The organism is Amycolatopsis vastitatis, from assembly GCF_002234595.1.
Classification (GTDB): Bacteria; Actinomycetota; Actinomycetes; order Mycobacteriales; family Pseudonocardiaceae; genus Amycolatopsis; species Amycolatopsis vastitatis.
On record NZ_NMUL01000016.1, the window covers coordinates 1 to 225,655 of the forward strand.

General features: G+C 71.0%; 227 protein-coding genes and 1 pseudogene (1 of these 228 cut by a window edge). 110 read left to right on the forward strand and 118 right to left on the reverse strand.

The features are described from left to right. A partial coding sequence (locus CF165_RS51225; protein WP_158226797.1) for a hypothetical protein occupies positions 1–325 on the forward strand: 325 nt, incomplete at its 5' end. A gap of 91 nt (positions 326–416) precedes the next feature. Here CF165_RS51225 and CF165_RS18060 read toward each other — a convergent pair. From CF165_RS18060 to CF165_RS18070, 3 genes are all read right to left on the reverse strand, one after another. Further along, a complete protein-coding gene (locus CF165_RS18060; protein WP_093948710.1) occupies positions 417–3,518 on the reverse strand; it encodes an AfsR/SARP family transcriptional regulator in 3,102 nt (1,033 codons plus the stop codon). Between the two features lie 216 nt (positions 3,519–3,734). Further along, positions 3,735–4,319: an LOG family protein gene (locus CF165_RS18065; RefSeq protein ID WP_093948711.1), complete on the reverse strand. Its 585-nt coding sequence runs from the start codon at positions 4,317–4,319 to the stop codon at positions 3,735–3,737. Beyond that, the gene (locus CF165_RS18070) at positions 4,319–5,104 is read right to left on the reverse strand and encodes an LOG family protein (RefSeq protein ID WP_093948712.1); all 786 of its coding nucleotides are present in this window, start codon (positions 5,102–5,104) and stop codon (positions 4,319–4,321) included. Before CF165_RS18070 ends, CF165_RS18065 begins: the two co-directional genes overlap by 1 nt. A 425-nt stretch (positions 5,105–5,529) precedes the next feature. On the opposite strand from CF165_RS18070, the gene CF165_RS51230 reads away from it, so the two are divergent. From CF165_RS51230 to CF165_RS18090, 4 genes are all read left to right on the forward strand, one after another. After that, positions 5,530–5,700, forward strand: a complete 171-nt coding sequence (locus CF165_RS51230) for a hypothetical protein (RefSeq protein ID WP_158226798.1) — start codon at positions 5,530–5,532, stop codon at positions 5,698–5,700. 85 nt (positions 5,701–5,785) lie between these two features. Beyond that, entirely contained in the window at positions 5,786–8,065 is a 2,280-nt protein-coding gene (locus CF165_RS18080; RefSeq protein ID WP_205660898.1) for a M4 family metallopeptidase, read from the forward strand. Positions 8,066–8,093: 28 nt separating this feature from the next. Continuing rightward, the gene (locus CF165_RS18085; RefSeq protein ID WP_093948714.1) at positions 8,094–9,686 is read left to right on the forward strand and encodes a M28 family metallopeptidase; all 1,593 of its coding nucleotides are present in this window, start codon (positions 8,094–8,096) and stop codon (positions 9,684–9,686) included. A gap of 124 nt (positions 9,687–9,810) precedes the next feature. Then, positions 9,811–10,854, forward strand: coding sequence for a chitinase (locus tag CF165_RS18090; protein ID WP_167441495.1), 1,044 nt, complete (start codon positions 9,811–9,813; stop codon positions 10,852–10,854). Here the strand turns inward: CF165_RS18090 and CF165_RS18095 are convergent. Together CF165_RS18095 and dapE are read right to left on the reverse strand one after the other, a co-directional pair. Next, positions 10,851–11,654: a DUF3152 domain-containing protein gene (locus CF165_RS18095; RefSeq protein ID WP_093948716.1), complete on the reverse strand. Its 804-nt coding sequence runs from the start codon at positions 11,652–11,654 to the stop codon at positions 10,851–10,853. The two genes, CF165_RS18090 and CF165_RS18095, sit on opposite strands and share 4 nt — an antisense overlap. A 127-nt stretch (positions 11,655–11,781) precedes the next feature. After that, entirely contained in the window at positions 11,782–12,840 is a 1,059-nt protein-coding gene (gene dapE, locus CF165_RS18100) for a succinyl-diaminopimelate desuccinylase (RefSeq protein ID WP_093948717.1), read from the reverse strand. 44 nt (positions 12,841–12,884) lie between these two features. Here dapE and CF165_RS18105 point away from each other — a divergent pair, with 44 nt between their 5' ends. The 3 genes from CF165_RS18105 to CF165_RS18115 are packed head-to-tail and all read left to right on the forward strand — an operon-like array spanning position 12,885 to position 15,271. Further along, the gene (locus CF165_RS18105; protein ID WP_093948718.1) at positions 12,885–13,292 is read left to right on the forward strand and encodes a hypothetical protein; all 408 of its coding nucleotides are present in this window, start codon (positions 12,885–12,887) and stop codon (positions 13,290–13,292) included. Between the two features lie 28 nt (positions 13,293–13,320). After that, on the forward strand, positions 13,321–14,307 hold the full coding sequence (dapD, locus tag CF165_RS18110) for a 2,3,4,5-tetrahydropyridine-2,6-dicarboxylate N-succinyltransferase (RefSeq protein WP_093948987.1): 987 nt from the start codon (positions 13,321–13,323) through the stop codon (positions 14,305–14,307). A 25-nt stretch (positions 14,308–14,332) separates the two neighbouring features. Beyond that, positions 14,333–15,271, forward strand: a complete 939-nt coding sequence (locus tag CF165_RS18115) for a CHAD domain-containing protein (protein WP_093948719.1) — start codon at positions 14,333–14,335, stop codon at positions 15,269–15,271. Positions 15,272–15,345: 74 nt separating this feature from the next. Here CF165_RS18115 and CF165_RS18120 read toward each other — a convergent pair whose 3' ends face one another. After that, positions 15,346–16,752, reverse strand: a complete 1,407-nt coding sequence (locus CF165_RS18120) for an FAD-dependent monooxygenase (protein WP_093948720.1) — start codon at positions 16,750–16,752, stop codon at positions 15,346–15,348. Positions 16,753–16,796: 44 nt separating this feature from the next. On the opposite strand from CF165_RS18120, the gene CF165_RS18125 reads away from it, so the two are divergent. Then, a complete protein-coding gene (locus tag CF165_RS18125) occupies positions 16,797–17,441 on the forward strand; it encodes a TetR/AcrR family transcriptional regulator (protein ID WP_093948721.1) in 645 nt (214 codons plus the stop codon). On the opposite strand, the gene dapC is transcribed toward CF165_RS18125, so the two are convergent. The 3 genes from dapC to CF165_RS18140 all read right to left on the reverse strand — a co-directional run bounded on the left by dapC (position 17,435) and on the right by CF165_RS18140 (position 19,141). Further along, the gene (gene dapC, locus CF165_RS18130) at positions 17,435–18,526 is read right to left on the reverse strand and encodes a succinyldiaminopimelate transaminase (protein ID WP_093948722.1); all 1,092 of its coding nucleotides are present in this window, start codon (positions 18,524–18,526) and stop codon (positions 17,435–17,437) included. The two genes, CF165_RS18125 and dapC, sit on opposite strands and share 7 nt — an antisense overlap. Next, positions 18,523–18,843: a ferredoxin gene (gene fdxA, locus CF165_RS18135; RefSeq protein ID WP_003083029.1), complete on the reverse strand. Its 321-nt coding sequence runs from the start codon at positions 18,841–18,843 to the stop codon at positions 18,523–18,525. The genes dapC and fdxA overlap by 4 nt, the downstream gene beginning before the upstream one ends. 124 nt (positions 18,844–18,967) lie before the next feature. Continuing rightward, positions 18,968–19,141 carry a hypothetical protein gene (locus tag CF165_RS18140; RefSeq protein ID WP_093948723.1) on the reverse strand — a complete coding sequence of 58 codons (174 nt, stop codon included), beginning with the start codon at positions 19,139–19,141 and terminating at the stop codon, positions 18,968–18,970. 59 nt (positions 19,142–19,200) lie between these two features. Between CF165_RS18140 and CF165_RS18145 the strand changes: the two genes are divergently transcribed. Genes CF165_RS18145 through CF165_RS18170 form a run of 6 tightly spaced genes read left to right on the forward strand, consistent with a single transcriptional unit; the run spans position 19,201 to position 23,614 of the window. Continuing rightward, on the forward strand, positions 19,201–19,953 hold the full coding sequence (locus CF165_RS18145; protein WP_093948724.1) for a GNAT family N-acetyltransferase: 753 nt from the start codon (positions 19,201–19,203) through the stop codon (positions 19,951–19,953). After that, positions 19,950–20,939 carry a 2-phospho-L-lactate transferase gene (gene cofD, locus CF165_RS18150; protein WP_093948988.1) on the forward strand — a complete coding sequence of 330 codons (990 nt, stop codon included), beginning with the start codon at positions 19,950–19,952 and terminating at the stop codon, positions 20,937–20,939. The genes CF165_RS18145 and cofD overlap by 4 nt, the downstream gene beginning before the upstream one ends. Then, on the forward strand, positions 20,875–22,269 hold the full coding sequence (locus tag CF165_RS18155; protein ID WP_093948725.1) for a coenzyme F420-0:L-glutamate ligase: 1,395 nt from the start codon (positions 20,875–20,877) through the stop codon (positions 22,267–22,269). Before cofD ends, CF165_RS18155 begins: the two co-directional genes overlap by 65 nt. Further along, positions 22,266–22,811 carry an NUDIX hydrolase gene (locus CF165_RS18160; RefSeq protein ID WP_093948726.1) on the forward strand — a complete coding sequence of 182 codons (546 nt, stop codon included), beginning with the start codon at positions 22,266–22,268 and terminating at the stop codon, positions 22,809–22,811. Before CF165_RS18155 ends, CF165_RS18160 begins: the two co-directional genes overlap by 4 nt. Positions 22,812–22,838: 27 nt before the next feature. After that, complete coding sequence (locus CF165_RS18165) at positions 22,839–23,252, forward strand: hypothetical protein (protein ID WP_093948727.1); 414 nt, start codon at positions 22,839–22,841, stop codon at positions 23,250–23,252. Then, positions 23,249–23,614, forward strand: a complete 366-nt coding sequence (locus CF165_RS18170) for a GntR family transcriptional regulator (protein ID WP_093948728.1) — start codon at positions 23,249–23,251, stop codon at positions 23,612–23,614. The genes CF165_RS18165 and CF165_RS18170 overlap by 4 nt, the downstream gene beginning before the upstream one ends. A 117-nt stretch (positions 23,615–23,731) precedes the next feature. On the opposite strand, the gene CF165_RS18175 is transcribed toward CF165_RS18170, so the two are convergent. Both CF165_RS18175 and manB read right to left on the reverse strand, forming a co-directional pair. Continuing rightward, the gene (locus tag CF165_RS18175; protein WP_093948729.1) at positions 23,732–24,628 is read right to left on the reverse strand and encodes a DNA-3-methyladenine glycosylase family protein; all 897 of its coding nucleotides are present in this window, start codon (positions 24,626–24,628) and stop codon (positions 23,732–23,734) included. Positions 24,629–24,631: 3 nt separating this feature from the next. After that, positions 24,632–25,720 (reverse strand): mannose-1-phosphate guanylyltransferase, encoded by a 1,089-nt coding sequence (gene manB / locus CF165_RS18180; protein WP_093948730.1) that lies wholly within the window; start codon positions 25,718–25,720, stop codon positions 24,632–24,634. Positions 25,721–25,861: 141 nt separating this feature from the next. Between manB and CF165_RS18185 the strand changes: the two genes are divergently transcribed. Beyond that, positions 25,862–26,314, forward strand: a complete 453-nt coding sequence (locus CF165_RS18185; RefSeq protein WP_093948731.1) for a hypothetical protein — start codon at positions 25,862–25,864, stop codon at positions 26,312–26,314. Here the strand turns inward: CF165_RS18185 and CF165_RS18190 are convergent. From CF165_RS18190 to CF165_RS18200, 3 genes are all read right to left on the reverse strand, one after another. Then, the gene (locus CF165_RS18190; protein ID WP_205660899.1) at positions 26,311–27,171 is read right to left on the reverse strand and encodes a glycosyltransferase family 2 protein; all 861 of its coding nucleotides are present in this window, start codon (positions 27,169–27,171) and stop codon (positions 26,311–26,313) included. The two genes, CF165_RS18185 and CF165_RS18190, sit on opposite strands and share 4 nt — an antisense overlap. Positions 27,172–27,369: 198 nt before the next feature. After that, positions 27,370–28,500, reverse strand: coding sequence for a glycosyltransferase family 4 protein (locus CF165_RS18195; protein WP_093948732.1), 1,131 nt, complete (start codon positions 28,498–28,500; stop codon positions 27,370–27,372). 85 nt (positions 28,501–28,585) lie between these two features. Next, positions 28,586–29,662, reverse strand: a complete 1,077-nt coding sequence (locus CF165_RS18200) for a glycosyltransferase family 4 protein (RefSeq protein ID WP_093948733.1) — start codon at positions 29,660–29,662, stop codon at positions 28,586–28,588. A gap of 9 nt (positions 29,663–29,671) precedes the next feature. On the opposite strand from CF165_RS18200, the gene CF165_RS18205 reads away from it, so the two are divergent. The 3 genes from CF165_RS18205 to CF165_RS18215 are packed head-to-tail and all read left to right on the forward strand — an operon-like array spanning position 29,672 to position 34,219. Further along, positions 29,672–30,607 (forward strand): glycosyltransferase family 2 protein, encoded by a 936-nt coding sequence (locus CF165_RS18205; RefSeq protein ID WP_205660900.1) that lies wholly within the window; start codon positions 29,672–29,674, stop codon positions 30,605–30,607. Between the two features lie 32 nt (positions 30,608–30,639). After that, positions 30,640–33,141: a glycosyltransferase gene (locus tag CF165_RS18210; protein WP_093948734.1), complete on the forward strand. Its 2,502-nt coding sequence runs from the start codon at positions 30,640–30,642 to the stop codon at positions 33,139–33,141. Further along, the gene (locus CF165_RS18215; protein ID WP_093948735.1) at positions 33,134–34,219 is read left to right on the forward strand and encodes a glycosyltransferase family 4 protein; all 1,086 of its coding nucleotides are present in this window, start codon (positions 33,134–33,136) and stop codon (positions 34,217–34,219) included. The genes CF165_RS18210 and CF165_RS18215 overlap by 8 nt, the downstream gene beginning before the upstream one ends. Positions 34,220–34,330: 111 nt before the next feature. Here CF165_RS18215 and rfbD read toward each other — a convergent pair whose 3' ends face one another. Together rfbD and rfbB are read right to left on the reverse strand one after the other, a co-directional pair. Next, positions 34,331–35,224 (reverse strand): dTDP-4-dehydrorhamnose reductase, encoded by an 894-nt coding sequence (gene rfbD / locus CF165_RS18220; RefSeq protein ID WP_093948736.1) that lies wholly within the window; start codon positions 35,222–35,224, stop codon positions 34,331–34,333. Positions 35,225–35,229: 5 nt separating this feature from the next. Next, positions 35,230–36,219, reverse strand: a complete 990-nt coding sequence (gene rfbB / locus CF165_RS18225) for a dTDP-glucose 4,6-dehydratase (protein WP_093948737.1) — start codon at positions 36,217–36,219, stop codon at positions 35,230–35,232. Between the two features lie 138 nt (positions 36,220–36,357). On the opposite strand from rfbB, the gene CF165_RS18230 reads away from it, so the two are divergent. Further along, a complete protein-coding gene (locus CF165_RS18230; RefSeq protein ID WP_093948738.1) occupies positions 36,358–37,899 on the forward strand; it encodes an LCP family protein in 1,542 nt (513 codons plus the stop codon). Between the two features lie 37 nt (positions 37,900–37,936). After that, a complete protein-coding gene (locus tag CF165_RS18235) occupies positions 37,937–39,202 on the forward strand; it encodes an LCP family protein (RefSeq protein WP_205660901.1) in 1,266 nt (421 codons plus the stop codon). Here CF165_RS18235 and CF165_RS18240 read toward each other — a convergent pair. Further along, complete coding sequence (locus CF165_RS18240; protein WP_093948739.1) at positions 39,195–40,031, reverse strand: NmrA family NAD(P)-binding protein; 837 nt, start codon at positions 40,029–40,031, stop codon at positions 39,195–39,197. The two genes, CF165_RS18235 and CF165_RS18240, sit on opposite strands and share 8 nt — an antisense overlap. Before the next feature lie 108 nt (positions 40,032–40,139). Here CF165_RS18240 and CF165_RS18245 point away from each other — a divergent pair, with 108 nt between their 5' ends. Continuing rightward, positions 40,140–40,850: a TIGR03089 family protein gene (locus tag CF165_RS18245; protein ID WP_093948740.1), complete on the forward strand. Its 711-nt coding sequence runs from the start codon at positions 40,140–40,142 to the stop codon at positions 40,848–40,850. 64 nt (positions 40,851–40,914) lie between these two features. On the opposite strand, the gene CF165_RS18250 is transcribed toward CF165_RS18245, so the two are convergent. Next, positions 40,915–41,355: a DoxX family protein gene (locus tag CF165_RS18250; RefSeq protein ID WP_093948741.1), complete on the reverse strand. Its 441-nt coding sequence runs from the start codon at positions 41,353–41,355 to the stop codon at positions 40,915–40,917. 248 nt (positions 41,356–41,603) lie between these two features. Between CF165_RS18250 and CF165_RS18255 the strand changes: the two genes are divergently transcribed. Then, positions 41,604–43,457, forward strand: a complete 1,854-nt coding sequence (locus tag CF165_RS18255) for an elongation factor G (RefSeq protein ID WP_093948742.1) — start codon at positions 41,604–41,606, stop codon at positions 43,455–43,457. Here CF165_RS18255 and CF165_RS18260 read toward each other — a convergent pair. Then, positions 43,454–44,275, reverse strand: coding sequence for a DUF1206 domain-containing protein (locus tag CF165_RS18260; RefSeq protein WP_093948743.1), 822 nt, complete (start codon positions 44,273–44,275; stop codon positions 43,454–43,456). The two genes, CF165_RS18255 and CF165_RS18260, sit on opposite strands and share 4 nt — an antisense overlap. Positions 44,276–44,386: 111 nt before the next feature. Continuing rightward, positions 44,387–44,812, reverse strand: coding sequence for a hypothetical protein (locus CF165_RS18265; protein ID WP_093948744.1), 426 nt, complete (start codon positions 44,810–44,812; stop codon positions 44,387–44,389). Between the two features lie 158 nt (positions 44,813–44,970). Here CF165_RS18265 and CF165_RS18270 point away from each other — a divergent pair, with 158 nt between their 5' ends. Beyond that, entirely contained in the window at positions 44,971–45,141 is a 171-nt protein-coding gene (locus CF165_RS18270) for a hypothetical protein (protein WP_143268613.1), read from the forward strand. A gap of 232 nt (positions 45,142–45,373) precedes the next feature. Here CF165_RS18270 and CF165_RS18275 read toward each other — a convergent pair whose 3' ends face one another. Beyond that, positions 45,374–46,525, reverse strand: a complete 1,152-nt coding sequence (locus CF165_RS18275) for an acyl-CoA dehydrogenase family protein (protein WP_205660912.1) — start codon at positions 46,523–46,525, stop codon at positions 45,374–45,376. Positions 46,526–46,636: 111 nt separating this feature from the next. Between CF165_RS18275 and CF165_RS18280 the strand changes: the two genes are divergently transcribed. Continuing rightward, positions 46,637–48,313 carry a class I adenylate-forming enzyme family protein gene (locus CF165_RS18280; protein WP_205660902.1) on the forward strand — a complete coding sequence of 559 codons (1,677 nt, stop codon included), beginning with the start codon at positions 46,637–46,639 and terminating at the stop codon, positions 48,311–48,313. Here CF165_RS18280 and CF165_RS18285 read toward each other — a convergent pair. Then, on the reverse strand, positions 48,302–49,315 hold the full coding sequence (locus tag CF165_RS18285) for an Lrp/AsnC family transcriptional regulator (RefSeq protein ID WP_240521655.1): 1,014 nt from the start codon (positions 49,313–49,315) through the stop codon (positions 48,302–48,304). The two genes, CF165_RS18280 and CF165_RS18285, sit on opposite strands and share 12 nt — an antisense overlap. A 105-nt stretch (positions 49,316–49,420) precedes the next feature. Here CF165_RS18285 and CF165_RS18290 point away from each other — a divergent pair, with 105 nt between their 5' ends. Beyond that, positions 49,421–50,110, forward strand: a complete 690-nt coding sequence (locus CF165_RS18290) for an SDR family NAD(P)-dependent oxidoreductase (protein ID WP_093948749.1) — start codon at positions 49,421–49,423, stop codon at positions 50,108–50,110. 4 nt (positions 50,111–50,114) lie between these two features. On the opposite strand, the gene purE is transcribed toward CF165_RS18290, so the two are convergent. The 5 genes from purE to CF165_RS18315 all read right to left on the reverse strand — a co-directional run bounded on the left by purE (position 50,115) and on the right by CF165_RS18315 (position 55,302). Then, positions 50,115–50,612, reverse strand: a complete 498-nt coding sequence (purE, locus tag CF165_RS18295) for a 5-(carboxyamino)imidazole ribonucleotide mutase (RefSeq protein WP_093948750.1) — start codon at positions 50,610–50,612, stop codon at positions 50,115–50,117. A gap of 13 nt (positions 50,613–50,625) precedes the next feature. Then, complete coding sequence (locus tag CF165_RS18300) at positions 50,626–51,810, reverse strand: 5-(carboxyamino)imidazole ribonucleotide synthase (RefSeq protein WP_093948751.1); 1,185 nt, start codon at positions 51,808–51,810, stop codon at positions 50,626–50,628. A gap of 13 nt (positions 51,811–51,823) precedes the next feature. Beyond that, a complete protein-coding gene (locus CF165_RS18305; protein WP_093948752.1) occupies positions 51,824–53,059 on the reverse strand; it encodes a glycosyltransferase 87 family protein in 1,236 nt (411 codons plus the stop codon). After that, positions 53,034–54,383, reverse strand: coding sequence for a glycosyltransferase 87 family protein (locus CF165_RS18310; RefSeq protein ID WP_093948753.1), 1,350 nt, complete (start codon positions 54,381–54,383; stop codon positions 53,034–53,036). The genes CF165_RS18305 and CF165_RS18310 overlap by 26 nt, the downstream gene beginning before the upstream one ends. Positions 54,384–54,453: 70 nt before the next feature. Beyond that, positions 54,454–55,302, reverse strand: a complete 849-nt coding sequence (locus CF165_RS18315; protein WP_093948754.1) for a GGDEF domain-containing protein — start codon at positions 55,300–55,302, stop codon at positions 54,454–54,456. 268 nt (positions 55,303–55,570) lie between these two features. Here CF165_RS18315 and CF165_RS18320 point away from each other — a divergent pair, with 268 nt between their 5' ends. The 7 genes from CF165_RS18320 to CF165_RS18350 all read left to right on the forward strand — a co-directional run bounded on the left by CF165_RS18320 (position 55,571) and on the right by CF165_RS18350 (position 62,663). After that, positions 55,571–57,766: a sigma-70 family RNA polymerase sigma factor gene (locus tag CF165_RS18320; protein WP_093948755.1), complete on the forward strand. Its 2,196-nt coding sequence runs from the start codon at positions 55,571–55,573 to the stop codon at positions 57,764–57,766. Between the two features lie 10 nt (positions 57,767–57,776). Next, positions 57,777–58,286, forward strand: a complete 510-nt coding sequence (locus CF165_RS18325) for a GtrA family protein (RefSeq protein ID WP_093948756.1) — start codon at positions 57,777–57,779, stop codon at positions 58,284–58,286. 38 nt (positions 58,287–58,324) lie between these two features. Next, the gene (locus CF165_RS18330) at positions 58,325–58,852 is read left to right on the forward strand and encodes a GtrA family protein (RefSeq protein WP_167441497.1); all 528 of its coding nucleotides are present in this window, start codon (positions 58,325–58,327) and stop codon (positions 58,850–58,852) included. Positions 58,853–59,091: 239 nt separating this feature from the next. Further along, positions 59,092–60,378: an MFS transporter gene (locus tag CF165_RS18335; RefSeq protein WP_167441498.1), complete on the forward strand. Its 1,287-nt coding sequence runs from the start codon at positions 59,092–59,094 to the stop codon at positions 60,376–60,378. 10 nt (positions 60,379–60,388) lie between these two features. After that, positions 60,389–61,243: an NAD(P)H-binding protein gene (locus tag CF165_RS18340; RefSeq protein WP_093948759.1), complete on the forward strand. Its 855-nt coding sequence runs from the start codon at positions 60,389–60,391 to the stop codon at positions 61,241–61,243. Between the two features lie 18 nt (positions 61,244–61,261). Then, entirely contained in the window at positions 61,262–61,912 is a 651-nt protein-coding gene (locus CF165_RS18345) for a response regulator (protein WP_093948760.1), read from the forward strand. A 118-nt stretch (positions 61,913–62,030) separates the two neighbouring features. Beyond that, a complete protein-coding gene (locus tag CF165_RS18350; RefSeq protein ID WP_093948761.1) occupies positions 62,031–62,663 on the forward strand; it encodes a response regulator transcription factor in 633 nt (210 codons plus the stop codon). Between the two features lie 3 nt (positions 62,664–62,666). Here CF165_RS18350 and CF165_RS18355 read toward each other — a convergent pair whose 3' ends face one another. Beyond that, positions 62,667–63,950, reverse strand: coding sequence for an ATP-binding protein (locus tag CF165_RS18355; protein WP_093948762.1), 1,284 nt, complete (start codon positions 63,948–63,950; stop codon positions 62,667–62,669). A gap of 3 nt (positions 63,951–63,953) precedes the next feature. Beyond that, positions 63,954–64,649 (reverse strand): response regulator transcription factor, encoded by a 696-nt coding sequence (locus CF165_RS18360; protein ID WP_013222890.1) that lies wholly within the window; start codon positions 64,647–64,649, stop codon positions 63,954–63,956. Positions 64,650–64,691: 42 nt separating this feature from the next. Between CF165_RS18360 and hisN the strand changes: the two genes are divergently transcribed. Further along, positions 64,692–65,477 carry a histidinol-phosphatase gene (gene hisN, locus CF165_RS18365; RefSeq protein ID WP_093948763.1) on the forward strand — a complete coding sequence of 262 codons (786 nt, stop codon included), beginning with the start codon at positions 64,692–64,694 and terminating at the stop codon, positions 65,475–65,477. 134 nt (positions 65,478–65,611) lie between these two features. After that, positions 65,612–68,872: a GH92 family glycosyl hydrolase gene (locus tag CF165_RS18370; protein WP_093948764.1), complete on the forward strand. Its 3,261-nt coding sequence runs from the start codon at positions 65,612–65,614 to the stop codon at positions 68,870–68,872. 24 nt (positions 68,873–68,896) lie between these two features. Here CF165_RS18370 and CF165_RS18375 read toward each other — a convergent pair whose 3' ends face one another. The 5 genes from CF165_RS18375 to CF165_RS18400 all read right to left on the reverse strand — a co-directional run bounded on the left by CF165_RS18375 (position 68,897) and on the right by CF165_RS18400 (position 72,755). Then, entirely contained in the window at positions 68,897–69,157 is a 261-nt protein-coding gene (locus CF165_RS18375) for a hypothetical protein (RefSeq protein ID WP_093948765.1), read from the reverse strand. Beyond that, positions 69,157–70,128, reverse strand: a complete 972-nt coding sequence (locus CF165_RS18380; RefSeq protein WP_093948992.1) for a TNT domain-containing protein — start codon at positions 70,126–70,128, stop codon at positions 69,157–69,159. Before CF165_RS18380 ends, CF165_RS18375 begins: the two co-directional genes overlap by 1 nt. Before the next feature lie 233 nt (positions 70,129–70,361). Then, positions 70,362–71,288 carry a hydroxymethylglutaryl-CoA lyase gene (locus CF165_RS18390; protein ID WP_093948766.1) on the reverse strand — a complete coding sequence of 309 codons (927 nt, stop codon included), beginning with the start codon at positions 71,286–71,288 and terminating at the stop codon, positions 70,362–70,364. Then, a complete protein-coding gene (locus CF165_RS18395) occupies positions 71,288–71,875 on the reverse strand; it encodes a PH domain-containing protein (RefSeq protein WP_093948767.1) in 588 nt (195 codons plus the stop codon). Before CF165_RS18395 ends, CF165_RS18390 begins: the two co-directional genes overlap by 1 nt. A gap of 85 nt (positions 71,876–71,960) precedes the next feature. Next, positions 71,961–72,755 carry a biotin--[acetyl-CoA-carboxylase] ligase gene (locus CF165_RS18400; RefSeq protein ID WP_093948768.1) on the reverse strand — a complete coding sequence of 265 codons (795 nt, stop codon included), beginning with the start codon at positions 72,753–72,755 and terminating at the stop codon, positions 71,961–71,963. An 81-nt stretch (positions 72,756–72,836) separates the two neighbouring features. Between CF165_RS18400 and CF165_RS18405 the strand changes: the two genes are divergently transcribed. Further along, complete coding sequence (locus tag CF165_RS18405) at positions 72,837–73,862, forward strand: C40 family peptidase (RefSeq protein ID WP_093948993.1); 1,026 nt, start codon at positions 72,837–72,839, stop codon at positions 73,860–73,862. A gap of 7 nt (positions 73,863–73,869) precedes the next feature. Here CF165_RS18405 and CF165_RS18410 read toward each other — a convergent pair whose 3' ends face one another. Then, positions 73,870–74,526 (reverse strand): response regulator, encoded by a 657-nt coding sequence (locus tag CF165_RS18410; protein WP_093948769.1) that lies wholly within the window; start codon positions 74,524–74,526, stop codon positions 73,870–73,872. Then, the gene (locus CF165_RS18415; protein ID WP_093948770.1) at positions 74,523–75,626 is read right to left on the reverse strand and encodes a sensor histidine kinase; all 1,104 of its coding nucleotides are present in this window, start codon (positions 75,624–75,626) and stop codon (positions 74,523–74,525) included. Before CF165_RS18415 ends, CF165_RS18410 begins: the two co-directional genes overlap by 4 nt. 192 nt (positions 75,627–75,818) lie before the next feature. Here CF165_RS18415 and CF165_RS18420 point away from each other — a divergent pair, with 192 nt between their 5' ends. Both CF165_RS18420 and CF165_RS18425 read left to right on the forward strand, forming a co-directional pair. Continuing rightward, positions 75,819–76,142: a DUF6223 family protein gene (locus CF165_RS18420; protein WP_093948771.1), complete on the forward strand. Its 324-nt coding sequence runs from the start codon at positions 75,819–75,821 to the stop codon at positions 76,140–76,142. Between the two features lie 10 nt (positions 76,143–76,152). After that, a complete protein-coding gene (locus CF165_RS18425; protein WP_093948772.1) occupies positions 76,153–76,491 on the forward strand; it encodes a VOC family protein in 339 nt (112 codons plus the stop codon). A 14-nt stretch (positions 76,492–76,505) separates the two neighbouring features. Here CF165_RS18425 and CF165_RS18430 read toward each other — a convergent pair whose 3' ends face one another. Beyond that, on the reverse strand, positions 76,506–77,552 hold the full coding sequence (locus CF165_RS18430; RefSeq protein ID WP_093948994.1) for an alkene reductase: 1,047 nt from the start codon (positions 77,550–77,552) through the stop codon (positions 76,506–76,508). Positions 77,553–77,615: 63 nt separating this feature from the next. On the opposite strand from CF165_RS18430, the gene CF165_RS18435 reads away from it, so the two are divergent. Then, complete coding sequence (locus tag CF165_RS18435) at positions 77,616–78,470, forward strand: sigma-70 family RNA polymerase sigma factor (protein ID WP_093948773.1); 855 nt, start codon at positions 77,616–77,618, stop codon at positions 78,468–78,470. Here CF165_RS18435 and CF165_RS18440 read toward each other — a convergent pair. Next, the gene (locus tag CF165_RS18440; RefSeq protein WP_093948774.1) at positions 78,460–79,047 is read right to left on the reverse strand and encodes a dihydrofolate reductase family protein; all 588 of its coding nucleotides are present in this window, start codon (positions 79,045–79,047) and stop codon (positions 78,460–78,462) included. The two genes, CF165_RS18435 and CF165_RS18440, sit on opposite strands and share 11 nt — an antisense overlap. A 189-nt stretch (positions 79,048–79,236) precedes the next feature. On the opposite strand from CF165_RS18440, the gene CF165_RS18445 reads away from it, so the two are divergent. Further along, positions 79,237–80,055, forward strand: a complete 819-nt coding sequence (locus tag CF165_RS18445; RefSeq protein ID WP_093948775.1) for a class I SAM-dependent methyltransferase — start codon at positions 79,237–79,239, stop codon at positions 80,053–80,055. Positions 80,056–80,071: 16 nt separating this feature from the next. Continuing rightward, positions 80,072–80,722 carry a TetR/AcrR family transcriptional regulator gene (locus tag CF165_RS18450; RefSeq protein WP_093948776.1) on the forward strand — a complete coding sequence of 217 codons (651 nt, stop codon included), beginning with the start codon at positions 80,072–80,074 and terminating at the stop codon, positions 80,720–80,722. On the opposite strand, the gene CF165_RS18455 is transcribed toward CF165_RS18450, so the two are convergent. Continuing rightward, complete coding sequence (locus tag CF165_RS18455) at positions 80,719–81,102, reverse strand: nuclear transport factor 2 family protein (RefSeq protein WP_093948777.1); 384 nt, start codon at positions 81,100–81,102, stop codon at positions 80,719–80,721. The genes CF165_RS18450 and CF165_RS18455 overlap by 4 nt on opposite strands. A gap of 96 nt (positions 81,103–81,198) precedes the next feature. Between CF165_RS18455 and CF165_RS18460 the strand changes: the two genes are divergently transcribed. Continuing rightward, the gene (locus CF165_RS18460; RefSeq protein ID WP_093948778.1) at positions 81,199–82,098 is read left to right on the forward strand and encodes a LysR family transcriptional regulator; all 900 of its coding nucleotides are present in this window, start codon (positions 81,199–81,201) and stop codon (positions 82,096–82,098) included. Here the strand turns inward: CF165_RS18460 and CF165_RS18465 are convergent. Beyond that, complete coding sequence (locus CF165_RS18465) at positions 82,055–82,939, reverse strand: transglutaminase-like domain-containing protein (protein WP_093948779.1); 885 nt, start codon at positions 82,937–82,939, stop codon at positions 82,055–82,057. The two genes, CF165_RS18460 and CF165_RS18465, sit on opposite strands and share 44 nt — an antisense overlap. A gap of 21 nt (positions 82,940–82,960) precedes the next feature. Further along, on the reverse strand, positions 82,961–83,959 hold the full coding sequence (locus tag CF165_RS18470) for a GlxA family transcriptional regulator (protein ID WP_093948780.1): 999 nt from the start codon (positions 83,957–83,959) through the stop codon (positions 82,961–82,963). Positions 83,960–84,030: 71 nt separating this feature from the next. Between CF165_RS18470 and CF165_RS18475 the strand changes: the two genes are divergently transcribed. Further along, on the forward strand, positions 84,031–84,807 hold the full coding sequence (locus CF165_RS18475; protein ID WP_167441500.1) for an NAD(P)H-dependent oxidoreductase: 777 nt from the start codon (positions 84,031–84,033) through the stop codon (positions 84,805–84,807). Here CF165_RS18475 and CF165_RS18480 read toward each other — a convergent pair. Together CF165_RS18480 and CF165_RS18485 are read right to left on the reverse strand one after the other, a co-directional pair. Then, positions 84,791–85,540 (reverse strand): SDR family oxidoreductase, encoded by a 750-nt coding sequence (locus CF165_RS18480; protein ID WP_093948781.1) that lies wholly within the window; start codon positions 85,538–85,540, stop codon positions 84,791–84,793. The two genes, CF165_RS18475 and CF165_RS18480, sit on opposite strands and share 17 nt — an antisense overlap. Then, a complete protein-coding gene (locus CF165_RS18485; RefSeq protein WP_240521657.1) occupies positions 85,537–86,388 on the reverse strand; it encodes an NAD(P)-dependent oxidoreductase in 852 nt (283 codons plus the stop codon). The genes CF165_RS18480 and CF165_RS18485 overlap by 4 nt, the downstream gene beginning before the upstream one ends. Before the next feature lie 82 nt (positions 86,389–86,470). Between CF165_RS18485 and CF165_RS18490 the strand changes: the two genes are divergently transcribed. Continuing rightward, complete coding sequence (locus tag CF165_RS18490) at positions 86,471–86,836, forward strand: winged helix-turn-helix transcriptional regulator (RefSeq protein ID WP_205660903.1); 366 nt, start codon at positions 86,471–86,473, stop codon at positions 86,834–86,836. A gap of 110 nt (positions 86,837–86,946) precedes the next feature. Beyond that, positions 86,947–87,816, forward strand: a complete 870-nt coding sequence (locus tag CF165_RS18495) for a hypothetical protein (RefSeq protein WP_143268610.1) — start codon at positions 86,947–86,949, stop codon at positions 87,814–87,816. Here the strand turns inward: CF165_RS18495 and CF165_RS18500 are convergent. After that, positions 87,806–88,369, reverse strand: a complete 564-nt coding sequence (locus tag CF165_RS18500; RefSeq protein ID WP_093948783.1) for a flavodoxin family protein — start codon at positions 88,367–88,369, stop codon at positions 87,806–87,808. The two genes, CF165_RS18495 and CF165_RS18500, sit on opposite strands and share 11 nt — an antisense overlap. Before the next feature lie 80 nt (positions 88,370–88,449). Between CF165_RS18500 and CF165_RS18505 the strand changes: the two genes are divergently transcribed. The 4 genes from CF165_RS18505 to CF165_RS18520 are packed head-to-tail and all read left to right on the forward strand — an operon-like array spanning position 88,450 to position 91,480. Then, the gene (locus CF165_RS18505; protein WP_093948784.1) at positions 88,450–88,866 is read left to right on the forward strand and encodes a MarR family winged helix-turn-helix transcriptional regulator; all 417 of its coding nucleotides are present in this window, start codon (positions 88,450–88,452) and stop codon (positions 88,864–88,866) included. Positions 88,867–88,897: 31 nt separating this feature from the next. Beyond that, on the forward strand, positions 88,898–89,689 hold the full coding sequence (locus tag CF165_RS18510) for an SRPBCC family protein (RefSeq protein ID WP_093948785.1): 792 nt from the start codon (positions 88,898–88,900) through the stop codon (positions 89,687–89,689). A gap of 34 nt (positions 89,690–89,723) precedes the next feature. Then, complete coding sequence (locus CF165_RS18515; RefSeq protein WP_093948786.1) at positions 89,724–90,836, forward strand: sensor histidine kinase; 1,113 nt, start codon at positions 89,724–89,726, stop codon at positions 90,834–90,836. Beyond that, positions 90,833–91,480, forward strand: a complete 648-nt coding sequence (locus CF165_RS18520) for a response regulator (RefSeq protein WP_093948787.1) — start codon at positions 90,833–90,835, stop codon at positions 91,478–91,480. Before CF165_RS18515 ends, CF165_RS18520 begins: the two co-directional genes overlap by 4 nt. Before the next feature lie 21 nt (positions 91,481–91,501). Here the strand turns inward: CF165_RS18520 and CF165_RS18525 are convergent, their stop codons facing one another. Further along, positions 91,502–92,290, reverse strand: a complete 789-nt coding sequence (locus CF165_RS18525; RefSeq protein WP_093948788.1) for a GNAT family N-acetyltransferase — start codon at positions 92,288–92,290, stop codon at positions 91,502–91,504. A 54-nt stretch (positions 92,291–92,344) separates the two neighbouring features. On the opposite strand from CF165_RS18525, the gene CF165_RS18530 reads away from it, so the two are divergent. Next, positions 92,345–93,982, forward strand: coding sequence for an acyl-CoA carboxylase subunit beta (locus tag CF165_RS18530; protein ID WP_093948789.1), 1,638 nt, complete (start codon positions 92,345–92,347; stop codon positions 93,980–93,982). Continuing rightward, on the forward strand, positions 93,979–94,200 hold the full coding sequence (locus tag CF165_RS18535; RefSeq protein WP_093948790.1) for an acyl-CoA carboxylase subunit epsilon: 222 nt from the start codon (positions 93,979–93,981) through the stop codon (positions 94,198–94,200). The genes CF165_RS18530 and CF165_RS18535 overlap by 4 nt, the downstream gene beginning before the upstream one ends. On the opposite strand, the gene CF165_RS18540 is transcribed toward CF165_RS18535, so the two are convergent. Continuing rightward, the gene (locus tag CF165_RS18540; RefSeq protein ID WP_093948791.1) at positions 94,191–94,649 is read right to left on the reverse strand and encodes a MarR family winged helix-turn-helix transcriptional regulator; all 459 of its coding nucleotides are present in this window, start codon (positions 94,647–94,649) and stop codon (positions 94,191–94,193) included. The two genes, CF165_RS18535 and CF165_RS18540, sit on opposite strands and share 10 nt — an antisense overlap. 9 nt (positions 94,650–94,658) lie before the next feature. Further along, complete coding sequence (locus tag CF165_RS18545) at positions 94,659–95,552, reverse strand: LLM class flavin-dependent oxidoreductase (RefSeq protein WP_093948792.1); 894 nt, start codon at positions 95,550–95,552, stop codon at positions 94,659–94,661. Positions 95,553–96,049: 497 nt separating this feature from the next. Between CF165_RS18545 and CF165_RS18550 the strand changes: the two genes are divergently transcribed. The 3 genes from CF165_RS18550 (at position 96,050) to CF165_RS18560 (ending at position 99,996) form a co-directional block, all read left to right on the forward strand. Then, positions 96,050–97,633 (forward strand): TROVE domain-containing protein, encoded by a 1,584-nt coding sequence (locus CF165_RS18550; RefSeq protein WP_093948793.1) that lies wholly within the window; start codon positions 96,050–96,052, stop codon positions 97,631–97,633. Positions 97,634–97,772: 139 nt separating this feature from the next. After that, on the forward strand, positions 97,773–98,402 hold the full coding sequence (locus CF165_RS18555; RefSeq protein WP_093948794.1) for a PadR family transcriptional regulator: 630 nt from the start codon (positions 97,773–97,775) through the stop codon (positions 98,400–98,402). Next, positions 98,383–99,996 (forward strand): DHA2 family efflux MFS transporter permease subunit, encoded by a 1,614-nt coding sequence (locus tag CF165_RS18560; RefSeq protein WP_093948795.1) that lies wholly within the window; start codon positions 98,383–98,385, stop codon positions 99,994–99,996. Before CF165_RS18555 ends, CF165_RS18560 begins: the two co-directional genes overlap by 20 nt. Before the next feature lie 132 nt (positions 99,997–100,128). Here CF165_RS18560 and CF165_RS18565 read toward each other — a convergent pair whose 3' ends face one another. Further along, positions 100,129–101,976 carry a glycoside hydrolase family 3 protein gene (locus CF165_RS18565; RefSeq protein WP_093948796.1) on the reverse strand — a complete coding sequence of 616 codons (1,848 nt, stop codon included), beginning with the start codon at positions 101,974–101,976 and terminating at the stop codon, positions 100,129–100,131. A gap of 119 nt (positions 101,977–102,095) precedes the next feature. On the opposite strand from CF165_RS18565, the gene CF165_RS18570 reads away from it, so the two are divergent. Both CF165_RS18570 and CF165_RS18575 read left to right on the forward strand, forming a co-directional pair. Continuing rightward, positions 102,096–102,725, forward strand: coding sequence for a Maf family protein (locus CF165_RS18570; protein WP_093948797.1), 630 nt, complete (start codon positions 102,096–102,098; stop codon positions 102,723–102,725). A 103-nt stretch (positions 102,726–102,828) separates the two neighbouring features. Continuing rightward, on the forward strand, positions 102,829–104,181 hold the full coding sequence (locus CF165_RS18575; protein WP_167441501.1) for a dicarboxylate/amino acid:cation symporter: 1,353 nt from the start codon (positions 102,829–102,831) through the stop codon (positions 104,179–104,181). 93 nt (positions 104,182–104,274) lie between these two features. On the opposite strand, the gene CF165_RS18580 is transcribed toward CF165_RS18575, so the two are convergent. Further along, positions 104,275–104,997 carry a hypothetical protein gene (locus tag CF165_RS18580; RefSeq protein ID WP_093948799.1) on the reverse strand — a complete coding sequence of 241 codons (723 nt, stop codon included), beginning with the start codon at positions 104,995–104,997 and terminating at the stop codon, positions 104,275–104,277. A 114-nt stretch (positions 104,998–105,111) separates the two neighbouring features. On the opposite strand from CF165_RS18580, the gene CF165_RS18585 reads away from it, so the two are divergent. The 5 genes from CF165_RS18585 (at position 105,112) to CF165_RS18605 (ending at position 108,853) form a co-directional block, all read left to right on the forward strand. After that, positions 105,112–105,396, forward strand: coding sequence for an SAV_915 family protein (locus CF165_RS18585; RefSeq protein WP_167441502.1), 285 nt, complete (start codon positions 105,112–105,114; stop codon positions 105,394–105,396). A gap of 106 nt (positions 105,397–105,502) precedes the next feature. Further along, positions 105,503–107,293, forward strand: a complete 1,791-nt coding sequence (locus CF165_RS18590) for an acetyl/propionyl/methylcrotonyl-CoA carboxylase subunit alpha (RefSeq protein WP_093948801.1) — start codon at positions 105,503–105,505, stop codon at positions 107,291–107,293. Between the two features lie 58 nt (positions 107,294–107,351). Beyond that, positions 107,352–107,891, forward strand: a complete 540-nt coding sequence (locus CF165_RS18595; RefSeq protein ID WP_093948802.1) for a DUF1707 SHOCT-like domain-containing protein — start codon at positions 107,352–107,354, stop codon at positions 107,889–107,891. Between the two features lie 6 nt (positions 107,892–107,897). Beyond that, complete coding sequence (locus tag CF165_RS18600) at positions 107,898–108,290, forward strand: DUF1707 SHOCT-like domain-containing protein (RefSeq protein WP_093948803.1); 393 nt, start codon at positions 107,898–107,900, stop codon at positions 108,288–108,290. Positions 108,291–108,322: 32 nt separating this feature from the next. Continuing rightward, a complete protein-coding gene (locus tag CF165_RS18605; RefSeq protein ID WP_093948804.1) occupies positions 108,323–108,853 on the forward strand; it encodes a GNAT family N-acetyltransferase in 531 nt (176 codons plus the stop codon). Positions 108,854–109,110: 257 nt separating this feature from the next. On the opposite strand, the gene CF165_RS18610 is transcribed toward CF165_RS18605, so the two are convergent. Beyond that, on the reverse strand, positions 109,111–110,850 hold the full coding sequence (locus CF165_RS18610; protein ID WP_093948805.1) for a glycerol-3-phosphate dehydrogenase/oxidase: 1,740 nt from the start codon (positions 110,848–110,850) through the stop codon (positions 109,111–109,113). A 235-nt stretch (positions 110,851–111,085) separates the two neighbouring features. Between CF165_RS18610 and CF165_RS18615 the strand changes: the two genes are divergently transcribed. Together CF165_RS18615 and glpK are read left to right on the forward strand one after the other, a co-directional pair. Next, complete coding sequence (locus CF165_RS18615; protein WP_205660904.1) at positions 111,086–111,838, forward strand: MIP/aquaporin family protein; 753 nt, start codon at positions 111,086–111,088, stop codon at positions 111,836–111,838. Positions 111,839–111,872: 34 nt separating this feature from the next. Further along, complete coding sequence (gene glpK / locus CF165_RS18620) at positions 111,873–113,387, forward strand: glycerol kinase GlpK (protein WP_093948806.1); 1,515 nt, start codon at positions 111,873–111,875, stop codon at positions 113,385–113,387. 50 nt (positions 113,388–113,437) lie between these two features. On the opposite strand, the gene CF165_RS18625 is transcribed toward glpK, so the two are convergent. The 5 genes from CF165_RS18625 to CF165_RS18645 all read right to left on the reverse strand — a co-directional run bounded on the left by CF165_RS18625 (position 113,438) and on the right by CF165_RS18645 (position 117,811). Continuing rightward, on the reverse strand, positions 113,438–114,241 hold the full coding sequence (locus CF165_RS18625) for a VOC family protein (protein WP_093948807.1): 804 nt from the start codon (positions 114,239–114,241) through the stop codon (positions 113,438–113,440). A 133-nt stretch (positions 114,242–114,374) separates the two neighbouring features. Continuing rightward, a complete protein-coding gene (locus tag CF165_RS18630) occupies positions 114,375–115,022 on the reverse strand; it encodes a class F sortase (protein WP_093948808.1) in 648 nt (215 codons plus the stop codon). Between the two features lie 89 nt (positions 115,023–115,111). Continuing rightward, positions 115,112–115,669, reverse strand: a complete 558-nt coding sequence (locus CF165_RS18635) for a hypothetical protein (protein ID WP_093948809.1) — start codon at positions 115,667–115,669, stop codon at positions 115,112–115,114. 194 nt (positions 115,670–115,863) lie between these two features. After that, entirely contained in the window at positions 115,864–116,337 is a 474-nt protein-coding gene (locus tag CF165_RS18640; RefSeq protein ID WP_093948810.1) for a hypothetical protein, read from the reverse strand. Between the two features lie 73 nt (positions 116,338–116,410). Then, entirely contained in the window at positions 116,411–117,811 is a 1,401-nt protein-coding gene (locus CF165_RS18645) for an NAD(P)H-quinone dehydrogenase (protein ID WP_020643435.1), read from the reverse strand. Between the two features lie 128 nt (positions 117,812–117,939). On the opposite strand from CF165_RS18645, the gene CF165_RS18650 reads away from it, so the two are divergent. Continuing rightward, a complete protein-coding gene (locus CF165_RS18650) occupies positions 117,940–118,392 on the forward strand; it encodes a gamma-glutamylcyclotransferase family protein (RefSeq protein WP_205660905.1) in 453 nt (150 codons plus the stop codon). 59 nt (positions 118,393–118,451) lie between these two features. On the opposite strand, the gene CF165_RS18655 is transcribed toward CF165_RS18650, so the two are convergent. The 6 genes from CF165_RS18655 to CF165_RS18680 all read right to left on the reverse strand — a co-directional run bounded on the left by CF165_RS18655 (position 118,452) and on the right by CF165_RS18680 (position 126,364). After that, entirely contained in the window at positions 118,452–119,225 is a 774-nt protein-coding gene (locus CF165_RS18655; RefSeq protein WP_093948812.1) for a DUF559 domain-containing protein, read from the reverse strand. 287 nt (positions 119,226–119,512) lie between these two features. Then, the gene (locus CF165_RS18660) at positions 119,513–120,814 is read right to left on the reverse strand and encodes an amidohydrolase (RefSeq protein WP_093948813.1); all 1,302 of its coding nucleotides are present in this window, start codon (positions 120,812–120,814) and stop codon (positions 119,513–119,515) included. 195 nt (positions 120,815–121,009) lie between these two features. Continuing rightward, positions 121,010–121,318 carry a hypothetical protein gene (locus CF165_RS18665; protein ID WP_093948814.1) on the reverse strand — a complete coding sequence of 103 codons (309 nt, stop codon included), beginning with the start codon at positions 121,316–121,318 and terminating at the stop codon, positions 121,010–121,012. A 49-nt stretch (positions 121,319–121,367) separates the two neighbouring features. After that, positions 121,368–122,351, reverse strand: a complete 984-nt coding sequence (gene meaB, locus CF165_RS18670; RefSeq protein WP_093948815.1) for a methylmalonyl Co-A mutase-associated GTPase MeaB — start codon at positions 122,349–122,351, stop codon at positions 121,368–121,370. A gap of 3 nt (positions 122,352–122,354) precedes the next feature. Next, positions 122,355–124,532: a methylmalonyl-CoA mutase gene (gene scpA / locus CF165_RS18675; RefSeq protein WP_093948816.1), complete on the reverse strand. Its 2,178-nt coding sequence runs from the start codon at positions 124,530–124,532 to the stop codon at positions 122,355–122,357. Continuing rightward, positions 124,529–126,364 carry a methylmalonyl-CoA mutase family protein gene (locus CF165_RS18680; RefSeq protein ID WP_205660906.1) on the reverse strand — a complete coding sequence of 612 codons (1,836 nt, stop codon included), beginning with the start codon at positions 126,362–126,364 and terminating at the stop codon, positions 124,529–124,531. The genes scpA and CF165_RS18680 overlap by 4 nt, the downstream gene beginning before the upstream one ends. A 113-nt stretch (positions 126,365–126,477) precedes the next feature. Between CF165_RS18680 and CF165_RS18685 the strand changes: the two genes are divergently transcribed. From CF165_RS18685 to CF165_RS18695, 3 genes are all read left to right on the forward strand, one after another. After that, entirely contained in the window at positions 126,478–128,235 is a 1,758-nt protein-coding gene (locus tag CF165_RS18685; RefSeq protein ID WP_276209730.1) for a serine/threonine-protein kinase, read from the forward strand. A gap of 115 nt (positions 128,236–128,350) precedes the next feature. Then, the gene (locus CF165_RS18690) at positions 128,351–128,770 is read left to right on the forward strand and encodes an ABA4-like family protein (protein ID WP_093948818.1); all 420 of its coding nucleotides are present in this window, start codon (positions 128,351–128,353) and stop codon (positions 128,768–128,770) included. After that, positions 128,767–129,546: a purine-nucleoside phosphorylase gene (locus CF165_RS18695; protein WP_093948819.1), complete on the forward strand. Its 780-nt coding sequence runs from the start codon at positions 128,767–128,769 to the stop codon at positions 129,544–129,546. Before CF165_RS18690 ends, CF165_RS18695 begins: the two co-directional genes overlap by 4 nt. 137 nt (positions 129,547–129,683) lie before the next feature. Here CF165_RS18695 and CF165_RS18700 read toward each other — a convergent pair whose 3' ends face one another. Further along, a complete protein-coding gene (locus CF165_RS18700; protein WP_093948820.1) occupies positions 129,684–130,835 on the reverse strand; it encodes a glycosyltransferase in 1,152 nt (383 codons plus the stop codon). A gap of 30 nt (positions 130,836–130,865) precedes the next feature. Here CF165_RS18700 and CF165_RS18705 point away from each other — a divergent pair, with 30 nt between their 5' ends. The 9 genes from CF165_RS18705 to CF165_RS18745 all read left to right on the forward strand — a co-directional run bounded on the left by CF165_RS18705 (position 130,866) and on the right by CF165_RS18745 (position 139,596). Continuing rightward, positions 130,866–132,497, forward strand: a complete 1,632-nt coding sequence (locus CF165_RS18705; RefSeq protein WP_093948821.1) for a phospho-sugar mutase — start codon at positions 130,866–130,868, stop codon at positions 132,495–132,497. Beyond that, positions 132,497–132,949 (forward strand): flavodoxin family protein, encoded by a 453-nt coding sequence (locus CF165_RS18710; RefSeq protein ID WP_093948822.1) that lies wholly within the window; start codon positions 132,497–132,499, stop codon positions 132,947–132,949. Before CF165_RS18705 ends, CF165_RS18710 begins: the two co-directional genes overlap by 1 nt. Positions 132,950–133,261: 312 nt before the next feature. Then, positions 133,262–133,666 carry a helix-turn-helix domain-containing protein gene (locus tag CF165_RS18715; protein WP_093948823.1) on the forward strand — a complete coding sequence of 135 codons (405 nt, stop codon included), beginning with the start codon at positions 133,262–133,264 and terminating at the stop codon, positions 133,664–133,666. Next, entirely contained in the window at positions 133,663–134,184 is a 522-nt protein-coding gene (locus tag CF165_RS18720) for a hypothetical protein (protein ID WP_093948824.1), read from the forward strand. The genes CF165_RS18715 and CF165_RS18720 overlap by 4 nt, the downstream gene beginning before the upstream one ends. Further along, a complete protein-coding gene (locus CF165_RS18725; RefSeq protein ID WP_093948825.1) occupies positions 134,181–135,287 on the forward strand; it encodes an MAB_1171c family putative transporter in 1,107 nt (368 codons plus the stop codon). Before CF165_RS18720 ends, CF165_RS18725 begins: the two co-directional genes overlap by 4 nt. Position 135,288: 1 nt before the next feature. After that, a complete protein-coding gene (locus CF165_RS18730) occupies positions 135,289–136,455 on the forward strand; it encodes an amidohydrolase family protein (RefSeq protein WP_093948826.1) in 1,167 nt (388 codons plus the stop codon). An 84-nt stretch (positions 136,456–136,539) separates the two neighbouring features. Further along, complete coding sequence (locus CF165_RS18735) at positions 136,540–136,935, forward strand: hypothetical protein (protein ID WP_093948827.1); 396 nt, start codon at positions 136,540–136,542, stop codon at positions 136,933–136,935. A 23-nt stretch (positions 136,936–136,958) separates the two neighbouring features. Then, the gene (hisS, locus tag CF165_RS18740; protein WP_093948828.1) at positions 136,959–138,248 is read left to right on the forward strand and encodes a histidine--tRNA ligase; all 1,290 of its coding nucleotides are present in this window, start codon (positions 136,959–136,961) and stop codon (positions 138,246–138,248) included. Positions 138,249–138,279: 31 nt separating this feature from the next. Beyond that, positions 138,280–139,596, forward strand: coding sequence for a HEAT repeat domain-containing protein (locus CF165_RS18745; RefSeq protein WP_205660907.1), 1,317 nt, complete (start codon positions 138,280–138,282; stop codon positions 139,594–139,596). 116 nt (positions 139,597–139,712) lie between these two features. On the opposite strand, the gene CF165_RS18750 is transcribed toward CF165_RS18745, so the two are convergent. From CF165_RS18750 to CF165_RS18785, 8 genes are all read right to left on the reverse strand, one after another. Next, positions 139,713–140,906 carry a sensor histidine kinase gene (locus CF165_RS18750; RefSeq protein WP_093948829.1) on the reverse strand — a complete coding sequence of 398 codons (1,194 nt, stop codon included), beginning with the start codon at positions 140,904–140,906 and terminating at the stop codon, positions 139,713–139,715. Beyond that, entirely contained in the window at positions 140,903–141,550 is a 648-nt protein-coding gene (locus CF165_RS18755) for a response regulator transcription factor (protein WP_093948830.1), read from the reverse strand. Before CF165_RS18755 ends, CF165_RS18750 begins: the two co-directional genes overlap by 4 nt. A 64-nt stretch (positions 141,551–141,614) precedes the next feature. Beyond that, a complete protein-coding gene (locus tag CF165_RS18760; RefSeq protein WP_093948831.1) occupies positions 141,615–142,895 on the reverse strand; it encodes a cation:proton antiporter in 1,281 nt (426 codons plus the stop codon). Then, complete coding sequence (locus CF165_RS18765) at positions 142,892–144,121, reverse strand: cytochrome P450 family protein (RefSeq protein WP_093948832.1); 1,230 nt, start codon at positions 144,119–144,121, stop codon at positions 142,892–142,894. The genes CF165_RS18760 and CF165_RS18765 overlap by 4 nt, the downstream gene beginning before the upstream one ends. Further along, entirely contained in the window at positions 144,118–145,188 is a 1,071-nt protein-coding gene (locus CF165_RS18770; RefSeq protein ID WP_093948833.1) for an alpha-hydroxy acid oxidase, read from the reverse strand. The genes CF165_RS18765 and CF165_RS18770 overlap by 4 nt, the downstream gene beginning before the upstream one ends. Continuing rightward, positions 145,188–146,723 (reverse strand): NAD(P)-binding domain-containing protein, encoded by a 1,536-nt coding sequence (locus tag CF165_RS18775; RefSeq protein ID WP_093948834.1) that lies wholly within the window; start codon positions 146,721–146,723, stop codon positions 145,188–145,190. Before CF165_RS18775 ends, CF165_RS18770 begins: the two co-directional genes overlap by 1 nt. A gap of 161 nt (positions 146,724–146,884) precedes the next feature. Beyond that, positions 146,885–147,808, reverse strand: a complete 924-nt coding sequence (locus CF165_RS18780; protein WP_240521669.1) for an aldo/keto reductase — start codon at positions 147,806–147,808, stop codon at positions 146,885–146,887. Between the two features lie 50 nt (positions 147,809–147,858). Then, positions 147,859–148,260, reverse strand: coding sequence for a MerR family transcriptional regulator (locus CF165_RS18785; RefSeq protein WP_093948836.1), 402 nt, complete (start codon positions 148,258–148,260; stop codon positions 147,859–147,861). 80 nt (positions 148,261–148,340) lie between these two features. Between CF165_RS18785 and CF165_RS18790 the strand changes: the two genes are divergently transcribed. Continuing rightward, positions 148,341–148,958: a TetR/AcrR family transcriptional regulator gene (locus CF165_RS18790; protein ID WP_093948837.1), complete on the forward strand. Its 618-nt coding sequence runs from the start codon at positions 148,341–148,343 to the stop codon at positions 148,956–148,958. Here the strand turns inward: CF165_RS18790 and CF165_RS18795 are convergent. The 5 genes from CF165_RS18795 to CF165_RS18815 are packed head-to-tail and all read right to left on the reverse strand — an operon-like array spanning position 148,931 to position 152,571. Then, positions 148,931–150,199 carry a hypothetical protein gene (locus tag CF165_RS18795; protein WP_093948838.1) on the reverse strand — a complete coding sequence of 423 codons (1,269 nt, stop codon included), beginning with the start codon at positions 150,197–150,199 and terminating at the stop codon, positions 148,931–148,933. The genes CF165_RS18790 and CF165_RS18795 overlap by 28 nt on opposite strands. Next, positions 150,196–150,765 carry an RNA polymerase sigma factor gene (locus tag CF165_RS18800; protein ID WP_093948839.1) on the reverse strand — a complete coding sequence of 190 codons (570 nt, stop codon included), beginning with the start codon at positions 150,763–150,765 and terminating at the stop codon, positions 150,196–150,198. Before CF165_RS18800 ends, CF165_RS18795 begins: the two co-directional genes overlap by 4 nt. 36 nt (positions 150,766–150,801) lie before the next feature. After that, positions 150,802–151,695, reverse strand: coding sequence for a pentapeptide repeat-containing protein (locus CF165_RS18805; RefSeq protein ID WP_093949001.1), 894 nt, complete (start codon positions 151,693–151,695; stop codon positions 150,802–150,804). A gap of 32 nt (positions 151,696–151,727) precedes the next feature. Beyond that, a complete protein-coding gene (gene upp / locus CF165_RS18810; RefSeq protein ID WP_093948840.1) occupies positions 151,728–152,351 on the reverse strand; it encodes a uracil phosphoribosyltransferase in 624 nt (207 codons plus the stop codon). A gap of 10 nt (positions 152,352–152,361) precedes the next feature. Beyond that, positions 152,362–152,571, reverse strand: a complete 210-nt coding sequence (locus tag CF165_RS18815) for a hypothetical protein (protein WP_167441504.1) — start codon at positions 152,569–152,571, stop codon at positions 152,362–152,364. A 93-nt stretch (positions 152,572–152,664) separates the two neighbouring features. On the opposite strand from CF165_RS18815, the gene CF165_RS18820 reads away from it, so the two are divergent. Both CF165_RS18820 and CF165_RS18825 read left to right on the forward strand, forming a co-directional pair. Next, positions 152,665–153,531 carry a helix-turn-helix domain-containing protein gene (locus tag CF165_RS18820; protein WP_093948842.1) on the forward strand — a complete coding sequence of 289 codons (867 nt, stop codon included), beginning with the start codon at positions 152,665–152,667 and terminating at the stop codon, positions 153,529–153,531. Further along, positions 153,528–153,719, forward strand: coding sequence for a DUF397 domain-containing protein (locus CF165_RS18825; protein WP_093948843.1), 192 nt, complete (start codon positions 153,528–153,530; stop codon positions 153,717–153,719). Before CF165_RS18820 ends, CF165_RS18825 begins: the two co-directional genes overlap by 4 nt. Here CF165_RS18825 and CF165_RS18830 read toward each other — a convergent pair. Next, positions 153,694–154,125: a protein-tyrosine phosphatase family protein gene (locus CF165_RS18830; RefSeq protein ID WP_093948844.1), complete on the reverse strand. Its 432-nt coding sequence runs from the start codon at positions 154,123–154,125 to the stop codon at positions 153,694–153,696. The two genes, CF165_RS18825 and CF165_RS18830, sit on opposite strands and share 26 nt — an antisense overlap. An 85-nt stretch (positions 154,126–154,210) precedes the next feature. On the opposite strand from CF165_RS18830, the gene CF165_RS18835 reads away from it, so the two are divergent. Beyond that, positions 154,211–154,825 carry a DUF1707 SHOCT-like domain-containing protein gene (locus CF165_RS18835; RefSeq protein WP_205660913.1) on the forward strand — a complete coding sequence of 205 codons (615 nt, stop codon included), beginning with the start codon at positions 154,211–154,213 and terminating at the stop codon, positions 154,823–154,825. Here the strand turns inward: CF165_RS18835 and CF165_RS18840 are convergent. Continuing rightward, entirely contained in the window at positions 154,822–155,394 is a 573-nt protein-coding gene (locus tag CF165_RS18840) for a Uma2 family endonuclease (protein ID WP_093949002.1), read from the reverse strand. The two genes, CF165_RS18835 and CF165_RS18840, sit on opposite strands and share 4 nt — an antisense overlap. Positions 155,395–155,539: 145 nt before the next feature. Here CF165_RS18840 and deoC point away from each other — a divergent pair, with 145 nt between their 5' ends. The 3 genes from deoC to CF165_RS18855 are packed head-to-tail and all read left to right on the forward strand — an operon-like array spanning position 155,540 to position 158,806. Beyond that, on the forward strand, positions 155,540–156,514 hold the full coding sequence (gene deoC, locus CF165_RS18845) for a deoxyribose-phosphate aldolase (protein ID WP_093948846.1): 975 nt from the start codon (positions 155,540–155,542) through the stop codon (positions 156,512–156,514). Next, positions 156,514–157,947 carry an aldehyde dehydrogenase family protein gene (locus tag CF165_RS18850; RefSeq protein WP_093948847.1) on the forward strand — a complete coding sequence of 478 codons (1,434 nt, stop codon included), beginning with the start codon at positions 156,514–156,516 and terminating at the stop codon, positions 157,945–157,947. The genes deoC and CF165_RS18850 overlap by 1 nt, the downstream gene beginning before the upstream one ends. Then, a complete protein-coding gene (locus CF165_RS18855) occupies positions 157,940–158,806 on the forward strand; it encodes an aldehyde dehydrogenase family protein (protein ID WP_093948848.1) in 867 nt (288 codons plus the stop codon). The genes CF165_RS18850 and CF165_RS18855 overlap by 8 nt, the downstream gene beginning before the upstream one ends. A 48-nt stretch (positions 158,807–158,854) precedes the next feature. Here CF165_RS18855 and CF165_RS18860 read toward each other — a convergent pair whose 3' ends face one another. Both CF165_RS18860 and CF165_RS18865 read right to left on the reverse strand, forming a co-directional pair. Continuing rightward, the gene (locus CF165_RS18860) at positions 158,855–159,508 is read right to left on the reverse strand and encodes a GH12 family glycosyl hydrolase domain-containing protein (RefSeq protein ID WP_240521658.1); all 654 of its coding nucleotides are present in this window, start codon (positions 159,506–159,508) and stop codon (positions 158,855–158,857) included. 286 nt (positions 159,509–159,794) lie between these two features. Then, on the reverse strand, positions 159,795–160,433 hold the full coding sequence (locus tag CF165_RS18865) for a TetR/AcrR family transcriptional regulator (RefSeq protein WP_093948850.1): 639 nt from the start codon (positions 160,431–160,433) through the stop codon (positions 159,795–159,797). A 179-nt stretch (positions 160,434–160,612) separates the two neighbouring features. Between CF165_RS18865 and CF165_RS18870 the strand changes: the two genes are divergently transcribed. Genes CF165_RS18870 through CF165_RS18880 form a run of 3 tightly spaced genes read left to right on the forward strand, consistent with a single transcriptional unit; the run spans position 160,613 to position 163,269 of the window. Beyond that, positions 160,613–161,836 carry a cytochrome P450 gene (locus CF165_RS18870; protein WP_093948851.1) on the forward strand — a complete coding sequence of 408 codons (1,224 nt, stop codon included), beginning with the start codon at positions 160,613–160,615 and terminating at the stop codon, positions 161,834–161,836. Positions 161,837–161,846: 10 nt separating this feature from the next. Next, positions 161,847–163,037: a cytochrome P450 gene (locus tag CF165_RS18875; RefSeq protein WP_093948852.1), complete on the forward strand. Its 1,191-nt coding sequence runs from the start codon at positions 161,847–161,849 to the stop codon at positions 163,035–163,037. A gap of 37 nt (positions 163,038–163,074) precedes the next feature. Continuing rightward, entirely contained in the window at positions 163,075–163,269 is a 195-nt protein-coding gene (locus CF165_RS18880) for a ferredoxin (RefSeq protein ID WP_072474612.1), read from the forward strand. 45 nt (positions 163,270–163,314) lie between these two features. Here CF165_RS18880 and CF165_RS18885 read toward each other — a convergent pair whose 3' ends face one another. From CF165_RS18885 to CF165_RS18900, 4 genes are read right to left on the reverse strand one after another with little or no spacing between them, the layout of a single operon-like run. Beyond that, positions 163,315–164,148, reverse strand: a complete 834-nt coding sequence (locus tag CF165_RS18885; protein WP_093948853.1) for a carbohydrate ABC transporter permease — start codon at positions 164,146–164,148, stop codon at positions 163,315–163,317. Continuing rightward, positions 164,145–165,077, reverse strand: coding sequence for a carbohydrate ABC transporter permease (locus tag CF165_RS18890; protein WP_093948854.1), 933 nt, complete (start codon positions 165,075–165,077; stop codon positions 164,145–164,147). The genes CF165_RS18885 and CF165_RS18890 overlap by 4 nt, the downstream gene beginning before the upstream one ends. After that, entirely contained in the window at positions 165,077–166,417 is a 1,341-nt protein-coding gene (locus tag CF165_RS18895; protein WP_093948855.1) for an ABC transporter substrate-binding protein, read from the reverse strand. The genes CF165_RS18890 and CF165_RS18895 overlap by 1 nt, the downstream gene beginning before the upstream one ends. Further along, complete coding sequence (locus CF165_RS18900; RefSeq protein WP_093948856.1) at positions 166,404–167,408, reverse strand: zinc-dependent alcohol dehydrogenase family protein; 1,005 nt, start codon at positions 167,406–167,408, stop codon at positions 166,404–166,406. The genes CF165_RS18895 and CF165_RS18900 overlap by 14 nt, the downstream gene beginning before the upstream one ends. 128 nt (positions 167,409–167,536) lie before the next feature. On the opposite strand from CF165_RS18900, the gene CF165_RS18905 reads away from it, so the two are divergent. Next, positions 167,537–168,523, forward strand: a complete 987-nt coding sequence (locus CF165_RS18905; protein ID WP_093948857.1) for a sugar-binding transcriptional regulator — start codon at positions 167,537–167,539, stop codon at positions 168,521–168,523. A 197-nt stretch (positions 168,524–168,720) separates the two neighbouring features. Next, positions 168,721–168,963 (forward strand): NAD(P)-binding domain-containing protein, encoded by a 243-nt coding sequence (locus CF165_RS18910; protein WP_240521659.1) that lies wholly within the window; start codon positions 168,721–168,723, stop codon positions 168,961–168,963. 3 nt (positions 168,964–168,966) lie between these two features. Here the strand turns inward: CF165_RS18910 and CF165_RS51765 are convergent, their stop codons facing one another. Beyond that, a complete protein-coding gene (locus CF165_RS51765; protein ID WP_167441505.1) occupies positions 168,967–169,113 on the reverse strand; it encodes a hypothetical protein in 147 nt (48 codons plus the stop codon). A gap of 80 nt (positions 169,114–169,193) precedes the next feature. Then, the gene (locus CF165_RS18915) at positions 169,194–171,698 is read right to left on the reverse strand and encodes a DEAD/DEAH box helicase (protein WP_093948858.1); all 2,505 of its coding nucleotides are present in this window, start codon (positions 171,696–171,698) and stop codon (positions 169,194–169,196) included. Positions 171,699–171,849: 151 nt separating this feature from the next. Between CF165_RS18915 and CF165_RS18920 the strand changes: the two genes are divergently transcribed. Further along, on the forward strand, positions 171,850–173,115 hold the full coding sequence (locus CF165_RS18920) for a SatS C-terminal domain-containing protein (protein WP_093948859.1): 1,266 nt from the start codon (positions 171,850–171,852) through the stop codon (positions 173,113–173,115). 206 nt (positions 173,116–173,321) lie between these two features. Here CF165_RS18920 and CF165_RS18925 read toward each other — a convergent pair whose 3' ends face one another. Together CF165_RS18925 and CF165_RS18930 are read right to left on the reverse strand one after the other, a co-directional pair. Further along, complete coding sequence (locus CF165_RS18925) at positions 173,322–174,527, reverse strand: MFS transporter (protein WP_093949003.1); 1,206 nt, start codon at positions 174,525–174,527, stop codon at positions 173,322–173,324. Positions 174,528–174,628: 101 nt separating this feature from the next. Further along, positions 174,629–175,723: an adenosine deaminase gene (locus CF165_RS18930; protein ID WP_093948860.1), complete on the reverse strand. Its 1,095-nt coding sequence runs from the start codon at positions 175,721–175,723 to the stop codon at positions 174,629–174,631. Positions 175,724–175,936: 213 nt separating this feature from the next. On the opposite strand from CF165_RS18930, the gene CF165_RS18935 reads away from it, so the two are divergent. Next, a complete protein-coding gene (locus CF165_RS18935) occupies positions 175,937–177,061 on the forward strand; it encodes a coiled-coil domain-containing protein (RefSeq protein WP_093948861.1) in 1,125 nt (374 codons plus the stop codon). A 106-nt stretch (positions 177,062–177,167) separates the two neighbouring features. Here the strand turns inward: CF165_RS18935 and CF165_RS18940 are convergent, their stop codons facing one another. The 8 genes from CF165_RS18940 to CF165_RS18975 form a co-directional block, all read right to left on the reverse strand. Then, positions 177,168–178,445, reverse strand: coding sequence for a thymidine phosphorylase (locus tag CF165_RS18940; RefSeq protein ID WP_093948862.1), 1,278 nt, complete (start codon positions 178,443–178,445; stop codon positions 177,168–177,170). Continuing rightward, a complete protein-coding gene (locus CF165_RS18945) occupies positions 178,442–178,834 on the reverse strand; it encodes a cytidine deaminase (protein WP_093948863.1) in 393 nt (130 codons plus the stop codon). The genes CF165_RS18940 and CF165_RS18945 overlap by 4 nt, the downstream gene beginning before the upstream one ends. Then, the gene (locus CF165_RS18950) at positions 178,834–180,063 is read right to left on the reverse strand and encodes an ABC transporter permease (protein WP_093949004.1); all 1,230 of its coding nucleotides are present in this window, start codon (positions 180,061–180,063) and stop codon (positions 178,834–178,836) included. Before CF165_RS18950 ends, CF165_RS18945 begins: the two co-directional genes overlap by 1 nt. A gap of 32 nt (positions 180,064–180,095) precedes the next feature. Continuing rightward, positions 180,096–181,187 (reverse strand): ABC transporter permease, encoded by a 1,092-nt coding sequence (locus CF165_RS18955; RefSeq protein ID WP_093948864.1) that lies wholly within the window; start codon positions 181,185–181,187, stop codon positions 180,096–180,098. After that, the gene (locus CF165_RS18960; protein WP_093948865.1) at positions 181,184–182,755 is read right to left on the reverse strand and encodes an ABC transporter ATP-binding protein; all 1,572 of its coding nucleotides are present in this window, start codon (positions 182,753–182,755) and stop codon (positions 181,184–181,186) included. Before CF165_RS18960 ends, CF165_RS18955 begins: the two co-directional genes overlap by 4 nt. 78 nt (positions 182,756–182,833) lie before the next feature. Beyond that, a complete protein-coding gene (locus tag CF165_RS18965) occupies positions 182,834–183,976 on the reverse strand; it encodes a BMP family lipoprotein (protein ID WP_093948866.1) in 1,143 nt (380 codons plus the stop codon). A gap of 289 nt (positions 183,977–184,265) precedes the next feature. Further along, positions 184,266–186,122, reverse strand: a complete 1,857-nt coding sequence (locus tag CF165_RS18970) for a glycoside hydrolase family 97 protein (RefSeq protein WP_093948867.1) — start codon at positions 186,120–186,122, stop codon at positions 184,266–184,268. 73 nt (positions 186,123–186,195) lie between these two features. Next, positions 186,196–188,187, reverse strand: coding sequence for an NPCBM/NEW2 domain-containing protein (locus CF165_RS18975; RefSeq protein ID WP_093948868.1), 1,992 nt, complete (start codon positions 188,185–188,187; stop codon positions 186,196–186,198). 394 nt (positions 188,188–188,581) lie between these two features. Here CF165_RS18975 and sdhC point away from each other — a divergent pair, with 394 nt between their 5' ends. From sdhC to CF165_RS19000, 5 genes are all read left to right on the forward strand, one after another. Further along, entirely contained in the window at positions 188,582–189,025 is a 444-nt protein-coding gene (gene sdhC / locus CF165_RS18980) for a succinate dehydrogenase, cytochrome b556 subunit (RefSeq protein ID WP_093948869.1), read from the forward strand. Position 189,026: 1 nt separating this feature from the next. Continuing rightward, positions 189,027–189,440 (forward strand): succinate dehydrogenase hydrophobic membrane anchor subunit, encoded by a 414-nt coding sequence (locus CF165_RS18985; RefSeq protein WP_093948870.1) that lies wholly within the window; start codon positions 189,027–189,029, stop codon positions 189,438–189,440. Positions 189,441–189,458: 18 nt separating this feature from the next. Next, entirely contained in the window at positions 189,459–191,213 is a 1,755-nt protein-coding gene (sdhA, locus tag CF165_RS18990) for a succinate dehydrogenase flavoprotein subunit (protein WP_093948871.1), read from the forward strand. Continuing rightward, positions 191,213–191,983 (forward strand): succinate dehydrogenase iron-sulfur subunit, encoded by a 771-nt coding sequence (locus tag CF165_RS18995; RefSeq protein WP_093948872.1) that lies wholly within the window; start codon positions 191,213–191,215, stop codon positions 191,981–191,983. The genes sdhA and CF165_RS18995 overlap by 1 nt, the downstream gene beginning before the upstream one ends. 127 nt (positions 191,984–192,110) lie before the next feature. Continuing rightward, the gene (locus CF165_RS19000) at positions 192,111–193,025 is read left to right on the forward strand and encodes a hypothetical protein (RefSeq protein WP_093948873.1); all 915 of its coding nucleotides are present in this window, start codon (positions 192,111–192,113) and stop codon (positions 193,023–193,025) included. 278 nt (positions 193,026–193,303) lie between these two features. On the opposite strand, the gene CF165_RS19005 is transcribed toward CF165_RS19000, so the two are convergent. Together CF165_RS19005 and CF165_RS19010 are read right to left on the reverse strand one after the other, a co-directional pair. Continuing rightward, entirely contained in the window at positions 193,304–194,698 is a 1,395-nt protein-coding gene (locus CF165_RS19005; RefSeq protein WP_167441506.1) for a S8 family peptidase, read from the reverse strand. A gap of 61 nt (positions 194,699–194,759) precedes the next feature. Then, positions 194,760–194,999: an SCO4848 family membrane protein gene (locus tag CF165_RS19010; RefSeq protein ID WP_093948875.1), complete on the reverse strand. Its 240-nt coding sequence runs from the start codon at positions 194,997–194,999 to the stop codon at positions 194,760–194,762. Positions 195,000–195,040: 41 nt separating this feature from the next. Between CF165_RS19010 and CF165_RS19015 the strand changes: the two genes are divergently transcribed. Continuing rightward, the gene (locus tag CF165_RS19015; RefSeq protein WP_093948876.1) at positions 195,041–196,285 is read left to right on the forward strand and encodes a D-alanyl-D-alanine carboxypeptidase family protein; all 1,245 of its coding nucleotides are present in this window, start codon (positions 195,041–195,043) and stop codon (positions 196,283–196,285) included. On the opposite strand, the gene CF165_RS19020 is transcribed toward CF165_RS19015, so the two are convergent. The 6 genes from CF165_RS19020 to CF165_RS19045 all read right to left on the reverse strand — a co-directional run bounded on the left by CF165_RS19020 (position 196,282) and on the right by CF165_RS19045 (position 201,160). Further along, positions 196,282–196,734, reverse strand: a complete 453-nt coding sequence (locus CF165_RS19020; RefSeq protein WP_093948877.1) for a winged helix-turn-helix transcriptional regulator — start codon at positions 196,732–196,734, stop codon at positions 196,282–196,284. The genes CF165_RS19015 and CF165_RS19020 overlap by 4 nt on opposite strands. Continuing rightward, on the reverse strand, positions 196,731–197,855 hold the full coding sequence (locus CF165_RS19025) for an acyl-CoA dehydrogenase family protein (RefSeq protein WP_205660908.1): 1,125 nt from the start codon (positions 197,853–197,855) through the stop codon (positions 196,731–196,733). Before CF165_RS19025 ends, CF165_RS19020 begins: the two co-directional genes overlap by 4 nt. Positions 197,856–197,887: 32 nt before the next feature. After that, complete coding sequence (gene yhjD, locus CF165_RS19030; RefSeq protein WP_093948878.1) at positions 197,888–198,895, reverse strand: inner membrane protein YhjD; 1,008 nt, start codon at positions 198,893–198,895, stop codon at positions 197,888–197,890. Between the two features lie 64 nt (positions 198,896–198,959). After that, a complete protein-coding gene (gene trpS, locus CF165_RS19035; protein WP_093948879.1) occupies positions 198,960–199,994 on the reverse strand; it encodes a tryptophan--tRNA ligase in 1,035 nt (344 codons plus the stop codon). Between the two features lie 46 nt (positions 199,995–200,040). Further along, positions 200,041–200,412, reverse strand: coding sequence for a hypothetical protein (locus tag CF165_RS19040; protein WP_205660914.1), 372 nt, complete (start codon positions 200,410–200,412; stop codon positions 200,041–200,043). Positions 200,413–200,659: 247 nt separating this feature from the next. Next, positions 200,660–201,160 carry a MarR family winged helix-turn-helix transcriptional regulator gene (locus CF165_RS19045; RefSeq protein ID WP_093948881.1) on the reverse strand — a complete coding sequence of 167 codons (501 nt, stop codon included), beginning with the start codon at positions 201,158–201,160 and terminating at the stop codon, positions 200,660–200,662. Between the two features lie 80 nt (positions 201,161–201,240). Here CF165_RS19045 and CF165_RS19050 point away from each other — a divergent pair, with 80 nt between their 5' ends. Further along, a complete protein-coding gene (locus CF165_RS19050; protein WP_093948882.1) occupies positions 201,241–201,726 on the forward strand; it encodes a cupin domain-containing protein in 486 nt (161 codons plus the stop codon). Here CF165_RS19050 and CF165_RS19055 read toward each other — a convergent pair. Next, positions 201,723–202,541, reverse strand: a complete 819-nt coding sequence (locus CF165_RS19055; protein ID WP_093948883.1) for an exodeoxyribonuclease III — start codon at positions 202,539–202,541, stop codon at positions 201,723–201,725. The genes CF165_RS19050 and CF165_RS19055 overlap by 4 nt on opposite strands. 719 nt (positions 202,542–203,260) lie before the next feature. On the opposite strand from CF165_RS19055, the gene CF165_RS19065 reads away from it, so the two are divergent. Both CF165_RS19065 and CF165_RS19070 read left to right on the forward strand, forming a co-directional pair. Then, on the forward strand, positions 203,261–203,842 hold the full coding sequence (locus CF165_RS19065; protein WP_093948884.1) for a TetR/AcrR family transcriptional regulator: 582 nt from the start codon (positions 203,261–203,263) through the stop codon (positions 203,840–203,842). A 79-nt stretch (positions 203,843–203,921) separates the two neighbouring features. Then, positions 203,922–204,470 carry a permease gene (locus CF165_RS19070; RefSeq protein WP_093948885.1) on the forward strand — a complete coding sequence of 183 codons (549 nt, stop codon included), beginning with the start codon at positions 203,922–203,924 and terminating at the stop codon, positions 204,468–204,470. Between the two features lie 29 nt (positions 204,471–204,499). Here the strand turns inward: CF165_RS19070 and CF165_RS19075 are convergent, their stop codons facing one another. Further along, on the reverse strand, positions 204,500–204,799 hold the full coding sequence (locus CF165_RS19075) for an SH3 domain-containing protein (RefSeq protein WP_093949006.1): 300 nt from the start codon (positions 204,797–204,799) through the stop codon (positions 204,500–204,502). A 195-nt stretch (positions 204,800–204,994) separates the two neighbouring features. Then, positions 204,995–206,218 (reverse strand): NADP-dependent isocitrate dehydrogenase, encoded by a 1,224-nt coding sequence (locus CF165_RS19080; RefSeq protein WP_093948886.1) that lies wholly within the window; start codon positions 206,216–206,218, stop codon positions 204,995–204,997. 253 nt (positions 206,219–206,471) lie between these two features. On the opposite strand from CF165_RS19080, the gene CF165_RS19085 reads away from it, so the two are divergent. From CF165_RS19085 to CF165_RS19100, 4 genes are read left to right on the forward strand one after another with little or no spacing between them, the layout of a single operon-like run. Beyond that, positions 206,472–206,981, forward strand: coding sequence for a hypothetical protein (locus CF165_RS19085; RefSeq protein WP_093948887.1), 510 nt, complete (start codon positions 206,472–206,474; stop codon positions 206,979–206,981). A gap of 26 nt (positions 206,982–207,007) precedes the next feature. Continuing rightward, positions 207,008–207,388, forward strand: coding sequence for a DUF2203 domain-containing protein (locus CF165_RS19090; RefSeq protein WP_093948888.1), 381 nt, complete (start codon positions 207,008–207,010; stop codon positions 207,386–207,388). Between the two features lie 10 nt (positions 207,389–207,398). Next, entirely contained in the window at positions 207,399–208,010 is a 612-nt protein-coding gene (locus tag CF165_RS19095) for a class I SAM-dependent methyltransferase (RefSeq protein WP_093948889.1), read from the forward strand. After that, entirely contained in the window at positions 208,007–208,687 is a 681-nt protein-coding gene (locus tag CF165_RS19100; protein WP_093948890.1) for a hypothetical protein, read from the forward strand. The genes CF165_RS19095 and CF165_RS19100 overlap by 4 nt, the downstream gene beginning before the upstream one ends. Here the strand turns inward: CF165_RS19100 and CF165_RS19105 are convergent. Together CF165_RS19105 and CF165_RS19110 are read right to left on the reverse strand one after the other, a co-directional pair. Then, positions 208,677–209,183 carry a hypothetical protein gene (locus CF165_RS19105; RefSeq protein WP_240521660.1) on the reverse strand — a complete coding sequence of 169 codons (507 nt, stop codon included), beginning with the start codon at positions 209,181–209,183 and terminating at the stop codon, positions 208,677–208,679. The two genes, CF165_RS19100 and CF165_RS19105, sit on opposite strands and share 11 nt — an antisense overlap. 86 nt (positions 209,184–209,269) lie before the next feature. Continuing rightward, the gene (locus CF165_RS19110; protein ID WP_093948892.1) at positions 209,270–209,683 is read right to left on the reverse strand and encodes a DUF2000 domain-containing protein; all 414 of its coding nucleotides are present in this window, start codon (positions 209,681–209,683) and stop codon (positions 209,270–209,272) included. Positions 209,684–209,732: 49 nt separating this feature from the next. On the opposite strand from CF165_RS19110, the gene CF165_RS19115 reads away from it, so the two are divergent. Both CF165_RS19115 and CF165_RS19120 read left to right on the forward strand, forming a co-directional pair. Then, positions 209,733–210,509 (forward strand): helix-turn-helix domain-containing protein, encoded by a 777-nt coding sequence (locus CF165_RS19115; protein WP_093948893.1) that lies wholly within the window; start codon positions 209,733–209,735, stop codon positions 210,507–210,509. Between the two features lie 73 nt (positions 210,510–210,582). After that, positions 210,583–211,164, forward strand: a complete 582-nt coding sequence (locus tag CF165_RS19120) for an HhH-GPD-type base excision DNA repair protein (protein ID WP_093948894.1) — start codon at positions 210,583–210,585, stop codon at positions 211,162–211,164. On the opposite strand, the gene CF165_RS19125 is transcribed toward CF165_RS19120, so the two are convergent. Further along, positions 211,161–211,718, reverse strand: a complete 558-nt coding sequence (locus CF165_RS19125) for a hypothetical protein (protein ID WP_093948895.1) — start codon at positions 211,716–211,718, stop codon at positions 211,161–211,163. The two genes, CF165_RS19120 and CF165_RS19125, sit on opposite strands and share 4 nt — an antisense overlap. After that, a complete protein-coding gene (locus CF165_RS52670) occupies positions 211,718–211,867 on the reverse strand; it encodes a hypothetical protein (RefSeq protein WP_240521661.1) in 150 nt (49 codons plus the stop codon). Before CF165_RS52670 ends, CF165_RS19125 begins: the two co-directional genes overlap by 1 nt. A 75-nt stretch (positions 211,868–211,942) precedes the next feature. Here CF165_RS52670 and CF165_RS19130 point away from each other — a divergent pair, with 75 nt between their 5' ends. Continuing rightward, positions 211,943–212,131 (forward strand): DUF1918 domain-containing protein, encoded by a 189-nt coding sequence (locus CF165_RS19130; RefSeq protein WP_093948896.1) that lies wholly within the window; start codon positions 211,943–211,945, stop codon positions 212,129–212,131. On the opposite strand, the gene CF165_RS19135 is transcribed toward CF165_RS19130, so the two are convergent. Further along, positions 212,128–213,303 (reverse strand): MFS transporter, encoded by a 1,176-nt coding sequence (locus CF165_RS19135; protein ID WP_093948897.1) that lies wholly within the window; start codon positions 213,301–213,303, stop codon positions 212,128–212,130. The two genes, CF165_RS19130 and CF165_RS19135, sit on opposite strands and share 4 nt — an antisense overlap. Before the next feature lie 109 nt (positions 213,304–213,412). Here CF165_RS19135 and CF165_RS19140 point away from each other — a divergent pair, with 109 nt between their 5' ends. Both CF165_RS19140 and CF165_RS19145 read left to right on the forward strand, forming a co-directional pair. Next, complete coding sequence (locus CF165_RS19140; protein WP_093948898.1) at positions 213,413–213,736, forward strand: ArsR/SmtB family transcription factor; 324 nt, start codon at positions 213,413–213,415, stop codon at positions 213,734–213,736. A 193-nt stretch (positions 213,737–213,929) separates the two neighbouring features. Further along, positions 213,930–215,114 carry an MFS transporter gene (locus CF165_RS19145; protein ID WP_093948899.1) on the forward strand — a complete coding sequence of 395 codons (1,185 nt, stop codon included), beginning with the start codon at positions 213,930–213,932 and terminating at the stop codon, positions 215,112–215,114. Here CF165_RS19145 and CF165_RS19150 read toward each other — a convergent pair. Together CF165_RS19150 and CF165_RS19155 are read right to left on the reverse strand one after the other, a co-directional pair. After that, entirely contained in the window at positions 215,111–215,434 is a 324-nt protein-coding gene (locus tag CF165_RS19150) for a DUF3017 domain-containing protein (RefSeq protein WP_093948900.1), read from the reverse strand. The genes CF165_RS19145 and CF165_RS19150 overlap by 4 nt on opposite strands. After that, positions 215,434–216,288, reverse strand: a complete 855-nt coding sequence (locus tag CF165_RS19155) for a bifunctional methylenetetrahydrofolate dehydrogenase/methenyltetrahydrofolate cyclohydrolase (protein WP_093949007.1) — start codon at positions 216,286–216,288, stop codon at positions 215,434–215,436. Before CF165_RS19155 ends, CF165_RS19150 begins: the two co-directional genes overlap by 1 nt. Positions 216,289–216,511: 223 nt before the next feature. Here CF165_RS19155 and CF165_RS19160 point away from each other — a divergent pair, with 223 nt between their 5' ends. Continuing rightward, positions 216,512–219,361: a glycohydrolase toxin TNT-related protein gene (locus CF165_RS19160; protein ID WP_093948901.1), complete on the forward strand. Its 2,850-nt coding sequence runs from the start codon at positions 216,512–216,514 to the stop codon at positions 219,359–219,361. A 48-nt stretch (positions 219,362–219,409) separates the two neighbouring features. On the opposite strand, the gene CF165_RS19165 is transcribed toward CF165_RS19160, so the two are convergent. Together CF165_RS19165 and CF165_RS19170 are read right to left on the reverse strand one after the other, a co-directional pair. After that, the gene (locus CF165_RS19165) at positions 219,410–219,997 is read right to left on the reverse strand and encodes a pentapeptide repeat-containing protein (RefSeq protein WP_093948902.1); all 588 of its coding nucleotides are present in this window, start codon (positions 219,995–219,997) and stop codon (positions 219,410–219,412) included. A 12-nt stretch (positions 219,998–220,009) separates the two neighbouring features. Continuing rightward, positions 220,010–220,489, reverse strand: a complete 480-nt coding sequence (locus CF165_RS19170) for a VOC family protein (RefSeq protein ID WP_093948903.1) — start codon at positions 220,487–220,489, stop codon at positions 220,010–220,012. A 156-nt stretch (positions 220,490–220,645) separates the two neighbouring features. Between CF165_RS19170 and CF165_RS52675 the strand changes: the two are divergent. Further along, positions 220,646–220,774, forward strand: a pseudogene (locus tag CF165_RS52675) (SAM-dependent methyltransferase); the annotation flags it as partial. 89 nt (positions 220,775–220,863) lie between these two features. On the opposite strand, the gene CF165_RS19180 reads toward CF165_RS52675, so the two are convergent. The 3 genes in view from CF165_RS19180 to CF165_RS19190 are tightly spaced (at most 2 nt apart) and all read right to left on the reverse strand, a layout consistent with a single transcriptional unit that may run on beyond the window. Further along, positions 220,864–224,169, reverse strand: a complete 3,306-nt coding sequence (locus CF165_RS19180) for an error-prone DNA polymerase (protein ID WP_093948904.1) — start codon at positions 224,167–224,169, stop codon at positions 220,864–220,866. Next, a complete protein-coding gene (locus tag CF165_RS19185) occupies positions 224,170–224,613 on the reverse strand; it encodes a hypothetical protein (RefSeq protein WP_093948905.1) in 444 nt (147 codons plus the stop codon). Positions 224,614–224,615: 2 nt separating this feature from the next. Further along, a protein-coding gene (locus tag CF165_RS19190) for a DNA polymerase Y family protein (protein WP_500676263.1) crosses the window boundary here: on the reverse strand, positions 224,616–225,655 show its 3' portion. It continues 568 nt past the right edge of the window; 1,040 of the gene's 1,608 nt are visible here — the last part of the coding sequence; the start codon falls outside the window, past its right edge; the stop codon is at positions 224,616–224,618.

A 225,655-nucleotide genomic window follows, 5' to 3' on the forward strand; every position in this document is an offset into this window, starting at 1 on the left:
CGCGATGAAGGAAACGCTCGACGGCAGCTGGCTGCCCATGGCCACCGGCGGCGACGCGAAGCAGATCGCGTTGAACGGCAACCGGATCGCCTTCAGCAACAGCGCCGGTGCCATCCTCGCCAAGGACGACGTCTACGGCACCTGGCACGTGCTCAACCCGGACGGCCGCGCCACCGAATGGCAGCTCGAAGGCGGCAACATCAGCGCCGTGCTCGACGGCAACTTCGCTATGAAGGAAGCACTGGACGGCCCCTGGCTCGCCATGGCGACCGGCGGCGACGTCAAGCACGTCCAGAACCGGGACCGCGTGGTCCAGATCGGCTGAGACCAGGGAGTGGGCCCCGGGCCGGGGGGCCGGGGCCCACTCCCGCTCGGTGACAATCGGGGCTCCGCCACCCGGGACCCGAAAAGCCGGTTCAGTTCCGGCTGGTCGAGCGCTTCGCCACGGACGGCGCGACGTAGCGCCGCCGTGGTTCTCGCGCTTCCCGGCTGCCATGACGTTCGAAAATCGCACTGGCCTTCGTCCAGGCGCGATCCGCTTCCTGCGGTCTGTCCAGGCCGTCCAGGACCGTCGAGAGGTCACGCAAGGTGCGAGCCTGCCACAGCGGGACGCCGAGCGCGGTCCACCACTCCAGCGACCGGACGAGGTACGTGTGCGCTTCCGTCAGCTCTCCTTCGGCGAGTTCGAGCTCACCGAGCGTCCGCAGCATCAGCGCCTGCCCGAAGCCGTCCTGCATCTCGTGGCGGGCGGTCAGGCACTCGCGGAGGGATTCGCGCACGGACGCTCCGAGCCCCTGCCGGATCCGGACCTTGGCCAGCGACTGGGCCGCGTAGGCCACCATGGTCGGATTGTCGAAGGTCTTCAGGCGTTCCAACGCCCTCTCGCCGTACTCGGCAGCCTCGGTCAGCTGACCGTTCGCACGGTGGGCGACACCCAGAGACCGCAACGCGAGCGCCTCGGCCCAGTCGTCGCCCAGCCGCCGGTATGCGGCTACGGCGTCTTCGCAGGCTCGCACCGCCGCGGAGAGGTCGCCCAGCTCGGTGAGGATCGAGCCACGGCTGTGCACGGCGCGGGCCAGGTAGAGCTGGTTGCCCGTCCGCGTCAACGCCGGCATCGCGGCGTCGAGCGAGGCGAGCGCGTCGGACAGCAGGCCCTGGTCACGCTGGACCAGGCTCAGTTCGAGCCGGGTCAGCCCTTCTCCTTCGACGTCGCCCGTGTCGATGAAGGCGGCCAGCGCCTGTTCGTGGAACTCGACGGACTCCCCGTAGCGATCCTGTTCGGAACGCAGCCAGCCCAGTCCCGACAGCAGCCGTGCCTCACTGGCCCGGTCGCCGGCTCGGCGAGCCGCTTCGATCGCGACGGAGTGGGTGCGCCACCACTCGCTGAAGCGGTTGTGCGAGGACAACGTCGAAGCGAGTGCGGTGGTCAGCCGGGTCACCACGTCGACGAGATCGAGCTCCGCGCATCGCTCGACCAGGTCGACCAGCGTGGTCAGCTCCGCGTCGATCCAGGCCGCCGGATCACCCACGATCGTCTCGACGGTGTTCACCGGCAGCTGGGCGAACTCCGCGGGCTGGGCCGGCGTGCCGGCGTGCGTGGATCCGCTGGGGATCCTCGCGCCGGCGCGCTCCACCAGCCGCAGCGCGATCTCGGCGACCCGGCCGGCCGCCAGCACGGCCTCGGCGACGTCCTCTTCCTCGTCCGCCCGTTCGCGGGCGAAGGCACGGACCAGATCGTGCAGCCGGTAGCGCACGGCGCCGGAGCCGTCCGCCCCGACCATGTCGAGCAGCTGCGCGTCGACCAGGTTCTCGATGATCCGCTCGGTTCGTTCCGCCGATTCCGCGAGCAGTGCCGTGACGAGCCAGTGGGCGAAGTCCCCGGTGCCCAGCCAGCCGAGCCGGCGGAGCGCGACGCGCTCCTGCATGCCGAGACCGACATAGCTCAGCGTCACGCTTCCCCGGACCTCGAGATCACCGATCGTTAGCTCGTTCAGCAGCCGGTGCTGGACCCGCAGACGCTGGGCGAGGCTGTTCAACGACCATCCCGGCCGGGCGGCCAGCCGGGCGCCCGCGATCCGGACCGCCAGCGGCAGGAACCCGCACAGCCGCACGATCTCCAGCGCCTGGGCCGGTTGCGCGGCCATCCGGTCCGCGCCGGCCAGCTTGCCGAGCAGCTCGATCGCCTCGTGCTCGCCCAGTACCCGCATGTCGACGTGCCGGGCACCTTCCAGCACCGCCAGCCGGTTGCGGCTGGTCACGACCACCGCGCACGTCGATCCGCCCGGGAGCAGCGGCCGGATCTGCCGTTCGTCGGCGGCGTCGTCCAGCACGATCAGGACCTTGCGATCGGCCAGCAGGGTCCGGTACAGCTCGACGCGGGAGTCGAGGTCGGCGGGCATCGCCCGGTCGGCGATCCCCAAGGCACGCAGGAACCGCGTGAGCACCTCGCCGGGCTGGGCAGCGACCGCCTGGACCCCGCGGAGGTTCACGTGGAGCTGCCCGCCGTCGAACCACGGCCGCAGGCGGTGGGCCACGTGCGCGGCCAGGGTCGACTTCCCCGAGCCCGGCTTGCCGGAGATCACGCAGACCCGCAGCCCAGAGGGGACGACGCCACTCACGAACTGGTCCATCAGCTGCTTGACCTCGCCCGTGCGGCCGGTGAAGTCGGCGATGTCCGGAGGCAGCTGCCGGGGGACCGCGACGAAGTCGGTGCGATCCGGCGAGGCCTCGGGCTCGGCAGCCGGGCGGGAGAAGCCTCGAACCTCGGCCGGCAGCGCGATCTCGCCACGCAGGATGCGCTCGTGCACGGCGCGCAGTTCGGGCCCGGGTTCCACCCCGAGCTCGTCGACCAGCACTTCCCTGCCCTTGTGGAAGCAGGCGAGCGCGTCCGCCTGACGTCCGCTCAGGAACAGGGCGGTCATCAGGTGCCCGCGCAGGCGCTCCCGCAGCGGGTGTTCGGCCACCAGCGCCGACAGCTCGCCGACCGATTCCGCGCCGCCGTCGACGACGAGCCGCGCCGCGAAGCAGTCCTCCAGGACGCCGAGCCGCTGGTCAGCGAGCCGGCTGCGCTCCGAGTCGGCCCAGCTTCCCTCGGCACCTTCGAGCGCGACTCCCCGCCACTGCGCGAGCGCTTCGCTGAAAAGGGGCACCGCCTCGGCGAACCGTCCGGCCGAGGCCGCCTCCTGGCCCTCCTGCACCCGCGTTTCGAACACGTGCAGGTCGAGGTGCGCGGCGCCGGGAGCGAGGCGGTAGCCGCCCGGCCCGCGCACGATCACCTCCTGGCCGCCGCTGCCCTGGAGGAGGATGCGGCGCAGCGTCGAAAGGTAGGTGTGCACGGACGCCCGTGCGCGGTCCGCGGCGTCGGGGCCCCAGAGTGCTTCGATGATCCGCTCGACGGAAACGACCCGGCCCGTGGCCAGCGCCAGCCGGGCGAGCAACGTCCGGGGTTTCGGCCCGCCCAGCGGAATCGCCCGGTCGCCCTCGTACACGGCAATCGGCCCGAGTACCCGAATTTCCATTGACGCTCCCCCAGAGACGTGACGGTGTCTCGCTCAGGGGACGCGCGAGCAACTCCGGGGACGAGGCCACGCGAGCGGCTCACCGGGCACGTCGACCAGGGCTCGACACCCTCAAGATACCTGCCTTGATCACCCGGGAGTGGAGATTTTGTGGAGCATGCGGCTAGGCCGTTCGGGCGGTTTTCCGAGTTCAGCCGGGTTCTCCGGCCGTGTCGATCAGATCCCCGGCGGTTCTTTCGCCCACTTCGGCGGGGCCGGCGGCTCGTACGTCTCGAACCGGTCCAGCAGCACCGCCGGGTCGGCGTCGGCCAGCAGCAGCTCGCGGTAGTCCTGCTTGACGAACCCCTCGGTCACCATGTGGTCGGCGAACGCCAGCAGCGGCGCGTAGTAGCCGTCGACGTCCACCAGGCCGATCGGCTTGCCGTGCAGGCCGAGCTGCGCCCACGTCCAGACCTCGAACAGCTCCTCCAGCGTGCCCGCGCCGCCGGGCAGCGCGAGGAAGCCGTCGGACAGCGCCGCCATCTTGGCCTTGCGCTCGTGCATGTCCGCGACGACGTGCAGCTCGGTCAGCCCGGCGTGGGCGATCTCGACGCTGGAGAGCGCCTCCGGGATCACGCCGACCACCTCGCCGCCCGCGGCCAGCGCGGCGTCGGCCACGACGCCCATCGTGCCGACGCTCGCACCGCCGTAGACCAGGCCGATGCCGCGCTGGGCCAGCAGCTTGCCGAGCGCGGCCGCCTGCTCGGCGTAGCGCGGCGAGAAGCCCATCGACGAGCCGCAGAAAACGCAGATCCGGCGCATCAGTGCGTGTCCTCCCACGCCTGGTAGGACTCCTGCACGACGCGGACGGCGTCGTCGATGTCGTCGGTGACGTACAGCAGGTCCAGGTCGTGCGGGCTGATCTTGCCCTCGGCCAGCACGGCGTTCTTGATCCACTCGTAGAGCCCGCCCCAGTAGTCGCTGCCGAACAGCACGACCGGGAACTTCGTGACCTTCTTCGTCTGCACCAGGGTCAGCGCCTCGAACAGCTCGTCGAGCGTGCCGAAGCCGCCGGGCAGGCAGATGAAGGCCTGCGAATACTTGATGAACATCGTCTTGCGGGCGAAGAAGTACCGGAAGTTGACGCCGAGGTCGACCCACGGGTTCAGGCCCTGCTCGAACGGCAGCTCGATGCCGAGGCCGACGGAGAAGCCGCCGGCTTCGGCCGCGCCCCGGTTGACCGCCTCCATCGCGCCGGGGCCGCCGCCGGTCATCACCGCGAACCCGGCGTTGGCCAGGGCGCCGCCGATCTTGCGGCCGAGCTCGTACTCCGGGTTGTCACGCTTGGTGCGGGCCGAGCCGAACACGGTGACCGCGCGCGGCACCTCGGCCAGCGCGCCGAAGCCCTCGACGAACTCAGCCTGGATGCGCAGGACGCGCCACGGGTCGGTGTGCACCCAGTCGCTCGGGCCGCGCGAGTCCAGGAGCCGCTGGTCGGTGGTGCTGCCCTGGTCGCGGCGGTCGCGGCGGAGCACCACCGGGCCCTTGTGGCGCTCTACCGGGCGTTCGGGGTACTGGCCGTCCGGCCATTCAGACTGTTCACTCACCTCGCCATGCTACGGCCTGCCCGTCAGGGAGAAGGCGAGAAGCGCTGGAGAGGCGAGGGCGATGGCGGGCCCGTTACCGGGCCATGAACGCGGATCGCCGGAGAATTCATCCGGACGAGTGCGTCTCTTCGCCGTCCGGTCCACTGTGGAGACCGGCGTCACTCGCCGAACGACGGCCTTGCCGGCGCAGGCCGACTCGCACGCCCGTGTCGTCCTCCCCATCACACGTGATGCCCCTCCAATCACGCGTGATGCCCCTCCGATCACGGGCGATGCCCCTCCGGTGACCGTGCTTCGCGTGATCGGAGCCGGAACTCACGTGATTGAAGGGGCATCTCGCGTGATTGAGGGGGCATCACTCGTGATGGGGAGGACGACACGGTGGGTGGGTTGGTTCGTTTCCTGAGCTGTACTAACGAATCCCGATGATCGAGATCGTCCGGCGTTCGGATGGTGTCGCGGACAATCCCTACGAAAGTCGTTCCGGTGCGGAACGCGGCGAGAATCCCCTGCTGCGGCGTGGTTTGTACGAATTGATCCGTGAATCCGGAACGTACTGTTGGTCCGTTCGGCGCATTGACGCCCCGATCCACTGATCCTTTACTCGGATGCGTCCGGACGCATATCTCCCCTCTTCCCCTTACCGGACCTCGATTCTGCCTTCATGGAAGGAAGACCTCGATGACCTATCGTGGGTTCAGCACGGGCTTGGCGGCCGCCGCCGGGCTCGCCATGACGCTCGCGTTACCGGTGACCCCGGCGAGCGCGGCACCCTCAGCCCAGCCCGCCGCCGGAGAAGCCCCTGCCGCCCCCGAAAACACAGCCGCCCGCGCGGCCGACCAAGCCGCCGCGAGCGGGCTCGACGCCTTGCGCCGCGGCCCGGCCGAAGCGTTCCGGCGCATCGGCCTGACCGCCGGGGGTGGCGGCCTCTTCTACGGCGCCTACCAGCGCACTTACCAGGGCCTGCGGGTCGTGGGCGGGGACGCGGTCGTCGTCGCCGACGGCGCCGGACGCGTCCGCGGCACCAGCTCGGCGGAGACCGCGCCGATCACCGTCGGGACGCAGGCACTCGTCGACGCCGCGAAGGCCGCCGCCACCGCGCGCGCTCAACTGGCCACTGTGGACAATGTGAGCGCGCCGGAGAAGGTGGTGCTGGCCGGGACGAGCCCGAAGCTGGCCTACGAGGTCGTCGTCGCCGGGCGCACCGCCACGGCACCGAGCAACCTGCACGTCTTCGTCGACGCGGCGACCGGCGCGGTGCTCGACAAGCGTGACGACGTCAAGACGTTCGACTCCGGCGCGAAGCGCCAGGACCGGCCCGGCACGGTGAACCTCGCCGGCGCCGGCAACAGCTACTACGCCGGCAACGTCTCCATCGACACCACGCAGTCCGGCAGCACGTACACGATGCGCGACCCGGGCCGCACCGGCATCAGCTGCGGCCGTGAGGGCGGCTCGGTCTACAGCGGGCCGGACGACAACTGGGGCAACGGCTCCGGCACCGACCTCGAAACCGGCTGCGTCGACGTGCTCTACAGCGTCCAGACCGAGTGGAAGATGCTCGCCGACTGGCTGGGCCGCAACGGCATCAACGGCAGCGGCACCGGCTATCCCGCGAGCGTCGGCCTGTCCGACGTCAACGCTTACTGGAACGGCTCCTCGACGCACTTCGGGCACTCGCAGGACAACCAGCGCCAGGCCACGTCGATGGACGTCGTCGGACACGAGTTCGGGCACGGCGTCTTCCAGTTCACCCCGGGCGGTGCCGGTTCCGGCAACGAGAACGGCGGTTTGAACGAGTCGACCGGCGACATCTTCGGCGCGCTCACCGAGGCGTACGCGAACAACGCCAAGGACACCCCGGACTACGAGGTCGGCGAGGGCGTCAACCTGGTCGGCCAGGGCCCGATCCGCTACATGTACCAGCCGTCGAAGGTGGGCGACCCGAACTGCTACTCGTCGTCGATCCCGAGCACCGAGGTGCACGCCGCGGCCGGCCCGCAGAACCACTGGTTCTACCTGCTCGCCGAGGGCTCGAACCCGGGTGGCGGCAAGCCGGCCAGCCCGACCTGCAACAGCTCGAGCGTCACCGGCGTCGGCATCCAGAAGGCCGGCAAGATCTTCTACAACGGCCTGCTGAAGAAGACCTCGTCGTGGAACCACAAGGCCGCCCGCAAGGCGACCCTCGAAGCCGCGATCGCGCTCTTCCGGGGCAGCTGCACCGAATACACCGCCACCAAGGCCGCGTGGGACGCCGTTTCCGTCCCCGCCGTCAGCGGTGAGCCGGCCTCGTGCAGTGGTGGCGGGCCGGACTTCTCGGTCGCGCTGAACCCGGCGGCCGGTTCGGTGCAGCCGGGCGCCTCGACGACCACCACGATCAGCACCGCGATCACCTCCGGCGCGGCCCAGTCGATCACGCTGTCCGCTTCGGGCCTGCCCGCCGGCGCGACCGCGACGTTCAGCCCGGCCACGATCTCCTCGGGTGGTTCCTCGACGCTGACCATCGCGACGACGGCGTCGACCCCGAACGGCACCAGCCAGATCACCATCACCGCCGACGGAACCGGCACCGACCACACCGCGCAGTACGCGCTGACCGTCGGCAGCTCGTCGTGCTCGGCGGTGACCAACTCGACGCGGCTCGACATCCCGGACTACCCGGGTGCCGCGGTGAGCAGCACCAACACCGTGGCCGGCTGCGCGCGCAACGCGTCCGGCACCACCAAGGTCGAGGTGCACATCACCCACACCTACAGCGGTGACCTGGTCCTCGACCTGATCGCCCCGGACGGCACCAGCTACCGCATGAAGAACTCCAGCAGCAGCTCCACGCCGAACATCAACACCACCTACACCGTCAACGCCTCGTCCGAGGCAGCGAACGGCGCGTGGAAGCTCCAGATCAAGGACGTCGGCCCCGCCGACACCGGTTACCTCTCCTCCTGGACGTTGACCGTCTGACCCACCCCCACCGAAGGAATTCACCGCCATGAAGTGGAAGACACGACTCGGCGCCGGGGTCACCGCCCTCGCCGCCGTGCTGGGTGTCGTGAGCGCGCCGACCGCAAGCGCGACCACGCTCGCCGCGCCGGACATCTCGCTGGCCAACGTCAAGACCCACCTCAACCAGCTGCAGACCATCGCGAACAACAACGGCGGGACGCGCTCGGCCCGCGGCGGCGGCTACGCGGCCTCGGTGTCCTATGTGGAAAACCTGCTCAAGAACGCCGGGTACACGACGACGCGGCAGACCTGCACCAGCTGCCTCGGGCAGTCGCAGAACCTGATCGCGGAGTGGCCGCAGGGCGACGCGAGCCAGGTGATCATGCTCGGCGCGCACCTCGACAGCGTGAGCGCCGGCCCCGGCATCAACGACAACGGCTCGGGCAGCGCGTCGATCCTCGAAGTCGCGCTGACGCTGGCCCGCACCAACCCCGCGATGGCCAAGCGCGTCCGCTTCGGCTGGTGGGCCGACGAGGAGTCCGGCCTGGTCGGCTCGAAGTACTACGTCAACAACCTGCCGGGCGCCGAGCGCACGAAGATCAAGACCTACCTCAACTTCGACATGATCGGCTCCAAGAATTGGGGCTACTTCGTCTACGACGACGTCGCTTCGGTCAAGGCGATCTTCGACGAGTACTTCTCCTCGATCGGCATCCCGACCGAAGGGGACAGCGAAGGCGACGGCCGGTCCGACCACGCGTCCTTCAAGAGCGCGGGCATCCCGGTCGGCGGCCTGGCCACCGGCGCCGGCGACGTCAAGAGCTCGGCGCAGGCGCAGAAGTGGGGCGGCACGGCGGGTTCGCCGTTCGACAACTGCTACCACCGCGCCTGCGACACGACGGCGAACATCCCGGACGCGCCGCTGGAGAAGAACAGTGACGCCATCGGCTACGCGCTCTGGAAGCTGGCTGTCGCCGCGCCGCAGGGCAACGACTTCTCGGTCGCGGTGAACCCGACGTCCGGGACTGTCCAACCCGGACAGTCGCTCCAGGTCGCGGTGAGCACCACGACGACGTCCGGCTCGGCGCAGTCCGTCACGCTGTCGGCGAGCGGTCTGCCGGCGGGCGCGACGGCGACGTTCAACCCGGCGACGATCTCCTCGGGCGGCTCCTCGACGCTGACCATCACGACGTCGTCGAGCACGCCGACCGGCACCTTCCCGGTCACGGTGACTGCCGACGGCGCGAACGCCGACCACACGGCGTCGTTCTCGCTCGGGGTCGGCAGCTCGTCGTGCGCCCCGGTGACCACCTCGACGCGGCTGGACATCCCGGACTACCCGGGTGCCGCGGTCAGCAGCACGGCGAACGTCGGCTGCGCGCGCAACGCGTCCGGCACCACGAAGGTCGAGGTGCACATCACCCACACCTACCGCGGTGACCTGGTCATCGACCTCGTCGCCCCGGACGGCACGGCGTACCGGCTGAAGAACTCCAGCAGCGACTCGACGCCGAACCTCGACACCACCTACACCGTCAACGCCTCTTCGGAAGCCGCGAACGGCGCGTGGAAGCTGCAGATCAAGGACGTCGGCCCGGCCGACACGGGTTACCTGTCCTCCTGGACGCTGACCGTCTGACCGGCTGACCGGGGTGCCCCTCACCGGGGCACCCCGGTTGTCTAGACCACCCGATCGTCGGTAGCCAGGGGTTTCCCGCGGCTCCTATCGTGGGCGAACGCCCCTCAACGACGATGGATCCCGTATGCGAACCCGTTGGCTCGGAACCCTTCTGACGGCATTGCTCGCCGTCCCGCTGCTGGTGACGGCGCCCGCGCAGGGGGCGGTGCAGGCCGACACCTGCGCGGTGAAGTCGCGGCCCGCCGGGAAGGTCCTCCAGGGGTACTGGGAGAACTGGGACGGCGCCGCGAACGGCGTCCACCCCGGCCTGGGCTGGGTCCCGATCACCGACAGCCGCATCGCGCAGCACGGCTACAACGTCGTCAACGCCGCCTTCCCGGTGATCCGCTCCGACGGGACCGTGCTGTGGGAGAACGGGATGGACGCCGGTGTCAAGGTGTCCACGCCCGCCGAAATGTGCGCCGCGAAGGCCGCGGGCGCGACGATCCTGCTGTCCATCGGCGGCGCGGCCGCCGGGATCGACCTGTCCTCGTCCGCGGTGGCCGACCGGTTCGTCGCCACGGTCGTGCCGATCCTCAAGCAGTACAACTTCGACGGGATCGACATCGACATCGAGACCGGGCTGACGAACAGCGGGAACATCAAGACCCTCTCGGCGTCGCAGGCGAACCTGATCCGCATCATCGACGGCGTGCTCGCGAAGATGCCGTCGAACTTCGGGCTGACCATGGCACCCGAAACCGCGTACGTGACCGGCGGCAGCATCGCCTACGGCTCGATCTGGGGCGCGTACCTGCCGATCGTCAAGAAGTACGCGGACAACGGCCGGCTGTGGTGGCTGAACATGCAGTACTACAACGGCTCGATGTACGGCTGCCACGGCGACTCGTACCAGGCCGGGACCGTGCAGGGCTTCACCGTGCAGACGCAGTGCCTGAACCAGGGCCTGGTCGTGCAGGGCACGACGATCCGCGTCCCCTACGACAAGCAGGTCCCCGGCCTGCCCGCGCAGCCCGGCGCGGGCGGCGGGTACATGTCACCCAGCCTGGTTTCCCAGGCGTGGCGCTCGGTTCCGGGCCTGAAGGGCCTGATGGACTGGTCGATCAACTGGGACGGCTCGAAGGGCTGGACGTTCGGCAACAACGTGAAGTCGTTGCAAGGCCGCTAGGAGGCACCGGCCGGGATGGGGTCGTTGTACTCGCCCGGCGGGCCGGCGTACTCACGGTCGCCGTCCGGGAACGGCCACGGGTTCGGGACGCAGCCGTGCAGCCCCAGAGTCTGCTGCTCCATCACCGGCGCCGGGCGTCCCGGCCCCGGGCACAGCTCGTGGCCCTGGCCGAGCCGGTGCCCGGTTTCGTGGGTGACCATGTACTGGCGGTAGACGTCGATCGGGGCGCCGTAGTTCGGGACGGCGTTGGCCCAGCGGGCGACGTTGAGCACGACGTTGCTGCCGTTGCGGCAGGACGTGTAGCCGTCCGGGGTGCCGCCGCACAGCTTGTCGCGGCTGGCCGGGGTCGCCAGGTAGATGGTGAAGTCGGCGGCGTCTTCGGGCCCGACCTGCTGCAGCCGCCACTGGCCACCGGCGGTCCAGCCACGCGGGTCGCCGAGGATCCCGCGGATCTGCCGGGCGAAGTCGACGGGCCCGACGCCGTCGATGTCGGTCTCCAGCGCGATCCGGTAGCGCAGGAGCCTGCCCCGGGTGCCGGCGACCTCGTCGCTGCCCGGGGTGAACATCCACTGGCCGGATCCGGTCTGCGGGAACGTGATGGCGACCTCGACGGGCGCGGGCTGCACGACGGGCTCACGTTCGGCGGGCGGCGGCGCGACCGAGGTGGCGTCCCCGATGGCGGTGACGATCGGACCGGCCGCGGGCGCGGCGACGGGTTGCCCTTCGCAGGCGGCCAAGGCCCCGCACACCGCCACGGCGAGCACGGCGACGGCCGCGGCCCGTCTCGCGCTTTTCGGCATGGGTCCTCCTGCGGCTTCACGTATCCCCAGGGAATACGGCCCGCGGCGGAGAAAAGTTGCGGTGACGTCCGATCCCGGAGCGTCACCGCAGCTCAGCACCCCCGAGTGTGACGACCGCCACTCGAGCTCAGGTCAGGAACGTGCGGAGGACGTCGGTGACCTGGCGGATCTCCGCGATCCGGACGTTCTCCTGCTTCGTGTGCGCCAGCGTCGGGTCGCCCGGGCCGAAGTTCACCGCCGGCATGCCGCGCGCCGCGAAGCGCGCGACGTCCGTCCACCCCAGCTTCGCCGCCGCCCGCCCGCCCGCGGCCGCCACCAGTTCCGCCGCCGCCGGCGCGGACAGGCCCGGCAGCGCACCCGGCGAAAGGTCCACGACGGACAGTTCGAAACCGTCGAACACCTCGCGCAGGTGCCGCTCGGCCGCCGCCGGGTCGCGGTCCGGGGCGAACCGGTGGTTGACCGTCAGGACCGCCGCGTCCGGGACGACGTTGCCCGCCACCCCGCCGCCGACCGCCGTCGCCTGCAGGCCCTCGCGGTAGGTCAGCCCGTCGATGTCGACGATCCGCGGCTCGTACTCCGCCAGCCGCCGCAGCGGCTCGGCGAGCGCGTGGATCGCGTTCTCGCCCATCCACGCCCGCGCGGTGTGCGCGCGCTTGCCGGAAAACCGCAGCTCGACGCGCATGGTGCCCTGGCAGCCCGCCTCGATCACGCCGTTCGACGGCTCGCCGACGATCGCCAGGTCACCGGCCAGCCACTCCGGCAGCTCGCGCTCGATCCGGCCGAGGCCGTTCTTGACCGCTTCGACCTCTTCGTTGTCGTAGAAGACGAAGGTGACGTCGTGCTTCGGCTCCGGCAGCGTCGCCGCCAGGTGCAGGAAGACCGCGTCGCCGCCCTTCATGTCGACCGTGCCGAGGCCGTGCAGGAACTCGTCGTCGCGGCGCGAAGGGAAGTTGCCGTTCTCCGGCACGGTGTCGAGGTGCCCGGCGAGCACGACCCGCGACGCGCGGCCGAGGTTCGTCCGCGCGAGAACGGCGTCACCGTTGCGGACGACTTCGAGGTGCGGCGCCTGCTTCTCGAGCGCCTCCTGCACGAGGGTGGCGAGTTCGGCCTCCGACCCGGACACGCTGAAGACGTCCACCAGTGCCGCGGTCAGGTCCACGGGATCGGCGTGCAGGTCGAGACTCATGCCCGGCACGCTACCGTGAGGGTGTGCGTAGGTTCCCGGTCGCCGTGGGCGGCGCGTTGCTGGTCCTGGTCCTGTCCGGCTGCGGCAACGAGGCGGGCCCGACCCCCAAGCAGGGCGGCGAGCCCGGCCCGGACGCGCTCCCGACCAAGCTGGACGCGCTGACCGCGGACCAGTGCTACGCGAGCCCGCGCACCCAGCTGCCGAAGGGCTGCGAGAAGTACGTCACGGAGGTGGCGAACGTGCCGGGCGCGGCCCGCAAGCGCGCGGACGACCGCGACCCGCAGCTGTCCGCCGAGGCCGACGGACTGGAGAAGGCCGTCGGGGAGTTCCGTGGCGCGGGCTGCACCACCGTGCCGTCCCCCGGCGGCACGTGCTCGCAGGCGCTGGTCGACATCGCCGGGGCGCTCTCGGGCCTGAAGAAGCAGGTAGACGCGCGGCCCACGAGTGGTTGATCCACGTCACTCCACTACGGTGAAGGCCGTGAGCGAGCAGAGCCCGAACCCCGAAACGACCGGCGCCAGCGGCGTCGGGCTGGCCACCGTCACCCCCGGGGGGACGGTCCTCGACACCTGGTACCCGCACCCCAAGCTGACCGAAGGCGGCGGCACGCCCGGCACCGAGCGGCTCAGCGACGAAGAGGCCACCGAGCTGCTCGGTGAGGCCGCCGAGGCGCTGCTCGGCCCGGACACCGACCGCGGGGTCGAGGTCGTCGCCGTCCGCACCACGATCGGCAGGCTGGCCGACGCGCCCGCGGACACACACGACATGTACCTGCGGCTGCACCTGCTCTCGCACCGGCTGGTCCGCCCGCACGGCCAGAACCTCGACGGCATGTTCGGCCTGCTGGCCAACGTCGTGTGGACCAACCACGGCCCGTGCCCGGTCGAAGGCTTCGAGACGACGCGGCTGCGGCTGCGCTCCCGCGGCGCGGTGACCGTCTACAGCGTCGACAAGTTCCCGCGGATGGTGGACTACGTCCTGCCGTCCGGCGTCCGGATCGGCGATGCCGACCGCGTGCGGCTCGGCGCGCACCTGGCGTCCGGCACCACCGTGATGCACGAGGGCTTCGTCAACTTCAACGCCGGCACGCTCGGCGCGTCGATGGTCGAGGGCCGCATCTCGGCCGGCGTGGTGGTCGGCGACGGCTCGGACGTCGGCGGCGGCGCGTCGATCATGGGCACGCTGTCCGGCGGCGGCAAGGAGACGATCTCGCTGGGCGAGCGTTGCCTGATCGGCGCGAACGGCGGCGTCGGGATCTCGCTGGGCGACGACTCGGTCGTCGAGGCCGGCTTGTACGTGACGGCGGGGACGAAGGTCGTCGTCGAGGGCAAGGTCGTCAAGGCCCGCGAGCTCAACGGCATCTCGGGCGCGGTCTTCCGCCGCAACTCGGCGACCGGCGCGGTCGAGGTCGTGCCGCGGACCGGCTCCGGCATCGAGCTGAACGCGATGCTGCACGCCAACGACTGAGGTTTGTTCACCTACTATTCATGAGGTGACCGCCGGATCGTTGCCTCGCACTCCCGCTGACCTGGGTCTGCCGGACGCGCCCGTCGAGGCGCGCCCGGCCGATCCGGCGGCCCGTCACGTCCGGGCCAAGCTGGACCGGGAGATCCGCGCCCTGCTCGCCCACGAATCCGGCACGCGCTCGGGCGCCGACCCCGAGGACCTGCACCAGATGCGCGTCGCCCTGCGGCGGATGCGCAGCGTCCTCAAGCTGTCCGGCACGCTGGTCGGGGACGGTGCCGAGCCGGTGCGCGCGGAGCTGGGCTGGCTCGGCCAGTCCCTCGGCGAGGTGCGGGACTACGACGTCCTCATCGGGCACCTGCGTGAGGTCATCGCCGGCTTCGAGGTCCGTGACCAGGCCCCCGGCCGCCGTCTGGTGTCCCGGTTCGTCGCCGAACGCGCGACGGCGAAGCGGCGGCTGACCAGGGCACTGTCCAGCGCCCGTTATTCGACGCTGCTGCAGGAGGTCAGCCTGCTGACCCGGGAGCGGGACGCGGCCGCCGCGGCGGCGGAGCGGCCGCACGACCTGATCGCCGGGCTGGCGAAGCCGCACCGCAAGCTCGCGAAGGCCGTCCGCGCGCTGCCCGCCGACCCGCCGGACGACGACCTGCACGCCCTGCGCATCCACGGCAAGAAGCTCCGCTACGCCGCCGAGCTGGCCCAGACGTCGGCGAAGAAGAAGCAGGCCGCGCGGATCAAGGACCTGCTCAAGGCGACGAAGGACTTCCAGACCGTGCTGGGCGACCACCAGGACGCGGTGATCGCCGCCGAGCGGATGCGGACGGTGCTCGAGTCCGCCGACGGACCGGTCGGGTTCGTCGCCGGCCGGATCGCCGAGCGCGAGCTGGCCCGCCGCGCCGAAGCCCGCGCGGCCTGGCGCGACTCCTGGGCAGCGGTCGACGCCGCCGCCAGGGCCCTGCACGCCTGACCGGACGTCATGAACGACTCTTTCATGACGTCCGGCGACATGAACGACTCTTTCATGACCTCCGGCGAGCTCTCTCAGGACATCGACCAGACATAGTTGTCGGGTCGGATCAGCACCCGGCGGCCGCCCTCGACCTCGTAGGCCGCGTAGGCGTGGCCGCCCTCGTCGACCAGGTCAGTGCCCGTCGCGACGCTGCCCGCGGGCAGGATCCGGTAGCCCTCACCCGGGCCGTCGCCGAAGACCAGCTCGGTGGCGTGCGGGCCGCGGAACAGCTCGAACAGCCGGACGCGCTTGCCGTTCGCGTCCACCAGCGGCGCGTCCGGCGCGCGGTCGCCCGGCCGCAGGGACCCCGTGCCCGCCGGCGACAGCGGGCCGCCGCGGTAGGTGATGTCCAGCTGCTGGGTTTCCTCGCCGCGCCGGTCCGCGTCCTCGTCGCCGTCGACGTACTTCTGCATCAGCCCGGTCGTGATCCCAAGCACCCGGGCGGCGACGGTCCGCCGTTCGATTTCGTAGCTGTCGAGGATCTCCGGCGAGCCGTCGGCCAGTTTCCAGCCCAGGTTGTAGCCGTCCTGGATGCCGGTGTTCAAGCCCTGGCCGCCGGTCGGCGGGTGGACGTGCGCCGCGTCGCCGGCCAGGAAGACGCGGCCTTCACGGAACCGCGCCGCGAGCCGCACGTTCGGCCGCCACACCGTCGACCAGGCCAGGTCGGACAGCGTGATGCCGCCGCCGGTGACCTCGTCGAGCCGGGCCTGCACGGCAGGCAGCGCCGTCTCGGCGTCGAGGTCGCCGTCGCCGAGCGGGGACCCGAACTGGAAGTGCGGGGTGCCCGGCAGCGGGCTGAACATCATGCCCCGCATCGGGTTGTCCGTCGCGCCGAACCGGTGCCCGTAGCCGCGGTCGAGGCCGTCGGCCCGGACGTCGCCGAGCAGCATCCGGATCGACTCGTCGGTGGTGCCTTCGAAGGCGATCCCCAGTGCCTTGCGCACGAAGCTCTTGCCGCCGTCGGCGCCGACCAGGTAGGCCGACCGCACGGTCTGGCCCGTGCTCAGGGTCGCCGTGACGCCGTCGGCGTCCTGCTCGAACCCGGTCAGCGCGGTGTTCAGCTCGACGCGCACGCCGAACTCGGCCAGCCGGTCGCGCAGGATGCCCTCGGTCTGCGACTGGCCGAGGAACCACGCCCCCGGGTACGGAGTCGTCGGCGTCGGCTCGACGACGTCGAACATGAAGCGCTCGTCGACCAGCTTGCCGCCGACGTAGACGCGGGTCGGGACCGGCGCGGCCCCCTGCGCCAGCACCGCGTCGAGCACGCCGAGGTCCTCGAAGACCTCCATCGTGCGTGGCTGGAGGCCGTCGCCGCGTGATCCGGCGAAGTACGTCTCGGCCTTGTCGATGATCCGCACCGGGACGTCCCGCCGCGCCAGCTCGATGGCCAGTGTCAGCCCGGTCGGTCCCGCCCCCGCGATCAGCACCCGTGTGTCCATGTCGCCCTCTCAGTGAATTAGGATTCAGTGAATCTTGATTCAGAATGGCGCTGCTAGCGTCCCGTGTCAAGGAGGTGACGGTGAACCGCAAGGAGAAGGCCGCGGAGACCGAGAGCGCGCTCAAGGCCGCGGCCAAGCGCGTCTTCGCCCGGAAGGGCTACTTGAACACGAAGATCACCGACATCACCGCCGAGGCGGGCCGGGCCGCGGGGTCGTTCTACAACCACTTCGCGGGCAAGGAAGAGCTCCTGGAAGCCCTGCTCCAGGACATCGCCGCGTCAGGCGACGAGAGCGCGGACAGTGAAGACCACCTGGCCGACTTCAGCGACCCGGCGGCCGTGCGCTGGCACATCAGGCAGTACTGGACCTTCTACCGGGAGAACGCCGCGACCATGCTGGCCCTGCGCCAGGCGGCGATGGTCAGCGAATCGTTCGCCCGCACGGTGGCGAAGTTCGGCGCGACGCAGGCCGCCGACCTCGACGACCACTTCGCGCACATCACCCGCGCCGGCCTGAGCCTGCCGGCGGCCCCCGACCACTGCGGCATGCTCATCTACAACCTCGTCGACTCGTTCGCGGCGTCGTGGCTGCACGGCTCGCCACCGGACTGGACGCCGCCGACCGACGAAGAAGCGATCGAGATGCTCACCCGGTTCGTCTACCGGGGCTTGACCGGCCGCGACTACTGAGTCAAGCGCTCCACGGCGGCGTCGACGCGCTCGTCCGTCGCGGTCAGCGCGACCCGGACGTGCTTGCCGCCCTTCGGGCCGTAGAACGTGCCCGGCGCGACGAGGATCCCGCGTTCGGCGAGCCAGGCGAGCGTGGTCTGCGCGTCTTCGTCCCGCGTCGCCCAGAGGTACAGGCCCGCTTCGGAGTGGTCGATGCGGAACCCGTTGTCCCCGAACGCCTTCCGCAGGGCGAGCCGGCGGCGGGCGTAGCGCTCGCGCTGGGCCGCCAGTGCCTCGTCGTCGGTCAGGGCGGCGACCATCGCCTCCTGGACCGGGCGCGGCACGATCATGCCCGCGTGCTTGCGGATCTCCAGCAGCTGCTTGATCAGCCGGGGGTCACCGGTCAGGAACCCGGCGCGGTAGCTGGCCAGGTTCGCCGACTTCGACAGCGAGTGCACGGCGATCAGCCCGTCGGTCCGGCCGTCGCAGACGTCCGGGTGCAGGATCGACAGCGGTTCGGTCTCCCAGCCGAGCGCCAGGTAGCACTCGTCGGAGACCACGACGACGTCGCGTTCGCGCGCCCACTCGACGACCTTGCGCAGGTGCTCGACCGGCAGCACCTTGCCGGTCGGGTTGGACGGCGAGTTCAGCCAGATCATCGCCGGCTTCTGCGGGCCCAGCGCGGTCAGGCCGTCGGCCCGCAGGATCGACGCGCCCGCCAGCAGCACCCCGACCTCGTACGTCGGGTAGGCCAGCTCCGGGATGACGACGACGTCACCGGGACCGAAGCCGAGCAGCCGCGGCAGCCAGGCCACGGCTTCCTTCGACCCGATCGTCGGGAGCACGGCGTCCGGCTCGAGGCCGGTGACGCCGTGCCGGCGGCCGAGCGCGGCGATGGCCGCCGCGCGCAGCGCCGGGGTGCCGTGCGTGGTCGGGTACCCGGGGATCTCCGAGACCGACGCGAGCGCGTCACGGATGCCGGCCGGGACCGGGTCGACCGGGGTGCCGATGGAGAGATCGACGACCCCACCGGGATGCGCCTGCGCGGTGGCCTTGACCTCGGCGAGCGAATCCCAGGGGAAGTCGGGCAGGGCGACGCGGCTCATTCGCCCTGCGGCGGCAGCGCCTTGATGAACGCCGGGTCGTGCGCGGTCTTGCCCACCTTGGACGCGCCGCCGGGCGAGCCCAGCTCGTCGAAGAAGTCGACGTTGGCTTTGGTGTAGTCCGACCAGTTGTCCGGGACGTCGTCCTCGTAGTAGATCGCCTCGACCGGGCAGACCGGCTCGCAGGCGCCGCAGTCGACGCACTCGTCCGGGTGGATGTACAGCATCCGCTCGCCCTCGTAGATGCAGTCCACGGGGCACTCGTCGATACACGCCTTGTCGAGCACGTCGACGCAGGGCTCGGCGATCACGTAGGTCACTGCGCACTCCCGCATATCTCTGCAAAGACAGTCTCTGCAAACAGCCAGTCGGTGCCGACACTACGCGGTTCGGGCACCCGTTCGGTTGGTGAGGCAAGCCTTAGCCATACTCCGGGTATGGCACTCACCTCTGCCGGCGGCGCGGGGGCGGGGTCGCCCGGGCGTCGCCGGTGATGACGAACCGCGGCTTGGGCGCCTCGTCCTCGGTTTTCTTCTCCCCGACGGCCCGGTTGAACCCCTCGGCGATCTCGTCGACGAGCTTCTCGTTGTGCCGCTCGTCCTTGCGCTGGATACCCACGGCCAGCCTCCTGCCGAAATCCGCTCCGCGTCTTTCACCGTCTTAGGCACAATCTAGCCGTGAACGCACCCGAAACGCTCCTGGTCGCCTGCAGCCGAGCCTGGCCACCGCCGGTCGTGGAACACCTGGGCGAGTGGCGCCTGCGCTGGGCGGACGGCTTCACCGGCCGGGCGAACAGCGTTCTCGCCGTCGGCGACGCCGGCCGCCCCGTGCCGGAGGCACTGCGGACGGTGTGTGACTTCGCCCACGATCGGGGGATCACCCCGATGGCGCAGGTGGTCCGGGACAGCCCGACCGAGCGCGCGATCGCGGCCGAGGGCTGGGTGGAGGCGAAGAAGCACCGGCGCGGCCACGAGGTCGTCGTGCTGACGGCTCCGCTGACGACCGCCCCCGCGGTCCCGGGCGTGGTCGTGCTCGACGAGCCGTCGCCGGGCTGGTGGGAGTTCACCCTGGCCCCGGACGAAGACTCTCCCGCCGCGCGGGCCGTCATGACCGGCGGGCAGGTCGGCTACGGCATCGCGACGCTCGACGGCGTCACCGCCGGTGCCGTCCGCGGCGCCGTCGTGGACGGCTGGCTGCACGTCGGCCGCCTGGAGGTCTCCCCCGCCTTCCGCCGCCGGGGGCTCGCGTCCGCGCTGATGGCCGCGGTCCACACGTGGGGCGCGGAACACGGGGCGGACCGCGCGGTGTTGGAAGTCGCGGAGGGCAATGCGGGCGCGCTCGCGCTCTACGCGGGGCTCGGCTACGCCCCGCACCACAGATACCGGTACTGGGTGCCCGCACCCGGCTCGTGCGAGGATTCGACGTCGTGAAGATCGTGGTAGTGGTCGGCGGAGTGGGCGGGGCCCGTTTCCTGCTGGGTGTCAAGGCAGCGCTGGGCATGCCGGCGGAAGGTTCCGGGGACTCGGAGCACGAGGTGACGGCGCTGGTCAACACCGGCGACGACGTCTGGATGCACGGGCTGCGGATCTGTCCCGACCTGGACACCTGCATGTACACCCTGGGCGGCGGGATCGACTCCGAACGCGGCTGGGGGCACTCGGGCGAGACCTGGGTCGTCAAGGAGGAGCTGGCCGCCTACGGCGCCGAGCCGAGCTGGTTCGGCCTCGGCGACAAGGACATCGCCACCCACCTGATCCGGTCGCGGATGCTGCGCGCGGGCTACCCGCTGTCGGCGGTGACCGAGGCCCTGTGCGACCGCTGGCAGCCCGGCGTCCGGCTGCTGCCGATGTCCGACGACCGCGTCGAGACGCACGTCGTCATCGACGACCCGGAGCAGGACGGCCAGCAGAAGGCCATCCACTTCCAGGAGTGGTGGGTGCGCTACCGGGCCGAGCCGAAGGCGCACTCGATCGTCGCGGTCGGCAACGACGAGGCCAAGCCCGCGCCGGGCGTGCTCGAAGCGATCAAGGACGCCGACGCGGTGCTGTTCGCGCCGTCGAACCCGGTCGTCTCGGTGGGCACCGTGCTGGGCGTGCCGGGGGTCCGGGACGCGCTCCGCAAGACGTCCGCTGGTGTCGTCGGGGTGTCGCCGATCATCGGCGGGAAGGCGGTGCGCGGCATGGCCGACGCGTGCCTGACCGCGATCGGCGTCGAGACGTCCGCGGAGGCCGTGGGCCGCCACTACGGCTCGCGCAAGGACGGCGGCGTGCTCGACGGCTGGCTGATCGCCGAGGGCGAGACCGCGGACGTGCCGGGTGTGACCGTCCGGGACGTCCCGCTGCTGATGTCCGATGTGGACGCGACCGCGGCGATGGCCCGCACCGCCCTCGAACTGGCTGGAGCCCCTGTTGACTGACCACGCTTCGCCGAAACTGGAGATCCTGCCCGTCACCGGGCTGCCGGAGTTCCGCCCGGGCGACGACCTGACCGGCGCGATCGTGGCCGCCGCGCCCTGGCTGCGCTCCGGCGACGTCCTGGTCGTGACCAGCAAGATCGTCTCGAAGGCCGAAGGCAGGCTCGTGCGCGTGCCGTCGGACCCCGAGGTCCGCGACGCCGAGCGCCGGAAGCTCGTCGAGCAGGAGGCCGTGCGGGTCGTCGCGCGGATCGCGCGGACGGTGATCACCCAGAACCACCTCGGGATCGTGCAGGCCGCGTCCGGGATCGACGCGTCCAATGTGGCCGGTGACGAGGTCGCGCTGCTGCCCGCCGACCCGGACGCGTCCGCGCTGGCCCTGCGCAACGGCCTGCGGGAGCGGCTCGGCGTCGAGGTGGCGGTCCTGGTCACGGACACCATGGGCCGCGCCTGGCGTGTCGGGCAGACCGACGCCGCGATCGGCGCGTCCGGGCTGCGCGTGCTGCACGCCTACCGCGGGCAGGTAGACGGGCAGGGCAACGAGCTGGCCGTCACCGAGGTCGCCGTCGCCGACGAGCTGGCCGCGGCCGCCGACCTGGTCAAGGGCAAGCTGGGCGGGACGCCGGTCGCGGTCGTCCGCGGGCTCGACATCTTCGACGACGGCTCGACGGCGCGTTCGCTCGTCCGGCCGCTGGAAGAGGACCTCTTCCGGCTCGGCACCGACGAAGCCATCGCCCAGGGCCGCCGGGAAGCCGTCCCGGCCCGGCGTTCCGTGCGGCAGTTCGCGGACGAGCCCGTGGACCCGGCCGCCATGCGGCGCGCGGTGGGGGCGGCGCTGACCGCGCCCGCCCCGCACCACACCCACCCCGTGCGGTTCGTCTGGCTGCGCGACGGCGGGACGCGCAAGCAGCTCCTGGACGCGATGCGCGAGTCGTGGCGGGCCGACCTGTCCGGCGACGACTTCACCGAGGAACAGATCGCGAAACGGCTCAGCCGCGGCGACATCCTGTACCGCGCCCCCGAAGTCGTCATCCCGTTCCTGGTGCCGGACGGCGCGCACACCTACCGCGACGACCGCCGCAACGACTGCGAGAAGACGATGTTCACCGTCGCCGGCGGCGCCGCGGTGCAGGGTCTGCTGGTCGCGCTGGCGGCCGAGGGCCTGGGTTCGTGCTGGATCGGGTCGACGATCTTCGCCGCGGACCTCGTGCGGGACGTCCTGGGCCTCGACGAACGCTGGCAGCCGCTGGGCTCGGTCGCGATCGGGGTGCCGCTGGAATCGCCGCCCCCGCGTGGTGCGGTCTCGCCCGGCGAAGGGCTGCTGGAGCTGTGAGCCTGCACGCGAAGGCCGTCGCGACGCTTTCCGCGTGGCGGCCCGCTATCGCGTCCCAGGAGTCGCTGCGGCAGGCGTTCCTCGGGTTCCTGGCCGCTCGGGAGGACAGTTGTCAGCGGTCCTGCGCGGCCGGGCACCTGACGGCGTCGGCGGTGGTGCTGGACCACACCGGCACGCGGGTACTGCTCACGCTGCACCCGCGGGTCGGGCGGTGGCTGCAGCTCGGCGGCCACTGTGAGCCGTCCGATGCGTCGCTGGCCGAAGCCGCGCTGCGGGAGGCCACCGAAGAGTCCGGCATGGCCGGGCTGCGGATCGCCGCCGAGCCGGTGCACCTGGACGTCCACCCGATCACGTGCTCGCTGGGCGTGCCGACGCGGCACTTCGACGTCCGGTTCGCGGTGCACGCCCCGCCGGGAGCTTCGCCGGTGCGGAGTGCGGAGTCCGACGACCTGCGGTGGTGGCCGGCGGACGCCCTCCCGGCGGGCTCCGAAGATCTGGCCGATCTGATGAAAGCGGCGATTCCTGTCGGTGCCGGGCACTAGCCTGGATCGCGGACAGGGAGGGACCACATGGCTACGCAGTTCCCCGAGCGGGTGCACATCCACACCAGCAGCGGCGGCGGCGACGGGGTGTTCGGCTACATCGTCGTCGGCCTGCTCATCCTGGCGATCATCGTGTTCGTGATCGTGGTGGCGGTGCGGGTGTCGAAGATGCGCCGGGAAGAGGCGATGAAGAACAGCGGGCAGTTCCCGCCGGCGCCGGGCTTCCCGCCCCAGCAGCAGGGTTTCGCGCCGCAGCAGGCCGGATTCGCGCCTGCGCCGCAGCAGGGTTTCCCGCAGCAGCCGGGATATCCGCCTTCGCAGCCGATGCCGCAGCAACCCGGCTATCCGCCCTCGCAACCGATGCCGCAGCAGCAGTACGCGCCGCAGGGGCCCTACCAACAGCCGTCGCCGGGTCCGGGAGCGGGTCCGCAGAGCTGGTGATCATCCCCTTCGACAGCAGCTCGCCGGTGCCGCCGTTCGAGCAGGTCCGGTCCGGGCTCGCGACGCGGATCAACGACCGGAGCCTGGCCGTGGGCACCAAGCTGCCCACGGTCCGGCAGCTCGCGGTCGACCTCGGCATCGCCCCGAACACGGTCGCGCGGGCGTACCGCGAACTCGAGGAAGCGGGACTGATCGAAACCCGCGGGCGCGCGGGCAGCTTCGTCGCGGCCTCCGGCGACCAGAGCCGCCGCCGCGCCCAGCAGGCCGCGGCCGAGTACGCGAAGACCACCCGCAGGCTCGGCCTCGACGACGCCGAGGCGCTGTCGATCGTCCGCGCCGCACTCGACGAGGGGAACGCTTGATGCTCGGGGGGGTCCGCAGTAGCGCGACGACGTGAATGACTCATTCCTGTCGTCCGGCGCCATGAATGAGTCATTCACTACGCCGAGCCGGTCCCGTCCAGGCGGCGACGGAACTTCTCACATGGCGCGGTAGTCGCGCAGTTCGATCCGCGGGCCGAACCGCGGGCGCGTGTGCCCGGCCGCCTCGAGGTAGCGCACCGCTCGCTGCCGTTGCGGCGCGTACGGCGCCAGCAGCTCGGCCATCCCCGCGTCATCCAGTGCGGTGCCCAGCACGGCGTTCCCGACCATCGACGGGATGTTGTAGTCGCCGAAGCTCACCGCGTCCGGGTCGCCCCAGGCGCGCTGGGCGATCTCCGCCGCCGTCCACACCCCGATGCCCGGGACCTGGCGCAACCAGTGGCGTCCCTCGAGCCCGCCCAGCTCGACCGCGCGTTCCAGGTGGGGCGCGACGCGGGCGGCGTTGAGCAGGGCCGTCCGGCGCTTGATGTCGACGCCCGCGCGGTGCCAGTGCCAGTCCGGCAGCGACCGCAGCGCCACCGGTGTCGGCGGCACCCGCAGCCGCTCGGGCGCCGGACCGGGTGCGCGCGAGCCGAACCGGCGGCACAGCTCCGCCCACGAGCGGATCGCCTCCTTGCCCGCGACCTTCTGCTCCAGCACGGCGAGCACCAGCCAGTCCCACACCACCCCGGTCGCGCCGAGCCGCAGGCCGGGGTTCGCCCGCCGGGCCCGCGCGACGACGTCGTGGTGCGCGACGAACCCCGAGTCGTCGTCGTTGGCGCCGAGCAACGCGGGCACCCCGGTGAGCAGCCGGTCCTTCGCCTCGCCCCAGGCCGCGGCCTCGATGCGGCCGTCCGGGTGGCGGCGCAGCGCCAGCGTGCCGGGGCCGTCGGGCGTGTTGGACGCCAGCCAGGTGATGCCGCGCTCGTCGGTGAGGATGTTGAGCGACCCGCGGCCGCGCTTCAGCGGACCCAGGACCCGGCCCAGGTCGACCTCGAACGCGGGACGCCAGAACATCGGCTAGGCGTCGCTCGAAAACCGGACGGAACCGTCGGGCAGCACGACATCCGGCCAGACGCGGGCGCCTTCGAGGAGCTCGCAGCCGGCCCCTACGGACACGCCGTCGCCCAGCACCACGCCCCGCAGCACCGCGCCGGCGCCGACGCGCGCGCCGTGCCCGAGCACCGAGTGCTCGACCACCGCGCCCTCCGACACGGCGGCGCCGTCGAACAGCACCGAGCCGTGGATCTTCGCACGCGAGCCGACCACGGCCGCGACGCCGATCGTCGAACCGCCGGACAGCTGGGCGTCCTCGGCCACGGACGCGCCGTCGAGCACCAGGAACTCGCCGGGACGGCCGGGCAGCGCCGACGTCGGCGCCACGCCCCGCACCAGGTCGGCGGAGCCGCGCACGAACGCTTCCGGCGTGCCGACGTCCAGCCAGTAGGAGGCGTCCACGAACCCCTGGATGTGCGCGCCCTGCTCCAGCAGCTGCGGGAACGTCTCCCGCTCCACCGACACGCGGCGTCCCGTCGGGATTGCCTCGATCACCGGGCGGCGGAAGACGTAGCAGCCGGCGTTGATCTGGTCGGTCGGCGGGTTCGGCGTCTTCTCGAGGAACGCCTGGACGCGGCCGGTCTCGTCGGTCGGCACCGAACCGAACCGGCTCGGGTCCGGGACGCGCTGGAGGTGCAGTGTGACGTCGGCCTCGGACTCGCGGTGCAAGCGCAGCTGCTCGCCGAGGTCGGAGCCGGAGATGATGTCGCCATTGAAGACGATCACGTGGTCGGCGCGCAGCTTGTCGTACACGTTCCGGATGGCGCCCGCGGTGTCGAGCGGCTCCTCCTCGACGACGTACTCGAGGTCCAGGCCGATCGACTTGCCGTCGCCGAAGTACTCCTCGAACACCTCCGCCCGGTAGCTCGTGCCCAGCACGACGTGCCGGATCCCGGCCTCGCGGATGCGGGAGAACAGGTGGCTCAGATAGGGGGTCCCGGCTGTGGGGAGCATCGGCTTCGGCGCCGACAGGGTCAACGGCCGGAGGCGCGTGCCCTTGCCCCCGACCAGCACGACGGCGTCGACAGCGTCGCTTCGGACCTCGGACGTCACGGAAATCTCCTCTTTTATCACGCACCGCTGAGCGACAAGCCGTGGGAAACCCTGACGGAGGTCGCCCCGAGGGCCTACCCTAGACAGGAAACAGGCGGGCCTTTCCCCAGAGGGCCCCGGGTCAGTCGGGAGGCCGAGGGGATGGACCCCCGCGATCGGGCGGACGCCCTGCTCGCACGAGCCCAGGCGCGCGGTGCGTTCGTGGTGACACCCGACAGCGCGACGTCACCGATGGACTCGTCGAACACCCAGCAGATCCCGCGAGCGCAGATCGACGGGCTGGACCGCAGCAGTGATCCCGACACGACGACGCAGCTGCCGGCGTCGCTGATCGAGGAGAACGACCACCCGCTGGCCGGCTCGGCGCCGACGCGGCGGCTGGAGGTGCCGGGCGGCCGCCGCCCGCAGCAGACCACGCCGCTGAGCACGCCGGGGCCGTCACCGCAGGTGACCGCCCCGCTGTCCCGCCGTCCCCAGGCCGAGCCCATCACGAGCCCGTTGAAGGAGCCCGATCCGGAGGACACCGGCCTGGTGCCGACGGTGACGCAGAACAACGGCAAGTCCGACCTTTCGCGCCGGCTCGACGGGATCTAGCGGGTCTCCAGCTTCACCCGCAGCGCGAGGCCGAGCTTCGTCGCGGCCAGCACCGGCTTCCACAGGAGGCCCTGGTGGCGGTCGGCGAGGTAACGGTAAGCGCTGTCGTGGTGCGCCTTGAGCATCTTCTCCGAAGCCTGCGACGTCGAGTGCCCGCCTTCGTGCGTGACCCGCGAGGACGGCGCGTAGACGTTCAGCCAGCCCGCCTTCGCCAGCCGGTCGCCGAGGTCGACGTCCTCGAAGTACATGAAGTAGCGCGTGTCGAAGCCGCCGACGGAGTCGAACGCCTCCCGGCGGAACAGCTGGCAAGAGCCGGACAGCCAGCCCGAGACGCGCTCGACCGGGGTGCCGGTCTCCTGCCGGTACTGCTTCGTCCAGGGGTTGCCGGGCCAGACCTTCCCGAAGACGGCGTGCCCGATCCCGCGCCCGAACGAGGGCAGCAGCCGCGCCGAGGGGTAGACGGTGCCGTCGAGATCGTGGATCAGCGGCCCGAAGGCACCCCCGCGCGGCCACCGCTGGGTGACTTCGAGGAGCGCGTCGAGCGACCCGGGCTCCCATTCGAGGTCCGGGTTGACGACGACGACCCAGCCGTAGGAGTCCTCGAGCTCGGCGACACCCCGGTTGGCGGCGGTCCCGTAGCCGAGGTTCTCCCCGATGCTGAGCAGCTGGACGTTCTTCCGGTCGGCGGTGATCTGCTCAAGGGCCCCCTCGACGGACGCGTTGTCCGCGACGACCACCTTGACCTCGCGCTCGGTGGCCTTCTCGAGGGTGTCGAGGAACTTCTCGATGGTGTCCTCGGAGAAGTAGGTCACGGTCACGACGCCGACATCGTCGCCATAGCGGGAGTGCTCAGTCACCCGGCCATTGTCCACTCGTCACGCAGGGCAACCCCACCACCCCGCGGCCCGTGACAGAAGCGCCGGCACGCGTGATCAGGAAGTCGACACGCGTGATTGAGAGGTCGACACACCGCGCGAGGCCGGTCGCGGCCGTGTCGACCCTCCAATCACGCGAGTCGACCCTTCAATCACGCGTGTCGACCGTCGGGTCACGGTTCAGCGGGTGCGGAGGTGGCGGGACCAGGCCTTGGCGTACGCCTCCCGGTGCCGCTCCGCGGTCGTCGCCCACGAGAACTCCTTCGCGCGCTGCTGGGCCGCCGTGGCCAGCTCGGCCCGGCGCGAAGGGTCCGCCAGGAGCTCGCTGATCGCCGCCGCGACGTCGCCCGCTCCGACTCCGCAGTACGCCACCGCGTCGCCGCCGACCTCCGGCAACGACAGCCTGCGCGTCGTCAGCACGCACGCGCCGCACGCCATCGCCTCCAGGACCGGCAGCCCGAAACCCTCGCCCAGCGATGGGTAGGCGACGAGCGAAGCGCCGCCGAGGAACCCCGCCAGCGTCCCGAACGGCAGGTACCCGGCACGGATCACGCGCAGCCGGTGCGGGACCGCGTCCAGGGCCCGCTCGACCTGCGTGTCCCAGCCCGGCTGGCCGGCCAGCACCAACGCCGGCGCGTCCCGTTGGCCCGCCACCGCCCTGGCGAAACCGCGGATCAACGCCGGCACGTTCTTGCGGGGCTCCAGCGCCCCCAGGAAGGCCACGTACGGTGTCCGCCCCAGGCCGATGGCCGCGCGGGCCGCCGCGACCTCCGAAGGGGACGGCGGGTGGAAGCGCTCGCTGTCGACGCCGTGGTGAATCACTTCCAGCGAAGCGTGCCGTACCGGAGCGACCCGGGCCAGCTCCGCGGCCGTCGCCGCCGAAGGGACCACGCACAGCGTCGCCCGCCGGAGTGCCGTCGAGGTCCACGCCCGGAAGAAGCGGGCCTTGACCGACGAGTGCAGGACGGCGTCGGTGAAGAACGTCGCGTCGTGCAGCGTGACCACCGACGCCGCCGACGTCGCCAGGGGCATCGTGTAGTGCGGCGAGTGGACGACGTCCGCGCCGAGGCGGCGCGCCAGCCGCGGCAGCGTCGCCTGTTCCCAGGTCAGCCGCGCGGTGCGGGTGGTCGTCGTCGGCGACGCGGGCACGACGCGCGAGCGCGGCGCCAGCCGATCGTAAAGCCCCAGGTCCCGCGGCTGGCAGACGACGGTGATCCGGGCCCCGTCCGCGTCGAGGGCGGCGACGAGCGAATCCACGTACCGGCCGACGCCGCCGCGGTCCGCGGGAACCGCGGTCGCGTCGATCAGCACCCGGGGGTCATCGCTCACCCCTGCAGGGTACGGCGGCGACCCTGCGTCATGGTGGGGAACTGGCAAACCGGGCCGGGTGGGCCGCTCAGTCGTGCGCGCGCCGGTGGATCGCCCACACGGCCTCCGCGGCGCGGCGCCAGGTGAAGGCCCGGGCCCGCTCCCGTCCCGCCTTGACCAGCTCCGCCGCCCTCGACGGCGAACCGAGCACCTCGCGCAGCGCGGAAGCCAGCGCCGCGGCGTCCCCCCGCGGCACCATGACGCCGGCCCCGCCCGCCACCTCGGCCAGCGCCGGGACGTCGGTGTGCACGACCGGCACCCCCGCCGCCATCGCCTCCAGCAGGCCCAGCCCGAACCCCTCGGCGAGGCTCGGCACCGCCAGCACGCTCGCCCGGCGCAGCACGGTCGCCAGCTCGGCGTCCGACACCTTCCCCAGCATCCGCAGCCGGTCGGCGGGCAGCCCGCGCTCGGCCGCCAGCGCGACCGGGTCGACGCCGCCCCAGCCCGGCTGCCCGGCCAGCACGAGCACCGTGCCTTCCAGCGCCACGACCGCGTCGACCAGCACGTCGATCCCCTTGCGCGGCTCGATCGTCCCGACCGCCAGCACGTACTCCCCCGGCAGGTCCAGCTCGGCCGATCCCGAAGGAACGCGCACGCCGTGCGGCACCACGCGCACCGGGACGTCGACGTCGATGAGCACCGCCAGCTCGTCGGCGACCGCCCGCGTCGGCACGACCAGCCCGGACGCGCGGCGCGCGGCCCGCGCGATCATCGACCGGTGCCAGCTCACCCCGCGCGCGGTCAGCGTCTCGGGGTGGGTCCACGGCACGGTGTCGTGGACAGTCACGCTCAGCGTCCGCCCGGCCGGGGCACGCGGCGGCGCGAAGGGTGTCGGCGCGTGCACCGCGTCGCCGCCCGGCCACCAGCGCAGGCCCAGCTGCCACGCGGCGACCAGCGCCCGCGGCGGGATCCGCAGCACCCGGGGACCCTCGACGCCGTCCACCCTGGCCGCGCTGACGTCGGCGTGCCGCGCGACGGCGCTGGACACCGTCCAGCCCGGCGGCGCGGACTTCGCGAGGGCGGGGAGCAGCTCGGCCGTGTAGCGCCCAGTGCCGCCGGGCACGGGCGCGAGGAGCTGCTCGGCGAGCACGACCAGTTCGGGCACGCGGCTATTGTGCGGGACGTGACCGCGAATCCCGCCACCACGGTGGTAGTCGTGACCTGGCGGGGTGCCGGCCACGTCACGGCCTGCCTCGACGCGCTCGCCGCGCAGACGCGTCCACATCGGACGCTCGTGGTGGACAACGCCTCCGACGACGGCACCGCCGCCCTGCTCGCGGCCCATCCTTCGCACCCGCAAGTAGTCCGCCTGACCCGCAACACCGGCTACGCGGGCGCGCTCGCGGCCGCGCTCGAAATGGTCCGGACCCCGCTGATGGCTTGGCTGAACGACGACGCCGAGCCGGCGCCGGATTGGCTGGCCACGCTGGAAGACGCCCTCGAAAAGGCCCCGCTGGCCGCCGCCGCGACCGCGCTGCTCGTGCGGCCCGACGGCACCACGCAGTCCGCCGGCGTGCGGCTGACGGCCGACGGCCACGGCGCCGACGTCACCGAGCCCGCCGGCGAGGTGTTCGGCTTCTGCGGCGGCGCGGCCCTGCTGCGCGCCGACGCCCTGCGTGCCGTCGGCGGCGTCCCCGCGCGGTTTTTCTGTTATTACGAAGACACCGATACGGCTTGGCGGCTGCGGCTGGCCGGGTGGGACGTCGTCGCGGCGCCCGGCGCCCGCGTCCGGCACGCCCACGGCGTCAGCAGCGAACTGGGTTCGGCGCTGTTCCACCGTTGGAACGAGCGCAACCGCCTGCTCATGCTGCTGCGCTGCGCACCGCTCGACGTCGCGGTGCGGCAACTGGTCAAGTTCGCCGTCCTGACCGCGGTGCTGCCGCTGCGGCCCGGCCGCGGAACGGCGGTGAACTTCCGGTTCGGCCTGCGCTGCCGCGTGCTGGCCGAAGTGGCCGCGCGGCTACCTGCGACGTTGCTCGCCCGCCGCGTGATCACCCGTCGCGCGGCACTCGGCCGAGGCGCGGTCTGGGAGGCATGGGCGGGCCTTTAAGCTTGGCGCCTACCGACCGCTAGGAGCTGGCTTTGGCGCAGGGGGAACCGCAACCGCTGGTCTCGGTGATCGTGGTCAACTACCGCGGCGCCGACGACACGATCACCTGCTTGCGCGCGCTCGCCGAGCACGACTACCCCGAGCTCGAGCTGATCTGCGTCGACAACTCCGACGAGGCCGCACGCCTCCGCGAAGCCGTCCCCCAGGCCCGCGTGATCGAGGCCGGGCGCAACCTCGGGTTCGCCGGTGGCTGCAACCTCGGCGCGAAGCACGCGAAGGGCACGGTCCTCGGCTTCCTCAACAACGACGCCCGCCCGGCGCCCGGCTGGGTCTCGACCGCCGTCGCCGAGCTGCGCGCGCAGCCCCGCGTCGCCGCCGTGGCGAGCAAGGTCCTCGACTGGGACGGCACCGGCACCGACTTCGTCGACGGCGGCCTGACCTGGTTCGGCATGGGCTACAAGCGCCACGCGGGCCTGCCGCTGGCCGACGTCCCGGCGGCCGAGCACGAGGTCGCGAAGGACGTCCTGTTCGGCACCGGCTCGGCGATGTTCGTCCGGGCTTCGGTCTTCGCCGAGCTGGGCGGCTTCGACGAGCGGTTCTTCATGTTCTACGAGGACGTCGACTTCGGCTGGCGGCTCAACCTCCGCGGCTGGCGCGTCCGGTACGTCCCGGAGTCGGTGGCCTTCCACCGCCACCACGGCACGATGGCCGCGGTCGACGCGCCGGAGACCGGGCGCGAGACGTTCCTCCTGGAGCGCAACGCCCTGGCCGCGCTGTACAAGAACCTCTCCGACGAGACCCTGGCCCGCGCGCTGCCCGCGGCGCTCGCCCTGGCCGTGCGCCGCGCCACCGCCCGCGGCGAGCTGGACGCCACCCAGCTGGACCTCGAACAAGGCGTCGGCCCGATCGAGTCCGGCGACGTCGCCGTCCCGCGGACCACGCTGGCCGGGCTGCTCGCCATCGACCAGTTCGTCGAGCAGCTGCCGTCGCTGGCCGAGTCCCGGGCGGTCGAGCAGGCCGCCCGCGTCCGGACCGACGCCGACCTGCTTCCCTTGCTGCGCAAGGCGTTGGAGCCGGCCTACCCGCTCCCGCGCTACCTCGCCGCGCACGACATCCTCGTCGAGGCGTTCGGCATCGAAAAGGCCTTCGGGCAGCGCCGGAAGATCCTCGTGATCACCGGCGACGCGCTCACCGAGCGGATGGCGGGCCCGGCGATCCGCGCCTGGAACATCGCCCTCGCGCTGTCCGCCGAACACGACGTCCACCTCGTCACCACCAACCCCCTCGCCACGCCGCCGCCGTCGCCGTTCCGGGTCAGCGCGGGCAAGCACCGCGAGCTGGAGGCGCCGATCGCCTGGGCCGACATCGTCGTCCTGCAGGGCCACGTGCTCGAGCTGGCGCCGTCGCTGAAGAAGGAGCACAGCGGCAAGATCGTCGTCGCCGACCTCTACGACCCGATGCACCTCGAGCTGCTGGAGCAGGGCAAGGGCGTCGCCGACGACAAGCGCGCGGCCGACCTCGCCGGCGTCACCCGCGTCCTGGACGCGCAGCTCGAACGCGGCGACTTCTTCCTCTGCGCGTCCGAGCGGCAGCGGCACTTCTGGCTCGGGCACCTGGCCGCGATGGGCCGGCTTTCGCCACGCCTGTACGACGCCGACCCGACGACCCAGTCGCTGCTCGCGGTCGTCCCCTTCGGGCTTTCGCCGGAGCCGCCGGTCCGCACCGGGCCGGGCCTGCGGTCGTCGCTGGGCATCGGCGGCACCGACCACGTCGTGCTGTGGGCGGGCGGCGTGTACAGCTGGTTCGACCCGTTGACGCTGGTCCGCGCCATCGACCGGCTGCGCCGGAACCGCGGCGACGTCCGGCTCGTGTTCCTCGGCATGAAGCACCCGAACCCCGAGGTCGCCGAGATGGACATCGGCGCGCGGACGATCCGCCTGGCGGACTCGCTGGGGCTGACCGGCAAGCACGTCTACTTCAACGAGCAGTGGGTGCCCTACCACGAGCGCCAGAACTGGCTGCTCGACGCGAACTGCGGCGTCACGACGCACTACGAGCACGTCGAGACGACGTTCGCGTTCCGCACCCGCGTCCTCGACTACCTGTGGGCCGGGCTGCCGATCGTCACCACCGACGGCGACGCCTTCGCCGACCTGGTGCGGGTCGAGCGGCTCGGTGTGGTGGTCCCGGCCGAGGACCCGGCCGCCCTGGCCGACGCGCTCGAAAAGGCGTTGTACGACGAGGAGTTCGCCGCGGGCTGCGTCGAGCGGATCGCCGTCGTCGCGCAGCGGTACACGTGGCCGGAAGCGCTGAAGCCGCTGGTCGGGTTCTGCCGCGACCCGCGGCCGGCGGCCGACCGGCTGCCCGGGTCGGCGGACCTGGTGAAGACGCCGGCGGTGCGCGGCCGGGAGCTGCTGCGGCGGGACGTCGACCTGGTCCGCGAGTACCTCGCGGCGGGCGGACCCGGCGAGCTGGCGCGGCGCGTGGGCGGCCGGGCGTTGAAGGTTGCGAAGCAGCGGTTGCGCCGTGGCTAGGTCACTGCGCGTTCTCCTCGACGGCACCCCGCTCCTCGGCGCGCGCACCGGGATCGGCCGGTACACGGCCGCGCTGAGCGAAGAGCTGGTCTCGATCCCCGAAGTGGACACGCGCGCGGTGGCGTTCACACTGCGCGGCTGGCGGCGGCTGCGGCACGTGCTGCCGTACGGCGCGCAGGCCCGCGGGATACCGGTCGCGGCGCGGCTGCTGCGGATGGCGTGGGTGCGCTCGGACTTCCCGCCGGTGGAGCTGTTCGCCGGCCCGACCGACGTCGTGCACGGCACGAACTTCGTGCTGCCGGGCCGGTTCCGCGCCGCCGGCGTCGTGACGATCCACGACCTGGCCTTCTTCGACAATCCCGAGGAACTGGCGCCGAGCGACCGCGACCTGCCGCGGCTGGTGCTCCGCGGCGCGCACCGGGCGAACGTCATCTGCACGCCCACGGCCGCGGTGGCCGACGCGGTGGCGACCCGGCTGGACGTCGACCGCGACAAGATCGTCGTGACGCCGCTGGGCGTGAACCCGGCGTGGTTCACCGCGCGCCCGCCGGACGACGAGCGGCGGGCGCGGCTGGGACTGCCGTCCCGCTACCTGCTGTTCGCCGGGGCGGCGGGGCCGCGGAAGGGCCTGGACTGGCTGGCCCGCGCCCACGAGGCCGCACCGGACCTGCCGGACCTGGTGTTCGCCGGACCGGGCCCGTTCCCCCGGGGGCCCCGGCGGTTCCAGACCGGTTATCTGTCCGATGTGGACCTGCGGACGGTGGTGGCCGGGGCGTCGGCGCTGGTGCTGCCTTCGCGCGACGAGGGTTTCGGGCTGCCGGTGCTGGAAGCGATGGCCTCGGACGTCCCGGTGGTGTGCACGGACATTCCCGCCCTGCGCGAGGTGGCGGGCGAGTGCGCGAGCCTGGTCCCGTACGGCGACGTGGACGGCCTGGCGGAGGCGCTGCGCACGGCGGTGACGGACCCGCACGCGGTCTCGACGTCGGCGACCCGGCGCGCCCACGCGGCGAACTTCACCTGGCGCACGTGCGCCGAACTCACGGTCGGCGCCTACCGGCTCGCCTCCGGCCGCCACTGACCGCCGCTCCCCGAGCGCCCCAATGTGGCGTTGGTTGCGTTGGACGCACCCAATGTGGCGTTCGGTGCGTTGGACGCACCGAACGCCACATTGGGGCGCTTGAGTCTGGGCCTATTCGGCGGCGAAGTAGGCGGCCAAAGCCTCGTCCCACGGGCGGAGCGGGGTCAGCCAGGCTTCGCGCCACGAGTTCGGCGACAGCACCGAGTACGCCGGGCGGGCGGCCGGGCGGGGGAACTCCGCCGTCGTGCACGGCTTGACCCGGGCCGGGTCCGCGCCGAGGTGGGTGAAGACGGCACGGGCGAAGCCGCACCAGCTCACCGCGCCCGCGTTCGTGCAGTGCAGGATCCGCCGCTCCGGGCCGTCCCCGGCGGCGACGCGGGAAGCCAGCTCCAGCAGGCCCGCGGCGAGGTCGGCGGTCCACGTAGGACCACCGACCTGATCGTCCACAACGGACACGGTTTCGCGAGTGGACTCCAGCTTCGCCATGGTCTTCACGAAGTTCGGCCCCGACTTGCCGTACAGCCACGAGGTCCGCACCACCCACGACGACGCGCCGGACCCCAGCACCGCGTCCTCGCCGGCCGCCTTCGTGCGGCCGTACGCCGAACGCGGCCCCAGCTCGTCGGACGGCTCGTACGGCGAAGATGCGTCACCGGGAAACACGTAGTCCGTGGACACGTGGATCAGCGGCACCCGCCGGGACGCGCACGCCGCCGCGAGCACGCGCGGCCCGTCGGCGTTGACCGCGAACGCGCGTTCCTCGTCGGTCTCCGCCGCGTCGACCGCCGTGTACGCCGCCGCGTTGATCACCACCGGCGCCGAACCCGTTTCCCGCGCCCGGTCGGCCAGTGCGCCGACCGACGCCAGCACCTGCCCCGTCATGGTGACGTCCAGTTCGGCCGAACCCGGAGCCACGACGTCCACCGACGGGGACGCCAGCGCGGCGATGTCCCGGCCGAGCTGCCCGGAACCCCCGGGCACGAGCACCGTCAGCCGCACAGGCACTTCCTCTACTTCTTGAGCGCGGCCCGCCCGGCCAGGGGTTCCCACCACGCGCGATTGTCCGTGTACCAGGCCACTGTCGCGGCCAGACCGTCCTCGAAGGACACGCGCGGAGCGTACCCCAGCTCCTCGCTGATCTTGGTGATATCCACCGAGTACCGGCGGTCGTGGCCCTTGCGGTCCTCGACCGGCTCGACGCTGTCCCAGCCCGCGCCGACCGCCTCGAGCAGCTTCTCCGTCAACGAACGGTTGGTCAGCTCGGTGCCGCCGCCGATGTTGTAGATCTCGCCGGGGCGGCCCGACTCGGCGACCAGCTGGATGCCGTGGCAGTGGTCGTCCACGTGCAGCCAGTCACGGACGTTGAGCCCGTCGCCGTAGAGCGGCACCTTCCGCCCGTCGAGCAGGTTGGTGACGAACAGCGGGATGACCTTTTCCGGGAACTGGTACGGACCGTAGTTGTTGGAGCACCGCGTGATGCACACCGGCAGCCCGTGGGTGCGGAAGAACGAGCGCGCCACCAGGTCGGACGACGCCTTCGACGCCGAGTACGGCGAGTTCGGCTCCAGCACGTGGTCTTCCGTCCACGATCCGTGCTCGATCGAGCCGTACACCTCGTCGGTGGACACGTGCACGAACTTGCCGACCCCCGCCTCGTGCGCCGCCTGCAGCAGGTTCTGCGTGCCGAGGACGTTCGTCAGCACGAAGTCGGCGGCGCCGAGGATCGAACGGTCCACATGCGACTCGGCGGCGAAGTGCACGACCAGGTCCACGCCGCGCATCACGTCGGCGACCAGCGCGGTGTCGCAGATGTCGCCGCGGACGAACTTCAGCCGCGGGTCGGCGGCGACCGGCGCCAGGTTGGCTTCGTTGCCCGCGTAGGTGAGTTTGTCCAGCACGACCACCTCGGCGTCGTCCAGCGCCGGGTACGCGCCGGTCAGCACCTGCCGGACGTAGTGCGACCCGATGAAGCCCGCACCACCGGTGACCAGCACCCGCATAATCCCGCCTTTCCTCACGCCCCGGGCGGGGCCGTTCGCCCCCCAGCCTACGGAGGTCCCACACCAGTCTCAGTAGAGTCATGGTGGACGCACGTGGGTGTGCTGGGGGAAGCACCGGGTTCACAGGGGAGGAAGCGCGTGACCGAAGAGGCTGCGCCGACCGTCCCGGCGCGCCGCAGGCAGGACACCGGCCACGGCGGCGCGACCTTCGCGCGCCGCAGCGGCAAGATCCTGGTTTCCGCGCTGTCGGTCGCCATCCTGGCCGTGACCTGGTACGGCTGGAACTTCATCGGCGACCCGAACACCGGGCTCACCACGACGAACGTCTTCGCCGACACCGAGGCGCACGCGAAACCGCTCGACGGCGCGATCGACATCCTCCTGGTGGGCCAGGACAGCCGCACCGACGCGCAGGGCAACCCGCTGCCCCGCGAAGTGCTGGACATGCTGCACGCCGGCGTCTCCGACGGCGAGCTGAACACCGACACGATGATCCTCGTGCACATCCCCCAGAACGGGAAGCACGCGATCGCGATCTCGTTCCCCCGCGACTCCTGGGTGGAGCTGACCGGCGGCTTCGGCAAGCACAAGCTCAACAGCGCGTTCGTCTACGCGTACACGGACACTTACCGGGCGTTGCAACGCCAGGGCATGACCGACCTGAAGGAGGCCGACGCGCAGGCGAAGGTCGCCGGGCGGAAGAACCTGATCGCCACGCTCGAGAAGTTCATCGGCAAGCCGGGCATGATCGACCGCTACGCCGAGGTCAACCTGGCGAGCTTCTACGAGATCACCAAGTCGATCGGCGGCGTCGAGGTCTGTCTCAAGGGGCCGGTCAAGGAGACGAAGTCCGGTGTCGACCTGCCGGGCGGGCGCCAGACGATCGAAGGCGTGCAGGCGCTCGCGTTCGTCCGCCAGCGCTACGGCCTGCCCAACTACGACCTCGACCGGATCGCCCGGCAGCAGGCGTTCCTCTCCGGCCTGGCCCGCAAGGTGCTCTCGACCGACGTGCTCACCAGCCCGGTGAAGATCGCCGACCTCGTGTCGGCCGTGAAGAAGTCCGTCGTGCTGTCCCAGGGCTGGGACCTGACGGAGTTCGCCGAGCAGATGCGCGGGCTGACCGGCGGCAACATCGAGTTCCACACCATCCCCACCCTCGGCAACGCGAACATCGGCGGCGCCGACGTGCTGCGCGTCGACCCGGCCCAGGTGGCGGCGGAGGTGGCGCGGCTGACGTCGGACGGTGACACCCCAGCGTCGGCGCCGTCGACCCCCGCCCAGCTGCCCGGCGCGAAGGCCGTCACGATCGAGCTGTTCGACGGCTCGGGCTCGTCGACGCTGGCCGGCCAGACGCACACGATGCTGCAGGGCAAGGGCTTCACGCTGGCCGCCGACCAGCGGCTGAGCACCCGCAACACCACCGTGGTCCGCTACAACCCGGCCGACGGCACCGCGCTGGACCTGGTCAAGCAGGCCCTGGGCACCACGGTCCAGGCCGAGCCGGACCGGGACGTGACCGCCGGGCACGTGCGCGTCCTGCTGGGCAAGGACTTCCGGAGCTCGGCCGCCGGGCCGGGTGGCGCGCCGACGTCCACGGCCGCGAAACCGTCTTCGCCGCCCGCGGCCACCGCCCCCGCCGCGCCGCCGATCACGGCGGGCGACGTGCCCTGCGTCAACTAGACTGCGTACGCAGGGTGGTCGGGGGAGGTAAACCAGCGTGGAAGACGAGCAGGAAGAGCCGGAGGCGGCCACCGAGACGGTGACGCAGAGCGACGATCCCGAGGGGAAGCCGTCGCCGATTCCGCACGTGCCTTATTCACGGACGCGGCGCGCCGGCCGGGTGACCCGCCGGATCGCGGCCGGCCTGGTGTCCCTGCTCGCGCTCGGCGCCAGCGGCTACGCCTACGTCACCAAGGACCAGCTGCAGAGCACCGTCCCGACGACCGACGCGCTCACGCCGCGGGCCGGCGAGCCCGCGCCGCCGCCCGCGGACGACGGCGCGGACGACATCCTGCTCGTCGGCAGCGACGCGCGGACGGACGCGCAGGGCAACCCGCTGCCGGCGAAGATGCTGCGGCAGCTGCGCACCGAGGCCAACAACGGCGCGGTGAACACGGACACGGTGATGCTGCTGCGGGTGCCGAAGAACGGCGGCAAGCCGTCGGCGGTCTCGATCCCGCGCGACACGTGGACGGCCATTCCCGGCCGGGGCCAGGCGAAGATCAACTCGGCGTACGGCATCGCGAAGGCGCACTTCGCGCAGGCGTTGCGCGGGCAGGGCGAGCGCGACCAGGCGAAGATCGAGCGCGACTCCGACACCGAGGGCCGCCGCGTCCTGGTGCAGGCGGTGCAGGACCTGACGCAGGTGCGGATCGACCACTACGCCGAGATCAACCTGCTGGGCTTCTACCTGCTGACCGAGGCGCTCGGCGGGGTCAGGGTGTGCCTGAACCACGCGACCGAGGACAAGGACTCGGGGGCGAACTTCCGCCGCGGCGAGCAGACGGTGTCCGGCGGCGAAGCGCTGTCGTTCGTCCGGCAGCGCAAGAACCTGCCGCGCGGCGACCTGGACCGGATCGTGCGGCAGCAGGCGTTCCTGTCCTCGGCGCTGCACCAGGTCCTCTCGGCGGGCACGCTGGCCAGCCCCGGCACGCTCGGCGGCCTGATGGACGCGGTGCACCGGTCGCTGACCGTGGACCCGGGCCTCGACCTGCTGCAGTTCGCGCAGCAGGCGAAGGGTCTCGCTTCAGGTGACCTGGCGTTCGCGACGATCCCGGTGATCACCGCCAACGGCCGCAGCGAGGACGGCCAGAGCATCGTGCAGATCGATCCGAAGGCGGTCCGCGAGTTCGTGGCGGGCCTGGCGGGACGCACGGCCTCGGCGGCGGCCGGTGCCCCGGGCGGCGGCGGGTCGGGCAGCGGCGCCGCCCCCGAAGCGGCGCCGCTGCTCCAGGACTCCCCCGGAGTCCCCTGCGTCAACTGAAGTCGGCGCGGTGGTCCTCCGCCCACTGCCGGAAGGTCCGCGGCGCGTTCCCCGTCACCTCGCGCACCAGGTCCGTCACCAGCGACGGCTCCCGCAACGTGCGCGCCCAGGCCCCGAGGACCGACGCCGGCACGTCCGACGGCCAGCCCAGCGCCAGCATGCGCTCGATCGCCTGCTCCTTCGTCAGTTCTTCGACCCGCAACGGCCGGCCGAGGACGTCGGCGAGCACCTCGGCCTGTTCGCGGAACGAGATCGGCTCCGGGCCCGTCAGCGCGAGCGACTCCCCGTCGTGGGAGCCGTCGATCAGGATCCGGGCCGCGACGTCGGCGATGTCCCGCTCGTGGATCGCCCCGATCCGCGAGTCCGGGTACGCCGTGCGGACCACTCCTTCCGCGATGTCCGCGCGCCAGCCCAGCGTGTTCGTCGCGAAGGCGCCCGGGTTCAACGCCGTCGAAGCGAACGACGCCGCGGCCAAGGCCTGCTCGACCGCGCGGTGCAGCCCCGCGATCCGGCTCTGCGCGGAATCCGGTTCGAGCGTCGCGGCCGACGACAGCAGCACGACGTGCCGCACGCCGGCCGCTTCGGCCGCCTTCACGAACCCTTCGATCCCTTGCGGCCGCGTGTACAGGAAGGCCGCGGAGACGCCGTCGAGCGCGGCGTCCAGCGTCGAGGCGTCCTCCAGGTCCGCGCTCACCTTCGCGACGCCGTCCGGCACGTCGAGCTTCGCGGCGTCACGGCTCGACGCACGGACGTCCTGACCTGCGGCGACGAGCGCGTCGACCACCGCGCGCCCGACGTGTCCGGTGGCCCCGGTGACAAGAATGGTCATGCTGTTCCCCAGCTTCCGAGATACGTTTGCTTTCAAAGCAAACGTACTGGGGGCGATCATGCGGTGTCAACCGGCGAAGCCCGTGGTCCGCGCCTTAGCCTTGTCCGCATGAGCCTGACCGACGAGCTGCTGCGGCCGCTGCTGGCCTCGCCCGCCAAACCGTTGATCACCCACTACGACGACCAGCTGGGCAGCCGCGTCGAGCTGTCCGTGGCGACGACCGCCAACTGGGCGGCCAAGACGGCCAACTGGCTGACCGAGGAGTTCGACGTCGAACCGGGCGACGCCGTGGCCGTGCAGCTCCCGGCGCACTGGCAGACCGTCGGCGTCCTGCTCGGGGCCTGGTGGTGCGGGGCACGCGTGGTGACCGAGGGCGCCGGTGCGCGGCTGGCGTTCGTCGGGCCGGACGACCCGGAGCCGACCGGCGCGGCGGCGACCGCCGTCGTGACGCTGGACCCGATGGGCCGCGGGCTGGCCGAGCCGCCGGGCGGCGGCGCGTTCGACTACCTGACGGAGTCACGGGCCTCGGGCGACCAGTTCAGCCCGCTCTTCCGGATCCCCGGCGGGACGGCCGCGCTCTTCGAGTCCACTGTGGACGAGATGCTGGCCGAAGCCAGGGCGCGCGCGGCGAAGCTGGGCCTCACCGCGGACGACCGCGTGCTGTCCACACGGGACTGGACCGGTCCCGACGGCATCCTCGACGGCCTGCTCGTCCCCCTGGCCGCGGGCGCCCACCTGGTCCACGTGAGCAACGCGGACCCGGCGAAGCTGGCCGCCCGCCGCGACGCCGAACGCACCACGGCGGACCTCCCGGCATAAGCACCTGCCGCGGGTCGTGAGTGAGAAACAGGGTTCTAACCCTGTTTCTCACTCACGACGAGGGTCAGGCGTTCTGGAGTTCGCCCGCCTCGACGTCGCGGCGGGCGCGCCTGCGGCCCCACAGCAGGTGGTCGAGCGAGAGCCGGCCGCCGTTGAAGCCGAGGGCGAGGCCGGCGAGCGCGAGCACCAGGACCAGCTCGTAGCCGCCCTGGCCGGTCAGGCCGTTGTCGATGTGCACCGAGAGCAGCGCGCCGACCGAGATCACGACGTAGCCGAGGCCGACGAGCGGCAGCAGGAAGCCGACGATGAACGCGATGGAGCCGAGGATTTCGACGGTCATCGCGAAGACCGCGGCGGCCGTGGGCAGCGGGATGCCCGTCATTTCGAAGAACTTCGCCGTGCCGTTGATGCCGTTGTTCCACTTCTGGAGCCCGTGCGCGAGGAAGACGACCGCGACGCCGATCCTCCCCAGCAACAGGGCCACGTCCTTGAATCGTCCGAACATCCGGTTTCAGCTCCCCGGTAGGTGAAATTTCAACTGACCCGACCCAAAGTAGGGCACCGGGCACCCACACCCGAAGCTCCGGAGGGTGATCGACAGGAAACCGACAGGGAGCAAAAACCGGTTTCACGGCCCCTCTGCGGACGCTATCTTCGCCCTGACCTGCGTCCACGACCGTGAGGAGTCCCCGATGCGCCGACAGACCGATCCGCCCGGCCTGTCACCCGCATCACAAAGGACCTCCCACACTTGTGAAAACCCTGAACATCGGCATTTTGGCGCACGTCGACGCCGGTAAGACCAGCCTGACCGAGCGCCTGCTCTTCGCGGCAGGCGCCATCACCCACCTCGGCAGCGTCGACCGCGGCGACACCCAGACCGACTCCCTGGAGCTCGAACGCCGTCGCGGCATCACCATCCGGTCCGCGGTGGTCTCCTTCATGACCGGCGACACCCGCGTCACGCTGATCGACACCCCGGGGCACAGCGACTTCATCGCCGAGGTCGAACGCGCCCTGCGTGTCCTCGACGGCGCCGTGCTGGTGGTGTCGGCCGTCGAGGGCGTCCAGGCCCAGACCCGGGTGCTGATGCGCACGCTGCGCCGCCTCGCCATCCCGACGCTCGTCTTCGTCAACAAGATCGACCGGACGGGCGCCCGCGATCAGCTCGGCGACATCCGCGCGAAGCTGACACCACGGGCGTTCGCGCTGCGGGCGACGTCGCCCGACGAGCTGGCCGAGCTGCTGGCCGACGGCGACGACACCTTCCTGGCGGCCTACGTCGAGGACCGGGCCGACGCCGCCGCCTGTCGCGCCGAGCTGGCCCGGCAGGTGGCCCGGGGCGAGCTGTACCCGGTGCTGTCCGGCTCGGCGATCACCGGCACCGGCGTCGCCGACCTGGTCACGGCCATGGCCGAGCTGCTCCCGGCCGCCGAGCGCACCGGCGACGGGCCACTGGACGCGACGGTGTTCAAGATCGAGCGCGGCCGTACCGGGGAGAAGATCGCCTACGCCCGGCTGCACTCCGGCTCATTGGCGCCCCGGCAGCGGATCGCCTGCTACCGCGGCGGAACCGAGTTCACCGGCCGCGTCTCGGCCGTCGAAGTCGCCGGGGACGACATCGCGCTGGCCGGCGACGTCGCCCGGGTGCGCGGCCTGAGGGAGGTCCGCATCGGCGACCGGCTCGGCTCGCCCGGCACCGCCCGCGACAACGTGTTCGCACCACCCAGCCTCGAGACGGTGGTGCGGCCGGTCCGGCCCGAGCAGGCCGCCGCGCTGTTCACGGCGCTGACGCGGCTGTCCGAAGAGGACCCGTTGATCGACGTGCGCCGCCGCGGCCACGACGTCTCGGTGCGGCTCTACGGCGAAGTGCAGAAGGAAGTACTGCGCTCGATGCTGGCCGAGGGCACCGGGATCGACGTCACCTTCGAGCGGACGCGCCCGCTGTACGTCGAGAAGCCGGCCGGACGCGGGCAAGCCGTCGAGGGGATGGATCCGGAGCAGCGGCTGTACTTCTTCGCGACGGTGGGATTGCGGGTGGAACCCGGCTCCGGGGTCACGCTCGGGCTGTCGGTCGAGCTGGGCTCACTCCCCCTGGCGTTCCACAAGGCCATCGAGGAAACCGTCCACGCCACGCTGGAACAGGGCCTGTACGGCTGGGAGGTGCTCGACTGCGCCGTCACGCTGACGCACACGGCGTACTTCAGCCCGCTCAGTGCCGCGGGAGACTTCCGCAAGATGACGCCACTGGTGCTGATGGCGGCGCTGAAGGAGGCCGGCACGCGGGTGTACGAGCCGGTGCACCGCTTCGAGCTGGAGATCCCCGCGGACGCCGTCAGCGCGGCGCTGCTCAAGCTCGCGGACCTGCGGGCCGTCCCCGGCAAACCGGTGGCCGGGGCGACGGCGTGGACGCTGCGCGGCACCATCCCGGCGGAGCACGTCCACCAGTTCGAGCAGGCCCTGCCCGCGCTCAGCCAGGGCGAAGGCGTCTTCCAGAGCGAGTTCCAGGAGTACCGCCCCTGCCCCGGCCCGCCGCCGTCGCGGCCGCGGACCGGGGACAACCCCTTGGACCGCAAGGAGTACCTCGCACAGGTGGCCCGGCGTTAGCGCTTGTGCGCCCAGGCCGCGGCGAAGGCGTAGACGCCGAACGCGGCGAGCCCGAGCGCGACGACGGTGAGCAGCACGGCGCCGAAGGGCTGGGCGGCGAGCGTCTTGAGGGCGGCGTCCAGCCCGCCGGCCTTGCGGGCGTCGGAGCTCAAGCCCGCGTAGGCCAGCAGGATCGCAACCACGGCGAAGACGACGGCCTTGGCGAGGTACCCGGTGGTGCCCAGCCAGCCGACCCAGCGGCGCGAGCGGCCGGGCAGCTCGCCGACGTCGAGATCCTGGAGGAAGCTCTGCTTGACGCCCTTGACGGCCGCGGCACCGGCGACGACCGCGACGCCGATGGCCACGCAGACGACCAGGAACGGCCCGGCGGGCAGTTGGAGGACCTTCGCGGTGAACTCCTGCTGCTTCTGGGAACCGCCGCCGCCCCCGCCGCTGCCGGTGGCGATCCGGATCGCGGTGTAGCCGAGCCCGAGCACGACGACCCCGCGGGCGGCGGCGCCGATCCGCTTGCGCGTCCGCTTGCCGCCGCTGACCCACTCGTACCCGGTGGCGGCCATCAGGAACTGCCACAGCCCGAACATGACCAGGCCGACCGCCAGCACCCAGAGCATCACCTTGCCGAAGGACTCCTGCCCGATCTCCTGCAGCGCACCCTTCTGGTCGGCCTCGCGTCCCTGCTCGCCACCCAGGGCGACCTGGAGGGCGAGGTACGCGACGATGAGGTGCACGACGCCCCAGCAGGCCATGCCGGCGCGCCCGAGGTATTGCGCGGTGTTGCTCTTCTCGCCTCTTTCGGCGGTGGCCTCTGTCCGGTTCATGCCTTCTGAGTACCCAGTCCGGCCCGTCATCCGCTGGGCTGAGCGGAGCAACGTGACTGAGGCGATGGGAGCATCCGGACACGGAGGCGCGACGACCCGGCTACGGGCCGCTCACGCGGGACGGCGGCGCACCTCGTCGAGACCGGCCCAGCCACCGTTGGCGGCGAGGAGGGTCAGCACCTGCTCGGCCTGCTCGGCGAACCGCGCGAGATCGTCGTGCAGCAGCGCGGCGCGTTCGCCGTCGAGCGGCTCGAAGTCGTCGAACCACAGCGAGATGGCCGAGCCCGCGGTGACGACGAGCCCCTGCAGCAGCCGCCGGAACCCGGGCGACGGCTCGGCCACGGCCGCGCGGTAGGACGTCTCGATCTCGTCGCAGGCGGCGAGCAGCTCCCGCAGCTGCCCCACGGCACCGGCCGGAGTCCCGTCCCAGGCGGCCGTGGGCCAGGCGCGGTCGGACAGCTCGAGCCACAGCCGCCAGCCGGCGACCAGCTCGGCTTCGTCGTGGGGCGTCCAGGACGCCGGAACCGGCCAGTACATGCTTCGAGAGTGACACCGCGGAAGCCGAAATCCGCCCCGTCGGTGGGTTATGTCTCATGTGGCGAAACTCGGCGGCGACCTGCGCCACGGGCGCGGCAAAAGCGTTGACGACGCGCTCGCGGCGCTGTTGGCTCCGGCCCATGGCGAGGCGTCGGTACGTGGCGAGAGGAGTCCCGGGCGGCTACCGGATCTGGGACACCAAGGGACGCCACTGGTGGGGCGACCACTACGAGCTGTGCCCCGACGACCTCCTCGCCGAGCTCAACGGCGCGAAGGACGCAGCGAAGATCACCGCGCTCCTGAAGCGCCACCGGGCGCAGAAACGCTGACGCCCCCGCCTGTCCGGCCTGCGCCACCGAACGGGGTCTTGCCGCGCGGCGTTGATCTCCGGGAAACTGGGCAGCGGGTAGCCAGGTTTTGTGCGGCCGTTTCCGGCCCGCGGCTTGGTGGCCGCTTCCCTCTGGCGGGGAACGGGGCACTTTACGTGGTTATCCAGCAGGTGCCGGCACACCGCGGCCCCCGGTGCGGATCCGCACCGGGGGCCGTGGGTCGTTCCGGGGATCAGCCCTTGAGCAGGGCGCGGGCCATGACGACCTTCTGGATCTGGTTCGTGCCTTCGTAGATCTGGGTGATCTTCGCGTCGCGCATCATGCGCTCCACCGGGAAGTCGCGGGTGTAGCCGGCGCCGCCGAAGAGCTGGACCGCGTCCGTCGTCACCTCCATCGCGATGTCCGACGCGTACATCTTCGCCGCCGAGGCCATGAAGCCCGCACGCTTGTCGCCGCGTTCGGAGGCCGCCGCCGAGGCGTACACCAGGTGGCGGGCCGCTTCGATCTTGGTGCCCATGTCCGCCAGCATGAACTGGACGCCCTGGAACTCCGCGATCGCCTTGCCGAACTGCTTGCGGTCCTTCACGTACGCCACCGCCGCGTCGAGCGCGCCCTGGGCGATGCCCAGCGCCTGCGCGCCGATCGTCGGGCGGGTGTGGTCCAGCGTGCGCAGTGCCGTCTTCAGGCCCGTGCCGGGCTCGCCGATGATGCGGTCCTCGGGGATCGTGCAGTTCTCGAAGTAGATCTCGCGCGTCGGGGAGCCCTTGATGCCGAGCTTCTTCTCCTTCGGGCCCACCGAGAAGCCGGGGTCGTCCTTGTGGACCACGAACGCCGAGATGCCGTTGGCCTTCTTCTCCGCGTCCGGGTCGGTCACGGCCATCACCGTGTACCACGAAGATTCACCCGCGTTGGTGATCCAGCACTTGGTGCCGTTGAGCACCCAGTGGTCGCCGTCGAGCCGGGCACGCGTGCGCATCGACGCGGTGTCCGAGCCCGCCTCGCGCTCCGACAGCGCGTACGACGCCGAAGCCTCGCCCGAGGCGATCGACGGCAGGACGAGCTTCTTCACGCTCTCCGAACCGGACAGGATGATCGGCTGCGTGCCGAGCTTGTTCACCGCCGGGATCAGCGACGCCGACGCGTCCACCCGGGCGACCTCTTCGATCACGATGCAGGCGCCCACGGCGTCCGCACCCTGGCCGTCGTACTCCTCGCCGATGTGGACGGCGTTGAAGCCGGACTTGACCAGCGCGTTGTACGCCTCGATCGGGTAGCGCTCGTTCTCGTCGACCTCGGCCGCGTACGGCGCGATCTCCTTCTCGGCCAGAGCCCGGACCGCGGCCCGCAGCTCCTCGTGCTCCTCGGCAAGCTGGTACAGGCTCATCGTCACTTCCGGTTACCTTCTCTACGACGTCGGGAGGGTTCTGTCGATGTTAGCGCTCGTTCACCTGCGTCGTCCTTGTGGCGTTGACCGCAGAATTCGTATGGTCGGGTGATGCCGATCACCGCGCCGACGCCGCCGCCCGGTCTGCCCGCCTCCCTCGACTACCCCGAAGCCCCGGTCGGGTCGATCCTCGCCGCGGGAGCCGCGCGCTGGGGCGACCGGACCGCCTTCGCCCACGACGGCCGCAGCCTCACTTTCACCGAGACCTACCGGGCCGCGTGCCGGTTCGCCAACGCCCTGCTCGACCGCGGCATCGGCCGCGGCGACGTCGTGGCGCTGCACCTGCCGAACTGCCTGGCCTTCCCGGTCGCCTACTACGGCACGCTGCTGGCCGGGGCCACCTTCAGCCCGGCGAACCCGCTGCTCCCGCCGGACGACCTCGCCTTCCAGCTCGCCGACTGCGAGGCCGTCGCCGTCGTGACGTACGGCCCGGTCGCGGGCGCGCTCGCGAGCGTCGCCGACCGGATCCCGGCGCGGCTGACCGTCGTCGTCGACCCCGCCGGCGACCTGCCCGAGGGCGGTGCCGAGTTCGAGGCGTTCCACGCCGGGCAGCCGGAGACGCGGCCGGACGTCGCGATAGCGATCCACGAAGACCTCGCACACCTCGCCTACACGGGCGGCACCACCGGCCGGTCGAAGGGCGTGCGGCTGTCGCACCGCAACGTCGTGGTCAACACCCTCCAGCACGCCTGCTGGAGCACCGGGTCGGTGCCCGCACCGGACGCGCACGGCGACGTCACCATCGACCAGATCGGCGGCGAGGACGAGTGGCCGACGCGGCTGGGCACCGGCGTCGCGATCAACCTGACACCGTGGTTCCACGCCATGGGCATCATCGGCGGGATGAACGCGCCGGTGCTCGCCGGGACGACGATCGTCCTGCACACGCGCTTCGACCCGGCGGCGTACGTCGCCGACGCCGAACGGCTGCGCATCACCGGCATCGGCGGGGCCCCGGCGCTGTTCGCCGCGCTGCTCGCGACGCCGTCGTTCCACACCGCCGACCTGTCGTCGGTGCAGGCGATCGGCTCCGGCGCGGCGCCGATGAACCACGCGATGATCAACGCGCTGCGCGAGCGCTTCCCGGGCGTGGTGGTCACCGAGGGCTACGGCCTCACCGAGGCGACGATGGGCGCGGTGATCTCGCCGACGTACCGCTCGGGCACCCGCAAGGTCGGCTCGGTGGGCGTGCCGATCTTCGACACCGAGGTCAAGATCGTCCCGGCCGAGGGCGGCGAAGACCCGCTCCCCGCTGGCGAGCGCGGCGAGGTCTGCCTGCGCGGGCCGCAGATCATGCTCGGCTACCGCAACCGCCCCGAGGAGACGGCGGCCGCCCTGGCCGGCGGCTGGCTGCACACGGGCGACATCGGCGTCCTCGACACCGACGGCTATCTGTCCATAGTGGACCGCAAGAAGGACATGCTGCTGTACAAGGGGTACAACGTCTTCCCGCGCGAGCTGGAGGAACTGCTCATCACGATGCCGGGCGTCGCGGCGGCCGCGGTCGTCGGCCGCCCCGACGCCGAGGTCGGCGAGCTCCCGGTGGCCTTCGTGGTGCCGCGCGGCTCGCTGGACGCCGACGGGCTGATGGCCGCCGTCAACGAGAAAGTGCTGCCCTACAAGCGGTTGCGGGAGATCCACGTGGTCGAGCAGATCCCGGTGTCCGCCGCGGGAAAGGTGCTGAAGCGGCAGCTCCGGGCGCAGCTCATCGGCGAGCTAGCCGGCTAGCCGGTCGCCGGACAGCAGCGTGCCGGCCTGCTTGACGTGCTTGAGCAGCGGAGAGACCTCCATGCTCTGCAGGCCGGGCAGCGAGCCGATCCGGTCCGAAGTGAACTCGAACAGCTCGTCGAGGTCCCGGCAGAGCGCGACGGCGTGGACGTTGTGCGGCCCGGACACCGCCGCGGCGAAGGCGATTTCGGGTTCCCGAGCGAGCGTCCGCCCAGCTTCCTTGACCGCCGACGGGTGCACGCGCAGCCAGAGGTTCGCCCGGGCGTGGTAGCCCAGCGCCGCGGCGGCGATCTCGACGTCGATGTGCACGACGCGGCGCTCCAGCAGCGTCCGCAGGCGGCGGGAGACGCGGCCGGGCGTGAGGCCCGCCGCCGCGGCGAGCTCGACGAGGCCGGCCCGCCCGTCCACGGCGAGGACGTCGAGCATCTTCTCGTCCTCGGCGGTGAGCACCACAGGCTCTCGGGCCACCACCGGGGCTTCGGTGAACGGGGGCCCCTCGGCCCCCAGCAGCGCTTCCTGCTCAGGGGTCAGCGTGCCCCGCAGCGCGGCCCAGAAGTGACCGCGGCCGCCGATGAACTGGCGGAGCATCGCGGCCGCGTGGAGGTCGAGGACGGCCGCGGTCCGCGGTAGCCGCCGACCGAGCAGGTCGTCCCGCTGTTCCGGGCTCCGCGACCGGACCGCGAACGTGATCTCCGAGCCCGCCGAGCAGAGCGCCACCCAGTTGACGTCGTCGCGCTTCGCGAGTGAGTCGGCGATCGCCGCGACGCTGCCGGGACGGCACCGCAACCGCACGAGCCACTTGCTCTGGCCCAGCGCCCCCGGGTCGACGATGCCGGCGACGCGGACGACGCCCTCGGCCCGGAGCCGGCGGAAGCGACGGCCGACGGCGTTCTCGGTGACGCCGAGCGCGGCGGCGATCGAGGCGAACGAGGCTCGCGGAGCGACCTGCAACGTGCGGATGAGACGCACGTCATCGGGGTGTGCGGTGACGGATTCAGCCATCGACGCTCCTCCCATCGAGGCAATCCTACGAAACCCCGCCTCGGACGTGCCACCGCGGCGAAGGGGCGCACAGACTCGGAGCACACCCGACCGAAGGGATCACCCATGCAAACTGCCTTCATCGCCGGGGCTTCGCGCGGACTCGGCCACGCGATCGCCACCGAGCTCTTCGACCGCGGGTGGCACGTGATCGGCACGGTCCGCCACCCCACCACCCGGACGCCCCTGCACGACCTGGCGGACCGCTCGGACGGGCGCGTCGAGGTCGAGAACCTCGACATCACCGAACCCGCTCAGCTGCCGCCCCTGCACGAGCGGCTCGCCGGTCGCCGGCTCGACGTGCTCTTCGTCAACGCGGGCACCACGAACGACCCGGCGACACCGATCGGCGAGGTGCCGACGGCCGAGTTCGTCGACGTCATGGTCACCAACGCGCTCAGCCCGATGCGCGTCATCGCGGCGCTGAAGGACCTCGTGCCCGCGGACGGGCTCATCGGCGCGATGTCTTCCGGGCAGGGCAGCATCACGAACAACGTGGCCGGCTCGCGTGAGGTCTACCGCGGCAGCAAGGCGGCGCTCAACATGTTCATGCGCAGCTTCGCGGCCCGGCCGGAAGAGGCCGAGCGCGCACTGGTCCTCATGGCCCCCGGCTGGATCCGCACGGCCCTTGGCGGGCCGGACGCGTCCTTCACCATGGAAGAAACCGTCCCGAAAGTGGTCGACGTCCTGCTCGCGAAGCGCGGCAAGCCCGGCCTCGAGTTCCTCGACCGCACGGGCGAAACCGTGCCGTGGTGACGGGCTAGTGGCCCGTCTTCTCGCGCAGGGCGGCGTCCTTGTCCAGGACCAGCTTCTCCAGGTCCTGCTGGAAGCGCGCCATCTTCGCCCGCAGGCCCTCGTCGGACGCCGCCAGGATGCGGACCGCCAGGAGGCCCGCGTTGCGCGCGCCGCCGACCGAGACCGTCGCCACCGGGACGCCCGCCGGCATCTGGACGATCGACAGCAGCGAGTCCATCCCGTCGAGGTACTTCAACGGGACCGGGACGCCGATCACCGGCAGCACCGTCGCCGAGGCCACCATGCCCGGGAGGTGGGCCGCGCCGCCCGCGCCCGCGATGATCACCCGGATACCCCTGGCCACCGCCGAAGTCGCGTAGTCCAGCATGCGCTGCGGGGTGCGGTGCGCCGAGTAGACGCCGACCTCGTACTCGACGCCGAACTCGTCCAGCGCCGCGCCGGCCGCCTCCAGCACCGGCCAGTCCGAGTCGCTGCCCATGATCACGCCCACCTGCGGCGCCATACCGGTACTCCTGTCAGTGGATCTCGTAGCCGTCGAGCCAGACGGCGTGGGACAGCCAGTGCGCCGACAGCAGCGCACGGTTGCGCAGGTCCTCCATGCGCTCGCCGGTGAAGTTGACGTGCCCGAGCTTGCGCCCCGGCCGCTCCTGCTTGCCGTAGAGGTGCACCCGCACCTCCGGGTACCGCGCGAACAGGTGGTGCAGCCGCTCGTCCGGCCCCATCTCGGGCAGCTCGGACGCGCCCAGCACGTTCGCCATCACGCACGCGGGCGCGATCAGGTCGGTCCGGCCCAGCGGGTAGTCGAGCACCGCACGCAGGTGCTGCTCGAACTGCGACGTGCGCGCGCCGTCCATGGTCCAGTGCCCGGAGTTGTGCGGGCGCATCGCCAGCTCGTTCACCAGGAGCCCGGTGTCCGTCTCGAACAGCTCGACCGCGAGCAGCCCGGTGACGTCCAGCGTCGACGCGATCCGCAGCGCCAGGTCCTGGGCCTCGTGCACCCGCGAGTCGTCGAGCCCCGGCGCCGGGGCGAGGACCTCGGTGTTGATGCCGCCGGTCTGCACCGTCTCGACCACCGGGTACGCCGCACCCTGGCCGAAGGGCGAGCGGGCGACGAGCGCGGACAGCTCCCGCCGCATCACCACCTTCTCCTCGACCAGCAGGGCCGTGCCCGCTTCGAGCAGCTCCGGCACGGTCTCGCGGGCGTGCTGCGCGGTGTCCAGCATCCAGACGCCGCGGCCGTCGTAGCCGCCGGTCGACGCCTTGAGCACGACCGGCCAGCCGTGCTCGCCGCCGAACGCGAGCACGTCGTCCACAGTGGACACCTCGGCGAAGGCGGGCCCCGGTACGCCGAGCCCGGCCATCATCTCGCGCATCACCAGCTTGTTCTGCGCGAAGCCGAGCGCGCTCGCCGCCGGCCGGATGACGTGGCCTTCCGTCGCCAGCGTGAGGAGGTGCTCGCCCGGCACGTGCTCGTGGTCGAACGTGAGCACGTCGACCGAGGCCGCGAACTTCCGCAGCGCGTCGAGGTCGGTGTGGTGGCCCAGCGAGACGTCGCCCGCGACGAGCCCCGCGGCTTCGTTCTCGCTCGCGGCGAGCACGTGCAGGGACTGGCCGAGGGAGATCGCCGCCTGGTGCGTCATCCGGGCGAGCTGGCCGCCGCCCACCATGCCCACGACGGGCAGACCGGTGTGTTTGTCCATAACGCCAGTCAGCCTAAACGGTCACGACCTGGGGTGACCGCCGGACCAGGCGAAGCTCACGCGCCGCGAGCCCGAGGATCCCGGCCGCCGCCGCGAGCACGTAGAGATTGCCCAGGACCGACCAGCCCAGGCCCCAGCCGAACTCCGCGTCGCCGCCGTTGGGCACCAGCATCACGATCTGCGAGACGAACAGCACCGCGACCGCCGCCGCGGCCCACCACCGCGCCTTGACCACCAGCAGCGTGATCAAGGGCACGCACCAGACCCAGTGGTGCGACCACGACACCGGCGACAGCAGCAGCCCGTAGAACGCCGTCACCAGCAGCGCGGCCGCAGCCTCGCCACGCCGGTGCAGCCGCACCACCAGCCACACCGCGGGCACGGCGAGCACCGCCGCCACCCCGACCGCCACCGCCAGCGACCAGGGGGCCACCGCCGAAGCCCGGTTGACCAGCCCGTTGAGCGACTGGTTGAAGATCCAGTGCACGGACCCGACCCGGCTCGGGTCGGTCGCCGAATCCCGCCAGAACCGCGCCGCGTCGACCGGGATGACCACGAACATCACCGCTTCGAGCGCCACGAACGTGCCCAGGGCGCGCAGCCCGTCCTTCCACCGGCCCGTGAAGAACAGGTGCGGCACGAAGATCAGCGGGGTCAGCTTGATCGCCGCCGCCACGCCGATCAGCACGCCCGCCCAGCGGCGGCCCGAAGCACGCTTTCCCGCTGAGGGCCCATCAGCACTGTCGCGTGCGGAGAGCACCAGGACGTCCAGCACCACGAACGCCATCAGTATCAAGTTGATCTGGCCCAGGAACAGCGTCTTCCAGACCGGTTCCAGCGCCAGAGCGGCGGCCGTTCCCGCCGGCAGCGCCCACCACGCGAGCGAGCGCCCCGGCGACGACGAAACCACCGTGATCACGACCATAAGGGCGACCACCGACAAAACCGCGATCACGCCCCAGACCAGGCCGGACGGCACCAGGGCGAGCGGCAGGAACAGCGGCGCGGCGGCCGGGGTGTAGGTGAACGGCAGGCGCACCCAGTCCGGCAGCGCGGTCAGCACGTCCCGCGTGTAGAGCGGGTCGCCGTGCAGCAGCGTCAACGCCCCCGCGCGGTACACGGCGCTGTCCGCGCCCACGTGCCACCCGGCCAGCCAGACGACCACGCCGAACGCGAGGACGAGGAGCGCGAGAACCCCGGCGAGAAGGCGGCCGGTGCGCGCCTCAGACGCCGGTCGCGACGTCGACATGCTCGTCCGGAGCGGCCTTCTTCCCGGCCCGCCGCTGCAGTCCCCAGCGCAGGATCAGCGCCGCGGCCAGCACGACCGGCATCAGGATGTAGGCGTCCCCGAGGATGTTCTGCCACACCTTCCAGTGCAGCTCGACGTTGCGGCCGTTCGGCAGGATCAGCAGCACGCAGCTGACGAACACGAACGCCACCAGCCCGGTCCCGACCCAGCGCTTCCACGCCGTCTTCGGGGTGGTCTTCGGCAGCCGCGAGACCAGCAGGACGATCAGCGGGATCACCCACACCCAGTGGTGGGTCCACGAGATCGGCGACATCAGCAGCGTCCAGAACGCCGTGACGAGGAGCGCGGCCAGCGCCTGGCCCTTGCGGTGGAAGCGCATCAGCAGCCACAGGGCCGGGATCGCGAGCAGGAACCCGATGCCCATCGCCGCCTTCGACGCCCACGGCGCGAGGTCGGTGGCCCGGTTCATCAGCGCGTTCAGCGACTGGTTGCCCGCCCAGTGCACCGGCCCGATCCGGCCGGTGTCGGGCAGCGTGACCGTCCAGTACTTGGCGGCGTCATGCGTGTTGATCAGGAACATCAGGCCCTGGAGCAGCACGAACGTCGCGAACCCGCGCAGCGCGTCCATGCGGCGGCCGGTGATGAACAGGTGCCCGAGGAACACCAGCGGTGTCAGCTTGATCGCCGCCGCGACGCCGACCAGCACCCCGCCCCACCGGCTCCCGCGGGTGCCGATGACCAGCATGTCCAGCAGGATCATGGCCATCAGGATCAGGTTGATCTGGCCGAGGAAGATCGTCCGCCACACCGGCTCGAGGGCGAGGAAGACCAGGAAGAACACGATGGTCGAGCGGGCGGGCGAGGCCCACCAGCGCGGCCCGTCCGCGGCCGGGCGGGGCAGCGCGCCGATCGCGATCCGGATCGACAGGGCCATCGCCACCAGCGAGACGGCGGTGATCAGGCCCCAGGAGACCTGTGTCGGGAAGGCCGCGAGCGGGACGAAGATCAGCGCCGCCGTCGGCGGGTAGGTGAACGGCAGCAGCGCCCACCACGGTTCGTTGGCCAGGGTGTTCGCGTCGTAGAGGGAATCGCCGTGCAGCAGCGTCAGCGCCCCCGCCCGGTACACCGCGCTGTCGACGCCGAGCACCCAGTCGTGCTGCCAGCCGTAGATGCCGTACCCGATCGCGACCAGCGGGATCACCGACAGGATCAGGATCGACCGCGGGCGGACGGACAGCCGGGCGAGTGACTTCCGCAGGGCCAGCCGGTGCAGGGGTCTGGCCGCGACTGCGCCGTCGACGTCGGTGGATACGGTCCGGGTCACCGCACCAGGAAATCATGTCCGGCCCGGTCGCGGTCGGAAGGGTCCGCGCGGAACCGGACTTTCCGGTGTTCTACGCGCGCGCCAGGTGGGCCAGCAGGTCGCAGGCGAGCTCGTGGGTGGCGGGCAGCCGCACCGCCGAGACGCGGGGCCGGCCGACGTCCGCCAGCTGCGCGTCGACCGAAAGCCGTTCGTGCAGCGCCCTTCGCAGCGCGACGCCGTGCGAAGCGACCCGCTCGTCCTTCGAGACCAGGGCCGCGACGACGGACGGCCCGAGCGAAGCGACGCTCTGCCCGCTGTCGAACACGGCCCGCAGCGCGTCCGCGACCAGGATCATCCCGGTCAGCCGCGGGAACCCGGCGACCGCGGTGAGGTCGAGCGAGACGACCAGCAGCACGTGGTCCTCGGCCGCCGGCCGCTCGCGCGCGGCGGCGGCGCGGTAGACCTCGACGAGCCGGGTCCGCAGGTAGGCCGCCGTCGGCAGGCCGGTCAGCGGGTCGGTGACCTCGGTGTGCACGAGCTGGTCGGTGGCGACGTCCGCCCAGGCCAGCGCGGTGGTCCGGAGCAGCCGCGCCGGGGTGGCGTCGACGTCCGGCACGATGAAGCCTTCGCCGCGGTGGCCGAGCACGGCGTGCAGCGCGGCGAGGTCGGCGAGGGTCTCCGCGAGCCCCGCGCCGGCCGCCGCCCGTGCCCTGGCCAGCCCGGCCAGCGCGGTTTCGGCGGCCTCGACGCGGCCCTTGGCCATCACGGCCGCGCAGACGGCGTCGACCTCGGGCAGGGCCCAGTCGCTGGGGAAGCGCCAGCCGGCGGCGAGGCTGGCCGTGCGCCAGCGCGCCCGCAGCGCGCACAGGGAGCGGTCGCGCTCAGCCTGGGTGAGGGGTGGGACGTCCTCGGGGCCCGAGCGCGTAGCCGGAACGTCCACAGGCCTCCCGTCCCTTTCGTCCGGTCGTTTCGATCTTGCCCGGTGCTTCACGGTGAGGACGTGTCCAGACCGACGCCGTGACGCGTACTGACCAGTTTTTGTCTCGAAGCTTTTCTTCGGGACAGCCCAGGGGTGGGTGATTTTGCTCCGCCGTCGGAGTCAACACCCCGACCACGACGTGACCACGCGGGGTGGGTCAGTCACACTGGTCTCGCGTCCCGGATCCCCTGTAATGGCAGGTCCGAGCCCTAGCCGACCGAGGAGTGCCGTGTCCACAGTTCCCGCCGATCTCAGCGGAAAGAGTGACGCCGAACTGATCGCGGAGGTCCGCTCCGGGAAGCTCGCGTCGTACGGGACGCTCTACGAACGGCACACCGGCGCGGCCCACAATCTGGCCCGTCAGCTGGCCCGCTCGAGCTCCGAAGCCGACGATCTCGTGTCCGAGGCGTTCGCCAAGGTGCTCGACACCCTCCGTGGCGACAAGGGACCGGAGACAGCCTTCCGGGCGTACCTGCTGACCGCACTGCGTCACACCGCGTACGACCGCACCCGCAAGGAGCGCCGGGTCGACCTCAACGAGGACATGACCGAGGTCGGCGGCGCCGCGGCCGAGGCGCTGACCGTGCCGTTCTCCGACACCGCCGTCGCCGGGCTGGAGCGGACGATGGCCGCGAAGGCGTTCGCGCGGCTGCCCGAACGCTGGCAGGCGGTGCTCTGGCACACCGAGATCGAGCAGCAGAGCCCGGCCGAGGTCGCGCCGCTGCTGGGGCTGACCGCGAACGGCGTCTCCGCGCTCGCCTACCGCGCCCGCGAGGGGCTTCGCCAGGCGTATCTGCAGGTCCACCTGCAGGAGAACGCCGAGGAACGCTGCCGTGCCTGCGCCGAGCGGCTCGGCGCGTGGACCCGCGACGGACTGTCCAAACGCGAACGTGCCCAGGTCGAAAGCCACCTCGACGAATGCGGGAACTGCCGGGCGCTGGCGGCGGAGCTCGCCGACGTCAACGGCGGGCTGCGCGCGATCATCGCCCCGATCGTCCTGGGCGGCGCCGCGCTGGGTTACCTCGCCACCGTCGGCGCCGCCAAGGCGAGCGCGGCCACCGCGGGCACGGCCGCGGCCGCCGCCGCGGCGGCCGGGGGCAAGGCCGGCGCGGGTGCCGCGGCCGCCGGGCCCCGCCAGTTCGCCGGGGTCGCCGCGTCCGGCGTGGCGGTCGTCGCAGCGGTCGTCATCGCGCTCGCCGCGGGCGGCGGGACGCAGCAGATCCCGGCCGCGGCCCAGGCGCCACCGTCCGTCCAGCCCGTCCAGCCACCCCCGCCGAAGCCGCAACCGCCCGCTCCGGTCGTGCCCGTCGCGCCTCCGCCGGTCCAGCCGCCGGCGCCGCCCACTCCTTCCGTCGCGCCCGCGCCGCCCCCCGTCGCGCCTCCCGCGCCGCCGCAAGCGCCGGTCCCGGCACCGCCCACGCCGGCCCCGCCGTCGATGTCCGCGACGACCCCGCCGGGCGGCGTCGAGCTCAGCCCCGGCACCGCGATGTCCCTGCCGATCACCGTGCGCAACGACGGCGGCAGCCCGTCGGACCCGGTGGCCGTCGCGCTGAACCTGCCGCCGGGCGTACACGCGGTCGAGGCGGGCGGGGGCAGCGCGCCGATGGCGGCCGTCCAGGCCCCCGGCCCGATCTCGGTGAACTGCCCGGGCGGCGAGGGCACGGTGACGTGCAAGACGGGCACCGGCCTGCAGCCCGGCCAGAGCGCGACGCTGAACTTCCGGCTCCAGGCCGACGAGAACGCCGAAGGCGGCACGGTCACCGGGTCCGTCACCGCCGGCGTCCGGATCAACGTCGCGGTGAGCGTCAAGGTCACCGTGAAGCAGCCGCCGGACGCGGTGGCCCTGGAGGCCGTGGGCGACGGGCTCTCGGCGTTCCCCTGGACCCGCCACCCCCTGGTCTACGTGCGGGTCCGCAACACCGGCGAGACGACCAAGCCGGTCACGGTCACCTTCGACCACCCGCTCTGGCAGTGGTGGAGCCTGCGCGGCTTCCCGTGCACACCGGCCGACGGCGGCGCGAGCTGCACGACGCGCGGCACGCTGGCCCCCGGCCAGCACGTCAACCTGTGGGTGCGGCTGGACGGCAGGCCGGACGACGGCCAAGTGACGATCACCGCGCGGCTCGGCCGGGCGTCGGCACCGCCGGTGACGGTGAACTTCGGCTGCTGGCGCCACTGGTGCGACCACGACCCGGTGCCGACGACCACCCCTTCGCCCACGATGCCGACGACTCCGACGAAACCTTCGAAGCCGGCGCCGTCCAAGCCGTCCACCACCCCGCCGGCGACGACGAAACCCGATCCGCCGACCGAGCCCCCGGTGTCCTCGACGACGACCAGTGCCCCGCCACGCCCAACCGGCAAACCGGGCGACAAGCCGCCGACCGTCACCCCCGAAAAGGCTTTCGGCTGGTTGACGGGGTAGCGTCCGCGCGGTGCGCGAACTGCTGAAAAAGCATCGCGAGCTCCTCCGCTTCGCCGTCGTCGGCGGGATCAGCTTCGTGATCACGATGTCCGTGAACTACGGCCTGAAGTTCACCGTGCTGCGGACCCACCCGGTGACGGCGCTGATCGTCGGCGTCCTCGTGGCGACGATCTTCTCCTACGTCGCCAACCGCGAGTGGTCGTTCCGCACCCGCGGCGGCCGGGAGCGGGCGCACGAGGCCGCGCTGTTCTTCCTCTTCAGCGGCGTCGCGCTGGGCCTGAACGCGCTGCCGCAATGGTTCTCGCGGTACGTGCTGCACCTGCAGCCACCGCGGCTGTCGCCGTTCGGCGTCGAGGTGGCCGACTTCGTCAGCGGAATCATCATCGGCACGCTGCTGGGCACGGCGTTCCGGTGGTGGGCCTTCAAGAAATGGGTGTTCCCGGAGGAGGACGGCCGCCCGCGCGCGGTGCCCGCCGAGGCCGCCGAAGATCCGGACATTCACGACAGCAAGGCCGCCTGAGCCGCTGGACACCACGGCGTTCTCCTAGACTGCCGGGTGTGACCGTTGTGGAAACCGTGCTCAAGCGCACGCCGGAACCACTGCGTTCGGTGCTGATCAAGCACCGGGAGCTGCTGAAGTTCGCGATCGTGGGCGGCACGACGTTCCTGGTCGACAACGGGGTCTGGTACACGCTCAAGCTGACGGTGCTGGAGCCGAAACCGACCACGGCGAAGGCCATCGCGATCATCGTCGCGACCATCGTGTCCTACATCCTCAACCGCGAGTGGTCCTTCCGGACCCGCGGCGGGCGCGAACGGCACCACGAAGCGGCGCTGTTCTTCGTCATCAGCGGCATCGCGGTGGGCGTCAACCTGGTCCCCCTGATCGTCTCGCGCTACGTGCTCGACCTCGAGGTCCCGCACGTGACGTTCCTGGTGCAGGAGATCGCGGACTTCGCGAGCGGCTCGATCATCGGCATGCTGCTGGCGATGTTCTTCCGCTTCTGGGGCTTCAAGAAGTGGGTGTTCCCGGACGAGCTGGGCCAGCGCCGGCGGGACAACGACCAGGTCACCCGCCTGCACTGAGTCCCGTCCGGCAAACTACTTGTCTTTTGACATCTAGTTGTCTAGGGTCATCCTCGTCAGTGTTCCTTCGTGAGGACGCCGTCCGGGTTCGGCCGGGCGAGCGGGACGATTCGAGGTGGTTTCCGAGCGCGAAGAGGTCGCATCCGCCGCGCGGATGACGATGGAGCCTTTTCCCGACTCGACGGGACGTGCCTGAAGCACGTCCGCCTCTCTGTCCCTTTTCCTCACTTGGACATTCCTTGACAACAATTGCGCCTTCGCGCGCCAAAACGGCCGTATTCGGCCTGTTCCTGTCCGTTTTCCTCGCGATGCTCGACGCCCAGGTCGTCGCCACCGCGCTCCCCCGGATCGCCGCCGAATTCGGCGGCACCGGCGCCTACGCCTGGGTCACCACCGCCTACCTGCTCGCCGGGAGCGTCACCGCGCCGCTGTACGGCAAGCTCGGTGACGTCTTCGGCCGCAAACGCGTGCTCCTGGGCGCGCTCGCCGTCTTCCTGCTCGGTTCGCTCGCCTGCGGCCTCGCGCCGACGGCCGGGTTGCTGATCGCCGGGCGGGTCCTCCAGGGCGCGGGCTCGGGTGGCCTGTTCGTCTCTGTCGGCGCTTCGCTCGGCGAAATGTTCACGCCGCGCGAAGGTGCGAAGTACTTCGGGTGGTTCTCGATCTGCTTCGCCGTCGCGTCGCTGTCCGGTCCGGTCGTCGGCGGCCTGCTCACCGGCCTGGCCGGCTGGCGGTCGATCTTCCTGGTCAACCTGCCGCTCGGCCTGGTCGCCGTCGGCCTGCTCACGACCCTCGACCTGCCGCGGCGACGGAAAACCGCGCCGTTCGACTTCACCGGCGTCGTCCTGCTCGGCATCGCGATCACCGGCTTCACGCTGCTCACGCCGTGGTCGATCGCCCTCGGCGCGGCTTCGGCCGTCGCGTTCGGCTTCACCGAGCGGAAAGCGGCCGCACCGGTGCTGCCGCCGCGCCTGTTCCGCGACCGGACGTTCACCGTGTCCGTGCTGCTCAGCGTGCTCTCCGGGTTCGCGTTCCTCGGCTCGGTCAACTACATCGCGGTCTTCCTGCAGGCCGACGCGGGTCCGGCCGAAGGCGGGCTGCGGCTGGTGCCGATGACGCTCGCCGTGTCGCTTTCCTCCGTGGTCGCGAGCAAGGTCATCGCCCGCACCGGCGCGTACCGCTGGGCACCGCGGCTGAGCATGGCGCTCGGCCTGGTCGCGGTGCTCGGCCTGCTCACCCTCGACGCACTGCCGCTCGTCCTCGGCTGCCTGGTCGTCTTCGGTCTCGCCGCCGGGCTCAACCTGCAGGTCCTCGCCATGGCCACGCAGAACACCGCACCACCCGCGGACCGCGGCGCGGTCGCCGCGGCCGTCAACCTCGCCCGTGCGCTCGGCTCGGCCCTCGGCCCGGTCGCGCTCGGCTTCGCCTACAGCGCCGGCCCGCACGGCGTCTTCCTCGCCTTGCTGCCCGTGCTCGCGCTCGCCCTCGTCACGGCGTTCGCGCTGCCGCACGTGCCGCTTTCCCGATAGGAGAACCACGATGATCTTCGTCCTCGGCGCCACCGGCAAGGTCGGCCGCCACCTCGTCCCCGCCCTGCTCGACGCCGGCGCCGCCGTCCGCGCGCTGACCCGCGACCCGGCGAAGGCCCGGATCGACCCCCGCGCCGACGTGGTCCGCGGCGACCTCGGCACCTCGGACCTGCCCGCTCTGCTGGACGGCGCGGACCGCGTGTTCGTGCTGACCCAGGGGCACAGCGCCGACCGGGAAGCGGCGGTCGCGCAGAGCGCCGCCCAGGCCGGCGTCACCCACCTCGTCAAGCTGTCGACCACGGGTGTCCACTTCGGACAGACCGATCCGGTCACCCGGGCCCACGCCGAAGCCGAGCAGGCGATCCGCGAAGCGGGCCCGGCCTGGACGATCCTGCGGCCGGGTGCCTTCATGGACAACCGGTTCGCCTGGCTGGGCCCGATCCGCGGGGAGAACGCGGTGTACGTGCCCGACACCGATCCGCCGTCCGCGCTGGTCCACGTCCGGGACATCGCCGCGGTCGCGACGCTCGCGCTGACGACGTCCGGCCACGCAGGCGCGACCTACGAGCTCACCGGCGGCGAAGCCCTCACCACCGCACAGCAGGTCGCGATCCTGGCCGAAGCGCTCGGCCGTCCGCTGAAGTACGTCGAAGAACCCGAAAGCGCGGCGAAGGACCGCATGATCCGGATGTACGGCTGGCCCGCGAAGGCCGTCGACGGCCTCTTCGCCCTCAAATGCGAGTCGGCCCCGCACGAAAGCGTCGTCTTCGACACCGTCGAGCGGTTGCTCGGCAGGCCGCCGCTCACCTTCGCGACCTGGGCACGTGAGAACACGGCTGCGTTCGCCTACCATTACCAGGAGTGACGGCAGGGAGGTGACCGGATGAGCGACCGCCTGCGCGTCCTCGTCGTGGACGACCACCCCCTGTTCCGGTTCGGCGTCCGCACGCTGCTGGCCGCGGAACCCGAAATCGAGGTCGTCGGCGAGGCCGCGGGCGGTGCGGGCGCGATCGAAGCCGCGGCCGCCCTGCGCCCGGACGTCGTGGTCATGGACCTGCACCTGCCCGACCTGTCCGGGATCCAGGCGACCCGGCACATCGTGGCCGCGAGCCCGGGCACCGGCGTGCTGATGCTGACGATGGCCGACGAAAGCGAGTCGGTCTTCGCGGCGATGCGCGCCGGTGCCCGGGGCTACCTGCTCAAGGACGCCGAGCCGGACGAGATCATCCGCGCCGTCCAGGCGGTCGCGCGGCGGGAGGCCATCTTCGGCCCCGACATCGCGAACCGCGTCCTCGGCTTCTTCCACCAGCCGCCCCCGGCGAGCGAGCCGGTGTTCCCCGAGCTGACCGGGCGCGAGCGCGAGGTACTGGCCCTGATCGCGGCCGGGCACAGCAACGGCGTCATCGCGTCCACCCTGTGCCTGAGCCCCAAGACCGTGCGCAACCACATCTCGAACGTCTTCGCGAAGCTCCACGTCGCCGACCGGGCCGAGGCGATCGTCCGTGCCCGGGAGGCCGGCCTCGGCGGGTCCTGACGGGCGGCCGCCCGGGCAACATCGGGACGCCGGTCCCATGTGCCCGGGACACTCCGGCGGGCACTGTGGTCAAGGCGGGGGGTGGGACCCTCGCCTCGTTCGAGGGGAATGGGTGACGATGTTCGAATCCGAGCGGACACCGGTGGTGGTCCGCGCCACCGATCCGATCCTGCACAACGGCGTCTGCATGGCGCTGCGTTCGCGTGACGACGTCCGGGTGGTGGACGGCGACCCGGACGGCTCGGCCGTGGTCGCGCTGCTGGTCGCCGACCGGCTCGACGAGCCGATGACCCGGCTGCTGTCCGCGCTCCACCACCAGGGCTTCACCCGCATCGTGCTGATCGCGGGCGAGGTCGACGACAACGAGATCCTCAACGCCGTCGAGCACGGGGTCTGCGCGGTCGCCCGCCGCGCCGACGCCGGCCCGGAGGTGCTGGTCCGGCTGATCAAGGCCGCTGCGGCCGGTGAAGGCGCGCTACCGCCCGACCTGCTCGGCCGGCTGCTGAACCGGGTTTCCCGCCTGCAGCGCCAGGTGCTCCAGCCGCGCGGTCTCCACCTGGGCGGCATGAGCAACCGGGAAACCGAAGTGCTCCGGCTCGTCGCGTCGGGGTTTTCGACGCAGGAGATCGCCGACGAGCTGTGCTATTCGCAGCGCACGGTGAAAAGCATCCTGCACGACGTGACGAATCGGTTCCAGCTGCGGAACCGGTCGCACGCGGTCGCGTACGCCCTGCGTGAAGGGCTGATCTGACGGCTAACGCGGGACGCGTTCGGCGGGCCAGCGCACCCCGGGGACGTCGGTGGGCCGCGGCACCTTCAGGAAGAGGCTGAACACGGCCGGACGGCGGTTGGACAGCTCCAGCCGGCCGCCGTCCGCTTCGACCAGGGCCCGGGCCAGCGCCAGCCCGACGCCGGTCGAGCCACCGCCGGAGAAGCCGCGCTCGAAGATGTGCGGGGCCAGCTCGTCGGGCACGCCGGGCCCGGTGTCGCTGACCTCGATCACCACCGTGCCCTCGGCGTCGCCGCGGCGGGCGACGACGGTCACCGTGCCGGAGCCGTGGCGCAGCGCGTTGTCGAGCAGCACCCCGATGACCTCGCGGAGCCGGCCCGGCGTCGCGCGCGCCATCAGCCCGTCGGCCACGCGCATGCGCAGGTTGCGGCCCTCCGAGCGGAGCAGCTCACGCCACTCCTGCGCCATCGCGGGCAGCTGCGTGGGCAGGTCCACCGGTTCCGCGCCGACCTCGCGCGCGGCGCGGGCCGCCGCCAGCAGCTCGTCGAGCGCCTCGGCGAGCCGGTCGGCCTGCTCCTGGGCGGCCTTGGACTCGTCGGCCACCTCTTCGTCCGGGTGCACGGTCAGGGGTTCCAGCCGCAGCTGCAACGCCGTCAGGCGGCTGCGCAGCTGGTGCGAGACGTCGCCGACGAGCTGGCGTTCGCGCTGCACGAGCTGGGCGAGCGCGGTGCCGGACGCGTCCAGTGCCTCCGCGACCATGTCCAGCTCGCCGACGCCGTAGCGGCTCGGGTCGGGCCGGAAGTCGCCGCCGCCGAGCCGGGCCGCGCGTTCGGCGACGTGCCGCAGCGGCTTCGCGAGTCGTCTGGCCGTCGCGATCGCCACCACCGCGCCGGTGCCGACCGACAGCAGCACCAGCAGCACGACCACGAGCGTCACCGTCGTCTGCCGCTCGTGCATCGGGCCGGCCGGGACGGCGATCTCGACCTTGCCTTCCCGCGCCAGGTCGGCCGTCTCGGTGACGGTGACGGGACCCGGGTCGCTGCCGTAGCGCTTTTCGATCTGGCCACTCGCCCGGACGGTCAGCAACCCGTTCGCCGGGACCGCCGCCCGCACCTGATCGAGGTCGATCTCCTCGCCGTTGGCGATTTCGGTGTCCAGGATGGCCGCCGCCGCGCGGGCGTTCTCGGCGAGCGTCTCGCGGTAGCTCGACTCGATCTGCCAGCTCGCCACGATGCCCAGCGGGATGCCGAGGACCGCCGCGGTGACGGCGACGGCCAGCAGGATGGCCAGCAGAATGCGGCGGCGCACGGCTTATTCGGCGTTGAAGCGGAAACCGACACCGCGGACGGTCGCGATCCGCCGCTCGCCGTCGTGGGTCTTGCTGGTCCGCCCGGCGGCCTCGTCGGCGGCGATGGCGAGCTTCCGCCGCAGCCACGACATGTGCATGTCGAGCGTCTTGGACGTCTTCGACTCGAGGTCGTTCCAGACCTCGGCGAGGATCTCGTCGCGGCTGACGACCTGCCCGGCGCGGCTCATCAGCACGCGCAGCAGCTCGAACTCCTTGTTCGCCAGCTGCACCTCGTGGTTGTCCACGGTGACCAGCCGGGCGCCGAGGTCCATCCGCACCCCGCCCGCCTCCAGGACCTCGGGCACCCGGCGGCGCAGCAGCGCGCGGATCCGGGCCAGCAGCTCGGCGAGCCGGAACGGCTTGGCGACGTAGTCGTCGGCGCCCGCGTCCAGGCCGACGACGAAGTCGACCTCGTCGGTGCGGGCGGTGAGCATCAGGACCGGCAGCTCGGTGCCGGCCGCGCGCAGCCGCCGGCACACCTCCAGACCGTCCATCCCGGGCAGACCGAGGTCCAGCACGAGCAGGTCGACGCGCTGGGCGGCGGTGGCGTCGAGCACCGAAGGGCCGTCGGTGACGACGTGGATCTCGTATCCCTCACGTTCGAGGGCGCGGGAGAGCGGTTCGGCGATGGCCGGATCGTCTTCGGCAAGTAGGACCATGCTCACCTGCCCAACTCTACGGCTCGCGGGCGTGAAAACATCGTGACCGTGCCTGGCTACGAAGATGATCTGGCTCTCGCCACCCGGCTGGCTGACGCCGCCGACGCGATCACGACGGCGCGGTTCCGCGCCCTGGACCTGGCGGTGGAGCGCAAGCCCGATCGCACCCCGGTGACCGACGCCGACACCGCGGTCGAGGACGCGATCCGTTCCGTGCTGGCCGAAGCGCGTCCGGACGACGCCGTGCTCGGCGAGGAGCGCGGCGGCTCGGCCGCCACGGGCCGCGCGTGGGTGCTCGACCCGATCGACGGGACCAAGAACTTCCTGCGCGGCGTACCCGTCTGGGCGACGCTGATCGCGCTGGTTTCCGACGGTGACCCGGTGGTCGGCATGATCAGCGCGCCCCTGCTGGGCCGCCGCTGGTGGGCGGCGTCCGGGTCGGGCGCGTTCTCGTCCGACTCCGCCGGCACGCGCCGCCTGTCAGTTTCCGGCGTTTCGTCCCTTTCGGACGCTTATCTGTCCACAACGGACTTGAACTCGTGGACCGAGTACCACTCGCGCGAGAAGTACCTGGACCTGGTGGACGCGTGCTGGGAGACCCGCGCGTTCGGCGACTTCTGGCACCACGTGCTGGTGGCCGAGGGCGCGCTCGACGTCGCCGCCGAGTGCATCGTGAACCCGTGGGACGTCGCGGCGGCACAGGTGATCGTCACCGAGGCCGGCGGGCGGTTCAGCGACCTGGACGGTGCCGGGCGCTACGACAACGGGAGCGCTTTGTCGACGAACGGCCGCCTGCACGACGAGGTCCTGCGGATCCTCAAGCGGTAACCGGGTAGGCCGCTCGGCGGGAACTTCTTGACCGGTCTGAACCACCGGTGGTTCACTCCCAGTGCTCGCCGGGTCACCCGGTCCGTTGACAACGTTGTCAAACCCCGTGGCCCGCTCACCCCGGGAGGAAGAGCATGCGCAGAGTCGTCACCGCGGCTTTGATCGTCCCCCTCGTCACCGCCGTGGCCACCCCGGCCGACGCCCGACCCGAGAACCGAGATCTCGCCGCCTACGTCAACCCGTTCGTCGGCGCGAAGGCCGGCGACACCCCCGAGACCAACACCTACGCCGGCGACACGTTCCCCGGCGCCGACGTCCCGTTCGGCATGGTGCAGTGGAGTCCCGACACGCCGCTGCAGCCCAAGCCGCCCGCCGGGCAGGGCCGGTACTACGCCCGCGACCGCGACGGTGGCTACGCCTGGGAAGAGAACCGCCTCCGCGGCTTCAGCATCACCCACTTCAACGGCGCGGGCTGCGGCGGCGCGGCGGGCGACGTCCCGTTCCTGCCGTTCGCCGGAAACCTGACCACCTCGCCCGCCGTCGACGCGACGAAGTACTTCCCCACCTTCAGCCACGCCGACGAATCCGCGTCGCCCGGCTACTACAAGGTGACCACCGGCTCCGGCATCACGACCGAGCTGACCACCACCCAGCGCTCCGGCATGGGCCGCTTCACCTTCCCGAAGAACTCCCCAGCGACACTGCTCGTCGACGTCGCGCAGTCCGCAATGGGCAGTGACGATGCCGCGGTCACCGTCGATCCCGCCCGGCGGACGGTCGAAGGCTGGGTCTCCAGCGGCCACTTCTGCCGCGGCCCGAACACCTACAAGGTCTACTTCACCGCGTCCTTCGACCAGCCGTTCGTGACGTCCGGGACCTGGCAGAGCGCCACCGTCACACCGGGCGGCACCAGCGCCCGCGGCGGCGACCTGAGCAAGACGACCTGGGACAAGCAGGTCGTCACACCCGACGGCGGTTCCGGCGCCTACCTGACCTTCGACCCGGCCAAGCCGGTCCAGGTGCGCGTCGGCTTGTCCTATGTGGACGCGGCCGGGGCGCGGCTCAACGCCGCGGTGGAACAGGGCCACGACTCCTTCGACGCCGTGCGCGCCAAGGCACGGCAGACCTGGAACGACCGCCTGCGGCAGATCACCGTCGAAGGCGGCACCGACGCGGCGACCAGGACGTTCTACACCGCGCTGTACCACACGCTCATGCAGCCGAACGTCTTTTCCGATGTGGACGGTCGCTACCCCGGCTTCGACAAGGCGATCCACCGGACGAAACCGGGCCACGCGCAGTACGCGAACTTCTCCGGCTGGGACACCTACCGCGACGAGGTGCAGCTGCTGTCGATGCTCGCCCCGCACGAGGCCGCCGACATGGCGCAGTCCATGCTCAACCAGGCGGACCAGGCGGGCGGGATCTGGGACCGGTGGTCGCAGAACAACGACTTCATGGGCGTGATGGGCGGCGACCCGTACCACTCGATCATCGCCAGCACGTACGCCTTCGGCGCCACGGACTTCGATGCCGCTCACGCGCTGAAATCCATGGTCAACGGCGCCACCCGCGTCCAGCAGGCCGGGGAACGCGCGCTCGAACGGCCCGGCCTGTCGGACTACCGGACGCTGGGCTACCACCCGAACAACGTCTCCGACATGCTCGAAGAGACGACCGCCGACTTCGGGCTCGCGCAGCTGGCCAAGCGGCTCGGCGACGCGAAGACACATCAGCAGTTCATGGCCCGCGCCCAGTACTGGGAGAACGTCTACAACCCGGCCACCGGCTACCTGCAGACCCGGATGCGCGACGGCCAGTTCCTCTCCCCGTTCGATCCCGCGCAGTACCAGGAAATGCGTTACCAGGAAGGGAACGCGGCGCAGTACACGTGGATGGTGCCGTACAACGTCCGAGGCCTCTTCGACGCGATGGGCGGCGACGAAGCCGTGAAGAAGCGTCTCGACTTCTTCTTCACGAAGCTGAACAGTGACGCCAACTCGCCGTACGCGTTCATGTCGAACGAGCCGTCGTTCGAGGTGCCGTGGGAGTACGCGTACGCGGGTGCGCCGTCGAAGACGCAGGACATCGTGCGCCGTTCGGCGGAGCTGCTGTTCAAGCCCACCGAGGACGGCCTGCCCGGCAACGACGACCTCGGCGCGACGTCGGCGTGGTACGTGTTCGCGGCGCTCGGCATGTACCCGGAAGCACCGGGACGCGCGGAGATGGTGCTGGCCAGCCCGATGTTCCCGAAGATCACGCTGACCCGCGCGAGCGGGCAGCGGATCACGATCACCGCGCCCGGCGCGTCCAGCTCGGTGAAGTACGTGAAGAGCCTGAAGGTGAACGGTCAGCCGAGCACCAAGCCGTGGCTGCCGGAGTCCTTCGCGGTGAACGGCGGCCGGCTGGACTTCACGCTCGGCGCGTCGCCGACGTCGTGGGGCTCGGGTGCCACCGACGCGCCGCCGTCGTTCCGCGACGGCGAAGTTCCGGTGCGTGGCCGGGTCGGCCCGGGCCGGGTCGTGGTCGCACCCGGCGGAACCACCGCCGCCACGGTGACCGCCGAAGGCATCACGGGCGCGGGCACGGTGTCCTGGCGGGCGAAGCCGCCGGCCGGGATCACCGTGACGCCGTCGAGCGGCACGCTCACCGTGGGCGCCCACGGCTCGGCGACCCAGCAGGTGAAGGTCACCGCCGCGGCCGGGACGCCCGACGCGTACACCAGCGTGCCCGTGGAGTTCACCGGGCAGCTGCCCGCGTACCTGCCGGTGACCGTCGGGAAGCCAGGGACGCTGCACGCGGCGAACACGAACGTCGGCGTCACGGACGACAAGCTCGTCCAGTTCGGCGACTTCGGCGAGACCGACCTCTACCCCGGCGGGTTCGTGTTCTCCTACTCCGCGCAGGGGTTCGCGTCCCACGGGATCACGCCGGGGGCGACGGTGACGGCCAACGACCAGCAGTTCCGCTGGCCGTCGAGCCCGACGGGATCGCCGGACAACGTGATCGCGGCGGGGCAAACGCTTGCGGTCGACGCCCCGTCGGGCTCGACGAAGCTGTCGTTCCTCGGCGCGGCGACCGGCGCCGACGCCCAGGGCACGGTGACGGTTACCTACACCGACGGCTCGACGCAACAGGGTTCGCTCGGCTTGTCGGAGTGGCTGCTCAAGGGCGGCGCGGAGACCCCGCAGTTCGGGAACACGGTCGTCGCGACGGTGCCGTACGTGAATTCGGCGTTCCCGAGGTACATGTTCCGGCTCCAGCGGCCGTACACGTCGTACCTGTTCGCGACCGCCCCCATCGCCCTTGACCCGGCGAAGCAGGTTCGCAGCATCACGCTGCCGACGTCGACCGGTTCAGGACAGGCACACGTGTTCACCTACGCGGTCAGCTGATCGGCCTGCCCGGGTCGTGCTTCGTCACGACCCGGGCAGCAGGCCGACGGCGCCGCGGGCCACCTGGGCCCAGGCCAGCCGGCCGAAGAGGTAGTGGCACGCCACCTGCTCGCTGGTGAACCGCGCCCAGTCGTAGCGGTTGCCCTGCTCCCGCCAGAACACCTCCCACGCCTCGTCCTCGCCCTGCATCAGGCACCAGGCGTTGTCGACCTCGGTGCCGAGCGAGACGACCTCGGGCGGCACGCCCAGCACGCCGAGCCACCGCTGGATCGACTGGGTGTTCATCAATCGTCTTCCCCCTTGGCCTCGGCGAGGTAGCCGAGCGTCACGAGTTCGTCGGCCGCCAGCAGGGCACGGTACCGGGTGCCGCCGCCGACCTGGCCGAACCAGTTCGCCGTCTCCGACCGCCACATCGGCACCGCGCGCACCACGACGTACCGGCGGTACTCGGCGTCCAGCATCCCCGGCGGCAGCGAGCGTTCCGTGAACGGTGTGCCGTCCTCGAAGAAAACCCGCCCGTACGCCGGGCCGAAGCGGTCGAGGACCGTGTCGGCCGGGACCATCACCGGCTCGGGCCAGTCCACGCTGCCCTCGGGGAACTGCTCGCCCGGCGGCCACGCGTATTCGGGGCCCAGGTCGCTGTGCCCGACGACGAACCGGCGGATCCACACGGCCTGCGTCGCCCGCGCGTACGGGACGTACCCCTCGGTGAGGTGCCGCGGCACCGGCCGCGGCGGCGCGGTCGGCGAGCGGCGGAAGCCCGCGGTGACGTTGGTCAGTGCCTGGTCGTCGAAGATCAGCCGGGCGTCCGGGTGGTCGTTCGGGCCGAAGCCGTCCGGGTCGTCCGGCAGCGGCAGCTGGCGCGCGGGCCGGTCCATGGCCACCGGCAGGTGCCCGATCGGGAACATGTGCACCAGGAACAGCGCGACGATGCTCTCCCGCTCGGTGCGCGGCGAGCCGAGCGGCGGCAGCGGCGCGGGCGAACCCGGGTTCGGTGGCGGGCCCGCCACCGGCGGTGGGCCTGCGACCGGTGGAGGGAGTGGCGCGGGCGTCGGCGGCGCCGGCGGGGCCGGGGGCAGCGGGAACGGCGGCAGCAACGGTGACACCGCGTGCGGCCACGCCGCGGGGCTGCCCGAGGGCGGAGTCGGCGCCTCTTCGAAGGCGCCCGAATCCAGGCCGTACCCGGGCAGCTGCACCGGCCCGGTGTCGAGGTCGGCCTCGACCGGTTCGGAGCCCGCCTCGGAAGGCTCGGTCACACCCATCCTCCGGCTCGGTCGGTGCCCGGGGGCACACGCTGTTCGACGCGGCCGCGGCGCTGCCGGTCCCCCTTGATACCGCACCCCTTCCGCGGCGGCGCGGCGAGGTCAGTTTCCCTTTCGGGGGCTCCGGGTGGCGGAGCCCCCGGCCCGGGGCGAAGCCCCGGATGTCACAGTTCCCTTTCGGGGGCTCCGGGTGGCGGAGCCCCTGGCCCGGGGCGAAGCCCCGGATGTCACAGTGCGGCGACCACGCGGGACGGGCTCGGGCGGCCGAGCTGTCCCGCCATCCAGGCGCTGGCCGCCACCAGCGCGTCCAAGTCGACGCCGGTGGCCACCCCGAGGCCGTCCAGCATCCACACCAGGTCTTCGGTGGCCAGGTTCCCCGTGGCCGACTCGGCGTACGGGCAGCCCCCGAGCCCACCCGCCGACGAGTCCACTGTCGACACTCCACATCGGAGCGCGGCCAGCGTGTTCGCCAGAGCCTGACCGTAGGTGTCGTGGAAGTGCACGGCCAAAGTACCGACATCGCCGAACAGCCCGACCAGGTTTTCGACCTGGCCCGCCGTCGCGACGCCGATGGTGTCGCCCAGCGACAGCTGCGTGCACCCCATGTCCAGCAGGCGGCGGCCGGCGGCGGCGACCTGCTTCGCCGGCACGACGCCTTCCCAGGGGTCGCCGAAGCACATCGAGAGGTAGCCTCGCACGGCCAGGCCCGCCTCGCTGGCCCGCGTGACCACCGGCTCGAACATCGCGAACTGCTCGTCCAGCGACGAGTTGAGGTTCTTGCGCGCGAACGTCTCGGTCGCGCTGGCGAAGATCGCGATGTGCTCGACTCCGGCCTCGAGCGCGCGGTTCAGGCCCTTCTCGTTCGGCACCAGGACCGGGTACCGGACGCCTTCACGGCGGTCGAGCCGGGCCAGCAGCTCCTCGGCGTCGGCCAGCTGCGGCACCCACTTCGGGTGCACGAAGCTGGTCGCCTCCAGCGTGGTCAGCCCGGCGCCGGCGAGCCGGTCGAGGAACTCCAGCTTGACCTCGACGGGGACGATCGCCTTCTCGTTCTGCAGCCCGTCACGCGGGCCGACCTCCCAGATCGTGACCCGTTCCGGCAGTCCGCCTGTCGAGGGGACCCGCTCGGGCAGGCCCAGTTCGCGGGTGCCCATCAGCGGCGACGTTCGCCACGCGGCGGGTGCTGCGGCGGCAGTGGGTTCGGGGAAGGCAGGGGCTCGGTCTGCTGCGCCCGCGGCCGGTAGTCGTCGTACGGGTTGTCGTTGACCTCGCGGTAGATCACCGTGTGCACCTTCTCCACGTGCGGGATGTCCTCGAACCGCAGCGGCTCGTCGGAGGCCGACTCGATGATCAGCGTGCCGCAGCCGAAGACCCGGTCCAGCAGCCCGTGCTCGAACTGGACGCTGTTGATCCGGCCCATCGGGATGTCGATGCCGGTGCGCTTGAGCACGCCTTCGCGGGCGATGAGCCGGTCGGTCGTCACGATGAAGTGGGTGGTCCGCCAGCGCACGAACGGCGTCAGGAACAACCACACCACGAGCACCAGGGCCACCACCCCGACGGCGATCAGCCCGACCGAGTTCCACGGCGAGCCGGCGTCCTTCGCCAGGATCGCGAGCCAGGTGCCCGCGCCCAGGGTGACCAGCAGCGCGAGCGTCGGCAAGATCAGCATCTTGAAGTGCGGGTGACTGTGCACCACGACGTGCTCTTGCTCGCTGAGCAAATCGTCCGGATAGGCCACGGCGGACGCTCCCAAGGTCGGTGCGGCGGTGTCGCTTCACCGTACCGGCGCGACACCCGGCCGGTGAGCGCAACGCCCCGAAGAATCAGGCGGGACGGACGTGCACCACGTCACCGGCGAACACAGTGTGCCGCTGCCCGCCCGTCATGTCGACCTGCAGCTGCCCGGCGGCGTCGATGCCGGCCGCGCGGCCGGTCAGCGCGGTGCCGTCCGGCAGCTGGACCTCGACGTCCTGACCGAGGGTCGCGCAGTGGGTGCGGTAGTCGCCGAGCAGCCCGGCCTCGGTGAGGTCGCCGCCGGCCAGGCGCCAGCGCCGTTCCAGGTCGTCGAGCTCCGTGAGGAGTGCGACGGCGACCTCGGTGCGGTCGGTGTTCGTGGCGCCCTGCTCGGCGAGCGACGTCGCGGGCAGCCCGCCCGGGCCCGGCTCGACGTCTCCCAGCGGCAGGACGTTGAGGCCGATGCCGAGCACGATCGACGGCTCGGTCCCCGCGACGGCCTCGGCGAGGATCCCCGCGCACTTGGCACCGTCGACGAGGACGTCGTTGGGCCACTTGAGCACGGCGTCGACGCCGACGGACGCGGCAGCGGCCCGGACCGCCAGCCCGGCGACGAGCGACAGCGAGCCCAGCGCCGAGAACGGGACGCCCGGCCGGAGCGCGACGCTGAGGTACAGGCCGCCCTTGGGCGAGCTCCACGACCGGGCGCGTCGCCCCACGCCCGCGGTCTGCTCCTCGGCCAGCAGAACGGTCCGGTCGGCAGCACCCTCTTCGAGGGCTTTCCGCAGGTCGGCGTTGGTGGAGCCGGTGCGCTCGACGACGTCGATCTTCGCGTACCGATCCCCGAGTGCCGCCATCAGCCGGGCACTGTCGATCTCAGGCATGTGCCCACCATATGGGAGTCCCCCTAACGTGCAAGCTACTCAGTCGTTCAGTAAGAGGTGCGCTCTTCTAAGTTGGACACCGTGACGTCCAAGCCGACCTCCTGGGCCCGCGGCGCGGCGCTGCGCGGCCTGGTCGCGCTGCCGCTCGTCGCGGGTCTGGTCACCGCGGGCTGGCTGCTGGCCGACCGGTCACCGGAGCCCCCGCCCGCCCCCGTGCCGGTCCCGGTGGCCCAGGCCGGGCCGTCGGTCCTCGAGGTCAGCGCACCGGTGAAGGCGCAGGAGCCGGGCCAGGGCGCGTCCGGCCAGGGCGGCAAGAGCCCGTTGCGGCAGTGGGCAGAACAGCTGGCCGGGCCCCTCGACATCCCGGCGGACGCGCTGGTCGGCTACGCGAACGGCGAGCTGGCGCTGCGGAACGAACGGCCGTCGTGCCACCTTTCGTGGGTCACCCTCGCGGGGGTGGGCTCGGCGGCGTCGGCCCACGGCCGCGGCGGCGGGAACCTGCTCGGGCTGCCGTCGGCACAGGCCAAGAAGGCGGCGGACGCGGACTCGGCGTCGGTCGCGGCCGGCCGGGCGCTCTGCGCGAGCGGCACCGACCTCGGCGCCGGACCGGGCTGGTGGAAGGCGATCGCCGCCTACCACCCGGGCAGTGAGACCGAGCTGTTCCGCCAGCGGGTCCTCGGCATGGCCCAGCTCTACGCGACGCTCTCGCTGGACCCGGCGTCGGCCGGTTCGGCGCGGGTCCACGCCACCCGGTTCGCGCTGGGCCAGCTCGGCCTCCCGTACGTCTGGGGCGGCAACGGTCCCGACGCGGGCGCGGCGGGTTTCGACTGCTCCGGGCTGACGAAGGCGTCGTACGACAGCGCGGGGGTCTCCCTGCCGCGGACGGCGGACAGCCAGTTCCGCGCGCTCCCCCCGGTCCCGCCGACGCAGGAACCCCGCCTGGGCGACCTGGTGTTCTACGGCAGCCCGGCGACACGCATCCACCACGTCGGGCTCTACCTCGGCAACGGCCTGATGATCAACGCGCCGACCGAGGGCCAGGCGATCCAGATCCACACGTACCACTCGAGGGGCGACGACTACGCGGGCGCGGGCCGCCCCGCCTGACCCTGTTTCAGGACGGCCGGGGAGCCACCAGCCCGGATTCGTAGGCGAACACCACGAGCTGAGCGCGGTCACGGGCGCGCAGCTTGACCATGGCCCGGTTGACGTGCGTCTTCGCGGTCAGCGGGCTGATCACCATGCGCGCGGCGATCTCGTCGTTGGCCAGGCCCCGCGCGACCAGCGTGACGGCCTCGCGCTCGCGGTTGGTCAGTTCCACGAGCCCCGCGCCGGGGACGAGCGGCTGGGTGACGTACCGGTCGATCAGCTTCCGGGTGATCGACGGCGCCAGCAGCGCGTCACCCCGGGCGGCGACGCGCACGGCGTGCAGGAAGTCCTCCGGCTGGATGTCCTTGACCAGGAACCCGGCCGCGCCCGCCCGCAGCGCTTCGAAGACGTATTCGTCCAGGCCGTAGTTGGTCAGGATGACGACGTGCACCGCGGTCAGCGCCGGGTCCGCGGCGATGCGCCGGGTCGCCTCGATGCCGTCGACGCCCGGCATCTGGACGTCGACGAGCGCGATGTCCGGGAGGTGGTCGCGCGCCAGGCGGACCGCCTCGCTCCCGTCGGCGGCTTCGGCGACCACCTCGATGTCGTCCTCGACGTCGAGGAGCGCGCGGAACCCGCTGCGGATGAGCGGCTGGTCGTCGGCCAGCAGGACGCGGATCACGCCGGGTCCACGGGCAGTTCGGCTTGGACGCTGAAGCCGCCCTCGCGGCGCGGCTCCGCGAGCAGCCTGCCGCCCAGGGCGGTGACGCGTTCCCGCATGCCCAGCAGGCCGACGCCCGGCACCGGCACGCTGTCCACAGTGGCCTGGCCGTCGTCGTCGACCCGGATGACCAGCGCGCCGGGCCGGTGGTCGATCCGGACCGACGCGGTGGCCGCGGCGGCGTGCCGGGCGATGTTCGTCAGCGACTCCTGGACGATCCGGTAGGCGGTCCGGCCCACCGCGGCGGGCACGTCGTCGCGATAGCCCTCGATCGTCAGCCGCGCGTCCAGGCCCGCGCTGCGCGCCCGGCGCACGAGTTCGGGGACGTCGCCCAGCCCGCGCGGCGGGTCCTCGTCGTCCTCACGCAGTGCTTCCAGGGTCGCGCGCAGTTCCCGGGCCGCCTCGCGGCCGGCGTCCCGGATCGCCAGCAGGGCCTCCGGCACGTCCTCGCCCCGCTTGCGGGCCAAGTGGACGGCGACTTCGGCCTGCACCTTGATGACGGAGATCTGGTGGGTCAGCGAGTCGTGCAGCTCCCGTGCGATGTGCAGCCGCTCCTCGTCGGCACGACGGCGCGCGGTCTCCTCGCGGGTGCGCTCGGCCTCGTCGGCCCGGCGCTCGGCCTGCCGCAACGCCTCCCCCGCCGCGCCCGCGGCGATCAGCCAGGCCAGCTGGAGGACGTCCCGCGACTGCGTGAACGCCTCGCCGGTGTCGTGCAGGCCCGAAGCCAGGAGCGCGAGCGGCACCCCGGCCAGCATGAGCACCGAAGCCACCACCGCGGCGACGCGGTGTCCCGTCCGGACCGCGGCGTACACGGCGAACAGGTAGGCGACTACCGGCACTTCGAAACCGGCGGCCTGGTACCCCAGCGCGCACCCGGCGGTCGCCGCCAGCACGGCGATCGGGGCCCGGCGACGCGCGGCCAGCGCCAGCCCGCCTGCCACGAGGAAGGCGTAGCCCAGCGCGGCGAAATCCGCGGGGCGCGGCCCGGACAGCCCGGCGATCAGCAGGGCCGCCGCCACCCCGACGGCGATCACCCCGTCCACGATCCGCGCCCGGCTCACCCTCGCACCCTAACCGGGCAGCCGCGCGGGGAACTCCCGCACGCAGAGCATTTCCGGACTACCGCACCCGCGGTAGTCCCCCGCTTTCTGCGACAACCGCGGCAAGGCGAAGTGTCTGCTCCCGCGCGACGACGGCGGCGGGGTCCGGCGGACATGCTCGGTGCCGTCCGATCGCCGAAAGAGGAGCACCTCATGTCCGTTCACCTCGCCGCCGTCAGTGCCTACGACTTGACGCCCGGGCGGCTCTGGTCCTTGATAGCCGCGGTTCTGGGCCTGGCCGGCGTGGTCGCGGGCGGGCTGGCCCTGGCCCGCGGCCGGGGAGCTGCCGGAGCACTGGCCGGCGGCCTGGCCGCCGTGCTCATCGGCGGCTGGGTCGTGGCGGCGGCCAAGGGCGGTCCCGGCACCGGCTACGGGATCGTCGGGGGTTACGCGGCGCTCGTGATCGGGCTGGTGGCCATCGCCCTCGGCGGGCTGGCCATGGCCCGCTCGCGCGGTTTTGTCGGTGGTCGCCGCTAGCGTCCGGGCCATGTACGAAATCGACTTCGCCGAGTTCCCGTCCAGCTCGGCCGCGGCGTCCGGGCAGTTCTTCGAGCGCGCGTTCGGCTGGACGGTGACGCCGTACGGGCCGGACTACACCGACGTCCGGGCCGCCGGGCTCACGTTGGGGTTCCAGGCGGACCCGGCCGAACAGCCGTCAGCTCCGCTGCTCACCGTCCGCACGGACGATCTGGCGGCGGCCCGCGAAGCGGTGGAAGCGGCGGGGGGTGAGGTGACAAGGGAACCGTTCGCCTTCCCCGGCGGGCGGCGCTTCCACTTCCGCGAACCCGGCGGGAGCGAGCTGGCGGTGTGGTGCCGGGACGAATAGCGCGTGGTTCCGTTCTACGCGGACACCACCGCCATCGCCGGCTCGACGTAGCCCTCCGCCCCGCCGCCGTAGTAGGTCGCGGGATCGCCCGGCGTGAGCGGGTGCCCGAGCGCGAACCGCGTCACCAGGTCCGGGTTCGCGACGAAGTGCCGCGCGTACGACACCGCGTCGGCGATCCCGGCTTCGATCACCGCGTCGCCCGACTCGCGGTCGAAGCCGTTGTTGACGATCAGCGGTCCGTCGAACAAACCCCGGTAGTGCGCGAAAGCCGCGAAGTCCGGCCCGGTGTCGGGTCCGCGGAGGTGCAGGTAGTCCACGTCGAGCCCGGCGACCAGGTCGTCGTACTCGGCGCGGAGCTGTCCGTCCACAGTGAACAGTCCGCCGGTCCACCACGGCGAGAGCCGGACGCCGACGGGCCTGTGGGCGGCGACAGCGTCGACGACCTCCAGCAGCAGCCTGCGGCGGTTGGTCGGGGAACCGCCGTATGCATCGGTGCGCCGGTTCAGCCGCGGGTGCAGGAACTGCGCGAGCAGGTACACGCCGTTGGCCGCCACCTCGACGCCGTCGAACCCGGCGAGGCGGGCGTTCTCCGCTGCCACGCCGTAGTCCGCGACGGTGGCCCGGATCTCGGCCACGCTCATCGCGCGCGGAGTGACCGTCGGGCGGCGCCCGGCGGCGGTGTGCACCTCCTCGCCGGGGTTCACCGCCGACGGCCCGGCCGGCCGGGCGCCGCCGAGGAAGTCCGGATGGGACACCGCGCCGGTGTGCCACAGCTGCAGCACGATCCGCCCGCCGAGCGCGTGCACGACGTCCGTGACCCGCCGCCACCCGGCGACCTGGGCCTCGGTGTACACCCCCGGGACGTTCAGGAACCCGGCGGCGCGTTCACTCACCCAGGTACCTTCGGCGACGATGAGCCCGGCGCCGGCGCGCTGTGCGTAGTAGGCGGCTTGGAGGTCGCCGGGCACGCCGTCCGGGACACGCGCCCGGGTCGTCGGCGCCAGCACGACGCGGTTCGGCAGGCGCCGGCCGCCCAGGTCGGCAGGGGTCAGCAGGTTCATGGTCACCTCTGGTCGTCGGGACACGTCGGGGAAGCGACGGTGGACGCGGGCGAAAGGTGACCGATGGACGAGCTGGCAGCGGAGTTCGAGGCCGAACGCGGCAGGCTGCGCGGGCTGGCCTACCGGATGCTCGGCTCGGCGGCCGAGGCGGACGACGCCGTGCAGGAGGCCTGGCTGCGGCTGAACCGCGTGGACTCCGTCGACAACCTGGCGGCCTGGCTGACCACGGTCGTCTCCCGCGTCTGCCTCGACGTCCTGCGCTCGCGGAAGGCGCGCCGCGAGGAGGCTTTCGAGGTGTTCCCGGAGCCGGCGGACGACGCCGACCCGGCGGGCGAAGCCGAACTCGCCGACTCCGTGGGCCGCGCACTGCTCGTCGTGCTCGACGCACTCGGCCCGGCCGAGCGGATCGCCTTCGTGCTGCACGACCTGTTCGCGGTGCCGTTCGACCGGATCGCGCCGGTGCTGGACCGGACGCCGGTGGCGGCGAAGAAGCTGGCGAGCCGCGCGCGGCAGCGGGTGCGGGGCACGTCCCCGCTGCCCCCGGCCGACCTGGCCCGGCACCGCCGGGTGGTCGACGCGTTCCTGGCCGCGGCCCGCGGCGGCGACCTGGCCTCGCTGCTCGAGGTGCTGGCGCCGGACGTCGTCCGCCGGGCCGACGCGGCCGCGCTGCCGGCGGGAGCGGCGCTCGAAACGCGCGGCGCCCGCGCGGTGGCCGAGGAGACGCGGGTGTTCGGCAAACGAGCCCGCTTCGCCGAAGCAGCCCTGGTCGACGGCGCTGTCGGGGTCGTCGTGGCACCACGCGGACGGCTGGTGCTCGCCCTCGCCGTGGTGGTCGAAGGCGAACGGGTGGCGGCCTATGAGGTGATCGCCGACCCCGCCCGCCTCGCCGCGCTGCACGTCACGGTCCTCAGCGCTTGATCCGGTACGACAGGTGCGTCACGCCGGTGCCCTCGATGACCTCGGGATCGGTCAGCTTGGTCGTGGTGTCGAGGTGGTCGAAGAAGCGGACGCCGGAACCCAGCAGCACCGGGATGAGATCCACCTGGATGCCGTCGAGCAGGCCGAGGTTCAGGCACTGCTGGGCGATCGTGGTGCTGGCGACCGCGACGTTCTTGTCGCCCGCGTTCTTCTTGGCCTGCTCGACGGCGCTTTCGAGGCCGTCGGTGACGAAGGTGAACGGCGCGTCCGGGTGCGGCCAGTCCGCGGGCTCTTCGTGGGTGACGACGAAGACCGGCACGCCCATCGGGTGCTTGCCGCCCCAGCCCTGGGTCAGGGTGAACAGCCGGCGGCCGGTGATCAGCGCCCCGACGTTCTCCATCGCGGCGCGCAGCATCTTCGCGCTGGCCTCGGAGGTCTTGAAGGTGGCCCAGTCGACGGCGGTGGGCACCTCGACGTCGCCGTTGCCGAACCACTCGAACAGGTGATCGATGCGGTCCTCCGGGTCGGCGACGAAGCCGTCGAGGGACATGGACATGTTGGCGATGACGTCGGCCATGATGACTCCTTTTTCGCTGGTCGGAGGCGGTTTGCCTCGCTGATGAGAAGTCTTCCGCGTCCGCCCGGCCGGAAGATCTGCCACCTGGCCGACATCCGGCGACGGGTGGCCGATGCCTTGACAGCCGAGGGGACCGGCGGCACCATGAAAACGTGTTCATGAACAGATGTTCATAAGCGAGGGGACGCGATGACCGGGATCGTCAACACCGCACAGGCGGAGGCATGGAACGGCTACGAGGGGGAACATTGGGCAGCGCACGCCGACCGCTACGACGCGGTGAACAGCGGCTTCAACGGTTATTTGCTCGACCGCGTCCGGGCGGCCGACCGGGTACTCGACATCGGCTGCGGCAACGGCCAGCTGACCCGGCTCGCCGCGGCGCGGGCCCGGTCAGCCACCGGCGTCGACCTCTCCGGGCCGATGCTCGCGACCGCGCGGGCCCGGGCGGCCGAGGTGCCGAACGTGGCGTTCGAACAGGGTGACGTCCAGGTCCACCCCTTCGCCGAAGGGACGTTCGACCTGGCGGTCAGCCGGTTCGGGGTGATGTTCTTCGCCGATCCGGTGGCCGCGTTCGCCAACGTCCGGCGTGCCCTGAGCCCCGGCGGGCGGCTGGCGTTCCTGTGCATGACGGCGCTGTCCGGCACCGACCTCGGCCGGCTGTTCGGCGCGATGGCGGCGTACCTGCCCCAGCCGACTGGGCCGGACGGCAGCGGCCCAACGTCGTTCGCGGACCCGGACCGGACGAGGGCGGTGCTGACCGAAGCCGGCTTCGAAGACGTGGTGTGCACCCGCGTCGAGGCCGGCCAGGTCTGGGGCCGGGACGTCCCCGACGCGGCGCGGTTCATCGCCGGCTGGGGTCCGGTCCGCCACCACCTCGGCCTGGTCGACGACGCGACGGCGGCCAAGGCGACCGAAGCGTTGACGGCCGCGCTCGAGCCGTTCGCGGAACCGGACGCGGTCCGCCTGCGCGGCACCGCGTGGCTGGTCACGGGAAGGAGGTCGTGACGACGGCAGCCGTACGATGGCGGTGATGTCACCGAGGAAAGCCGCGGCCCAGCGGGACGGGCAGTCCCTGCACGACCTGCTGGTCGAAACCGCCCAGAAGATGATCGCCACGCACGGGACGACCGGGATGACCGTCCGGGAGATCGCGCGCATGGCGGGCGTCGCCGACGGCGTGCTCTACAACCACTTCTCCGACAAGGAGGAGCTGGTGGCCAGAGCCTTGCTGGAGCACGTGCGCACGACGGAAGCGGAGCTCGGCGAACTGCCGGTGGCGGGCGAAGGCACCGTGGCGGGCAACCTCCGTCGCCACCTGGAGTTCGGCCTGGCCCTGCACAAGGTGATCGTGCCGGCCTTCAGCGGCCTGGTCGGGCAGCCGCGGGTACTGCAGCGGTTCGCGGAGATCAGCGAGCGGTCCGGCTACTGGCGCGACCGGCTGGTGGCCTACCTGAAGGAGGAGCGCGAGCTCGGCAGGCTCCGCCCGGGGTCCGAAGTGGACGCGACAGCGGCCTTGCTGGTCGGCTACTGCCACGCCTCGGTCATGGCGGCGGTCTTCCCGCACACCGGCCCGCTCGACCCGCCGACCGTGGACTCGGTCGTGAGCGCCGCCCTCCACGGCGTCGCGCCCCACGACGCCGGACCGCCGCCGGCCCCCGGCGTGGTCGCCTAGACCATCGGGGTGCCGCCGGCCGTGGCCTCGGGGACCTCCTGGACCACGTCCCAGTGCTCGACGATCCGGCCGTCCCGCACCCGCATGACGTCCGCGATGGCGCTCCCGCGCGACCCGGGTGCCAGGCGGAGCAGGCTGTGCGTGCACACGAGGTCGTCCTCGGCGATCACCCGGCGCACGTCCAGGCTCAGCTCCGGGAAGCGCGCCACGAACCCGGCCAGGTACTCCGCCGAGGCCTCGGCGGACGCCGGGGCGTGGGGGTTGTGCTGGACATAGCCGTCGCCGACGTACGCGGCGAAGGCGTCGACAGGGCGCTTCTCGGTGAAGGCCAGCTTGAGGAAGGCGAGGACGACTTCCTTGTTGTGCTGCGGTTCCGTCATCAGTGTCCATCCTTTGTGGAGTTATCGACACCAAGCCCACCATCCGCGAAACAGAAAGGGAAAGACCTGTGGACTCTGCCGCGATACTCTCCCGATATGGACGATGTCGAGGTCCGTGAGCTGCGGTACTTCCGCGCGGTCGCCGAAGAGCTGAACTTCTCCCGCGCCGCCGAACGGCTCGGCATGGCCCAGCCGCCGCTGTCGCGGGCGATCCGGCTCCTGGAACGGCGGCTCGGCGTCCAGCTCTTCGAACGCACCAGCCGGCACGTCGCGCTGACGCCGGCCGGGAACGTCCTGTTCGCGGAGTCGGCGAAGGCCCTCGACGCCGTCACCGCGGCGGTCCGGCGAACCCGCCGGGCGGCGCAGCGGACGCCGGCGCTCGTCGTCACCGCGAAACCCGGCGTGGCGACCGATCTGCTGCGGCGGATCGCCGACGCGCACCCGGATCCGGTCGAGATCCGGGTCAGCGGGTTCGGCGAGCAGGCGGAGATGGTGCGTGACGGCCGGGCCGATGTGGCGGTGGTCGGCTGCCCGGGCACCCACCACGGCCTGGACGTCGAGGTGCTCTTCAGCGAGCCGCGGGTGGCCGCGCTGGCACCGGGTCACGAGCTCGCCGGCCGGGCCGCGCTGACGTGCGCCGACCTCGCCGGGCGGCCGACGCCGTGCTGGCCGCTCTCGTCGGCCGCGGACCGGGCGTACTGGTCCGGGCAGGACGTGACCGGCGGGCCGGTGACGCCGGGGCCAGTGGTGTACGACAGCGCCCAGCTGCTGGAGACCGTCGCGCTCGGACAGGCGGTCGCGTTGCTGCCGGCGTCGTTCGCGGAGCTGGGTTCGCGGGACGACGTCGTCTACCGGCCGGTCGTCGACGCGTCGCCCTACTCGCTCGCCCTCGCGTGGGCGGCCGGGGCGCGGGATGTGCGGATCGCGCGGTTCGTGCGGACCGCCACCGAGGTCAGCGAAGCACTACCTCGACCGGGAGCTGTCCCGGCGGGGTGACCGAGCGGATCACCGGCGGCACCCGGACGTCGTCGGCCTCGAAAGCCACCCGCAGCTGCTCGACGTCGGCGTCGGCCATGAGCTCGGCAAGCTCGTCGGTGCGGGCGACGGCGGCCGGGGTGAGCGAGGCTGCGGGGGTGAGGTCGCCCCAGAGGTCCCACTGGAGCATCTCGTGCTTGTTGAGCGAGGCGAGGTCGAGCGCGAGGCTGTACCGCGCGTACGGCAGGCCGCGCAGGAACGGGACGTCCAGGTCCGGGGAGACGACCAGCCGGGCCGGGTCGACGTCGCCCGCGCGGGCCGCGGTCCACGCGTCGGCGCCGGTCAGGAACCGGTCACGGGGCACGTCGAGGAGGTCGAGCTCGGTGCCGTCCACCGGGTCGCGGTACCCGGACGTCAGCTGGGGTTCGACCAGGCGCCAGCCGGAGCCGTCGTGGACTTCGGCGACGACGTGGTCGAGGTACCAGCCGGCCATCAGGTAGCTCGCGAAGCCGGTCCGGGCGCGGGCCGGGATGCCGTGGTGGCGTGCCATCGAGACGAACAGGAGGGTGAAGTCGCGGCAGCAGCCGACGATCCGGTGCAGCGGCGGCCGCGGGCCGCCGGGCGGCGTCGGGTCGAGTTCGCGCAGGCGCGCGAACATGTCCGAGGCGTACCGGAGGGTGATCTCTTCGTGGCGTTCGGCCGGGAAACCGTGCTCGGCGATGTCGCCCAGGGCCCAGTAGTGGAACACCAGCTCGTGCGCGGCCTCGCGCAGGGCCGCGACGTCGCGCGGGGTCGTGTCGAGCCATTCTGCCTGCGCGCCCGGGTCGGAGAAATGGCTGTGGCTGACGTAGAAGTCGTCCATGGCCGTTCACGCTAACGAAATTTATCCGGACTGCGCCAGGAGTTCTCCGCGGAACGTCGAGCGGTATGCGCTGGGCGACACCGCGAGGGCGGCCTGGAAGTGCTGGCGCAGCGAGGCCGCCGTGCCGAAGCCGGCTTCGGTGGCGACGCGGTCGACCGGCAGGTCGGTCTCCTCGAGGAGCTGGCGGGCGCGCTCAACCCGTTGCTGCGTCAGCCATTGCACGGCCGAGATGCCGACCTCCTCGCGGAAGCGCCGGGTGAAGGTGCGGGTGCTCATCGCCTCGCGGGCGGCGAGTTCACGCAGGGTCAGCGGCCGGTGGAGGTTCTCCAGCGCCCACGCCCGGGCCACCTTCGTCGACGACGTGCGGGGCTCGGGCACCGGCCGCCGGACGAACTGGGCCTGTCCACCTTCGCGGTGCGGGGACACCACCGTGCCGCGGGCGACCTCGTTGGCCACGGCTGCGCCGTGGTCGCGGCGGATCATGTGCAGCACCAGGTCGATCCCGGCGGCGACACCCGCCGACGTCAGCACGTCGCCGTCGTCGGTGTAGAGCACGCACGGGTCGACGTCGACCTCGGGGAAGCGGTCCTGCAGTTCCTCGGCGGAGCGCCAGTGCGTGGTGGCCGGGCGGCCGTCGAGCAGCCCGGCCGCGGCGAGCACGAACGCGCCGGTGCAGATCGACGCGATCCGCGCGCCCGCCGGGATCGTCTCGAGCGCGGCCTTGAGCGGCGGGGTCAGCACGCGGGCCCTCGGTTCGTACTCGACCAGGGACGCCGGGACGATCACCGTGTCGGCCTCGGCCAGCACCTCCGGGCCGCGGTCGACCGGGATGGTGATGTCGGAGTCGGTGCGCACCAGGCCCGGCTCGACGGTGCAGGTCACGACCTCGTACAGCGGCTCGCCGGCCGCCGAGCGAGCCTGCCCGAACAGGCGGTGGACGATGCCCAGCTCCATCACGAGCATGCCGTGGCGAACCAGGACGGCGACGTGGTGACGGTTCGGGTGCTTGAACTCGGCCATGGCTCGATTCTTGCACAGGTTGGCCATCGGGCCACTCGATCGTGGCCCGCGGCCGCGTGATCATCGGAGTCATGAACGTGTTGTGGGTTTTCGCGCATCCCGAGCCTCGCTCGCTGAGCGGGGCGCTCCGTGACGACGGGCTCCGGACCCTCCGCGACCTCGGTCACGACGTCCGGGAGTCGGATCTGTACGCGATGAAGTGGAATCCGGTGGTCGACGCCGCCGACTTCGGCGCCGAAGCCGGGGACGAACGGCTGGTCGTCGGGGCGACGTCGGCCCGAGCGCACGCCGACGGCGAGCTGAGCCAGGACATCGTCGCCGAGCAGGAAAAGCTGGCGTGGGCGGACGCGGTCGTCGTGCAGTTCCCGTTGTGGTGGTACGGCATGCCCGCGATCCTGAAGGGCTGGTTCGACCGCGTCTTCGTGAAGGGCTTCGGCTACGGCGTCCGCGCCGAGGACGGCCGGACCCTGCGCTACGGCGAGGGCAGGCTCGCGGGCAAGCGCGCGATGGTGGTGCTCACCGCGGGTGCCCGCGAGCCGGCCATGGGGCCGCGCGGGGTGAACGGCTCACTGGCCGAGGTCCTGTGGCCGCTGCACCACGGAACCCTGTTCTACGCCGGGATGTCGGTCCTGCCGCCGGTGGCGGTCTACGGCGCCGACCGCGTGCCGGACGCCCAGTTCGCCGACGCCCGGTCACACCTGCGAACGCGCCTGAGCACGCTGGAAACGACCGAGCCGATCCCGTTCCGCACGCAGAACGGCGGCGACTACGACGACGACCTCGTCCTCCGCCCGGACCGCGCGCCCGGCGTCACCGGGCTCGCCGTCCACCTCAGGCAGGCAGGGTGAGGCGCTGCCCGAGACCGCCGTCCACGGGGAGGTCGGTGCCGGTGGTGAACGTCGCTTCGAAGGCCAGGAACAACACCGCCGCCGCGACTTCTTCCGCCGTGGCGTGGCGCTTCAACGGTGTGATCTCGTCGCCGATCGCCTTGAACTGCGCCAGCACGGCCTCCGGCACGCCGGTGACGCCCATCGTCGGCGTGTCGGTGTAGCCGGGGCTGACCACGTTCACCCGGATCCCGCGCGGCGCCAGCTCGGCCGCGTACGTGCGGGCGAACGACCGCACCGCCGCCTTCGCCGCCGAGTACAGCCCCATCCCCGCGATGCCCGCCCCGACCGCGACCGACGTCGTGAAGACGAACGAGCCACCGGGCCGGACCAGCGGAGCCAGCCGCTGCGCGGTGAAGTACGCGCCCTTGGTGTTGACGTCGAAGGTCCGGTCGTAGACCTCGGGCGTCGCCTCCTGGTACGGCGTCAGCGTCGAGAACCCGACGTTGACGAACACCAGGTCCAGCTCGCCGAGTGTGTCCGCGGCCACTGCGGCCAGCTCGGCGACGTCGTCCAGGCGAGCCGCGTCCGACGACAGCAGGTGCGCCTTGCCCGGCAGGGTCCCTGCCAGCGGCGAGACGTCCCGGCCGGTCAGGAGCACCTCCGCGCCGCCGTCGAGCAGGGCGCGCACCACCGCCATCCCCATGCCGTGCGTGCCGCCGGTGACGACGGCCTTCTTGCCAAGGTACTTCACCGGATCTCCTCGATGACGCTCGCGATCGCGTGCGAACCGTGGCCCGCGGCCACCGCACGGTCGAACAACTCCCGCAGTACGGCCGGGACCGCCGGGTTGATGCCCTGCGCGCGGCTCGTCTCCACCAGCAGGCCGAGCCCGGCCGCGTTGATGTCCAAGGCGGACACGTCGGTGGCGTAGTCCCCGCTCGCCACCTGCTCGCCGATGCCGGGCAGGAACCCGCCGACCGCCGAAAGCCACTCCGTGGCCATCGGCGTGAACTTCTCCGGCGTGACGCCCTCGGTGCCGACGAGCGCGAGCGCGTGCAGGTACCCGCCCATCGTCGACCACATGATGCCGAGCAGCGCGAGGTCGTACAGCGCCGCCAGTCCGGCGTCCTCGCCGAGGAACACCGGTTCCCCCAAGACCGAGAGCACTTCGCGCTGCGCCGCGAACGTCGTTTCCGAGCCGCCGTAGAGGATCCGGGCGGCCGGCGTCCCGATGCTCTGCGGCACGGCCATGATCACGCCGTCCACGTAGTCGATGCCCTGCGAAGCCGCCCACTTCGCGGCCACGCGGGCCTCCTCCGGTGTCCCGGACGTGAGGTTGACGAGCACCTTCGGCGACGCGGCTTCCAGGACCGGTCGTTGAATGTCGTATGTGGACAGACAGCTGATGACGACGTCAGCCGAAGCCACCTCGGCCGGTGTGGCCGCGAGCCGGGCACCGCGGTCGAGCAGCGGACTCGCCTTGAGCGGCGACCGGTTCCACACCGAGACGTCGTGTCCCGCCCCCAAGAGCGCCCCGGCGAGGGCGGCGCCCATCCGCCCCAGGCCGAGCACGCCCACCTGTTTCTTGCTTTCTCCCATGGTCTCCATGCTGCTGAGGCGCTTTACACTGGACAAGTACCGACTAATAAGTCAGGTACCCACCCCAACGTAAGGATCCTGCATGCAGCCCCGGACTTACCGCTGCGGACTGGACGCCGCCGTCGACGTGATCGGCGGCCGTTGGAAGGCCCTGATCCTCTGGGCGCTGCACGCCGAGCCGCTGCGGTTCGGCGAGCTGAAGCGGAAGGTGGCCGGAATCAGCGAAAAGATGCTCATCCAGGCCCTGCGGGAGCTGGAGGCCGACGAGATCGTGCACCGCGAGGTGTTCCACGAGGTCCCGCCGAAGGTCGAGTACTCGCTGACCGGCCTGGGTCAGCGGCTGAACACCGCGTTGCTGCCGCTGGGCGACTGGGGCGAGGAGAACATGGCCGGGATCGCGAAGCGCCGCGGCGTCACGCCGGCGCCGCCGCATACTGCTTCAGCGTGATCGCGGCGGACGTCCTCGGCGAGGTGTAACGCGACGTCAGCGTGCGGCGACCTGAGCCTGGAGACGCCGGGCCGACTCCGCTCCCGGCGCCGGAAGGGGTGGAGACACCGGTGACCGGCGATCAGTTCGTCACGAACGTCAAGAACTTCGCACCCGTTCTCGCGGTCCTCGCGGCCGTCCTCCGGTCGATCCCGGTGCTCATCGTTTCGGGCAGGGCAAGGAAACGCGGTCGCAACCCCTCGCACGCGACCATCCGGATCCGGACCCTGGAGTCGGCCGCACCGTGGGACAAGTACGACGAAAAGAAGGAACTCTGGCCCGCCGACTGGGACAACGTCGAGACGAAGCGCCACTACCGCAGGCGGGAACGCCGCTGGATCTGGTTCTTCATGATCGTCTTCCTGGCCGCGGCCATCGTGTACGGCTTCTTCTTCGCCGACGACGTGGTCAGCAACTTCATCTCCTTCAGGGACGGCACCGGTTTCCTCGCCGGGCCGGCCTTCGTCCTGTTCCTCGTGCTCTTCTCCTTCCAGGTGCGGTTCCTGCGGAAGATCTGGGGCGACCGGGGGCTGAAGCCGTCGCTCTACGGCGCCTGCGGATCGGTGACCGTGACCGGCGAGCTCCCGGAAATCCGCCAGTACTGCCTCGGCGCGCTGTACGAGGCCGGCAGCACCATCGTGAGCTGCACCGACGCCCGAGACGAGCACGGAGAGCACGTCGAAATCGTGGCGGCCACCGGGATCTGGCCGCCGCAATGGCTGAACACCGGCCCGCTCCAGCTGGTGTCGTTCCGGGGCCAGAAGGTGGTGGTCCAGGTGCGCCCGGCCGGCGAAGCCGAATGGAACGTCTCCGTCTGGAGCGACAACATGGATCCCGGGGTCGACGAAGGGCACCGGGCGAACGAGCGGAACGCCCGGTCCTTCGTCGAGGCCTGGACTTTCTTCCCGGGCAGCGCCGAAGAGCCGCCGGCTACGCGCTGACCAGGTCCGCGCCGGCGAAGAAGGTCGGCGCGGCCGTCATCGCGCCGTCGTCCTGCAGCACGTCGCCCGGGCGGCTGCCGTTGCCGAGCAGGACGCCTCCCCAGTTCATGCTCAGGTACTCGGCGCACAGTTCCAGCGTGCCGATCAGCGGCTGGGCTTCGCGCGGCGTCTCGCTCAGCACGCTGACGCCCCACAACGTCTTCCCGCGCATCTTCGGCTTGAACTCCACCGGCAGGCGCATCCACCCCGACCAGTAGTCGAGGTAGAGCTTCACGCTCGCCGCGACCGAGTACCAGTACACCGGCGACACGATCACGATGTCGGTCGCCGCGAACGTCGCGTCCATCAGCAGCTGTTCGTGCTCGCCGGGCGCCGGGTGCTCGCCCACGCCGTGGCGGCGATCCTCGAACGGCGGCAGGGGCACCTCCGGCAGCCGGATCCACCGCTGTTCGACGTCGCCGGGCAGCTCCTTCACCGCCCGGCGGGCCAGCATCTCCGTGTTGCCACCGGCCCGCGCGGCACCCACCAGGAACAGGAAGCTGCGGTCGCTCATGTTCGAACCCCTTCGATATATTTGCATGTACATATAAATACTGTCGCTGGACTATCCTGGCGTCAAGAGGAGGCCGGAAGATGACCGTCGACGAACAGGCGTGGGGACGCGTTCTCGTGCTGCACGCCCGGATCGAGCAAGAGCTCGCGAAAGCCCTGCAGCGGCGCCACGGGCTCGGCCTGTCCGAGTACCGCGCGCTCGGCAAGCTGGTCGCCGGACCGCGCGGCGGCCTGCGGATGCAGGAGCTCGCCGAGGCGATCGGCCTCAACCAGAGCTCGGTCAGCCGGATGTGCGCCCGTCTCGAAGACGCCGGGCTGACCATCCGCGACCTGTGCGAGGACGACCGCCGCGGCGTCTACTCGGTGATCACCGACGCCGGCCGCAAGCGCTACGCCGAGACCGAGCCGACGTACTGCTCGGTGCTGCGGACCGCGCTCGACAAGGCCGCGAGCGACCCCGAGCTCGCCGCCGCGGCCGCCGCCGTCCGCGGCGCTTGACCCTTATATGCCTCGATGGTTATATACAGGCATGTCCGCGAAACTGCTGACCATCGATGACCGTCCCGTGCTGAGGCTGGAACGCCGGCTGAAGCACGCGCCCGAGAAGGTCTGGCGCGCGATCACGGACCCCGCCGAGCTCGCGCACTGGTTCCCCGCCCGGGTGGACGTCGACCTGCGCGACGGCGGCGAGATCCGGTTCACCTTCCCCGGCGAGGACACGACGACGACCGGCCACGTCGTCACCGCCGACCCGCCGCGCGAGTTCACCTTCGTCTGGAACGACGACACCCTGCGCTGGCTGATCTCCCCCGACGGCGACGGCAGCCTCCTGGAGTTCACCCACACCTTCGGCCGCTGCGACCCGGCGATCGCGAAGCTCGCTGCGGGCCGCAACGCCGCCGGCTGGGACGTCTGCCTCGACGCGCTCGACGCGCGCCTGGCCGGCCGAGACTTCGAGCAGCCTCAGCGGTGGCACGAGCGGATGGCGTCCTATGTGGACGAATTCGGCCTCGGGTACGGGGAGGTGCTGGCGGACGGCACGATCCGCTTCCGCCGCGACCTCGTCTGGAAGCCGGTGGACGAGGTCCGGGCGCTCCTGCCGGACGAGCCCGGCTGGAGCGTGGTCCAGGATCCCCTCGACGGCACCCGCGTCGAGTTCGCCGAGGCGCCGGAAGACGACGTCCCCGCGCAGCTCACCCGGCGGCACGAGCAGCTCGACAAGCTGTTCGCCGCCACCTTCGGCGTCGACTTGCCGGACTGGACGCCCGACCGCGTCGAGGCGGTGAAGAAGCACTACGGACAGCGTCCGACCCAGGGTTGACGCGCGGACGTGAGGTCGGCATTACGTTCGGTTCATGCGCATTCGCGTCATTCTGGACGTTCTCGCGGCCGCGGCCCTCGGGGTCGGTGCCGGCGGCAACCTCGCCGCCGGCGCGTGGGCGCTGCCGTCGTGGATGCCCACCTGGCTCGGCTGGACGATCGTGGTGGGGAGTGTCGTCCCGATCGTGCTCCGACGGTGGTGGCCGCTGGGCAGCTACGTGCTCGGGCTGGCACTGGCCGCGGCCGCCGTGCCCGTCGGCGGGCCGGTCTTCGGCGCCGCCGTGGTGGGCGCGGGCTGTGCGCTCTACGTCGTGGTGAACCGGCTGAAAAGCCGGATCGGCCAAGTCGCTCTCGCGGCGGGGTGGATCGAACTGGGCGTGCTGGCGCTCACCGCGCCGAACCCGGACACGGCCACGACGGTGAACGTCAGCGCGGCGGCGCTGGTCGTCGGGTTCCTGCTCGGTCTCACCGTCCGCACCCGCCGCGAGTACGCCGCGATCGAGCGCGAAAACCACACCCGGCAGGCGGTTTCGGCGGAACGGCTGCGGATCGCGCGCGAGATGCACGACGTCGTCGCGCACAGCATGAGCCTGATCGCGGTGAAGGCGGCCGTCGGCAACCACGTCGCCCTCGAGCAGCCCGACCAGGCGCGGGACGCGTTGCGCGTCATCGAAGACACCAGCCGCGAGACCCTGGCGGAGCTGCGGCGGATGCTGGGCGTGCTGCGGGACGGCACCGGTGTCCCGGTACTGGCGCCCGCGCCGACGCTCGACGACCTGCGGGCACTCGCCGACCGCGCGCAGCTGACGGGCCTGGCGGTCGACCTCGTCGTCGACGGCCTCGACGGCCGCAACGAACTGCCCAGCGGTGTCGGCCAGTCGGTGTACCGGATCGTGCAGGAGGCACTGACCAATGTGGTCAAGCACGCGAGCGCGGCGACCTGCCGGATCCGCATCACGGGCGGCGACGGTGACGTGCGCATCGAAGTGCTCGACGACGGCCGCGGCGGCGAAGCGGTACCCGGCCACGGGCTGATCGGGATGCGCGAACGCGTCGCGGTCTACGACGGCGAGTTCTCGGCGGGGCCTTCAGACCGCGGCTTCCGCGTCTTCGCGCGGCTGCCCTACGAAACGGTGGTGACCCGATGATCCGCGTTCTGATCGCGGACGACCAGGCGCTGCTGCGCGGCAGTTTCCGGGTGCTGGTCGACAGCGCGCCGGGCCTCGAGGTCGTCGGCGAGGCGTCCGACGGCGTCGAAGCGGTCGCCCTGACGCGACGGGAGCGGCCGGACGTCGTGCTCATGGACGTCCGGATGCCGGAGATGGACGGCATCGAGGCGGCCCGCCGGATCTGCGCGGAAACCGGCGTGCGGGTGCTGATGCTGACGACGTTCGACCTCGACGAGTACGTCTACGCGGCGCTGCGCGCGGGCGCGAGCGGGTTCCTCCTGAAGGACACCCGCCCGGCCGACCTCCTGGCGGCGATCGAAGTCGTGGCGGCGGGCGACGCGCTGCTGGCACCGTCGGTGACCCGCCGTCTGGTGGCGGAGTTCGCCCGGCTGCCGTCGGGTCCGGTGTCCCGCTTGGACGGCGTGACGGCCCGCGAGCAGGAGGTGCTGTCGCTGGTCGCGCGCGGGTTGTCCAACGACGAGATCGCGGCCCGGCTGCACCTGGGCATCGCGACGGTGAAGACCCACATCGGCCGCCTGCTGCACAAGCTCGCGGCGCGGGACCGGGCCCAGCTGGTCATCGCGGCGTACGAGTCGGGCCTGGTCCGGCCGACCGCCCCCTGAGCACCGTCACCGGCGAAGCCCTCAGCCCGCCGCCCGCGTGAAGGCGGCGAAGCGGCGACCGGGATCCCCGGGTAGCCGCCGGCCGCCCAAGACGAGGCGGGGCGCGGGTGCCGTCGGGACGAGACCGCGCTCCCGCAGCCACTCCGCAAGGCCAGGGAACCGGAGATCGGGATCCACGCGCACCTCGCCCGGCGCCGCCCGCGCCACCCCGCGGATCAGCGCCTTCGCCTGCTCCTCCGATTCCGCCACGACCGGGCCGATCGCCGTCGCGTGGCCGATGTCCGTGCCGAACGCGAAACCGCCGTCGACCGCGTGAGGCGTTCCCAGCCGCTCCAGCAGCGGGCGCCGGTCGACGCCCTGCGCCAGCCGGTCCAGGCGCACGATCTCCTCGAAGTCCGTCGCCGGTCGCGTGGCGGGGCCGCCGTCGTCGGCGAACCGGCCGACGTGGCCCTGGCTGCCGCCGTCGGCGATGAACCCCATCGACTCGTACAGCCGCCGTCCGAACCTCGACGTGTGAAGCCAGACCACCCGGTCCCCGGCCGCCGCGATCGCGTGTGCGGTGATCGCCCGGCCCAGGCCCCGGCGCTCGTAGCGGGCCGCGACCAGCACCATCGAAATCGACGCCACCGCATCGAACGTCACGAAAGCAGCAGCAGCGGCCAGGCCGTCGCCGTCCGGGGCGTCCACCCCGAACAGCCATCCGACATCGTGCAGCAGCGCCCACTTCGGCGGCTCGCGCGGCCACGACCGGGACTCGGCCAGGTCGGAGCAGGCGGGCAGGTCGGCGACACCCAGGATCCGGATCTCCATGGACGTTGCCTACGCCACACGCGAAGTGACCGACAAGTAGTTAAGCTCCCGGGAATGAGCAGTGCGACGGAGCCGCTCGGGACGCCGCCCGAGGACGAACCGGACATTCACACCACGGCCGGCAAGCTCGCCGACCTGTATCGCCGTTATGACGAGGCGGTGCACGCGGGTTCGGCCCGCGCGGTGGAGAAGCAGCACGCCAAGGGCAAGAAAACCGCACGCGAACGGATCGAGCTGCTGCTCGACGAGAACTCGTTCGTGGAGCTCGACGAGCTGGCCCGGCACCGCTCGACCAACTTCGGGCAGGAGAAGAACCGCCCGTACGGCGACGGCGTCGTCACCGGCTACGGCACCGTCGACGGCCGGCCCGTCTGCGTGTTCAGCCAGGACGTGACCGTCTTCGGCGGCAGCCTCGGCGAGGTCTACGGCGAGAAGATCGTCAAGGTCATGGACCTGGCGATCAAGACCGGCCGGCCGATCGTCGGCATCAACGAGGGCGGCGGCGCGCGCATCCAGGAAGGCGTCGTCTCGCTCGGTCTCTACGGCGAGATCTTCCGCCGCAACGTGCAGGCTTCCGGCGTCATCCCGCAGATCTCGCTGATCATGGGCGCCAACGCGGGCGGGCACGTCTACTCCCCCGCGCTGACCGACTTCGTCGTGATGGTCGACGAGACCTCGCAGATGTTCATCACCGGCCCCGACGTCGTCAAGACGGTCACCGGTGAGGACGTCACGTTCGAGGAGCTCGGCGGCGGCCGCACCCACAACACGAAGTCCGGCGTCGCGCACTACCTCGGTTCCGACGACGAGGACGCGATCGCCTACGTCAAGGAACTGCTTTCCTACCTGCCGCAGAACAACCTGTCCGACGCGCCGGTGTTCGAGCCGTCGGACGCACCGGCCGGGTTCTTCGACGACGTCACCGACGCCGACCGCGAGCTGGACACGATCATCCCGGATTCGCCGAACACCCCGTACGACATGCACGAGGTGATCACCCGCGTCCTCGACGACGGCGACTTCCTCGAGGTCCACGAACTGTTCGCGCCGAACATCATCGTCGGTTTCGGCCGCGTCGATGGCCAGAGCGTCGGCGTCGTCGCGAACCAGCCGACGCAGTTCGCCGGCTGCCTCGACATCGACGCGTCCGAGAAGGCCGCGCGGTTCGTCCGCACCTGCGACGCGTTCAACATCCCGGTGCTCACCTTCGTCGACGTCCCGGGCTTCCTCCCGGGCACCGACCAGGAGTGGAGCGGCATCATCCGCCGCGGCGCGAAGCTGATCTACGCCTACGCGGAGGCGACGGTCCCGCTGGTCACGGTCATCACGCGCAAGGCGTACGGCGGCGCGTACGACGTCATGGGCTCGAAGCACCTCGGCGCCGACATCAACCTGGCGTGGCCGACCGCGCAGGTCGCGGTGATGGGCGCCCAGGGCGCGGCGAACATCGTCCACCGCAAGACCCTGGCCAAGGCGGCTTCCGAAGGGAAGGACGTCGATCAGCTCCGCGCCGAACTGATCCAGGAGTACGAGGACACCCTGCTGAACCCGTACGCGGCGGCCGAACGGGGGTACGTCGACTCGGTGATCGTGCCGGCGCACACCCGCGGCCACGTCGCGCGGGCGCTGTCGCTGCTGCGGAACAAGCGCGAGTCGCTGCCGCCCAAGAAGCACGGGAACATCCCGCTGTGAGCGAGGAGAGCCGTCCCCTGCTGAGGGTGGTCCGCGGAAACCCGAGCGACGCCGAACTGGCGGCGCTGACGGCGGTCGTCGCCGCAGCTTCGGCCGCGAAGGCCCCGGAGAAGCCGAAGCCGCGTACGTCGTGGTGGGGCGATCACGCTGCTTCGCTGCGTCGGCCGCATCACCCCGGCGAAGGTGCTTGGCGCGCTTCGGGTCTCCCTCAGGGCTGAAGGGCGTCGAGGAAGACCGTCGGGGCTTCGTTCTCCCGCACGACCGTGCCCAGCAGTGCCGCGAGCCGGTCGCGGTCCTGGGTGCTCAGGCTCGCGGCCAGCTCGTCGACCCGACGGCACGTCGCCGCGTAGAAGTCCTCCGCCAGTTCGCCGCCTTCCTCCGTCAGCACGACCTGCACGGCGCGGCGGTCGTCCGGGTCGGGCTCGCGGCGGACGAGCCCGCGCCGGACCGCACGGTCGACCAGGCCGGTCAGGCTCGACTTTTCGAGGCCGAGCGTCGCGCCAAGGTCGCCCATGCCGTACGGCCGGCCCATCAGCACGCACAGCAGCTGCCCCTGCTGCACGGTGAGCCCGTACTCGCGGGCGGACTCGGCGTAGACGGCGTTCACCAAGAACGACGCGCGCACGAGCCCGGCCACGACCCCGAGGTCCGCCCCGCTCTTCCCCATCCCGTCAGCCTACTTCGCGATCGCTTCCCGGATGGCGGGGACGATCTCCCCGGCCCAGCGCGCGGTGGCGTCCTCGTCGGGCGTGCTGCCGCCGGGCCCGAAGAGCACGAACCCGGCGGCGTCGTGCTCGAGCACCGCGCCGGTCAGCTCCTCGATCCACTGGTCCGCCGAGCCGCCGATCCAGCGACCGTCGTCGGCGCGCGTCTTCCGCAGCGGCTCGGCTGTGATGCGGCCAGGGAAGTTGTAGACGGTGGCGATGTCCGCGGGGTCCCGGCCGGCGTCCACCGCGGCCTTGTCGATGACCGGGCGGGACGTGCGGTAGCGCTCGCTGAGCCAGTCGGCGGCGTGGCCGGGCATCCACCCGTCGGCGACGCGGCCGGTGACGGCGAGGGACTTCGGCCCGACCGAGCCGGTCCACACCGGCGGCATCGGTTCCGCGGCCGGCTCCAGGTCGGTGACCTGGTGGAACTCGCCGTCGAACGTCACCGGTTCCCCGCCGCCACCCAGCATCTTCACGAGCCGGATGCCCTCTTCGAAGGCGCGGACGGCCTGCCCCGGCGTCAGTTTGGTGAAGCCGAGCCGGGCGATGTCGTCCCAGAGCCCGCCGACGCCCATGCCGAGCACGATCCGGCCGCCGGTCAGCGCGGACAGCGACGTGACGGTACGAGCGAGCATCGACGCGGGCCGCGTCGGCAGGTTGGTGACGCTGACCAGGCCGGACACCCGTTCGGTCCGGCCGAGCAGGACGCCGATCCCGGCGTACGCGTCGAGGCGGTCGGCGTAGTAGGGGTGGTCGGACACCGTGATCAGGTCGAGCCCGCCGCGGTCGGCCTGGACGGCCAGCTTCAGGGTGCCGGGGACGGCGGTGACCGCTGTGGACACGCCGATACCGAAGTGCGTCATGATTCCTCCCAGTTAGTTCGTAGTACGAACATACCATAGGTAGTTCTTGATGCGAACTACTTGTTCCGGCGGGTGCGCCGTACCGCGGGTCCGGGCCGCGGAAAATCGGTTTGCGCGTCGCGACCCGCGGGCTACTGTGGATCTCGCCCGGTGCGACGGTGAGGGTTACTTCTCTGGTATCCCTTGGGTTCGACTCCCGAAAGCCTTCACCACTGCGACCTCGGGCACACACACGCACTCCCGGTGCGAAGCCCGCGGTTACTTCATGCTGTAAACACGAAACCCGCGGGTGGCGAAGATCTCGGGAGCCACGGCTTCACCGATGCCCGGTGCGCAGGCGAGGGTTACTTCCTCTTAATGGGCAGGTCGGGGGTTCGAATCCCTCCCGGGCCACACAGTGGCCCGGTAGCTCAGCAGGCAGAGCAGCAACGTACCTTCACCGACTTCGATCTCGGGCATCGCTGTGGCCGTGGCTCCCTCGGCAAGAGGGGGAAACGATGAGCAAGTTCAACACCGCACGAGCACCCGCCGCGACCTCGCCGGTCCGCGGCGAGGCGACGCCGTCCACGGTCACCCACCAGGGCGGCGCCGGCTACGCGCGCGACACCCGGTCGGAGCTGTTCCTGCTCGCCGTGACCAACATGGTCGGCGAGCACACCTACTACGAGACCGCGGGCACCCGCGACTCCCGCTTCACCGACCTGGTCCGGCGGTCCACCCTGGACGATCCACAGTGGACCGCGCGGTTCCTGCGCTGGCTGCGCACGGACGCGAACCTGCGCACGGCGGCCCTCGTCGGCGCGGCCGAGTTCGCCAAGGCGCGACGGGACGCGGGGCTCGACGGGCTGAGCCGCCAGGTCGTCGCGAGTGTGCTGCAGCGGGCCGACGAGCCCGGTGAGCTGCTCGCGTACTGGACGTCCGTGCACGGCCGCGCCGTTCCGAAGCCGGTCAAGCGCGGCATCGCCGACGCGGTCGAGAAGCTCTACGACGAGCGGTCCTTCGCCAAGTGGGACTCGGCCTCGAGGGCGTTCCGGTTCGCCGACGTCCTGGAGCTGACCCACCCGGTGAAGCGCGACGACGCGCAGGGCGCCCTGTTCCGGCACATCCTCGACGAGCGGCACGACCGCGGCAACGCGGTCCCGGACGCCCTGGAGACGCTGCGGGCCCGGGCCGAGCTGCTGTCGTGGGACGTCGGCTGCCGCCGCGAGCTGTTCGCCCGTCCCGGCGCGGCGGACGTCCTGCGCGCGGCGGGCATGACGTGGGAGTCGGTCGCCGGCTGGCTGCAGGGTCCGCTGGACGCCCGTGTCTGGGAGGCGCTGATCCCGTCGATGGGCTACATGGCTCTCTTGCGAAACGTTCGCAACTTCGACGAGGCCGGTGTCTCGGACGCGGTAGCGCAGCGGGTCGCCGGGCGGCTCGCCGACCCGGCGCAGGTCGCGAAGTCGCGGCAGCTGCCGATGCGGTTCCTGTCGGCCTACCGCGCGGCGCCGTCGCTGCGCTGGGCGTGGGCGCTGGAGCAGGCGGTTTCGCATGCGCTGGCCAATGTGCCCGTACTGGCCGGCCGCACGCTCGTTCTCGTCGACACGTCGACGTCGATGAACATGGGCTTCAGCAAGGACGGGACCCTGATGCGCTGGGACGCGGCCGCGGTGTTCGGCCTGGCGCTGGGCCGGCGCTGCGCGAACGCCGACGTCGTGTCGTTCTCGGACCGCCTCCTGGGCGGCACGCGGACCAAGGAGTTCAAGCTGCGCCCGGGCGGCTCACTGCTGAGCGACGTCGAGCGCTGGAAGTCCGGCGGGTTCTTCCTCGGCGGCGGCACCAACACGTCCGGCGCGTTGAGGAAGCACTTCGCGAAGCACGACCGCGTCGTCATCCTCACCGACGAGCAGGCCGGGTGGGGCGACGTCGGGCAGGCGCTGCCCGCGCGCGTCCCGCTGTACACGTGGAACCTGGCGGGCTACCGCGTCGGCCACGCGCCGTCCGGGAGCGCGTACCGGCACACGTTCGGCGGCCTGACCGACCAGGGATTCCGGATGATCCCGCTGCTGGAGCGGGGCCAGAACGCCGACTGGCCGTTCTGAGAAACGCCACGGAGGCCCCCATGCCGAGAGCATGGGGGCCTTCGCGCTGTGCACGGACGGTCACGGAAGTAGCCGTGGACCGCTGACTAGTCTGCGCCGTATAGTCCACGTGGAATAAACGACATGGAGGGATCCGATCATGGCTTCGGCCAAGCTGACGCCGCTCGGCATCGCCGTGCTGGAGCTGCTGCACGAGAAGCCCATGCACCCCTACGAGATGGCTCAGCTCATGCGCGAGCGGTACGTCGACACCCGGGTCAACGTGAAAGCGGGCTCGCTCTACCACACCGTGGAACGTCTGCACCGCAGCGGTTTCATCGAGGTGGTCGACACCCTGCGTGACGGCAGGCGGCCCGAACGGACCGTCTACGGCATGACGCAGGCCGGGCTGGACGAGTTCAACCAGCGCGGCCGGGAACTCGTGGGGGACATCGTCAAGGAGTACCCCGCCTTCCTGTCGGGGCTCGCCGTCATCGACGAGCTGGGCAAAGAGGTGTCCCTGCTCGAACTCGAACACCGGGTCACGCGGCTGCGGGCCGGCGTCGCCGCCGACCAGGCCGTCCTGGACCACCTCGCCGGGGACGGGACGCCGGAGATCTACTGGCTGGACTGGCGTTACCAGTGCGACCACCGGAAGTTCGAGCTGGCGTGGACCGAGCGGCTCCTCGAAGAACTGAAGTCCGGGCGGATCCCGTTCCAGGACAGCGACCGAGAACCACACCTGACGCTCATCACCAAGGAAGACGACGATGAACGCAAGACAAGCTAACCCGTGGGCCGCGCTCGGCGCGCTGTGCCTGGGCTTCTTCATGATCCTGCTCGACACGACGATCGTGTCGATCGCGATCCCGACCATGCTGCGCGAGCTGGGCGCCGGGCTGAACTCGATCGTCTGGGTGATCAGCGTCTACCTGCTGACCTACGCCGTGCCGATGCTGTTCACCAGCCGGCTCGGTGACCGCTTCGGCCCGAAGCGCGTCTTCCTCGCCGGGCTCGTCGTCTTCACCGGCGCGTCGCTGTGGTGCGGCCTGTCCGGCAACGCCGAGATGCTCATCGCCGCGCGGGCCGTGCAGGGGCTCGGCGCCGCGTTGATGACGCCGCAGACGCTCGCGTTCATCACGCACCTGTTCCCGCCGTCCAAGCGCGGCCCGGCGATGGGCATGTGGGGCGGCGTCGCCGGGCTGGCGACGATCGCGGGCCCGCTGCTCGGCGGCGTGCTGGTCGACCACTTCGGCTGGGAGTGGATCTTCTTCGTCAACGTGCCGATCGGCGTGGTCGCCATCGTGCTCACGCTGCTGCTGGTGCCGGACTGGCAGCCGAAGCACGCGCACTCGTTCGACCTGCTGGGCATCCTGCTCTCGAGCGCGGCCTTGCTCTGCATCGTGTTCGGCGTCCAGAACGGGCAGCAGTACGACTGGGGCACGGTCTTCGGCGGGATCACGGTGTTCGAGATCATCGGCGCCGGCGTGGTGCTGCTGATCGCGTTCGTGGTGTGGCAGCGGGTCAACAAGCGCGAGCCGATGCTGCCGCTGGAGGTGTTCTCGAACCGGAACTTCTCGGCCGGGACGCTCACCGCGGCGACGGTCGGCTTCGCGATGACCGGCATGTTCCTCCCGCTGGTGATCTACATCCAGTCGGTGCTCCAGCTGACCCCGACGACGGCGGGGCTGCTGACCGCGCCGATGTCGCTGCTGGCGGGGATCGTGGCCCCGTTCGTCGGGCACCTTTCGGACAAGGTCAACGGCAAGTACCTGGTGATGTTCGGCCTCGCCGCGCTCGCCGCCGGGCTGGGGATCATCGCGCTGCAGGCGACGCCGGACAGCAGCCCGTGGGCGTTCGTCCCGGCGCTGCTGGTGTGCGGGCTCGGCATCGGCTGCATCTTCTCCCCGATGAGCAACATGACGATGGGGTCGGTCGAGCCGCGGCTGGCCGGGACCGCGTCCGGCATCTTCAACACCGCGCGGCAGGTCGGCGGCGTGCTCGGCAGCGCGGCGATCGGCGTGCTGCTGCAGGCGCGGATCAGCGCCTCCATCGCCGACGAAGCGACGAAGGCGGCGGCGCAGCTGCCGGAGCCGTACCGGGCGCCGTTCGCGGAGGGCATCGCCCACGCCGCGGCGGGCACGGGTGAGTTCGGCTCGGCGGGCGGTCCGTCGCCGATGCCCGGCCTGCCCGCGGAGATCGCCGCCCAGGCGGGGAAGCTCGCGACCCAGGCCGTCCACAGTGGACTGACCGACGCGGCCCGCGTGACGATGCTGCTGCCGATGGGCGTGCTCCTGCTCGGCGTGGTTTCGGCGGCGGTGCTGCGGAAGGTCGAGCCGCGCTGGGGCAAGCCGGCCGCGACGCCCGAGGCCGCCACGGCCTGAACCGCGCAGGCCCCCGCTCCGGGTGTCGGGACCGGAGCGGGGGCCTGCACGGACCGCGGGAGCGGTGGTCCAGCGGGGGTCGTGAGTGAATAACAGTGTTCTAACCCGCTTTTTCACTCACGAGCCACCCTCTTACCGGCGGCGGTAGGACAAGCCGTACCCGTACGGGAACAGGCCCTGCTTTCCGTCGCCGGCGTTGATCGGTTCCTGCGAAGAGCTCTTCGGCCAGGTGAAGTTCAGCTTCCCGGTCGGGTTGTAGTCGCCGTACAGCACGTCCGCGACGCCGGCGCCTTCCGATCCCGGCAGCCAAGCCGCCACGAGCCCGTTGAACGAGGGCAGCTGCGCGGCGATGTCCAGCGGCCGCCCCGACACCGTCACGACGACCAGCGGCACACCCGAGGCCTTCAGCTTGCCGATGAGGGCGAGGTCTTCGGCGTCGAGGCCGAGTCCGTTCGGCCGGTCTCCCTGCCCTTCGGCATACGGCGTTTCGCCCACCACGGCGACCGCGACCTGGTAGCTGGAGTCGATTCCGTTACCCGCACGGTCATACGTCACTCCCGTGCCCTTCCCGGCACCCGCTTTGATGCCGTCGAGGATCGTCGTGCCCGGGATGACCCGCTCGCCGCTCTGGCCCTGCCAGGTGAGCGTCCAGCCGCCAGCCTGGTTGCCCATGTCGTTCGCGTTCTTCCCGGCCACGAAGATCTTGTTGTTCTTCTTGGCCAGCGGCAGCACGCCGTCGTTCTTCAGCAGCACCTGCGACTCGCGCGCCGCCTGCCGCGCCAGTGCGTGGTGCGCCGCGCTGCCGAAGTCCTTCTGCAGCGAGCGATCGGTGTACGGGTGGTCGAACAGGCCCAGCTCGAACTTCTTCGTGAGGATCCGCCGGTTGGCGTCGTCGATGCGCGACATCGGCACGTCGCCGTTGAGCACTTCGGCGCGCAGCGTGTCGATGAACTTCTGGTAGTCGTTGGGCACCATCACCATGTCGATCCCGGCGTTGACGGCCCGCTTGACCTCGGCCGCGGTGAACCCGGTCTGCCCGTCGATCTGGTCGATGCCGTTCCAGTCCGAGACCACGTACCCGGTGAAGCCCAGCTCGCCCTTGAGCAGGTCGGTGATCAGGAACTTGTTGCCGTGGTCCTTGACGCCGTTCCAGCTGTTGAAGCTGATCATCACCGAGCCGACGCCGTGGTCGACCGCGGCCCGGAACGGCGGCAGGTGGATCTTCCGCAGCTCGTCGAGGCTGATCTGGGTGTTGCCCTGGTCGACGCCGCCGGTGGTGCCGCCGTCGCCGATGAAGTGCTTGGCCGTGGCCATGACCGACGTCCGGTCGCCGAGATCGCGGCCCTGCAGGCCTTCGATGACCACGGAGTTCTCGACGGCGTTGCGGGGGATCTCGCCGAAGGACTCGTACGTGCGGCCCCAGCGGTCGTCGCGGGCGACGCACAGGCAGGGCGCGAAGGCCCACTTGACGCCGGTGGCGGCGGTTTCCTCGGCGGTGACCGCACCGATCCTCTCGACCAGCTGCGGGTCGTTCGCCGCGCCCAGGCCGATGTTGTGCGGGAAGACCGTCGCGCCGTAGACGTTGTTGTGGCCGTGCACGGCGTCGGAGCCGTAGACGATCGGGATGCCGAGGCCGGTGGAAGTAACCGCTTTCTGGTAGGCGTCGATCATGTCCGCCCACCCCGCGGGGGTGTTCGGCGACGGCACCGAACCGCCACCGGAGAGGATCGAGCCGAGCCGCGCGGCCGCGGCCTGGGCGGGCGTCGCGGATCCGCGCTCGCCCTGGGTCATCTGCCCGATCTTGTCGTCGAGGGTCATCCGCGCCATCAGGTCCTTGACGCGCGAGGACACTGGAGCGTGGGAGTTCTTGTAGAGCGGCGTCGCCGACGCGGACGCCGCGGGGACGAGGACGGTGCCCGAGAGGAGGAGACCGGCCAGGACAGCGGTTCGCAGTGATCTCGTGGTGCGGAGGAGCGGCATTGGTTCTCTCCGAAACGATCCAGGGACCCATATGTTGCGAGCCACAACAAAATAGCTCTCGCTCAGCGTGACGCCGGTCACAATTCGGTCACGACACCTTGTCCGGGTAAGTTTCACGGGTGCAGTTCGTCCTCGCCTCCCAGTCCCCCGCCCGGCTCGCCCTCCTGCGCTCCGCGGGCCTCGATCCCGCCGTGTTCGTCTCCGGCGTCGACGAGGACGCCGTCGCCGCCTCGCTGACCGATCCGTCGCCGTCGGAGCTCGTCGCCGCCCTCGCCGCGGCCAAGGCCGAAGCGGTCCTCGACCAGGTCGCCGCCGTCCACCCGGACGCCGTCGTCGTCGCCTGCGACTCGATGCTGAACATCGGCGGGCGGATGGTCGGCAAACCGGGCGACCCGGACACCGCCCGCCGCCGCTGGGCCGCGATGGCGGGAACATCCGGTGAACTCCTCACCGGACACGCGGTCGTCCGGCTCGACGGCGGGACACGCGCGAAGGAGACGTCCGGCTGGGAGGCGACCACCGTCCGGTTCGGCACGCCGAGCGCCGCCGAGATCGACGCCTACGTCGCCAGCGGCGAGCCGCTCCAGGTCGCCGGCGGCTTCACGATCGACGGCCTGGGCGGCTGGTTCGTCGAAGGACTCGACGGCGGCCACACGAGCGTCATCGGCATCAGCCTGCCGCTGACGCGCCGGCTGCTGGCCGAGGTCGGCGTGAGTGTCGTGGATCTCTGGCGGCCTCCCGCATCCTGAGAAAGGCACCACACGAACGGGTGATCCGGAAGAGTCCTCCCTTGCCTAACGTTCTCTTTACCCGGCAAGACAGACTGCAACTTTCGAGCACCGGAGTCGCCCCGTGTCTTTTGTACGGACATACACCAAGCCGCGGGTGTTCGCGGCCGCGGTTCTCGGCTCGCTCGTCGTCGGCGCCGCCCTCGGCGTCGTGGCGCGGCAGACCGAGGCCGGCTGGCTGACCGATCTCCTCGACCAGATCGGCACCATCTTCACCACGCTGCTGCAGATCGCGGTGATCCCGCTGGTCTTCACGGCGATCGTGGTCGGCATCAACAGCCTCCGCGGCCTCGGCGGCGGGCGCACCGCCGCGCGGCTCGGCGGCAAGACGGTGCTGTGGTTCGCGATCACGTCGTTCATCGCGTCGCTGATCGGCATCGCCATCGGCCGGATCTTCAACCCCGGCGCCGGCGGCCTCGGCGGCGTCACGGCGACCGCGAAGAACGCAGACAAAGCCGCGAAGAGCGTCGACCACTGGGGTTCGTGGGACGCCTTCGTCAACGGGCTGCTGCCGGAGAACTTCGTGAAAGCGTTCTCCGACGGCGAGACGCTGCAGGTGCTGTTCCTGGCGTTGATCATCGGCGCCGCCGCCTACAGCCTCGGTGACCGCGCGAAGCCGTTCGTGGACTTCACGACCAGCGTGTTCGAGATCATCCAGCGCTACCTCGGCTGGATCGTCCGGCTGGCCCCGATCGGCATCGTCGGCCTGATCGGCGCGGCGGTCTCCAACTACGGCGACGCGCTGTTCCGGCCGCTGTTCTCCACCACGCTCGCGGTGTACGTCGGCTGCCTGCTCGTGCTGTTCGTCGTCTACCCGATCCTGCTGCAGTTCGTGGCGAAGGTCAGCCCGCTGAAGTTCTTCGCGAAGGCGGGCACGGCGATCCAGTTCGCGTTCGCTTCGCAGTCTTCGGCCGCGACGCTGCCGCTGACCCGACAGTCCGCGGTGAACCTCGGCGTCCAGCCGGCGTACGCGGCCTTCGCGACCCCCCTCGGCAGCGCGACCAAAATGGACGGCTGCGCGGCGGTCTTCCCGGCGATCGCGGCGATCTTCGTCGCGAACCTGGCCGGGGTGTCGCTGAACTTCTGGCAGTACGTCGGCATCGTGGTCGTCGCGGTGGTCGGCGCGCTGGCGACGGCCGGGACCACCGGCTGGCTGACGGCGTTCACGCTGACGACGTCGTTCATCGGCCTCGACGCCAAGCAGGTGGCGCTGGGCCTGGCGCTGATCTACTCGGTCAACCCGATCATGGACATGATGCGCACGGCGACGAACGTCGCGGGCCAGATCGTCGTCCCGACGATCGTGGCGCGCAGCGAAGGCCTCCTCGACGACGACGTCCTGAACTCCCCCACCGACAACCCGCTGCACACCGACGACGGCTCCGCGGCCCGCCACACGGAACCCGCCCCCGCCTGACCCAAGCGCCCCAATGTGGCGTTCGGTGCATCTGACGCACCGAACGCCACATTGGGTGCGTCCAACGCACCCAACGCCACATTGGGGCGCACTTCAGGAGGGGCAGGCGCGGAGGTCGGTGCGGGCGAGGCGGATGTCCGGCCAGCCGCGCAGGTCCGAGGGCGACGTCACCCGGCGCGTGCAGCCGACCGACCGGCCCGCCAGGTCGTACACCTCGGCCAGTACCGGCGCCGCCGCGCACTTCGGGGTGCCGGCCAGCGCGGCGGAGCAGTCGTGGCGGACCACGATCACGTCCGGGCGGCCGTCGGCCGTCACGTCGTAGAGCGACAGCGTCCCGGCGTCGGCGTAGTACGGCTTGCCCGGGTCCCGCCACACTCCCCCGGTGCCGACGAGGAGCTCGCCGTAGGCGGTCGTGCCGTTGTCGCCGGCGTCGCCGCGGACCAGGCACGCCGGGGCCGCGCCGTCGACGCAGCGCAGCGAGTTCTGGTCCAGCCGCACGCCGAGCTGGGCGATCGACAGCTCGAAGACCGTTCCCGGCTCGGGACCGACGCGCAGCCGCGCCGAACCCCCCGTCGCGTCGGTCAGCAGCACCACCGGCGTGCCCCCGACCGTCGCCGCCGCGAGCTCGCGGCACGGACCGCCACCGCAGGTCAGCGCCGGTGGGACCGGCGCCGCCGCGGGTTCGGCCGCCCCGGTCGGCACCTCCGGCCGCGGCCGCAGCAGGAACACCGCGGCGATCGCGCCGACGGTCACCACCGCGGCCAGCACCGCGGTGAGCAGCGCCGACCGGGGCGTCCGCGCTGCCGTAGTCCGCATAAGACAGAGCGTAAGCCGCTTCGCGAGCGTCCGTCGGCGGCGCCCCGTCGCGATGTGGCGGGTTCAACCCGACGGGGTCACGGCTAGCGGAGCGTGTCCGTCTATGTTGTCCCCGTGACGAACCCGAACCTTCCCGCCGCTCTGTATCTCCCCACCAGCCCGGTCAGCGCCGAGATCGAAGGCGCGTCGATCGAGCTGCGCCGCACGCCGGACGGCCGCACCGCGCTGGTCGCCTTCTCCGCGCTGGACCGGCTGATCGAATGCTGCGGCGAGCACCAGCCGTGGGTCCTGGTGAACATCGAGCACCTGGGCCTGGTCCATTCGGCGAACCCGTACGACGTGATCGTGCTCGACTCGCCGCTGCCCGAAGACCTGCGCCACCGCGCCGCGCACGTCTGAGCGTGGTTCAGCTCTCACTCCAGAGACTCGCGACGGCATATCCGTAGACTTCCGAGATGCCGCGTGGGCGGTCAGCAATGCAGCTGTCGGACGCAGGAGGTGCGGGGTGGCCGAGCAGGTCGGCGAATCCACGGGTGGTCCGGTGACCAAGATCCTGGTCGCCAACCGTGGCGAAATCGCGGTACGCGTCATCAGAGCCGCGAAGGACGCTGGCCTGGCCAGTGTCGCGGTGTACGCGGACCCGGATCGCGACGCGCCCCACGTCCGATTGGCCGACGAAGCCTTCGCGCTCGGCGGCACCACGGCCGCCGAGAGCTACCTGAACTTCGACAAGCTCCTGGAAGCCGCCAAGCGCTCGGGCGCCGACTCGGTGCACCCGGGCTACGGCTTCCTCTCCGAGAACGCGGACTTCGCCCAGGCCGTCCTCGACGCCGGGCTGACCTGGATCGGGCCGAGCCCGCAGAGCATCCGCGACCTCGGTGACAAGGTCACCGCCCGCCACATCGCCATGCGCGCGGGCGCGCCGCTGGTGCCGGGCACGAAGGAGCCGGTGAAGGACGCCTCCGAGATCATCGCGTTCGCCGACGAGCACGGCCTGCCGGTGGCCATCAAGGCCGCGTTCGGCGGTGGCGGCCGCGGCCTGAAGGTCGCGCGCACCCGCGAAGAAATCCCCGAGCTGTTCGAGTCGGCCACCCGCGAGGCGGTCGCGGCGTTCGGCCGCGGCGAATGCTTCGTCGAGCGCTACCTGGACAAGCCGCGGCACGTCGAGGCGCAGGTGCTGGCCGACATGCACGGCAACGCGATCGTCGTCGGCACGCGCGACTGCTCGCTGCAGCGCCGTCACCAGAAGCTCGTCGAAGAGGCGCCCGCGCCGTTCCTGAGCGACGACCAGCGCCGGCGCATCCACTCCTCGGCGAAGGCGATCTGCAAGGAAGCCGGCTACTACGGCGCCGGCACGGTCGAGTACCTCGTCGCCGTCGACGGCACGATCTCCTTCCTCGAGGTCAACACGCGGCTGCAGGTCGAGCACCCGGTGTCGGAGGAGACGACCGGGCTCGACCTGGTCCGCGAGATGTTCCGGATCGCGCGCGGCGAAAAGCTGCGGATCACCGAAGACCCCGAACCGCGCGGCCACTCGATCGAGTTCCGCATCAACGGCGAGGACGCCGGCCGTGGCTTCCTGCCCGCGCCGGGCACGGTGACGAAGTTCGTCGCGCCGAGCGGGCCGGGCGTGCGCGTCGACTCGGGTGTCGAGTCCGGCAGCGTCATCGGCGGGCAGTTCGACTCGATGCTGGCCAAGCTGATCGTCACCGGCTCGGACCGGAACAACGCCCTCGAGCGCAGCCGCCGCGCCCTCGACGAGATGGTCGTCGAAGGCATGGCGACGGTCCTGCCGTTCGACCGCGTGATCGTGAACGACCCGGCGTTCATCGGCGACGAGAACGGCTTCAGCGTGCACACGCGCTGGATCGAGACGGAGTTCGACAACAAGATCGAGCCGTTCGTGGCGCCGGACGTCGAAGCCGCCGAAGAGGAACCGCGGCAGAACGTCGTGGTCGAGGTCGGCGGGCGGCGGCTCGAGGTGTCGCTGCCGGGCGGGTTCGCACTCGAAGGCGGCGGGGGCGGCACCGCCGTCAAGGCGAAGCCGCGCAAGCGCGCCGGCGGCACCAAGGCGTCGGTGAGCGGCGACGCCGTCACGGCGCCGATGCAGGGGACCATCGTGAAGGTCGCCGTCGAAGAGGGCCAGACGGTCGAAGCCGGCGAGCTGATCGTCGTCCTCGAAGCGATGAAGATGGAGAACCCGGTCACCGCACACAAAGCGGGCACCGTCACCGGCCTTTCGGTCGAGGTCGGCGCCGCAGTGACGCAGGGCACGCAGCTTTTGGAGATCAAGTAGCGCGGTTCGTTACAGATGTCGTGGTGGGCCGCCCCCGGGGCGGCCTACCATCGACTACGTGACCGAAGTCCCGTCTCCGCAGCTGCGGATCAGCGACCAGAACCGCGAATCCGCGCTGTCCGCGCTCGGCGAGCACATGACCGCGGGGCGGATCGACATCGACGAGTACGGCGAACGCTCGGCCCGGATCACCGCGGCCAAGACGCGCGGCGAGCTCGGCGAGATCTTCGCGGACCTGCCGGCCCCGCACCCGCGCTACGAAGACGCCCCGCAGGCCGTGGCGGCACCCCGGCCCGAGGCCGAACCGGTGCCGCAGCGCCCGGCGCCGCCGGCGCAGTGGTCGCCCGCCCAGCGGTTGATCACCGCGTTCCTGCCGCTGGTCTGGATCGCCACGATCGCACTGATCGCGACCGGCGTGGTGCACGGGACGCTGATCCTCCTCCCGATCGGGCTGAGCGTCTTCGGCCGCGCGATGTGGGGGCACGGGCACGACCACCACGATCGGCACGACCGCCGCGACCGGCACCTGCGCGACCGGGAGCGCCGCCGCGAGCTGCGCGACTCCTACCGCGACCACCGGCGCGGCCTGGACCACTGACCGGCGATGAGCGACATGCGGTTGAGCGACGCCGAACGCCAGGACGCCCTGGACGTCCTCGAAGAGCACGTCCGCAGCGGACGCCTCGACATCGACGAGTTCGGCACGCGCTCCGCGAAGGTCACGGCGGCCAAGCGGGTCAGCGAGCTCGTCCCGCTGTTCGACGACCTGCCGTCGCCCCGCCCGAGCGCGCTGCTCAACGGCGCGTCCGCGCCCCAGGTGCCGGTGATGTCCGGGGACAACCAGCTGGCGCGCTTCCTGACGGCGAGCGCGGTGCCGATCTCGATCGTCCTCGCGATCGCGGTCCTCATCCTTTCCCGCGGCAGGCTGCTGATCATCTCGGTCGCGTTGCCGCTGGTGATCGCGATGATCGCGGGGGCCCGCCGCCGCCGGTCGTGATCGCTCCGCCCGGCCTGGCTAGGCTGGGTGGAGTGGAACCGGTGGAGATCAACGCGGGCACGTACTACCTGCGCCAGCTGCGCGCCGACAGGCACATCGACGACCGCCGGGTGCTGATGGAGGCGTTCGCCGACCCGACCCACCGCAAGTACGTGCTGAACTACCGCCTGCGCACGCTGGACGAGGCCACCGAGTACGTGGCGTTGCGCGCGGCCCAGTGGGCGGCCGACGAGCGTTGTTCGTGGGCGATCGCGGAACCGACGTCGGGCAGGCTCCTGGGCGAGGTGGGTCTTCGCGAACTGGACCTGGACACGGCGTACGCGGAGGCGACGGTCTGGGTCCACCCGTCCGAGCGCGGCAAGGGCATCGCGACAACGGCGTTGAACGCGGCTCTGCGCTTCGGTTTCGGAGGCTTGGGCCTGACCGAGGTGAGCTACCGCTACGAGGAGAGCAACACGGCCTCGGCAATCGTGGCGAAGCGCTGCGGGTTCACGCTGCTGGGCCCGGAGCCGGCCCCAGCCCCGACCGGCGAGCGCCTGATCCGCTGGCACCGCACGTCCTGACGGCGGCATTCCGGCCGGGAGAGACAGCTCGTTCCACCCGGTCCCCCAGCACGCGGCCGTGGGCGACCACCCCTTCCCCGCCGCGGAACTCCTCCGCCCTCCCTGGGGGGGCGTCCCCACGTCCAGTCTATCGGCACCCACGACGAAACCCGCTCCGAAGGTGCCCGCAGGCCTCGGGTATCCACAATCGGCCAGGGCTGTGGATAACCGCGCGCGAAGCTTCATTTCCGCTGCTGCGGGGACCTCCGCCACGGGCTTCAGCTCACCGGCTCCACGATCCCCGCCCGGGCCTCCGGGGCCGCTGACCTCAGCGCGTCCGCCGCTTCGTCGCTCGGCTGGGACTGGGACTTGCGTTCCGCATCGACCCGCGCCCGGTAGACCTCGATCTCGCGCTTCACCGTTTCGGGTGACCAGCCGAGCACCTCGCCCACCAGCGCTCCCACCTGCTCGGCGCAGTCGACGCCGCGGTGGGCGTACTCGATCGAGATGCGTGTCCGGCGGGCCAGGACGTCCTCCAGGTGGAGCGCCCCTTCGTGCGAAGCCGCGTACACCACTTCGACGCCCAGGTAGTCCGGGGCGTGCTCGATCGGCTTCAGCAGCTCCGGGCGGCCGTCCGCCGAGGCCAGGACCTCGTGGACCAGCGAGCCGTAACGGTCGAGCAGGTGCCTCACCCGGTAGGGGTGCAGGCCGTGCTCGGCGGCCAGGTGGTCGGCCTGGTTGACCAGTGCGTGGTAGCCGTCCGCGCCCAGCAGGGGGACCTTGTCCGTGATCGACGGCTGCGAACGGCCGGGCAGGTCCACCGCCGCCGCGTCGACGGCGTCCGCCGCCATCACCCGGTACGTCGTGTACTTGCCGCCCGCGATCGCGACCAGGCCGGGCGCCACCCGCGCCACCGCGTGCTCGCGCGAGAGCTTCGAAGTCTCTTCGCTCTCCCCCGCCAGCAGCGGGCGAAGGCCCGCGTACACGCCTTCGATGTCGTCGTGCGTCAGTGGCGTCGCCAAGACGCTGTTGACGTGCTCGAGGAGGTAGTCGATGTCGTGCTTCGTCGCCGCCGGGTGGGCCAGGTCCAGGTTCCAGTCGGTGTCCGTCGTTCCGACGATCCAGTGGTTGCCCCACGGGATCACGAACAGCACCGACTTCTCCGTGCGCAGGATCATCCCCGACTCCGAGACGATCCGGTCGCGCGGGACGACGATGTGCACGCCCTTGCTCGCGCGCACCCGGAACCGCCCGCGGCCGCCGGACAGCCGCTGCAGCTCGTCGGTCCAGACGCCGGTGCAGTTGATCACCGCGGCGGCCGAGATCTCCGTTTCGCGGCCGTCCTCGACGTCGCGCACGCGCACGCCGGACACCCGGTCGGCCTCGCGCAGGAAGCCGACGACCTGGGTGGACGTCCGCACGACCGCGCCGTAGTGCGCCGCCGTCCTGGCCACCGTCATCGTGTGGCGGGCGTCGTCGGACTGCGCGTCGTAGTAGCGGATCCCGCCGATCAGCGCCGACCGCTTGAGCGCCGGCACCATCCGGAGCGCGCCCGCGCGGGTCAGGTGCTTCTGCCCCGGGACGCTGCGGGCGCCGCCCATCGTGTCGTACATCAGCAGGCCCGCCGCGGTGTACGGCCGCTCCCACACGCGGTGCGTCAGCGGGTAGAGGAAGCTGACCGGCTTCACCAGGTGCGGCGCGATCGTCGTCAGCATCAGCTCGCGCTCGCGCAGGGCCTCCCGGACCAGGCCGAATTCGAGCTGCTCCAGGTAGCGCAGGCCGCCGTGGAAGAGCTTGCTCGACCGGCTCGACGTCCCGGACGCGAGGTCACGGGCCTCGACGAGCGCGACCCGGAGCCCGCGCGTCGCGGCGTCGAGGGCGGTACCCGCGCCCACCACGCCGCCACCGATGACGACGAGGTCGAAGGTCTCGTTGCCGAGCCGGTGCCAGGTCTCTTCCCGCTTGGCCGGGCCCAGTCGAGCCGGGTTGGTCTCCGCTGCGTGCTGCGCGCTGGCCACGTGACACTCCTCCTCGTGCTGGCGAGGCTTCCAGCATCGCACGACCTGGTGATCATCCGCCCGTCCACGGATGACACTTGTGGCGTAACCCTCCGCGATCTTGAAAAGATTCGGCTGCCCGGTGCTTGGAAGTAGCTTCTACGCCCCGGTAACGTCGCGCGGACGTGGGTCGGCAACGGAGCCGTGGCACGCCGTGATCGACCCTGCGCAGAATGTCCAGTGTGGAGGTGCAGCGGTGAGTGCTGGAGCAATAATCGTCTGGGAAATACTGGGAACGGCCGCGCTGATCCTGCTCGGCAACGGTGTGGTCGCCAACCACGTGCTCCGTAAGAACAACGGTCACAACGGCGGATTCCTGTTCATCACCTTCGGCTGGGCCTTCGCCGTCTTCACCGGCGCCAGCATCGCCGCGCCCAGCGGCGCCCACCTCAACCCGGCGGTGACGCTGGGCCTGGCGATCTCGGGCAAGGTCTCCTGGGCGAACGTCCCGTTCTACTTCATCGGGGAGATGGCCGGCGCGATCATCGGCGCCGTGCTCTGCTGGGCCGCCTACAAGCTGCAGTTCGACGACCACCCCGAACCCGAGAACACGCTGGGCATCTTCTCCACCGCGCCCCAGATCCCGAACGTCGCCTGGAACCTCGTCACCGAGATCATCGGCACCTTCGTCCTCGTCGCCTGGATCCTGCTCAGCCCGGTCGCCGCGGCCGCGTCGCCGAACGGCGTCCCGACCTTCGGCAACTCCGCACTGGGCTACGCCGGCGTCTCGTTCGTGGTCCTCGTGATCGGTACCTCGCTCGGCGGGCCGACCGGCTACGCCATCAACCCGGCCCGTGACCTCGGCCCCCGGATCGCGTACGCCTTCCTGCTGCCGATCAAGAACAAGGCGAACGCCAACTGGGGCTACTCGTGGATCCCCGTCGTCGGCCCGCTCGTCGGCGGCGCGCTCGCCGCACTCGTCTACCTCGCCGTCCACAACCTGACCTGATCGCCTCCCGAAGACGGAAATTCCTGGAGCACACATGACTTCGTACGTAGCCGCGATCGACCAGGGCACCACCTCGACCCGGTGCATGATCTTCAACCACGAAGGCCGCGTGGTCTCGGTCGACCAGCGGGAGCACGAGCAGATCTTCCCGAAGGCCGGCTGGGTCGAGCACAACGCGGAAGAGATCTGGGAGAACACGCGCCGGGTCGCCGCGGGCGCACTGGCCAAGGCCGACCTGACCGCCAAGGACATCGCCGCCGTCGGCATCACCAACCAGCGCGAAACCGCGCTCGTCTGGGACAAGACCACCGGCAAGCCGGTGTACAACGCGATCGTCTGGCAGGACACCCGCACCGACCGGATCGTCACCGAGCTCGGCAACCTCGGCGGCGGGCAGGAGCGCTACCGCGACAAGGTCGGCCTCCCGCTCGCGACCTACTTCTCCGGACCCAAGATCAAGTGGATCCTGGACAACGTCGAGGGCGCGCGCCAGAAGGCCGAGGCCGGCGACCTGATCTTCGGCAACATGGACACCTGGGTGCTGTGGAACATGACCGGCGGGGCCGACGGCGGCGTGCACGTCACCGACCCGACCAACGCCTCGCGCACCATGCTCATGGATCTCGACACCCTGCAGTGGGACGCCGAGATCGCCGGCGAGATGGGCATCCCCCTTTCAATGCTGCCGGAGATCCGCTCCTCGTCCGAGGAGTACGGCAAGGTCCGCGAGAAGGGCGCGCTGGCCGGCGTGCCGATCGCGGGCATCCTGGGCGACCAGCAGGCCGCGACGTTCGGCCAGGCCTGCCTTTCGCCCGGCGAGGCCAAGAACACCTACGGCACCGGCAACTTCATGCTGCTCAACACCGGCACCGAAAAGGTGATGTCGCAGAACGGGCTGCTCACCACGGTCTGCTACAAGATCGGCTCGAACGACACGGTCTACGCGCTGGAAGGCTCCATCGCCGTCACCGGTTCGCTGGTGCAGTGGCTGCGCGACAACCTCGGCATGATCACGACCGCGGCCGAGATCGAGGAGCACGCGCGCAGCGTCGAGGACAACGGCGGCGCGTACTTCGTCCCGGCGTTCTCGGGTCTGTTCGCTCCTTACTGGCGATCCGACGCTCGCGGTGCGATCGTCGGGCTCACCCGGTTCGTCAACAAGGGCCACCTCGCCCGCGCGGTGCTGGAGGCGACCGCCTTCCAGACGCGCGAGGTGCTCGACGCGATGAACGCCGACTCCGGAGTCCCGCTGAAGGCGCTCAAGGTCGACGGCGGGATGGTCGTCAACGAGCTGCTCATGCAGTTCCAGGCCGACATCCTGGGCGTGCCGGTGGTCCGCCCGGTGGTCAACGAGACCACCGCGCTGGGTGCCGCCTACGCCGCCGGTCTCGCCGTCGGGTTCTGGAAGTCCGAAGACGACATCCGCACCAACTGGGCCCAGGACAAGCAGTGGGATCCGTCGATGGACGATTCCCGCCGCGAGCGCGAGTACCGCAACTGGAAGAAGGCCGTCACCAAGACCTTCGACTGGGTCGACGACGAAGACTGACCGCCGAGGGTCCGGAGGCGCCTGTCACGGCGCCTCCGGGCCGCCCCCGCTCAGGCCTCCCAGCCCTCCGGTTCGCCGGACTGCTCGTTGGGGGCGATGATCAGGAAGTTCACCCCCTGGTCGTCCGCGACCCGCACCTGCCGCCCGTACGGGGAGTCGAACGGCTGCCCCAGCACCTGGCCGCCGAGCTCGGTCACCTTGGCCGCGCTCGCGTCGGCGTCCGCCACCCAGAAGTAGGCGGACCAGTTCGACGGCACCTCCGCCGGCACCGACGCGGGCAGCGAGCCGACGCCGCCGACCGGACGGCCGTCGAGCAGCAGCACCGCGTACGAGAAGTCGTCACTGGACAGGTCCTGGAAGCCGTAGCCGAAGACCTGCTCGTAGAACGCCTTCGCCGCCGGGTAGTCGCGGCTCATGCACTCGTTCCAGGCCGGCGTGCCCGGCAGCGCCGTGACCTGCGTGCCGATGTGGTTGCCGTCCTCCCAGAGGCCGAAGACCGCGCCCGACGGATCGGCCGCGACGGCCATCCGGCCCTCCTTCATCACCTCCATCACGGGCATGAGGATCTGCCCGCCGGCCTCGGTGATCGCCGCGGCCGTCTTGTCCACATCGGACACCGCCAGGTAGGTCGTCCACACCGCCGGTGCGTCCTGGCCCGGTGGAGGCTGGCCGATCCCGGCGACGGGCCGCCCGCGCAGCATCGCCATGCCGTAGAAACCGGTCTCCTCACCGCCCCGGTGCACGTCCCAGCCGAACAGACCGCCGTAGAACGCCACCGCTTTCGCCTGGTCCGGCACCATCAGGTCCACCCAGCTGGGTGTGCCGTCGGGCCACCGCTCATCCCGGAACACCATTTCCGCTCCCAACCCTCGTCCGCGCCGCCTGGGGTGACGGCCGACACAGTGTTGCACCGGGCACCGACAAAAACAGGGCCGAAGGCCTCCCCACCACGGAAGCGGGCCGGTCGGAGACGGTCGGTGAACGGCCTCAGCCGCGGACCAGCCGGGCGTAGACGACGATGTTGTCGACGTAGTTGTGCGCACCCCGGTCGAAGACGCCGCCGCAGGTGATCAGCCGCAGCTCGGCGTCGGCCGTGTCGTTGTAGACGCCTTCGCTTTCGAAGTCCTTCTTCGGCACTTGGTGCACCTTCGTCACCTCGAACTGCGCCGTCGTGCCGTCCTTGCGGGCGACCGAGACGCGGTCGCCCGCGGCGAGCTCCTTGAGCCGGAAGAAGATGCCCTTCTGGTGGTTGCCGTCGACGTGCCCGAGGACGACCGCCGGCCCGATCTCGCCCGGCGTCGGCGCGTAGGTGTACCAGCCCGCCTGCAACGGCGTGGTCACCGGCGGCACCTGGATGGTGTTGTCCGGGTTCAGCCCCAGCGGGATCAGCGACGAGTGCGCACCGATCTTCGGGATGTCGATCGAGACCGGCTCGGACTTCGGCATCGCCGCGAGGAGGTCCTGATCGCCGGCCCCGGACTCCGGTGTCACGGCGACCGGCTGGTCCGGCGGCGGTTGCGCGGTGGACGGCCCCGGGCGGCCGCCGAACGTCAGGACCAGCACCGCGAGAGCTGCCAGCAACGCGACTGCCAGGGTGATCAGCACACCCCGTCTGCTCGTGATCCTCCTGGCCATGTCCTCCCCCTGACTGATGCCCGCAAGTTCACACGTCCGGGTGGTTCCATCGGTTGAGCCTCGACGGTACCTCTGCGGAGGGGCCCCGGTCAGCGCCGCCGGGCGCGCCGGGCCAGCACGAGACCGCTGCCGCCGACGGCGAGCACGCCCATGGCCGCCGCGGCCGCGAGCGGCGTGCCGGAGTGTCCGGCCGGCCCGTCGGTGCTGCCCGTCTGCGGCGCGCCCGCGGGCACCTTGCCGACCTGCTTCGCGGCACCGAGCACGGTGAACTTCGTGCTGATCAGCGCGCCGCCGCAGGAGAACGACACCGGGTAGACGCCCGGCTTCGCCTCCTTGACGACCGCGGACGCGACGGCGGCGGGCGCCTTCGCCGGGTCGTTCTGCGGGCCGACGCGGCGCAGCTCGCCGATGGTGAGGGCCGGCGAAGCCAGGTCGTGGGTGCCCTCGGCGGCGCAGCCGACGTGGATCTTCACCGACGCACCCGGACGGGCGGCCTTCGGCAGCACGCGGACGAAGGCCTTCGGGACACCCGCCTGCACCGAGGGCGCGGGCTGGGTGCTGGTCGGAGTGGTGCTCGCGAACGCCGCGCCGGGCGCGAGGACGAGAAAAGCAGCGGCGGCAACGCCGGTCACAGCGGTCTTCTTCATGGATTCCCCTCCGAATTGGGAGAAACGGGCGCCGATCGCAGTTCCCCCTGCACCGGCCTCATCCGCTCGCCTACCTTCATCAAGACGTCCTGACCTGCGGTTGGTTGCCTCCTAAGGTCACGAACGCGTCGCGAAGGCAATCACGAAAAAGCCGCCTCGGAGCAGTGCTCCAAGGCGGCTTTCGAATTCGGGAATCAGCCGGCCATGCTGCCGTCACCGGCCTTCGCAGCGCCCGAGGGCACCTTGGCGACCTGTGACGCGGGCACCGTGAACTGCGTGCTGTAGGTCTGGCCGCCGCAGGTCACGGTCAGCGGGTACGTCCCGGCCGCCGTTCCGGGCTTCAGCTCGACGTCGGCGCTGATGTTCGCGTCGGCGCCCATGAACGGGCCCGGGGTGTAGTTGCTGAAAGTCAGCACCGGCGAGGTGAACTTCGGCGAAGCGCCTTCGCACTTGGCCAGCGCGACGTTCGGCGCGTCGCGGACGTACTTGTCCACGAGCGTCGAGTTGATCGCCGTGTTCACGTTGAGCTGAACCATTCCGGCGGGAGCGCCCGGAGTGCTCGACGGAGTCGCACTCGGCGTCGTACCGGTGCTCTGCGCCATCGCCGGACCCGCCAGCGCCGTCGCCCCGATCACCGCTGCCGCAACGAAAACCATCGTCTTGCGCACTCTCGCACCCTTCACGTTCCCAAGCCTGACAACCGACAAGACGCGACGGGTGCGCCGGGGTTGCGTGCTTTCGTCAGTCGAGATCGTCGTGGCGCATCAGCTGGCGCCCGGCCTCGGTGATCGAGCCCGACAGCGACGGGTACACCGAAAATGTCAGTGCCAGGTGGTCCACTGTGAGCTGGTTCTGGACGGCGAGCGCGATGGGAAGGATGAGCTCGCTCGCCTGCGGCGCCACGACGACTCCACCGACGACCACGCCGGTGGCGGGGCGGCAGAACAGCTTCACGAAGCCTCGGCGGAGGCCCTCCATCTTCGCGCGCGCGTTGGTGGCCAGGGGCAGCATGATGGTGCGCGCGGGCACCTCGCCGGAGTCGATCGCCTGCTGGCTGATGCCGACGGTGGCGATCTCCGGATGGGTGAACACATTGGCGGCGACGGTCTTGAGCTTGATCGGCGCGACGCCTTCGCCCAGCGCGTGCCACATCGCGATGCGGCCCTGCATGCTCGCCACCGAGGCGAGCATCAGCACGCCGGTGCAGTCGCCGGCGGCGTAGATCCCGGGAACGGAGGTGCGCGAAACGCGGTCGACGGTGATGAACCCGCCGGGGCCGGGCGAGATGCCGACCTTGTCGAGGCCGATGTCCTTGGTGTTCGGGACCGACCCGACGGTCATCAGGGCGTGGCTGGCTTCGATCACGCGGCCGTCGGCGAGGTGGATCTCGACGCCCTTTTCGGTGCGCTCGACGCGGTCGGCGCGGGCCTGCTTCGCGACGGTCGTGCCGCGCTGCGAGAAGACCTCCTCGAGCACCGCGGCGGCGTCGGCGTCCTCGTGCGGGAGGACGCGGTCACGGCTGGAGACGACGGTGACCTTGACGCCCATCTCGGTGTAGGCGGACGCGAACTCGGCGCCGGTGACGCCCGAGCCGATCACGGCGAGGTGCTCGGGCAGCTCGTCGAGCTCGTAGAGCTGGCGCCAGTCGAGGATGCGCTCGCCGTCCGGCACCGCGCCGGGCAGGACGCGCGGGGTGGCGCCGGTGGCGATCAGGACGACGTCGGCGGGCAGCTTCTCGGTGCCGTCCTTCGTCGTGACGGCGACCTTGTGGGTCGCGAGGCCGGGCTCTTCGTCGCAGAAGCGGGCTTCGCCGATGACGACGCGGACGCCTTCGCGCTGGACGCGGGCCCGGATGTCGGCGGACTGCGCGAGCGCGAGCCCCTTCACCCGGCCGTGGACGGTCGGGAGGTCGACGCGCGTGTCGGCCATGTCGGTGTTGATGCCGAGCTCGCCCAGGTCGTGCATCTTGGCCAGCGCGCCCGAACTCGCGATGAACGTCTTCGACGGGACGCAGTCGTAGAGCACGCAGGCGCCGCCCAGGCCGTCCCGCTCGACGATCGTGACGTCGGCCCCGTGCTGGGCTGCGACCAGCGCGGCTTCGTAGCCGGCCGGGCCCCCGCCCATGATCACGATCCTGGTCACCTGAGTCCTCCTCGAAGTGCGTGCGTGCGGTGGTCTCACCGTACGCGGCGAAGGTGACCGGACACTGAAGTGGGCGAACACGGCGAGTGCGTCCACTCGGGTCAGGGAGGTGTCGCTACGCTGTCGGCGTGCCGTTGTATGCCGCTTACGGATCCAACATGGAGCCCGCCCAGATGCTGGAGCGCGCGCCGCACTCTCCGATGGCCGGCACCGGCTGGCTGGAGGGGTGGCGCCTGACCTTCGGCGGCGAGGACCTCGGCTGGGAAGGTGCCCTGGCCACGATCGTCGAGGACCCGGGATCGCGGGTGTTCGTCGTCCTCTACGACGTGACGCCGCTGGACGAGACCGGGCTGGACCGCTGGGAAGGCGGCGAGCTGGGCATCCACAACAAGATCCGGCTGAGAGTCCAGACCATGGACGGCTCGGTCCTGGCCTGGCTGTACGTCCTGGACGCCTACGAGGGCGGCCTGCCGTCAGCGCGGTACCTGGGAGTGCTGGCCGACGCCGCCGAGGCCGCCGGCGCCCCCGCCGACTACGTCGACGACCTGAGAACCCGCCCCTGCACCGGCATAACCGGCTGACCGTGTCGTCCCCCTGATCACGCGTGTCGACCCTCCAATCACGCGTGTCGACCCTCTGATCACGCAGCCCGGCCGGATCGCCGGTCGAAGGCATTCCGCAATTCGGCCATGAGACGGCTCGGATCCCGGAGGTCGGCTGCGACGGCCCGGACGGTGATCCACCCGCGACCTGCCATCCGCTTGTCCCGTTCGAGGTCGTGCTCGCGCCGCTCCTCGTGAGCGGCGAACCCGTCATACTCGAGGGCGATCTGCCTGCTCGGCCAGGCCATGTCGAGCACGTAGAGCTTGCGGCCGTCGACGGTGGTGATCTCGTACTGCGACTCGGGCACAGGAAAGCCAGCTTCGACGACGATCAGCCGGAGCACGCTTTCGGGCGGTGACTCCGCCCTGCCCGTGGCGAGGTCCAGAAGCATCAGCGCCCTGTGGATACCTCGCCGGTCCCGGCGGTCGGTGAGCCGGTCACGCACGTTCTCCCGGAGTTTCGCGCAGTGGTCAGGCGGCAGTCCGCGCATGGCCTCGTCGATGGCCGAGAAGGCCACTCGCTTGTCCCCGTCGCAGAGGAAGTCGGCCAACGCGCGGTCAAGCAAGAATGTGGCGAGACCATGGATCTCGATCACATCCCCGTCCCTGAATCCACCCTGGTGCACAACCAGACCGGTGCGCGACCGGATGCGTCGCGAGTAGGGCACCATCACGTGGATATCGCGGTCGTCTGCGGCCGAAATGCCATGCAAAGCAAGAGAAGTAACGCCAGCCAGCGCGACAGGAGGCCCGACGGCGAGCAGAGCGGCGGCAGCCCTCGTCGGCAGCTTCAGCAAGTCGGTGGCGTGCACGACAACACCCCGCCATGGCTGCGCAAGCAGCCGCGTTCGAGCCCTTCGAGGACTTTGCGTCGCCCTAAGATTCGATCGGCCTCGCTGCGCGAGAGCACTCCATGTCGCCTTGCCCACTCGGTCACAAGATCGAGGATGAGGCCCCTTAACGCCCGATTGGAAGGGCCACATCCTCGATCTGTGGATAACTACCTACCTGTGGATAACCTGTGCACAACTCCTCGTGCGGGAAGGGTCGACACGCGTGACTAGAAGGTCGACACGCGTGATTGGGGGGACGACACGGGTCAGGCGAGGGTGGTTAGGGCCGTGTGGACCAGGGTTCGGACTCCGCACAACAGCGCTCGCTCGTCGAGGACGAATGTCGGGCGGTGGATGTCCGATTGGGGGGCCGGGTGGCCGGGCCAGACGCCCAGGCGGGCGAAGGCTCCCTGGACGTGCTCCAGGTACCAGCCGAAGTCCTCGCCGCCGGAGGACTGCTCCGTGGGAGCCACCGCGCCCTCGCCGAGGGCGGCTTCGACGCCCGCGCGCATCAGGGCCGTCGAGTCCTGGTCCGAGACCACCGGGGGGACGCCTCGGCGGTAGTCCAAGTGGAAGCCGACGCCGGTGGGGGCCAACAGCGACTCCACCGATGACGCCACCAGCGGCTCCAAAGCCGTCCAGACCTCGTGGTCCGCCGTGCGCAGGGTGCCCCGCAGGACGCCGTCCTGGGGGACGGCGTTGGCCGCCTGGCCCGCGTGGACCGCGCCCCACACCAGCACCGTGCCGGACCGCGGGTCGACGCGGCGGGACAGCAAGGCGGGGAGACCGGTGATGACCGTGCCCAGAGCGTGGACCAGGTCGGCCGTCAGGTGCGGCCGGGACGTGTGGCCGCCCGGCGAGGTCAGGCGCAGCTCGATCAGGTCCGCGGCCGACGTCAAGGCGCCCACGCGCATCCCGACCGAACCCACTTCGAGACGCGGGTCCACGTGCAGGCCGTAGATCCGCTCGACGCCGTCCAGCGCGCCCGCCGCGATCATGTCCAGCGCGCCGCCGGGCATGACCTCCTCGGCGGGCTGGAAGATCAGCCGGACCCGGCCGGGCAGCTCCGGCGCGCCGGCCAGGGCGCGGGCCGCGCCGAGGAGGATCGCCGTGTGGGCGTCGTGGCCGCACATGTGCGCCGCGCCCTCGATGGTCGACGAGTAGGGCAGGCCGGTCGCCTCCGTGAGCGGCAGCGCGTCCATGTCCGCGCGCAGCGCCACGCACCGCTCGCCGCTGCCGATGTCGCAGACGACGCCGGTGCCGCCGGGCAGCACCCACGGCTTGAGCCCGACGCTGCGCAGCAGCGTGACGACCAGCTCGGTGGTCGCGAACTCGTGCCGCGACAGCTCCGGGTGGGCGTGGATGTGCCGCCGCCAGGCGAGTACGTCGGTCGCGTTGGCGCGCAGCCAGTCGTCGAGCCAGAACGGGCCGCGGCCCGCGCCAAGATCTTCCACGGGAGCCATGCTTACGCCGGCTTCGGAAATGAGCGCCTCGGGCCCCTCCATGGGGTTGATGATGCGCCCTTGGGGGTCGCCTGGAACGTCCGGTCGTGAGTCGAGCACCGTCACGCCGCACCTCCTCCCGCAACACGGGCAACCCGCGCAGCGGCTGGGGTCACGCGTCGTGCCGATCGATCTGTCGTACGCATTTGCAGACGATCGTGCACCATGCAGGCGGCAAGCCGCGTCTCGAAAACAGGCGTCCTAGATGGCCGGTACCGGATCTGCGTTGAACGGTGTGCGCCAGTTCGGCAAAGCCGAAACTCAGGACTTCTTGGCCTTCTTCGAACGGATCTTGCGTCCCCAGATCACCGTGCCGAGCAGGACGGCCGCGATGAAGCCCGCGATCAGCTTGTTCTTGGTCTTCTCCGTGTTCGCCTTGTCGGTCTGGGCCGGATCGAGGACCGGGCCGGGCGGCTGGGTCTGCACCGGGACCAGGGCCGGGGAAGCGTGCGCCACGGTCACCGTGACGGCCGCCGGACGCACCGGCTCGGCGAACGCGAACGCCGGCGAAGCGGTGAACAGCACCGCGCCGAGCATTCCGACCAGGACCAGACCCCGCAGTTTCGCCATGTCATCCTTTCGCCACGACCAGGCATTCTCCCGCGGACCGCCGACGGTGTCAGCCCCCGAACGCGTCGAGGATCCGCTGAGCACCGAGGGTAGCCGTCAGTTCACCGTCCCGCACCGCCCGCTCGACGTCGGGAACGACCGTTCGCACGTCCGGATGCACCGCCAGGCGACTGAGCAGCTGCTCGCGCACCATCGCCCACGTCCAATCGACCTGCTGCTGCCGCCGCCGCGCTTCGAGCTCACCGGACGCCGTGAGCGTGTCGCGGTGCTTCTCGATGGCGGCCCAGACTTCGTCGAGACGCAGGTTGTGCAGGCCGCTGCAGGTCAGCACGGGTGGCGTCCACGACGCCTCGGGCCCGTAGATCATCCGCAGCGCGCCGGCCAGCTCCCTCGCCGCCCGCCGCGCGTCCCGCTCGTGATCGCCGTCCGCCTTGTTGACGGCGATGACGTCGGCCAGCTCCAGCACGCCCTTCTTGATGCCCTGGAGCTGGTCGCCGGTGCGGGCCAGGGTCAGGAACAGGAAGCAGTCGACCATGTTGGCCACGGTCACCTCGGACTGCCCGACGCCGACCGTCTCGACCAGCACGACGTCGTAGCCGGCGGCCTCCATCAGCACGATCGTCTCGCGCGTCGCCCGTGCGACTCCGCCCAGCGTCCCGGACGTCGGCGACGGCCGGATGAACGCGCGCGGGTCGACCGCCAGCCGGGCCATCCGGGTCTTGTCGCCGAGGATCGACCCGCCCGTGCGCGTCGAGGACGGGTCCACCGCCAGCACGGCGACGCGGTGCCCGGCCGCGGTCAGGTCGGTGCCCAGCTGGTCGATGAATGTCGACTTGCCGACACCGGGAACGCCGGTGATGCCGACCCGTCGCGCGCCACCGGACCGCGGCAGCAGCTCGACGAGCAGCTCCTGTGCCAGCGCCCGATGGTCCGCACGCTGGGATTCGACCAGCGTGATCGCCTTGGACAGCGTCCCGCGGTCACCGTCCAGGACGCCCTTCGCGTAGGCGGTGACGTCGATCTTGCGCGGCAACGCTCAGGACTCCTGCGAGGACAGCTGGCCGAGCAGGTCGATGGCCGCGTCCGCGAGCACCGTGCCGGGCCCGAAGATCGCCGCCGCCCCGGCCTCGCGCAGCGCCGGGTAGTCCTGCGGCGGGATGACGCCGCCGACGACGACCATGATGTCGTCACGGCCCAGCTCGGCGAGCTCGTGCCGCAGCGCGGGCACCAGCGAGAGGTGCCCGGCGGCCAGCGACGAGACGCCGACGACGTGCACGTCCGCCTCGATCGCCTGCCGGGCGACCTCGGCCGGGGTGGAGAACAGGGGGCCGACGTCGACGTCGAAGCCGAGGTCGGCGAAGCCGGTGGCGATCACCTTCTGGCCGCGGTCGTGACCGTCCTGGCCCATCTTCGCGACGAGGATGCGGGGACGGCGGCCTTCCTCCGCGGCGAACTCTTCGACCAGCCGACGGGCCTTCTCGACGTTCTGCGTCTTCCCCACCTCCTCGCGGTACACCCCCGAGATGGTCCGGATCTGGCCGGCGTGGCGGCCCCAGATCTTCTCGAGCGCGTCGGAGATCTCGCCGACGGTGGCCTTCGCGCGGGCCGCGTCGATGGCCAGTTCCAGCAGGTTGCCGTCGTTCTGGGCGCCCTCTGCGAGCCGCCGCAGCGCGTCCTCGGTCGCCTGGCTGTCACGCTCGGAACGCAGCCGCCGCAGCTTCTCCAGCTGCTGGGCGCGGACGCCGGCGTTGTCGATCTTGAGTACCTCGATGACAGCGTCGTCTACGTCGTCCGTGACCTGGTACTTGTTGACGCCGATGACGGGCTGGCGCCCGGAGTCGATGCGGGCCTGGGTGCGCGCGGCGGCCTCTTCGATGCGCAGCTTGGGGATGCCCGCGTCGATCGCCTTGGCCATGCCGCCGGCCTGCTCGACCTCGGTGATGTGGCCCCACGCCTTGCGCGCGAGGTCGTAGGTCAGCTTCTCCACGAAGGCGCTGCCGCCCCACGGGTCGATGACGCGCGTGGTGCCGGACTCCTGCTGCAGCAGCAGCTGCGTGTTGCGGGCGATCCGCGCGGAGAAGTCGGTCGGCAGCGCGAGCGCCTCGTCCAACGCGTTCGTGTGAAGTGACTGCGTGTGCCCCTGCGTCGCGGCCATCGCCTCGACGCAGGTGCGCACGACGTTGTTGTAGACGTCCTGCGCGGTCAGCGACCAGCCGGACGTCTGGGAGTGCGTCCGCAGCGACAGCGACTTCGAAGACTGCGGGTTGAAGCCCTTCACGAGCTTCGCCCACAGGAGACGCGCCGCGCGCAGCTTCGCGACCTCCATGAAGAAGTTCATGCCGATCGCCCAGAAGAACGACAGCCGTGGCGCGAACTTGTCGACGCCCAGCCCGGTGTCGACGCCGGCGCGGAGGTACTCGACGCCGTCGGCGAGCGTGTAGGCCAGCTCCAGGTCGGCCGTCGCCCCGGCTTCCTGCATGTGGTAGCCGGAGATGGAGATCGAGTTGTACTTCGGCATGTGCTGCGAAGTGAAGGAGAAGATGTCGGAGATGATCCGCATCGACGGCTGCGGCGGGTAGATGTAGGTGTTGCGGACCATGAACTCCTTGAGGATGTCGTTCTGGATGGTCCCCGCGAGCTGCTCGGGTTTGACGCCCTGCTCCTCGGCCGCGACCACGTAGAGGGCCAGCACCGGGAGTACCGCCCCGTTCATGGTCATGGACACGCTCATCTTGTCCAGCGGGATGCCGTCGAAGAGCTGCCGCATGTCGTAGATGGAGTCGATCGCGACGCCCGCCATGCCGACGTCGCCGGAGACGCGCGGGTGGTCGGAGTCGTAGCCGCGGTGGGTGGCCAGGTCGAAGGCGACCGAAAGCCCTTTCTGCCCGGCGGCGAGGTTGCGCCGGTAGAACGCGTTGGACTCCTCGGCGGTGGAGAACCCGGCGTACTGGCGAACCGTCCAGGGCTGGTTGACGTACATCGTCGGGTACGGCCCGCGCAGGAAGGGCGCGATGCCGGGGTAGGTGGCCAGGAAGTCCACATCGGACAGATCGTCGGCGGTGTACACCGGCTTGACGCCGATGCCCTCGGGCGTCTCCCAGGCGAGGGCGTCCGGGCCCTTGCCGGTGGCGTCCTCCACCGCGCGCGCCCAGGTGGCGCGGTCGCCCGGCGAAGGCGTGCCGAGGTCGAGGTGGGCGAAGTCGGGGATCGTCATCGCGCAACTCCCAGCTTGGCGTGCAGGCGGTTGAGGACTTCCAGGGCGTCGCAGCCGGTGAAGACGTTCTCGTCGACGCCGTCGTAGGTGCCCTTGCCCGCCAGGAGCACGTAGTCGGCTCCGAGCGAGGCGGCGACGTCCGTGGCCTGCGAAGCGTAGGCGTCGTCGGTGCCGCAGAGGCAGGCGATCCGGGCGCCGGACGCGCGGAACGCGCCGGGCAGGTCGTCGGTCGCGCCCGGGTTGACGGCTTCGATCCCGCCCGCCTGGAAGAGGTTGGCGGCGAAGCCGGCGCGCGTGGTGTGCGCGGCGACCGGCCCCAATGTGGCCAGGAAGATCTTGGGGCGCGAGCCGTGCGAAGCGAGGTGGGCGTCCGATGCGTCTCGGAGCGCTTCGAAGCCTTCTGCGTACCGGTGCCGCGGCAGCCCACCTTCCACAGTGGACTCCACCGGCGTCCGGACGACCGGCTTCTCCGTCAGGTTCGGGAACTCGCTGACTCCGGTGAGCGGGTCGCGCCGGCTGGCGATCCGCGACGAACGCTTCTCCCACGTCGATGCCAGCCGCTCGGCGAGAGCGCCGGACGCCAGCTCGGCGGCCAGGCCGCCCGCCGCCTCGATCGCGGTGAACTCGGCCCAGGCCGCGTGCGCGAGGTCGTCGGTGAGCTTCTCGACGTACCAGGAGCCGCCCGCCGGGTCGGCCACGCCGGCCAGCTTGGACTCCTCCAGCAGCACGGCGTGCGTGTTGCGGGCGATCCGCGCGGAGAAGGCGTCAGGGCGGCCGATCGCGGCGTCGAACGGCAGCACGGTGACCGCGTCCGCCCCGCCGACGCCCGCGCCGAAGCAGGCGACCGTCGTGCGCAGCATGTTCACCCAGGGGTCGCGCCGGGTCAGCATCGCCGGCGACGTCACGGCGTGCTGGCGCATCGGCGACGAGAACCCGCAGACCTCGGCGACGCGCGCCCACAGGCGGCGGGCCGCGCGCAGCTTGGCGATGGTGGAGAACTGGTCGGCGGTCGCGGCCAGCCGGAACTCCAGCTGCCCGGCCGCGGCCTCGACGTCCAGCCCGGCGTCGGTCAGGGACCGCAGGACGGCGACGCCGGCGGCGACCAGCGCGCCCAGTTCCTGCGCGTCCGAGCCGCCTGCTTCGTGGTACGGCAGGCCGTCGGCGACGATCGTCCGCACTTTCGGGTACTTCCCGGCGACACGCACGGCGAGCGCGGCGGCCGGTCCGAGGTCGACGGCCGAGCCGGTGCGTGCCGCGAGCCCGATCGGGTCGGCGCCGAGCACGGCGGTGGCTTCGCTCGGCGGGATCTCGCGCTCGGCGAACACCTCGAACAGGGCTTCAGCGGCGGCTTCGTACTCAGGACCGGCGTCCAGCACCACGGGCGCCAGGTCGACGTACACCTCGTTCAGCGCGTCGGCCAGGGACGCAGGCGGCACGGAGAGCCAGATCGACGTCACGCCGCCTTCGAGGTCGGCGAGGATCGCCTTGTTGACCTCGCGCGCGTCGTCGCCGGTGAACCGGGCCCGGACGTCCCAGCCGGTGCTGACCTGGCCGTCCGGGCGCGAACCGCGCACGTACGGCGGCAGGCCCGGGAAGCCGATGTCCCACGGCACGTCTTCCGCCGTGTAGAGCGGCTGGATCTCGATCCCGTCGTAGGTCCGCGTGACGAGCTTGCTCTCCGGGGCGCCCGTGAAGTCCTCGGGCAGCTTGCCGCTCTTGCGCAGCACCCCGGCGACCAGCTCCTGCCACTGCTCGCGAGTCGCCTGGGGAAACTCGGCCGCCAGGTCGAGTTCGGAGATCGGCGCTGATTCCGGACCGGCCACTTCAGTCATACCCAGTGATGGTAGAGGCACTCGTCGCGTCCGACCTGTGAGTCTGGTCGCCCTCGCGGCCGGTAGCCGCACGCTGCGTCGGGACTGTCGGTCGCGTACGCCACAATTGACGCGTGCCCCCCTCCAGCGAAGAGACACGACTGGTCGCCGGTCGCTACCGGCTGCGCTCGGTGCTCGGCTCCGGCTCGATGGGCACCGTCTGGTCGGCGTACGACGAGTTCCTGCACCGGCAGGTCGCCGTCAAGGAGATGAAGGTGCCGCCGGGCATCCCGGCGTCGCAGGCGGACGAACTGCGGGAGCGGACGCTGCGGGAGGCGCGCGCCATCGCCGTGCTGTCCCACCCGAACGTGATCATCCTGCACGACGTCGCCCGCGAGGACGACCAGCCGTTCGTGGTCATGGAACTGCTGCCTTCGCGCAGCCTGGCGCACATCCTGCGCGACCACGGGCCGCTGACCGTCGAGCAGGCCGCCGCCGTCGGCATCGCGGTGGCGTCCGCGCTGGAGGCCGCGCACGCCGCCGGGATCACCCACCGCGACGTCAAGCCGGGCAACGTCCTGGTGGCCAGCGACGGCCGGATCAAGCTGACCGACTTCGGCATCGCCCGGAACGTCTCCGAGGCGACCATGACCCGCACCGGGATCATGCTCGGCTCGCCCGCCTACATCGCGCCGGAAGTGGCTTCCGGCGGAGCCGTCACGCCGGCCGCGGACCTCTGGGGCCTCGGCGCGACGCTGTTCGCCGCGGTCGAGGGCGCGCCGCCGTACGACGCCGACGGCGATCCCCTGGAGACCGTCGGCAAGGTCGTCAACGGCAAGGTGCCCCAGCCGAAGGCCGGCCCGCTCGCCGACGTCATCGGCGCGCTGATGAAGAAGGAGCCCGGCCGGCGGATCACGCTGCGCGAGGTGCGGCACCGGCTGTACCCGCTGCAGACCAAGACGCCGCTCGACCTGTTCGGGTCCGAGCTGTTCCGCACCCCGGACGGCAAGAAGACGTCCGCGCAGCCGGACGCGACCGACACGCAGGTGATCAAGACCGTCCTGCCCGCGAAGGACAGGCGCAAGCCGGAGAAGAAGGCCGAGGGGTCGAGCAGCGAGCTCGCCACCGACCCGGGCCCGCTGCCGTTCCTGCGCCCGCCCGCCCCAGCGCCGGCAACGGACCCGCCGACGGTGTTCGTCCCGCCCCCGCGGGCCGCCCGGCGGAGCACGGCGGCCACCGTCGTGCTCCTCGCGGCCGCGATCCTGCTCTTCCTGCTCGCCGCGGGCGGCGGGTTCGCGCTGGCCAGGACGGTCGGCGGGCAGTCGCTGCTGCCCCCGGCCGCCGAACCGCGGAGCACGGCGAACGAGACCACCAGCGTGCCGCCACCGGAGCTGGTGCAGCAGTCCGGCGACGCGAGCTACGCCACCGGCAACGGCGGCCAGTTCGGCCTGCGGGTGCCGAAGGGCTGGCAGAAGTTCGTCGCGCCGCACAACACCAACAGGTTCGGCGCGAGCGTCGCGGTGCAGTACGTCTCGCCCGACGGCCGCCGGTCGCTGCGGGTGGAGCGCCTGGTCAACTACTTCACCCAGAACTCCGGCGGCAGCGAATACATCACCTGGCTGAAGCAGAGCTACTCGGGCGAGGGCGAGTTCTCCGACCCGGTGACCTCGGCGGACGGCAAGGTCACCACGCTCACCTTCCGCACGCCGGAGGGCGGGCTGCTGCCGGGCAACAACGACGACCGCCGGATCCTGCGGGTGACGTTCATGAACCTCGTCCGGGCGGGGACCAGCCTCTGGATTCTCTCGGTCACCGTGCCGGTCGAGCAGGAGATCGCGGCCCAACGGGACGTCTTCGCCCCCGTCGCGTCGTCGTTGAGCGTCTCGGACTAACAGCGGGGCCGCCCGCCGAGCACTTCGCGCGACACCTGCTCCTGGGCGAGGTGACGCTCGGCGCGTTCGCCCTGCTGGTGACGGCCGTCGGGCTGGGTTCGTGGAGGGTGGCACGATGACGCTCTTCGACCTGGCTTTCCCGCTGGCGGCGCCGTTCTGGGCGCTGATGATCCTGGCGCCGAAGTGGCGGTGGACGGCACGGATCATGGCGTCGCCGTGGGTGCCGCTGCTGCCGCTGGTCTGCTACTTCGCGCTCGTCTTGCCGCACTTCGGCGAGTGGGGGCGGGCGATGGTCCGGCCCGACCTCGGCGTGCTGCAGACGCTGCTGGCCACGCCGTGGGGTGCCGGGCTCGTCTGGGCGCACCTGATCGCGTTCGACCTGTTCATCGCGCGGTGGATGTACTTCGAGGGGCGCTCGCGGGACATCTCGCCCTGGATCGTCAGCCCGATCCTCCTGCTGACGATCTTCCTGTCGCCGTTCGGGCTGGTGGCGTTCCTGGTGGCCAGGAGCGTCCGGATACGCTCCCTCGCATGAGTGAACACGAGGCCGCGGCCGCCATCGCCCACCGCACCGGCGTCGAGGCGCACGACATCGCGGTGGTCCTGGGCTCGGGCTGGCGCCCGGCGGCGGACGTCATCGGGGAGTGCGAGACGGAGATCCCGTTCGCCGAGCTGCCCGGCTTCACCACGCCCGGCGCGGTGGGCCACGGCGGCACCATCCGCTCGCTGAAAGTCGACGGCAAGAACGTCCTCGTCATGCTGGGACGGACGCACTTCTACGAGGGCAAGGGCGTCGACCGGGTGGTGCACAACGTGCGCACCGCCGCGGCGGCCGGCGTCCGGTCGGTGCTGCTGACGAACGCCGCGGGCGGCCTGCGCGAGGGCTTCCACGTGGGCCAGCCGGTGCTGATCTCCGACCACCTGAACCTGACGGCGCGCTCGCCGATCGTCGGGGCGAACTTCGTCGACCTGACGGACCTGTACTCGCCGCGGCTGCGGAACATCGCCCGCGAGATCGATCCGTCGCTCGAAGAGGGCGTCTACGCGGGTCTGGTCGGACCGCACTTCGAGACGCCGGCGGAGATCCGGATGCTGCGCACGCTGGGCGCGGACCTGGTCGGCATGTCGACGGTGCTGGAAGCGATCGCGGCCCGCGCGGCCGGCGTCGAGGTCTTCGGCCTGTCTCTGGTGACGAACCTCGCCGCGGGCATGACGGGCGAACCGCTGAACCACGAAGAGGTCCTGGAGGCCGGTCGCGCGGCCGCCACGAGGATGGGCTCCCTGCTGCGCGAGCTGGTCACCCGCGCCTGACATCGTGTCGACTCCTCAATCACGCGTGTCGACCCTTCAATCACGCGTGTCGACCTTCGCGCCCCAGGGCGGTGTGCGGAAACGTCGACACGCGTGATCAGGAGGTCGACACGCGTGATTAGAGCGACGACACGACGTCAGACGAAGGCCGGGAGCTGGGCCGCCACCTCGGCCGGGGACGGCATCGCCGCGACTTCGGCCGCGAGCTGCCGGGCCGCGTCGCGGACCGAGGTGTCCGTGAGCAGGTGACGGGCCTTCGTGGCGACGGCGTCAGCGGTGACGTCGGCGCCGAGCAGGCGGTCGCCCACGCCGGCCGCGAGGACCGCCTCCGCGTTGCTGAACTGGTCCGCGCCCTGCGGCAGGAGCAGCTGCGGCAGGGCCGCGCCGAACGCGCCGAGCGTCGTGCCGCTGCCGCCGTGGTGGACCACCAGGTCCACGTGCGGGAGCAGCGCCGCCTGCGGGACCCACGTCTCGATCCGCACGTTGGACGGCACCTCGCCCAGAACGTCGTCGGGCAGGGACGGCCCGGTGGCGACCAGGACGTCGACGTCCAAACCGGACAGACCGGCGATCGCCGCGGTGAGCACGCCCGCGTGCCCCATCGCCGTGCCGAGCGTCAGGTAGACGAGTGGCCGCGAACGGTCCAGCACCCCCGGCGGCAGCTCGCCCGGCTCGCTCCAGCCGACCGGGCGCAGCGGCACCCGGCGGGTCCGCGCCACGAACCCCGGTTCCTGCACCGACTCCGGGCAGATGTCGATGAACGGGCCGCCGAACGACAGGTCCGTCCCGACCTCGACGCCCAGTTCGGCGCCGTGTGCGCGGATCGCGTCGCGGATCCGCAAGGCCATCGGGTCGTCGCTCGACACCCGGCCGAAACCGTGCGCCACCACCGGAAGGCCGGCCTTCAGCGCGGCGAAGGCACCGCCGGAGTTGGCGCTCTCGCTCACGACCAGGTCGGGCCGGACGTGCTCGAACAACGGCAGCAGGTCGGCGACGAACCGCTTCGGCATCACCTCGCCGAACACCTTCCCGACGATCGGGAACAGCACCTCCGGCGGGATTTCGCCGGGTGGGCGCCGCGGGCCGGACTCGCCGAACGCCTGCCCGAACGCGTCCTTGATCGCGAGCCCGGCCGCCGCCGTCTCGAGCCCGGCTTTGGTCAGCTGTGGCAGGAAATCTTCCGAGGTGGCGAAGACGACGTCGTGGCCCGCGTCGCGCGCGGCGACCGCCAGCGGGACGAGCGGGAACGTGTGACCGAAGGACCCCAGTGAGGTGAAGAGTAAGCGCACTCACCCGACCTTAGCCCGTAGGCTGACGCGGTGACATCAGATTCCACCCTGCGTGACGCCGCTTTCCGCTGGATCGCCGACGACCCGGACGCCGGCACCCGTGCCGAATTGGAGGCCGTGCTGGCCCGGGCCGAAGCCGAACCCGGCGCTGCCGAAGAACTGGCCGACCGGATGGCGGGCCCGCTGGAGTTCGGCACCGCCGGCCTGCGCGGCCCGGTGCGCGCCGGGCCGAACGGGATGAACGTCGCCGTCGTCACCCGGACGACGGCCGGGGTGGCGGAGTGGCTGAAGGCGCACGGGCACGCCGGCGCGCTGGTCGTCGTCGGCCGTGACGCGCGGCACGGCTCGGAAGCCTTCGCGACCGCGGCCGCCGAGGTGCTCACCGCGGCCGGCTTCGAAGTCAAGGTGTTCGCCCGGCCGCTGCCCACGCCCGTGCTCGCGTTCGCCGTCGGACGGCTCGGCGCGGTGGCCGGGATCCAGATCACCGCGTCGCACAATCCCCCGGCGGACAACGGGTACAAGCTCTACGACGCCACCGGCGGGCAGATCGTGCCGCCGTCGGACGGCGAGATCGAACGCGCCATCGAGGCCGCGCCCGCCGCGGTGAGCGTGCCGCGGGCACCCGGCGCCGAAGTCACCGACCTGGTGGACCGCTACCTCGACGAGGTCGCGACGCTGCCGTTGGGTCACGAGCGGGCGGTGCGGGTGGCCGCGACGGCGTTGCACGGCGTCGGGGCCGACACGCTGCGCGCCGCGTTCGAGCGGGCCGGGTTCACCGACCTGCACCTGGTGGACGCCCAGGCCGCGCCGGACCCGGACTTCCCGACGGTGTCGTTCCCGAACCCGGAGGAGCCGGGCGCGACGGACCTGCTGCTGGCGCTGGCGTCCGATGTGGACGCCGACCTGGCGATCGCTCTCGACCCGGACGCCGACCGGTGCGCGCTCGGCGTGCGGGAGCCCGACGGCGCGTGGCGGATGCTGCGCGGCGACGAGACCGGCGTGCTGCTCGGCTCGTACGTCTTGTCCACAGTGGACCGCACGGTGCTGCCGGACCCGCTGGTGGCCACCACGATCGTGTCGTCGTCGATGCTCGGCGAAATCGCGAAGGCAGAAGGCGCCCGCTACGCCGAGACGCTGACCGGCTTCAAGTGGCTGGTGCGGGCCGGTGAAGGCCTGGTGTTCGCCTACGAAGAGGCGCTCGGGCTGTGCGTGAACCCGGGCTTCGTGCGCGACAAGGACGGGATCGCCGCCGCGACGCTGGCCGCGGGGCTCGCGGCGCAGCTCAAGGCACGGGGCCGCACGCCGCTGGACGTGCTCGACGAACTGGCGCAGCGCCACGGCGTCCACCTGACCGACCAGGTTTCGCTGCGGGTCACGGATCTGGCCGTCCGCGGGCAGCTGATGGCGAAGGTGCGGAAGACGCCGCCGTCGCGGCTCGGCGGCGTCGAGGTGGTCATCGAGGACCTGCTGCCGGACGCCGACGTGGTGCGCCTGACCGGTGACGGGGTGCGCGTGGTCGTGCGGCCGTCGGGGACCGAGCCGAAGCTGAAGGCGTACCTCCAGGTGGTCGCCCCGGTGACCGGCTCACTGGCGGACGCGCGCGGCGCGGCACACGAACGGCTGACGGCGTTGCGGGCGGATGTCGAGGAGCTGCTCGCCTGATGCCGCGGCTGCTGATCGTGCACCACACGCCGTCGCCGTCGACGCAGGCGCTGTTCGAGGCGGTGCTGGCGGGCGCGACGCACCCGGACATCGAGGGGGTGGAAGTGGTCCGCCGCGCGGCACTGGCGGCCACGGTCCCCGACGTCCTGGAAGCGGACGGCTACCTGCTGGGCACGCCGGCGAACCTGGGCAGCATGAGCGGTGCCCTGAAGCACTTCTTCGACACGATCTACTACCCGTGCCTGGACGCGACGCGTGGTCGCCCGTTCGGGTACTGGATCCACGGCAACAGCGACACTTCGGGCACGGAACGGCAGTTGCTGGCCATCACGACGGGGCTTTCGTGGGTCAAAGCCGCCGAACCCGTCATAACCACCGGCGACCCGGGCAAAAGGACACTGGAAGCGTGCACGGAATTGGGTGGCACCCTGGCGGCCACGCTGATGAACTAAAAGAAAGGGGCCTGTCACCGGAAGCCCTGGGGGTCGACCTCCGGCAACAGGCCTGGACCAAGGGTTCGCCTCGAGGGCGATCGACCTTGGCTCATGAAGCGTACTACAGACGGCCGATCATGACGAGCCGGAGGCATGACAAGCCTCTCGCCGTGGCCGTTCCGTACACCCCCAGGGCACGGACCGCCAGGCGAGAGGCCAGCCAACTGTAAACCACTGCATACGACGGCTGTCAACATGTGCGTACAGTGTTCCTGGGAGCGGCGGAGTTTCCCGGCTAGAATTTTCCGGGTCGGAACCCAGGGGGCGGATATGGCACGGGAACGCACCTTCGCGGAGCGGCTGAGCGCCCTGATCGAGGCCGCTCGGGTGGACGGCCGCGCGCCGCACAGCTACCGGGAGATCTCCGCCGCCGTCGAGCGCGCGGGTGGCCCGGCGATGTCGCCGGCCTACCTCCAGCAGCTCGCGACGGGCAAGCGGGTCAACCCGAAGATCCACTACGTCGAGGCGCTGGCGAAGCTGTTCGGCGTGCCGGTGACGTACTTCTTCGACGAAGAGGCCGCCGCGGCCCCGGCGGGCGAGGCCCAGCTGATGGCGATGCGGGCGCAGGAGCTTTCGCCGCAGGGACGGCGGCAGGTGATGGACCTGCTGGAGCTCGTCGAGCGCTACGAACGGGCCGAACGCGAGGGCCGCAACCCGGAGGACGCGCCTCGATGAAGGAGCGCGAGCTGCGCCGCCGCTGCCGGAAACTGCTCAAGGAGCTGGACATCGGACCGCCGCTGGACGTCGAAGTGCTGTGCGCGCGGCTGGGCGAGCGGCGCGGGAAGCCGATCCGGCTGATGGCGTACCCGCTGGAGGTGCCGGGGCCGTTCGGCTGCTGGATCGCGACGTCGTCCGCGGACTACATCTTCTACCAGGCCGAAACGACGAAATCACACCAGGACCACATCATCCTGCACGAGCTCGGGCACATGCTCGCCGACCACCACCCGCACGGCGACGCCGAGCCCGCCGACTTCCTGCGCGGCCCCGCTCCGGATCTTGACCCGGATGCCGTACACCGCGCCCTGCGCCGCTCGTCCTACGATGACGCGCACGAGTGGGAAGCCGAAACGGTCGCGACGATCATCCTCGAATGGGCGTCGGTCCTGAACTACACGATCCCCCGGCGCGCCGCTGACCGGGATCTCCGCCGGATCCAGGGGGCGCTCGGCGATCATCAAGGGTGGTTGTGAGCACACTTTTCAGCCCCATCAACCTGATCGCCATGGTGCTGTTCGCCGGCGCGCTGGCGTGGCGGATCTACCAGGTGGTGCGCGCGCCGACGCTGGCGAACTGGGCCGTCACCGCATGCGTTGCCGCGTTGGCGGCGGCGTTCCTGCTGCAGCAACCGGTGCTCTCCGACGAGGTGGACGCGCTCCTCGGCCGCGGCGCGGCGCGGGTCGCGAACAACGCGCTGCTGGCGTGCGGCCTCTGCGCGCTGGTGATCTTCTTCCTCCGCTCGGCGCTGGGCCCTCGCCGCAACCGCCGGGTGGCCGCGGAACTGGTGCCGCTCGCGGCGGCGATCGCGCTGATGGTCGTCGCCATGGCGCTGACCCCGCCGGAGCTGCGCGGGCTCCCGCTGGGGCCGTCGACGATCCACGACAGCGGGGTCGCGGTGTTCTACCTCGGCGCCGGGCTGTACCTGATCTACGGTCTCGTCGCCTGCACGGCCTGGATCGTGCGGTACCAGCGGGTGGCCGACCGGAACCTGCGGATCGGCCTGCGGCTCGGCGCGATCGGCCTCGCCTGCGCGGCGGCCGGCAGCATCTCCCGTGCGCTGTACATCGTGGTGGCGTGGGCGTTCGGCCCGCTGGTCAAGGTCCTGCTGCTGCTCGGCGTGCCGTTCGTGATCGTCGGCACGATGCTGTTCCTCGCCGGCGTCACCTACCCCGGGATCCGGGCGCGGCTGGCGGCGCAGCGGCGACGGCGGCAGCACCGGCGCGAACACCGGGCTCTCGCTCCCTTGTGGACGGTCCTGGTCCAGGCGTTCCCCAGCATCGTGCTGCGGACACCGCCGCGAGGAGGCGGCGTCCACCGCGGGCACTACCGCCGGGTGATCGAGATCCGGGACGGCCTGGTGCAGCTGTCGCCGTACCTGGACGCGGACTTCGGCGAGGTCGTCGCCACCGATCCCGGCGCCGCGGCGGCCGCGTTGAAGACGGCGCTGGAGCGGCACGCGGCGGGCGAAGAGAACGACGGCCGCGCCAAGCAGGTCCTGCCCGCCGGCGCGGACGACATCGAATCCGACGTCCGGCCGCTGCTCGCGCTGTCGGCCGCGATGACGAAGGAGGCCTGAGGTGGACATCCTGATCACCGCCGGCCGGGTGCTGCCGCGGCCGTCGACACCGGTCGAGGACGGCGCCGTGCTGGTGCGCGACGGCGTGATCGCCGCCGCCGGTCCGCGCGCGGACGTCGTCGCGCAGGCCGCGCCGGACGCGCAGCGGCACGACTTCCCCACCGGCACCGCGCTGGCCGGGCTGTTCAACGTCCACGTCCACCTGGCGTTCGACGCGACCCGCGAGATGCTGCCCCACTTCGAAGCGGACGCCTCGCCGTTGGAAGGCGCTCGTTCGCGGGTCCGGCAACTGCTGCGCAGCGGCGTCACGACCGTGCGGGACCTCGGCGACCGCGGGCACCTCGCCGCGGCCGTCCGGCGCTCGTTCGACGGCGAAACCGCGCCGCGGCTGCTCGTGTCCGGCCCGCCGATCACCGTGCCGGGCGGGCACTGCCACTTCTTCGGTGGCGAAACGGCTTCCGACGACGACATCCGCGCCCTGATCGACGCGAACGCGGCCGCGGGCGCGGATGTCGTCAAGGTGATGGCCAGCGGCGGCCAGATCACCGAGGGCGGCGCCGACATGTGGGAGTCGCAGTTCGACGCCCGGCAGCTGTCCCTGATCGTCGCGCACGCGGCGTCACACGGGCTGCCGGTCGCCGCGCACGCCCACGGCGCCGACGCGATCGAGGCCGCCGTCGAGGCCGGGGTGTCGACGATCGAGCACTGCAGCTTCATGACCGGGCCGAAGTCGTTCGACCGCCGCTCGCACGTGGCGAAGCGGATGGCCGCCGAGGGCATCTCGGCGTGCTCGACGAGCAGCCGCAACTGGCGGACGATCGTCGAGCGGCTCGGCGAGGACCTCGGGCTGGCGGTCTACGGGCGGCTGCCGTGGCTCGAGGAGCAGGGCGTCCGGCTGCTCGCCGGGACGGACGCGGGCCTGACCGGCTCGGTGTTCGACGACCCGGCGGGCGCGCTGGAACTGTACGAATGGCTCGGCTTCTCCCGGCGCCGGATCCTGGAGGTCGCGACCGAGGACAGCGCGGCGGGCCTCGGCCTCGGCAGCGTCACCGGCCGGCTCGAAGCGGGGCTCGCGGCCGACGTCCTGGTCGTCGAAGGCGATCCCCTGGCGTCGCTCGCCGCGCTGCGCAACCCGCTTTTGGTGCTGGCCCAGGGCCGGATCGCCTAGTTCCCCGATCGGAGAACGCCCAGTTTGGTGACAGCGTTTTAAAACAGTGTTATCGTAGCTGCACCCGCACCGAAGGAGCCCACGATGCACGGACCCACCCAGCTGTTCACGGTGATCGCCCTGGTTTCGCTGCCGACCGTCATGTACGGCGGCTACGCGCTGATGGGCGTCATGCGCGACCGCAAGCTCACCGAACACCAGCGCGCGATGTTCCGCGCCGGACACGCCCACGCCGGCGTCCTGCTGATCCTCGCCCTGGTCGCGCTGCAGATCCTCAGCCGCACGACCCTGTCCGACACGACGTTGTGGATCGGCTGCTTCCTGCTGCTGTTCGGCGTCCTGGCCCAGTCCGGCGGGTTCTTCCTCCACCTGCTCCCCGAGGGCAAGGGCGGCAAGCTCGGCGGGCGCGTGACGTCGGTCGGCGCGGTGCTCCTGGCCGCGGCGACACTGCTCACCGCGTACGGGGTCGCTTTCGCCTGAGCGCCGGTCGTTAAGCTGATGACGTGCCTGAATACCTGCCGACCGCGCCCTACAAGGGGACCCGGGACTTCCTGCCCGCCGAAATGTCCGTGCGTACCCAGGTGTTCGGTCATCTCTACGACGTCCTCGAGCGCCGCGGCTTCCTCCGCTACGACGGCCCGATCCTCGAGTCGGCCGAGATCTACGAGCGGAAGTCCGGCCAGGAGCTCGCCGACAAGCAGCTGTACACGCTGACCGACAAGGGCGGGCGGCGGCTGGCGCTGCGGCCGGAGATGACGCCGTCGGTGGCGCGGATGATCGCCGGGAGCGCGAAGTCGCTGTCGTTCCCGGTCCGCTGGTACAGCCACCCGAACTGCCACCGGTACGAGGCGCCGCAGCGCGGCCGGGTGCGCGAGCACTGGCAGATCAACGCGGACATCTTCGGCTCGGACAGCGCCAACTGCGAGATCGAGATCTTCGAGCTGGTCCACGACATGATGGCGGCGCTCGGCGCGACGCCGGACATGTTCGTGCTGCGCGTCAACGACCGGAACCTGCTGACGTCGGCGCTCACCGACGTCGCCGGCGTCTCCGAGGACCACCTGGCCCAGGTGTTCGCGCTGGTCGACCGCTGGGAGAAGTACCCGCGCGAGAAGCTGGCCGAGAGCGCCGGGGAGATCGGGCTCTCGGACAAGCAGTTCGAGAAGCTCGCCGAGACGCTCGGCGCGGGCGAGGCGCTGCTCGACGAGCTGCCGGCCGAGGTGCGGGAGCAGTCGAACCTCGTTCGCGTCCTGAACAGCAGCGCGGGTTCCCTGGTGAAGTACGAGCCGATGATCGTGCGCGGGCTGGCGTACTACACGTCGACGGTGTTCGAGGTCTTCGACACCTCGCCGGAGAACCGCCGTGCCCTGTTCGGCGGCGGCCGCTACAGCGACCTCGCGTCGATGTTCACGCCGCAGCAGATCCCGGGCATCGGGTTCGGCATGGGCGACGTCACGCTGATCGACTTCCTCGACACGCACGGCCTGACGCCGGCCCCGCGCAGCGAGGTCGACGTGATGGTGATCCCGGTGACCGAGGACCTCGCGGACGCGGCCCGGTCGGTCGCGGGCTCGCTGCGTGCCGCGGGGCTGCGGACGTCGACGCCGATCGAGCACCGCAAGCTGGGCAAGGAGCTGACCCGCGCCGACAAGGCGGGCGCGGCGGCGGTGGTCATCATCGGCCAGGAGGACTGGGCCGCCGGGAACGTCACGGTCCGGAACCTGGCGACGCGGGAGCAGAACCCGGTCGCGATCGACGGCGCCGCCGCTGCGGTGCGGGCGCTGCTGGCGTAATCGGTTCGACAGCGCTGGCACGCTGGGAGGCGTGTTCGAAACAGGACTGCCCGATCTCGACGCCTTCGCCGCCGGTGACGTCCGGCGGTGGGCCGACTTCGACGTCGCCGTGCGGCGGGCGTCGTGGACCAACCAGCAGTGGTACCGCTTCCGCGGCCACGAGTCGCGCGACCTCGGCCGGAAGCCGTCGCGGGAGGTGCTGGCCGAAGCCGCGTGCCACGGCAACGGGCACATGCGGGAGGCGGCCGTCGAGCGGCTGGCGACCCGCTCCGATCCCGAGGCGCTGCCGCTGCTGCTGATCCGCTGCGTCGACTGGGTCCGGCCGGTCCGGGAGGCGGCCCGGGCGGCCGTGGTGTCCAAACTGGACACTTCCGCGCTCCGCGCGATGCTGCCGCTGATCGGCGTCCTGCGGCGGCGGCAGGTCGACGACTGGATGACCACGCTGTTCCGCGCGAACCTGCCGGACCTGCTCGACACCGCGTTGACGCTGGACGACCGGGAAACCCGCCGGTGGGTCCACGCGGAGGCGATCGGGCTCCTGCCGCGCGAGCGTCTGCTGGCCGTCGCTTCCACGGACTCCGACTTCGTGGTGCGTGCGATCTGCGGCAACGCTCTGCTCGACCGCGGCGAGTGCGTCGAGGACCTGCTGGCGGCCGGGGCACCGAAGGTCCGGATGCGGGCGTTGACGCTGCTCGGCACCGACGTCGCCGTCGCCCACCTGGCGGACCGGTCCTCGGCGGTGCGGTCGATGGCGCAGGTCCTGGTCCTGAAGGCGGGCGGCGACCCGGCGGTGCACTACCGCGCGATGCCCGTCTCGTTCGGCGTGCTCGCCGGACTCGGCGAAACCGGCACGGCTACCGACGCTCCGGCCCTGGAGCGTCACCTCGCCGACGAGCGTCCCCGCATCCGGCGGGTGGCGGTCCGCGGCCTGCGCCGGGTCGCGCCGGAGTCGGCGGCGGTCCGGCCGCTGCTGACGGACCCGTCGCCCGCGGTGACCCGCGAGGTCGTGGAGTTCCTGCGCGGCAAGCCCGCACTGGTCGACGTCCCCGCGCTCCGGGCGCTGCTCGACCCGGCCCGCCCGGTCCACACGCGACGGGCGGCCGCGACGTTGCTGCGCGACCGCGACACCTGGCTGCGCCTGCACACGAACCTGACCCTGCTGTCCGACCCGGACCTGTCGGCCGACGCCGAGCAGGACCTCCACGCCTGCCACCAGCACATCGCCGGCGTCTACACGAAACCTTCAGCCGAGCTGCGGAGGGCGATCGAGGCCGCTTGCGCGAGCGTCGACCCGGACCTCGCCCGCGGAATCCGCTTCCTGCTGAGCTCCGCGAGGTATCGCGCGTGATTGAAGGGTCGGCACACGTGATTGAGGAGTCGACTCGCGTGATTGGAGGGTCGACACGACGAAGCCTGGCCCGCCTCGCCGTGTCGTCTCTCCAATCACGCGAGTCGACCCTCTGATCACGTGGGGTCGGCGCGGAGGAGGCGGAGGGTGAATGTTGCTCCGGCTCCGGGGTGGCCGGCGGCCGCGATCGTGCCGCCGTGGCCCGTCACCACTTCGCGGACCAGGGCCAGGCCGAGGCCGAAGCGGCGGCCGTCGCCGTCCGGGCCGCGGGCGAACCGCTCGAACAGGCGGTCCGCGTCGGCCGCCGGGAAGCCGACGCCCGTGTCGCGGACGCGCAGCTCCACGTGCCGTTCGTCCGGCACGCCCAGCCACACCTCGATCGAGCCGCCGGGCGGGGTGTGGCCGAGGGCGTTGTCCAGCAGCGCCGACAGCACGCGGCGCAACGCCGTCGGGACGCCCTGGACGACGTACGGCCGCCGCTCCCGCGTCACCGCCAGCCGGACCTTCCCCTCCCCCGCGCGCACCGCTTCCGCCGCGACCGCCTCCTCCGCGAGCGTTCCCAGCTCGACCGGTTCCAGCGACGGCCGTTCCCCGCACGCCCGCGCCGAGAGCAGCAGGTCTTCGACGACCTCGCCGAGCTCCCGCGTGCCGCGCACCAGGTGGTCGAGGTCGTCCGCGTCCCGCCCCGAAGCCCGCCGGGCCAGCAGCTGCGCGCGCGTGTGCAGCCGGGTCAGCGGGGCGCGCAGCTCGTGGGACGCGTCGGCGACGAACGTCCGCTGCCGCCGCAGCGCGTCCTCCAGCGGCCGGATCGCCCGTGACGCCAGCACCCGCCCGCACAGCACCGCCCCGAGCAGGGCGAGCACCTCGGCGACGCCGAGCCCGAACACCAGCGACGAACGGTCCTGGATCTGGTACCGCTCTTCGAAGAACGCCTGCGAGACGACGCCGCCGCGGTTCTCCACCCGGATCGTGTACGTCATGCCGCCGAAGGACCGCCGTTCGGTGTGGACGTCACCGGGCGAAGGCACCGTGCCGTCCAGGGCGGGCAGCGGCATCCCGGCCGGCGGCGGACCCGCCGGCGCGTGCGCTCCCGGCGTGAACAGCCAGACGCAGCCGGGCGGGACCGTTGCCGGGCCGAGCTGGATGGTCCTGGCGAGCGTCCGGTCGGCGTTGGCGTGCTGCCCGGACAACAGCATCCCGTACGCGATCGCCCCCGCGACGGCCACGAGCAGCGACACGACGACGGCGATCTGCGCGGTGATCGCCCACCGCGCCCGCCACAGGGCCCGCTCTTCGGGCGCGGGCCTCATACCGCACCGATCTGGTAGCCGAGGCCGTGCACCGTCCGCACGACGTCCCGGCCGAGCTTGCGCCGCAGGTAGTAGACATAGGTGTCCACAATGGACTCACCGGTCGAGTCGGCGAACACGCGTGTGCGCAGCGCGGCCCGCGGGTGGATGGCCTTCGGCCGTTGGGCCAGCGTCCGCAGCAGCTCGAACTCCCGCCCCGACAGCGTGATCCGCTCGCCGCGCGGCAGCACGACCTCGTGCCGCAGCAGGTCGAGCGCCGCCGCGCCGAGCGGGAGGCTCTCCGCCCCTTCGAGGTCACGGCGGCCCAGCGCGCGCAGCCGGGCCAGGAGCTCCTCGGCCTCGAACGGCTTGACGAGGTAGTCGTCGGCGCCGGCGTCGAGCCCGGCGACGCGGTCGGCCACCTCGCCCAGCGCCGAGAGCACCAGGACCCGCGTCGTCACCGCCCTGGCCCGCAGCCGCCGGAGCAGCTCGAGGCCGTCGAGCACGGGGAGCCGCCGGTCGATGATCATCACGTCGTAGTGCCCGGTGAGCCCGAGGTGCAGGCCCCGCTGGCCGTCGTGGGCCGCTTCGGTTTCGTAACCGACGTCGGCGAGCAGTTCGGCGAGCATGCCCGCCAGCTCGCGGTCGTCTTCGACCAGCAGCACTCTCGGTTTCGCCACCCCGTCGCGCACGCATCCATACTGGCAGTGATTTTCCGAAATTGAAGAATCAACTTTTCCCGGTCACCGGAACGGCTTCGGCCGTCAGGAGTACCTCGGTACTCCCCTTGCGGGCATCCCGCCGGTCGAGCCAGCTGAGCACCGGCGCGGTCATGATGGTGGTCACCAGGGCGACCAGCACCAGCACCGTGAACAACGCCGGCGACACGATCCCCGCGGCGAGCCCGACGTTCAGCGCGATCAGCTGCATCAGCCCACGCGCGTTGACGAGCACGCCGACGCGCGCCGCGATCGCCGGCGGCTCCCCCGCCAGCCGGGCCGCACCCCAGGACGCGCCCAGTTTGCCGACGATCGCGACCACCACGCACAGCACCGCGAAGGCGAGCAGCTTCGGGTCGGCGAGCAGCGCGAACCGCGTGTTCAGGCCGGAATAGGTGAAGAACAGCGGCAGGAACACGATCCGCCCGATCGGCATGATCTTCGCGAGCACGGCGTCGGCCGCGGGGATGCGGGGGAACGCGATCCCGACGCAGAACGCGCCGAACACCGCGTAGAGCCCGATCACGTCCGTGAACCAGGCGGCGGCGAACAACGTCATCGCGGTGATGAGCACCCGGTGGTCGACACCCAGACGTTCGCTGCCCATCGCCTTCGCCAGCAACCGCCGTCCGATGATGAACACCAACCCGGCGAAGAGGGCGCCGCCACCCAGCGCGAGCGCGACCGGCCCGGCCGACCCGGCGTGCATGCCGAGCACGACCGCCAGCAGGATCCACGCCAGCACGTCGTCGAGCGCGCCGCAGGCCAGCGCCAGCGAGCCGAACTTCGTCGACGCGATCCCGCGTTCGGTGATGATCCGCGCGAGCATCGGGAACGCCGTGATCGCCAGCGCGACGCCGACGAACGCCATCGACGTCACCGGCGATACCCCGTCCTTGCCGATGCCCACCCAGCTCAGGCCGATCGCGCTGACGCCGAACCCGAGCACCAGCGGCACGATCGTCCCGGCCGACGAGATCGCCGCGACCGACTTGCGCGATTTCCCGATGCTGCTGAGGCTGAACTCGTAGCCCGCGCCGAACATGTAGATGACCAGGCCGATCTGGCCGCCGACGTAGAGCAGCGAGCGGACGGCGTCCGGGAACAGCGCCGCCTGCACGTCCGGCAGCAGCAGCCCGAACAGCGAGGGGCCGAGCAGGACCCCGGCGATCATCTCGCCGACCACCGGTGGCTGGCCGAGCTTGACCGCGGCCAGGCAGACCAGCCGGGCCACCAGGAGGATCACCACCACGGCGAGGAAGAACGCCGGTGCCGCTTGGGACGGGCTCATCGATTACCTCCGGCGAAGTAGGTCGAGCAGAGGGACTGGCGACGGGCATCGAGGACCATGTACGTGCCGAAGACGAGCTGCGCGAGGCTGCGCCAGACGTCTTCCCAGCGGTCGCGCACGGCCAGCCACACCAGCGGCGCGCGCTTTCGGCGTGCCCCGCGCGGCGTGAGCAGCGCTGGGCCGCGGTTGGGGATCGAGCGCGTGTGGCCCGCCGTCGAGGCGAGGCTGAAGCGGCGCAGCACTTCCCGCGTCACGACGCGCATGGTCAGCGGGGCCAGTCCGCGCGCCGGGCACGCGCGGTTCTGCGCGACGCCGAACGGGACGAACTCCTCCTTGGCCGACTGCCCGGCGAAATCGGGGTAGCTGAAGCACAGCACCGTCCCGGCCGGGATGGTGAGGTGGTCCAGCTCGATCTCCGCGGTCGAGATCCGGTGCGCGATGCCGAACAGCGGGTACTCGCGCAGCCCGTCGTCGATGACGCGGTCGACGTCCTCCGGGTGGTCGACGAGCCGCCGCTGGATGCCGTCGTCCTGCGCGATGATCATCAGCAGGTGCGCCATCGCCTCCGACATCTGCACGACGGCGGTGGTGAAGAAGGTGCCCTGCAGGTAGTAGGCCTGCTCCGCCGGTGTCAGGGACTCCGGGAGCGGGTGCGGGACGTCGGCGAGGCGCTGCCTGAGGTACTTCGTAAGCCGCGCCCGGCGGCGCATGTTCCGCGGCCGCACGCACTTCAGCGCCGAGGCGACGTCGTCCGCGTGCGCCACGATCAGGTCCCGCGCCTCGGGCGGGCACGGCTCGTCGAACACCAGCTCGTAGTACAGCTCGGCCCAGATCGGCATCATCTCGTCACGCAGCCGGACGAGCCCGGGACGGACGCCGTCCAGGACGTGGCGGGCGACGCGCTGGGTCAGCTCTTCGGAGTCCTTTTTGGACTTGACCAGGATGTGGCGGGTGCACTTGGCGACCTCGTCGTAGCGCGGCCCGGCTTCGAGGTGTTCCTGGTGCACCTCGGGCCCCGGCGACAGCCAGTACCAGAACAGGTCCGACAGCGCGGCGCCGCGGCTGCGGCCGTTCGCCGCCGGGTCGGCGTAGACGCGCTTGAAGTCCCCGGCGCCGACCTGCGGCCCCGGGATCGTCACCGCATCCTGGCCGTTGACCAGCGCGAAGATCTTCATCCGCAGCGCGACGACGCGATCGGGCAGCCAGGCGAGCACCGTGCCGATCATCGCCGCACCTGGTCCGGGGTGAGGTCCGCCGGGTGCCGGCCACCGCACATGGCCAGCGCCTGGTCGAAGTCCGCCCGCAGCAGTTCGAGCACCTCCGTGACGCCTTCGCGCCCGCCCGCCGCCAGCCCCCACACCACCGGACGGCCGACGCCGACCGCGTCCGCGCCGAGGGCGAGCGCCTTGACGACGTCGGTGCCGCGCCGGATCCCGCCGTCGAGCAGCACCGGCAGGGCCCCGCCGACCGCCGACGCGATCTCGGGCAGCACGTCGATGGTGGCCGGCACGGTGTCGAGTTGGCGGCCGCCGTGGTTGGACACGACGATCCCGGCGACGCCGTGGTGCACGGCCAGCCGCGCGTCCTCGGCGTGGAGCACGCCCTTGATCAGCACCGGCAGTTTCGTCTTGGACCGCAGCCAGGCGATGTGGTCCCAGTTCAGGCCGGCCGACATGACGATGTCGCGGACATGGCTGGCGTTGCCGCCGCTGCGGTTCTCGCCGATGTTGCGGAGGTTCTCCACGGCCAGCCCCGGTGGCAGGTCGTGGAAGTCGTTGCGGTCGTCGCGTTCACGGCGGCCGAGCACGGGCGAGTCCACGGTGACGACGAACGCCTTCACGCCCGCCGCCTCGGCCCGGCGCACGATCGCCTCGGTGAACTCCAGGTCCGGCTGCAGGTAGAGCTGGAACCACAGGCCCGGGTCCGGCGCGACCTCGCGGGCCGCCGCGGCGATGTCCTCGATGGCCGTGGTGGACGCCATGCTGACGATCATGATCGTGCCCGCCCTGGCCGCCGCGCGGGCCGTGGCGAGCTCGCCGTCGGTGTGCGCGAGCCGGTGGAACGCCGTGGGCGCGATCAGGATCGGCATGGAGGACGGCGTCCCGAGCAGCTCGATGCTCAGGTCACGCTTGTCGCTGCCGCGCAGCACCCGGGGCAGCAGCCGCAGCCGCTTGTACGCGGTTTCGTTCTCCCGCAGGGTGATTTCGTCCTGCGCGCCGCCCGCGAAGTAATCGTAGTGCGCCGGATCGAGGCGTTGCCGGGCGGCCGCCTCGAAGTCCGCGACCGTGCGCATCACAGCTCCTGCGTGAAGAACGCGGTCAGCGGTCCGATGTGGACTTCCTTGTCCCACTCGTTCTCGAGGTTCTCGGTGACGTGGTGGGTGGCGACGAGCTCGCCGCGGCGGTAGTGCCGGACGATCGGGTGCAGGTAGTGGCCCTCGCCGTGGTCGTTGGCCTTGTCCTGGGCGGCACGGGCGACGAAGTCGAACGGGTCGACCTTGTCGTGGTCGGGGCCGTAGTCGAGGGTGACGACGAAGGCGTCGTCCGGCGGATCCTCGAGCACCCGGTCGACCGGGACCTCTTCGAGGTAGCGGGCGGTGTCGCCGTCCACGACCACGACGTCGGCGAGGAAGCCGAACTGCTGGTACAGCGCGGAAGTCCGGTTGATCCGGGTGATCACGGCTTCGGTCAGCGCGTCCGGTTTGGCGGGCAGCTCGGCGTGCGGCCACGGGACGTCGTGGTAGCGCTCGTTCAGCACCTTCGCCAGCGCGCGGGCGCCGTAGCGGAAGCCGTGGATGAACGCGCTGGTCGCCTTCTTGAAGTCGCGGACCTGGGTGATCGTGCCGGCGAAGTAGAGGCCGGGCACGTTGACCGACTCCCAGCTCGCCGTCTGCGCCGGGAAGCGGTCGTTGATGGTGAGTTCCGGGCGGCAGTCCTCGTCGAAGAGCGACGCGTCGAACCGGAAGCCGGTGCAGCCGATCACGCGGTCGTAGCGGATCTCCTTGATCACCTCGTCGGCGCGGGCGAAGGCGAACTTGACGTGGTAGCCGTCGGCGTCCTTGCGGACTTCGCGCACGTCGCCGTCGAGGATCGCGTGCTGCAGCTTGAGCTGGTACATGTCGAGGATGCCCGCGTTGTACGCGCGGAGGTGGCCGACGAAGTGCGTGCGCCAAGCCAGCTTCACCGGCCGCGGGCCGCCGACGTGCACGACCGCGGCCGTCTCGATCAGGTTGTCGGCGGTCTCGAAGGCGGAGTTCCCCTTGCCGAGCACCAGGACGCGCTGGCCGGTGAAGCTCTTCGGGTCGACGTCCACGTCCACGTACTGGTCGATCAGCTCGACACCGGGGAACTGCGGGATGTACGGCTTGGTCACGCCGGTCGCCATGATCAGCCGGTGTGCCCGGTATTCGGCGTCACCCGCGGTGAGGACGAAGATCTCCTGCTCACGGCGGATGCGCGTCACGCGCGTGTCATAGCGGACGTCGACTTGGTGCTTCGCCGCGTAATCGGCGAGGTAGCGCAGGAAGTCGGGGGCGTCGGGGAAGAGCAGGTCGCTGTAGTTCGTGAAGAGCACCGGGTCGTCGTCGCCGTCGGCGAGGATGGAGTTCCAGTCCATCCGGAGGTTCAGCTCCGGGTCGGTGTAGCCGGTGTGCTTCTTGTTGATGGAGATGAGCGTCCGGTGCCGCGGGAAGGTCTCGAAGAAGTGACCGGGCGCGGAACCGGCCTCCAGCACCAGGTACCGGTGCCCGGCGCGGCCGAGGAACTGCCCCAGCTGCAGCCCGGCCGGCCCGGCCCCGACGACCAGATAATCGAGTACTTCCTCCGCCACGACGACCTCCTGGGGTTCGGCACCGATCGCATGATCGGCGCCGAGCCTGCCCCGGAGATCTCAGAAAAGCCTCAGAAGTAAGTTACGCACGTGCCTGGTCGTGAGTGAGAAACAGTGTTCTAACACTGTTTCTCACTCACGACCGGGCTGCGGCAGACTGCTTACTTGCCGGCGGCGCGGGCGAGGCGTTCCGGATAGCGCTCTCCGGCGATCGCGTCCGCCGGGGCGGCGGCCGCGATGGCCGCCAGGTCGTCGGCCGTCAGCTCGAGCGAAGCCGCCGCGACGTTCTCCTCGAGGTACTTGCGGCGCTTGGTGCCCGGGATCGGCACCACGTCGTCGCCCTGGGACTGGACCCACGCCAACGCCAGCTGCCCGGCGGTGACGCCCTTGTCCGAGGCCAGCTTCCGCAACGCCTCGACGATGGCCATGTTCCGCTCGAAGTTGCCCTCGGCGAACCGCGGCAGCCCGCGGCGCATGTCGTCCTCGGGCAGGTCCGCCACCGACTTCACCGCGCCGGTCAGGAACCCGCGGCCCAGCGGCGAGAACGGCACGACGCCGATGCCCAGCTCCCGGCACGTGGCCAGGATTTCGCCCTCGATCCCCCGCGTCCACAGCGACCACTCGCTCTGCAGCGCCGTCACCGGGTGCACGGCGTGCGCGGCGCGGATCGTCGCGGCGCTCGCCTCGGAAATCCCCGCGTACCGGATCTTCCCGGCCGCCACCAGCTCGGCCAGCGCGCCCCACGTCTCTTCGATCGGCGTGTCCGGGTCGACGCGGTGCTGGTAGTAGAGGTCGATGTGGTCGACGCCCAGCCGCCGCAGCGACTCGTCGCACGACTGCTTCACGAACTCGGCGTCGCCGCGGGCGCCCATGGCGCCGTCGTTCCACACGATGCCGAACTTCGTCGCGAGCACGACTTCGTCGCGGCGGCCGGCGATCGCGCGGCCGACCAGCTCCTCGTTGACGCCGTTCGCGTAGACGTTGGCGGTGTCCAGCAGCGTCACGCCGAGGTCGAGCGCCCGGTGGATCGTCGCGATCGACTCCTCGTCGTTGTCGCGGACGCCGTAGGCCTGGCTCATCCCCATGCAGCCGAGCCCCTGGGCGCCGACCTCGAGACCGCCCAGCTTCCTGTTCTTCACGCCGAAATCTCCTCCATGCCGGGTTCCACGCCGAGCACCTTGCGCTCGACCTGGGCGTAGTTGTCGATCTTGTAGTCGAGGACGTCGAGGCAGCCCTGCAGCTCGGCGATCCGTTCGGCGACCGACCGCCGCTGCTCCACCAGCAGCGCCTTGCGGCGGCCCGCGCTCGCGACGCCGTGACGGCGCAGCGACGCGTACTCGCGCATGCTCTTGATGGGCATGCCGGTGGTGCGCAGCTTGGTCAGGAACCCCAGCCAGTTGAGGTCGTCGTCGGAGTACGCCCGGCGGCCCGCGGCGTCCCGGGCGGGCGGGTCGAGCAGTTTGATGCGCTCGTAGTACCGGAGGGTGTCGATGGACAGTCCGCTACGTCGCGCGGCTTCCGCTATCGAGTAGCTCATGGCTCGACAGTACGACCTGGAGTGCACTCCAGGTCAAATCACCGGCTGCAAAAATAACAGCGTTGTACTACGCTGGGTAGATGGCGCGACCACGCACGCACGACGAGGCGCTCCGGCTCAAGCTGCTCGACCGGGCCGGGGAGCTCATCGCCGCCGAGGGGCCGAAGGCGCTTTCCCTGCGGAAGCTGGCCGCCGACGCCGGGACGTCGACCACCGCCGTCTACTCGCTCTTCGGCAGCAAACCCGACCTGGTCAACGCTCTGTACTCCGAGGGCTTCCGCCGCTTCGGCGCCCGGATGGCCCGCACCCCGCTGACCGGCGACGCCGTCGAGGACCTCGTCGCGCTCGGCAGCGCCTACCGTGCGAGCGCGCTGGCCGACCCGCACCTCTACGGGATCATGTTCACCAGGTCGGTCCCCGGGTTCGAGCCGAACGAAGACGCCGAGAAGCTCGCCCGCGAAACGCTGAAGCCCCTGGAAACGATCATCCGCCGTGCCATCGCGGACGGCGTCTTCCTCGACGTCCCGCCGGAGACGATCGCGGTCGGCTGCTGGGCCATCGTGCACGGCCTGGTCTCGCTGGAGCTGACCGGCAACCTGCCGGAGGAGTTCGACGTCACGAGCTCGTACGAGCGGGCTCTGCGCGCGAACGCCTCCGGCTGGCTGCGACCTCAGGCCAGCGGCAACGACCCGTCGTAGAGGATCGTGCCGTGCGCGTCCCGGACCACGACGTGCACCTTCACGTCCGGGACGATGCCGAGTTCCTTCGGGATCCAGGTCAGGGCCATGCCGTCGACGACTGCGGCCTCGACAGGCTTCCCGACGCCGAAGTCGACGGTCGTCTTCGCCGCGTTCACGGGCACCGCGACGGCGTACGGCGTCCGAGACTTCCCCGGCTCGCCGCCCGCTTCGGTCGCGCCCAGGGTGCTCACCCGCAACAACCGCACCGGCGCGACCGGCCGCGGAACGAAATCGGGGTAGACGCGCGACTTGGTCTTCCCCGGCCGCTGATAGTCGGGCTCGGTCGTGCAGATGACGACCCGGTCACCGCGACGGCCCAGGACCACCCGGTAGCCGTCGGTTTCCAGCAACGGCCCCGGCAGGTAGGCCGCGGCGTCGGGGAGCACCTCCTCGGCGGCGGCCAGGCACTCGCCCAGTGCCCGCCCCGCCGGGGACGTCCGGTCGGCGGTCACCGGCCGGTCGACGACCGAAAGCAGCGGCGGCGGCCCCGCGGGCAGCACGTACTTCTCCGGACGGTTGTCGAGGGTGAGCGTCGTCCGCGCCGGGTCGGTCCGAGTCATCACGACGAACTGGCGGGTGACCGGGGAGAACCGGATGTCCTGGGACATGGACTGCCCCTCGGTAGCCGACTCGAGGAGAGCGCCCTCCGCCCCGGGGCCGAGGATCCCGCCGACCGTGCCGGTGGCACTGTGGGACACCAGCGTGAAGTTCAGCCCGGACACAGTGTCGGACCTGTCGCTCTTGTTCGACAGTCCCGACAGCGTCACGGTCGTTTCGGTCGTCTCGCAGAACACCAGCGACTCGCCGCCCCCCGTCGCCGCGACCACCGCGTCCGCCCCCTCGACCTGGGTGAACATCGGGACCCATTCCTCCCGCGCGTACGAGAAGCCCCAGCCGTCCGCCGCCTTGTTCATCGCCTTGAAGGCCGCAAAGCAGCGGTCGAGCGACGACTTCGCCACCTGAGCGTCCAAGGTCAGCCCGCCACCGGCGGGCGGGGCGGGGACTACCTCGGCGGGCTGCCGGATCACCTTCGTCGCGACGACCGCACCCGCCGCCAGCACGACGACAGCGGCCGCGGCGGCGTACCAAACCCGGGACGGGTGCCGCTTCGCGATGCCCCGGCGGAGTTCGGCCCGCAGCCGGTCGCGGATGTCGTCCGGCAGGGCCCGCCGGGGTGGGAGACCGAGGTCCTCGCTCATTTCTCCTCCAGCAGCGTGCGCAGCCGGGCGCGGGCCCGGGACAGGTGGGAGCGGACGGTGACCTCGGCGACCGTCAGCAACGCGGCGGCGTCGGCGACGCTGACGTCCCCGAGCAGGCACAGCTCGACGACGTCCCGCTGCGCCTTCGGCAGCATCCGGACGGCGCCGACGATCTCGCGCAGCCGCTCCTCGCCGTCGAGCCGCTCGGCCACCGCGTCGGCGTGGTCGGACACCACCGGCGGGTCCGGGATCTTCCGGAGCAGCCGCAGCCGCCGTCTCGCGCCGCGGTATTCGTCACGGGCGGCGTTGCCCGCCACCGTGTAGAGCCACGGCAGGGCGCTGTCCCGCACCAGCGTGACGTCGGCGCGGCGGCGCCAGGCGGTCAGGAACGTCGTGGAGGTCAGGTCTTCGGCGCCGGCCCACGAGCCGGTCAGCCGGTAGGCGTGGTTCCAGACGGCCTCGGCGTGCCGTTCGAAGAGCTGGCTGAACGCCGCCTCGTCGCCGCCGGAAGCCCGGTCCCACAGTGCCCGGTCGTCCACCGGCGCCCCCGTCGCATGGCTGGTCACACCCCTCAGTGGCCGGCATCGGCCGGGATGTTGCGCTCAGTCCTCCACCGGCAGCTCGAGTTTCTCGTGCTCGCCGCCGTCGAAGAGCGCCTGACCTTCGAAGGTGGTGTTGGCGAACAGGAATTCGCCGGCCGACCGGGTCCGGGTGAACCGCGTGTCCCCGTGGAAGTGGGCCCACGAGAAGAACGCGCCTTCCGCGAAGACCGACTGGTCGAAGTTCGCGGGCGCGGCGAAGTCCGCGCCGTAGAACCCGGCCCGGCGGGCGAAGGTCGTGCCGCGGATGTGGACCGAGCCGACGAACCGGGCGCGGCTGAAGTCGGCGGCTTCGAGCGTGCAGCCGCTCAACCGGAAGTCGATGAGCACCGCCCGCTGCAGGTCGATCGACATCCCCGGCCAGTACGCCGGTCCGTCGTGGCTCAGGTGCGTCTTGAGCAGTTCCTGCGCGGCCAGCCGGACCTGGAGTTCGGGATCGTCGTGGTCGGCCGTTTCGCGGGCCGCGGTGCCCTTGAGGCCGTGCTTGGGAGCCTTGAACGGCATCCGCAGGTACGCGCACAGCACGTTGACGATCGTCTGACGCTGCTTCGGGTTGTCCTGCCCGAGCCGCTCCAGCGCGTACAGCCCGCCGAGCCGGACCGGCGCCTTGTCACTGCCGAGCTGCTCGACGGCCTTCGTGTACAGCTCGGTGACGCGCCGCTCTTCGAGATCCCGTTCGGTCACGGCCGCGACGCGGGTCGTCTCGGCCAGCTGGAGTTCGAGGGTGCGCTGGCGGCGCGTCGCCAGCCACAGCGCGAACACCCCGCCGGCTCCGGCACCGACGCCGAAGGCCGTCTTGACCGCGTCGATCCGCACCGGCGCGGTCGGCTCCCCGGACCAGGCGAGGAACAGCCACAGCAGCCCGGCGGTGACGGCCGCGACCGCGGCGGCGGTCACGGCGATCCACCGCCACTTGAGGACCGGCAAGGCTAGACGGCGCCGTACTGGCGGTCACCGGCGTCGCCGAGGCCAGGGACGATGAAGCCCGAGTCGTTGAGCCGCTCGTCGATGCTCGCCGTCACCACCCGCACCGGCAGGCCGGTCTTCTCCAGGTGCGCCAGGCCTTCCGGCGCGGCCAGCGCGCAGATGGCCGTGACGTCGTCGGCGCCGCGGTCGGTGAGCAGCCGGATCGTGTACTCCATCGAGCCGCCGGTGGCGAGCATCGGGTCGAGCACCATGACCGGCCGGTCGGCGAGGGACTCCGGCAGCGACTCGAGGTACGGCGTCGGCTTCAGCGTCTCCTCGTCGCGCGCCAGGCCGACGAAGCCCATCTGCGCGTCCGGGATCAGCTTGTGGGCCTGGTCGGCCATGCCCAGCCCGGCCCGCAGCACCGGTACCAGCAGCGGCGGCTTCGCGAGGGTGTAGCCGTCGGTGCGGGCGACCGGCGTGTGGATCCGCGCGGTCTTCACCGGCACGTCGCGGGTGGCTTCGTAGACCAGCATGACGGTCAGTTCGTGCAGCGCGGCCCGGAACGCGGCGCTGTCGGTGCGCGCGTCGCGCATCGTGGAGAGCCGGGCCTTCGCGAGGGGGTGATCGACGACGTGCACATCCATGCGGGTCAACTTAGCCGGTGAGCGGTTCGGCGTCCCTCCCCAGTTCGTAGAGGTTGACGGCCTCGAAGAAGTGCCCGACGACCGGGGCCAGCTTCTCCCCAGGCCACTCGGGCACGGAGTGGGCGTAGTCGCCCGGCTCGATCACCAGGGTGAGCTTCCAGTTCGCGTACACGCCGTTGAGGGTCCAGGTCCGGTCCATGCGTTTCTTCTTTTCGAGCATGACCAACCCTGGTTTCTTGCCACCGGCGCACGCAACTGTTCAACCGGGTGAGCGATCTTCCTTGCCGCTGTGGCAAGCGGCGAAGGTGTCCGCATGGCCAAGAACAAGCGGGTGTCGGTGCGGCAGCGAAGGGTCTCCGCGGAGCTGCGGACCCTCCGCATCGCGGCGGGCCTGACCTGCCTGGACGTGGCGAAAGCGCTCGACTGCTCCGAGAGCAAGATCAGCCGGATGGAGACCGGCGACCGGGGGCTCTACGCGGATGACGTGTCGGCGATCCTGGGGCTGCTGCGCGTGCCGGGGGCGAAGCGGACCGAGCTGCTGGCCCTGGTCAGGGAGGGTGAGGAGAGGAACTGGCACGAGATTCATGGCAAGCTGCCGACGAATTGGAAGGACCTGATCCGCTTCGAAACCGAGGCGACGGCCATCCGGAACTACGAGCCAACACTCTTCCCCGGATTGGCGCAGGTCGCCGATTACTCGCGCGCGATCATCAGCGGAGCGAACCCCAAGCTGACCAGCGCCGAAATCGACACTTTGGTCGCCACACGCATGACTCGCCAGGTGATCTTCAGCCGCCACCCCGCACCAATCATCCACCTGATCGTGGATGAGACCGTGTTGACCAGGCCCGCGTGCTCTCCCGAGATCATGCGTGCGCAACTGCGGCACTTGCTCAATCTCAACGAGCGCAGCATGGTGACGATTCAGGTCGTACCGTTTCGCACGAAGGCGCATCCCGGCTTGACCGGCCCATTCGTGCTGCTCGATTTCGAGTCGAACCCGTCGGTTGCCTACATGGACAGCTGCGGAACGAGCAGTTTTCTCGAGGAGGACCAGCAGATCGAGCGTGTTAAGGTTGCGTGGCAAGGCATTCGCGCCGTCGCGCTGTCACCTGAAGAGTCGATGAGGCTCGTTGCCAGCGCCCTCGGCGAGCTGACCGGCCAGGAGGAAGTTCCATGATCGCCCAGGGCGCCTGGCGCAAAAGCAGCTACAGCAGCGACCAGGCCAACTGCGTCGAGGTGACCAGCCCCACCTCCTCCAGCACCACCGTCGGCGTCCGGGACACCAAGGACCGCGAGGGCGGCCACCTGGCCGTCCCCGCTTCCGCCTGGGCCGCCTTCCTCAGCTCTGCCGCGCGAACCAGCTGACCCAGCGTCGCTGCCAGGGCGTTTCGACCGCCCGTTCGTGGTAGTGCTCGCGCACCCACGCGACGGCATCCTCGGCCGGCACCCCCGACAGGGTCGCCAGGCAGGCCATCACCGTGCCGGTCCGGCCCGCGCCGCCGTAGCAGGCGACTTCGACGGTTTCGGTCTTCGCCCGTTCGTGGAGGGCCTTGATCTGCCTGCGGGCCGTCCCGGGGTCGGTCGGCAGCAGGAAATCCGGCCAGTTAACCCACTCGTGCGGCCAGGTGAGGCCGCCGCCGTGCTTGCGCCGCAGCCGGCTCGTCCCCAGGTAGAGCCCGAAATCCGGCTCAGCTTCGTCCGGCCGCGGGCGACCCAGCCCGCGGCCGCGGACCCGGACGCCGTCCGGGAATTCGACCGTAGTTGACCCCATGGCCCCAGTGTCCTCCGGAAGATGGACACACCGGGTGGTTTTCGCCGATAGGCTGCGCCGGGTGAGCGAACTGACGCCCGACCAGATGCGGGCCTCCGACGCCGATCGCGAGCGCGTCGCCCAGGTGCTGCACAACGCCCTCTCCGAAGGGCGGATCACGGTCAACGAGCTGGAAGAGCGGCTGACGACGGTCTACGCGGCGAAGACGCTCGGCGAGCTGAAGCCGGTGACGGTGGACCTGCCTCTCACGAGCGCGGCCGTCGAACCGGCGATGACGAGGGCCGTGGGCTACCCGGACCAGCGCATCGGTGGCCACCCGGGCTCCCCGGTGTCGATCGGTGTGATGTCCGGCGCGGTCCGCAAGGGCAGCTGGGTCCTGCCCCCGCAGCACAACAGCTTCGCGTTCTGGGGCGGCGCGGAGATCGACCTCCGCCAGGCCCGCTTCGCGGACAAGAACAGCACGATCACCGCGGTCGCCATCATGGGCGGCATCCAGATCACGGTCCCGGACGACATCAACGTGGACGTCACAGGCATCGGATTCATGGGCGGGTTCGTGCTGGAGGACAAGTCGGGCGCACCCCCGGCCCCGCCGACGGCCCCGACGGTGAAGATCAACGGGCTGGCCTTCTGGGGCGGGGTCGTCGTGTACCGGAAGCCGGCCAAGCGCGTGGAGCCGCCGCAGATCGAAGGAGCCTAGAGCAGCCCGGCGAGGTCGATGTTCACCGTGAAGGGGTCGGTCACGGTGAACGGCCCGTCGTGCACAGCAGCGGGCGCGTAGGTCTTCGTGGTCGGGTCCAGCTGGTAACGGAACACGCGGAGCTTCTCGGGGTCGTCGGTGTTCTCGACGCGCCAGAAGTGCTTGATTCCGCCGGCCGCGTACTCGCCCGGCTTGTCGATCTGGTCCGCGGTGACCGAACCGGGTGACATGACCTCGACCACGAGTACGCAGTACTCCGGTCTGAGTACGACCTCGTCAGGCAACGCCGAGTCGTACACCACGATGTCCGGCCGCCGGTTGAGCAGCGGTACGTCACGCAGCCGGAGGTCGACGTCGGTGGAAACCCCGAACTCCGGGCCGCAAGCATCCTCGAAGGCATGTGCCAGGCGCCGAGCGAAGTTCTGGTGCGAACGGCGCGGGGACGGGTTCACGAGGATGGCTCCATCGACGATCTCGATGCGACGGCAGACTTCTTCTGGTAACGCATCGTAGTCGTCTGCGCTCAGTCCGGATGCCGACAGTAACATCCAGTCCGGTAGAGCGGTCATGGTCTCAGCCCCGATCGCCACCGCCAGGTTCGCTTTCAATAAGCATCAGACTAACCGAAGCTAGCGCTAGCCCTGGCCACTGATCGGTAACCACGCTCGTACTGTCGGGACCACACTGTCAGACCCGCCGCCTAGACTCAGGCTCATGACAGCCACGACCAGCACGTCAGCGGCGCCGGCCACCCCGGCACCGCTGGCGGACGCGACTCGCGACGACGCGAGCCTGCGCCGCTTCCTGCTCGGGCTGCCCGGTGTCGACCAGGTCGGCGTCGAGCAGCGCGCGGCGGGCCTCGGCACGCGCAGCATCAAGAAGGACGCCAAGCGGTGGGCCATCGACACCGCCATCTCCATGGTCGACCTGACCACGTTGGAGGGCGCCGACACCCAGGGCAAGGTCCGGGCGCTGGCCGCGAAGGCGGTCCGGCCCGATCCCGAACGCCAGGACACCCCGCGCGTCGCCGCCGTCTGCGTGTACCCCGATCTGGTCGCCACGGCCGTCGAAGCGCTCAAGGGCAGCGGGGTGCACGTCGCGAGCGTCGCCACCGGCTTTCCCGCCGGGCGCACCAGCCGTGACATCAAGCTGGCCGACACGAAGATCGCCGTCGACGCCGGTGCGCACGAAGTCGACATGGTGATCGACCGCGGTGCCTTCCTCGAAGGCCGGTACATGGACGTCTTCGAAGAGATCCAGGCGATCAAAGAAGCCTGCGGCGACGCCCACCTGAAGGTCATCCTCGAGACCGGTGAACTGGCGACCTACGACAACGTGCGGCGCGCGTCGTGGCTGGCGCTGCTGGCCGGCGGCGACTTCATCAAGACCTCCACCGGCAAGGTCTCCCCCGCCGCGACGCTGCCGGTCACCCACATCATGCTGCAGGCCGTCCACGACTGGCACGTCCAGACCGGCGAGCTGCGCGGCGTCAAGCCCGCGGGCGGCATCCGGACCACGAAGGACGCGATCAAGTACCTGGTCGCCGTGCACGAGGTCGCCGGCGAGCAGTGGCTGACCCCGGACCTGTTCCGCTTCGGCGCGTCCAGCCTGCTCAACGACCTGCTGCTGCAGCGCCGCACCCAGGTGGACGGCCACTACAGCGGCCCCGACTACGTGACGGTGGACTGATGCCTGTTTTCGAGTACGCACCGGCGCCGGAGTCGCGCGCCATCGCGAACCTCAAGGACTCCTACAAACCCTTTGTCGACGGCGAATTCGTCGACGGCTCGGGTGAGCCGCTGAAGACGATCAACCCGGCCACCGAAGAGGTCCTCGCCGAGGTCGGCACCGCGTCGAAGTCCGATGTGGACATCGCGGTCAAGGCCGCGCGCAAGGCCTACAACGGCGTCTGGTCCAAGATGCCGGGCACCGAGCGGGCGAAGTACCTCTTCCGCATCGCGCGGCTGATCCAGGAACGCTCGCGCGAGCTGGCCGTGCTGGAGAGCCTGGACAACGGCAAGCCGATCAAGGAGTCGCGCGACTCCGACGTCCCGACCGCCGCCGCGCACTTCTTCTACCACGCCGGCTGGGCGGACAAGCTGGACTACGCGGGCTACGGCCCGAACCCCAAGCCCCTCGGCGTCGCGGGCCAGATCATCCCGTGGAACTTCCCGCTGCTGATGCTGGCCTGGAAGATCGCCCCGGCGCTGGCCACCGGCAACACCGTGGTGCTGAAGCCGGCCGAGACGACGCCGCTGACCGCGCTGGTGTTCGCCGAGATCTGCCAGCAGGCCGAGCTGCCGCCGGGCGTGGTGAACATCCTGCCGGGCGCGGGCGACATCGGCGCGTCCCTGGTGGAGCACGCCGACATCGACAAGATCGCGTTCACCGGCTCGACCGAGGTCGGCAAGGCGATCCAGCGCCAGGTCGCGGGCACGCCCAAGAAGCTGACGCTGGAGCTGGGCGGCAAGGCCGCGAACATCGTGTTCGAGGACGCGCCGCTCGACCAGGCGATCGAGGGCATCGTCAACGGCATCTTCTTCAACCAGGGCCACGTCTGCTGCGCGGGCTCGCGGCTGCTGGTGCAGGAATCCATCGCCGAAGAGGTGCTGGAGAAGCTGCGCTACCGCGTCTCGACGTTGCGGATCGGCGACCCGCTGGACAAGAACACCGACATCGGCGCCATCAACTCGGCCGAGCAGCTCGCCAAGATCCGCGGGCTCGTCGAATCGGGTGACGCCGAGGGCGCGCAGCGCTGGACCAGCCCGTGCCCGGTGCCGGACCGCGGGTTCTTCTTCGCCCCGACGGTGTTCGCGAACGTCCAGCAGTCGATGCGGATCGCGCGCGAGGAGATCTTCGGCCCGGTGCTGTCGGTGCTGACGTTCCGCACCCCGGACGAGGCCGTGGCGAAGGCGAACAACACGCCGTACGGGCTTTCGGCGGGCATCTGGACCGAAAAGGGCTCCCGGATCCTGTGGATGGCGAACCAGCTGCGCGCCGGCGTGGTGTGGGCCAACACCTTCAACCGCTTCGACCCCGCCGCACCGTTCGGCGGCTACCAGGAATCCGGCTTCGGGCGCGAAGGCGGCCGCACCGGGCTGGAGGCTTACCTGAATGTCTGACCGAATCTCCGTCGCGAAGACGTACAAGCTGTACATCGGCGGCAAGTTCCCGCGTTCGGAGTCCGGCCGGGTGTACCCGGTGACGGACGCGAAGGGCAGGTTCCTGGCGAACGCGGCCCACGCGTCCCGCAAGGACGTCCGCGACGCGGTGGTGGCGGCCCGCAAGGCCTTCCCCGGCTGGTCGGCGGCGACGGCGTACAACCGCGGCCAGGTGCTCTACCGGGTGGCCGAGGTGCTGGAAGGCCGCCGCGACCAGTTCGTCGCCGAGGTGTCGGCGTCGGAAGGCCTGGCCGCGAAGAAGGCGGAGTCCATTGTGGACGCGGCGATCGACCGCTGGGTCTGGTACGCGGGCTGGACGGACAAGATCGCCACGGTCCTCGGCGCGGCGAACCCGGTGGCGGGCCCGTACTTCTCGTTCACGGTCCCGGAGCCGACGGGCGTCGTGGGCGTCCTGGCGCCGCAGAGCTCCTCCCTGCTGGGCCTGGTCGAGGTCCTGGCCCCGGTCCTGGCGACGGGCTCGACGGCGGTGGTGGTCTCGAGCGCGGAACGGCCGCTGCCGGCGATCACGCTGTCGGAGGTCCTGGCCACCTCGGACGTCCCGGGCGGCGTGGCGAACATCCTCACGGGCCACGCGTCGGAGCTGGGCCCCTGGCTGGCCTCGCACGGCGACGTCAACGCCCTGGACCCGACGGGAGCCGCCCCGGCGGACCGCCCGGACCTGGCGCGCGAAGCGGCGAACACCGTGAAGCGGGTCTTGACGGTCCCCGCGGCCGAGCCGGACTGGACGACGTCCCCGGACCTCACGCGGCTGCGGAGGTACCTGGAGGCGAAGACGGTCTGGCACCCGCTGGGCGTGTGAGACCACGAGCGAGCGGCCGCTGCCCGGGCGAAACCCGGGTGGCGGCCGCTAGCTCATCGTCACCGAGAAGTCCGTCAGCGTGAACCGCGCCTTCCCGCCGCCGGTGGAGCAGAACTCGATGCCGTAGCCGATCTGGTTGACCGTCGGGTTCGGCGGGATCAGGCCCTTGCCGATCGCCCACGCGATCATCGCCTTCAGGTCGAGGTCCCCCGAATACTGCGCCGCCCGCGAAACGAACGCCACGTACCCGTCGGTGTCCGCCCAGACGTCGTACGTCGCGCCGCCGGCCGTGTAGGTCGTCAGCTTGTCGCCGGACGGGACCTGCTTGCGGTTCTCCGTCCACACCATCAGCTCCGAGACGCCCTTGCCGTCACCGACGCCGTTCAGCCACAGGTCGTACGCCACGTCGTACACGCCGACGCCCGGCCCGCGGCCCGCGAACGTCGATTTGATCACCGAATAGTCGTTGAACGGTTTCCCGTTCTGGTTGTCGATGTCCTTGTGCACGTTCGGATAGGTTTTCACCGACGACGAATCGGGTTGGACGGATTCGACGTACCAGTTGTCGTAGGCGCACGCACGCAACGTTTCCGGGCCCGCTTCACCGGCGTTCCACATGTTGTTGTGGACGTAGTAGCCGCCGTCCGACCAGCCGCCGTCGGGGTCGGTCGTCGTGAACTCCGGGGTGCGGCAGTTCCGCACCGGAGTGGTCGACGGCGGCGCCGGGGTCGACGGAGGCGCAGGTCGGGACGTCGGCGGCGGCGAGGTGGCGGACCCGGCGGAAGAGGGAGCGGTCGAAGAGGTGGGCACCGGAGCGGGCAGCGATGCCGGAGCGGCAGCCGCGCCGTCCACCGGCACGTCTCCGCAGCCCGCGACCGCCAGAAAGGGAATCGCCAACAACACGGCCAGCATTCTTCGTCGCATTTTCCCGCCCGCAGCTGCAATTCCGGCAGAACGAGGCGGAACCCTAACACGAAAATCGGCGGACTCAGTCGGGGTCGAGGTCGTCGGACGTGATCGGACGGCCGGGCAGCGGGGAACCCGGCCGCGAACTGAGGCCGTCGATCATGATGCCGACGCACCGGCGCGCCGCCATCTCCGCGACCTCCGGCGCCTTCGCGCGCATCTGCCGCAACAGCGTCGCCAGCAGGATCGCGATGTCGCCAGCCCCGACGTCCTCGCGAAGCTTGCCCTCGGCCTTCGCCCCGTCGACGAAGCCGTCGAGGACCACCAGGATCTCGTCGCGCAGGCGGCGAACCTCCGGGTCGTTCTTCATGATCACCAGCGCCCGGTGCGACACCATGGCCAGCTGCACGCTCAGCTGCAGCGCCACCGAGTGCCGAAGCAGCCGCTCCAGCGCGCGCCACGGCGACGTCTCCTCGGCGGCGATCGCGCGGGCGTCGCTCAGCACCCGCTCGAAGTTGTCCATCGCGACCGCCCGGATCAGCGCGTCCCGGTCCGGGAACCGGCGGTAGAGCGTGCCGACGCCGACGCCGGCCGCGCGGGCGATCTCCTCCATCGGCGCCTCGGGACCGGAGACGGCGAAGATGCTCTTCGCGGCGGCCAGGATCTGGTCGCGGTTGCGCCGCGCGTCCGCGCGCAGGGTGGTCTCGGGGTCTGCCGTCATGCCGTTCGCCTCTCGCTGGGTCGCGCGAGGTGATTCTCGCATGGTCAGCCGTCCACACACCGGGTCCGCAAGCGGTCACCCGTTAGCTAGTGGACGATGTCCTTCCGCTTCGGTACGTTGGATCAGAGAACCGGAATGTAATCCTCCGCATACTTTCCGTCTGATTCAGGGGGTCCGAAATGACCGAAGTAGCCGAACCTGCCACCGTCGACGCCGTCTTCCCGCTCGAACGCAGCTGTCCGTTCGCACCGCCGCCCGCCTACGAGAAGCTCCGCGAAGCCGGCCCGGTCCACCGCGTCACGATGCAGTCCGGTCAGGAGGCGTGGGCGGTGACGCGGCTCGAGGACGTCCGGCAGATGCTGACCGACCCGCGGTTCAGTTCCGACCGCTTCAACCCCGGCTTCCCGATCCTGACGAAGGCGGGCCGCCAGGTCCGGCGGCCCGGATTCACGCCGTCGCTGATCAACATGGACCCGCCGGAACACGGCGCCGCCCGGCGCGAGGTCGTCGGCGAGTTCACCGTCAAGCGGATGAAGGCCCTGCAGCCGCGGATCCAGCAGATCGTCGATGAGCACATCGACGCGATCCTGGCCGGCCCGAAGCCCGCCGACCTCGTCTCGGCGCTGTCCCTGCCGGTGCCGTCGCTGGTCATCTGCGAACTGCTCGGCGTCCCCTACGCCGACCACGACTTCTTCCAGGTGCGCAGCTCGACGCTGCTCAACCGGGAGGTCGACCAGGAGACCCGGGTCAAGGCGGTCGACGAGCTGCAGGAGTACCTCGACCGGCTGGTCGCCACGAAGGAGGCGGAGCCGACCGACGACCTGCTCGGCCGCCAGATCCTCAAGCAGCGCGAAGAGCACGGCGAGGCCCAGCACGACGAGCTCGTCTCGCTGGCCTTCCTGCTCCTCATCGCCGGGCACGAGACGACGGCGAACATGATTTCGCTCGGCACGGTCGCGCTGCTGGAGAACCCGGACCAGCTCGCGATCATCAAGAACGACCCCGGCAAGACCCTCGACGCCGTCGAGGAGCTGCTGCGGTACTTCACGATCGCGGAGTTCGCGACCTCGCGCGTCGCCACCCAGGACGTCGAGATCGGCGGGCAGCTGATCCGCGAAGGCGAGGGCGTGCTCGGGCTGAGCTACTCCGGCAACCGCGACGCCGCCGCGTTCGACAACCCGGACGACCTCGACCTGGAACGCGGCGCTCGCCACCACGTCGCGTTCGGCTTCGGCCCGCACCAGTGCCTCGGCCAGAACCTGGCCCGGATGGAGCTGCAGATCGTCTTCGACACGCTGTTCCGCCGCATCCCGGAGCTCAAGCTGGCCGCGCCGGTCGAGCAGCTGCCGTTCAAGCACGATTCGGCGATCTTCGGTCTCTACTGCCTGCCCGTGACCTGGTGAGGAGCACGCCATGACCGCGCTGCACGAGTTCCCGATGACCCGGACCTGCCCGTTCGCGCCGCCCGCGGCGTACGAGGAGATCCGGGAGAAGGACCCGATCACCCGCGTCGGGCTGCCCGACGGCAGGCAGGCCTGGGTGGTCAGCAGGCACGAAGACGTCCGGACGGTGCTGAACGACCGGCGGTTCAGCGCCGACCGGCAGCACCCGGACTTCCCGCAGCTGGTGCCGGGGTTCCGGCGCCCGGACGACGAGCGCACCATGATCACCATGGACGCGCCCGAGCACGGGCCCGCCCGCAAGGCCGTGCTCGGCGAGTTCACCGTGCGCCGGATGGAGGCGCTGCGGCCGCGGATCCAGGAGATCGTCGACGGGCAGATCGACGCGCTGCTGGCCGGGCCGAAGCCGGGTGACCTCGTCGAGACGCTGTCGCTGCCGGTGCCGTCGCTGGTCATCTGCGAAATGCTCGGCGTCCCCTACGCCGACCACGACTTCTTCCAGACGCACACGACGAAGCTGATCAAGCGCGACACGCCCCCGGTGGAACGGCGGGCGGCCGTCGACGCGGTGCGCGGCTACCTGGCCGACCTCATCGCCGGGAAGGAGGACAACCCGCCGGACGACCTGCTCGGGCGGCAGATCGTCAAGCTGCGCGAAGAGGGCACCTACCGGCGGGCGGCGCTGGCCGCGACCGGGTTCCTGCTGCTGGTGGCGGGCCACGAGACGACGGCGAACATGATCTCGCTGTCCACCGTGGCGTTCCTGCGCAACCCGGAGCAGCTCGCGGCGATCCGGGCCGACCCGGGCAAGACGCTCGACGCGGTCGAGGAGATGCTGCGGTACTTCACGATCGTGGACGCGGCCACGGCCCGGCTGTGCGTCGAGGACATCGAGGTCGGCGGGCAGCTGATCCGCGCCGGCGAGGGCGTGCTGGCCCTGGGCTATTCGGCGAACCGCGACCCGCGGGCGTTCGAGAACCCGGACGAGCTGGACATCGACCGCGGCGCGCGCCACCACGTCGCGTTCGGCTTCGGCCCCCACCAGTGCCTCGGCCAGAACCTGGCCCGGATGGAACTGCAGATCGTCTTCGACACGCTGTTCCGGCGGGTGCCTTCTTTGGAATTGGCCACTTCGGTGGACGACCTGCCGTTCAAGGACGACGCGAACATCTACGGCCTGTACCGGCTGCCGGTGACCTGGTAGAGAACGAACTGCCATCCCACCACAGGAGAGAAGGACCATGAAGATCATCGCGGACACCGGCAAGTGCGTCGGCGCCGGTCAGTGCGTGCTCACCGAGCCCGCGCTGTTCGACCAGAGCGAGGACGACGGCACCGTCATCGTCCTCGACGACCAGCCCACGGGCGAGCTGGTCGAGAAGGCCCGCGAAGCGGTGCACGTCTGCCCCAGCCAAGCCCTCTCGCTCCAGGAGTGACACGCCGTGAAGGCCACCTCGAGGGGTCGAGGTGGCCTTCACGGGTTACTTGACCGCGCCCATGGACAGGCCGCGGACCAGGTGGTTCTGGGCGATCCAGCCGACGATCATCACCGGCAGCGACGCCAGCAGCGCGGCGGCCGACAGCTGCGCCCAGTACAAGCCTTCGCTGGTGATGAACCCGACGAGGAACACCGGGACCGTGCCGGCCCGGGCCGCGGTCAGGTTGACCGCGTAGAAGAACTCCGTCCAGGAGAAGATCACGCAGATCAGCGCGGTCGCCGCGATCCCCGGCGCGACCACCGGCATGATGATCTTGCGCAGCAGCGTCGGCAGGTTGGCGCCGTCGATCCGGCCCGCTTCGATCATCTCGTGCGGCACCTCGAGGAAGAACGACCGCATCATCCAGATGGCCAGCGGCAGGTTCATCGACGTGTACAGGATGACCAGCGCCCACACCGTGTCGAGCAACTCGGTGTTCTGCGAGATCACGTACAGCGGGATGATCGCCGCCACGATCGGCAGCATCTTCGTCGAGAGGAAGAACCCGAGCGCGTTCGACGTGCCCTTCACCGGCGCCAGCGACAGCGCGTACGCCGCCGGGACGCCGAAGAGCAGCACCAAGGCCGTCGACAGGATCGTGACGAACGCCGAGTTCGACAGGTACGGCAGGAACCCGCCGCTCAGGACGTTCCCGAGCTGCTCGAACGTCGGCGTGAAGAACAGCTTCGGCGGGTCGGTGTAGGCGTCCGCCTCCTGCTTGAACGCCGTGAGGATCATCCACAGCAGCGGGAAGACGAACAGGATCGCGATGATCCAGGTCGCGACGGTCAGCGACCCCTTGCCGTAAGCCCGCTTGCGGGGCGCGACGGTGGTCATTTGATCCCTCCGCTCACCGAGAACGTGCGGAACATCAGGCGCAGCGCGAAGGTCGCGACGATCATCGTCAGGATCACCACGATCACGCCCATCGCCGAGGACTGGCCGACGTCGAAGCCCTCGAACGCGCGCTGGTAGATGTAGTACGGCAGGTTGGTGCTCGCCGTGCCCGGGCCGCCCTGGGTCATCAGGAAGATCGCGTCGAAGCTGTTCACGATGTAGATCGCGCCCAGCAGGGTGGCCAGCTGCAGGAACCGGGACAGGTGCGGCAGCGTGATGAAGACGAACGTCCGCCAGCGGCCCGCACCGTCCACATTGGCCGCTTCGAGCACGTCCTTGGCCTGGCTCTGCAGGCCGGCCAGGATGAGCAGCATCATGAACGGCGTCCACTGCCACACGATCTGGGCCATCACCGAAGCCAGCGGGAACTCCGACAGCCAGTCGACGTCGGTGCCGAAGACGAAGTGCAGCAGCCCGTAGGTCGGGTCGAACATCGTCGTCTTCCACAGCAGCGCGCCGGCCGCCGGGAGGATGAGGAACGGCGTGATCAGCAACGTCCGGACGACGCCGCGGCCGAGGAACTTGCGGTCCAGCAGGATCGCCAGGCCGAGGCCGAGCAGCAACGCGACGAACACGCACACCACGGTCAGCAGCACCGTGTTGAGCAGGGCGACCAGGAACGTCGTGTCACTGAAGACGTCGATGTAGTTGTCCAGGCCGACGAAGTGCCGCGACCCGGGCCGGACCAGGTTCCACGACTGGAACGAGTAGAACACGGTGAGCAGGAACGGCAGCTGCGTCACCGCGATGACGAAGATCAGCGCGGGCAGCAGCGGCAGCCGTCGCTTGGCCGCCGTGCTCAGGCCACGTTTCTCTTCGACCTTCGCCCGCGAGGTGGAGGTGGGGGTGGATACGGAGAGCGTGGACATCACTGCACCGCCTTGTACGAATCGCCCACGGTTTGCGCGTAGTCCTGGGACTGTTTCAACGCGTCTTCGACGGATTCACGGCCGGCGATCGCCGCCGACAGCTGCTGGCTCACCCGCGTGCCCAGGTCCTGGAACTCGGGGATGCCGACGAACTGGATGCCGGGGTAGGGCACCGGGTTCGCCATGACCTTCTGCTGGTTCGCGTCCGCGATGCCGTCGAGCGTCGGCTTCGCGTAGGCCGCGGCGGCCTTGGCGTAGTCGGGGATGGCGTACGTCGACTGGCGGACACCCGGCGGGACGCGGTTCCAGCCGTAGGTCTGGCCGACCTTCTGCACGTACGCCTTGTCGGTCATCCAGGCCATGAACTTCCAGGCCGCGTCCTTGTCCTTGGCCACCTTGGGGATGCCGAGCGCCCAGGTGTAGAGCCAGCCGCTGGCCTGCGTCTTGACGACCGGCGCGGGCGCGTACCCGGACTTGCCGACGATCTTGCTGCTGGCGGGGTCCTCGTTGGTGCCCGCCATGACCGTCGCGTCGTACCACATCGCCGCGTTGCCCTGGGTGTAGCGGGTGCCGCACTCGGAGAACCCGGCGCTGGAGGCGCCGACTTCACCGTGCTCGCGGATCAGGTTGACGTAGAAGTTCGCGGCCTGCGCGAACTCCGGAGACGTCAGCTTGGCGTTCCAGTCCTTGTCGAACCACTGCGCGCCGAAGGTGTTGGCCACAGTCGTGAACGGCGCGAGGCTCTCGCCCCAGCCGGGCTTACCGCGCAGGCAGATCCCCGCGACGCCCGCCGCCTTGTCGTCGAGCTTCGCGGCGAAGTCCGCGATCTGCTGCCAGGTCGGCTTGGCCGGCATGGTGATCCCGGCCTTCTGGAAGAGGTCCTTGCGGTAGGCCAGGAACGACGATTCGCCGTAGAACGGCACCGCGTACATCTGGTTCTGGTACGACAGCGACTGCTTGATGCTGGGGATGAAGTCGCCTTCGTCGTAGCCCGGGGTGGCCGCCATGTGCGGTTCGAGGTTCTCGAGCCAGCCGTTGGCCGCCCACTGCGGGGCCTCGTAGTTGCTGATCATGACGACGTCGAACTCGCCGCCCTCGGTGGCGGTCGACGCGGTGATCTTCGCGCGAGCCTGGTTTTCCGGCAGGGAGACGAACTTCAGGCTGATGCCGGTGGCCTTCTCGAACTCCGGCGCGAGCGAGATCGCGTCCTTCATCTGCGGGTTGGACACGATGGCGATGACGAGCGTCGAGTTACCAGTGCCGATCGAGCCGGCTCCTGCGCAGCCGGTGACCAGCAGCGACGTCGCCGCGAAGAGGGTGAGGAGCTTACGCACGGCCACCTCCGGGGAGGACCTGCACCTTGAGGCCCGAGCCGCTGCGCATCTTGGCCAGCGCCTCGGGGTACTGCTCCAGCGGCAGGGTGTCCGTGAGCAGCGAGTCCGTGTCGATCGCGCCGCTCGCGACCAGGTCGAGCGCGGCGCCGAAGCTGTGCAGCACGGCCATCGAGCCGACGACGGTGATCTCGTCGTTGTAGATGCGGAACGGCGAGAGCGCGACGCGCGCTTCGGCCGGGGCGACGCCGAAGACGAGCAGCCGTCCCCCGCGCCGGATCGCGTCGAAGGCGGCTTCGATGGCGGGCGCGGCGCCGGTGCAGTCGACGGCGACGTCGAACTTCTCGCCGTTCAGGTCGCTGACGTCCTTTGCGGTGGCGACGGCACCGAGGCTCGTCGCCCGGGGCAGCCGGGCTTCGTTGCGGTCGACCACCGTGACCTGCGCGCCCGAGCGCTGCAGCAGCTGCTGCATGATCAGGCCCATGGTCCCGGCGCCGACGACGAGAAAGTGCTCACCGGCCTCGACGCCGACGCGGCGGACGCCGTGCACCGCACAGGAAACGGGTTCGACCAGCGCGCCCTGCTCCCAGGTCATCGAGTCGGGCATGCGGTAGCAGGTGGACGACGGGACGGCGACGTACTCGGCGAAGGCGCCGTCGACGGTGTCACCGGTGGCGCCCCAGTTCGCGCAGAGGTTGCCGTGGCCGGCGCGGCACGGGCCGCAGTAGCCGCAGAACAGGGACGGGTCGACGGCGACGCGGTCGCCGATCTTCCACTCGCCCGGCACGTCCGCGCCGAGCTCGACGATCTCCCCGGCGAACTCGTGCCCGGGGACGATGGGGTACGGCGTGGGCGGGAAGTGCCCGTCCGCGATGTGCAGGTCGGTGCCGCAGATGCCGCACGCTCCGACCTTGACGACGACCTGACGTTCCCCGGGTTTCGGATCGGGCACCTCGCCGACCCTGATCTCACCGGGCCGGTCGACGATGGCGGCACGCATGCCTCGCCCCTTTCTCGCGCTCAGATGAGCAACGTTGACCTATCGCGACGAGAAGATGTGAAGGCATTACAGGTCTGACGTCGGTATTACGTCAACCTTTCGGCGGGATTTCGCGCTATTATGCTCATATGAGCGCCTCTCGTAAGGGTTCTTCGCTCACTGAAGCGATGCTGCTCGCCACCGTCGCCCGGCGCTTCTACGTGCAGGGACGCTCCAAACTGGAGATCGCCGACGAGTTCGGCGTCAGCCGGTTCAAGGTGGCGCGGATGCTCGACACCGCCATGGAGTCCGGCCTGGTCAGGGTGGAGTTCTCCCTGCCGGCGCCGGTCGATCTGGCCCTGTCGGACGAGGTGCGCTCGGCGTACGGCCTCGAGCGGGCACTGGTGCTGGAACGCTCAACCGAGCGCGAGCCGAAGGAGGTCGTCCGCGCGAAGATCGGGGCATTGGCGGCGCGGCTGCTGGAGGAGATCGCGGTTCCGTCGGACGTCATCGGGCTGTCGTGGGCGCGGTCGGTGAACGCGATGACCGAGGCGATCCGGTCGCTGCCGCGGTGCCCGATCGTCCAGCTCTGCGGGGTCCAGGCCGGGATGGACATGCGCGGGCGGTCGGTCGAGACGGTCAGCCGCGTGACATCGGTGTCCGGCGGCGACGCGTACCCGATCTTCGGCCCGCTGGTGCTGCCCGACCGCCGCACGACGGAGACGCTGCGACGTCAGCCCGGCATCGCGGAGACGTTCGGCCAGTTCCGCAACCTGACGAAGGCGGTGGTCAGCATCGGCTCGTGGCAGCCGGGCGAGTCGACGGTGTACGACGCGCTGGACGAGACCGAGCGCGCGGCGATCGCGGCCCGCGGCGCGACGGCGGAGGTCGCGGCCCGGCTGTTCGACGCGTCGGGAAACGCTCTCTCCACCGGCTTGGCCCACCACGTCCTGGCGATCAGCCACGAGGAGCTGATGGCGGTCCCCGAGGTGATCGCCCTGGGCTACAGCAGGCCCAAAGCCGCGGCGGTGGACGCAGTCCTCCGCTCCGGCATGGTCTCGACCCTCATCACCGACGCCGCAGCCGCCGTCCCTTTGCTGGCTCTGGTGGCGAAGAACCCCGTGATGCCCCGCTGATCACGCGAGATCCGGGTTGCGGCCCTACTCCCCCCGGCCGTACGGCCGCCTCCGCGGCGTACTCCGGCGGGTGCAAACCGAGTCTCGGGTTCGACGTCACCGCAGGACTGCTGCTCGGCTACCCGCACATGGTTACCGTTCGGTTCCTTCCGGGGTTCCTACCGTCGTGCTGGTACAGCCAAGCACAAGGAGGAAGCATGCGGATCGGGATCTTCGGCACGGGCGGGATGGCGGACGCGCTCGGCACGCAGTGGGCGCGCGCCGGTCACGAACTGATGGTGAGCGGCCGTTCCGACCCGGGCGCGCTGGCCGCGCGGCTCGGCGCGCCCACCGGAACCTGGCGTGAGGCGGCCGCTTTCGCGGACGTGCTGCTCCTGGCCGTCCCCGGGTTGTGGTTCGCGGGCGAAGACGCCCAGGCGACCTTGACCCCGGTGAGCTGAGCGTCAGACGCCGTATTCGATGGCGGTGGCGTTCGGGCTCGCCAGCAACGCGTACTCCACCATCGATGCGGCCGACGCGGCCGGGGCGAGACCGACGACCACCACCGCGCCGAAGAACATCCCGGCCAGTACGCGCTTGAAGTTCCCCATGGTCCCTCCCAGGTTCCGAAGCCTCCACGCTAACGCGGAAACCACGCCACGGGACTACGCCGTTGAGCGCAACCCGGCAGTCAGTGCGCGCCCACCCCGGTCACCCGGACCACCGCCATCCCGGCCTCGTCCGACGCGGCCAGGTCGACCTCGGCGCTGATGCCCCAGTCGTGGTCGCCCGCCGGGTCGTCGAAGATCTGCCGCACCTTCCAGACGTCCGGCTGCTGCTCGATCATCAGCAGCGCCGGGCCGCGCGCGTCCGGGCCGGTGCCGAGCGAGTCGTACTCCTCGAAGTAGTCCTCGATGGCGTCTTCCCACGCGTCGGCGTCCCAGCCCGACTCCGCGTCCAGCTCGCCGAGCACGTTCCACGCCCGCCGCCCGAACAGCTCGACCCGGCGGAACAGCTCGTTGCGGACCAGGACGCGGAACGCGCGTTCGTTGCGGGTGACGCCCGGCGGCGGCTCGGGCGGCCGGTGCGACACCGGGCCTTCTTCCGTCGGGTGCCGCAGCGCTTCCCACTCGTCCAGGAGACTCGAGTCGACCTGGCGGACGAGTTCGCCGAGCCACTCGATGAGGTCCTGCAGCGCCTCGGTCTTCGCTTCGTCCGGGACCGTGTGGCGCAGCGCGTCGTAGACGTCGGCGAGGTAGCGCAGCACCAGGCCCTCGGACCGGGCGAGCTGGTAGAAGCCGACGTACTCGACGAAGTTCATCGCGCGCTCGTACATGTCCCGCACGACCGACTTCGGCGACAGCTCGTAGTCGGCGACCCAGGGGTGGCCCTGCCGGTAGCTGTGGAACGCGCCCTGCAGCAGCTCTTCGAGCGGCTTCGGGTAGCTGACGTTCTCGAGCAGCTCCATGCGCTCGTCGTACTCGATGCCTTCGGCCTTCATCGCCTGCACGGCCTCGCCGCGTGCCTTGAACTGCTGCTGCGAGAGCACCGGCCGCGGGTTGTCCACTGTGGATTCCACAACGGACACGACGTCGAGCGCGTAGCTCGGCGACTCGAGGTCGAACAGCTCGATCGCGGCCAGCGCGAACGGCGAAAGCGGCTGGTTGAGCGCGAAGTCGAACTGCAGGTCGACGGTGAGCCGGATGATCCGGCCCTGTTCGTCCGGTTCGGACAGTCGTTCGACGACGCCGGCGGCGAGCAGCGCGCGGCAGATCGCGATGGCGCGCAGGATGAGCTTGCGCTGTGACGCGCGGTCTTCGTGGTTGTCCTCGAGCAGGTGCCGCATCGAGTCGAACGCGTTGCCCGGCCGCGAAATCACGTTCAGCAGCATCGAGTGCGTGACCTTGAAGCTGGACGTCAGCGGCTCCGGGTCGGCGGCGATGAGCCGGTCGAACGTGCTCTCGGTCCAGTTGACGAAGCCCTCCGGCGCCTTCTTCCGGACGATCTTCTTTTTCTTCTTCGGGTCGTCGCCCGCCTTCTCCAGGGCCTTGGCGTTCTCGACGACGTGGTCGGGCGCCTGCACGACGACGTAGCCGTCGGTGTCGTAGCCCGCACGCCCGGCCCGGCCGGCGATCTGGTGGAACTCGCGTGCCTTGAGGTGCCGCTGCCGGACGCCGTCGTACTTCGTCAGCGCGGAGAAGACGACGGTCCGGATCGGGACGTTGATGCCGACGCCGAGCGTGTCGGTCCCGCAGATCACCTTGAGCAGCCCGGACTGTGCCAAGGTCTCGACCAATCGCCGGTACTTCGGCAGCATGCCCGCGTGGTGGACGCCGATGCCGTGCCGGACCAGCCGCGAGAGCGTCTTGCCGAACCCGGCCGCGAACCGGAAGTCGCCGATCAGCTCGGCGATGGCCTCCTTCTCGGCCTTCGTGGTGACGTTGATGCTCATCAGCGTCTGCGCGCGCTCGATGGCCGCGGCCTGCGAGAAGTGCACGACGTAGACCGGCGCCTGGCCGCCGTTGAGCAGCTCGGACATGGTTTCGTGCAGCGGCGTCAGCGCGTACCGGAAGGTCAGGGGCACCGGCCGCTGCGCCGACGTGACGACCGCGGTCGGCTTGCCGGTGCGGCGGGTGAGGTCCTTCTCGAAGAAGGACACGTCGCCCAGGGTCGCCGACATCAGGACGAACTGGGCTCCTCGCAGCTCCAGCAGCGGCACCTGCCACGCCCAGCCGCGGTCGGGCTCGGAGTAGAAGTGGAACTCGTCGGCCACGACCTGCCCGACGGGGGCGTCCGCCCCGAACCGCAACGCGATGTTCGCCAGGATTTCCGCCGTGCAGCAGATGATCGGGGCGTCCGGGTTGACGCTGGAGTCGCCGGTCATCATCCCGACGCTGTCGGCGCCGAAGATGTCGATGAGCTGGAAGAACTTCTCCGAAACGAGGGCCTTGATGGGCGCGGTGTAGTAGCTGCGGCGGCCCTGGGCGAGCGCGGTGAAGTGCGCGCCGACGGCGACGAGGCTTTTCCCGGAGCCGGTCGGCGTCGACAGGATGACGTTCGATCCGGAGACGACCTCCATCACCGCCTCCTCCTGCGCCGGGTACAGCTCGATGCCCCGCTCGGCCGTCCAGGTCGTGAAGGCTTCGAAGAGGGCGTCGGGGTCGGGATCCGCAGGCAGGAGGTCTGTGAGAGTCATCAGGCGTCCATCGTGCCATCCGCTCGCCGCAAAGTGGGCAGGGGCGATCGCATCGCGAGTGGGAAACCCGTAGGCTTCGCGGTACCGCGTGTCGACCGGGTGATACTTCCGGTCACGCGCGCACACGGGCGGTACTCCGGAGGGCTTAGGAATGGCACAGGACATCATCCCGATCGAACTCGGCCTGCCGCAGGGCGACGTCGTCACCCTGTGGGCGCCGCGCTGGCGGGAAGACGGCGAGGAGTGGGAAGCGTTCCTCGGCGACGAGGACGACCTGTACGCCTTCCCCGACGCAGCCCACCTGGCCGCCTTCGTCCGCACGTCCGAGCGCCACGACCTGCTCGACCACCCGGCCTGGGACGCCGTGCCCTCGCTGAACGTGCCCGAGCTGATCCCGGACGAGGACCACACCTACGACCTCGTCGGCGTGCCCGAGCTCGTCGCCGAGGAGCCGGACGTCTGGCACATCGCGGAGCTGGCCGAGATCGTCGGCATCGTGCGCTCGCTCGCCGACGTCTGCGACCTCGAAGAGGTTCACGAGATCCTCGACTCGACCGAGGGCTTCTCGCTGCTCGACCAGGGCACGCTGCCGTTCACCGGCGGCGTCGGCGTGCAGGTGTGGAACGACCTGTCCGAGACGGTGTCGCAGAAGTGGGACACCATCCTCGACGCGATCGACGGCCTGGTGACCCAGCCGGAGGTCGACGAGAAGGTGCTGGAGCAGACCGCCGAGGAGCTGGCGGCGTTCCACGAGGAGTCCGCGGAGGCCGAAGCCGGCGCCGAGGGCGAAGAGGACCTCGAGGCCATCGACTCGCTCGACTCCTCGGACGACTCGGAGGAAGACGAGGAAGACCTCCCGGTCGGCTTCTGGGCCGAGGTCGGCATCGACCCGATCAAGATCATCACGTCCGGCGCGGAGTACTACACGCTGCGCTGCTACCTCGACGACGCGCCGGTGTTCCTCGGCAGCGAGGGCGAGATCGACGTGTTCACGTCTCCGGCGGCCCTCGCCCGCGCCCTGGCCGACGGCAAGGAGCTGGCCGACACCGACCTCGCCGACGTGTCCACGTGGGACGAGGTCCTGACGAAGGCGACGGCGGGCGAGCTCGAGATCGAGGTCGACCCGGAGAACACGTACGTGCTGACGGGCCTGGACGCGGACATCGCGGAGGGCCCGGAGGCGATCGACCCGACCCAGCTGGAGCTCGCGGTCGAGCTGATCACGGACGCGGCGGACTGGGCGGGCGACGACTCGGCCGAGACGGCGCTGGCGGGCAACGAGAGCCTGGGCTGGCTGGTGTCGTTCGTGCTCCGCCCGGACCCGACGCGCCTCGAGCCGTCGGCGCCGTTCGACGCGGAGCAGAGCGCGTGGCGCAAGCTGGTGGAGACGTTCGAGAACCGCCTGACGGTCGCCTGAGTTTCTTCCGTTCGAAGGCCGCCTCCTGTAGTCCGGGAGGCGGCCTTCGTCGTGTCGTCCCTCCAATCACGCGAGTCGACTGCTCAATCACGCGTGTCGCCCCTTCAAGCACACGAGCGCCCGGGCTCCGCCGGCATCTCGCGTGAATGGGCGGACATCACGCGTGATTGGAGGGTCATCACGCGTGATTGGAGGGACGACACGGGTCAGTCAGCGGGTTCCGCGCGGGTCGGGACCACCGCGATCGCCAGGGCCGGGAAGATCGCCGCGACGCAGAACGCCAGTGCGTACCTGCTGTCGCCGATCACCAGGCCCAGCAGCGGCGGCGTGAGCGAGGCCGCGACGTTCTGGCCCGTGTTCTGCGTGCCCATCGCGCGGCCCGACCACGCCAGGCCCGCCAGTTCGGCCGACGCCGTGAAGCCGAGGCCGTTGTCGGCGACCGTGATCACCCCGGCCAGCGCGAGCGCCAGCAGCACCAGCCATGGCCACGAAGCATCGCCCAACGCCACCAGGAGCATGACGAAGCAACTCAAGACAGCCAGCTGACGCATCGGGCGGAGACGGCTGCCCACGCGGTCCGACCACCAGCCCGACCCCAGGCGCCCAGCAGCGCCCAGCACCTGGACCGCCGCCAGGTACCAGCCCGCCGTCAGGGGGCTCCAGTGCTGCACCGACACCAGGTACACCGGCGCGAACGCCGACACCGCGAACTGTGGCACCACCAGCAGCGCGCTCGCGCCGTGGACCCGCCACAGCGCCGCGTGCCGGTACGGCGACGGTGGCTTCTCCCCCGTCGCCGGGCGAGGCGGCCGCGGCGGGTCCGTCACCAGCCACGCCACCAGCAGCGCGACGACGATCGCGAGGCCGGCCGGCAGCAGGACGGCCGCGCGGAACCCGAAGTGCGAAGCCAGCGGCGGCAGGCCCAGCGCGGCGACGCCGACGCCGAGCGGCTGGGCCGTCTGGCGGATCCCCATCGCCACGCCGCGCTCGGACTTCGCGAACCAGCCCATCACGACGCGACCGCTCGCCGCGTTCACCGAAGCCGTACAGGCGCCGGCCGTCAAAAACACCCCAAAGAGGAGCCCGACCGGGTGAGTTCCCATCCCGGCGTACACCAGGAGTAACCCCGAAAGGCCCAGGCCGAGGGCCATGATGAGGCGCTCTCCGTAACGGTCCGCAGCCGCGCCCCACACGATCAGGGTAAACAGCAGTCCGATGCTCGGCGCCGCGACGACCGTCCCGGCCTCGGCCAGCGTCAGCCCCTCGGCGGCGCGCATGGCCGGGACCAGGAACGGGATGCCGTAGAGGAACGAGCAGCTCGCGGTCTGCGCGGCGAGGCCGAGCGCGAGGATGAGCCACCGTCGTGAACTCGCCTGCAGCTGCTCACCCGAACCGCCCGTGACCTGCGCCATCTTCGTCACCGTCTCAAATAATGAGAAGAACTTCCTATATAGTGAACGATAGTTGGCATGGCTAAGGACCGCAAGCACGTTGCGGCCCGAAGCGGGGAAGGTCAGGTCAGGGCGGCGTACCCGGGCTTGATGACGTCGTCGATCAGCGCGATCCGGGCGTCGAAATCGATGAACGCGGATTTCATCGCGTTGATGGTGAACCAGCGGAAGTCGTCGATACCATAGCCGAACGTCTCGTGCAGCGCGGCGAATTCGCTGGTCATCGTGCATCCGCTCATCAGGCGGTTGTCCGTGTTCACGGTCACGCGGAAGCGCAGCTTGGCGAGCAGGCCGATGGGGTGCTCGGCGATCGAGCGGACCGTGCCTGTTTGGACGTTCGACGTCGGGCAGATCTCCAGGGGGATGCGGCGGTCGCGGACGTACGCGGCCAACCGTCCAAGGTGGACCGTGCCGTCCGCGTCGGTCTTGACGTCCTCGACGATCCGCACGCCGTGCCCGAGCCGCTCCGCTCCGCAGTGCTGAATGGCCTCCCAAATGGACGGCAAACCGAACGCTTCCCCGGCGTGAATGGTGAAATGCGCATTGTTCTGGCGCAGATATTCGAACGCGTCGAGATTGCGGGTCGGCGGGAATCCGTCCTCGGGCCCGGCGATGTCGAACCCCACCACGCCGGTGTCGCGGTAGCGGACGGCGAGGTTCGCGATCTCGAGCGCGCGGGCGTGCTGGCGCATCGCGCAGAGCAACGTCCCGACCCGGATGCTGCCACCGTTCGCGGCCACCCGCCGTGTGCCCTCCGTGAACCCCGCCTGGACAGCCTCAACCACCGCATCGAGTGACAGACCGCGTTCGACGAACAACTCCGGGGCGTAACGCACCTCGGCGTAGACGACGCCGTCGGCGGCCAGGTCCTCGACCGCCTCCGCGGCGACCCTGACCAGCGATTCCTCCGTTTGCATCACCCCGCAGGTGTGCGCGAAGGTCTCCAGGTAGGAAACGAGTGAGCCGGAGTCGGCCGCACGGCGGAACCAGCTGCCCAGCTCGGCCGGGTCTGTGGTGGGCAGACCGGCGTAGCCGGTGGCGTCGGCGAGCTCGGCGACGGTCGCCGGGCGGAGACCGCCGTCGAGGTGGTCGTGCAGCAGCACCTTGGGTGCGCGGCGGAGTGTCTCGGTGGGCAGAACAGGGCTTTCGTCGGGCATCCCCCAACGGTAACCTCGTTGTCATTCCCCTACATGGCCGTAACTCTCAGGCTCGGGCTAACCCTCAGCGTTGAGGATCATGTCCCGAATCGGCCATCCGGGGGTGGCCTCCGTAATAGCCTCTTCACGGGGGCCATACAGACAGCAATTTTTGCAATCGATAAGCTTCGTGGCACGTCCCTCCATTTCCCCGCCGACGAAGGACACACAGCAGTGACCACTGACAACCACATTGCCGCCCCGTCCTTCGACCGGATGCGCAACATGCTGGTGCGCGCGGCCGAAGTGCGTGAGAGCGAGCAGCAGCAGATCTTCGACGCGCTCGACGACATCTACGCCCGCCTCGCGCCGGTGGACTCGCTGGGCGCCGTCCGCAAGCGGCTGTCCGAGATGCCCGACCGCACCGAGGTCAGCGTCCTGGCCGAGCGCCTCGACGAGACGATGTCCCGCCTCGAGGCCCAGGACAACGCGATCGCCGCGCTGACCCGCGCCGTCGAGAGCATCGTCGACAAGCTCGCCAAGCCCTTCGCGCAGCTCGACGGCCGCCTCGACGGGGTCGCCGCGCGCTTCGAGGGTGTCGCCGGGCGGATGGACGGGCTCGAGGACAAGCTCCAGAACATCCACCGGCGGATCGACGAGCTGGGCGGCCACCTCGACAAGCAGGACGCGAAGCTCGAGTCGCTGCCGCAGTCGGTGCACGGCCCGGTCCGCGAGCGGATCGAGCAGGCCGAGTCGACGCTGCGCGACCGGGTCGACCACGCCGACCACGAGCTGCGGAACAAGGTCGACGAGCTGAGCCGCGTCACGCAGGAGCGCGTCGGCGAGCTCGGCCGCACCACGCACGAGCGGATCGACGCGAACACCGAGGCGCTCAAGGTCGCGCTGACCGAGACCGGCGAGATGATCGACGCGTCCGACCGGCTGGAGAACCTGGGCAACCGGCTCGAAACGGTCACCTCCCGCCTCGACGACCTGGCCTCCCGCCTCGACAAGGTGGAGGACGGCTTCCTCTCGGGCATCGGCGACCTCGACGGCGCGCTCAAGGCGGGGCTGTCGAAGGTCGAGGGCACGCTGTCGAAGCAGCCGGACACCGACTCGGTGGACACGCTGGTCCGCAAGAGCAACGACGAGAGCGTCCGCCGCATCGGCGGCCAGCTCGACGAGGCGATGGCGACGTTCGCGGAGCTGATGCTCGGCGGCGGCCCGGCGGTCCAGCAGATCTCCCCGCCCCCGCCGGCCCCGCGCCAGCCGCGCCGCAGCTCCCGCAACGGCCGCGCCCCCAAGCCGGCCGACGCGAAGGCCAAGGCGGGCGAAGGCTCGGAAGAAGCCACGGAGTAGCAAGACCAGTTGAGAAGGCCCCCGCCGGGATCCCGGCGGGGGCCTTCTCATGCTTCGGATGTCACTCGGACGGGTGATCATCTTCGCGACGATCATCACATCCCGGCTAGCCGCGGATGGTCTCCACGACGATCGGGCCCGTGGCGGGCGCCGAGGAGGCGATCGTGAAGCCGCCCTCGAGCGCCGACAAGGCCGCCGGGACCGCGTCCGGTGTGTCCGTGTGGAGTTCCAGCAGCGGGTCACCCTCGGAGACGGGGTCCCCCGGCTTGGCCAGGCACAGGATGCCCGCCGCCGCCTGGACCGGGTCCTCCTTGCGGGCCCGGCCCGCGCCGAGGCGCCATGCCGCGACACCCACCGCGTACGCGTCCAGCGAAGCCAGCACGCCCGACGCCGGAGCGACCACCGTATGAACGTGAGAAGGCGTGGGCAGCGGTGCCGAAGGGTCGCCGCCCTGGGCCGAGATCATCCGGCACCAGACCTCGTACGCCTCGCCCGAGGCCAGCACCGCCGCCGGGTCCACGTCGAGACCGGCGAGGGCCAGCATCTCCCCCGCCAAGGCGAGAGTCAGCGAGACCACGTCCGCGGGCCCGCCGCCCTTGAGCACGTCGACCGACTCCGCGACCTCCACCGCGTTGCCGACCGCCCGGCCCAGCGGGACGTTCATGTCGGTCAGCAACGCCGTCGTCGGGACGCCGTGGTCCGCGCCGATCGAGGTCAAAGTCGAAGCCAGCTCGCGCGCCTGCGAAAGCGTCTTCATGAACGCGCCCGACCCGAACTTCACGTCCAGGACCAGCCCGGATGCGCCCTCCGCGATCTTCTTGCTCATGATCGAGCTGGCGATCAGCGGGACCGACTCCACTGTGGAAGTCACGTCCCGCAGCGCGTACAGCTTCTTGTCCGCCGGCGCCAGCCCGGACGTCGCCGCGCAGACCACCGCGCCGACGTCTTCGAGCTGCCGTCGAATCTCCGAAGTGGACAGTGAAGCCCGCCAGCCGGGGATCGACTCCAGCTTGTCGAGCGTCCCGCCGGTGTGGCCGAGCCCGCGCCCGGACAGCTGCGGCACCGCCGCGCCGCACGCCGCCACCAGCGGCGCCAGCGGCAGCGTGATCTTGTCGCCGACCCCGCCCGTCGAGTGCTTGTCGACAGTAGGCCGGGAAACGGAAAGCGACAGCCGCTCGCCGGACGCGATCATCGCGTGCGTCCACCGGGAGATCTCGGCCGAGGTCATCCCCCGCAGGAAGATCGCCATGGCCAGCGCCGACATCTGCTCTTCGGCCACGTCCCCGCGCGTGTACGCGTCGACAACCCAGTCGATCTGCTCGTCGGAAAGCGTGCCGCCGTCCCGCTTCGTCCGGATGACGTCGACCGCCGCGAACGCGCTCACGGCAGGTCGTCCGGGCCGAACGCGTCCGGCAGGACATCGGACATCGGCAGCACGCCGCGCGGAGTGTCCACCAGGCACGTGGAACCGCCCAGCTCGAACAGGATCTGGCGGCACCGCCCGCACGGCATCAGCAGATCACCAGCACCGGACCGGCACGCGACGGCGACCAGCCGCCCGCCGCCGGACAGCCGCAGCTGCCCGGCCATCGTGCACTCCGCGCACAGCCCGAGCCCGTAGGAAGCGTTCTCCACGTTGCACCCGGTGACCACACGGCCGTCGTCGACGATCCCCGCGACACCCACGTGCAGGCCCGAATAAGGCGCGTACGCATGGGAAGCCGCTTCGATCGCCTGCGAACGCAGCGCGTCCCAATCCACAGTGGACGTCATCAGTCCTCACCCCGCCGGTACGGCTGCCCGTCGGCCTTCGGCGGCCGCAGCCGCTGCGAAGCCACCGCCAGCACGATCAGCGTCACGAAGTGCGCGGTGTACGGGATCAGGTCGGACGGCAGCGTGTCGTTGGCCCAGTAGATCGCATACAGCACACCAGCGCCGACGACGCCGAGCCCCGCCGCGATCCACTGGCGACGGAACAGCTGCACGACGACGATCACGGCGACCAGGATCACCGCGCCGTACAGCAGCGCGAGCACCGCTTCGCCGCCACCGGCGAGCTGCAGGCCGTCCGCGTAGCCGAACAGCGCCGCGCCGCCGAGCAGGCCACCCGGCCGCCAGTTGCCGAAGATCATCGCCGCGAGACCGATGTACCCGCGGCCGTTCGTCTGGTTCTCCAGGTAGTCCGCGCCGCCGCGCAGCAGCACCAGGGACGCGCCGCCCATCCCGGCGAAGGCGCCCGAGATGATCACGGCCACGTACTTGTGCAGGTAGACGTTCACGCCGAGCGACTCGGCCGCCACCGGGTTCTCACCGCAGGACCGCAGCCGCAGGCCGAAGCGCGTCCGCCAGAGCACCCAGAAGCTCACCGGCACCAGGATGATCGCGATCATCGTCAGCGGCGCCACCTCGGTGACCAGGCCGCGCAGGATGCCCGCGACGTCGGAGATGCCGACGCGCTGCTCCTTCTCCAGGTCGCCGAGCCAGTCCGAGAGGAACGTCGCCGAGTACGTGTCGAACTTCGGCACGACCGGCGACTGCCTCGGGTTGCCGGAGATCGGCGCGAAGATCAGGTTCGCCAGGTACTTCGTGACGCCCAGGCCGAGCAGGTTGATCGCGACACCGGAAACGATGTGGTTGACGTTGAACGTCACCGTCGCCACCGCGTGCAGCAGCCCGCCCAGCGCGCCGAACACGAGCGCGGCGATCAGGCCGGCCCACACGCCGCCGTTGTACGAACCCCAGGCGGCACCCCAGGTCCCGAGGATCATCATGCCCTCGAGACCGATGTTGACGACGCCCGCGCGTTCGGCCCAGAGACCGCCCAGCGCGCACAGCAGGATCGGCAGGGCCAGGCGCAACGCCGTCGACGCGGTGTTCGACGACGTCAGCGCGGCGACGCCGGTGGAGTACGACGCCGTCGAGATGACGGCGATGGCGACCACGGCCCAGATCACGCCGCGCAGCCAGCCGGGGATCCGGCCCCGCTTGCGCTGCACCGGCATGGTCGAGCCGGATTCGGGAGCGACGTCGGTGATCACACCGCACCCCCTTCGGCGACCGAGGAACCCTTGCGGCCGGCGAGTGCGCGCCCGACCCTGCGTTGTTCGGCCGCGAGGTCGGCACGCCGCACGATCTCGTACGCCACGACGACCGACAGCACGATGATGCCCTGCATGATCGTCGCGATCTCCTTGGACACGTTGATCTGCTCCAGCGACACCGCGGAGGTGTCGAGGAACGCCCACAGCAGCGCGCCGAGCGCGATGCCGCCGGGGTGGTTGCGGCCCAGCAGCGCGACCGCGATGCCGGTGAAGCCGTACATCTGCGTCGCGGTGATGCCGTAGGTGTAGTCGCGGCCGAGCAGCTCCGGCATCGCGACGAGGCCGGCGACGCCACCGGAGAGCAGCATCGCGATCAACGTCATCTTCTTGGCGTTGACGCCACCCGCGGCGGCCGCGGTGGTGGACTCGCCGGACGCCTTGAGCTCGAAGCCGAACCGCGTGCGGTTGAGCATGAACCAGTAGGCCCCGCCGATGATCGCCGCGATGAACACGAACCCGAACAGCGTGCCGGAGCCCAGCGGGATGCCCGGGATCCGGCCGGACGGCTCGATCACGCGGGTACCGATGTTGTTGCCGGTCTGCACGCCGAACTGGTCGGCGTTGATGAGGAACGCGATGATGCCGGCGACGATCGCGTTGAGCATGATCGTCGAGATGACCTCGCTGACCCCGCGGGTGACCTTGAGGACCGCCGGGATGGCCGCGTAGGTCATGCCCGCGACGATCGCGACCAGCAGGATCGCGACGACGTGGATGACCGGCGGCAGCTTCATCGCGCCGCCGGCGATGGCGGCGACGACGGCGGCGAACCGGTACTGGCCTTCGACACCGATGTTGAACAGGTTCATCTGGAAGCCGATGGCGACCGCGAGCCCGGACAGGTAGTAGACGGTCGCCAGGTTCACCGTGTCGACCGCGGTGGAGCCCTTGAACATCTGGCTGATCATCGTGCCGTACGCCTGCAGCGGGTCGGCACCGGAGATGATCAGCGCGATCGCCGACAGCAGCACGGCGAAGACGATCGCCAGCAGCGGCGGCAGCAGTTTCGTGCGCCAGGAGGTCATTCTTCGTCACCCTCCCCGGCACCGGTCATCGCGGAGCCGAGTTCCTGCGGGGTCACCGTGGCGGGATCGGCCTCGCTCACGAGGCGCCCGCGCAACATGACCCGGATCGTGTCGGACAGGCCGATCAGCTCGTCGAGGTCGGCGGAGATCAGCAGCACGGCCAGCCCGGCGGCGCGGGCCTGGCGGATCTGCTCCCAGATCAGCGCCTGCGCGCCGACGTCGACACCGCGTGTCGGGTGCGAAGCCACGAGCAGCACCGGGTTGCCGGACAGCTCCCGCCCGACGATCAGCTTCTGCTGGTTGCCGCCCGACAGCGCCGCGGCCGGGACGTCGATCCCGGGCGTGCGGACGTCGTAGTCGCGGACGATCCGCTCGGTGTCGGCGCGGGCGCCCGCGATGTCGAGCAACTGTCCTTTGGAGACCGGTTCGCGGGTCTGGTAACCGAGGATCCGGTTGACCCACAACGGTTGCGTGAGCAGCAGGCTGTGCCGGGTGCGGTCCTCGGCGATGTAGCCGATGCCGGCTTCGCGCCGCGCCAGCGTGCCGGCCTTGGTGAGGTCGCGGGCCTTGCCGTCGGCATCGACCAGTTCGATCCGGCCGCCGGTGGGCTTGCGCATGCCCATGATGGTCTCGACGAGCTCGGTCTGGCCGTTGCCCTCGACGCCGGCGATGCCGAGCACCTCCCCCGCGTGCAGGGTGAAGGTGACGTCGTCGAGCGCGTTGCGGTCCGAACCCTCGGCGCGCAGGGTCAGCCCGGTCAGCCGCAGCACGTCCCGGTCGGTGACGGTGGACTCGCGGGTCTCCGGGCTGGGCAGCTCGGACCCGACCATCATCTCCGCGAGCTGGTGGGAGGTGATCGTCTTCGGGTCGGCCGTGCCGACGGTGGTGCCGCGCCGGATCACCGTGACGGTGTCGGCGATCGCGCGGACCTCGTCGAGCTTGTGCGAGATGAAGAGGAAGGTGTAGCCGTCGGCCTTCATCTCCCGGACGGTCGCGAACAGCGCGTCGACCTCCTGCGGCACGAGCACCGCGGTCGGCTCGTCCAGGATGATGATCTTCGCCCCGCGGTAGAGCACCTTGACGATCTCGACGCGCTGGCGGTCGGCGACGCCGAGCTCCTCCAGCAGTGTCTCCGGCTTGGCGTGCAGGCCGGTCCGCTCGGCGAGCTCGGCCAGCCGGGCGCGGGCGGCGCGGCCGATGCCGTGCAGGGCCTCGGCGCCGAGGAAGACGTTCTCGCCGACGGTGAGGTTGTCGGCCAGCATGAAGTGCTGGTGCACCATGCCGATGCCGGCGCGGATGGCGTCCTGCGGGTTGCGCAGTTTCACCTCTTCGCCGTTGATCGCGATGGCGCCCTCGTCCGGCGGCTGCATGCCGTAGAGGATCTTCATCAGGGTGGACTTGCCGGCGCCGTTCTCGCCACAGATGGCGTGCACCTCGCCCGCGGCGACGGTGAGGTTGACGTCGGAGTTGGCCACCACGCCGGGAAAGCGCTTGGTGATCCCGGTCAGCTGGACGGCGGGGGCGCCCCGGTCGGGGACGGCCTCGGCCGGGGCCTCGGCTGTGCTCATGGGCGGGAGAATTCCATATCTCTGGAACGCGTGAGGGGCCCGGAGGAGAATTTCCTCCGAGCCCCGACGCGCAATGAGTTACTTCTGCGGCTTGTCCGAAACGGTGACGGCGCCCGAGATGATCTGGGCCTTGTAGCCCTCCAGGACGTCCTTGATGTCGTCGATCTTGCCGCCCGAGGTGGCGTAGCCGACGCCGTCGACCTTGAGGTCGAACCGCTTCGGCAGGACGGTCAGATCGCCCTTGGCGACGGCCTGGATGTAGTCGAACACCGCGACGTCGACGCGCTTGAGCATGGACGTGATGATGACGTCCTTGTCGGCCGCCACGGTCTTCTGGTTGTACTGGTCGGAGTCGACCCCGATGGCCAGCGCGTTGCCCGCCTTGGCGGCGTCGAAGACACCCTTACCCGAGGCACCGGCGGCGTGGTAGATGACGTCCGCGCCCTTGGCGATCTCGGCCGCGGCCTTCGCGTTGCCCTTCGGCGGGTCCTGGAACCCGGAGAAGTCACCGGCCGGGGTGAGGTACTCGTCCTCGATCTTGATCTTGTTCGAAACCGTCTTCGCGCCCTGCAGGAAGCCGGCCTCGAACTTCTGGATCAGCGGGGTGTTGACACCGCCGACGAAGCCGATGTGGCAGCTCTTGCTCTTGTACGCGGCGGCGACGCCGGCCAGGAACGAGCCCTGCTCCTCGGCGAAGACCAGCGGCGTCACGTTCGGCAGCTGGATCGAGTCGTCGTCGACGATGGCGAACTTCGTGTTCGGGTACTTGGCGGCGATGGCCTTGACCGACGGCGCGTAGGCGAAGCCGACCGCGACGATCGGGTTCAGGCCCGAGGAGGCCATCTGGTCGAGGCGCTGCTGCTTGGCCGACTCGGCCTCGCTGGCGCTGGCGGTGCTCTCGTTGACCGTCGTGACGCCGAGGTCGGACTTCGCCTTGTCGGTGCCCGCGGCGGCGGCGTCGTTGAACGACGCGTCACCCCGGCCGCCGACGTCGAAGGCCAGGCCGATCTTCAGCTTGCTGCCGTCCACCTTGCCGCCGGCGGCGGCCGTGCTGCTCGACGCGGCGGGCGCGGCGGGCGGCTTCTGCGCGGTGACGCAGTCCGAGCCACCCGAAGAAGGCGCGGCGCTGTTGTTGCTGCTCCCACCGCTCGAGTCCTTGGCGCACCCGGCCAGGGCGAGCACCCCGGCCATGGCCGCGGCGGCCAGCGCGGTTCCACGCATGCGACGCAACGTGTGTCTCCCTCCCCGCTGATCCAGCGGATGGTCAAGGGCACGACCCGGCCCTACTGCCGGGTCGACCGCCAGACCGTACCCGGCGGACAGGAATGCGCCATAGGAAAGGCACGCTACGTAACACAAACGTTTACTCACGAGTTGCACGCGCGACGGACTGGATACCGCCCGTGATCATCCGAACGGCCCAGCCGAGGGCGGGGAAAAGCCGCTCCGAAGGCCACCATCAGGGCATTCAGTGCTCTGACAGCGGCCTTCGGAGACCCGTTCGGGCTACTCAGGAGCAGGCTTGCGCGCCGGGCGGGGCCTGACAGAGGCGGGCGGTGAATCCGCCGTTCGCGGCCACCGGAACGGTGAGGGTGCTCCCGGATGTCACGCGCTGTGTCGTGACCTGGAGCTTCCCGTCGGCGCCGTCGCCGTAGACCTCGGCCAGCCAATCACCCGGTGGGAGGAAACCCAGCGGTGCGTCGAGCCGCGTCGCCGGCCCCGCCGCCAGTGCCCCGACGTACCACTGCGCGCCGCTCCGGCGGGCGAGCACCGCGAGCTTCCCGGGGTCGCCGGCCAGCAGCAGCGTGTCGTCCCACGCCGTCGGGATGCCCTTGAGGAGCCGCTCGGCGGCCGGGTGGGCGTCGTAGCTCGCGACGCTGTCCGCGAAGTGCTGGACGCCGGATTCGAACAGCACGCTCAGCGCGAGCTCGCCGCCGTCGCTGGTCGGCCGGACGCCGGTGAACGTGACCGGCGTGAAGTCCATCGAGCCGGAGAGGTTCCGCGTGAACGGCAGCGTCAGGTAGTGGTCGATCGAGAACGGCTCGCGTCCCGGTTTCGGCTTCGTCCCTTCGGCGCCCCGCACCGCTTCGACGCTCATCACGTTCGGCCAGGTGCGCTGGATGCCGCGCGGGATCGGCGCGCCGTGGAAGTTCACCATCAGGTGGTACTTCGCGGCCGCCGCGAGCACGGCGTCGTACCAGCGGGTGCGGTCCTGCCGCTCGGACTCGACGAAGTCGATCTTGAGCCCGACGACGCCCCAGTCGGCGTACTGCTTGAAGTTCTTCTCCCGCTCGCTGTCGGTATCGGTGATCTTCGCGTCCGCCCAGAGCCAGATGCCGACGTTCCGTTGTTTGGCGTAGGCGACCAGGTCCGGCACCCAGGCGGCGTTCCAGCCCGAGTCGACGAGGTTGTACGCCCAGCCCTCCTTCGCCGCGAGGTCGACGTACTTCTCCTGCAGCGCGAGGTCGCCGGTGCCTTCCGACCACCACGACCACGCGCCGGCGCCGGGCTTGATCCACGAGGTGTCGGCGATCTTCGACGGGCTCGCGAGGTCGGTGCTGAGGTCGGACTGCGTGACGGTGGCCAGGTCGCCGACGATCATCGCGCGCCACGGCGTGGACAGGGGTCCTTTCGCGACTTCCGCCGGGTCGCCGAGGGTCAGCTGGAAGCGGTGCTGCGGGGTGAGCGTCAGCCGGGAACCCGCGTAGCTGCCGTTCAGGTCGGATTCCAGGACCGACAGCCAGGTGTCGCCGACGTGGAACAGCGCGGGGTAGCCGTACTCGACCGGATCCTGCTGGGCGACCGGCTTGTGGACGTGGATGCTCTCGTAGTCGCTGCGGCCGTTGTCGAACGGCAGCAGGAAGGAGTCGGCGGTCTGCGGGACGGCGTATTCCGACGCCTCGCGAACGACCGTCACCCACTTCGGGGTGTCGAAGACGTACCGGTAGGCGACGCCGTCACGGGAGACCCGGAAGACGACGTCGAACGCGCCGCCGGGGCCCTTGACGTTCAGCGTGGTTTCGGCGGCGTCGTAGGTGTGCCGCAAGCGTTTGCCGGTGGTGGTCGTGTATTCGTCGTGCACCGGCCGCTGGCTGAACCCGGTGACCTTCAGGCCGCGGGTCAGGTCGCCGTTTTCGGTCTCGACGCCGAGTGCGGACGGCTCCAGCACCGTCGTCGCGCCACGGGTCACCGACAGCGTGAGTTTTCCCTGGTCCAACGCGATGTGCGCTTCGGGCGCCGGCGCGAAGGACGTCCCCGGCGCGGTGAGCGTCCAGGACGTCACCGGCGCGGGCTGCCCGGCGGCCGGCAACCCGACCAGCGCCACCCCGACGGCCAGCACGGCCGCCGTTCCCACTCGCTTCCTCATGCAGGATCCCTTCCCGTAGGTGGGGTCGTGAGTGAGAAACAGTGTTAGAACACTGTTTCTCACTCACGACGGGTCAGGCGCAGGTGAGCCGGGCCGCGGCCCAGTCGCTGCGGTCGTAGGAGTTGCCGTCGCCGCCGTCGGTGACGACGAGCCGCAGGTACTGGGCGCCGTGCAGGTCCGCGGCCAGCGGCAAGGCCGGGTCCTGCCACGTCCGGACGCCCGTCGACGCCGCCTTCGCGCCGTCCGCGTAGATCTCGAACGTCGCCGAGCCCTGCTTGTTCGTCGCCTCGCGCTCGTCGTCGACGCCGACGTCCGCGGTGAACGCCGTGCAGCGTCCGCCCAGGTAGAAGACGACTTCGCTGGGCGCGTGGGCGCCGAGGCCCTTCGGGTAGACGACGCCGTTGATCGTCAGCGGCTTGCCGTCGCCGGCGGGGATGCTGCCGTTGGACATGTCCCGCTCGACCGGGCCGTAGCCGTTCTTCTCGGCCGCCCAGCGCAGGTCGCTCGCCCACGCGGGTGCCGTCGGCGGCGCCGCGGGCACGGTGAGCTGCTGCTCGCCGGCCCAGCTCGCCTGGCCGAACCCGAGCGCCCGGTACGTGACGCCGCCGCGCAGGACCGCTGTCGTGCCTTCGGTGCCGGCCGGCGGGGTCACCCGCCAGCGTCCGGCCGCGGTGTCGCCGGTGCCGAGCACGAACTGCCGGGGCCGGGCCAGCTGCTCGACGCGCCAGCCGGCGGGCGCGGTGAGCGTGACGCGCGGGTCGAACACCGGGACGCGGGCCTCGTCGGTCGCGGAGACCGTGACCTCGAAGGGCTTGCCGGCGGGGGTGATCTCGCCCGGCACGCCCGGGACCGGCGCGGCCAGCTCGATACCCGTGCTCACCAGGGGCGCGTTCCGCCACCAGGCGCCGCCCGCGTGCACGCGGTAGACCACCGTCGCGTGGGGCGGGACGACCGCGGAGAGCCGGCCGGCGGTCTGGAGGTCGCGGTGGGCCCAGAGGTCACGCGCGGAGTACCCGACGGCATTGGGAAGACCGACGGCGGCCGCCGTGGTGCCGATCGTGGCCGACGACGTCGTCTCGTTGAACAGCGCGACCGCGACGTCACCGTCCGCCAGGGGCTTGGCGAACACCCAGTGTCCGTCCTGGTTGGACAGCACGCGCGCCTGGACCCCGCGGCGGTCCTGGTCGAGCGCGATGACCTCGGCGTTGCGCAGGACGTCGAAGTTCTCCGGCGACACCTTGCGCAGGTCGGCACCGATGAGCAGCGGCGCGGCCATCATCGCCCACAGCGAGAAGTGGGACTTGTACTCCTCGGTCGTCATGCCGCCGTTGCCGACCTCGAGCATGTCGGGATCGTTCCAGTGCCCCGGCCCGGCGTACGGCGCGAGCGGCGCGTTCGCCTTGAGGATCTGGAGCATCTTGGCCCAGTTGTCCTTGATGTCGCCGGTGGTGCGCCAGAGGTGCCCGACGTCGGCGCCCCACTCCCACGGCTTGTTCTCGCCCCACTCGCAGAGCGAGTACACGATCGGGCGACCGGTCTTCTTCAGCGCGTCGCGCATCTTCGTGTAGCGCTCGAGCGCGGGCCGGCCCTGGTTGTTGCAGTTGTCGTACTTGAGGTAGTCGACGCCCCAGTCCGCGAACGTCTGGGCGTCGACGTCTTCGTGGTCGAGCGCGCCCGGCTGGGTCTTCGCGCAGGTCACCGTGCCCGCGCTGGTGTAGATGCCGAACTTGAGGCCCTTCGAGTGGACGTAGTCGGCGAGAGCCTTGATGCCGCTCGGGAAGCGCGCCTTGTTCGCCTGCATGCGCCCGTCGGCGTCTCGCGCGGGCTCGGCCCAGCAGTCGTCGACGTTGACGTACTCGTAGCCGGCGGCCTTGAGGCCCTTGGCGACGAAGATGTCGGCGGTGTCGCGGATGATCTGCTCGTCGACGGCACAGCCGGTGGTGTTCCAGTTGTTGAAGCCCATGGGCGGCGTCAGCGCCAGGCCGTCGGGCAGTGCTTGCGCGGGCGTGACCGACACCACGGGCAGCAGAGCCGCGACGGCGATCACCAAGCCGAGTCGTCTCACCAGAACGTCACCCCATCGTGAGAGATCCGATGTATTTGCCCGAGACAGTAGGAACGACGCGATCACCGGTCAACGATTAACCGACTGCACCAGCCTTTTGGCGTAGCGCATCAGATATCAGATTCCGCAGAGGTCAGATCTCCGGGGTTTCCGGTGACTGGCACCTCCCCGCGACCGAGTGCGCCACGCCACACCGCCGGGTGGCGGTGCGGGAGTACCGGTGTCTGGTCCATCACAGAGGAGAACCCGGAGGTGAGCCGCGTCCCGGGTCCGGGTCTAGCATCCGATTCATCCAGGCTCGATGACGTTGATCTCGGCAAGCTCGACCGCTCATGGCGACTGCGGACCTCACCGGCCACCGGGCGCACAGTCAGACGTTGGAGGCCGTTCACCGATGTCCACCACGGCGAGCACCGCCCCTGAGGCGGCGGCGAGCGATCGGGCGGGTGCCTCACGCCGGCAGGGGACCTTCTACCGGGGTGACCCCGGCATGTGGTCCTGGGTCCTGCACCGCATCACCGGCGTGCTCACATTCTTCTTCCTGTTCGTGCACGTGCTCGACACCGCGCTGGTGCGCGTGTCGCCGAACACCTACGACCAGGTCATCGAGACCTACAAGACCCCGATCGTCAACCTCCTCGAGGTCGGTCTGGTCGGCGCGGTCCTGTTCCACGCGCTCAACGGCATCCGCGTCATGCTGATCGACTTCTGGTCGAAGGGCCCGCAGCTGCAGAAGGCCATGACGTGGGTGATCGGCGTCGTCTGGGTCGTCGTGATGGTCCCCGGTGCGTTCTTCATGCTGAAGCGCACCGTCGAGACGCTCTTCGGGGGTAACTGACATGGCCGACCTCGCTCTCGCCAGCCCCCGCTCGCCGAAGCGCCCCGCCGCCCGCCGGAGCAACTTCGAGCTCTACAGCTGGCTGTTCATGCGGATCTCCGGGCTGGCGCTGGTCATCCTGGTGCTCGGCCACCTGCTGATCATGAACATCCTCGACGGCGGTGTGCACCGGATCAACTGGGGCTTCGTCGCCGGCCGCTGGGCCTCGCCGTTCTGGCAGTTCTGGGACCTCGCGATGCTCTGGCTCGCCGAGATCCACGGCGGCAACGGGCTGCGCACCATCATCGACGACTACGCGCGCAAGGACAGCACCCGGTTCTGGCTGAAGATCCTGCTGTACACGTCCATGGTGCTCATCCTGGCCGTCGGCACGATGGTGATCTTCACGTTCGACCCGAACATGCCCGCGAACTAAAAGTCTCGGAGACTTTTCATGCAGTTCCACAAGTACGACGTGGTGATCGTCGGCGCCGGCGGCGCCGGCATGCGCGCGGCGATCGAGTCCGGCCAGCGCGCCCGCACCGCGGTGCTCACCAAGCTCTACCCGACCCGGTCCCACACCGGCGCGGCCCAGGGCGGCATGTGCGCCGCGCTGGCGAACGTCGAAGAGGACAACTGGGAGTGGCACACCTTCGACACGATCAAGGGCGGCGACTACCTGGTCGACCAGGACGCCGCCGAGATCATGGCGAAGGAGGCCATCGACGCGGTCCTCGACCTCGAGAAGATGGGCCTGCCGTTCAACCGCACGCCCGAAGGCAAGATCGACCAGCGCCGCTTCGGCGGGCACACGCGCGACCACGGCAAGGCCGCGGTCCGCCGCGCCTGCTACGCCGCGGACCGCACCGGGCACATGATCCTGCAGACGCTGTACCAAAACTGCGTCAAGTACGGCACGGAGTTCTTCAACGAGTTCTACGTGCTCGACCTCGTCACCAGCCCGGACGAGAACGGCAACCCGGTCGCCTCCGGTGTCGTCGCCTACGAGCTGGCCACCGGCGAGCTGCACGTCTTCCAGGCGAAGTCGATCGTGTTCGCCACCGGCGGCGCGGGCAAGATCTTCAAGACGACGTCGAACGCGCACACCCTCACCGGTGACGGCCTCGGCATCATCTTCCGCAAGGGCCTGCCCCTGGAGGACATGGAGTTCTTCCAGTTCCACCCGACCGGCCTCGCGGGCCTGGGCATCCTGATCTCGGAAGCCGTCCGCGGTGAGGGCGGGATCCTGCGCAACGCCGACGGCGAGCGGTTCATGGAGCGCTACGCCCCCACCATCAAGGACCTCGCGCCGCGCGACATCGTGGCGCGCTCGATGGTGCAGGAAGTGCTGCAGGGCCGGGGTTGCGGCCCGAACAAGGACTACGTCGTCCTCGACGTCACGCACATCCCCGAGGAGACGCTGAACGCGAAGCTCCCGGACATCATGGAGTTCTCCCGGACCTACCTGGGCGTCGACCCGGTCAAGGAGCCGGTGCCGGTGTTCCCGACCTGCCACTACGTGATGGGCGGAATCCCGACCAACATCCACGGCGAAGCGTTGCGGGACAACGAGAACGTCATCCCCGGCCTGTACGCGGCGGGCGAGGTCGCGTGCGTGTCCGTGCACGGCTCGAACCGCCTGGGCACGAACTCGCTGCTGGACATCAACGTGTTCGGCCGCCGCGCCGGCATCGCCGCCGCGGAGTACGCGCTGGCGCACGAGCACGTCGAGCTGCCGGAGAACCCGACCACCCTGGTCGAGGAGCAGCTCGCGGGCCTGCTGTCGGAGCACGGCGACGAGCGCGTCGCCGACATCCGCAAGGAAATGCAGCAGACGATGGACTCGCACGCTTCGGTGTACCGGACCGAGGACACGCTGAAGCAGGCGCTGACCGACGTCCAGGCGCTGAAGGAGCGGTACCAGCGGATCACCGTGTCGGACAAGGGCAAGCGGTACAACACCGACCTGCTCGAGGCCGTCGAGCTCGGCTTCCTGCTGGAGCTGGCCGAGGTACTGGTCGTGGGTGCGCTGGCACGCAAGGAATCCCGCGGCGGCCACGCCCGCGAGGACTACCCGACCCGCGACGACACGAACTTCATGCGGCACACCATGGCCTACAAGCAGGGCACCGGGCTGAACTCGGACATCCGGCTGGACTACAAGCCCGTGACCTTCACCCGCTACGAACCGATGGAGCGGAAGTACTGATGACTGCGGCCACCACTGAAGACGCTCCTTCTGCTGCGGACGAGCACACCCCGATCACGGTCACGCTGAAGATCCTCCGGTTCAACCCGGAGGTCGACTCCGAGCCGCACTGGGAGTCCTACGACGTCCCGGCGCAGCGCACGGACCGGCTGCTGAACCTGCTGTTCTACGTCAAGGACTACATCGACGGCACGTTCTCGTTCCGCCGTTCGTGCGCGCACGGCGTGTGCGGGTCCGACGCGATGCAGATCAACGGCATCAACCGCCTCGCCTGCAAGGTCCTGATGAAGGACCTGCTGGCGAAGGACGGCAAGAAGACCACGATCACGATCGCCCCGATCAAGGGCCTGACGACGTTGAAGGACCTCTACGTCGACATGGACCCGTTCTTCGAGGCGTACCGCGCGATCAAGCCGTACCTGATCACGTACGGGAACGAGCCGACGCGCGAGCGCATCCAGTCCCAGGCGGACCGCGACCGCTTCGACGACACGACGAAGTGCATCCTCTGCGCGTGCTGCACGTCGTCGTGCCCGGTGTACTGGAACGACGGCTCGTACTTCGGCCCGGCGGCGATCGTCAACGCCCACCGGTTCATCTTCGACTCCCGCGACGAGGGGGCGGAGGAGCGCCTGGACATCCTGAACGACGGCGAGGGCGTTTGGCGCTGCCGCACGACGTTCAACTGCACGGACGCCTGCCCGCGCGGCATCCAGGTCACCAAGGCGATCCAGGAAGTGAAGCGCGCGCTGCTCTTCAAGCGCGTCTGACGTTTTCCCAGCACCGAAGGCCCTCCGGCACCTGTGCCGGAGGGCCTTTCGCCATTCTTTTGTCCTGGGCAACGGTCTGGGGCTCGGCTAGCCTGAAGGGTCGACGCCGATTACAGGATGCGAGCGTATGGGTGCTGGTTCGGATCTTCGCCGGATTGTTTCCCGCAGGCTGGCACCCCTCTTCGCAGATCTCGAAGACCACGTCTTCCGCTACGGCTATTTCCGCATGCTCGGCGGGGCACTCGCGTCGCTCGGCACGGTCGGCCTCCTCGGCCAGGTCCTCGGGCTCGCCTGGTTGCGGGTCACGTTCGCCACGGCGGCCGTCGGCCTGTTCGTCCTGGTGAGCGCCCTTTCCTTCGCGGGCACCCAGCGTCTGCGCGGCAAGCTCAAGCACATCGAAGGACTCCTGCACACTTACGCCGATCAGACGCATTCGAGTTCCCCCCTTTCGGTGCGGGAATGGCGGCAGGAAGTGACCATCGAAGAGAACGGCGACGCCTTCTTCCGCCGCGACCTCGTGCTCGACGCGGCGTCCAACGGCACCTTGCGGTACGTCACGGTCAACCTGGTCTACTACGGCACCACGCGCCTGACCAACCGCGACCGGCGCCGGGTCCGGTGCCACGCCTACCACGCCGGCGAGGACGACGTCGACCAGCGGACCCGGGCCAACGGCACGTCGGTCTGGACGTTCTCCGCGGACGGGAAACCGAAGCTGGACATCTACATCCACCTGGGAACGGTGGTCCAGGACGGTGACCTGATCACCGTCGAATGGGACTGGCCGGGCTATTCGGCCGACCTCGTGAACGGCACCGCACCGGAGACATTCGACGTGCTGTTCACCAAGGAGGTCGGCAAGTTCGAGCACCGGGTCGTCTTCCGGAACATCCGGTCACCCGCCGCCTTCAAGGTCCGCAACCAGGGCGCCCAGAACCTGCGAAAGCGCCGGCTCGGCCAGGACGTCGTCGTCGAGTTCTCGGCGGAGGCACCGGCATTGCACACCCGGATGGGATTCATCGCCGACTACTCGCAGAGCTGAAAAAAGAAACGCCCGGATCCGCCGTCGGCGGTCCGGGCGAGGTGGCTGATCGAGCGATCAGTTGCCACCTGTCTCGGAGCCGCCTGACATGGAAATCCGTTCCCGAGCCACCCGGAATGGGGTGGCTCATTGCTCGGGGCCGTTGCTCCGGTCAGGTTACACCGGCGGATCGCCTGACGTCTTCTTCTGTACACCCGGTCAAGTGAATGCTGCGGAACGTGCTCCGACAAGGTGAAGGCCTCCCCACTCGGCGAGCGGGGAGGCCTTTCCACTGTCCGCTACCGCACCGCGTCCAGGGCGTCGACCAGGCCGTGGCCGTAGTACGAGTTGTTCTTCGCCGGGCCCGTGCACGCCGTCTCCGTGGCCGCGCACTTCACGACGTCGGCTTCACCCTCCAGCAGGCGAGCCAGCAGCCAAGGCGGCGCGCCCCGGAACCGCGAAGCCAGCAGAGCCGCGACACCCGCCGCGTGCGGCGACGCCATCGACGTGCCGCACTTCGAGCCGTACCGGCCGCCGAACACCGTCGCCGACAGCGGGCACGACGGGCCCTCACCCGCTGGGGGCGTCTGGACGAAGTCACCTCCGGGCGCCGTCACGTCGATCGCGCCGTAGTTGCTGAACGACGACTTCGTGCCCGCGTAGCCGACCGCGGACACCTTCACCACTCCGTCGATCGCCTTCGGCAGGATGCCGCACGACGAGTCGACCGGGTGCGGGCGGTTCGGGTCCGTCGTCTGCGCCGTCGTGTCGAAGCCCGAGTTGCCCGCCGCCGACACGTTCAGCACTCCGTGGCGTGTCGAGAACTCGATCGCTCGCCGGACCGCTTCGTACGCCGCCGCGTCGCCCGGCTCGCGGGAACAGAAGAACATGCCCGGGTCGACGTAGTAGCTGTTGTTCGTCACCGCGAAGCCGTGCTTCGCCGCCCACACGAACCCGCAGACCGCCGACTCCGGGAAGATGTAGCCGTCGTCGTTGACGACCTTCACCGAGGCCAGCCGCACGCCCGGCGCGATGCCCGTGAAGCCCGCCGCCGGGTCCTTGCCCGCGATCGTGCCCGCCACGTGCGTGCCGTGGTCCGACGTCGTCGGTGCCCAGGACGCCGGGGAAAGGTCCGGCGCGCCGGTGACACAGCCCGCCGAAGCGGACGCCGAGACCGCCGCGGCCAGCGCCGGGTGCGTCGCGTCGATGCCCGAGTCGAGCACGCCGACCGTGACCGCGCGGCTGCCCTGGTAGATCTTGTTCGCCTCGGGCGCGTGGATCGCCCTCATGTCCCACTGCTGCGCCGACAGGTCGCCGGCCGCGGCGACCGACTTGGTGTCTTCCAGCGTCCGCACGGCACCCAGGGAAGTCCGGGCGGAAGCCGCCGAAGCGACGTCCTTACCTCCCGAATACGCCCGGTAGACGCCGATCTTCTGCTGGAAGTCCGCGTTGCGCGAGCTGGCGATCGCGACGGCGATCTCCGGGTAGTACGCCACCTTCGCGGCGCACTTGGCCGCCAGTTCCCTGTCGACGGCCGACGCGCGCGTCCCCGGCTGGTACGTCACCACGTAGGTGTACGGCGTGCTCGTCGTGTCGCAGGCGGCCGGCGCGGCCTCCGCGGCCGGGGTCGCTGCCAACAGGCCACCCCCGACGGCCAGCACGAGCGGGGCCGCCATTCGGCGTAAACGGGACATTCCACCTCCAGAGTCGGGGGTCAACCTAAACCGGCCCCGGAGACCGCGCCACCGACCAAAGTCAGGAGGAGACCTTCGACGTCGTCCGCACCCCACGCCAGCCCAGCACGCCGATGGCCGTGCCGAGCACGAACGAGACGACCGTCAGCACGGCGTGCACCACGAAGTAGGCGGTCGGCGAGCCGTCGGGCGCCCACGCCCGGTCGCTCTCCCAGAGGTTCTTGGCGAACGTGATCCAGATGATCCACGACCACACGCCGAAGGCCAGCAGGAACAGCGAGGTGCCTCGGGAAATGCGCATGCCCCAGTATGCGGCGCCGGTCGCGGCGCTAGATTGCGTGGGTGCACTCTGTTGTCTCCCGGTCGCTCAAGGTCTTCACGACGACGCTCGCCGCCGCCCTCCTGGCCCTGAGCACGCCGGCGCTCGCGGCCGCGGCGCCGCCGCAGACGGCGTGCGCGAACCGCCAGGCCCCGCCCCCGCCGGTCGACACGTCGGAGAAGCCCGCGCCGGGCAAGCCGGTCCCGGCGCCGCTGGCCGTGCCCGCCGTCCCGGCCGGCGGTCCCCGGATGGCCGAGTGCGGCCTGATCACCCCGTCCGGCGCCCTCAATCCGCCGGACGGCAACACCGCGGTGTCGTGGCTGGTGCAGGACCTCGACACCGGCGCGGTCATCGCGGCGAAGGACCCGCACGCCCGCCAGCGGCCCGCGTCGCTGATCAAGAACCTGCTCGCGCTCGTCGCCCTCGACGAGCTGAGGCCGGAGCAGGTGATCGTCGCCTCGCAGGAGGACGCCGAGCAGGAGTGCACCTGCGTCGGCCTGGTCGCCGGCGGCCGGTACACCGTCGACCAGCTGCTGCACGGTCTGCTGATGCACTCGGGCAACGACGCCGCGCACGCGGTCGCCACCGCGCTCGGCGGCGTCGACTCCGCGGTGGCGAAGATGAACGCGACGGCGGCGAAGATCGGCGCGCTCGACACGCGCACCGCGACGCCGTCGGGGCTGGACGGGCCGGGCATGTCGACCTCGGCCTACGACCTGAGCCTGATCTTCCACTACGCGATGAAGCAGCCGGAGTTCGCGAAGGTCGTCGGGACGAAGAACTTCGAGCTGCCGCCGGCCGGCGGCAAGCCGGGCGTCCCGGTGCTCAACGACAACAAGCTGCTCGGCGTCTACCCCGGCTTCCTCGGCGGCAAGACCGGCTTCACCAACGACGCCCGCCACACCTACGTCGGCGCGGCGGAGCGGAAGGGGAAGCGGCTCGCGGTCGTCATGGTGCGCGCCGAGCAGAAGCCGACGAAGGTGGTCGACCAGGCGGCCAAGCTGCTCGACTACGGCTTCGCGCTGGAGGACGACCGCGCCGAGCCGGTCGGGCAGATCACCTACCGCGACCCGGCGGCCACGGCGGAGACCGGCGACCCGTCCGTGCCCGGCGACGGTGGCACCGGCAACAGCGGCACGTCGTCGGCCGCGGCCGCGGCGAAGGCGGATCCGTTCGGGGTCACCGGCTGGATCATCACGCTGGTGGTTTTCCTGATCATCGTCGGCGGGTTCGTGGTCGGGCGCGCGCGCAAGAAGGCCGCGAACTAACCGTCCACTTCGGACACATAGGCCGGGCCGGGCTCGGGCGTGACGCGGTCCGTCGCGAGCTCGCCACCGCAGTGCCGGCAGGCAACGTAGGTCTCGGCGATCTCGCCGCAGTCCTTGTGCCGCAACAGGATCGGCGGCCCGTCCGGCCCCGCGAGGTGCCGGTCACCCCACTGCATGAGCGTGACGACGGCGCCGAAGAGGTCCCGCCCGGCGCGCGTCAGCACGTACTCCGGCACCGGGTCGACGCGCTCGAGCACGCCCGCGTCGACGAGGGTCTTCAGCCGGGCGGACAGCGTCGGGCGCGGGATCGACAGGTTGCGCGCGAACTCGCCGTAGCGCCGCACGCCGAAGAACGTCTCCCGCAGGATGAGCAGGCTCCACCGCTCGCCGACCAGGTCGAGCGCCCGCCCGACCGAGTCCGCGGTGAACCGGTGGCCGAGGTCGTTCACAGCTGCTCCGTGCGGGCCGGGACGCCCAGCAGCAGCTTGCCGGACAGCTCGTAGCTGGCCGGGTTGACCTGGAAGTGCGCGGTCGCGGTGTGGGCGTCGCGGAACCGGCGCTGCAACGGTGACGTCTCGTAGATCGCCGCGCCGCCACCGAGGTCGTACATGCTTTCGGCGACCTTCGCGGCGGTGCGCGTGACGTGCGTGGCGGCCAGCCGCAGGCCGAGCTTGAGCGCGTCCGGCACGGGTTCGGCGCCCTGCGCGGCCTGCCAAGCGTCGTCGATGCTGCTGTAGAACAGCAGCCGCGCCGCGCGCAGAGCCGCTTCGGCCTCCGCGACGGCGGCCTGGGTCTGGGACCGTTCGGCCAGCGACCGGCTGGAGCCGAGCGGCTTGCGCGTCGAGGCGAGCTCGACGAGGTCGTCGATCGCGCCGCGCGCGTTGCCCAGCGCGGCCGCCGCGACCGACAGCGCGAAGAACCCGAAGAGCGGAAACCGGTGCAGGGCAACGGCTTCCGTGGGCGGCCCACCCATCACGGAGAAGACGCGGTGGTCCGGGACGAACAGCTCGTCGGCGACGCAGTCGTGGCTGCCGGTGCCGCGCAGGCCGTTGGTGTGCCAAGTGTCGAGCACCGCGATTTCGGCTTTCGGCAGCGCCGCGATGAAGAGCGCACCTTCGTGGACGAACCCGGCGAAAAGCCAGTCGCAGTGCGGGATGCCACTGCAGAACGCCCAGCGGCCGGTCACGACGTAACCGCCGTCGACCTTGCGCCCGGTGCCCCGCGGCGCCCAGACGCCGGCGGCGACCGTGCGGGGATCGCCGAAGACCTCTTCGGCGCACTTCCGTGGGGCATAGGCCGAGAGCAGGCTGCTCGTCACGGCGATCGAGACGCACCACCCGGCGGACGCGTCCCCGCGCGCGACCGTCTCGGCGGTCTCCAAGCTGACGGCCGGTGGCGCTTCGGGGCCGCCGAGATGGCCGGGGACGCCGGTGCGGAAGAGCTGGGCGTCGACGAGCTTCGCGACCAGCTCGTCCGGCAGGGCGCGTTGCCGCTCGGTGACCGGCGCGAGGGACTTGGCGAGGCCGGCACACTCGCGGGCGGCGTCGAGCAGCTCTTCAGGCGTCGGCACCGGTTCAGTTTCTTTACCGACCACCCCGGCTGTCAAGGCTTGCGGCGCCCCAGCCAGGCGAGCAGCGCCCCGGCGCCGAAGGCACCCGCGACGGCGCCGAGGCCGGGCCCGCGCTGCAGGGTGACGTGCTGTTCGAGCCGCACCGGCGGCGGAGGCTGGACGATCTCGTGCTGGTTCTCCTTCGCCGTCGCCGTCCACGCGGTGACGAGCAGGAGGAAGCGGGACACGAGGTTGGCGAACACGAGCAGACCGATGACCGGCCCGAACAGCGCGGCCGACGGCGACTTCGTGACGCTGGCCAGGTAGACGGTGGCGACCTGCTGCAGGACGACGAACCCGACGGCGGCGAACACCGCACCCTTGACGGCGCTGCGCAACGCGACCTGCTCACGCGGCAGGCGCGCGATGACCCACAGGAAGACGAGGGTGTTGGCGAGCAGGCCGAGCACGATCGTCGCCACGCGAAGCAGGAAGATCGCCCAGGTGGCGTGTTCGAGCCCGACGAGTTCGAGCAGGAACTGCCCGATCCCGCCCCCGACGGCGGTCAGCGCGAAGGAAACGATGAGCGCGACGCCGAGCCCGATCAGCGCGACCAGGTCCTTGGCCGTCTGCTTGAGAAACGGCTGCGGCTGCTTCACCTGGCCCCACTGCGCGGTGAGCGCGTCGCGGAGGTTCGACATCCAGCCGATGCCGGAGTAGAGCGCGATCAGCAGGCCGAAGATCCCGACACCGCTGCCGGAGTCGAGGGCACCGCTGACGATGCCGTTCACGAGCTCCCGCAGCCCCGCGGGCACGGAGTTGTTGATCCCGTTGGTGATCTTGTCGATGATCGTCTTGTCGTGGTTGACGGCCAGGCCGACCACGGCGAAGGCCACCATGAACAGCGGGAAGACCGACAGCACGCTGAAGTAGGTGATCGCCGCGGCGTAGTGGTTGCCGTACCGCTCGGTGAAGGCGTCGTTGGCCCGGATCAGGTGATCGAGCCACGGGTACTTCCGCCGCAGCCGCGGCAGGAGCTTTTCCTTCTCTTCTTTCGCCACCGTGAAACGCTAACCACGCGCAGTGAACCCCGCAACGCGAGCGCGTCACGCGAGTGAGGCCGCTTCACCGCACCGGCGACAGGAACCCGATCCGCTGGTACGTCTTCGCCAGCGTCTTCGAAGCCACTTCGCGCGCCCGCTCGGCTCCCGCGGCCAGGATCTTGTCCAGCTCCGCGACGTCGTCCAAATAGGACTGCACACGGTGTTGAATGGGCGTCACCCAATCGATGAACACCTCGCCGAGGTCCTTCTTCAGGTCGCCGTAGCCCTTGCCCTCGTACGCGGCCTCGAGGTCGGCGATCGTCCGCTCGGTCAGCGCCGAGTAGATGGTCAGCAGGTTCGAAACGCCCGCCTTGTTCTCGGCGTCGAACACCACCTCGCGGCCGGTGTCGGTGACCGCCGAGCGGATCTTCTTCGCCGACCGCTTCGGGTCTTCGAGCAGCTCGATCAGGCCGTTCCCGGTGGCCGCCGACTTGCTCATCTTGCTCGTCGGGTCCTGCAGGTCGTAGATCTTCGCGGTGTCCTTGATGATGTACGGCTCGGGCACGACGAACGTCTTGCCCAGCCGGTTGTTGAAGCGCTGCGCGAGGTCGCGCGTCAGCTCGAGGTGCTGGCGCTGGTCCTCGCCGACCGGGACCGCGTCGGCCTGGTACAGCAGGATGTCCGCGGCCTGCAGGATCGGGTAGGTGAAGAGGCCGACGCTGGAGCGGTCGGAGCCCTGCTTCGCGGACTTGTCCTTGAACTGCGTCATACGGCCGGCCTCGCCGAAGCCGGTCTGGCACTCCAGCACCCAGCTCAGCTGGGCGTGCTCCGGCACGTGGCTCTGCACGAACAGGGCGCTGCGCTGCGGGTCGATGCCGATCGCGAGCAGCTGCGCGGCCGAGACGCGGGTGCGCTGGCGCAGCACCTTCGGGTCCTGCTCGACGGTGATCGCGTGCAGGTCGACCACGCTGTAGAACGGTTCGTGCGTGTCCTGCAGCCGCACCCACTGGCGCAGCGCGCCGAGGTAGTTGCCGAGGTGGAACGAGTCGGCGGTGGGCTGGATCCCGGACAGGACCCGCGGACGGCGTTCTGCTGCGACGGTCTGCTCTTCGGACACGTCAGGATTCTTCCAGGCCGTGACGTGCGGCGGGCGCCGAGGTCCCTCAGGCGTGCGGGCGCGGCGTGAGGAACGGACGCGTCGGCGCGGTGTCGGGGTCGGCGAGGACGGCTTCGGCCATCGCGGTGACCGGGCCGGGAACCTCCGGGGCGACGGGGATGACGGGGACGGCCGGGGCGAGCGCCGCGGCGGCGCGGGTCTTGCGGCGCTGGCGCAGCACACCCAGCGTCATCCCGACGATGCCGAGCGCGACCGCGACCAGCCCGACCGGGCCGAGCACGCCGAAGCTCTCCGCGTTGGCGTCGGCCCGCACGGTCGTGACGTCGGCGAAGGCGCTTCCGCCGCCGGCCAGGAGCAGCCCGGCCGGGACGAGCGCGACCACCGCGGCCGCGCGGAATCCGCGCAGCGTGGACCGCAACAGGGTTTGACCTGGGTTGCGCACCGGAGTGCCTCCCGCGAGTGACGAGCGCTGGGCCTCACCCATTCGAGTGAGGCGCTGCATGCTACTGGTCAAAAAACTACCGAGCGTGTCAAGACCTGCCGGTACTGATCGACTCGGGAGCCGAGACTATCGCCCAACCAGGGATACGGTCCGGGCGCCCCCAGCGTTCACTCCGATCATCGTCGACCGGACAGTCGACGGCCCCGCGCCTTTCGAGCACCGCCTACTCCTGCGGATCGAGCCCGCGGAGGAGCTTGCGCAGGACGTCGTCGAGCAGGCCCAGCTCCTTCCCGGAGAGGCCGGACAGCAGCTCCGACACGTTCGCGGTGTGCTCGGTCATCGCGGCGTCGACGGCCTCGAAACCCTTGTCGGTCAAGCGGACCCGGAAGCTGCGCCGGTCGTCCGGGTCGAGCGTGCGCTCGACGAACCCGGCCTTCTCCAGCCGGTCGAGCCGGCTGGTCATGCCGGCCCGGGACAGCATCAGCGTCGTCGACAGCTCGGACGGGATGAGCGTGTAGGGCGCCCCGGACCGGCGAAGCGCGGCCAGGACGTCGAACTCGCCGCGCTGCAGGCCGAACTTGCCGAACACCCGCTCCTGGGCCGGGCCGAGCACGAGCGCCAGCCTGCCCATCCGGCCGGCGACGCCGATCGCGGTCAGGTCCAGGTCGGGGCGTTCGCGGTGCCACGCCGACACGACGGCGTCGACGGCGTCTTCATCAGTCACCCGGGCAGCTTATTCGATGCAACACTATTCGACAGAAGATAGTTTGACAGCGAACTATCAGCCGTGGAACCATCGTCGGCATGACGACGAACCTCGAAACCCTGCTGGTCCGCCACGAGGAAGCCGAGCAGCTCGGCTCGACGCCCGACACGATGACCCTGCTCGCCGACGTCTCCCAGACCGGCGGGCACCTCAGCACGTCCCGCACCACCCTGAGCCGGGGACGCGACGGCGCGACGCCGCACTTCCACACGTCGTCGGCGGAGATGTTCTTCATCGTCGACGGCGAGCTGCAGATCCTCAGCGACGAAAAGGTCGTGACGGTCGGCACGGGCGACATGCTCTTCGTGCCGCCGCACACGACGCACGCCTTCGGCGCGACCGAGCGTTCGGGCGCGGACGTGCTGATCGTGTTCACGCCCGGCGTCGAGCGCTTCGAGTACTTCCGGATGATCGACCGGATCCGCCGGGGCGAGGCCGCGCCGGAGGAGATCCTGGCGTCGCAGGACCGGTTCGACAACCACTTCGTGGACAGCGCGACCTGGCGCGCCGCCCGCGCCGCCTAACCGGGGAAGTCGATGTCGTAGGTGGCGGTGACCGGGGCGTGGTCGGACCAGCGCTGGTCGTAGGCGGCCGCGCGCTCGACCACGACGTCGATGACCTTCTCGGCCAGGCCGGGGGTCGCGAGCTGGCAGTCGATGCGCCAGCCGGAGTCGTTGTCGAACGCCTGGCCGCGGTAGGACCACCAGGTGTAGGGGCCGGGCCCCTCGGGGTCGAGCCGGCGCTGGACGTCGGTGTAGCCCGCCTCGGCGTAGACCCGGCCGAGCCAGGCGCGTTCCTCCGGCAGGAAGCCGGAGTTCTTGCGGTTGCCGCGCCAGTTCTTGAGGTCGACGGTGTCGTAGGCGATGTTCCAGTCCCCGACGACCACGACCTCCCGTCCGGCCGCGGCGGCCTTCGCCCGCAGCTCGACGAGGTAGGGCAGGAACGCGGCCATGAAGCGTTCCTTCTCGTCCTGGCGTTCGGTGCCGACGTCACCGCTGGGCAGGTAAAGACTCGCGACGACGACGTTCGGCAGGTGGACCTCGAGGTAGCGCCCGCTGTCCTCGAACTCGGGCTCCCCGAAGCCGACCCGCACCTCTTCAGGCTCGACGCGGCTGTACACGGCAACGCCGTTGCGCCCCTTCACGGCCGACGGCGCGTGCACCGAGAACCACCCGTCGGGCTCGACGACCTCGGCGGGCAGCTGGCTCGCTTCGGCGCGCACCTCCTGGCAGGCGACCACGTCGGCCTTCGTGGCGGCGAGCCACTCGACGAAGCCCTTCTTGGCGGCGGCGCGGAGGCCGTTGACGTTCACGGTGGAGACGGTCAGCACGCCGTGCACGCTACCGGCCGGGCCGGCGCGTCCGGGGCATCGGGGCAGACTGCCGTTCATGAGCGGGCTGACTGTGCTGGGCAGTTGTGGTGCGTGGCCGGAGCAAGGGCGAGCCTGCGCCGGTTCCTGTTGGTGCGCAACGACTTCCGCGTCGTCCTCGACCTCGGGTACGGCGCCGCCTCGCGGTTGTTCGCGCACTGCCGGGACGGGCTGCCGGACGCGGTGGTCGTGACGCACGGCCGCCCGAGGCGCGGGCGGCGCGGGGAAGGCTGCGGAGGCACACCGGCCCCAGCTCTGGAGCAGCCTCTCCGAGGGCACCCCGAGACCATGGCGACCCACCGCCAACTCCCCCACGCTCCAACCCCCGTCAGAACGCATCCCCGGGAAGAGCCCGGCCTCGCAGGCCACCCCGGCCCCGGCCGAAGCCCGGCTCCGACCCCCGTCGCAACCCGGCCTCCGCCACACCGATCCCCGGCACCGCCGCCCGGCCCACCTGCCCGCGGAACTCCCCCTGGAGACCCCGCGGACACCGTCAAACCGCCGCTCGCACGCACGCCGCATTCAGTTGTCGTCCGTCCCCGGACGTCTCCCCCTCTCCTGCGGCCAAGCCGCCGACCAGCGCTTTCGGACGTGATCAGTTCTAGCACCCACCACCGACAAAAACGGCGCCTTGACTCCCGAAGCTACGTTAATTAGCTTTAAAGCTATGCCAAGTAGCCACCCCAGCGATGTCCCCTAGAGCCGGCCTGACCACCGACGCCGTGGTCGACCTTGCCTTAGCCCTCGTCGACGAAGCCGGTCCGGAGGCGCTGACCCTCGCCAAGGTCGCCGAACGCGCCGGGGTCGCCGCGCCCTCGCTCTACAAGCACGTCAAGAACCTCGCCGATCTCCGGCGGCTGATCGACCTCAAAGTCGTCAAGGAGATGGCCGAAACGCTGCGCACCTCGGCCACCGGGCGCGAGGGCGGGGACGCCGTCGCCGCCGTCGCCGATGCCTACCGCGACTACTTGCGGCGGCATCCGAACCGCAGCCGGGCACTCGTCACCGCTCCGGACGAAAGCGACACCGAACTCAGCCGCGCCACCCACGCCGTCGCCGAAGTCGTCTTCGCCGTCCTGCGGCCGTTCGGCTTCGACCACGCCCAGGCCGTGCACAGCACCCGGTGCCTCCGCGCCGCCGTCCAGGGCTTCGCCGGGCTCGAAGCGTCCGGCGGGTTCGGCCGCCCGGAAGACGTCGACGAGAGCTTCGAAGTCCTCAAAACCATGCTCGTCCAAGGCCTCACGGCCTACGCAGGGAAAGCAGAAAGATGACCTTCATCCTCGCCGTACTGCTCTTCACCGTCGGATTGGGCGTGCTCGACGCCCGCTTCCCCTGGACGGAGGCGCACCGATGATCGCCGGGCACTTCGGGCTGGCGGCCGCGGTCAAGGCCGGCCGGCCCGCGATTCCCGTGTGGACACTCATGCTCGCCACGGCCTGGCTCGACGTCGTCTTCGTGCCGCTCTACCTGAGCGGCGTCGAGACGATCGACGGCGAAGGCTACGGCGGCGGCCTGATCCACGCCGACTACACGCATTCCCTGGTCGGCGCGCTCGCGCTGGCCGCGCTCTTCGGCGCCGTCGCGAGCCGGTGGCTCGGCCGGGAGGCCGGGCTGATCCTCGGCGGCGTCGTGTTCTCGCACTGGCTGCTCGACCTCGTCGTGCACCGCGCCGACCTGCCGATCCTGCCCGGCAACGCGGGTGACCTGCCCGTGTTCGGCTTCGGGCTCTGGCGGCTGCCGGCCGTGTCGGCCGTCGTCGAACTGCTGATGCTGGCCGTCGGGATCGGCCTCTACTGGCGCGCGGCGGCGAAACACGACCCGAAACGCGCGCGCACGCTCGGCCTGTCGGCCGCGGCGTTCGGGGTGGTCACCCTGGCGGCCGACCTGCTCGGCGTCTGACCCACCCGTCGGGACTCAACCGTCGGGACTCAACAGGCGGAACCGGCGACCGGCTGGGTGTACTCGGCGGCCACCCACTTGGCGTCGGCCACCTTCCGGAAGCCGTTCTGCACGCCGGGGAGGGCGTCGAACTGGGCGTCACGCAGGTACTTGCCGACGACCTTCGCGTTGCCGTCTGCCGCTTCGCGAGCGTTCAGGACGTCCGCGGTCACCGTCACCTTGCAGCCGGTGGCCGAAGCTCCGGAGGCCTGCTGCTTTCCGTTGTTCAACGCGTAAATGACGATGATCGCGATGATCGCGCCGACGACGAGCGCCGTCTTCTTCGACATACCGAGGATCACGTCTGCCTCCAACCGCGCATCCCGTCCCCTTGTCAGGGTAGGCAATCCTTTACCCGGACGAACAGCGCCGAACGCCGCAACCACTCGGAGGCGCCAGCGAAGTCACCCGCCGGTGACGCACTGTGCACAACGGAAAAGAGCCCCTTCCCGGTGAACGGGAAGAGGCCCTTTCCGAGCCGGGACTCAGCCCTGGGCGATCTTCTTCGCCAGGTTGTCGTCCAGCGTCGCGAGGAACTCCTCGGTCGTCTGGAACGGCTGGTCCTTGCTGATGAGCAGCGCGAGGTCCTTCGTCATCTGACCGCTCTCGACGGTCTCGACGACGACCTCTTCGAGCTTGTTCGCGAAGCCGATCAGCTCCTGGTTGCCGTCCAGCTTGCCGCGGTGCTCGAGGCCGCGGGTCCAGGCGTAGATCGACGCGATCGGGTTGGTCGACGTCGGCTTGCCCTGCTGGTGCTGGCGGTAGTGCCGGGTGACCGTGCCGTGCGCGGCCTCGGCCTCGACGGTCCGGCCGTCCGGCGTGCGCAGCACCGACGTCATCAGGCCGAGCGAGCCGAAGCCCTGCGCGACCGTGTCGGACTGGACGTCACCGTCGTAGTTCTTGCACGCCCAGACGTAGCCGCCCTCCCACTTCATCGCCGCGGCGACCATGTCGTCGATCAGGCGGTGCTCGTAGGAGATGCCCTTGGCGTCGAAGTCGGCCTTGAACTCGTTCTGGAAGATCTCCTCGAACACGTCCTTGAACTGGCCGTCGTAGGCCTTGAGGATGGTGTTCTTGGTGGAGAGGTAGACCGGCAGGCCGCGGTCGAGGCCGTACTGCAGCGACGCGCGCGCGAAGTCCTCGATCGACTTCTTGTAGTTGTACATCCCCATGGCGACGCCGCCGCCCTCGGGGAACTTCGCGACCTCGAACTCCATCGGCTCGGAGCCGTCGTCCGGGGTGTAGCTGATGGTCAGCGTGCCCGGGCCGGGGACCTTGAAGTTGGTCGCCTTGTACTGGTCGCCGTGGGCGTGGCGGCCGATGATGATCGGCTTCGTCCACGTCGGCACCAGCCGCGGGATGTTCTGGATGACGATCGGCTCGCGGAAGATCACGCCGCCGAGGATGTTGCGGATCGTCCCGTTCGGGGACAGCCACATCTTCTTGAGGCCGAACTCCTCGACGCGCGCCTCGTCCGGGGTGATCGTGGCGCACTTGACGCCGACGCCGTGCTTCTTGATGGCGTTCGCGGAGTCGATCGTGACCTGGTCGTCGGTGCGGTCCCGCTCCTCGATACCCAGGTCGTAGTAGTCCAGGTTCACGTCCAGGTACGGGTGGATCAGCTTGTCCTTGATGAACTGCCAAATGATGCGGGTCATCTCATCGCCGTCGAGTTCGACGACGGTGCCCTGGACCTTGATCTTGGCCATGAGCAGCGGTGCTCCTTCCGCGGATCTTCGCGTTGCTTCATACGTCTCGCCGGTAGCGGTACAAGCGTACTGCTTGACGGAGCTTGATGGTTCCAGTAGTGGTCGGCATCAAGTCTCCACCCGCACTTTGTGTCACAGCTCACCGGGCGCCGTCCGGTGAGCCGAGACGACCGTTCGCCGAGCGGACGTCGCACCCGGGAGTGAACCGAGGCACGATGCCACCCGTGAATCCAGCATGCGGGAGGTGACGGCCATGACGACCCATCGGTACGCGGAGTACGAAGACGACTACGAAGAGTACGAAGAGACGCCGGATGCGCTCGACGAACGGCCGCGCCGCGGCGTCGCACACCTGGTCAGCGCGCTGGGCGGGCTCCTGCTCACCCCGGTCGCGCTGGGCCTGCTGAGCTGGGGCGGGCTGCGCCAGCAGCAGCTGATCCAGGCGACGCTGAGCACCAACCGCGACCCGCTCGGCATCGCGCTGCTGGCCGGCGGGGCGATCCTGCTGCTGGTCGTCGCCGCGCTCGGAGCGCTGTCGGCGGCGGGCCCGATCCTCGGTGGCCTGATCTACGGCGTGCTGCCCGGCGTCGCCGCGATGGCCGTCCCCGAATGGGGCTTCAAGCTGGTGAACATGATGCCGAAGAGCGACATCGCGTACGGCGTCATGGACTTCCTCTTCATCGGCGGCCTGCTCGGCGTGGGCTTCCTCCTGGTCGGCAGCGGACTCGCCAACGCACTGGTCCGGCGGCGGCGCGAAGCCTGACTCCGCGCCGGTGGCATCATCGGCGGATGGGACTGTTCACCGTCGCGGAGGCACGGGACGAACTGGCGCGGCTGCGGCCGGTCCTCGACGAACTCGTGCGCGTCCGCGCCGACGCGGCCGAGCTCGCGGCCTCGCTGCGGCCGGGCGGCCCCGCCACCGAGCTGGGCGGGCTGCCGGAGTGGAAGGCCGCGCAGGCCCGCCTCGACGACCTGATGACGACCGTGCAGCGCACCGGCGCCGAGCTCAAGGGGTTCGCGCCGCTGCTGATCGACTTCCCGGCCGAGCTGGACGGCACCGACGTGCTGCTGTGCTGGCTCGAAGGCGACCGCGAGCTGGGCTGGTACCACCGCACGGACCTGGGTTTCGCCGGCCGCCGCCCGCTGAAAATCGCTGGTCAGCCCGGCTAGGTTTGGGGTTGTGGACCACGACTCGAGAGCGGTGTTCTTCGACGGCACGGCCGAGCACTACGACGATGACACCTTCCACGCGGCAGTGGCGGACGAGCTGATCGCGCCGCTGCCGTCCGAGCCGGGGGTCGTCCTCGACGTCGCCACCGGGACGGGCTTCGCGGCGTACGCGGCGTTGCGGCTGAAGCCGGTTCGCGTGCTGGCTGTCGACCTGTCGACGGCGATGCTCGCGAAGGCTCGGGCGAAGGCGCCTTCGCTGGACCCGTCGGGCGTGATCACGTGGCAGGCCGGGCCGGCGGTGCCGATGCCGGCGGACGACGGTTCGGCCGACGTGGTGCTGTGCGCGTCCTCGCTGCACTTCCTGGGCGCGGTGGCGTTCGCCGACTGGCTGCGGGTGCTGAAGCCGGGCGGACGGCTGGCGTTCTCGGTCGTGTCGGGAGCGCGCTTCCGGCCGTCAGGCCCGTTCGCGGACTTCGTGCCGGGAGATCTGCCGTTCCCGCTCGACGAGGCCGGGGCCGCCGCGCTGGCGAAGGACTTCGTGGACGTCTCGGCGAAGACGTTCACCGTCGACGACGGCGAGCGTGTCCGGAGCGTCTTCGTTGTGCACGCGACGGCACCGTGAACCTGGAGCGGTTCGCCGACGGCCACCTGACGGAGGTCACCACGGACGGCAGCCGGGTTTCACTGCGGCTGGAGGCGTACGTCGAGTACCGGCTCGTGCCGGGTGAAGTCTCCGTCGTCGAGGTCTTCGAGCTGGCAGCCGACCGGGCCGACCTCGAAACGGCCGGGGCGCCGGTCGCGGACCACACGATCGAAGAGCCGTCGTGGTGGGAAGAAGGCGGGCGCACGACCGTCGAGCTGTTCGCGCCGCTGCGGATCCGCGTGACGGCTGCTGCCTTCGACCTGGAGCTGCTGCGCACCGAACGGCGGCCGGTGCTGCCCCGGCCGTCCGCAAACGCTTGCACCTTCCTGATCCGGCCGCCGATCGATCCGGCCGAGGCCGGCGCGGTGTGGCGGACCCTCGGCGGCCCGGCGGGGACGCCCGCCGACCCCGACGGCTGGTTCCTCCAGCGCCGGGACCGGCTGGCGAGCTCCCCCACCGGTGTCTTCTGCACGACCGCGGCGGGCCGCGTCACCTTGGAGCGCCACGATGCGGACGATGAGCTGTGGCGGGCAGCCCGCCTGCTCGGACGGCACGCGAGCCGGGTGCGGTCCGGGAACTGCGTTTTCGGGCCCGCGGACTGGGTGGCTTGGGTGACGACCGGGACGTTGCCGCCCGTGGAGCGGCTCAGGCCGTGAAGTGGACCTCGCCGCGGGTCGCCGGGCCGTCCGGGCTCCCGCAGTGCTGGACGAACGTCGCGTCGACGCCGGTCGTCCGGCCGTCCGCGTCCTTGTCGAGCCGGCTGATCGTGAAGTCCGCGTAGTCGTCGCCGCACCCGAAGTAGGTGCTGACCACGAAGATCCCCGGCGTGCTCAACGCCGGGTCGCTCTGCCCGCGGAACCGCGCGCCGGTGTAGGTCCCGGTGTGCAGCGCCTCGCCGGCCGGCGCGCTGAGCTCGACGCGCAGGTCCTTCAGTCCCGACTGGACGTCGATCTTCAACACGCCGTCACGCTCCCAGACGGCGATCTCGTCGCCCGGGGCCGAGTACCGGGCGCTGCCCTCCAGCGGCCAGGCGCCGTCTTCCGAGGTGTAAGCGACCGTCTGGACCGGGTCCGCCGAAGCGACCGGCACGAGCGCCAAGCCCAGCCCGGCCGCGGCCGACAGGACCACGCAGGCACGACGAACAGAATTCACGGAACCTCCCCATCCCCAGGGCCGCCGACTGCGGCCTCGCCGATCATGCTGCCAGCACGACCCGCCGCCGAGAAGGGGATTTCTGCTCAACGGTGCAGCGAAGCGCCCTTGAGGATCTTGTCCACGGCGTTCTTCGGGCCGTGCACCGCCATTCCGGCGAGCGCCAGCTTCTCCCCCGGCACCGCGCGGACCGCCGCCCGGTTGTCGGCGTCGTTGCCGGTGTGGAACAGCTCGTCGGTGAAGATCGAAAACCGCAGCCCGCGGCCCAGCGCGCGGCCGTGCGCCGCGGTCAGGACGTCCGCCGTGCCGGAGAAGACCATGATCGGCTGGCCGAACATCGGCAGGTACTCCGTGCCGTCGGCGTCGAGGTACGGCTCGCCCATCAGCTCCGGCGTCACGTGGGCGATTCCGCTCACCAGGAACGCGGTGACGTTCAGCCGCTGCCAGGACGCCAGGTCGTCGCGGAGCAGGACGGCGATCTTCGTGTCGAAGGAACTCATGCCGCCAGACTCGCCCGGCCGCCACCCGCGCGTCTTGTACGTTCTTGACATGGCCCACGTGGAAGCTTGGCGGCCGGCGGTCCCGGGGATCGCCGAGGTCTTCCACGCGCGCTTCACCACCCACGCCTACCCGCTCCACACGCACGACACGTGGACGCTGCTGATCGTCGACGACGGCGTCATCCGCTACGACCTCGACCGCCACCACCACGGCGCGCTCGGCCTGGCCGTGACGCTGCTGCCGCCGAACGTCGCGCACGACGGACGGGCCGCGACCAGCCACGGCTTCCGCAAGCGCGTGCTGTACCTGGACACGTCCGTGCTGGGCGAAGACCTCGTCGGCGCCGCGGTCGACCAGCCGAGCGTCGCCGACGGGCTGCTGCGCACCCGGATCCACCAGCTCCACGAGTCCCTCGTCGAGCCCGGAGACGCCCTGGAAGCCGAGAGCAGGCTCGCGCTGGTCGCCGACCGGCTGCTCACCCACCTCGGCCGGCCGGCCACCCACGAACCGAAACGCGGCCTCGCCGACGACCTGAGGGAACTGCTCGACGCTCGCCTGCCGGACGCGGTGACGCTGGCCGAAGCCGGCGAGACGCTCGGCGCGCACCCGGCGTACCTCGTCCGCTGCTTCGGGGCGCGGTTCGGCCTGCCGCCGCACCGCTACCTGACCGGCCGCCGCGTCGACCGCGCCCGCCGTTTGCTTCTCGACGGCGCCCCGGCCGCCGAGGTCGCCGCCACGGCGGGGTTCACCGACCAGGCCCACCTGACCCGGCACTTCAAGCGCTACCTGGGCACGACGCCGTCGCGGTACGCGAAAACCCGGTGACGACGCCGCAGAACTTCCTCATCGCGATCGGCGGTCGCCGGTCACCGGCCCGGCGCTGTGTCAAGATGACGGCATGCTGCGCGAACTGCACCTGACCGGCGACCCGGCGGCCGACAAGCTGCTGAACGACGACCCGTTCGCCCTGCTCGTCGGGATGCTCCTGGACCAGCAGTTCCCCATGGAGCACGCCTTCGCCGGCCCGCGGAAGATCGCCGACCGGATGGACGGCTTCTCCCTGGCGAAGATCGCCGCGACCGATGTCGAGAAGTTCGTCGAGATGTGCGTGGTGCCGCCGGCGATCCACCGCTACGGCGGCTCGATGGCCCGCCGCGTCCACGCGCTCGCGCAGCACATCATCGAGACCTACGACGGCCGCACGGAGGGCATCTGGCTCGACGGGCGCCCGAAACCGGACGGCCCGGAAGTCCTGAAGCGACTGCGTGCGCTGCCCGGGTTCGGCGAGCAGAAGGCCAAGATCTTCCTGGCCCTGCTGGGAAAGCAGCGCGGCATCCAGCCGAAGGGCTGGCGCGAGGCGGCCGGCGCGTACGGCGACCGCGGCTCGCGCCGGTCGATCGCCGACGTCACGAGCGCCGAAACCCTCGCCGAGGTCCGCGCGTTCAAGAAGGCCGCCAAGGCCGCGGCCACATCGGGCTAACGCACCCAGACGCGCAGCGGACCCCACGGCTCGGCGCCGTGGTCCAGCGCGACCCGCAGCGCGTCGCCGTGTTCGTAGCCGACCACCGGGACGCCCGGGAACGCCGAAGCCACCGCCGCCACCGCGCCGGGCCAGGACTCGTCCGGTCCCGAGAAGTTGGACAGCCCCACCACGCCGTCGCCGCGGTGGGCGACGACCGTCGCCGGGCCGCGGGACAGCACAGCCACCGAGTCGTCGGCCGGGAAGCCGTGGGCGGCCGCCCGCCGCCAGCCCGGCTCGGGGATGCCCGGCCCGCACTCGATCCACGTCGCCTCGAACAAGATCGAGAACCCCGGCAGCTCCAGGGTCGCGAAGCTGTCCTTCACGGAACACCCCGCCGAGCCGTCGACGAACGGGAGGATGTCGGCGGCGGTGGCGTCCGGGGTCAGCGTCACCGCGTCCGGGTAGTACTCCGGGGTGCGGCGCGGGCTCGTCCACGCCCGCGGGCCGAACCGCCCGCCGCACACCAGATCGCACCAGGCCGCGTTCTCCGCGACCGTCCACTCAAGACGCATCACAGCAGACCGGCGAGCTTGTACAGCCCGAGACTTCCCGCCACCGCGACGTTCAGGCTCGCGCCGGTGCCCGCCGCCCATTCGCGAGCCAGCCAGCCCGGCGGGCCGAGGTTCGCGCCCGCGCAACGGCCACAGCGGCGCGGCCACATGTCCCGGAGTCTAACCCGTTCGCGGGGTCCACGGCGCCCGTTATCGCTCTTACTCTGGAGACGGAGGTGAAGCCCATGCACGCAGGAGTAGGAGACGAGATCCAGGTGCACGGCCGGACGGTCGGCTCGGCCGAGCAGCGCGGCGAGATCCTCGAGGTCCGCGGACCCGACGGCGCGCCGCCCTATCTGGTGCGGTTCGCCGACGGGCACGAAGGACTCGTCTATCCCGGGCCCGACTGCGAGGTCCTGACGCACGCCGACTAGACCGCGACCTGTTCCCGGGGCTCGCGGACGCGCCCCCACGCCGCGCCGACCAGCAGCAGCGCGACGAGGGTCAGCGCGGCCGCGACCTCGGGCAGCAGCAGCGGGCCGCCGGAGGCCAGCACCGCGCCGCCGACGACGCCGGACAGGCCGACGCCGAGGTAGATCGCGGACGCGTTGAGCGAGAGCACCAGGCCGGCGTGCCCCGGCGACAGCTCGATCAGGCGGTGCTGCACCGGCGGGTTGAACGACCACGTCGCCAGGCCCCACACGAACAGCGAGATCCCGGCCCCGACCGGCGTCACCGTCGTCAGGGGCAGCAGTGCCATCACGGCGGTGGTGGCCACGGTGACCACGAGCAGCGGCGCCCGCGAACCCCAGCGGTCGGTCACCCGGCCGCCCGCGAAGTTGCCGACCGCGCCGCCGACGCCGTAGCAGAAGAGCAGCACCGTCACGGTCGTGCCGTGCACGCCCGCGGTCGCCGCCAGCAGCGGTGAGACGAACGTGTAGACCATGAACGCGGCCAGGCAGGCGAGCACCGTCGTGGCCAGCATGACGAGCACCCGCGGGTCGCGGCCCGCGGCGAACCGCTCGGCGAGACTCACCCGCGGCGGTGCGGCGACCGTGGGCAGCGCGAAGCGCACGGCCAGCGCGCTCGCCAGCGAAAACGCCGCGACCAGCGCGAACGCCGTCCGGTAGCCGAGGTGCTGGGAAATGAGGCTGCCCAGCGGGACGCCGAAGATGAGCGCGACCGTCAGGCCGCCGAAGACCAGCGCGACCGCGCGGCCACGGCGTTCGGGGACGGTCAGCTCGGCCGCCACCGCGCTCGCCGCGGGCGTGAACACCGCGGCGCCGACCGCGGTCACCACCCGGGCCACCAGCAGGGAGCCGTAGCCGGGCGCGAGCGCGGCGAACAGGTTGCCGGCTCCGGTGACGGCGAGCGCGGCGACCAGCAGCGTCCGGCGTTCCCAGGTGCCGGTGGCGGCGGCGAACACCGGCGAGCCGATCGCGTACGCGATGGCGAAGGCGGTCACGAGCTGGGCCGCGGCGGTGGCCGAGACGTGCAGCTCGCCGGTCAGCGCGGGCAGCAGGCCGGCGACGATGTAGCCGCTGGTCCCGACGCCGAAGGCGCCGAAGGCGAGGATCGAGATCCTCGGCTGAGCGGGTGCGGACATGGGCTGGGCCCCCAAGCGAAGCAGGCGATTGGTTCGACGAACGTCGTAGTTCGACAGTCACCGTACTACGTCACTGCCGCAATTTCGACCGACGTCGTACGATGAGCCCATGGCCAAGACCGACACACTGCCGCCGATCGCCCACCCGGCCCGGGAGGAGATCACCGTCGAGAGCGTGCTCCGCGCCCTCGCCGACCCGGTGCGACTGGCCATCGTCCGGCAGCTCGCGGGCACCGGGCAGGAGATCGCGTGCGGCGGGCTCACCGTGCCGGTGACCAAGTCCACACTCACCCACCACCTGAGCATCCTGCGCCAGGCCGGCGTCGTCGCGGGCCGCCAGGAAGGCACGACCCGGTTCAACTCGTTGCGCCGCAACGATCTTGACGCCCTGTTCCCGGGTCTGCTGGACGGCGTTCTGGCCGCTCCGCGCTGATCACCGCGTTACGGTGTGGATCGTCACCCGATATCGGGATGACAACGGCCCCCTTCCCTTGTTGGACTGGGCGTAGGCAGCTCACGGCGCTGGGGCCGATTGGCTGTCTTTATTTATGCCCGCCAACTGAACCGATCCAGTAACTGAGCCTGGAACGGCCAAGTAATCGTTTACCCACCTTGGAAGGAGTGCCGTGCCCGTCGCGCTGCTCGCGCTCGCCATCGGAGCTTTCGGCATCGGGACCACCGAGTTCGTCATGATGGGCGTGCTGCCCCAGGCGGCCGCCGACTTCGGCGTCGACATCCCGACCGCCGGCTACCTCATCTCCGCCTACGCCCTCGGCGTCGTCGTCGGCGCCCCGCTGCTCACCGCGGTCGCCGTCCGGCTGCCGCGCAAGACCATGCTGCTGGCCATGATGGGCCTGTTCACGCTGGGCAACGGCCTGTTCGCGCTGTCACCCAACCAGGAGTTCGGCGTCGCGTTCCGGTTCCTCGCCGGCCTGCCCCACGGCGCCTTCTTCGGCGCCGGTGCCGTCGTCGCCTCCGGCCTCGTCGGCCAGGGGGAACGCGCCAAGGCCGTGTCGCTGATGTTCCTCGGCCTCACCCTGGCGAACGTCATCGGCGTGCCGCTGGGCACGCTGCTGGGCCAGCAGGTCGGCTGGCGCGCCACCTTCGGCGTCGTCGCCGTGATCGGCCTGGTCGCCGCGGCGGCCATCGCGAAGCTGGTGCCCCACCAGGGCCGGCCCGCGGACGCGTCGCTGCGCACCGAGCTCGGCGCGTTCAAGCGCCCGCAGGTGCACCTCGCGCTGGCCATCGTCACCTTCGGACTCGGCGGCGTGTTCGCCTGCCTGTCCTACATCACCCCGATGCTGACCGACGTCGCCGGCTACTCGCCGTCGAACGTCACGCTGCTGCTGTCCCTGGCCGGCGTCGGCATGACGATCGGCAACCTGCTCGGCGGCCGGCTGGCCGACCGCGCGCTGATGCCGAGCCTCTACATCGCCCTGCTGGCGCTGGCGTCCGTGCTGGGCATCTTCACCATCACCGCCCAGGGCAAGGTCGGCGCGGCGATCACGATCTTCTTCGTCGGCGTCGCCGGGTTCATGATCGGCCCGATGATGCAGGCGCGGATCATGGAGAAGGCGGGCGGCACTCCGTCCCTGGTGTCGGCCGCCGTCCAGTCCGCGTTCAACATCGCGAATTCGATCGGTGCCTACCTCGGCGGCCTGGTCATCGCCGGCGGCCTCGGCCTGGTCGCCCCCAACTGGGTCGGCGCCCTCCTCGCGGTCTTCGGACTCACCCTCGCGGTCGTCTCGGGCACATTGGACCGCCGCGAAGCCAAAGTGGAACGCCGCCGCGAACTCGCGATGGCGTCCTAAGAGGAGCTGAACGGGCCGCCGATGATCGTCAGGGCCACGTAGAGCACGGCCGCCGCGAGCCCGGTGTAGGTCACGATGTCCACGACCTTGCCGCGGATCGCGAGCAGGCCGGCCCTGGCGGTCGGCAGCACCGCCCGCAGCACCGCGGCGAGGAGGAGCGCGGCGCCGATCAGCGCCGCGCCCTCCCGCCAGTGGTACTGGAAGATCCGCAGCGCCGCGACGGCCACCACCAGCAGCACCACCGCGAACGGCAGCTGGCTGAACCGGCCTTGCCCGCGCCGGCGGTCGCCGATGTCCCGCCGGTCTTCGGTCATGGTCATCAGCCTTGAACCGAGCGTTCCGCCGCCTCGACGACGTTGCTGACGAGCATCGCCCGCGTCATCGGGCCGACCCCGCCCGGGTTCGGCGAGACCCAGCCCGCCACGTCGGACACTCCCGGGTGGACGTCGCCGGTGAGCTTGCCGTCCACGTGGGACACGCCGACGTCGAGCACCGCGGCGCCCGGCGCGACCATGTCCGGCGTGATGATCCCGGGCACCCCGGCCGCGGCGACCACGACGTCGGCGCGGCGGACCTCGGCCGCGAGGTCGCGGGTGCCGGTGTGGCAAAGGGTCACGGTGGCGTTCTCGCTGCGGCGAGTCAGCAGCAGACCCAGCGTCCGGCCGACGGTGATGCCGCGGCCGACCACGGTGACGCGCGCGCCGTTCAGCTCGACGCCGTGGCGCTTGAGCAGCTCGATGATGCCGTACGGCGTGCACGGCAGCGCCCCGCGCTGGCCGAGCACCAGCCGCCCGAGGCTGACCGGCGCGAGACCGTCGGCGTCCTTCTCCGGGTCGATCCGCTCCAGCACGCGGTTCGCGTCCAGGTGCTTCGGCAGCGGGAGCTGCACGATGTAGCCGTGGCACGCCGGGTCGGCGTTCAGCTCGTCGATGACGGCTTCGAGCTTCTCCTGGGTGATGTCGGCGGGCAGGTCGCGGCGGATCGAGTTGATCCCGATCTTCCCGCTGTCGGCGTGCTTCATCCGCACGTACGAGTGCGACCCCGGGTCGTCGCCGACCAGGACCGTGCCGAGGCCGGGCGTCACCCCCTTCGCGGCCAGGGCCGCGACGCGGGGCTCGAGCTCCGCGAAAATGGCGTTCTTGGTGGCCTTGCCGTCGAGAATCTTCGCCGTCACGCGCCCCATTCTGGCAAAGCGACCCCCGCGCGTCGCTTCCAGGCGTGACCGGTCGCAGCGCGTAGAGTCCCCGCTACCCCAGACGGTCCATTCGCGACACCGCCCGCGATCAAGCTGTGATCTATGACATGTCGCATCGCGCGAGGTCAGACCGTGTACCACCGGGTGAGCGGGCGGCAAAACCCACATGCGGGGTGCACTCACGCGCGCGAACAGTCAAAATGTGCGGGTGGCACAACCGACGACGCAGCTGAACGCGACCGAGCAGGACACCCTGGTCAAGCAGATCGGACTAGCCCTGCTCCGTGCCGCCCCGCGCGACTGGCGCAAGGTCACCGCGGAGTACCGAGCCGTCGGCAGGTACCACGAGCTGACCGGCGAGATCGTCACCGAGGACGGCACGGTGCACGAGTGGCTCGCCACCCATGACATCGCGACCCTCTTCGGCAGGCTGCGCGGGGGCATGTACCGCGACGGCCGCGGAACGTGGTTCAACGCGCGCTACCAGCTGGACCATCCGTCCAGTTACAACCTCGAGTACAACCGCGACGAACCGGTGTGGAACCTCGCGCCGCCGCCGCAGGCCTACTCCGACGAGCTGCGGATGTTCCCGCGCACCGAGGAGAACGTCCCCGAATGGCTGATCCGGCGGATGTCCGGGCTCGGCCCGGAGCAGCCGGGGCCGCACTTCCGGATCGCCCGGATCTTCGACACCGTCGGCCCGGCGGGCCGTCCGGTGATCAACCGGCCCGACCTCGAGGTCGACGAGCAGGACCGCCTGCTGGAGTACCTGGAGGCCGCGCCGCTGGTGGTGCCCGAGCGCGGCTACGACATCGACCGCCTCGCCGCGACGCCGGAGGCCACCGTCCCGGTCGCCTTCCACAGCGACGGCCAGTGGATCTGGCCCGCCGCCGTCAACTTCTACCTGCACAAGTACGGCGTTTCGCCCGAACCGGACCTGGTCGAGCACGTCCGTTCGGTCGGCTTCACGCTGCCGTCGGTCGACGAGCCGACGCTGCAGGCCGCCGCCGCGTACCTGACGCGGGGCAGCCAGCCGCCGCCTCAGCAGCAGCGCCCGGCCGGGCCGCCGCCCCAGGGGCCCCCGCCGCAAGGCCTGCCGCCCCAGGGCCCGCCGCCGCAGCAGCAGGGACCGCCGCCCCAGCAGGCCCCCGCGGGCCCGCCGCCCGCCATGGCCGCCCCGGTGCCGCCCGCCGCGCCGCCGCCGCAGCAACTGCCGCAACTGCCGCACCAAGAGGAGCCGCCCGCGCCGGTGGAGCCACCGCTCGCGGCGCACGCCCCCGAGCCGGAAGCCCCGGTCGAAGAGCACGAATACGCCGCAGAGGGCTACGACGACCAGGAGTTCGACGACCGCTTCGCCGAGGAGGACTCCTACGGCGAGGAGTACGAGCACCCCGAGCACGCCGTGGGCTCGAACGGCGCGTCGCCGGAGCCGGGCCGGGTGCCCGACCTCGACGAGACCGCGGAGTACGTGCCCGACCAGCCGATCGGGCACGAGGAGGAGGCTCCGCACGACGGCGAGTCCTTCCCGGGCCGGCCGGACGACGAGCACGCCGCGTTCCAGCCGCCGCGGGACGACACCCCGTCACACGGCTTCCAGGCGGCCGAGCCCGGGTTCGAGGCTGATCCGTCCGGGCACGACGAGGAAGCGGACGAGCCCGCCGGGTTCGGCGCCGGTCCGCGGGACGAGGAACCGGCGCACGCCGCGTTCGACGCCGGCCCACCGGCGCGGCACGAAGACGAGCACGCCTTCCAGCCCCCGCGGCGGGAGGACCAGCCGGCGTTCGACCCGGGTCCGCCGGTGCGGCACGAAGACGAGCACGTCTTCCAGCCGCCCAGGCGCGACGAGCAGCCCGCGTTCGACCCGGGCCCGCCGACCATGATCACCCAGCCCGAGGTGCCCGGCGTGCTGCCGGTGCCCGAGCCGGTGGCCCCCCAGCCCGCCGCCCAGGCGGAGCCGCCCGCGCCGCCGCAGCAAGCTCCCCGGTCCGGCCGCCGCGCGCTGCGCCGCGAAACGCCGGACCACCCGGTGCTCGCCGGGCTCCAGACCAAGCTGGACGAGCTCGACGTGCCCGAAAGCAGCTACAAGCTGGGCGAACCCGCCGAGCACGGGTGGAGCGTCGAGCAGGTCGAGGACGGCTGGCGCGTCGGCTGGTACGACGGCAAGCTCAGCAACCCCGCCGTCTTCGGCGACGCCGAGGACGCCGCCGCGTTCATGCTCGGCAAGCTGCTGCTGCACCCGGAGGGCCACGTGCCCGCCGAGGAGCCGCCCGCGCCGGAGCCCGAACCGGAACCCGAGCCGGAACCGGCGCCGCAGCGGGTCGTCGCGACGCTGTCGCCCGAGATCGCGACCGGGTCTTACCCGGTCCGCAAGCCCGAACCGGTGCCCGCCCAGGAGCAGACGGCGTTCACCAGCGCCGAGGAGCTGTTCGGCGACCTCGAGGACGACGAGCCGCCGGCTCCGCCGCGCCAGCCTGCCCCGGTGCCCGCCGGACCGCCGCCGATGGACCGGCAGCAGGCAGGACCGCCGCCCGCTCCGCCCGCCCCGCCACGACGTGAGCCGCCGCAGGCCGCGCCGACCGTCCTGGCCCCGATGCCGCAGGCCGCGCCGTCGGTCCCGCAGGCACCGCCGCCCGCGCCGCCGCGCCGAGAGGAACCCGCTCGCCCGGCGGTCAACGGCGGGGGTGGCGGTGGCCAGCAGCAGTGGCCGATCTCGCCGATGGCCGGCGAGCCGCCGCTGACGCTGTTCCGCGGCAAGGAGCTGCGCGAGCTGCCCGCGGGCAGCGAGCTGGACCGCTTCGGCGGGCCGAACGGCAACCTGACGTACGCGGCGGGCACACCGTTCGCCGAGCGCTCGCTGGTGCCCGAGTGGGTGAACCGCCCGTACCACGTCTACCGGGTGCAACGGCCCCTGGAGGCGCTGGCGGGCGTCGCGATCCCGTGGTTCAACCAGCCGGGCGGCGGGTCGGCGTACCTGCTGCCGGCGTCGATCGAGGAGCTGCTCGCCGAGGGCGACCTGATCGAGCTCGACCCGGGCGAACCCCCGGTCGACTGACGCGGTCCGGGAAAACCGGCGGCCGGCCAGCCGCCGGTTTTTCCGTTTTCAGCGGACAACGAGGCCGTGGGCGGCGGCGAAGGCGATCGCCGTCTCGACGTCGACCTCGGCACCCCGCAGGTCGGCCTGGACGAGGGCGTTCGCGTCGAGGCGCGCGCCACGCAGGTCGGCGCCCTCGAGCTTCGCGCCCTGCAACCGGGCGCCGGTCAGGTCGCTGCCGCGCAGGTCGGCGCCGGTGAGGTCGGCTTCGGTCAGGTTGGCTTCCCGCAGCCGCAGGCCCGACAGCCCGAGCCGGCGCAGCCGCGCCTTCGCCAGCGACGCCAGGGAGAGATCGCACTCGGTGAGCGCGATCCCGCCGAACCCGCTGTCGGTGAACGACGTGCCCAGCAGCGAACACGCCGTCCAGCGGCTTTCCACCAGCACCGTCCGGTCGAAGGTGCACGAGCGGAACGCCGACGCGTCGTGCCGCGAGCGCGACAGGTCGGCCCGGCTGAACACGCAGTCGTCGAAGGTGCAGCCGCGCGTCCGCAGCCCGCTCAGGTCCGCCCCGGTGAAGTCGCAGCCGGTGAACCGGCGCTTTTCCCACCACTGCCCGGACAACACCGCTTCGCGGTAGTCCTCCCCCGTCTCCAGCACGGCCCCAGGGTGTCACACCCGTGACTGGAGCTTCGCACCCTGGACGTAGTTCATCGCCTCGACGTACTCGGGCAGCCGCGCACGACGCATCATCTCGGCTTCGTCCAAGTTCTCCAGCCGCGTCTGGATCCACCACAGGTTGCCGAAGGGATCGCGCACCCGGCCGACGCGATCGCCGAAGAACAGCACCGTCGGCCGGGTGACCTCGGTGGCGCCGGCCGCGATCGCCCGCCGCTGGGTCTCCTCGCTGTCCGGCACGTAGAGCCGAAGGAAGGCGGGAGTTTCGGCCCAGTCGCCCGGAGCGTCGAACGCCATCACGACCGCGTCGCCGATGCGCACCTCCGCGTGGCCGATCTTCCCGTCGTCACCGACGACCCGGCCCAGCTCCTCGGCGTCGAAGGCCCGCTTCAGGAAGTCGAGCAAGCCGGCGGTGTCGCGGCCGATGATCCACGGGGTGACCGTCGTGTAGCCGTCGGGAACGGGGCTGACCATGTTTCCTCCTCGGTTCGTTGCCGAGAGGCTATGACCGATATAGGTCAGGTCCTGGCCGCTGCGAAAACCGGATGAGGGGCCGCGTCGAGATCATTACGGTGGCGGGATGCCCGACGAGCAATACGCTGACGCCGGCCTCGACCCGGCCGAGAGGGCATGCTCATCCAGGCCCGCCGCCGCGACGACGTCGAGTGGGTCCACGGGGATTTGTCGACCACGGCCTGGGACAGCGAGTTCGGCTTCGCCGTGATGACCGGGCACGCGTTCCAGGTGGTGCTGACCGACGATGAGGTGCGCACGGCGTTCGCGGCGATCCGGCGCGCGTTGCGTCCCGGCGGCCGATTCGGCTTCGACACGTGCAACCCCGCGGCCCGTCACCGGAAGTCCCGCGACTTCGCCTTGATCCGCATCGGCAGCGCCTCGACGCGGTCGGCGAGGACGCTGACGACGCCGTCGGCCTTCTCCACCACCCCGCGGATCAGCAGCGCCGGGCTGGCGCGCGCGACGCGGTGGTAGCGCTGCCACAGGCCGAGCGTGCAGATCACGTTGACCATCCCCGTCTCGTCCTCGATGTTGAGGAAGGTGACCCCGCCGGCGGTGGCGGGGCGCTGCCGGTGCGTGACGGCGCCGCCGATCAGCACGCGCGCGCCGTCGTCCAGGCCGGCCAGGCGGTCCGCTGGCACGACGCCGAGCTCGTCGAGGCGGTCGCGGATGAACTCGGTCGGGTAGCTGCCCGGCGACACGCCCGTCGCCCAGACGTCCGCGGCCGCGACGTCGAGGCCGTCCATCCCGGGCAGCACCGGCGCCGGCGCGCCGACCAGTCCGGGCAGCTTCTCCGGGCGTTCCCCGGCGACCGCGCCCGCGGTCCACAGCGCCTGGCGGCGATCGCCGCCGAAGCCGGCGAACGCGCCGGCCGTGGCCAGGGCCTCGATCTGCGGGGTCGTCAGCCGCACGCGGCGGGCGACGTCGGCCATGTCGGTGTAGTCGCCGTTTTCGATCCGCTCGGCCACGATCCGCTTCGCGACGTCTTCCCCGATCTTCCGCACGGTGCTCAGCCCGGTGCGGACGTCGTGGAACTGCCCGGTGCCCGGCTCCAGCGTCGCGTGCGGCAGGCTGCGGTTGATGTCCGGGCCGTGCACGGTGACGCCGTGGCGCCGCGCGTCGGCGACCAGCGACTGCGGTGAGTAGAACCCCATCGGCTGCGCGCGCAGCAGACCCGCCAGGAACGCGTCCGGGTGGTAGAACTTGAAGTAGGCACTGGAAAAGACCAGGTGCGCGAAGCTCAGCGCGTGGCTCTCGGGGAAGCCGAAGTTCGCGAAGGCCTTGAGTTTCAGGAAGATCTTCCGCGCGAGTTCTTCGTCGACGCCGTTCGCGACGGCGCCGTCGAGGAACCGCTGCCGCAGCCGGTCCATCTTCCGGTCGGACCGCTTGGAGCCCATCGCGTGCCGCAGCTGGTCGGCTTCGGCGGCGGTGAAGTTCGCGACGTCCAGCGCGATCTGCATCATCTGCTCCTGGAACAGCGGCACGCCCTTCGTCTTGTGCAGCGCGTTTTCCAGCAGCGGGTGGTCGTAGTCCCACTCCTCGATCCCCTGCTTGCGCCGGATGTACGGGTGCACCGAGCCGCCCTGGATCGGGCCGGGCCGGATCAGCGCGACCTCGACGGCGAGGTCGTAGAACTTCTTGGGTTTGAGGCGGGGCAACGTGGCCAGCTGGGCCCGGCTCTCGACCTGGAACACGCCGATCGCGTCGGCACGGCACAGCATGTCGTAGATGTTGCCGTCGGTGAGGTCCAGCTCGGCGAGGTCGACCTTGTCACCCTTGTACTCCTCGACGAGGTCGAGCATGTAGTGCAGCGCCGAGAGCATGCCGAGCCCCAGCAGGTCGAACTTGACCAGCCCGGCGGCGGCGCAGTCCTCTTTTTCCCACTGGATCACGCTGCGGTTCGCCATCCGCGCCCACTCGACGGGCACGACCTGGCTCACCGGCTCGTGGCACATGACCATGCCGCCGGAATGGATGCCGAGGTGCCGCGGGAAGTCCTCGAGCGCGAAGGCGAGCTGGACGACGTCGTCCGGGATGTCGTGGTCGTGGTCCTTTTCCGTGCTGCGCAACGAACCCCAGCGGTCGATCTGCTTGCTCCACGCGTCCTGCTGGCCCGGCGAGTAGCCCAGGGCTCGGGCGGCGTCGCGGACGGCCGACCGCGCGCGGTAGGTGATCACGTTCGCGACCTGGGCGGTTCGCAGGCGGCCGTGTTTCTCGAAGACGTACTGGATGGCCTCCTCGCGGCGGTCGGACTCGATGTCGAGGTCGATGTCGGGATAGCCGTCGCGGTCGGGGGCGAGGAAGCGTTCGAAGAGCAGCTTGTTGGCCACCGAGTCGACCTTCGTGATGCCGAGCGCGTAGCAGACAGCCGAGTTCGCGGCCGAGCCGCGACCCTGGCAAAGGATCTTGTGCTTGTTGCAGAACCGCACGATGTCCCAGACGATCAGGAAGTACCCGGGGAAGCCGAGCTCCTCGATGATCTCCAGTTCGTGCTTGATCTGCGCCTTGGCTTTCTCCTCGTGTTCCTTGCCGCCGAAGCGTTCCCCGGCGCCTTTCCAGGTCAGCTCGCGCAGGTAGGTCGTCTCGGTGTGGCCCTCGGGCACGTCGAACGGCGGCAGCTCCGGGGCGATCAGCTTGAGCGGGAACGCGCATTCCATGCCCAGCAGGGCGGCGCGGCGGACCGCACCGGGGTAGCGCCGGAACAGGACGTCCATTTCGGCGCCGCTGCGCAGGAACGCCGTCCCGGCCGCGGGGAGCCAGCCTTCGAGTTCGTCGATGCCGCGGCGGGCGCGGATGGCGGCGAGCGCGTCGGCCAGCGGGGCGCGTTCGGGCCGGGCGTAGTGCGCGGCGGTAGTGGCGACGGTCGGCAGCTTCAGGTCCTCGGCGAGCCGGGTGAGGAGGTCGTTGTGGGTGCTGTCGAGCGGCTGACGGTGGTCGGTGAGCTCGACGTAGACGTTGTCGTGGCCGAACCGGTCGACGAGTTCTTTCAGTTTCTCGGCGGCGGCCGCCGGGCCGTGCGTGACGAGCGCCGAGCGCACCGCGCCTTTGCGGCACCCGGTCAGCACCACGCACTGCCCGGCGACCTCCTCGGCGACCGCACCGAGGTCGTAGATCGGCTTGCCCTTTTCGGCTTTCTCGTGGATCTGGCCGGCGGTGATGGCGCGGCAGAGGGCCCGGTAGCCCTGGTCACCGCGGGCGAGCAGCAGGAGGTGTTCGCCTTCGGGGTCGGCGACGCCGTTCTGCGGGCCGGGCAGCCCGAAGCTGAGTTCGGTGCCGAACACGGTGTTGACGCCGAGTTCCCGGGCGGCCTCGGCGAAGCGCACGACGCCGTACATGCCGTCGTGGTCGGTGAGGGCGATGGCGTCCAGCTTGAGGCGCGCGGCCTCTTCGACGAGCTCTTCGGGATGGCTGGCGCCGTCGAGGAAGCTGAAGTTGGAGTGGCAGTGCAGCTCGGCGTAGGGCACGCGGACGGCCTCACCGCCGTCGTCGGTGCCACGGGCGGGGAGGTCATCGGGCCGCCGGTAGCCGTCGCGGTGACGTCCCCAGGCGGGACTGTCACCGTGGTCGCCGGGCGGGGCGCCGCCGGCCAGGGTGCGGGCGAGGTCCTTCCACCGGACGGGTGGGTTGTTCCAGCCCATTCACCGGCCCCCGGGGTGGTCTCGCTGCTGTTCCTCGGCTTGGCGGCGGCGGTGCCAGTTCGTGGGGTGGTTCCAGCGGCTGCGGGCTTCGGCTTCGCTCATGCGGCACCCGTTTTCCCGGGACGGGCGCGGGACCGGAAGGGCGATCACCGGGCAGATCCACTCCTCGTCGGCGGCGGGGTGCGCGGCGGGCAGTTGCCCGCGGACCGACCACGTTTCGCCTGAGCCGGGCTCGGGAAGCCGCCGGTCGACCGGCCGATCGCGATCGGCGGTCGGCTCGGGTTCCAGGAGCTGCTCACCGGGCGGGCGGTCGCGTTCGTCCGGGGCGGAGCCCGGCTGCGGAATTCCCCGCAGCCACTCGCGCTCCTGCGCGGCCTGGCCAGGTGTTGCCCCCGGTTCGGCGCGCAGCCAGTTCCGCAGCCTCCGTGCGTAGTCCTCGTCCATGCTCAGTCGTACACTCCCTCGACCGTCCATAGTGGATTTTCCGTGCCCGCGCAGTACGCCAGCACCGCCTCGGGCGGCTCGTCTCCCTCGGCCGCGAGCACCAGCTGCACCCGTGCCCGCGGCGGGCCCGGGCGTCGTCGGTCGGCCGCCGTCGGCCAGGGGCCCGCCCAGGCGACGATGTCCCGGCGCGGCCCGCCGGCGATGCTCAGCCGGTGCGGGACCGTGGTGACCTGGTCACGGCCGGTGATCCCGACCGGCCGGCCGTCGGCGTCGAAAACCTGGGCGGGCACCGGCCGGTCGAGCACCGTCGCCGGGGACGGGGCCGGCAGCCGTCCCGGCCAGGTCGCGTCCGGCGGTGTCGTCCGCTCGCGCGGGTCGCCCCAGGCCACCAGCCGGACGCGGCCCGCCGGGTCGCGGGCGCCGTCGAGCATCGGCGTCACCACGCCTTCGGGCCCGAGCAGGCCCTGGACGCGGACGAACGCGCGGGCCGCGCGTTCGTCCGCTTCGTCGGAACCGCCGTTCTGCCACAGGTCGAGCTGCAGCGACCGGCCTTCGACGAGTTCCTCGGGCTCCAGCCGCAGCCGCACCACGCCGGACGTCGGGCGCTGCCCCGGCGCCGCGCGCAGCCAGCCCTCGAACTGCCAGCGCACGCGGTCGGCGACGCCGGCGGGGGTCAGCGGTTCCGCGCACCGCCACACCCGGCCGAGGTGTTCGCCTTCCTCGGTGACCGCGTAGATGCCGAGCCGGGTGCAGGCCAGGCCGTGCCCGGCGAGGCCTGCGCAGAACCGCGTCGCAAGGCCCTTGGCCAGGAACGCCGCGACGTCGACCCGCTCGACGACGGGGTCGAACTCCTCGGTCAGGGTCAGCTCCGGTGGCGGCCTGCGGCGCAACGGCGGCCGTTCGGAGCGGCCGCGCGCCAGCCGGTGGGCGAGCACCCCGGCCGCGCCGAACCGGTTGGCGACGTCGCGCTCCGAGAGGGCGGCGAACGCGCCGAGCGTCTTCAAACCGAGGCGGCGCACCAGGTCGACCAGCTCCGCGCGGT

Coding starts and splice junctions, on each gene's coding strand:
- CF165_RS18175 (WP_093948729.1), bottom strand. CDS start 24,628: ATGTTCTGGCGTCCCGCGTTCGAGGTCGACCTGGGCCGGGTCCTGGGT.
- CF165_RS18400 (WP_093948768.1), bottom strand. CDS start 72,755: ATGCCTGAGATCGACAGTGCCCGGCTGATGGCGGCACTCGGGGATCGG.
- CF165_RS18735 (WP_093948827.1), top strand. CDS start 136,540: ATGCACGGACCCACCCAGCTGTTCACGGTGATCGCCCTGGTTTCGCTG.
- CF165_RS18825 (WP_093948843.1), top strand. CDS start 153,528: ATGATCGCCCAGGGCGCCTGGCGCAAAAGCAGCTACAGCAGCGACCAG.
- CF165_RS18565 (WP_093948796.1), bottom strand. CDS start 101,976: ATGCCGCTCCTCCGCACCACGAGATCACTGCGAACCGCTGTCCTGGCC.
- CF165_RS18780 (WP_240521669.1), bottom strand. CDS start 147,808: ATGGGGATGAGCCAGGCCTACGGCGTCCGCGACAACGACGAGGAGTCG.
- CF165_RS18445 (WP_093948775.1), top strand. CDS start 79,237: ATGACCGGGATCGTCAACACCGCACAGGCGGAGGCATGGAACGGCTAC.
- CF165_RS18260 (WP_093948743.1), bottom strand. CDS start 44,275: ATGAACCGGACAGAGGCCACCGCCGAAAGAGGCGAGAAGAGCAACACC.
- CF165_RS18930 (WP_093948860.1), bottom strand. CDS start 175,723: ATGCCCGACGAAAGCCCTGTTCTGCCCACCGAGACACTCCGCCGCGCA.
- CF165_RS18500 (WP_093948783.1), bottom strand. CDS start 88,369: ATGAGCGACCGCAGCTTCCTGTTCCTGGTGGGTGCCGCGCGGGCCGGT.
- CF165_RS18715 (WP_093948823.1), top strand. CDS start 133,262: ATGGCACGGGAACGCACCTTCGCGGAGCGGCTGAGCGCCCTGATCGAG.
- CF165_RS18465 (WP_093948779.1), bottom strand. CDS start 82,939: ATGGACGACTTCTACGTCAGCCACAGCCATTTCTCCGACCCGGGCGCG.
- CF165_RS18460 (WP_093948778.1), top strand. CDS start 81,199: ATGGACGATGTCGAGGTCCGTGAGCTGCGGTACTTCCGCGCGGTCGCC.
- CF165_RS18065 (WP_093948711.1), bottom strand. CDS start 4,319: ATGCGCCGGATCTGCGTTTTCTGCGGCTCGTCGATGGGCTTCTCGCCG.
- CF165_RS19120 (WP_093948894.1), top strand. CDS start 210,583: ATGCTGCGCGAACTGCACCTGACCGGCGACCCGGCGGCCGACAAGCTG.
- CF165_RS18470 (WP_093948780.1), bottom strand. CDS start 83,959: ATGGCCGAGTTCAAGCACCCGAACCGTCACCACGTCGCCGTCCTGGTT.
- CF165_RS18060 (WP_093948710.1), bottom strand. CDS start 3,518: ATGGAAATTCGGGTACTCGGGCCGATTGCCGTGTACGAGGGCGACCGG.
- CF165_RS18720 (WP_093948824.1), top strand. CDS start 133,663: ATGAAGGAGCGCGAGCTGCGCCGCCGCTGCCGGAAACTGCTCAAGGAG.
- CF165_RS18870 (WP_093948851.1), top strand. CDS start 160,613: ATGACCGAAGTAGCCGAACCTGCCACCGTCGACGCCGTCTTCCCGCTC.
- purE (WP_093948750.1), bottom strand. CDS start 50,612: ATGGCGCCGCAGGTGGGCGTGATCATGGGCAGCGACTCGGACTGGCCG.
- CF165_RS18885 (WP_093948853.1), bottom strand. CDS start 164,148: ATGACCACCGTCGCGCCCCGCAAGCGGGCTTACGGCAAGGGGTCGCTG.
- CF165_RS18795 (WP_093948838.1), bottom strand. CDS start 150,199: ATGAGCGAGGACCTCGGTCTCCCACCCCGGCGGGCCCTGCCGGACGAC.
- CF165_RS18080 (WP_205660898.1), top strand. CDS start 5,786: ATGACCTATCGTGGGTTCAGCACGGGCTTGGCGGCCGCCGCCGGGCTC.
- CF165_RS19080 (WP_093948886.1), bottom strand. CDS start 206,218: ATGGCCAAGATCAAGGTCCAGGGCACCGTCGTCGAACTCGACGGCGAT.
- CF165_RS18435 (WP_093948773.1), top strand. CDS start 77,616: ATGGACGAGCTGGCAGCGGAGTTCGAGGCCGAACGCGGCAGGCTGCGC.
- CF165_RS19140 (WP_093948898.1), top strand. CDS start 213,413: ATGGCCAAGACCGACACACTGCCGCCGATCGCCCACCCGGCCCGGGAG.
- CF165_RS18165 (WP_093948727.1), top strand. CDS start 22,839: ATGGCTACGCAGTTCCCCGAGCGGGTGCACATCCACACCAGCAGCGGC.
- CF165_RS18305 (WP_093948752.1), bottom strand. CDS start 53,059: ATGTCGACGTCGCGACCGGCGTCTGAGGCGCGCACCGGCCGCCTTCTC.
- CF165_RS18520 (WP_093948787.1), top strand. CDS start 90,833: ATGATCCGCGTTCTGATCGCGGACGACCAGGCGCTGCTGCGCGGCAGT.
- deoC (WP_093948846.1), top strand. CDS start 155,540: ATGACAGCCACGACCAGCACGTCAGCGGCGCCGGCCACCCCGGCACCG.
- CF165_RS18785 (WP_093948836.1), bottom strand. CDS start 148,260: ATGAGCTACTCGATAGCGGAAGCCGCGCGACGTAGCGGACTGTCCATC.
- CF165_RS19135 (WP_093948897.1), bottom strand. CDS start 213,303: ATGTCCGCACCCGCTCAGCCGAGGATCTCGATCCTCGCCTTCGGCGCC.
- CF165_RS19115 (WP_093948893.1), top strand. CDS start 209,733: ATGGCCCACGTGGAAGCTTGGCGGCCGGCGGTCCCGGGGATCGCCGAG.
- CF165_RS18630 (WP_093948808.1), bottom strand. CDS start 115,022: ATGGCCAGGAGGATCACGAGCAGACGGGGTGTGCTGATCACCCTGGCA.
- CF165_RS18450 (WP_093948776.1), top strand. CDS start 80,072: ATGGCGGTGATGTCACCGAGGAAAGCCGCGGCCCAGCGGGACGGGCAG.
- CF165_RS51765 (WP_167441505.1), bottom strand. CDS start 169,113: ATGGGGAACTTCAAGCGCGTACTGGCCGGGATGTTCTTCGGCGCGGTG.
- CF165_RS18925 (WP_093949003.1), bottom strand. CDS start 174,527: ATGGCGCAGGTCACGGGCGGTTCGGGTGAGCAGCTGCAGGCGAGTTCA.
- CF165_RS19170 (WP_093948903.1), bottom strand. CDS start 220,489: ATGGTCAGCCCCGTTCCCGACGGCTACACGACGGTCACCCCGTGGATC.
- CF165_RS18490 (WP_205660903.1), top strand. CDS start 86,471: ATGCAGCCCCGGACTTACCGCTGCGGACTGGACGCCGCCGTCGACGTG.
- CF165_RS18420 (WP_093948771.1), top strand. CDS start 75,819: ATGTCCGTTCACCTCGCCGCCGTCAGTGCCTACGACTTGACGCCCGGG.
- CF165_RS18880 (WP_072474612.1), top strand. CDS start 163,075: ATGAAGATCATCGCGGACACCGGCAAGTGCGTCGGCGCCGGTCAGTGC.
- CF165_RS19065 (WP_093948884.1), top strand. CDS start 203,261: ATGTCCCCTAGAGCCGGCCTGACCACCGACGCCGTGGTCGACCTTGCC.
- CF165_RS18710 (WP_093948822.1), top strand. CDS start 132,497: ATGCCGCGGCTGCTGATCGTGCACCACACGCCGTCGCCGTCGACGCAG.
- CF165_RS18085 (WP_093948714.1), top strand. CDS start 8,094: ATGAAGTGGAAGACACGACTCGGCGCCGGGGTCACCGCCCTCGCCGCC.
- CF165_RS19070 (WP_093948885.1), top strand. CDS start 203,922: ATGATCGCCGGGCACTTCGGGCTGGCGGCCGCGGTCAAGGCCGGCCGG.
- CF165_RS18765 (WP_093948832.1), bottom strand. CDS start 144,121: ATGATCGGCACGGTGCTCGCCTGGCTGCCCGATCGCGTCGTCGCGCTG.
- CF165_RS18375 (WP_093948765.1), bottom strand. CDS start 69,157: ATGAACACCCAGTCGATCCAGCGGTGGCTCGGCGTGCTGGGCGTGCCG.
- CF165_RS19050 (WP_093948882.1), top strand. CDS start 201,241: ATGACGACGAACCTCGAAACCCTGCTGGTCCGCCACGAGGAAGCCGAG.
- CF165_RS19180 (WP_093948904.1), bottom strand. CDS start 224,169: ATGGGCTGGAACAACCCACCCGTCCGGTGGAAGGACCTCGCCCGCACC.
- CF165_RS19075 (WP_093949006.1), bottom strand. CDS start 204,799: ATGTCGAAGAAGACGGCGCTCGTCGTCGGCGCGATCATCGCGATCATC.
- CF165_RS19150 (WP_093948900.1), bottom strand. CDS start 215,434: ATGACCATGACCGAAGACCGGCGGGACATCGGCGACCGCCGGCGCGGG.
- CF165_RS18790 (WP_093948837.1), top strand. CDS start 148,341: ATGGCGCGACCACGCACGCACGACGAGGCGCTCCGGCTCAAGCTGCTC.
- CF165_RS18840 (WP_093949002.1), bottom strand. CDS start 155,394: ATGACCGCTCTACCGGACTGGATGTTACTGTCGGCATCCGGACTGAGC.
- CF165_RS18265 (WP_093948744.1), bottom strand. CDS start 44,812: ATGTACTGGCCGGTTCCGGCGTCCTGGACGCCCCACGACGAAGCCGAG.
- CF165_RS18250 (WP_093948741.1), bottom strand. CDS start 41,355: ATGTTCGGACGATTCAAGGACGTGGCCCTGTTGCTGGGGAGGATCGGC.
- CF165_RS18185 (WP_093948731.1), top strand. CDS start 25,862: ATGGACCCCCGCGATCGGGCGGACGCCCTGCTCGCACGAGCCCAGGCG.
- sdhA (WP_093948871.1), top strand. CDS start 189,459: ATGCAGTTCCACAAGTACGACGTGGTGATCGTCGGCGCCGGCGGCGCC.
- CF165_RS18350 (WP_093948761.1), top strand. CDS start 62,031: ATGTTCGAATCCGAGCGGACACCGGTGGTGGTCCGCGCCACCGATCCG.
- CF165_RS18680 (WP_205660906.1), bottom strand. CDS start 126,364: ATGACTGAAGTGGCCGGTCCGGAATCAGCGCCGATCTCCGAACTCGAC.
- CF165_RS19110 (WP_093948892.1), bottom strand. CDS start 209,683: ATGAGTTCCTTCGACACGAAGATCGCCGTCCTGCTCCGCGACGACCTG.
- scpA (WP_093948816.1), bottom strand. CDS start 124,532: ATGACGATCCCCGACTTCGCCCACCTCGACCTCGGCACGCCTTCGCCG.
- CF165_RS18425 (WP_093948772.1), top strand. CDS start 76,153: ATGTACGAAATCGACTTCGCCGAGTTCCCGTCCAGCTCGGCCGCGGCG.
- CF165_RS18970 (WP_093948867.1), bottom strand. CDS start 186,122: ATGAGGAAGCGAGTGGGAACGGCGGCCGTGCTGGCCGTCGGGGTGGCG.
- CF165_RS19010 (WP_093948875.1), bottom strand. CDS start 194,999: ATGCGCATTTCCCGAGGCACCTCGCTGTTCCTGCTGGCCTTCGGCGTG.
- dapE (WP_093948717.1), bottom strand. CDS start 12,840: ATGAGTCTCGACCTGCACGCCGATCCCGTGGACCTGACCGCGGCACTG.
- CF165_RS18915 (WP_093948858.1), bottom strand. CDS start 171,698: ATGACTCTCACAGACCTCCTGCCTGCGGATCCCGACCCCGACGCCCTC.
- CF165_RS18120 (WP_093948720.1), bottom strand. CDS start 16,752: ATGGACACACGGGTGCTGATCGCGGGGGCGGGACCGACCGGGCTGACA.
- CF165_RS18665 (WP_093948814.1), bottom strand. CDS start 121,318: ATGGCGAAACTGCGGGGTCTGGTCCTGGTCGGAATGCTCGGCGCGGTG.
- CF165_RS18995 (WP_093948872.1), top strand. CDS start 191,213: ATGACTGCGGCCACCACTGAAGACGCTCCTTCTGCTGCGGACGAGCAC.
- CF165_RS18815 (WP_167441504.1), bottom strand. CDS start 152,571: ATGCTCGAAAAGAAGAAACGCATGGACCGGACCTGGACCCTCAACGGC.
- CF165_RS18485 (WP_240521657.1), bottom strand. CDS start 86,388: ATGGGAGAAAGCAAGAAACAGGTGGGCGTGCTCGGCCTGGGGCGGATG.
- rfbB (WP_093948737.1), bottom strand. CDS start 36,219: ATGCGGGTGCTGGTCACCGGTGGTGCGGGCTTCATCGGGTCGCACTAC.
- CF165_RS18090 (WP_167441495.1), top strand. CDS start 9,811: ATGCGAACCCGTTGGCTCGGAACCCTTCTGACGGCATTGCTCGCCGTC.
- CF165_RS52670 (WP_240521661.1), bottom strand. CDS start 211,867: ATGTGGCCGCGCCGCTGTGGCCGTTGCGCGGGCGCGAACCTCGGCCCG.
- sdhC (WP_093948869.1), top strand. CDS start 188,582: ATGTCCACCACGGCGAGCACCGCCCCTGAGGCGGCGGCGAGCGATCGG.
- CF165_RS18525 (WP_093948788.1), bottom strand. CDS start 92,290: ATGGAGATCCGGATCCTGGGTGTCGCCGACCTGCCCGCCTGCTCCGAC.
- CF165_RS18835 (WP_205660913.1), top strand. CDS start 154,211: ATGCGGGCCTCCGACGCCGATCGCGAGCGCGTCGCCCAGGTGCTGCAC.
- CF165_RS18290 (WP_093948749.1), top strand. CDS start 49,421: ATGCAAACTGCCTTCATCGCCGGGGCTTCGCGCGGACTCGGCCACGCG.
- CF165_RS18285 (WP_240521655.1), bottom strand. CDS start 49,315: ATGGCTGAATCCGTCACCGCACACCCCGATGACGTGCGTCTCATCCGC.
- CF165_RS19090 (WP_093948888.1), top strand. CDS start 207,008: ATGGGACTGTTCACCGTCGCGGAGGCACGGGACGAACTGGCGCGGCTG.
- CF165_RS19085 (WP_093948887.1), top strand. CDS start 206,472: ATGACGACCCATCGGTACGCGGAGTACGAAGACGACTACGAAGAGTAC.
- CF165_RS18430 (WP_093948994.1), bottom strand. CDS start 77,552: ATGAACCTGCTGACCCCTGCCGACCTGGGCGGCCGGCGCCTGCCGAAC.
- CF165_RS18945 (WP_093948863.1), bottom strand. CDS start 178,834: ATGACGTCCACTGTGGATTGGGACGCGCTGCGTTCGCAGGCGATCGAA.
- CF165_RS18820 (WP_093948842.1), top strand. CDS start 152,665: ATGGCCAAGAACAAGCGGGTGTCGGTGCGGCAGCGAAGGGTCTCCGCG.
- CF165_RS18875 (WP_093948852.1), top strand. CDS start 161,847: ATGACCGCGCTGCACGAGTTCCCGATGACCCGGACCTGCCCGTTCGCG.
- CF165_RS19000 (WP_093948873.1), top strand. CDS start 192,111: ATGGGTGCTGGTTCGGATCTTCGCCGGATTGTTTCCCGCAGGCTGGCA.
- CF165_RS18370 (WP_093948764.1), top strand. CDS start 65,612: ATGCGCAGAGTCGTCACCGCGGCTTTGATCGTCCCCCTCGTCACCGCC.
- CF165_RS18580 (WP_093948799.1), bottom strand. CDS start 104,997: ATGCGGACTACGGCAGCGCGGACGCCCCGGTCGGCGCTGCTCACCGCG.
- CF165_RS18770 (WP_093948833.1), bottom strand. CDS start 145,188: ATGCGCACGGTCGCGGACTTCGAGGCGGCCGCCCGGCAACGCCTCGAT.
- CF165_RS18855 (WP_093948848.1), top strand. CDS start 157,940: ATGTCTGACCGAATCTCCGTCGCGAAGACGTACAAGCTGTACATCGGC.
- CF165_RS19130 (WP_093948896.1), top strand. CDS start 211,943: ATGCACGCAGGAGTAGGAGACGAGATCCAGGTGCACGGCCGGACGGTC.
- CF165_RS18530 (WP_093948789.1), top strand. CDS start 92,345: ATGAGCAGTGCGACGGAGCCGCTCGGGACGCCGCCCGAGGACGAACCG.
- glpK (WP_093948806.1), top strand. CDS start 111,873: ATGACTTCGTACGTAGCCGCGATCGACCAGGGCACCACCTCGACCCGG.
- CF165_RS18960 (WP_093948865.1), bottom strand. CDS start 182,755: ATGAGCACAGCCGAGGCCCCGGCCGAGGCCGTCCCCGACCGGGGCGCC.
- CF165_RS18300 (WP_093948751.1), bottom strand. CDS start 51,810: ATGGACAAACACACCGGTCTGCCCGTCGTGGGCATGGTGGGCGGCGGC.
- CF165_RS51230 (WP_158226798.1), top strand. CDS start 5,530: ATGATCGAGATCGTCCGGCGTTCGGATGGTGTCGCGGACAATCCCTAC.
- CF165_RS18540 (WP_093948791.1), bottom strand. CDS start 94,649: ATGGGGAAGAGCGGGGCGGACCTCGGGGTCGTGGCCGGGCTCGTGCGC.
- CF165_RS18545 (WP_093948792.1), bottom strand. CDS start 95,552: ATGACGCACTTCGGTATCGGCGTGTCCACAGCGGTCACCGCCGTCCCC.
- CF165_RS18750 (WP_093948829.1), bottom strand. CDS start 140,906: ATGAGGCCCGCGCCCGAAGAGCGGGCCCTGTGGCGGGCGCGGTGGGCG.
- CF165_RS18555 (WP_093948794.1), top strand. CDS start 97,773: ATGGCTTCGGCCAAGCTGACGCCGCTCGGCATCGCCGTGCTGGAGCTG.
- CF165_RS18850 (WP_093948847.1), top strand. CDS start 156,514: ATGCCTGTTTTCGAGTACGCACCGGCGCCGGAGTCGCGCGCCATCGCG.
- CF165_RS18600 (WP_093948803.1), top strand. CDS start 107,898: ATGAGCGACATGCGGTTGAGCGACGCCGAACGCCAGGACGCCCTGGAC.
- CF165_RS18865 (WP_093948850.1), bottom strand. CDS start 160,433: ATGACGGCAGACCCCGAGACCACCCTGCGCGCGGACGCGCGGCGCAAC.
- CF165_RS18455 (WP_093948777.1), bottom strand. CDS start 81,102: ATGACGGAACCGCAGCACAACAAGGAAGTCGTCCTCGCCTTCCTCAAG.
- CF165_RS18985 (WP_093948870.1), top strand. CDS start 189,027: ATGGCCGACCTCGCTCTCGCCAGCCCCCGCTCGCCGAAGCGCCCCGCC.
- CF165_RS18950 (WP_093949004.1), bottom strand. CDS start 180,063: ATGCCGGTGCAGCGCAAGCGGGGCCGGATCCCCGGCTGGCTGCGCGGC.
- CF165_RS18240 (WP_093948739.1), bottom strand. CDS start 40,031: ATGACCATTCTTGTCACCGGGGCCACCGGACACGTCGGGCGCGCGGTG.
- CF165_RS18635 (WP_093948809.1), bottom strand. CDS start 115,669: ATGAAGAAGACCGCTGTGACCGGCGTTGCCGCCGCTGCTTTTCTCGTC.
- CF165_RS18905 (WP_093948857.1), top strand. CDS start 167,537: ATGAGCGCCTCTCGTAAGGGTTCTTCGCTCACTGAAGCGATGCTGCTC.
- CF165_RS18360 (WP_013222890.1), bottom strand. CDS start 64,649: ATGGTCCTACTTGCCGAAGACGATCCGGCCATCGCCGAACCGCTCTCC.
- CF165_RS18690 (WP_093948818.1), top strand. CDS start 128,351: ATGACGCTCTTCGACCTGGCTTTCCCGCTGGCGGCGCCGTTCTGGGCG.
- CF165_RS18910 (WP_240521659.1), top strand. CDS start 168,721: ATGCGGATCGGGATCTTCGGCACGGGCGGGATGGCGGACGCGCTCGGC.
- CF165_RS19005 (WP_167441506.1), bottom strand. CDS start 194,698: ATGTCCCGTTTACGCCGAATGGCGGCCCCGCTCGTGCTGGCCGTCGGG.
- CF165_RS18475 (WP_167441500.1), top strand. CDS start 84,031: ATGAACGTGTTGTGGGTTTTCGCGCATCCCGAGCCTCGCTCGCTGAGC.
- upp (WP_093948840.1), bottom strand. CDS start 152,351: ATGGATGTGCACGTCGTCGATCACCCCCTCGCGAAGGCCCGGCTCTCC.
- CF165_RS18830 (WP_093948844.1), bottom strand. CDS start 154,125: ATGGGGTCAACTACGGTCGAATTCCCGGACGGCGTCCGGGTCCGCGGC.
- CF165_RS18625 (WP_093948807.1), bottom strand. CDS start 114,241: ATGGTGTTCCGGGATGAGCGGTGGCCCGACGGCACACCCAGCTGGGTG.
- CF165_RS18560 (WP_093948795.1), top strand. CDS start 98,383: ATGAACGCAAGACAAGCTAACCCGTGGGCCGCGCTCGGCGCGCTGTGC.
- CF165_RS18695 (WP_093948819.1), top strand. CDS start 128,767: ATGAGTGAACACGAGGCCGCGGCCGCCATCGCCCACCGCACCGGCGTC.
- CF165_RS19125 (WP_093948895.1), bottom strand. CDS start 211,718: ATGCGTCTTGAGTGGACGGTCGCGGAGAACGCGGCCTGGTGCGATCTG.
- CF165_RS18280 (WP_205660902.1), top strand. CDS start 46,637: ATGCCGATCACCGCGCCGACGCCGCCGCCCGGTCTGCCCGCCTCCCTC.
- CF165_RS18125 (WP_093948721.1), top strand. CDS start 16,797: ATGGCGCTGCTAGCGTCCCGTGTCAAGGAGGTGACGGTGAACCGCAAG.
- CF165_RS18340 (WP_093948759.1), top strand. CDS start 60,389: ATGATCTTCGTCCTCGGCGCCACCGGCAAGGTCGGCCGCCACCTCGTC.
- CF165_RS18155 (WP_093948725.1), top strand. CDS start 20,875: ATGTGGACGCGACCGCGGCGATGGCCCGCACCGCCCTCGAACTGGCTG.
- CF165_RS18440 (WP_093948774.1), bottom strand. CDS start 79,047: ATGGCCGACGTCATCGCCAACATGTCCATGTCCCTCGACGGCTTCGTC.
- CF165_RS18900 (WP_093948856.1), bottom strand. CDS start 167,408: ATGCGTGCCGCCATCGTCGACCGGCCCGGTGAGATCAGGGTCGGCGAG.
- CF165_RS18550 (WP_093948793.1), top strand. CDS start 96,050: ATGAGCAAGTTCAACACCGCACGAGCACCCGCCGCGACCTCGCCGGTC.
- CF165_RS18510 (WP_093948785.1), top strand. CDS start 88,898: ATGTCCGCGAAACTGCTGACCATCGATGACCGTCCCGTGCTGAGGCTG.
- dapC (WP_093948722.1), bottom strand. CDS start 18,526: ATGAGCCGCGTCGCCCTGCCCGACTTCCCCTGGGATTCGCTCGCCGAG.
- CF165_RS18275 (WP_205660912.1), bottom strand. CDS start 46,525: ATGAGCCTGTACCAGCTTGCCGAGGAGCACGAGGAGCTGCGGGCCGCG.
- CF165_RS18955 (WP_093948864.1), bottom strand. CDS start 181,187: ATGACCTCCTGGCGCACGAAACTGCTGCCGCCGCTGCTGGCGATCGTC.
- CF165_RS18890 (WP_093948854.1), bottom strand. CDS start 165,077: ATGTCCACGCTCTCCGTATCCACCCCCACCTCCACCTCGCGGGCGAAG.
- CF165_RS18920 (WP_093948859.1), top strand. CDS start 171,850: ATGGCACAGGACATCATCCCGATCGAACTCGGCCTGCCGCAGGGCGAC.
- CF165_RS18760 (WP_093948831.1), bottom strand. CDS start 142,895: ATGAGCCCGTCCCAAGCGGCACCGGCGTTCTTCCTCGCCGTGGTGGTG.
- CF165_RS18515 (WP_093948786.1), top strand. CDS start 89,724: ATGCGCATTCGCGTCATTCTGGACGTTCTCGCGGCCGCGGCCCTCGGG.
- CF165_RS18345 (WP_093948760.1), top strand. CDS start 61,262: ATGAGCGACCGCCTGCGCGTCCTCGTCGTGGACGACCACCCCCTGTTC.
- CF165_RS18965 (WP_093948866.1), bottom strand. CDS start 183,976: ATGCGTGGAACCGCGCTGGCCGCCGCGGCCATGGCCGGGGTGCTCGCC.
- CF165_RS18095 (WP_093948716.1), bottom strand. CDS start 11,654: ATGCCGAAAAGCGCGAGACGGGCCGCGGCCGTCGCCGTGCTCGCCGTG.
- CF165_RS18245 (WP_093948740.1), top strand. CDS start 40,140: ATGAGCCTGACCGACGAGCTGCTGCGGCCGCTGCTGGCCTCGCCCGCC.
- CF165_RS19185 (WP_093948905.1), bottom strand. CDS start 224,613: ATGGACGAGGACTACGCACGGAGGCTGCGGAACTGGCTGCGCGCCGAA.
- CF165_RS18505 (WP_093948784.1), top strand. CDS start 88,450: ATGACCGTCGACGAACAGGCGTGGGGACGCGTTCTCGTGCTGCACGCC.
- CF165_RS18390 (WP_093948766.1), bottom strand. CDS start 71,288: ATGGGCACCCGCGAACTGGGCCTGCCCGAGCGGGTCCCCTCGACAGGC.